Origin of the sequence: Actinomadura alba, assembly GCF_014323705.1 — a bacterium.
Lineage (GTDB): Bacteria > Actinomycetota > Actinomycetes > Streptosporangiales > Streptosporangiaceae > Actinomadura_C > Actinomadura_C alba.
This window is the reverse complement of sequence record NZ_JABVEC010000004.1, coordinates 1-227643: the sequence shown is the minus strand read 5'-3', so window position 1 is coordinate 227643 and position 227643 is coordinate 1. Positions and strand designations below refer to the sequence as shown.

At 71.2% G+C, this 227643-nt stretch carries 212 protein-coding genes, 3 pseudogenes and 4 riboswitches (1 of these 219 only partly in view); of the genes and pseudogenes, 89 read left to right on the top strand and 126 right to left on the bottom strand.

The window, feature by feature from the left end; translation table 11 throughout:
* Nucleotides 1-117, top strand: partial view of a hypothetical protein gene (locus HKK74_RS08350; protein WP_187242495.1) — the 3' portion only. Its footprint begins 699 nt before the window's first position; the window shows 117 of its 816 coding nt (coding positions 700-816); its start codon lies beyond the left edge, outside the window; the stop codon is at nucleotides 115-117.
* 52 nt (nucleotides 118-169) lie between these two features.
* Here the strand turns inward: HKK74_RS08350 and HKK74_RS08345 are convergent, their stop codons facing one another.
* The gene (locus HKK74_RS08345; RefSeq protein WP_187242494.1) at nucleotides 170-2047 is read right to left on the bottom strand and encodes a hydantoinase B/oxoprolinase family protein; all 1878 of its coding nucleotides are present in this window, start codon (nucleotides 2045-2047) and stop codon (nucleotides 170-172) included.
* Between the two features lie 63 nt (nucleotides 2048-2110).
* Entirely contained in the window at nucleotides 2111-4264 is a 2154-nt protein-coding gene (locus HKK74_RS08340; protein ID WP_187242493.1) for a hydantoinase/oxoprolinase family protein, read from the bottom strand.
* A gap of 179 nt (nucleotides 4265-4443) precedes the next feature.
* On the opposite strand from HKK74_RS08340, the gene HKK74_RS08335 reads away from it, so the two are divergent.
* Nucleotides 4444-4818, top strand: coding sequence for an FKBP-type peptidyl-prolyl cis-trans isomerase (locus HKK74_RS08335; protein WP_187242492.1), 375 nt, complete (start codon nucleotides 4444-4446; stop codon nucleotides 4816-4818).
* A gap of 90 nt (nucleotides 4819-4908) precedes the next feature.
* Here the strand turns inward: HKK74_RS08335 and HKK74_RS08330 are convergent, their stop codons facing one another.
* Nucleotides 4909-5397: a cupin domain-containing protein gene (locus HKK74_RS08330; protein ID WP_187242491.1), complete on the bottom strand. Its 489-nt coding sequence runs from the start codon at nucleotides 5395-5397 to the stop codon at nucleotides 4909-4911.
* A gap of 227 nt (nucleotides 5398-5624) precedes the next feature.
* Nucleotides 5625-6281: an SRPBCC family protein gene (locus HKK74_RS08325; protein WP_187242490.1), complete on the bottom strand. Its 657-nt coding sequence runs from the start codon at nucleotides 6279-6281 to the stop codon at nucleotides 5625-5627.
* Nucleotides 6282-6470: 189 nt separating this feature from the next.
* On the opposite strand from HKK74_RS08325, the gene HKK74_RS08320 reads away from it, so the two are divergent.
* Nucleotides 6471-7319 carry a polysaccharide deacetylase family protein gene (locus tag HKK74_RS08320; RefSeq protein ID WP_187242489.1) on the top strand — a complete coding sequence of 283 codons (849 nt, stop codon included), beginning with the start codon at nucleotides 6471-6473 and terminating at the stop codon, nucleotides 7317-7319.
* 150 nt (nucleotides 7320-7469) lie between these two features.
* Here the strand turns inward: HKK74_RS08320 and HKK74_RS08315 are convergent, their stop codons facing one another.
* On the bottom strand, nucleotides 7470-7643 hold the full coding sequence (locus HKK74_RS08315) for a hypothetical protein (RefSeq protein WP_187242612.1): 174 nt from the start codon (nucleotides 7641-7643) through the stop codon (nucleotides 7470-7472).
* A gap of 431 nt (nucleotides 7644-8074) precedes the next feature.
* Here HKK74_RS08315 and HKK74_RS08310 point away from each other — a divergent pair, with 431 nt between their 5' ends.
* Together HKK74_RS08310 and HKK74_RS08305 are read left to right on the top strand one after the other, a co-directional pair.
* On the top strand, nucleotides 8075-8866 hold the full coding sequence (locus HKK74_RS08310) for a hypothetical protein (protein WP_312881340.1): 792 nt from the start codon (nucleotides 8075-8077) through the stop codon (nucleotides 8864-8866).
* An 82-nt stretch (nucleotides 8867-8948) separates the two neighbouring features.
* Nucleotides 8949-9179: pseudogene (locus HKK74_RS08305) on the top strand (DUF397 domain-containing protein); the annotation flags it as partial.
* Here the strand turns inward: HKK74_RS08305 and HKK74_RS08300 are convergent.
* Nucleotides 9176-9373: a hypothetical protein gene (locus tag HKK74_RS08300; RefSeq protein ID WP_187242487.1), complete on the bottom strand. Its 198-nt coding sequence runs from the start codon at nucleotides 9371-9373 to the stop codon at nucleotides 9176-9178. The pseudogene HKK74_RS08305 and the gene HKK74_RS08300 overlap by 4 nt on opposite strands.
* Nucleotides 9374-9561: 188 nt before the next feature.
* Between HKK74_RS08300 and HKK74_RS41805 the strand changes: the two genes are divergently transcribed.
* Complete coding sequence (locus tag HKK74_RS41805; protein ID WP_187242600.1) at nucleotides 9562-9942, top strand: histidine phosphatase family protein; 381 nt, start codon at nucleotides 9562-9564, stop codon at nucleotides 9940-9942.
* On the opposite strand, the gene HKK74_RS08290 is transcribed toward HKK74_RS41805, so the two are convergent.
* The 7 genes from HKK74_RS08290 to HKK74_RS08260 all read right to left on the bottom strand — a co-directional run bounded on the left by HKK74_RS08290 (nucleotide 9911) and on the right by HKK74_RS08260 (nucleotide 20489).
* Nucleotides 9911-12370 carry an alpha-L-fucosidase gene (locus HKK74_RS08290; RefSeq protein ID WP_187242486.1) on the bottom strand — a complete coding sequence of 820 codons (2460 nt, stop codon included), beginning with the start codon at nucleotides 12368-12370 and terminating at the stop codon, nucleotides 9911-9913. The genes HKK74_RS41805 and HKK74_RS08290 overlap by 32 nt on opposite strands.
* Before the next feature lie 248 nt (nucleotides 12371-12618).
* Nucleotides 12619-12933 (bottom strand): L-rhamnose mutarotase, encoded by a 315-nt coding sequence (locus tag HKK74_RS08285; protein WP_187242485.1) that lies wholly within the window; start codon nucleotides 12931-12933, stop codon nucleotides 12619-12621.
* Between the two features lie 111 nt (nucleotides 12934-13044).
* Entirely contained in the window at nucleotides 13045-15477 is a 2433-nt protein-coding gene (gene cutA / locus HKK74_RS08280) for an aerobic carbon-monoxide dehydrogenase large subunit (RefSeq protein WP_187242484.1), read from the bottom strand.
* Nucleotides 15474-16130 (bottom strand): (2Fe-2S)-binding protein, encoded by a 657-nt coding sequence (locus HKK74_RS08275; protein WP_187242483.1) that lies wholly within the window; start codon nucleotides 16128-16130, stop codon nucleotides 15474-15476. The genes cutA (HKK74_RS08280) and HKK74_RS08275 overlap by 4 nt, the downstream gene beginning before the upstream one ends.
* Complete coding sequence (locus tag HKK74_RS41305) at nucleotides 16127-17005, bottom strand: FAD binding domain-containing protein (protein WP_187242482.1); 879 nt, start codon at nucleotides 17003-17005, stop codon at nucleotides 16127-16129. Before HKK74_RS41305 ends, HKK74_RS08275 begins: the two co-directional genes overlap by 4 nt.
* 3 nt (nucleotides 17006-17008) lie before the next feature.
* Complete coding sequence (locus HKK74_RS08265) at nucleotides 17009-18529, bottom strand: uracil-xanthine permease family protein (RefSeq protein WP_187242481.1); 1521 nt, start codon at nucleotides 18527-18529, stop codon at nucleotides 17009-17011.
* A gap of 229 nt (nucleotides 18530-18758) precedes the next feature.
* Nucleotides 18759-20489: a PucR family transcriptional regulator gene (locus tag HKK74_RS08260; RefSeq protein WP_187242480.1), complete on the bottom strand. Its 1731-nt coding sequence runs from the start codon at nucleotides 20487-20489 to the stop codon at nucleotides 18759-18761.
* A 281-nt stretch (nucleotides 20490-20770) separates the two neighbouring features.
* Here HKK74_RS08260 and HKK74_RS08255 point away from each other — a divergent pair, with 281 nt between their 5' ends.
* The 4 genes from HKK74_RS08255 to HKK74_RS08240 all read left to right on the top strand — a co-directional run bounded on the left by HKK74_RS08255 (nucleotide 20771) and on the right by HKK74_RS08240 (nucleotide 25564).
* The gene (locus tag HKK74_RS08255) at nucleotides 20771-21727 is read left to right on the top strand and encodes an oxamate carbamoyltransferase subunit AllH family protein (RefSeq protein ID WP_312881339.1); all 957 of its coding nucleotides are present in this window, start codon (nucleotides 20771-20773) and stop codon (nucleotides 21725-21727) included.
* A 23-nt stretch (nucleotides 21728-21750) separates the two neighbouring features.
* Nucleotides 21751-23238: an AllF/FdrA family protein gene (locus HKK74_RS08250; protein WP_187242478.1), complete on the top strand. Its 1488-nt coding sequence runs from the start codon at nucleotides 21751-21753 to the stop codon at nucleotides 23236-23238.
* 35 nt (nucleotides 23239-23273) lie between these two features.
* Nucleotides 23274-24758, top strand: a complete 1485-nt coding sequence (locus HKK74_RS08245) for a YlbE family protein (RefSeq protein ID WP_187242599.1) — start codon at nucleotides 23274-23276, stop codon at nucleotides 24756-24758.
* 158 nt (nucleotides 24759-24916) lie between these two features.
* Entirely contained in the window at nucleotides 24917-25564 is a 648-nt protein-coding gene (locus HKK74_RS08240; RefSeq protein ID WP_187242477.1) for a class I SAM-dependent methyltransferase, read from the top strand.
* 91 nt (nucleotides 25565-25655) lie between these two features.
* On the opposite strand, the gene HKK74_RS08235 is transcribed toward HKK74_RS08240, so the two are convergent.
* Complete coding sequence (locus HKK74_RS08235) at nucleotides 25656-26615, bottom strand: sulfotransferase family protein (RefSeq protein WP_187242476.1); 960 nt, start codon at nucleotides 26613-26615, stop codon at nucleotides 25656-25658.
* A 215-nt stretch (nucleotides 26616-26830) separates the two neighbouring features.
* Here HKK74_RS08235 and HKK74_RS08230 point away from each other — a divergent pair, with 215 nt between their 5' ends.
* Entirely contained in the window at nucleotides 26831-27691 is an 861-nt protein-coding gene (locus tag HKK74_RS08230; RefSeq protein WP_187242475.1) for a helix-turn-helix transcriptional regulator, read from the top strand.
* A gap of 382 nt (nucleotides 27692-28073) precedes the next feature.
* Here HKK74_RS08230 and HKK74_RS08225 read toward each other — a convergent pair whose 3' ends face one another.
* Nucleotides 28074-28517 (bottom strand): hypothetical protein, encoded by a 444-nt coding sequence (locus tag HKK74_RS08225; RefSeq protein ID WP_187242474.1) that lies wholly within the window; start codon nucleotides 28515-28517, stop codon nucleotides 28074-28076.
* 131 nt (nucleotides 28518-28648) lie between these two features.
* On the opposite strand from HKK74_RS08225, the gene HKK74_RS08220 reads away from it, so the two are divergent.
* Nucleotides 28649-29872, top strand: coding sequence for a helix-turn-helix domain-containing protein (locus tag HKK74_RS08220; protein ID WP_187242473.1), 1224 nt, complete (start codon nucleotides 28649-28651; stop codon nucleotides 29870-29872).
* Nucleotides 29873-30066: 194 nt separating this feature from the next.
* Here the strand turns inward: HKK74_RS08220 and HKK74_RS08215 are convergent, their stop codons facing one another.
* Nucleotides 30067-30726 carry a DUF305 domain-containing protein gene (locus HKK74_RS08215; protein WP_187242472.1) on the bottom strand — a complete coding sequence of 220 codons (660 nt, stop codon included), beginning with the start codon at nucleotides 30724-30726 and terminating at the stop codon, nucleotides 30067-30069.
* 179 nt (nucleotides 30727-30905) lie between these two features.
* Between HKK74_RS08215 and HKK74_RS08210 the strand changes: the two genes are divergently transcribed.
* From HKK74_RS08210 to HKK74_RS08200, 3 genes are all read left to right on the top strand, one after another.
* Nucleotides 30906-32333: an LVIVD repeat-containing protein gene (locus tag HKK74_RS08210; RefSeq protein WP_187242471.1), complete on the top strand. Its 1428-nt coding sequence runs from the start codon at nucleotides 30906-30908 to the stop codon at nucleotides 32331-32333.
* Between the two features lie 193 nt (nucleotides 32334-32526).
* On the top strand, nucleotides 32527-33972 hold the full coding sequence (locus HKK74_RS08205; RefSeq protein ID WP_187242470.1) for an LVIVD repeat-containing protein: 1446 nt from the start codon (nucleotides 32527-32529) through the stop codon (nucleotides 33970-33972).
* Nucleotides 33973-34126: 154 nt separating this feature from the next.
* Nucleotides 34127-35335: a DUF6986 family protein gene (locus tag HKK74_RS08200; protein ID WP_187242469.1), complete on the top strand. Its 1209-nt coding sequence runs from the start codon at nucleotides 34127-34129 to the stop codon at nucleotides 35333-35335.
* 9 nt (nucleotides 35336-35344) lie between these two features.
* On the opposite strand, the gene HKK74_RS08195 is transcribed toward HKK74_RS08200, so the two are convergent.
* From HKK74_RS08195 to HKK74_RS08180, 4 genes are all read right to left on the bottom strand, one after another.
* Nucleotides 35345-35971 carry a nucleotidyltransferase family protein gene (locus tag HKK74_RS08195; protein ID WP_187242598.1) on the bottom strand — a complete coding sequence of 209 codons (627 nt, stop codon included), beginning with the start codon at nucleotides 35969-35971 and terminating at the stop codon, nucleotides 35345-35347.
* Between the two features lie 166 nt (nucleotides 35972-36137).
* Nucleotides 36138-37262, bottom strand: a complete 1125-nt coding sequence (locus HKK74_RS08190; protein WP_187242468.1) for an XdhC family protein — start codon at nucleotides 37260-37262, stop codon at nucleotides 36138-36140.
* On the bottom strand, nucleotides 37255-38475 hold the full coding sequence (locus tag HKK74_RS08185) for a vWA domain-containing protein (protein WP_187242467.1): 1221 nt from the start codon (nucleotides 38473-38475) through the stop codon (nucleotides 37255-37257). The genes HKK74_RS08190 and HKK74_RS08185 overlap by 8 nt, the downstream gene beginning before the upstream one ends.
* A 2-nt stretch (nucleotides 38476-38477) precedes the next feature.
* Nucleotides 38478-39380 (bottom strand): AAA family ATPase, encoded by a 903-nt coding sequence (locus tag HKK74_RS08180; protein WP_187242466.1) that lies wholly within the window; start codon nucleotides 39378-39380, stop codon nucleotides 38478-38480.
* 131 nt (nucleotides 39381-39511) lie between these two features.
* Here HKK74_RS08180 and HKK74_RS08175 point away from each other — a divergent pair, with 131 nt between their 5' ends.
* From HKK74_RS08175 to HKK74_RS08160, 4 genes are all read left to right on the top strand, one after another.
* Nucleotides 39512-40861, top strand: coding sequence for a sulfite oxidase (locus HKK74_RS08175; protein ID WP_187242465.1), 1350 nt, complete (start codon nucleotides 39512-39514; stop codon nucleotides 40859-40861).
* An 88-nt stretch (nucleotides 40862-40949) separates the two neighbouring features.
* Nucleotides 40950-42347 (top strand): selenium-binding protein SBP56-related protein, encoded by a 1398-nt coding sequence (locus tag HKK74_RS08170; RefSeq protein WP_187242464.1) that lies wholly within the window; start codon nucleotides 40950-40952, stop codon nucleotides 42345-42347.
* Nucleotides 42344-42970 (top strand): hypothetical protein, encoded by a 627-nt coding sequence (locus HKK74_RS08165; RefSeq protein WP_187242463.1) that lies wholly within the window; start codon nucleotides 42344-42346, stop codon nucleotides 42968-42970. Before HKK74_RS08170 ends, HKK74_RS08165 begins: the two co-directional genes overlap by 4 nt.
* A 29-nt stretch (nucleotides 42971-42999) precedes the next feature.
* Nucleotides 43000-43995 (top strand): SDR family oxidoreductase, encoded by a 996-nt coding sequence (locus HKK74_RS08160; protein ID WP_187242462.1) that lies wholly within the window; start codon nucleotides 43000-43002, stop codon nucleotides 43993-43995.
* 58 nt (nucleotides 43996-44053) lie between these two features.
* Here HKK74_RS08160 and HKK74_RS08155 read toward each other — a convergent pair whose 3' ends face one another.
* Nucleotides 44054-45253 carry an NAD(P)/FAD-dependent oxidoreductase gene (locus HKK74_RS08155; protein WP_246491331.1) on the bottom strand — a complete coding sequence of 400 codons (1200 nt, stop codon included), beginning with the start codon at nucleotides 45251-45253 and terminating at the stop codon, nucleotides 44054-44056.
* Between the two features lie 149 nt (nucleotides 45254-45402).
* On the opposite strand from HKK74_RS08155, the pseudogene soxR reads away from it, so the two are divergent.
* Nucleotides 45403-45861 (top strand): annotated as a pseudogene (soxR, locus tag HKK74_RS08150) (redox-sensitive transcriptional activator SoxR); the annotation flags it as partial.
* A 119-nt stretch (nucleotides 45862-45980) separates the two neighbouring features.
* Here the strand turns inward: soxR and HKK74_RS08145 are convergent.
* Nucleotides 45981-46253, bottom strand: a complete 273-nt coding sequence (locus HKK74_RS08145) for a hypothetical protein (RefSeq protein WP_187242461.1) — start codon at nucleotides 46251-46253, stop codon at nucleotides 45981-45983.
* Nucleotides 46254-46271: 18 nt separating this feature from the next.
* Nucleotides 46272-47930, bottom strand: a complete 1659-nt coding sequence (locus tag HKK74_RS08140) for a sodium:solute symporter family protein (RefSeq protein WP_187242460.1) — start codon at nucleotides 47928-47930, stop codon at nucleotides 46272-46274.
* 194 nt (nucleotides 47931-48124) lie between these two features.
* On the opposite strand from HKK74_RS08140, the gene HKK74_RS08135 reads away from it, so the two are divergent.
* On the top strand, nucleotides 48125-48961 hold the full coding sequence (locus HKK74_RS08135; protein ID WP_222721998.1) for a M15 family metallopeptidase: 837 nt from the start codon (nucleotides 48125-48127) through the stop codon (nucleotides 48959-48961).
* A gap of 18 nt (nucleotides 48962-48979) precedes the next feature.
* On the opposite strand, the gene HKK74_RS08130 is transcribed toward HKK74_RS08135, so the two are convergent.
* Nucleotides 48980-51889, bottom strand: a complete 2910-nt coding sequence (locus HKK74_RS08130) for a helix-turn-helix transcriptional regulator (protein ID WP_187242459.1) — start codon at nucleotides 51887-51889, stop codon at nucleotides 48980-48982.
* 219 nt (nucleotides 51890-52108) lie between these two features.
* Between HKK74_RS08130 and HKK74_RS08125 the strand changes: the two genes are divergently transcribed.
* Complete coding sequence (locus HKK74_RS08125) at nucleotides 52109-53320, top strand: PucR family transcriptional regulator (protein ID WP_187242458.1); 1212 nt, start codon at nucleotides 52109-52111, stop codon at nucleotides 53318-53320.
* Nucleotides 53321-53333: 13 nt separating this feature from the next.
* On the opposite strand, the gene HKK74_RS08120 is transcribed toward HKK74_RS08125, so the two are convergent.
* The 26 genes from HKK74_RS08120 to pyrR form a co-directional block, all read right to left on the bottom strand.
* Nucleotides 53334-53774, bottom strand: a complete 441-nt coding sequence (locus tag HKK74_RS08120; RefSeq protein WP_246491330.1) for a PH domain-containing protein — start codon at nucleotides 53772-53774, stop codon at nucleotides 53334-53336.
* On the bottom strand, nucleotides 53767-54642 hold the full coding sequence (hisG, locus tag HKK74_RS08115) for an ATP phosphoribosyltransferase (protein ID WP_187242457.1): 876 nt from the start codon (nucleotides 54640-54642) through the stop codon (nucleotides 53767-53769). The genes HKK74_RS08120 and hisG overlap by 8 nt, the downstream gene beginning before the upstream one ends.
* A gap of 92 nt (nucleotides 54643-54734) precedes the next feature.
* Nucleotides 54735-55241, bottom strand: a complete 507-nt coding sequence (gene ribH / locus HKK74_RS08110; RefSeq protein WP_187242456.1) for a 6,7-dimethyl-8-ribityllumazine synthase — start codon at nucleotides 55239-55241, stop codon at nucleotides 54735-54737.
* The gene (locus tag HKK74_RS08105; protein ID WP_281397707.1) at nucleotides 55238-56467 is read right to left on the bottom strand and encodes a bifunctional 3,4-dihydroxy-2-butanone-4-phosphate synthase/GTP cyclohydrolase II; all 1230 of its coding nucleotides are present in this window, start codon (nucleotides 56465-56467) and stop codon (nucleotides 55238-55240) included. Before HKK74_RS08105 ends, ribH begins: the two co-directional genes overlap by 4 nt.
* A gap of 11 nt (nucleotides 56468-56478) precedes the next feature.
* Nucleotides 56479-56652, bottom strand: a complete 174-nt coding sequence (locus HKK74_RS08100; protein ID WP_187242455.1) for a hypothetical protein — start codon at nucleotides 56650-56652, stop codon at nucleotides 56479-56481.
* Nucleotides 56649-57242, bottom strand: a complete 594-nt coding sequence (locus tag HKK74_RS08095; RefSeq protein WP_187242454.1) for a riboflavin synthase — start codon at nucleotides 57240-57242, stop codon at nucleotides 56649-56651. Before HKK74_RS08095 ends, HKK74_RS08100 begins: the two co-directional genes overlap by 4 nt.
* A gap of 77 nt (nucleotides 57243-57319) precedes the next feature.
* Nucleotides 57320-57450, bottom strand: a riboswitch (FMN riboswitch).
* Nucleotides 57451-57581: 131 nt separating this feature from the next.
* Nucleotides 57582-58259, bottom strand: coding sequence for a ribulose-phosphate 3-epimerase (gene rpe, locus HKK74_RS08090; RefSeq protein ID WP_187242592.1), 678 nt, complete (start codon nucleotides 58257-58259; stop codon nucleotides 57582-57584).
* A 43-nt stretch (nucleotides 58260-58302) separates the two neighbouring features.
* Nucleotides 58303-59256, bottom strand: a complete 954-nt coding sequence (locus tag HKK74_RS08085) for a phosphatase PAP2 family protein (RefSeq protein ID WP_187242453.1) — start codon at nucleotides 59254-59256, stop codon at nucleotides 58303-58305.
* A 153-nt stretch (nucleotides 59257-59409) separates the two neighbouring features.
* On the bottom strand, nucleotides 59410-60819 hold the full coding sequence (locus HKK74_RS08080) for an RsmB/NOP family class I SAM-dependent RNA methyltransferase (protein ID WP_187242452.1): 1410 nt from the start codon (nucleotides 60817-60819) through the stop codon (nucleotides 59410-59412).
* A 31-nt stretch (nucleotides 60820-60850) separates the two neighbouring features.
* Nucleotides 60851-61777: a methionyl-tRNA formyltransferase gene (gene fmt, locus HKK74_RS08075; RefSeq protein ID WP_187242451.1), complete on the bottom strand. Its 927-nt coding sequence runs from the start codon at nucleotides 61775-61777 to the stop codon at nucleotides 60851-60853.
* Nucleotides 61777-62322: a peptide deformylase gene (gene def / locus HKK74_RS08070; RefSeq protein WP_187242450.1), complete on the bottom strand. Its 546-nt coding sequence runs from the start codon at nucleotides 62320-62322 to the stop codon at nucleotides 61777-61779. Before def ends, fmt begins: the two co-directional genes overlap by 1 nt.
* A 104-nt stretch (nucleotides 62323-62426) precedes the next feature.
* Nucleotides 62427-64199, bottom strand: a complete 1773-nt coding sequence (locus HKK74_RS08065; RefSeq protein ID WP_187242449.1) for a hypothetical protein — start codon at nucleotides 64197-64199, stop codon at nucleotides 62427-62429.
* 88 nt (nucleotides 64200-64287) lie between these two features.
* Nucleotides 64288-66615, bottom strand: coding sequence for a primosomal protein N' (locus HKK74_RS08060; RefSeq protein WP_376771515.1), 2328 nt, complete (start codon nucleotides 66613-66615; stop codon nucleotides 64288-64290).
* A gap of 296 nt (nucleotides 66616-66911) precedes the next feature.
* Nucleotides 66912-68105 (bottom strand): methionine adenosyltransferase, encoded by a 1194-nt coding sequence (gene metK / locus HKK74_RS08055; RefSeq protein ID WP_187242448.1) that lies wholly within the window; start codon nucleotides 68103-68105, stop codon nucleotides 66912-66914.
* Nucleotides 68106-68226: 121 nt separating this feature from the next.
* Nucleotides 68227-69456, bottom strand: a complete 1230-nt coding sequence (coaBC, locus tag HKK74_RS08050; RefSeq protein ID WP_187242447.1) for a bifunctional phosphopantothenoylcysteine decarboxylase/phosphopantothenate--cysteine ligase CoaBC — start codon at nucleotides 69454-69456, stop codon at nucleotides 68227-68229.
* 47 nt (nucleotides 69457-69503) lie between these two features.
* Complete coding sequence (gene rpoZ / locus HKK74_RS08045) at nucleotides 69504-69758, bottom strand: DNA-directed RNA polymerase subunit omega (RefSeq protein WP_187237873.1); 255 nt, start codon at nucleotides 69756-69758, stop codon at nucleotides 69504-69506.
* Nucleotides 69759-70027: 269 nt separating this feature from the next.
* Nucleotides 70028-70603, bottom strand: a complete 576-nt coding sequence (gene gmk / locus HKK74_RS08040) for a guanylate kinase (protein WP_187242590.1) — start codon at nucleotides 70601-70603, stop codon at nucleotides 70028-70030.
* A 109-nt stretch (nucleotides 70604-70712) separates the two neighbouring features.
* Nucleotides 70713-71039, bottom strand: coding sequence for an integration host factor, actinobacterial type (gene mihF / locus HKK74_RS08035; protein WP_187242446.1), 327 nt, complete (start codon nucleotides 71037-71039; stop codon nucleotides 70713-70715).
* Between the two features lie 335 nt (nucleotides 71040-71374).
* Nucleotides 71375-72085 (bottom strand): orotidine-5'-phosphate decarboxylase, encoded by a 711-nt coding sequence (gene pyrF / locus HKK74_RS08030; protein ID WP_187242445.1) that lies wholly within the window; start codon nucleotides 72083-72085, stop codon nucleotides 71375-71377.
* Nucleotides 72082-73116, bottom strand: a complete 1035-nt coding sequence (locus HKK74_RS08025) for a dihydroorotate dehydrogenase (protein ID WP_187242444.1) — start codon at nucleotides 73114-73116, stop codon at nucleotides 72082-72084. The genes pyrF and HKK74_RS08025 overlap by 4 nt, the downstream gene beginning before the upstream one ends.
* Complete coding sequence (locus HKK74_RS08020) at nucleotides 73110-73943, bottom strand: dihydroorotate dehydrogenase electron transfer subunit (protein WP_376771516.1); 834 nt, start codon at nucleotides 73941-73943, stop codon at nucleotides 73110-73112. The genes HKK74_RS08025 and HKK74_RS08020 overlap by 7 nt, the downstream gene beginning before the upstream one ends.
* A 180-nt stretch (nucleotides 73944-74123) precedes the next feature.
* Nucleotides 74124-77447 carry a carbamoyl-phosphate synthase large subunit gene (gene carB / locus HKK74_RS08015; protein WP_187242442.1) on the bottom strand — a complete coding sequence of 1108 codons (3324 nt, stop codon included), beginning with the start codon at nucleotides 77445-77447 and terminating at the stop codon, nucleotides 74124-74126.
* Nucleotides 77447-78601 carry a glutamine-hydrolyzing carbamoyl-phosphate synthase small subunit gene (carA, locus tag HKK74_RS08010; RefSeq protein WP_187242441.1) on the bottom strand — a complete coding sequence of 385 codons (1155 nt, stop codon included), beginning with the start codon at nucleotides 78599-78601 and terminating at the stop codon, nucleotides 77447-77449. The genes carB and carA overlap by 1 nt, the downstream gene beginning before the upstream one ends.
* 105 nt (nucleotides 78602-78706) lie before the next feature.
* A complete protein-coding gene (locus HKK74_RS08005) occupies nucleotides 78707-79993 on the bottom strand; it encodes a dihydroorotase (RefSeq protein ID WP_187242440.1) in 1287 nt (428 codons plus the stop codon).
* Nucleotides 79993-80976 carry an aspartate carbamoyltransferase catalytic subunit gene (locus tag HKK74_RS08000; protein WP_187242439.1) on the bottom strand — a complete coding sequence of 328 codons (984 nt, stop codon included), beginning with the start codon at nucleotides 80974-80976 and terminating at the stop codon, nucleotides 79993-79995. Before HKK74_RS08000 ends, HKK74_RS08005 begins: the two co-directional genes overlap by 1 nt.
* A complete protein-coding gene (gene pyrR / locus HKK74_RS07995; protein WP_187242438.1) occupies nucleotides 80973-81623 on the bottom strand; it encodes a bifunctional pyr operon transcriptional regulator/uracil phosphoribosyltransferase PyrR in 651 nt (216 codons plus the stop codon). Before pyrR ends, HKK74_RS08000 begins: the two co-directional genes overlap by 4 nt.
* Before the next feature lie 441 nt (nucleotides 81624-82064).
* Here pyrR and bldD point away from each other — a divergent pair, with 441 nt between their 5' ends.
* On the top strand, nucleotides 82065-82559 hold the full coding sequence (gene bldD, locus HKK74_RS07990) for a transcriptional regulator BldD (protein WP_187242437.1): 495 nt from the start codon (nucleotides 82065-82067) through the stop codon (nucleotides 82557-82559).
* 237 nt (nucleotides 82560-82796) lie between these two features.
* On the opposite strand, the gene HKK74_RS07985 is transcribed toward bldD, so the two are convergent.
* Nucleotides 82797-83249: an SAV_6107 family HEPN domain-containing protein gene (locus tag HKK74_RS07985; protein WP_187242436.1), complete on the bottom strand. Its 453-nt coding sequence runs from the start codon at nucleotides 83247-83249 to the stop codon at nucleotides 82797-82799.
* 397 nt (nucleotides 83250-83646) lie between these two features.
* Nucleotides 83647-84507: a L,D-transpeptidase family protein gene (locus HKK74_RS07980; protein ID WP_187242435.1), complete on the bottom strand. Its 861-nt coding sequence runs from the start codon at nucleotides 84505-84507 to the stop codon at nucleotides 83647-83649.
* 99 nt (nucleotides 84508-84606) lie between these two features.
* Here HKK74_RS07980 and HKK74_RS07975 point away from each other — a divergent pair, with 99 nt between their 5' ends.
* Both HKK74_RS07975 and HKK74_RS07970 read left to right on the top strand, forming a co-directional pair.
* Complete coding sequence (locus tag HKK74_RS07975) at nucleotides 84607-85074, top strand: YbaK/EbsC family protein (RefSeq protein WP_187242434.1); 468 nt, start codon at nucleotides 84607-84609, stop codon at nucleotides 85072-85074.
* Between the two features lie 156 nt (nucleotides 85075-85230).
* Complete coding sequence (locus HKK74_RS07970) at nucleotides 85231-85833, top strand: GNAT family N-acetyltransferase (protein ID WP_312881337.1); 603 nt, start codon at nucleotides 85231-85233, stop codon at nucleotides 85831-85833.
* 93 nt (nucleotides 85834-85926) lie between these two features.
* Here the strand turns inward: HKK74_RS07970 and metF are convergent, their stop codons facing one another.
* Together metF and HKK74_RS07960 are read right to left on the bottom strand one after the other, a co-directional pair.
* The gene (gene metF, locus HKK74_RS07965; protein WP_187242432.1) at nucleotides 85927-86850 is read right to left on the bottom strand and encodes a methylenetetrahydrofolate reductase [NAD(P)H]; all 924 of its coding nucleotides are present in this window, start codon (nucleotides 86848-86850) and stop codon (nucleotides 85927-85929) included.
* Nucleotides 86851-86971: 121 nt separating this feature from the next.
* Complete coding sequence (locus tag HKK74_RS07960; RefSeq protein WP_187242431.1) at nucleotides 86972-88336, bottom strand: acyltransferase family protein; 1365 nt, start codon at nucleotides 88334-88336, stop codon at nucleotides 86972-86974.
* 120 nt (nucleotides 88337-88456) lie between these two features.
* On the opposite strand from HKK74_RS07960, the gene HKK74_RS07955 reads away from it, so the two are divergent.
* Nucleotides 88457-89539, top strand: coding sequence for a polyprenyl synthetase family protein (locus HKK74_RS07955; RefSeq protein ID WP_187242430.1), 1083 nt, complete (start codon nucleotides 88457-88459; stop codon nucleotides 89537-89539).
* Between the two features lie 173 nt (nucleotides 89540-89712).
* A complete protein-coding gene (locus tag HKK74_RS07950; protein WP_187242429.1) occupies nucleotides 89713-90639 on the top strand; it encodes a serine/threonine-protein kinase in 927 nt (308 codons plus the stop codon).
* Nucleotides 90640-90709: 70 nt separating this feature from the next.
* On the opposite strand, the gene HKK74_RS07945 is transcribed toward HKK74_RS07950, so the two are convergent.
* The 4 genes from HKK74_RS07945 to HKK74_RS07930 form a co-directional block, all read right to left on the bottom strand.
* On the bottom strand, nucleotides 90710-90871 hold the full coding sequence (locus HKK74_RS07945; RefSeq protein ID WP_187242428.1) for a hypothetical protein: 162 nt from the start codon (nucleotides 90869-90871) through the stop codon (nucleotides 90710-90712).
* A complete protein-coding gene (gene thiE, locus HKK74_RS07940; RefSeq protein WP_187242427.1) occupies nucleotides 90868-91587 on the bottom strand; it encodes a thiamine phosphate synthase in 720 nt (239 codons plus the stop codon). The genes HKK74_RS07945 and thiE overlap by 4 nt, the downstream gene beginning before the upstream one ends.
* Before the next feature lie 26 nt (nucleotides 91588-91613).
* Nucleotides 91614-91967, bottom strand: coding sequence for an Rv2175c family DNA-binding protein (locus HKK74_RS07935; RefSeq protein ID WP_246491328.1), 354 nt, complete (start codon nucleotides 91965-91967; stop codon nucleotides 91614-91616).
* Between the two features lie 67 nt (nucleotides 91968-92034).
* Entirely contained in the window at nucleotides 92035-93222 is a 1188-nt protein-coding gene (locus tag HKK74_RS07930) for an NAD(P)/FAD-dependent oxidoreductase (RefSeq protein ID WP_187242426.1), read from the bottom strand.
* A 132-nt stretch (nucleotides 93223-93354) separates the two neighbouring features.
* Nucleotides 93355-93468: riboswitch (TPP riboswitch) on the top strand.
* On the opposite strand from HKK74_RS07930, the gene thiO reads away from it, so the two are divergent.
* The 3 genes from thiO to HKK74_RS07915 all read left to right on the top strand — a co-directional run bounded on the left by thiO (nucleotide 93460) and on the right by HKK74_RS07915 (nucleotide 95627).
* Entirely contained in the window at nucleotides 93460-94587 is a 1128-nt protein-coding gene (gene thiO / locus HKK74_RS07925) for a glycine oxidase ThiO (protein ID WP_187242425.1), read from the top strand. It overlaps the preceding riboswitch by 9 nt.
* Nucleotides 94584-94784: a sulfur carrier protein ThiS gene (thiS, locus tag HKK74_RS07920; RefSeq protein WP_187242424.1), complete on the top strand. Its 201-nt coding sequence runs from the start codon at nucleotides 94584-94586 to the stop codon at nucleotides 94782-94784. Before thiO ends, thiS begins: the two co-directional genes overlap by 4 nt.
* A 30-nt stretch (nucleotides 94785-94814) precedes the next feature.
* Entirely contained in the window at nucleotides 94815-95627 is an 813-nt protein-coding gene (locus tag HKK74_RS07915) for a thiazole synthase (protein ID WP_187242423.1), read from the top strand.
* A gap of 61 nt (nucleotides 95628-95688) precedes the next feature.
* Here the strand turns inward: HKK74_RS07915 and HKK74_RS07910 are convergent, their stop codons facing one another.
* The 4 genes from HKK74_RS07910 to HKK74_RS07895 form a co-directional block, all read right to left on the bottom strand.
* Entirely contained in the window at nucleotides 95689-96558 is an 870-nt protein-coding gene (locus tag HKK74_RS07910; protein ID WP_187242422.1) for a deoxyribonuclease IV, read from the bottom strand.
* A 44-nt stretch (nucleotides 96559-96602) separates the two neighbouring features.
* Nucleotides 96603-98549, bottom strand: a complete 1947-nt coding sequence (pknB, locus tag HKK74_RS07905) for a Stk1 family PASTA domain-containing Ser/Thr kinase (protein WP_187242421.1) — start codon at nucleotides 98547-98549, stop codon at nucleotides 96603-96605.
* A gap of 675 nt (nucleotides 98550-99224) precedes the next feature.
* On the bottom strand, nucleotides 99225-99959 hold the full coding sequence (locus HKK74_RS07900) for a LytR/AlgR family response regulator transcription factor (protein ID WP_187242420.1): 735 nt from the start codon (nucleotides 99957-99959) through the stop codon (nucleotides 99225-99227).
* Nucleotides 99960-100041: 82 nt separating this feature from the next.
* Nucleotides 100042-100644 (bottom strand): sulfite oxidase-like oxidoreductase, encoded by a 603-nt coding sequence (locus HKK74_RS07895; RefSeq protein ID WP_187242419.1) that lies wholly within the window; start codon nucleotides 100642-100644, stop codon nucleotides 100042-100044.
* A gap of 280 nt (nucleotides 100645-100924) precedes the next feature.
* Here HKK74_RS07895 and aroF point away from each other — a divergent pair, with 280 nt between their 5' ends.
* Nucleotides 100925-101983 carry a 3-deoxy-7-phosphoheptulonate synthase gene (gene aroF, locus HKK74_RS07890; protein ID WP_187242418.1) on the top strand — a complete coding sequence of 353 codons (1059 nt, stop codon included), beginning with the start codon at nucleotides 100925-100927 and terminating at the stop codon, nucleotides 101981-101983.
* 121 nt (nucleotides 101984-102104) lie between these two features.
* On the opposite strand, the gene HKK74_RS07885 is transcribed toward aroF, so the two are convergent.
* The 5 genes from HKK74_RS07885 to HKK74_RS07865 all read right to left on the bottom strand — a co-directional run bounded on the left by HKK74_RS07885 (nucleotide 102105) and on the right by HKK74_RS07865 (nucleotide 107737).
* On the bottom strand, nucleotides 102105-103049 hold the full coding sequence (locus HKK74_RS07885) for a DUF5954 family protein (RefSeq protein WP_187242417.1): 945 nt from the start codon (nucleotides 103047-103049) through the stop codon (nucleotides 102105-102107).
* A gap of 54 nt (nucleotides 103050-103103) precedes the next feature.
* On the bottom strand, nucleotides 103104-104039 hold the full coding sequence (locus HKK74_RS07880) for a DMT family transporter (protein ID WP_312881336.1): 936 nt from the start codon (nucleotides 104037-104039) through the stop codon (nucleotides 103104-103106).
* A gap of 542 nt (nucleotides 104040-104581) precedes the next feature.
* A complete protein-coding gene (gene thiI / locus HKK74_RS07875) occupies nucleotides 104582-105883 on the bottom strand; it encodes a tRNA uracil 4-sulfurtransferase ThiI (protein ID WP_187242416.1) in 1302 nt (433 codons plus the stop codon).
* A 211-nt stretch (nucleotides 105884-106094) separates the two neighbouring features.
* Nucleotides 106095-106553 carry a TM2 domain-containing protein gene (locus HKK74_RS07870; protein ID WP_187242415.1) on the bottom strand — a complete coding sequence of 153 codons (459 nt, stop codon included), beginning with the start codon at nucleotides 106551-106553 and terminating at the stop codon, nucleotides 106095-106097.
* 158 nt (nucleotides 106554-106711) lie between these two features.
* On the bottom strand, nucleotides 106712-107737 hold the full coding sequence (locus HKK74_RS07865) for a 6-phosphofructokinase (RefSeq protein WP_187242414.1): 1026 nt from the start codon (nucleotides 107735-107737) through the stop codon (nucleotides 106712-106714).
* Nucleotides 107738-108060: 323 nt separating this feature from the next.
* Here HKK74_RS07865 and HKK74_RS07860 point away from each other — a divergent pair, with 323 nt between their 5' ends.
* The 3 genes and pseudogenes from HKK74_RS07860 (at nucleotide 108061) to HKK74_RS07850 (ending at nucleotide 109629) form a co-directional block, all read left to right on the top strand.
* Nucleotides 108061-108750 carry a DedA family protein gene (locus HKK74_RS07860; protein ID WP_187242413.1) on the top strand — a complete coding sequence of 230 codons (690 nt, stop codon included), beginning with the start codon at nucleotides 108061-108063 and terminating at the stop codon, nucleotides 108748-108750.
* Nucleotides 108751-108823: 73 nt separating this feature from the next.
* Nucleotides 108824-108985 (top strand): annotated as a pseudogene (locus HKK74_RS07855) (sensor histidine kinase); the annotation flags it as partial.
* Entirely contained in the window at nucleotides 108976-109629 is a 654-nt protein-coding gene (locus HKK74_RS07850; protein ID WP_187242412.1) for a response regulator, read from the top strand. The pseudogene HKK74_RS07855 and the gene HKK74_RS07850, both read left to right, overlap by 10 nt.
* Here HKK74_RS07850 and HKK74_RS07845 read toward each other — a convergent pair.
* The 8 genes from HKK74_RS07845 to HKK74_RS07810 all read right to left on the bottom strand — a co-directional run bounded on the left by HKK74_RS07845 (nucleotide 109614) and on the right by HKK74_RS07810 (nucleotide 116616).
* The gene (locus HKK74_RS07845; RefSeq protein ID WP_187242411.1) at nucleotides 109614-110108 is read right to left on the bottom strand and encodes an SCO6045 C-terminal-like domain-containing protein; all 495 of its coding nucleotides are present in this window, start codon (nucleotides 110106-110108) and stop codon (nucleotides 109614-109616) included. The two genes, HKK74_RS07850 and HKK74_RS07845, sit on opposite strands and share 16 nt — an antisense overlap.
* On the bottom strand, nucleotides 110105-110929 hold the full coding sequence (locus HKK74_RS07840; RefSeq protein WP_222721996.1) for an MbnB/TglH/ChrH family RiPP precursor modification enzyme: 825 nt from the start codon (nucleotides 110927-110929) through the stop codon (nucleotides 110105-110107). The genes HKK74_RS07845 and HKK74_RS07840 overlap by 4 nt, the downstream gene beginning before the upstream one ends.
* 5 nt (nucleotides 110930-110934) lie before the next feature.
* Nucleotides 110935-111912 carry a TIGR04222 domain-containing membrane protein gene (locus HKK74_RS07835; RefSeq protein WP_187242409.1) on the bottom strand — a complete coding sequence of 326 codons (978 nt, stop codon included), beginning with the start codon at nucleotides 111910-111912 and terminating at the stop codon, nucleotides 110935-110937.
* Between the two features lie 217 nt (nucleotides 111913-112129).
* Nucleotides 112130-113086, bottom strand: a complete 957-nt coding sequence (locus HKK74_RS07830) for a TIGR04222 domain-containing membrane protein (protein WP_187242408.1) — start codon at nucleotides 113084-113086, stop codon at nucleotides 112130-112132.
* Nucleotides 113087-113248: 162 nt separating this feature from the next.
* Entirely contained in the window at nucleotides 113249-113884 is a 636-nt protein-coding gene (locus HKK74_RS07825; RefSeq protein ID WP_187242587.1) for a response regulator, read from the bottom strand.
* Between the two features lie 95 nt (nucleotides 113885-113979).
* A complete protein-coding gene (locus HKK74_RS07820; RefSeq protein WP_187242407.1) occupies nucleotides 113980-114558 on the bottom strand; it encodes a hypothetical protein in 579 nt (192 codons plus the stop codon).
* 181 nt (nucleotides 114559-114739) lie between these two features.
* Complete coding sequence (macS, locus tag HKK74_RS07815) at nucleotides 114740-115864, bottom strand: MacS family sensor histidine kinase (protein WP_187242406.1); 1125 nt, start codon at nucleotides 115862-115864, stop codon at nucleotides 114740-114742.
* A 5-nt stretch (nucleotides 115865-115869) separates the two neighbouring features.
* Nucleotides 115870-116616: a lysophospholipid acyltransferase family protein gene (locus HKK74_RS07810; RefSeq protein WP_187242586.1), complete on the bottom strand. Its 747-nt coding sequence runs from the start codon at nucleotides 116614-116616 to the stop codon at nucleotides 115870-115872.
* Between the two features lie 212 nt (nucleotides 116617-116828).
* On the opposite strand from HKK74_RS07810, the gene HKK74_RS07805 reads away from it, so the two are divergent.
* Nucleotides 116829-117614 (top strand): hypothetical protein, encoded by a 786-nt coding sequence (locus tag HKK74_RS07805; RefSeq protein ID WP_187242405.1) that lies wholly within the window; start codon nucleotides 116829-116831, stop codon nucleotides 117612-117614.
* Between the two features lie 43 nt (nucleotides 117615-117657).
* On the opposite strand, the gene HKK74_RS07800 is transcribed toward HKK74_RS07805, so the two are convergent.
* The 5 genes from HKK74_RS07800 to HKK74_RS07780 form a co-directional block, all read right to left on the bottom strand.
* The gene (locus HKK74_RS07800; protein WP_187242404.1) at nucleotides 117658-118362 is read right to left on the bottom strand and encodes an endonuclease/exonuclease/phosphatase family protein; all 705 of its coding nucleotides are present in this window, start codon (nucleotides 118360-118362) and stop codon (nucleotides 117658-117660) included.
* Between the two features lie 341 nt (nucleotides 118363-118703).
* Entirely contained in the window at nucleotides 118704-119648 is a 945-nt protein-coding gene (locus HKK74_RS07795) for an ROK family glucokinase (RefSeq protein ID WP_187242403.1), read from the bottom strand.
* Nucleotides 119649-119717: 69 nt separating this feature from the next.
* Nucleotides 119718-120056: a hypothetical protein gene (locus HKK74_RS07790; protein ID WP_187242402.1), complete on the bottom strand. Its 339-nt coding sequence runs from the start codon at nucleotides 120054-120056 to the stop codon at nucleotides 119718-119720.
* A gap of 67 nt (nucleotides 120057-120123) precedes the next feature.
* Entirely contained in the window at nucleotides 120124-120558 is a 435-nt protein-coding gene (locus HKK74_RS07785) for an SRPBCC family protein (protein ID WP_187242401.1), read from the bottom strand.
* A gap of 82 nt (nucleotides 120559-120640) precedes the next feature.
* Nucleotides 120641-121408, bottom strand: a complete 768-nt coding sequence (locus HKK74_RS07780; protein WP_187242400.1) for a metallophosphoesterase family protein — start codon at nucleotides 121406-121408, stop codon at nucleotides 120641-120643.
* A gap of 362 nt (nucleotides 121409-121770) precedes the next feature.
* Here HKK74_RS07780 and HKK74_RS07775 point away from each other — a divergent pair, with 362 nt between their 5' ends.
* Nucleotides 121771-121980, top strand: coding sequence for a hypothetical protein (locus HKK74_RS07775; protein ID WP_187242399.1), 210 nt, complete (start codon nucleotides 121771-121773; stop codon nucleotides 121978-121980).
* 163 nt (nucleotides 121981-122143) lie between these two features.
* Here the strand turns inward: HKK74_RS07775 and HKK74_RS07770 are convergent, their stop codons facing one another.
* Both HKK74_RS07770 and HKK74_RS07765 read right to left on the bottom strand, forming a co-directional pair.
* Nucleotides 122144-122614 carry a hypothetical protein gene (locus HKK74_RS07770; protein ID WP_187242398.1) on the bottom strand — a complete coding sequence of 157 codons (471 nt, stop codon included), beginning with the start codon at nucleotides 122612-122614 and terminating at the stop codon, nucleotides 122144-122146.
* A gap of 123 nt (nucleotides 122615-122737) precedes the next feature.
* Nucleotides 122738-123430: a copper homeostasis protein CutC gene (locus HKK74_RS07765; RefSeq protein WP_187242397.1), complete on the bottom strand. Its 693-nt coding sequence runs from the start codon at nucleotides 123428-123430 to the stop codon at nucleotides 122738-122740.
* A 241-nt stretch (nucleotides 123431-123671) separates the two neighbouring features.
* On the opposite strand from HKK74_RS07765, the gene HKK74_RS07760 reads away from it, so the two are divergent.
* The gene (locus HKK74_RS07760) at nucleotides 123672-125465 is read left to right on the top strand and encodes an AMP-dependent synthetase/ligase (protein WP_187242396.1); all 1794 of its coding nucleotides are present in this window, start codon (nucleotides 123672-123674) and stop codon (nucleotides 125463-125465) included.
* 82 nt (nucleotides 125466-125547) lie between these two features.
* On the opposite strand, the gene HKK74_RS07755 is transcribed toward HKK74_RS07760, so the two are convergent.
* The 5 genes from HKK74_RS07755 to HKK74_RS41300 form a co-directional block, all read right to left on the bottom strand.
* Nucleotides 125548-126690, bottom strand: a complete 1143-nt coding sequence (locus tag HKK74_RS07755) for a DUF1996 domain-containing protein (protein WP_187242395.1) — start codon at nucleotides 126688-126690, stop codon at nucleotides 125548-125550.
* A gap of 509 nt (nucleotides 126691-127199) precedes the next feature.
* Complete coding sequence (locus HKK74_RS07750) at nucleotides 127200-127832, bottom strand: DUF4142 domain-containing protein (RefSeq protein ID WP_187242394.1); 633 nt, start codon at nucleotides 127830-127832, stop codon at nucleotides 127200-127202.
* Between the two features lie 2 nt (nucleotides 127833-127834).
* Nucleotides 127835-129301, bottom strand: coding sequence for a ferredoxin (locus tag HKK74_RS07745; protein WP_312881333.1), 1467 nt, complete (start codon nucleotides 129299-129301; stop codon nucleotides 127835-127837).
* Complete coding sequence (locus tag HKK74_RS07740; protein WP_187242393.1) at nucleotides 129298-130050, bottom strand: hypothetical protein; 753 nt, start codon at nucleotides 130048-130050, stop codon at nucleotides 129298-129300. Before HKK74_RS07740 ends, HKK74_RS07745 begins: the two co-directional genes overlap by 4 nt.
* A gap of 12 nt (nucleotides 130051-130062) precedes the next feature.
* Complete coding sequence (locus HKK74_RS41300) at nucleotides 130063-131232, bottom strand: M23 family metallopeptidase (protein ID WP_187242392.1); 1170 nt, start codon at nucleotides 131230-131232, stop codon at nucleotides 130063-130065.
* Nucleotides 131233-131708: 476 nt separating this feature from the next.
* Here HKK74_RS41300 and HKK74_RS07730 point away from each other — a divergent pair, with 476 nt between their 5' ends.
* From HKK74_RS07730 to HKK74_RS07715, 4 genes are all read left to right on the top strand, one after another.
* Nucleotides 131709-132308, top strand: coding sequence for a sigma-70 family RNA polymerase sigma factor (locus HKK74_RS07730; protein ID WP_187242391.1), 600 nt, complete (start codon nucleotides 131709-131711; stop codon nucleotides 132306-132308).
* Nucleotides 132305-133021, top strand: a complete 717-nt coding sequence (locus tag HKK74_RS07725) for an anti-sigma factor family protein (protein WP_187242390.1) — start codon at nucleotides 132305-132307, stop codon at nucleotides 133019-133021. The genes HKK74_RS07730 and HKK74_RS07725 overlap by 4 nt, the downstream gene beginning before the upstream one ends.
* A gap of 104 nt (nucleotides 133022-133125) precedes the next feature.
* On the top strand, nucleotides 133126-133785 hold the full coding sequence (locus tag HKK74_RS07720) for an SDR family oxidoreductase (RefSeq protein ID WP_187242389.1): 660 nt from the start codon (nucleotides 133126-133128) through the stop codon (nucleotides 133783-133785).
* A gap of 321 nt (nucleotides 133786-134106) precedes the next feature.
* Nucleotides 134107-134673, top strand: coding sequence for a hypothetical protein (locus HKK74_RS07715; RefSeq protein ID WP_222721993.1), 567 nt, complete (start codon nucleotides 134107-134109; stop codon nucleotides 134671-134673).
* Nucleotides 134674-134754: 81 nt separating this feature from the next.
* Here the strand turns inward: HKK74_RS07715 and HKK74_RS07710 are convergent, their stop codons facing one another.
* From HKK74_RS07710 to ctaE, 5 genes are all read right to left on the bottom strand, one after another.
* Nucleotides 134755-135882, bottom strand: coding sequence for a glycosyltransferase family 4 protein (locus HKK74_RS07710; RefSeq protein WP_187242387.1), 1128 nt, complete (start codon nucleotides 135880-135882; stop codon nucleotides 134755-134757).
* A 121-nt stretch (nucleotides 135883-136003) separates the two neighbouring features.
* Nucleotides 136004-137683 carry a cytochrome bc1 complex cytochrome b subunit gene (qcrB, locus tag HKK74_RS07705; protein ID WP_187242386.1) on the bottom strand — a complete coding sequence of 560 codons (1680 nt, stop codon included), beginning with the start codon at nucleotides 137681-137683 and terminating at the stop codon, nucleotides 136004-136006.
* Nucleotides 137680-138807, bottom strand: a complete 1128-nt coding sequence (gene qcrA, locus HKK74_RS07700) for a cytochrome bc1 complex Rieske iron-sulfur subunit (protein ID WP_187242385.1) — start codon at nucleotides 138805-138807, stop codon at nucleotides 137680-137682. The genes qcrB and qcrA overlap by 4 nt, the downstream gene beginning before the upstream one ends.
* Nucleotides 138800-139636, bottom strand: a complete 837-nt coding sequence (gene qcrC, locus HKK74_RS07695; RefSeq protein ID WP_187242384.1) for a cytochrome bc1 complex diheme cytochrome c subunit — start codon at nucleotides 139634-139636, stop codon at nucleotides 138800-138802. The genes qcrA and qcrC overlap by 8 nt, the downstream gene beginning before the upstream one ends.
* Nucleotides 139637-139654: 18 nt before the next feature.
* Nucleotides 139655-140272, bottom strand: a complete 618-nt coding sequence (gene ctaE, locus HKK74_RS07690; RefSeq protein ID WP_187242383.1) for an aa3-type cytochrome oxidase subunit III — start codon at nucleotides 140270-140272, stop codon at nucleotides 139655-139657.
* A gap of 99 nt (nucleotides 140273-140371) precedes the next feature.
* Between ctaE and HKK74_RS07685 the strand changes: the two genes are divergently transcribed.
* Complete coding sequence (locus HKK74_RS07685) at nucleotides 140372-140824, top strand: DNA-binding transcriptional response regulator (protein WP_246491326.1); 453 nt, start codon at nucleotides 140372-140374, stop codon at nucleotides 140822-140824.
* A gap of 62 nt (nucleotides 140825-140886) precedes the next feature.
* On the top strand, nucleotides 140887-141951 hold the full coding sequence (gene trpD / locus HKK74_RS07680) for an anthranilate phosphoribosyltransferase (protein WP_187242382.1): 1065 nt from the start codon (nucleotides 140887-140889) through the stop codon (nucleotides 141949-141951).
* Between the two features lie 38 nt (nucleotides 141952-141989).
* Here the strand turns inward: trpD and HKK74_RS07675 are convergent, their stop codons facing one another.
* From HKK74_RS07675 to HKK74_RS07665, 3 genes are all read right to left on the bottom strand, one after another.
* Nucleotides 141990-142277 (bottom strand): Lrp/AsnC family transcriptional regulator, encoded by a 288-nt coding sequence (locus HKK74_RS07675; RefSeq protein ID WP_187242381.1) that lies wholly within the window; start codon nucleotides 142275-142277, stop codon nucleotides 141990-141992.
* A 56-nt stretch (nucleotides 142278-142333) separates the two neighbouring features.
* Nucleotides 142334-143074, bottom strand: coding sequence for a rhomboid family intramembrane serine protease (locus HKK74_RS07670; RefSeq protein WP_187242380.1), 741 nt, complete (start codon nucleotides 143072-143074; stop codon nucleotides 142334-142336).
* Nucleotides 143075-143269: 195 nt separating this feature from the next.
* Nucleotides 143270-144997, bottom strand: coding sequence for a DEDD exonuclease domain-containing protein (locus HKK74_RS07665; RefSeq protein ID WP_187242379.1), 1728 nt, complete (start codon nucleotides 144995-144997; stop codon nucleotides 143270-143272).
* Nucleotides 144998-145268: 271 nt separating this feature from the next.
* Here HKK74_RS07665 and HKK74_RS07660 point away from each other — a divergent pair, with 271 nt between their 5' ends.
* The 7 genes from HKK74_RS07660 to HKK74_RS07630 all read left to right on the top strand — a co-directional run bounded on the left by HKK74_RS07660 (nucleotide 145269) and on the right by HKK74_RS07630 (nucleotide 153155).
* The gene (locus tag HKK74_RS07660) at nucleotides 145269-146609 is read left to right on the top strand and encodes an NYN domain-containing protein (protein WP_312881332.1); all 1341 of its coding nucleotides are present in this window, start codon (nucleotides 145269-145271) and stop codon (nucleotides 146607-146609) included.
* A 100-nt stretch (nucleotides 146610-146709) separates the two neighbouring features.
* Nucleotides 146710-146904, top strand: coding sequence for a hypothetical protein (locus HKK74_RS07655; RefSeq protein WP_187242378.1), 195 nt, complete (start codon nucleotides 146710-146712; stop codon nucleotides 146902-146904).
* A gap of 151 nt (nucleotides 146905-147055) precedes the next feature.
* On the top strand, nucleotides 147056-148039 hold the full coding sequence (locus HKK74_RS07650) for an NlpC/P60 family protein (protein ID WP_312881331.1): 984 nt from the start codon (nucleotides 147056-147058) through the stop codon (nucleotides 148037-148039).
* 307 nt (nucleotides 148040-148346) lie between these two features.
* Nucleotides 148347-148562: riboswitch (cyclic di-AMP (ydaO/yuaA leader) on the top strand.
* 5 nt (nucleotides 148563-148567) lie between these two features.
* Nucleotides 148568-149161: a C40 family peptidase gene (locus HKK74_RS07645; RefSeq protein WP_222721992.1), complete on the top strand. Its 594-nt coding sequence runs from the start codon at nucleotides 148568-148570 to the stop codon at nucleotides 149159-149161.
* Nucleotides 149162-149252: 91 nt separating this feature from the next.
* A riboswitch (cyclic di-AMP (ydaO/yuaA leader) is annotated at nucleotides 149253-149438 on the top strand.
* A gap of 14 nt (nucleotides 149439-149452) precedes the next feature.
* On the top strand, nucleotides 149453-150253 hold the full coding sequence (locus HKK74_RS07640; protein ID WP_246491325.1) for a C40 family peptidase: 801 nt from the start codon (nucleotides 149453-149455) through the stop codon (nucleotides 150251-150253).
* A 62-nt stretch (nucleotides 150254-150315) separates the two neighbouring features.
* Nucleotides 150316-151656, top strand: a complete 1341-nt coding sequence (locus HKK74_RS07635) for a basic secretory protein-like protein (RefSeq protein ID WP_222721990.1) — start codon at nucleotides 150316-150318, stop codon at nucleotides 151654-151656.
* Nucleotides 151653-153155 (top strand): M48 family metallopeptidase, encoded by a 1503-nt coding sequence (locus tag HKK74_RS07630; protein WP_312881330.1) that lies wholly within the window; start codon nucleotides 151653-151655, stop codon nucleotides 153153-153155. The genes HKK74_RS07635 and HKK74_RS07630 overlap by 4 nt, the downstream gene beginning before the upstream one ends.
* A 65-nt stretch (nucleotides 153156-153220) precedes the next feature.
* On the opposite strand, the gene HKK74_RS07625 is transcribed toward HKK74_RS07630, so the two are convergent.
* The 4 genes from HKK74_RS07625 to ctaC all read right to left on the bottom strand — a co-directional run bounded on the left by HKK74_RS07625 (nucleotide 153221) and on the right by ctaC (nucleotide 157808).
* Nucleotides 153221-154687 carry a L,D-transpeptidase gene (locus HKK74_RS07625; RefSeq protein WP_312881329.1) on the bottom strand — a complete coding sequence of 489 codons (1467 nt, stop codon included), beginning with the start codon at nucleotides 154685-154687 and terminating at the stop codon, nucleotides 153221-153223.
* 219 nt (nucleotides 154688-154906) lie between these two features.
* Nucleotides 154907-155317, bottom strand: a complete 411-nt coding sequence (locus HKK74_RS07620; RefSeq protein WP_187242377.1) for a cytochrome c oxidase subunit 4 — start codon at nucleotides 155315-155317, stop codon at nucleotides 154907-154909.
* Between the two features lie 2 nt (nucleotides 155318-155319).
* On the bottom strand, nucleotides 155320-156987 hold the full coding sequence (ctaD, locus tag HKK74_RS07615; RefSeq protein WP_376771514.1) for an aa3-type cytochrome oxidase subunit I: 1668 nt from the start codon (nucleotides 156985-156987) through the stop codon (nucleotides 155320-155322).
* Nucleotides 156984-157808: an aa3-type cytochrome oxidase subunit II gene (gene ctaC / locus HKK74_RS07610; RefSeq protein WP_187242376.1), complete on the bottom strand. Its 825-nt coding sequence runs from the start codon at nucleotides 157806-157808 to the stop codon at nucleotides 156984-156986. The genes ctaD and ctaC overlap by 4 nt, the downstream gene beginning before the upstream one ends.
* A gap of 186 nt (nucleotides 157809-157994) precedes the next feature.
* Between ctaC and HKK74_RS07605 the strand changes: the two genes are divergently transcribed.
* Nucleotides 157995-159128 carry a cysteine desulfurase family protein gene (locus HKK74_RS07605; RefSeq protein ID WP_187242375.1) on the top strand — a complete coding sequence of 378 codons (1134 nt, stop codon included), beginning with the start codon at nucleotides 157995-157997 and terminating at the stop codon, nucleotides 159126-159128.
* 14 nt (nucleotides 159129-159142) lie between these two features.
* Complete coding sequence (locus HKK74_RS07600; protein ID WP_187242576.1) at nucleotides 159143-159436, top strand: sulfurtransferase TusA family protein; 294 nt, start codon at nucleotides 159143-159145, stop codon at nucleotides 159434-159436.
* Between the two features lie 112 nt (nucleotides 159437-159548).
* Here HKK74_RS07600 and HKK74_RS07595 read toward each other — a convergent pair whose 3' ends face one another.
* Together HKK74_RS07595 and HKK74_RS07590 are read right to left on the bottom strand one after the other, a co-directional pair.
* On the bottom strand, nucleotides 159549-160535 hold the full coding sequence (locus HKK74_RS07595) for a carbohydrate kinase family protein (protein ID WP_187242374.1): 987 nt from the start codon (nucleotides 160533-160535) through the stop codon (nucleotides 159549-159551).
* Between the two features lie 207 nt (nucleotides 160536-160742).
* Nucleotides 160743-161105 (bottom strand): HesB/IscA family protein, encoded by a 363-nt coding sequence (locus HKK74_RS07590; protein ID WP_187242373.1) that lies wholly within the window; start codon nucleotides 161103-161105, stop codon nucleotides 160743-160745.
* Between the two features lie 277 nt (nucleotides 161106-161382).
* On the opposite strand from HKK74_RS07590, the gene nadA reads away from it, so the two are divergent.
* Complete coding sequence (gene nadA, locus HKK74_RS07585; protein ID WP_187242372.1) at nucleotides 161383-162543, top strand: quinolinate synthase NadA; 1161 nt, start codon at nucleotides 161383-161385, stop codon at nucleotides 162541-162543.
* 149 nt (nucleotides 162544-162692) lie between these two features.
* Here nadA and pspAA read toward each other — a convergent pair whose 3' ends face one another.
* Nucleotides 162693-162971 (bottom strand): PspA-associated protein PspAA, encoded by a 279-nt coding sequence (pspAA, locus tag HKK74_RS07580; protein ID WP_187242371.1) that lies wholly within the window; start codon nucleotides 162969-162971, stop codon nucleotides 162693-162695.
* Nucleotides 162968-163765 carry a PspA/IM30 family protein gene (locus tag HKK74_RS07575; protein ID WP_187242370.1) on the bottom strand — a complete coding sequence of 266 codons (798 nt, stop codon included), beginning with the start codon at nucleotides 163763-163765 and terminating at the stop codon, nucleotides 162968-162970. Before HKK74_RS07575 ends, pspAA begins: the two co-directional genes overlap by 4 nt.
* A 141-nt stretch (nucleotides 163766-163906) precedes the next feature.
* Here HKK74_RS07575 and HKK74_RS07570 point away from each other — a divergent pair, with 141 nt between their 5' ends.
* Both HKK74_RS07570 and HKK74_RS07565 read left to right on the top strand, forming a co-directional pair.
* Nucleotides 163907-164485, top strand: a complete 579-nt coding sequence (locus HKK74_RS07570) for a DUF3043 domain-containing protein (protein WP_312881326.1) — start codon at nucleotides 163907-163909, stop codon at nucleotides 164483-164485.
* 50 nt (nucleotides 164486-164535) lie between these two features.
* Nucleotides 164536-165537 carry an aldo/keto reductase family protein gene (locus tag HKK74_RS07565; RefSeq protein ID WP_187242369.1) on the top strand — a complete coding sequence of 334 codons (1002 nt, stop codon included), beginning with the start codon at nucleotides 164536-164538 and terminating at the stop codon, nucleotides 165535-165537.
* A gap of 116 nt (nucleotides 165538-165653) precedes the next feature.
* Here the strand turns inward: HKK74_RS07565 and HKK74_RS07560 are convergent, their stop codons facing one another.
* Nucleotides 165654-165860, bottom strand: a complete 207-nt coding sequence (locus HKK74_RS07560) for a hypothetical protein (protein ID WP_187242368.1) — start codon at nucleotides 165858-165860, stop codon at nucleotides 165654-165656.
* An 80-nt stretch (nucleotides 165861-165940) separates the two neighbouring features.
* Here HKK74_RS07560 and HKK74_RS07555 point away from each other — a divergent pair, with 80 nt between their 5' ends.
* The 9 genes from HKK74_RS07555 to lipB all read left to right on the top strand — a co-directional run bounded on the left by HKK74_RS07555 (nucleotide 165941) and on the right by lipB (nucleotide 175685).
* A complete protein-coding gene (locus tag HKK74_RS07555) occupies nucleotides 165941-166897 on the top strand; it encodes a bifunctional adenosylcobinamide kinase/adenosylcobinamide-phosphate guanylyltransferase (protein ID WP_187242367.1) in 957 nt (318 codons plus the stop codon).
* The gene (locus HKK74_RS07550) at nucleotides 166894-167673 is read left to right on the top strand and encodes an adenosylcobinamide-GDP ribazoletransferase (RefSeq protein WP_187242366.1); all 780 of its coding nucleotides are present in this window, start codon (nucleotides 166894-166896) and stop codon (nucleotides 167671-167673) included. The genes HKK74_RS07555 and HKK74_RS07550 overlap by 4 nt, the downstream gene beginning before the upstream one ends.
* A 59-nt stretch (nucleotides 167674-167732) precedes the next feature.
* A complete protein-coding gene (locus HKK74_RS07545; RefSeq protein ID WP_187242365.1) occupies nucleotides 167733-169214 on the top strand; it encodes a leucyl aminopeptidase in 1482 nt (493 codons plus the stop codon).
* Between the two features lie 86 nt (nucleotides 169215-169300).
* Nucleotides 169301-170692 (top strand): dihydrolipoyl dehydrogenase, encoded by a 1392-nt coding sequence (lpdA, locus tag HKK74_RS07540; RefSeq protein WP_187242364.1) that lies wholly within the window; start codon nucleotides 169301-169303, stop codon nucleotides 170690-170692.
* Nucleotides 170575-172191 (top strand): 2-oxoglutarate dehydrogenase, E2 component, dihydrolipoamide succinyltransferase, encoded by a 1617-nt coding sequence (gene sucB / locus HKK74_RS07535; RefSeq protein ID WP_187242574.1) that lies wholly within the window; start codon nucleotides 170575-170577, stop codon nucleotides 172189-172191. Before lpdA ends, sucB begins: the two co-directional genes overlap by 118 nt.
* Before the next feature lie 237 nt (nucleotides 172192-172428).
* A complete protein-coding gene (locus tag HKK74_RS07530) occupies nucleotides 172429-173325 on the top strand; it encodes a TIGR01777 family oxidoreductase (protein ID WP_187242363.1) in 897 nt (298 codons plus the stop codon).
* Nucleotides 173322-173945, top strand: coding sequence for a GNAT family N-acetyltransferase (locus tag HKK74_RS07525; RefSeq protein ID WP_187242362.1), 624 nt, complete (start codon nucleotides 173322-173324; stop codon nucleotides 173943-173945). The genes HKK74_RS07530 and HKK74_RS07525 overlap by 4 nt, the downstream gene beginning before the upstream one ends.
* A 131-nt stretch (nucleotides 173946-174076) precedes the next feature.
* Nucleotides 174077-174814, top strand: coding sequence for a Type 1 glutamine amidotransferase-like domain-containing protein (locus tag HKK74_RS07520; protein WP_187242361.1), 738 nt, complete (start codon nucleotides 174077-174079; stop codon nucleotides 174812-174814).
* A gap of 205 nt (nucleotides 174815-175019) precedes the next feature.
* Complete coding sequence (lipB, locus tag HKK74_RS07515) at nucleotides 175020-175685, top strand: lipoyl(octanoyl) transferase LipB (protein ID WP_222722014.1); 666 nt, start codon at nucleotides 175020-175022, stop codon at nucleotides 175683-175685.
* A 74-nt stretch (nucleotides 175686-175759) separates the two neighbouring features.
* On the opposite strand, the gene HKK74_RS07510 is transcribed toward lipB, so the two are convergent.
* Nucleotides 175760-176275 carry a YfbM family protein gene (locus HKK74_RS07510; RefSeq protein WP_187242359.1) on the bottom strand — a complete coding sequence of 172 codons (516 nt, stop codon included), beginning with the start codon at nucleotides 176273-176275 and terminating at the stop codon, nucleotides 175760-175762.
* 219 nt (nucleotides 176276-176494) lie between these two features.
* On the opposite strand from HKK74_RS07510, the gene lipA reads away from it, so the two are divergent.
* Together lipA and HKK74_RS07500 are read left to right on the top strand one after the other, a co-directional pair.
* On the top strand, nucleotides 176495-177460 hold the full coding sequence (gene lipA / locus HKK74_RS07505; protein ID WP_187242358.1) for a lipoyl synthase: 966 nt from the start codon (nucleotides 176495-176497) through the stop codon (nucleotides 177458-177460).
* A gap of 102 nt (nucleotides 177461-177562) precedes the next feature.
* Complete coding sequence (locus tag HKK74_RS07500; protein WP_187242357.1) at nucleotides 177563-178255, top strand: DUF4191 domain-containing protein; 693 nt, start codon at nucleotides 177563-177565, stop codon at nucleotides 178253-178255.
* An 84-nt stretch (nucleotides 178256-178339) separates the two neighbouring features.
* On the opposite strand, the gene HKK74_RS07495 is transcribed toward HKK74_RS07500, so the two are convergent.
* Nucleotides 178340-178825, bottom strand: coding sequence for an RDD family protein (locus HKK74_RS07495; protein ID WP_187242356.1), 486 nt, complete (start codon nucleotides 178823-178825; stop codon nucleotides 178340-178342).
* A 320-nt stretch (nucleotides 178826-179145) separates the two neighbouring features.
* On the opposite strand from HKK74_RS07495, the gene glnA reads away from it, so the two are divergent.
* The 4 genes from glnA to HKK74_RS07475 all read left to right on the top strand — a co-directional run bounded on the left by glnA (nucleotide 179146) and on the right by HKK74_RS07475 (nucleotide 183162).
* Complete coding sequence (glnA, locus tag HKK74_RS07490; protein ID WP_187242355.1) at nucleotides 179146-180570, top strand: type I glutamate--ammonia ligase; 1425 nt, start codon at nucleotides 179146-179148, stop codon at nucleotides 180568-180570.
* A gap of 258 nt (nucleotides 180571-180828) precedes the next feature.
* Nucleotides 180829-181263, top strand: a complete 435-nt coding sequence (locus HKK74_RS07485; RefSeq protein ID WP_187242354.1) for an OsmC family protein — start codon at nucleotides 180829-180831, stop codon at nucleotides 181261-181263.
* 212 nt (nucleotides 181264-181475) lie between these two features.
* The gene (locus tag HKK74_RS07480; RefSeq protein WP_187242353.1) at nucleotides 181476-182357 is read left to right on the top strand and encodes a phosphatase PAP2 family protein; all 882 of its coding nucleotides are present in this window, start codon (nucleotides 181476-181478) and stop codon (nucleotides 182355-182357) included.
* Nucleotides 182358-182370: 13 nt separating this feature from the next.
* Entirely contained in the window at nucleotides 182371-183162 is a 792-nt protein-coding gene (locus tag HKK74_RS07475; RefSeq protein WP_187242352.1) for a phosphatase PAP2 family protein, read from the top strand.
* Between the two features lie 71 nt (nucleotides 183163-183233).
* On the opposite strand, the gene HKK74_RS07470 is transcribed toward HKK74_RS07475, so the two are convergent.
* The gene (locus HKK74_RS07470; RefSeq protein WP_187242573.1) at nucleotides 183234-186338 is read right to left on the bottom strand and encodes a bifunctional [glutamine synthetase] adenylyltransferase/[glutamine synthetase]-adenylyl-L-tyrosine phosphorylase; all 3105 of its coding nucleotides are present in this window, start codon (nucleotides 186336-186338) and stop codon (nucleotides 183234-183236) included.
* A gap of 215 nt (nucleotides 186339-186553) precedes the next feature.
* Here HKK74_RS07470 and HKK74_RS07465 point away from each other — a divergent pair, with 215 nt between their 5' ends.
* Nucleotides 186554-187975, top strand: coding sequence for an FG-GAP-like repeat-containing protein (locus HKK74_RS07465; RefSeq protein ID WP_187242351.1), 1422 nt, complete (start codon nucleotides 186554-186556; stop codon nucleotides 187973-187975).
* A 102-nt stretch (nucleotides 187976-188077) separates the two neighbouring features.
* On the opposite strand, the gene HKK74_RS07460 is transcribed toward HKK74_RS07465, so the two are convergent.
* Nucleotides 188078-189439 (bottom strand): glutamine synthetase family protein, encoded by a 1362-nt coding sequence (locus HKK74_RS07460; protein ID WP_187242572.1) that lies wholly within the window; start codon nucleotides 189437-189439, stop codon nucleotides 188078-188080.
* 171 nt (nucleotides 189440-189610) lie between these two features.
* Between HKK74_RS07460 and HKK74_RS07455 the strand changes: the two genes are divergently transcribed.
* Nucleotides 189611-191383 (top strand): NAD+ synthase, encoded by a 1773-nt coding sequence (locus HKK74_RS07455; protein ID WP_187242350.1) that lies wholly within the window; start codon nucleotides 189611-189613, stop codon nucleotides 191381-191383.
* A 27-nt stretch (nucleotides 191384-191410) separates the two neighbouring features.
* Here HKK74_RS07455 and HKK74_RS07450 read toward each other — a convergent pair whose 3' ends face one another.
* The 3 genes from HKK74_RS07450 to HKK74_RS07440 form a co-directional block, all read right to left on the bottom strand.
* On the bottom strand, nucleotides 191411-193432 hold the full coding sequence (locus HKK74_RS07450; protein ID WP_376771513.1) for an ATP-binding SpoIIE family protein phosphatase: 2022 nt from the start codon (nucleotides 193430-193432) through the stop codon (nucleotides 191411-191413).
* Nucleotides 193433-193766: 334 nt separating this feature from the next.
* On the bottom strand, nucleotides 193767-194375 hold the full coding sequence (locus HKK74_RS41295; protein WP_187242349.1) for a TetR/AcrR family transcriptional regulator: 609 nt from the start codon (nucleotides 194373-194375) through the stop codon (nucleotides 193767-193769).
* Nucleotides 194376-194391: 16 nt separating this feature from the next.
* Nucleotides 194392-195972, bottom strand: a complete 1581-nt coding sequence (locus tag HKK74_RS07440; RefSeq protein ID WP_312881325.1) for an MFS transporter — start codon at nucleotides 195970-195972, stop codon at nucleotides 194392-194394.
* A gap of 224 nt (nucleotides 195973-196196) precedes the next feature.
* Between HKK74_RS07440 and panB the strand changes: the two genes are divergently transcribed.
* Nucleotides 196197-197099 (top strand): 3-methyl-2-oxobutanoate hydroxymethyltransferase, encoded by a 903-nt coding sequence (gene panB / locus HKK74_RS07435; protein ID WP_187242347.1) that lies wholly within the window; start codon nucleotides 196197-196199, stop codon nucleotides 197097-197099.
* 46 nt (nucleotides 197100-197145) lie between these two features.
* Here panB and HKK74_RS07430 read toward each other — a convergent pair whose 3' ends face one another.
* Together HKK74_RS07430 and npdG are read right to left on the bottom strand one after the other, a co-directional pair.
* Nucleotides 197146-198120, bottom strand: a complete 975-nt coding sequence (locus tag HKK74_RS07430) for a ketopantoate reductase family protein (RefSeq protein ID WP_222721987.1) — start codon at nucleotides 198118-198120, stop codon at nucleotides 197146-197148.
* The gene (gene npdG / locus HKK74_RS07425; RefSeq protein WP_187242346.1) at nucleotides 198117-198824 is read right to left on the bottom strand and encodes an NADPH-dependent F420 reductase; all 708 of its coding nucleotides are present in this window, start codon (nucleotides 198822-198824) and stop codon (nucleotides 198117-198119) included. Before npdG ends, HKK74_RS07430 begins: the two co-directional genes overlap by 4 nt.
* A 117-nt stretch (nucleotides 198825-198941) precedes the next feature.
* On the opposite strand from npdG, the gene HKK74_RS07420 reads away from it, so the two are divergent.
* Nucleotides 198942-199568, top strand: coding sequence for a hypothetical protein (locus HKK74_RS07420; protein WP_187242345.1), 627 nt, complete (start codon nucleotides 198942-198944; stop codon nucleotides 199566-199568).
* 48 nt (nucleotides 199569-199616) lie between these two features.
* Here HKK74_RS07420 and HKK74_RS07415 read toward each other — a convergent pair whose 3' ends face one another.
* Nucleotides 199617-199799, bottom strand: coding sequence for a hypothetical protein (locus HKK74_RS07415; protein WP_187242344.1), 183 nt, complete (start codon nucleotides 199797-199799; stop codon nucleotides 199617-199619).
* Nucleotides 199800-199874: 75 nt separating this feature from the next.
* Here HKK74_RS07415 and map point away from each other — a divergent pair, with 75 nt between their 5' ends.
* The 3 genes from map to HKK74_RS07400 all read left to right on the top strand — a co-directional run bounded on the left by map (nucleotide 199875) and on the right by HKK74_RS07400 (nucleotide 202400).
* Entirely contained in the window at nucleotides 199875-200723 is an 849-nt protein-coding gene (gene map / locus HKK74_RS07410) for a type I methionyl aminopeptidase (protein ID WP_187242343.1), read from the top strand.
* A gap of 39 nt (nucleotides 200724-200762) precedes the next feature.
* On the top strand, nucleotides 200763-201512 hold the full coding sequence (locus HKK74_RS07405; RefSeq protein WP_246491323.1) for a ComEA family DNA-binding protein: 750 nt from the start codon (nucleotides 200763-200765) through the stop codon (nucleotides 201510-201512).
* Between the two features lie 174 nt (nucleotides 201513-201686).
* Nucleotides 201687-202400: a metal-dependent hydrolase gene (locus tag HKK74_RS07400; protein WP_187242342.1), complete on the top strand. Its 714-nt coding sequence runs from the start codon at nucleotides 201687-201689 to the stop codon at nucleotides 202398-202400.
* A 29-nt stretch (nucleotides 202401-202429) separates the two neighbouring features.
* On the opposite strand, the gene HKK74_RS07395 is transcribed toward HKK74_RS07400, so the two are convergent.
* Nucleotides 202430-203857 carry an 8-oxoguanine deaminase gene (locus tag HKK74_RS07395; RefSeq protein ID WP_187242341.1) on the bottom strand — a complete coding sequence of 476 codons (1428 nt, stop codon included), beginning with the start codon at nucleotides 203855-203857 and terminating at the stop codon, nucleotides 202430-202432.
* A gap of 191 nt (nucleotides 203858-204048) precedes the next feature.
* Here HKK74_RS07395 and HKK74_RS07390 point away from each other — a divergent pair, with 191 nt between their 5' ends.
* On the top strand, nucleotides 204049-205122 hold the full coding sequence (locus HKK74_RS07390; RefSeq protein ID WP_312881324.1) for a S1C family serine protease: 1074 nt from the start codon (nucleotides 204049-204051) through the stop codon (nucleotides 205120-205122).
* 24 nt (nucleotides 205123-205146) lie between these two features.
* Here the strand turns inward: HKK74_RS07390 and HKK74_RS07385 are convergent, their stop codons facing one another.
* From HKK74_RS07385 to HKK74_RS07345, 9 genes are all read right to left on the bottom strand, one after another.
* On the bottom strand, nucleotides 205147-205677 hold the full coding sequence (locus HKK74_RS07385) for a retropepsin-like aspartic protease (RefSeq protein ID WP_187242340.1): 531 nt from the start codon (nucleotides 205675-205677) through the stop codon (nucleotides 205147-205149).
* A gap of 330 nt (nucleotides 205678-206007) precedes the next feature.
* Complete coding sequence (locus tag HKK74_RS07380) at nucleotides 206008-206682, bottom strand: response regulator (RefSeq protein WP_312881323.1); 675 nt, start codon at nucleotides 206680-206682, stop codon at nucleotides 206008-206010.
* Nucleotides 206679-207938, bottom strand: a complete 1260-nt coding sequence (locus HKK74_RS07375) for a sensor histidine kinase (protein WP_312881322.1) — start codon at nucleotides 207936-207938, stop codon at nucleotides 206679-206681. The genes HKK74_RS07380 and HKK74_RS07375 overlap by 4 nt, the downstream gene beginning before the upstream one ends.
* 115 nt (nucleotides 207939-208053) lie before the next feature.
* Nucleotides 208054-208503 (bottom strand): TIGR03668 family PPOX class F420-dependent oxidoreductase, encoded by a 450-nt coding sequence (locus tag HKK74_RS07370; protein ID WP_187242338.1) that lies wholly within the window; start codon nucleotides 208501-208503, stop codon nucleotides 208054-208056.
* Nucleotides 208504-208545: 42 nt separating this feature from the next.
* Entirely contained in the window at nucleotides 208546-210699 is a 2154-nt protein-coding gene (locus tag HKK74_RS07365; protein ID WP_187242337.1) for a bifunctional copper resistance protein CopD/cytochrome c oxidase assembly protein, read from the bottom strand.
* Nucleotides 210696-211307 (bottom strand): copper resistance CopC family protein, encoded by a 612-nt coding sequence (locus tag HKK74_RS07360; protein ID WP_187242336.1) that lies wholly within the window; start codon nucleotides 211305-211307, stop codon nucleotides 210696-210698. Before HKK74_RS07360 ends, HKK74_RS07365 begins: the two co-directional genes overlap by 4 nt.
* 96 nt (nucleotides 211308-211403) lie before the next feature.
* Nucleotides 211404-212522: a DUF5685 family protein gene (locus HKK74_RS07355; protein ID WP_187242335.1), complete on the bottom strand. Its 1119-nt coding sequence runs from the start codon at nucleotides 212520-212522 to the stop codon at nucleotides 211404-211406.
* Between the two features lie 18 nt (nucleotides 212523-212540).
* Complete coding sequence (locus tag HKK74_RS07350) at nucleotides 212541-213839, bottom strand: helix-turn-helix domain-containing protein (protein ID WP_312881320.1); 1299 nt, start codon at nucleotides 213837-213839, stop codon at nucleotides 212541-212543.
* A gap of 39 nt (nucleotides 213840-213878) precedes the next feature.
* Nucleotides 213879-215471, bottom strand: coding sequence for a PucR family transcriptional regulator (locus tag HKK74_RS07345; protein ID WP_187242334.1), 1593 nt, complete (start codon nucleotides 215469-215471; stop codon nucleotides 213879-213881).
* Nucleotides 215472-215608: 137 nt separating this feature from the next.
* On the opposite strand from HKK74_RS07345, the gene uraD reads away from it, so the two are divergent.
* From uraD to HKK74_RS07295, 10 genes are all read left to right on the top strand, one after another.
* Nucleotides 215609-216127, top strand: coding sequence for a 2-oxo-4-hydroxy-4-carboxy-5-ureidoimidazoline decarboxylase (gene uraD / locus HKK74_RS07340; protein ID WP_187242333.1), 519 nt, complete (start codon nucleotides 215609-215611; stop codon nucleotides 216125-216127).
* Nucleotides 216124-216450 (top strand): hydroxyisourate hydrolase, encoded by a 327-nt coding sequence (gene uraH, locus HKK74_RS07335; protein WP_187242332.1) that lies wholly within the window; start codon nucleotides 216124-216126, stop codon nucleotides 216448-216450. Before uraD ends, uraH begins: the two co-directional genes overlap by 4 nt.
* A complete protein-coding gene (gene pucL / locus HKK74_RS07330) occupies nucleotides 216450-217313 on the top strand; it encodes a factor-independent urate hydroxylase (RefSeq protein WP_187242331.1) in 864 nt (287 codons plus the stop codon). Before uraH ends, pucL begins: the two co-directional genes overlap by 1 nt.
* A gap of 13 nt (nucleotides 217314-217326) precedes the next feature.
* Nucleotides 217327-218208 (top strand): FAD binding domain-containing protein, encoded by an 882-nt coding sequence (locus HKK74_RS07325; protein WP_187242565.1) that lies wholly within the window; start codon nucleotides 217327-217329, stop codon nucleotides 218206-218208.
* Nucleotides 218199-218675, top strand: a complete 477-nt coding sequence (locus HKK74_RS07320) for a (2Fe-2S)-binding protein (protein WP_187242330.1) — start codon at nucleotides 218199-218201, stop codon at nucleotides 218673-218675. The genes HKK74_RS07325 and HKK74_RS07320 overlap by 10 nt, the downstream gene beginning before the upstream one ends.
* Entirely contained in the window at nucleotides 218672-221017 is a 2346-nt protein-coding gene (gene pucD, locus HKK74_RS07315; RefSeq protein ID WP_187242329.1) for a xanthine dehydrogenase subunit D, read from the top strand. Before HKK74_RS07320 ends, pucD begins: the two co-directional genes overlap by 4 nt.
* A 216-nt stretch (nucleotides 221018-221233) precedes the next feature.
* The gene (locus tag HKK74_RS07310; protein ID WP_187242328.1) at nucleotides 221234-222340 is read left to right on the top strand and encodes a glycerate kinase; all 1107 of its coding nucleotides are present in this window, start codon (nucleotides 221234-221236) and stop codon (nucleotides 222338-222340) included.
* Nucleotides 222341-222561: 221 nt separating this feature from the next.
* Complete coding sequence (gene ald / locus HKK74_RS07305; RefSeq protein WP_187242327.1) at nucleotides 222562-223680, top strand: alanine dehydrogenase; 1119 nt, start codon at nucleotides 222562-222564, stop codon at nucleotides 223678-223680.
* Between the two features lie 34 nt (nucleotides 223681-223714).
* Entirely contained in the window at nucleotides 223715-224341 is a 627-nt protein-coding gene (locus HKK74_RS07300; RefSeq protein WP_187242326.1) for a histidine phosphatase family protein, read from the top strand.
* A 121-nt stretch (nucleotides 224342-224462) separates the two neighbouring features.
* Complete coding sequence (locus HKK74_RS07295) at nucleotides 224463-224762, top strand: metal-sensitive transcriptional regulator (RefSeq protein ID WP_187242325.1); 300 nt, start codon at nucleotides 224463-224465, stop codon at nucleotides 224760-224762.
* 34 nt (nucleotides 224763-224796) lie between these two features.
* On the opposite strand, the gene HKK74_RS07290 is transcribed toward HKK74_RS07295, so the two are convergent.
* Both HKK74_RS07290 and cutA (HKK74_RS07285) read right to left on the bottom strand, forming a co-directional pair.
* Nucleotides 224797-225636: an oxygenase MpaB family protein gene (locus HKK74_RS07290; protein ID WP_312881318.1), complete on the bottom strand. Its 840-nt coding sequence runs from the start codon at nucleotides 225634-225636 to the stop codon at nucleotides 224797-224799.
* A 209-nt stretch (nucleotides 225637-225845) separates the two neighbouring features.
* On the bottom strand, nucleotides 225846-226187 hold the full coding sequence (gene cutA / locus HKK74_RS07285; RefSeq protein ID WP_187242323.1) for a divalent-cation tolerance protein CutA: 342 nt from the start codon (nucleotides 226185-226187) through the stop codon (nucleotides 225846-225848).
* A 209-nt stretch (nucleotides 226188-226396) separates the two neighbouring features.
* Here cutA (HKK74_RS07285) and HKK74_RS07280 point away from each other — a divergent pair, with 209 nt between their 5' ends.
* Nucleotides 226397-227593 carry a CaiB/BaiF CoA transferase family protein gene (locus HKK74_RS07280; protein ID WP_187242322.1) on the top strand — a complete coding sequence of 399 codons (1197 nt, stop codon included), beginning with the start codon at nucleotides 226397-226399 and terminating at the stop codon, nucleotides 227591-227593.
* Nucleotides 227594-227643 lie beyond the last annotated feature (50 nt).

Genomic DNA, 227643 nt, shown 5'->3' with positions numbered 1-227643 from the left:
GGGCACGATCTCGCGACCTCCCGGGTCCGCGAACTCGGACAGGACGCCACCGAACTCGAGGCCGCGCTGCGGGAGGTCTCCCGTGCCCGGCGCCGCCTCGGGCCGCCATCGCCTTGAGCACCCGCCGGCCCGAGCACGGCACGTCCGGCCCGCGGGCCCGACGCACGGCTCAGAGGATGTCCACGTCGGCGTGGGCGCGGCCGCCGGACAACGTGGGAAAGCCCGGCCCGCGGTCGAAGAAGGGCGGCGCGCCACGCTCGGCCCGGAGACGCTCCCGCAACGCCGCCGTCGCCGCCTCGTCGACCACCGGTCCGTCGTCCGCCACCGCCGTCTCGCCCGGGACGGCGGACGCGGGCCCGGCTTCGCCCGAGGGCACGGGGCCGTACCCGACGACGACGCCGTAGTCGGCCGGTGCCGCCTCCGCCGAGACCTTGCCGTCGCGTACATCGGCCGCCACCCTGCCCGGGTCGCGGTCCAGCGGGTCGCCCCATCCGCCGCCGCCGGTCGTACGGATCCGCACGACCTCGCCCGCGCGCACGGGCTCGTCGTCGACCAGACCCTCCATCTCGCGCCCGCCGACCGTCGCCCGGAACGGAAGCCCGGCGCGACCGCCGTTCACCCCCCAGCACGACAGGATCGACCGGTCGGCGATGGACATGAAATGCGCGTCGCCGAGCATGCGGATGTGCTTGTCGTAGCCAAGGCCGCCGCGGAACTCCCCCGCCCCGCCTGAGTCGACGGCGAGGCCCAGCCGCTCGACGACGAACGGCCAGCGCGCCTCGGCGAACTCGACGGGGATGTTGCGCGAGTCCGGTACGACATGGATCGTGTCCTCGCCGTCGGCGTAGTAGCGGCCCCCCGAGCCGCCGCCGAGCACCTCCCGCATGAGGTAAGGCGAGCCGTCGCGCTCGCCGTACACCCCGGTGTAGCGGATGGTCTCCTGGTCGGCCGGCATCCGCCCGCCGGTCGCCTTGGCCAGCACGCCGGCGAGCACGCCGAGCAGGCGCAGGATGACGAATGTACGGGCGTTGGTGGGCGCCGGGAAGATGGGCGTGAGCAGCGTCCCCTTCTCGGGGAACCGCATCTCGATGAGGGGGACGACGCCCTCGTTGACGTCGAGTTCGGCCATCCGTTCCGGTGTGTCGGCGAGGTTGCGGAGGACGGGCGCGAGCCACTTCTTGAGGAAGACCCCGTCGGCGTAGTCGCCGGCGTGGTTGATCGGTCCTTTCGCCTGCGGCGACGTCCCGGTGAAGTCGATGAGGATCCGGTCCGGTGTCTTGGTCAGCGTGATCCGCTGGGTGTGCAGGCGCGGCGGGTCCACCCCGTCGTGCTCGGCGTAGTCCTCCCAGACGTACTCCCCGTCCGGGATCCGAGCGAGGATCTCGCGGCGGAACGTCTCGGTGGTCTTGTCGATGATCGCGTCGAAGCACGCCTCGACGGCCTCGACCCCGTACCGGTCGAACAGCTCGCCCAGGCGGCGCGCGCCCATCAGGCACGCCGAGCACTCGGCGTCGAGGTCGCCGGCGAGAGAGTCGGGCATCCGGGAGTTCCGGGTCATGATGCGCAGCGCGGCCTCGTTGGGCACGCCCTGGTCCCACAGCTTGATCGGGGGGACCATCAGGCCCTCCTCGAAGGCGCTGCGCGCGTGCGAGGGCATCGAGCCGGGCACCGCGCCGCCGATGTCGTCATGGTGGCCGAAGGCCTGCACGAAGGCGGCGACCTTTCCGTCGTGGAAGACCGGGACGGTGACGCACAGGTCGGGCAGATGCCCGATACCGCCCTCGGAAAGGTAGACGTCGTTGTGGAAGAACACGTCGCCCGGCCGCATCGTGTCGAGCGGGAAGTCACGGACGATGGGCTGGACGAGCGCGGAGTAGGACCGGCCGGTCAGCTTGCGCAGCCTCCGGTCGTGGATGCCCGCGCGGAAGTCGTGGGCGTCCCGGATCATCGGCGATCTCGCGGTGCGGGCGATGGCCGTCTCGACCTCCCGCTCCACCGACGCGAGGGTCCCCTCGACGATCTCCAACAGGACCGGATCGACCTTCATTGCGTCCTCCCTCACCCCTCTACCGCCGTGATCTCACTGATGCCCGCGCGAACACCTGCGAGATCACGGCGGAGCAGCGCCCGGAGTCACGACGATGCCGCCGTACGGGTCGACGCCGGCGGTGAAGCCGGGATGCAGCGGGAGCGTCGAGCCGAACTCCTCGATCACCGCGGGGCCGCGCAGAACGTCGCCGGGGGCCAGCCCGTCCCGCCGGTAGATCGGGGTGTCCGCCCACCCGGCGTCCCGGCCGCCCTCCGTGTCACCGAAGCAGACGAGCCGCGTACCGGTGCGCGCCCGAGCCGGATCCCCGTCCCCGGCGGGGCTCTTCCTCAGTACGGGCCGGGTGATCGGCCCGATCCCCGAGACGCGCAGATTGACCCATTCGACCGCGTGCCGCGGGTCGTCGCGGTAGCAGTAGCCGTACAGCCGTTCATGGGCGTCGTGAAAGCGCGCGAGGACGTCGGCGCGGAAACCGGAGTCGACCGGGCCGCCCGGCGCGGCCACTCGTACCTCGAAGGCCTGACCGTAGTAGCGCAGGTCGACCGAACGCTGGAACCGCTGCTCCGCTGACGCGAAACCCTCCTGGGCGAGGGTGCGCGCGGCCTGCCGCTCGAGGTCCGCGAGGACGTCGGCGATCGGGGTGAGGTCGAGACCGGTGTCGCGGGCTACGTGGGTCCGTACGTAGTCGTTCTTGACGTCGACGGTGAGCAGCCCGAAGGCGGACAGGTTCCCCGGGTTCCGCGGGATCAGCGCCGAAGGCAGCCCGAGGATGTCGATGAGCCGGCAGACCAGCAGCGGACCCGAGCCGCCGAAGGCCACCATCGGGTGATCGCGGACGTCCAGGCCGCGCTTGACGGTGATCTGCCTGATCGCGTTCGCCTGGTTCCAGGCGCTGATCTCCAGCATCCCGGCGGCGCAGCGCTCGAGGTCCAGGCCGAGCTCGTCCGCGAGACCGGCCAGGCCGGTCCTCGCCGCGGCCACGTCCAGCGGGATCTCACCCCCGAGGAGGTGCGGCGGGACCCGCCCGAGGTACACGTGGGCATCGGTCACGGTCGGCGCGGCACCCGTTCGAGCGCCGGGCGGCGTCGCGCCGCCCCTGCCGTAGCAGAGCGGGCCCGGGTCCGCACCGGCGGAGGCCGGCCCCACCTTGAGCGTGCCCTCGGGTGAGACCCACGCCATCGATCCGCCGCCCGCGCCGACGGTGACGATGTCGATCATGGGGATCTTGGAGGGGTAGCGGCCGACGGAGCCCTCCGTGGTCAGTGTCGGCTCGCCGTCGAGCACCACGGCCACGTCCGTCGACGTACCGCCTCCGTCCAGCGTGATCACCGAGCGATGCCCCGCGGTCTCGGCGATGAGGGCGGCGCCGAGCGCGCCCGCGGCGGGCCCGGACAGCACCGTCGTGATCGGCTGGTGCACGACCTCCTCGGCCGAGAGCACGCCCCCGTTCGACTTCATGACGTAGAACGGCACCGCCGCGGTGTCGCGCGCCCCCTCGGCGCCCGGTCCCGCGTCATCCAGTTCGGCGAGCCGGTCGGCGATCCGGGCGATGTAGCGGGTCATCGTCGGTTTTACCGCCGCGTCGACCAGAGTCGTCACCGACCGCTCGTACTCCCGGTACTCGCGCAACACCTCGCTGGACAGCGACACGACCGCGTCCGGGTGCTCACGGCGCAGTACCTCGGCCATCCGCAGCTCATGGCCGGGGTCGGCGTAGGAGTGCAGGAAGCAGACGCCGATCGTGGCGATCCCCTGGTCGCGGAACCAGCGCGCCACGGCGATCGCCCCGTCCTCGTCGAACGGCCGGAGCTCCGCACCGGTGTGGTCGAGCCGCCCGCCGACGGTCTTCACCCGGTGTACGGGGACGATGCGCGGCGGCTTCACCCAGAAGTAGGAGTTCCCGTAGCCGTCGGGCACACTCTGCCGGCCGATCTCCAGGACGAACTCGAAGCCCTCGGTGGTGACGAAGCCGAGGTCCTCGATGCGGTCCTCGAGCAACTGGTTGGTCGCGACGGTGGTGCCGTGCGACACCGCGGCGAGATCGGGACCGCTCGCGCCGAGCAGGGCAAGCCCCTTCCGCACCCCGGCCATGAACCCCTCGGCGGGGTCGGCTGGAGTGGACGGCGTCTTCGTGGTGACCACCTCGCCCGTCGCCTCGTCCAGGGCGACCACGTCGGTGAACGTGCCGCCGGTGTCGATGCCGATCCGGATGCGCATGGCACCAAGGTCTACCCTCCGCCCACGGTCCGCGGAACCGTCGACATCTGCCAACGGATCCGCAGATCTTCGGCGACTCTGCCGTCTGATGCGGTCCTCCCCCGGAGTGCGCATGAGGGCCTGGATAGGGTTGCGGGCACCGAACCACTCCATCAATCGACCCAGCCAGGAGCCTTGCGATGGCGCTTGAAAGGCCCGAGATCGACTTCCCCGAGGGCTCCCCGCCCGCCAACCTCGACATCACCGACATCGTGGTGGGAGACGGAGCGGAGGCCACGCACGGCTCCAACGTCACCGTCCACTACGTCGGCGTCTCCTTCTCCACCGGCGAGGAGTTCGACGCGTCGTGGAACCGCGGCCAGCCGTTCCAGTTCCCACTCGGCGGCAAGCGGGTCATCGCCGGATGGGACCTCGGTGTCAAGGGCATGAAGGTCGGCGGACGGCGCAAGCTCGTCATACCGCCGCACCTCGGATACGGCAACCGCGGCTCGGGCAACGCCATCAAGCCCGGCGAGACCCTCATCTTCGTGGTCGACCTGCTGTCCGTGAACTGATCCGGTACGCCCGGCGGGGCATGGCGGGCAGGACGCTCGGACCGATTCGTCCATCCCGGCCATGTCCCGCGCGGGCGCGCCCCGCCGCGGCTAGAGCCAGAAGGTGTCATGGCGGAAATAGAACTCCGCGAGTTCTTCGTCGCTGGGCCGTCCCGACACGGCGAATTCCGCGAGGCCCTCGAAGTAACCCTCTCGTGGCGCCCCTGGCGCGAAGTGCAGCAGCATCGACGCCGGCTCACCCGACTCGTTGCGGAACGCGTGGATCCCGCCCTCGGGGACGTGCACGAAGTCACCCGGCCTGGTGTCGATCCAGCGGGTGCCGTCGTAGATGCGCACCGTCCCGGCGAGGATGAAGAACGACTCCGAGATCGACTTGTGGAAGTGCGCGTCCGGGCCGCTCGGCTCCGGTCCCATCTCCCAGCGGTAGAGGCCGAACTGGCCGTTCGTCGAAGCGCCGGCCGCCAGGTAGTGCACCGTGTTGCCGGACTGGTACGTCAGCTCGGGCGGATGATCCGCGGCGCGGTAGGTGGCGCTGATCTCCCCCTTGTCGCCGAGGTAACGCGGTTCTGGATACGTCATGACCTATCCCCCATGGGCCTGCGAGTAGCGACACTGCATCCCAAAGCATGGCGCAGTACCGGACCGCTCCCGGTCACCCGGGGCACCGGGCCGGGCTCGCCCACCGCGACGGTCGCATCGCGGTCATCACGGCCGGAAGCGCGTCCCACCGTGACGGTGGTCCGTTGGCCCGGCCGGTCCCCACGGCCGTCATGTCCGGCGGCGAGACACGGCGGTCCCCACGGCCGTCATGTCCGGCGGCGAGACCGCCGTCCCAGCAGAAAGCCCATGGCGACGCCCGCGAGCGCGACGACGCCGCCGCTGCCGAACGCGACGGCCATCGGCAACGTCGCCGGCTCAGACCGCCGGGGCGCCTCGTACACCGTGCCGGCCGCGGGGACCGGCTCGGACCGCGACGCGGGTACGGAGGGTGGCGCCGAAGGGGGCATCGCCTCCGCCGCCAGTACCGGCACCGTGAGCGTGCGCTCGACGGCCGCGAAGAACTCGCCTGCGGTCCGCTTCGCCACCGAACCGAGCATCCGCTGGCCGACTCCGCCGATCATCCCGCCGACCGTCGCGTCGGCGTCATAGTGCACCTGGGTGCCGCCGTCCCCCTCCGACAGCCGGACCTGTACGACGGCGTCGATCGTGCCGGGGGCACCCTGTCCCTGGGCGCGCAGCACGAACGCGTGTGGCGGCTCAGGCTCGGAGAGGGCGACCCGCCCGACGTAGGTGCCCTTGATCGAGGCGACGCCGGCAATGATCGTCATGTTGTAGGTATCCGTGCCTGTGGCTTCCAGGACCTGGCATCCGGGGATGGCGCGGACGAGTACGGCGGGGTCTCGCAGGGCCTCCCAGACCCGTGGAAGCGGCGCGGCGACCGTGGCACTGCCGTTCACCTTCATGGGGCGACACTAGGGAACGCGCCCGACGGCGTGAACGGGCAACACCTGCCGAGCACGGACCGGTTCATTGGCAAGTGTCTCCTTTCGCGTGGCTGATCTCGCTGACCGTTCAATGATGTGCGAACCTGCCCCTGCGCGCACGCGTCAACCCAGGTGTCCGTGACCCCGTCGCTTCGAGAGGCTCCGCAGATGCGAGGCAGGTTCCCAGTGATCTCATGCGTGATCGCCGCCGTGCTGGGGGTGAGCGCGGGCGCGTGGCCGGAGGTCGAGGGACGGACGACGAACGACACGCAGCCGTCGCTGCGGACGCGGTTGCCGGCCATGTTCGCCGACCAGCGGTGGCCGAAGCCGAAGCCGGGCTCGTGGACTCCGCCGCAGAAGAGCGGCGACGGCCTGCCTGCGGTCTTCAACCGGATCCGGACTCAGGACAAGGTCGTGTTCCTCACCATCGACGACGGCTACGAATACGACGCCGCCTTCGTCGACCTCGTGCGAAGACAGCGGGTGCCCATCCTCACCTTCCTGACGACGAGCTACGTCAAGGGCCACGGCCAGTACTTCTGGGCGCTGCGCAACGCGGGTTCACAGATGGAGAACCACACCGTCAGCCATCCCGACCTGGCCGCTCTGCCGGCGGAGGCGCAGAAACGGGAGATCTGCCGGTCGTCCGACACCATCACCGCGCAGTACGGCCGGCGGCCACAGATACTCCGGCCGCCGTTCGGCAGCTTCAACCAGACCACCCGGCAGGCCGCCCGGGACTGCGGCATAAAGTCGATCATGCTGTGGTCCGCGGAGTACTACAACGGCACCAGCTCACCCCGGGGCGTTCGCGGCGAGTTCGTCCGAAGCGACGGCGGCAAGGGCTTCGCGCCGGGCGACATCGTGCTCATGCATTACCGCAAGGGCCTCGCCAAGGACTTCACCACGATCCTCGGCTGGATCAGGGAACAGGGCTTCCGGCCCGCGGCGGTCGAGAACTACGTGCCGAAGTCGCTCGGCGGCAACGCACCGGACGCCGTGGCGGCGACGAGCTAGATCGCCAAAGGGTCGCGAGCCCGAGGGGAACGGCACTAGTGTTCACACGCCGGCGGGATTGACGGTCCCCCGCTCCCCCAGCAATCCCGCCGGCGCCAGGACATCTCGGGCGGACCGGCCGGAGAAGCGAACGACCGCGGAAGACCTGCGTCAAGAGGCCGGCCGGCCGGCGTGACGTCGCTCCCTGTGGAGGGACTCGGCGCCGCCCGCCGCCGCGCGGCGCCGCAACCGGAATATCTCGTCCGGTGAGATGGGCATCGCGTCGACGCGGAAACCCTCGGCGTCCTCGATCGCCGCGGCGATCACCGCCGCGTCGTAGACCATCCGAAACCGAACGCCGCCAAGCACTGCCGCACTGGCTACACACCGACGATCACCACCGCGGCCACACCGCACTCCACGGCCGACCACCCGCCAGCCGTCGACCCAACCTCACGGGACAGAACACCGACCGCGGCCGGACGGCCTGACCGCTCGCCGGCGTACCAGTCCGCTGGTGTGGACGCTCCGGCCCGGATCCGCCGCATGTCGAGGTGGCCAGGTTGTCCCGAGCCGTCCGCGTACACATGAGAGCCAGGAAGAAGAAGCACCTCATCAGCAGGAATAGTGTGGTCGCATCGAAGAGGCGCTACTGAGCGAGTTCATGCTGTAACTTCGCGCGACATGCCGCCCCCCGTCATGACGCCATCAACCAGTTGTTCCGTGATGGGCCTGAGCTTGCCGTGGAGGTCCTTCGTGATCTGAAGGGCGTCGAGGTGCCCACGGCGGTGCCGGTGCGGCTGGAGAGCAATGACTTCAATGACCGGCCGTCGAAGGATTTCCAGCCGGACACGGTGATCACGGTGGGTGCGCCCCAGACGCCGGTGCACGGGATCATCGTGGAGGTTCAGCACGAAAAGACCGAGTCCAAGCGCAGGCAGTTACCGCGTTATGCCGCGGCGCTGTGGCTGCTGCTGCGCCGCCCCGTGACCGTGCTGTGCATGTGTCCCAATGCCGAGGCGGCGGCGTATTTCGCCGAGCCGACCCCCACCGAGCTGCCCGGCTACGTGTTCCGAGCCGTGGTGCTGGGGCCGGATGACGTTCCGATCATCACCGACGCCGACGAGGCCGCGGCTCATCCCGAGCTCGCGGCGATGTCGGTGATGGTGCACGGGCGAAAGCCCCAGGTGGCGGAGGCGTTCGTGGGGGCGCTGGAGATCCTGAAGCCCGAACACGCTCCGCAGTACTATGAGTACGCATACAGCATGGCCGCGCCGGCGGTACAACGCATCCTGGAGGAGCTCATGTCATCTGCCACCTGGCCGGTCTACAGCCCCTTCGCCCGCGAACACTACGGACGCGGCAAAGACGAAGGCCTGGCCGAAGGCCGAGCAGAAGGCGAGGCCCAGGCGCTGTTGAGAGTCCTGGCCGCCCGGCGCATCGACGTACCCGAAGACGCCCGAACCCGCATCCGGCAGTGCACCGACCAGCGGCAACTCGACACCTGGCTCGACCGCGCCGCCGTCGCCACCTCCATCACCGACCTGTTCGACTCAAGCGGCGGCTGAACCGCGGGCTCTGAGACGCCGCCGCGGCCCCCACGCCTCCGGGCGCGGAAGAAGATGACCCCCGGTTCGGCGCAAGAGCAGCAGGTCTGTGAACGGCACCAGCTCATCCTGTGTCGAAGTGGCCCAGATCCCCGAACCATTTGGCGTGCGAGACAGCAAGAACCCAACGCAGGCCGCCTGTCGCTGTCGATGGACGACTTGCCCATCTGCTCGCCGGGTGAAGCGGAGCGAACTCGACTTCCGACGCCGCACGCCACGGGCCCTCACCCACCGGATCCGCCAGTCCCTGGGGGACGCAAAGTCGATGGGTTAGAGGTGGTCCCACCGGTACGTCGGCTGGCCGTACTGAAAGGCGATGTCGTTCCACAGATCGACGAACATCCGCTTCGCGGTGGTGGCGGCGTAGTTGGCCGCGGTGATGGTGGAATCCGTGTAGGCACTCGTACAGTTCGGCCGCTGAGCCCAGGCCAGGTACTTCTGATCGGCGTCGAGCGTGACCTGGAGCATGGATACCAGCGCCTGCTTTAGCCACTCACCATCCGGTATCGCGTCAGTCCGCAAATTCTGCGCCTGCTGAACATGGGCGGTCCGGTCCTGGATGAGCTGCCGGAGCGGCCCGATGTCCGAACCGACCGTCGAGCAGGACCCCAGCGTGCGCCGACCGTCGCACCTACAGCGGTCAGGCGGCCCACGACATCTCGCGCAACGTCGTCGGCCTGACCCCGCTCGGGTTCCGCCAGTCGGTGTGGCTGGGCGAGGCCCTGGCCGATCTGAACCCGAAGTGCGTATTTACCTGCACCTACAGGCGCTCGATCGACACCGCGGCCATCACGTTTCCCGATCTGCCCGAGGGCCGGCCACGACGGACTGCGCTGCTGGACGAGCAGCATTACGGGGACGCGACCTACCCCAACGGCGCCGAGGACCGGCGGACTGCGGTATCCCACAGGACATGCCGCGCGGCATGTCTTGCGGGATACCGCGGTTGCCGGGCTTACCGATGTACTTCCACTCCGTTAGGAGGACCCAAGCCGGCGACCGACGCTATCGCCCGGGGCGCACCATCACTTCGGTGAGTGTGAGCGGGTTGGTCGTCGATTCGAGCTGGACTCGCACGTATCGGCCGGTGGCGCCGTTGAGGTCGACGACGGTCGGGCGGCCGGCGGTGTCTGTCCGGTGGACGGCGGTGGCGCCGGGGGTGGCGAGCGCCTCGGTGAGCGAGTCGGTGGTGATCGGTGTCGGTGACACGATGACCCAGTAGTTCGAGAGGCGCTCCGTACAGCAGTCGGAGCGGTTCCAGATCTCCACGGTGTCCACCGGGTACTGCTGGGTGAGATCGACCTGCCACCAGGCCTGGTTGGACGGCTCGGCCGTGTGCGAGGCCGACTGGTCCTTCAGGTAGTCGCCTGCGGTGCTGCCGTCTACGGCCCGCTCCGGTACCCCGCCCCATGCGGTGCTGACCTGGGTGGCGGGCTTGCCGCGCGCGACGTTGGGCAGCACGACCGCGACCTGGTCGGCCAGTTCGAGGTGCGGGCTGTCGCTCGACAGGTCGACGGCGAGTGACGCCGCGCCCAACTCGGCGTCGGCGGGAACGGTCACCGGGATCCGCGCCTCGATCGTCTGGCCGGGCGCGAGGTCGCGGAATGAGACGGGCCGGCCCGCGGACCAGCCGCTCGGCAGGCGGAGCGTGACCGAGCCGCTCGCCGCGTGGCGGAGCGGGTTCGTCACGAACACGGGGATCTCGGTCGTGGTGCCGGCCTCCAGCTGTTTCGGGGCATTCACCCAGCCGACCAGCCGGTCGGTTGCGGCGACCAGTGCCGTGTCGACGCTCAGGTTGAGGTCTTGACCCTGGTGGGTGGGGTCGGCCCGGCTGATCGTCACTGGCGTGACCTGGTTCGGCACGACGGTGAACGGGCCCACTGCGCCGCCGGTCAGCTCGGCGCCGGTGACCACCCGCTCCTGACCGCCGAAGGCGACGCGGTAGCGGGTGGCGGGCTCCGCCGTGCCGTGGACGGTCAGCGAGACCCGCGCCGCGCGGTCGGTCAGCAGGTACCCGGTCTGCCGGACGGTCGTGCGGCGGGTGCTGCCGTAGCTGCCGGTGTCGGCGTAGCTGTAGCCCTTCTCGAAGTCGGTGAGCAGCCAGGCGTCCCGCGCCCGGACCGTGTTCGGGGGAATGATCCGCAGCTCACCACCGAGGGTCACGCGCAGCACCGGCAGGACCTGGTCGTGCGGCTTTTCGGGGAGCGACACCACGAGGTCGTTGCCGTCCATGCGCCAGTTGAGCCGGCCCGCGCCGTCCTCGATGACGCCGCGCACCTTCGTGGCGAGGCCAGGGAGTCGCAGCTCCCCAGACTCGGGCCAGTGGGTGATGTGGAGGTACAGGTTCGAGCCGTTGACAGTGACCTCGCCCCACGGCTGCCCGCCGAACCTGGTGGCGGACGCGCCGAGCACGGCGCCGGGGTGACGGTTGAGCCAGTCACCGATGCCGTTCAGCACGTCGGCTTCGAACTCGACGACCGAGCCGTCGCCGCGGGGGCCGACGTTGAGCAGGTAGTTGCCGCCACGGGCGCGGACACCGGTCAGGCCGACGACAAGGTCGCGGATCTTGCCCGGCAGGTCGTCGCGTTTCTGCCAGCTGCGGTATCCCCAGGTTTCGTGGTAGATCGACGCCGGCGTCTGCCAGGTGCCGTCGAGCGGGACGGACGGAATCTCATTGTCGCCGAGGGTGCGGAAGTCGCCGACGTTGTTCCAGACGCGGCTGTTGATCGCAGCCTGGGGCTGCAGCTCGCGGACGATGCCCGCGAACTTCTGGCTCTGCGCCACTGTCGGCGAGGACATGTCGAACCAGACCTCGGAGATCTTGCCGTAGTTGGACATCAGCTCGCGGATCTGCGCCTCGATCACCGGTTCCATCGACGCCGGGATCGGGTTGTTGTTGCCGCCGTCGAACTGGTGCCCCTGGTACCAGTCGACGAGGGAGAAGTAGAAGCCGAAGCCGAGGCCCTGGCGGCGGCACTCGTCGGCGAGGAGCTTCAGGGGGTCGCGGCCGTATCGCGTGGCGTCGACGATGTTGTAGTCGGTGGTGGCGGTGTCGAACATCGAGAAGCCGTCGTGGTGCTTGCTCGTGATGACGACGTACCGCATCCCCGCGCGCTTCGCGAGGCCGCAGATCGCCGCCGGATCGAACTTGTCCGGCTGGAACCGGTGCGCCACCTCGCGGTAATCGGCCTTGGAAATGTTGGCCCACATCTGGATCTGCTCGCTGTAACCGCTGGTCACCGGCTTGCCCTGCCAGACGCCGCCGAGCTCGGAGTAGATGCCCCAATGGATGAACATCCCGTACTGCAGCCGCTGCCACGCGGCGAGGTCGGGATCGGGGCTGAGTTCGACGGTGCCGGGAATGCCCTTGGCCTGCCCCGCTTCAGCGGCGGCACTGCCCGGGGAGACGAGCGTGCCGAACGCGAGCAGCAGGGTGAGAAGGGCACAGAGGGATCTGCGCATCATCAGGTCTCCTGATTGAGCGGGTAGAGATCCGATGAAAGCACGCAAACATGCCGCTTCCAAGATCCAATGGGGGAAAACTTCAAGATAGGTCGGATCTCTTCCCGCTGCGGGGCGGTAAGAACTTGGCTCCACAGCGTGCACGCACACCGCCGAGGCGCTGCCGACGGAGAACCGGAGGAACCCCAGAACCCGGCCTCGCCGAGTGATACGTGCTGTCAGTTCGTTGCGCCGCGCATAGAGCAGTGCGGTCAGGGGAGGCGCCAGACGACCGGGAGGCCCTGGGCGGCTCCGTCCGGGGAGTAGTCATGCGGGACGTCGAGGTAATGATCCATCCGGGCCTGCCAGGCGACGTTGACCGGTAGGTCCTCCAGAGCGGCGAGTAGGGCGACGTAGTCGTCGCAGTCGATGACATGGAAGAGGTCCAGGCCACTGCGCCAGATCGTCCATTCGCGGGCGCCGGCCGCCCGGATGGCCTCGCTCAGCTCACGCGGGACCTCGCCATGGGCTTGTTCGTACTCCTGCTCGGCTCCGGGCTTGAGCCGGGTGTGCAGCGCGACGCGCATCAGTCCTCCTGTTCCGGTCGGGTACGCAGCCAGTCCTCGACCGCTCCGATGTGGGCGGCCGATGCGAGCCGCGCGGACTCGGGGTCACGCTCGGCGAGCGGGTCCTCCGGATCATGAGGGGACCGGACGCCCCCGGCTCCGTTTCAGGAGTTCGGCGTCGCCGGTGGCCGCGCGTTGCCGTAGCCGGAAGATCTCGTCCGGTGAGATGGGCATCGCGTCGATGCGGATGCCCTCGGCGTCCTCGATGGCCGCGGCGATCACCGCCGAGACCGGGATGACCCCGGCCTCGCCCGCGCCCTTGATCCCGAGGGGGTTCAGCGGCGACGGCGTCTCGATGTGGTCGGTCTCGATCCGCGGGATCTCGGTGGCGTACGGCATGAGGAAGTCCATGAACGAGGCGTTGAGCAACTGCCCCGCGCCGTCGTAGACCATCCGCTCGTACAGCGCGCCGCCGATGCCCTGGGCGACGCCGCCGTGGATCTGGCCTTCGACGATCCGCGGGTTGATGAGCCGGCCGCAGTCGTGCACGACGGCGTACTTCAGGACGCGCACCTCGGCGGTGTCGGGGTCCACCTCCACGATCGCGGCGTGCATTCCCGCCGCGAACGTGGATCTCGGCGGCGAGTAGTAGTCCCTGCCCTCCAGGCCGGGTTCGTCGCCGGGCGCGATCGGCGGGTCGTCCATCGAGCCCGAGACGGCGAACTGGGTCGCCCGCTTGGCCTCCTCGTCGAAGGCGTACCGCAGCGGGTTCGACAGCACCGCGACCGTGCGGAGCGGGATCGCCGCCGCCGGGTTCCCGCGCACGTGCACCACGCCGTCGGTGATGTCGAGATCCCGGGGGTCGGCCTCCAGCGCCTCTCCCGCGATCCTCAGCGCCTTGTCGCGCAGCTTCCGGCAGGCCAGCGCGATGGCGTTGCCGCTCATCACCGCCGCGCGCGACGCGAACGTCCCCACGGCGTACCCGAACCGGCGCGTGTCGCCGGTCGTCACCTGCACGTCGTCGATGAGGACCCCCAGCTCGGAGGCCACGATCTGGGCGAAGACGGTCTGGTGTCCCTGGCCCTGCGAGGTCAGGCCGGTGGAGACGTGCACGCGCCCGGACGTGTCGATCTCGACGTGCCCGCCCTCGTACGGCCCCACGCCGGTGCCCTCGACATAACCGGCGATGCCGATGCCGATCCGGCGGCCCCGCGCCGCGGCCTCCGTGCGCGCCTTCTCGAAGCCGTCCCAGTCGATGAGCTTCTTGGCCCTGCGCAGCAACTCCGGATAGTCGCCGGAGTCGTAGACGAGCGGCCGGCCGTCCTGGAAGATCAGGCCCTGGTCGTAGGGGAACTCGTCGGGCTGGATGAAGTTCACCGCGCGGACCTCGGTGCGGTCGCGGCCGAGGAAGTCGGCGATGCGGTCCATCGTCCGCTCCATGCAGAAGACGCCCTGCGGCCGGCCCGCGCCGCGGTAGGGCGTCACGATGACCGTGTTGGTGTAGAGGCTGGTGAACTCGACGCGGTAGGCACCGGGCTTGTACGGCCCGAGCAGCTGCGTCGACGTGATGATCGGGATGATGATGCCGTACGGGGTGTAGGCGCCGTGGTCGTGCAGGATGCGCACGTCGAGGCCGAGCAGCCGGCCGTCGTCGTCGAAGCCGACCCGGACGAAGTGCACCTGGGCCCGTTCGTGCGCGGCGGAGACGAAGTGCTCGCGGCGGTCCTCGGCCCACTTCACCTCGCGGTCCAGCAGGCGCGCCGCCCACGGGACGAGCACCTCCTCGGGCCACGGATGCACGATCTTGACGCCGAACCCGCCGCCCACGTCGGGTGCGATCACCTCGACCTTGCCGGGCGGTAGGCCGAGCCTGGCCGCGATGGCCGCGCGCACGCTCGTCGACGCCTGGGTCGAGGAGTAGACGCGCAGCGACCCGTCGTCGGTGTCCCAGCGCGCGTAGACGCCGCGCCCCTCCAGAGGCATGGAGGCGCTCCGCTCGATGTCCAGCCGGAACTCCAGGACGTGCGGCGCCGCGTCGATCGCCGCGCGGGCGTCCGCGCCGCCCTCGCCGGCGACCTCCTGGACCATGTGCGCGCCGACGTTGCCCGGAACGTCGTCGTGCACCAGACGCGTGGCGTCCGCGGCCTCGCGGAGGCCGACGACCGGCGGCAGCGGCTCGTAGGTCACCTGGATGCGCTCTGCGGCGTCTTCCGCCAGATAGCGGTCCTCGGCGACGACCATGACGATCGGCTCGCCCACGTGCCGTACGACGTCGCGGGCGAGTGGGTGTCCCGTACGGCCGTGGGTGAGCGAGGGATGCGGGATCAGCAGCGGCAGCGGCTCGCCCACCCGTCCCGGCAGGTCCTCCCAGGTGTAGATGGCGACCAGGCCGTCCACGTCGAGCGCGGCGTCGACGTCGATGTCGACGACGCGGGCGTGGGCGTGCGGTGACCGCACGAACGCGGCGGCGAGCGCGCCGGCCCCGAGGTCGTCGACGTAGCGGCCCTGGCCGGTGATGAGCCGGGGATCCTCACGCCGCGCGATGGGCTCCCCGAAGCCGCTCATTTGGTGCCCCCGACAGTGTCGCCCGCCTGGTCGTCGGCCGTGCCACCGCCACTGCCACCGCCACCGCCACTGCCACCGCCACGGTCGCCTTCGGAGGCGGTCTCGCCCGGCGCGTGCCGCACGGCGTACGCGGAGGCGTGCCGGTGCCCGTCTCCGCGATCCGCCGCGCTCGTCTCGGCGATGAGCTCCGAGGCACGGTGCACCGACTTGAGGATGTTCTGGTAGCCGGTGCAGCGGCACAGGTTGCCGGAGACGCCCTCGAGCACCTCGTCCTCCGTCGGGGCCGGGTTGTCCCGCAGCAGCGCCGTCACCGTGCAGAGGAAACCGGGCGTGCAGAAGCCGCACTGCAGGCCGTGGCACTCCTGGAACGCCCGCTGCACCGGGGAGAGCGCACCGTCGGCGCCGGCGAGCCCCTCGACGGTCGTGATCTCGTGACCGGCCGCCGTCACCGCGAACATCAGGCACGAGCGCACCGGCTCGCCGTCGAGCAGGATCGTGCAGCAGCCGCAGACGCCGTGCTCACAGCCGACGTGGGTACCGGTGAGCCCGAGGTCGTGGCGCAGGAAGTCCGACAGCAGCCGGCGGGCGGGCGCCGAGGAGACGCGGTGCACGCCGTTGACGGTCATCGCGATCTCGTGGCGCTGCTCCGTCATGGTTCTCCTCTCTCCAGGGCGTTCGCGGCGGCGGCGCGCAGGACGCGTTCGGTGAGCACACCGGCCAGGTGCCTTCGGTAGTCGGCGCCGGCGTGGATGTCGGTCTCGGGATCGACCAGGCTCTCGGCATGCGCCGCCACGGCCGCCCAGTCGCACGACCCCGGCGACCGGCGGCCGGCCGCCTCGGTGAGGTCGAGGACCAGCGGCGTCGCCCCGACGCTGAGATAACCGGCGCGGGCCGACGCGACCCTGAGGTCGTCGTCGAGGACCACCACGGCCGCGACCCCGACGAGCGCGTAGTCCCCGTGCCGCCGCGTCACCTCGCCGAAAGCGGCACCTCCGTACGGAGGCAGCCCCGGGAAGAAGGCGGACACCGCCAGTTCCCCGGGACGCAGGGCGGATTCGAGGGGCCCGGTGAAGAACGCGTCCGCGGGGATCGTGCGACGTCCGCCCGCCGACATGGCGTCGACGCTGCCGCCGAGCACCGCGAGGACGGCGGGGAGCTCGGCCGCCGGATCGGCGTGGGCCAGACTGCCCACCACCGTGCCGCGATTGCGCACCACCGGATGGGCGACATGGCGCAGCGCGTCGGTGAGCAGCGGCTGCGCACGCGCCGCCTCGATAGAGCGCAGCACCCTCGAGTGCCGGGCCAGCGCGCCGACGCGGACGCCCCGCTCGGTCACCTCGACGGTGTCGAGCTCGGTGAGCCGGTTGATGTCCACGATCCGGGCGGGCGCGGCGAGCCGCATGTTGAGCAGCGGGATCAGGCTCTGCCCGCCCGCGAGGACCTTGCCGTCGGGGCCCGCCTCAGCGAGGGCGCCGACGGCCTCGGCGAGGGCTCGCGGCGCGTGATAGGCGAAGGGAGGTGGCTTCACAGGTCAGCCGCCGCTCCCCGGCGTCTTATCGTCGCCGGGGCGCCCCGGCGGCGGGTCGGGTACGGCGCTCGTCGCGGGTTCACCGGCCACCTCCTCGCGGGCACCAGGCCCTCCGGTCGCGCGTTCCCCGGCCTCTGCCTCGTCGAGACCGGTCTTGCCGGGTCCGCCGGCGTCGAAACCGGCCTCGCCCAAGGAGACCTCCCCCGCGTCCGCGCGCGGGGCGATGGCGCGCAGCGCGTGGTAGCCGGCCAGCACGACGATCGTGCCGAGCGCGATGCCGGACAGGACGAAGTCGTCAGTGATCTTGTGGTCCACCGGGCCGATGGCGAGGATGACGCCCGCCGCCACGGGCACCATGTTGACCGGATCGGCGAAGTCTACCCGGCTCTCGATCCAGATCTTCGCGCCGAGCAGGCCGATCATTCCGTAGAGGATCACGGTGATGCCGCCCAGGACGCCGCCGGGCGTGGCCGCCACGAGCGCCCCGAACTTCGGGCACAGGCCGAACAGGATCGCGACGGCGGCGGCGATGTAATAGGCGGCCGTGGAGTACACGCGGGTGGCCGCCATGACCCCGATGTTCTCGGCGTACGTCGTCGTCGGCGAGCCGCCGACGGAGCTGGTGAGGGCGGTGCCCACGCCGTCGGCGAACACCGCCCGGCCGATGACGGGGTCGAGGTCGGTGCGGGTCATCACCCCGACGGCCTTGACGTGGCCGGTGTTCTCGGCGATGAGCGCGATGACGGCCGGCAGCGCGAGCAGAATCGCCGACATCTTCAGGTCGGGCGCGTGCATCTCCGGCAGCCCGACCCAGTCGGCGTCGGACACCCCGTCGAAGCTCACCCGGTCATGCGGCGCGGCCTTCGCCAGCGCGGGGACCAGCGAGGTGATGGGCCCGGCCGTCAGGTCGAGGATCCACGACAGGACGAACCCGAACACCAGGCCGAGCAGGATCGCGATCCGGCCGATGAACCCGCGGAACACCACCATGATGAGGAAGACGAAGCACATGGTGGCCAGCGCGACCCAGTGGTCCTGCGGCCAGTACGTGTCGGCGACGACGAACGCCAGGCCGAACCCGATGAGCATCACCACAGCGCCGGTCACGACCGGCGGGAACACCTTGTGGATCACGTCGGTGCCGAGGAAGTGGACGGCCAGCCCCGCGGCCGCGAGCACGAGGCCGGCCACCAGGATCGCCCCGGTGACGGTGGCACTGGTGCCGCCCGCCGCGCGGATCGCGACGACCGCCCCCACGAACGAGGCGCTGGTGCCCAGGTAGCTCGGAACCTTCCCACGCGTGATGAGCAGGAAGACGATCGTGGCGACGCCCGACATCATCACCGCGAGGTTCGGGTCGAGCCCCATGATGATGGGGAACACGAACGTGGCGCCGAACATGGCGATGACGTGCTGGGCGCCCAGCCCTGCCGTTCGCGGCCAGCTCAGCCGTTCGTCGGGCCTGACCACCTGCCCCGGCGCGGGGCTCTTCCCGTCGCCATGGACCTTCCAACCCACTGCCATCACGGCCTCCTCAGGCTCGGTGGCAGGCCCTCGTCCCCGATCGTCGACCCGCCGCGACGGTCCCGCGTCATGCGGGCAAGTTAGATGTACCCCGGCCGGCGGGCACCGTCGACACCTGCCAAAGCCCTCGATACGGGTTGGCAACTGAACACATCGACCCGGCCCCGGGCGCCGTGCGAGGCCGTTCCCCCGGGCCGCGGAGCGCCCGGGGGAACGGACCGCGCATGGATCAGATCCCGCGCATGCGGAGCACGTGCAGGGCCAGTGTCAGGTTGAGCCGCAGATGGGCGTCCTCGGTGAACGCCCCGAGCATCCGCTCCAGTTTCCCGATCCGGTACCGCAGCGTGTTGTAGTGGAAGTGCAGCCGGCGCGCGGTCTCGGCCACGTTGAGGTTGGTCTCCAGCAGCACCTGCAGAGTGCGGCGCAGGTCGACGGCCTCCGGGTCGTCGTCCCCCGCCAGCTCGCCGAGCGTCTCACGCACGAACGCGTGGAGTTCCGCGGCGTCGGCGACCAGGCTGAGCAGGCGGTAGACCCCCAGTTCGTTGAAGTGCGCCAGCGAGCCGAATCCGTGCAGCTGCCGGCCGACCCGCACCGACTTGACCGCCTGTTCGTACGCCTCCGGCAGTGCCGTCGGGCAGGCGACCACCCGGCTGACGCCGGTCGAGAACGTACGCCGCCGTCCCGGGTGCTCGCCGAACATGGTGGTCGCGTCACGGACCAGGCCGTCGAGGTCGCCGTCGCCGGACAGCCCGACCACGGCGACCACCTCGTGCGCGAAGCTGGCCACCGCCGCCTTGGGGTCCCGGCGTCGTACGGCCGCCGTCCACGCCGCGGCCAGCCGGTCCTGTGCCTGCCGCTCCTCACCGCCCTTCGCGCGGCCGTCCTCGGTGCGGGGCTCGGGCACCCGGTCGGTGCGGCCGAGGCGGGTCTCGGCGGTGCCGCCGCTCCGGCCGTCGGAGTCGAGCTCGGCGACCGCCACCGCCACCGGACGGTCGAGGTCCCAGCCGAACCCGGCGCAGTGGGCGATGACGCGGTCGTCGGCACCCGCCCGGCCGGCCAGGATGTCGCGCAGGAAATCCGCGCGGTACTTGCTCTCGACCGCGGCCACGGCCTGCTGCTTGGTGATGACCAGCGCGGCGACCGTGGCGGCGCGCTCGAGGATGCCGACGTCGGTCTCGCGGAGCGCGCCACTGGCGCTGTAGGCGATGATCCGGCCGTGGTCGAAGCCGCCGGCGACGACGGGGACGACGACGTGGTCGCCGTTGCCGCCAAAGCCGGGCTGCGCCGCAGACCAGCCCGGGCCGTCGACCCAGGCGGCGCACACGGCCTTGACGTGCTCCTCCGGACCCGCGCCCGCGAGCATCCGGCGGTCGCCGTCGACGGCGATGACCGCGACGTCGAACAGGGTCGCCACCTCGTCGATCACGTCCTGGAGTCCTCCGCCCCCGAGCACGATCTGCACGAGCGCGCGATGCACCTCCTCAGTGCGGGCGAGGATCGCCGCCTGCCGGTTCAGGATGTCGGTGAGGACCTGGTTGAGGATGTCGTCGAAGCCGACGTCGTTGGGCAGGAGGATCAGGGGAAAGCCGAGCCGGTCGGCCTGCTCGATCATCTCGACCGGGAGTTCGTCGAGGTAGCGGCCGAGCTTGATGGCCAGCGCGGCCAGACCGCGCTCGTCGAGGTCGGTCACCAGGCGTCCCAGCGACTGCGGTGTGTTCCGCAGCGGGTAGCCGGTGGTCAGCAGGAGTTCGTGCGGTTTGACCCACGCGAGGATGTCCGGCACTTCCATGACGTTGAGGCGCTGGACGATCCGATCGAGTCCGGACGCTCCGGCGATCAGACGGGCGCCTGCGAGGGTCGAGACGCCGAGAACCTCTCCGACCGACAGACCGTATGTAAGCGTTCCGGTGCTCGCGAGCCTCAGCGCGGGTGGGCTGGGCTCGGCGGGAGTGTAGATCATGCAGGGGTCACCTGGCCTCTTATGCACACATCGCCCGAAACATCATGATCGCTACCGATCCGCGATCAACACTGACAAGAAATACGAACGATGACAAGCATTCTTGGCATCTTTCTCCATACGGTGAGAGGCGGCCGCCGTTTACGTTCGCCACCAATGGAGTCCATGTCCGTTCATCGTCCGTTGCCCGCGCAACGCCCGCTCATCGCCCGATCCCTCAGCCGGGACGTGGTCCCGGCCGGCGGGCCGCCCGACGAGGGACACCGCTGGAGGGCCGCATCGTGACCTCGACCGTCGTACGCGAGCCTCTCGCACCGCCCGGCCCGGCAAGGTCGCCGGTGGCGGGAGTCGCGAGCCTCACGCTCCGCGAACTGCTCGACCGCCCACGCAGTGCGGCACGGGTCATCGCGGCCTTTCCGTCCGCCGTCTACGTCGAGCTGCGCTCGGCCACCGAACCACGGGTCCTCGCCGTGGTGGGCTCGGACGCCGTACGGCTGCCGAACGCGATCGTCGTGGCCGCGACCAGCCGGGACCTGCCGTTCGCCGCGGTACGGGAGGGCGACGACGCCTGGGTCGGCGACGGCGTCGTCGAGGTCAGCGGGGCCGGACAGGGCGGGCCGGCGCCGCGTCTGCGGATCCAGGTGCGGACCCGGCGCTGGTGGGATCCCTCACCGGTGCTCGGACCGGTGTCCCTGCCCCAGCTCACCCACGGCGCTCTCGCCCTCGCGGCCGAGACGGCCGAGGAGAGGTGCGGGCTCGCCGACCATCCCGGCCCGGGGCTGCTCGCGGACCGCTGCGCGGACGGCGACCTGGCGCACGCCGTCGACGCCGCCGAACGGATCGTCGGCCTGGGCCCCGGGCTCACGCCGACGGGTGACGACATCCTCGCCGGGCTGCTCCTCTCCCTGCGCCTGTTCGGCGGCGCCGTGCACGGCGGCGATCCGGCGGTCCGGCTGGCCGACTGGCTCGGCGCCGCGGTCACCGCGCACGCCGACACCCGGACGACCGCACTGGCCGCGACCCTGCTGCACTGCGCGTCCCGCGGGCAGGCCGGCGCCGAGGTGGCGGCGGTGCTGCGCGGGATCGCCGGGCAGGCCCCGCTGCGCCCCGCCGTACGCCGGCTGCTCGGCGTCGGGCACACCTCCGGCGCCGACCTGAGCTGGGGGCTGCTCGCCGGCTGCCGGGCCACTCTCGCGCTGGCCACCCCGGCGGCCGGGCGGCGGAAGGCGACCGCGTGACGGCCGAGCCCGTAGAGCCCGCCATGAGCACCCATGTCGAGGCGCGCCGCGGTGTTTACTACGACTCGGTCACCCTGATGCGGGTGAGCCGGCAGCTGAGCGCGCGCGCCGAGGTGAGCCACGCGCTCACCGCGATGGCGACCGAGCTCAACCGGGACCTGCTCACCCAGATGGGTTTCGACCCTCCGCAGGACGTCGGGCCCGGTGACCTCCTCGTGGCGATCCGTGCCGTGGACCAGACCGTGCTCGCCGACGCCCGCGAGGCCCTCGACGTGCTGCTCACCGACGCCTCGAGCGCGAAGGTCTCCGCACAGGGCCTCGGCACCGTCCCCCCGGCCCGCACCATCGGGTCGGCGGCCGGCCGGATCGACGCCACGCTGGCGCTGGTGTCGGTGCCGGGCCCGTACGCCTTCATGGAGGCGATGGACGCCCTGACCGCGGGACTGAGCGTCATGATCTTCAGTGACAACATGCCGGTCGAGGAGGAGGTCGCGCTCAAGGACGCGGCGGCCCGCCTGGATCTGCTGGTCATGGGGCCTGACTGCGGCACGGCGGTCGTGGGAGGCGCGGGCCTGGGCTTCGCCAACGCCGTCCGGCCGGGGCCGGTCGGGCTCGTCGCCGCGTCCGGCACCGGGTCACAGCAGCTCATGTCGCTGCTCGACACCGCGGGGGTCGGCATCAGCCACGCGCTGGGCGTCGGCGGCCGTGACCTGTCGGCCACGGTCAGCGGCCGGTCCACCCTGCAGGCGCTCGCCGCGCTCGACGCGGATCCGGCGACCGAGCTCATCATCATCGTGTCCAAGCCGCCCTCGCAGCGGGTCGCCGGCCTGATCCGCGAGGCGGTGCGGCGGCTGAGCACCCCGGTGCTGTTCGCCCTGCTCGAGCAGGACGAGGACGACCTCACGGCGGTCGCCGAACGCGCCCTGCGCGCGCTCGGCCGGCCGGTACCCGCGTGGCCGCACTGGCCGGCCCCCGTCGCGCAGGCACCGGCGCCGGGGTTCGTGCGCGGCCTGTTCGCGGGCGGCACCCTGTGCGAGGAGGCCATGCTCATCGCGACGGACGCGCTGGGCCCCATCGGCTCGAACCTCCGGCGCACGGCCACCGGCGAGCCCGCGTGGACGCACGGGCAGGCGTCCACCGGCCACTGCATGATCGACTTCGGGGCCGACGAGTTCACCGCAGGCCGGGCGCACCCGATGATCGATCCAGCCCTGCGGCTGGAACGGCTCGCCGCCGAGGCGGCCGATCCATCGTGCGCGGTGCTGCTGCTCGACGTCGTGCTCGGGTATGGCGCCGAGCCGGACCCGGCCGCGCTCCTCGCCCCCGCGATCGAAGACGCCCTGGCGTCCCGCGACGGCGATCTCGCCGTGGTGGTGTCGCTGTGCGGCACCGCCGCCGACCCGCAGGACCGCGACGCCCAGGCGGCCGCGCTGCGGGACGCCGGAGCGGCGGTCTTCTGCTCCAACGCGACCGCCGCCCGGCACGCCGCCGGCCTCGTTCAAGGACCGTGATCAGGACCGTTGACAGCCACCGAAGGGTCTTGACCATGCCCCAGGAGCCCGCCGACCTCAGCGTCGTCGCCGACCCGCCGCAAGCGGCAGCCGCGTCACATCCGATCGGCGACCAGCGCGGCGCGAGGCTCGGCGGCCTGTTGAACCGCGAGCCGGGGATCGTCGCGGCAGGCACCCCCGTGCTCACCGATGCCCTGGCCCAGCAGGCCGTGCCGGTGGAGAGCGTGGACTGGCGGCCACCGGTGCCGGGCGCGACCGAGCCCCTCGCCACCGTGCTCGGCCATCCGAAGCACGCCGCGGCCAACGCGACCGCGGTGAAGCGGTTGCTCGCCTCACGCCCGCACCTCGTCGACGTACGGCCCGCCGGCGAGGCACTGGGCCTGACCGCGGGCACCTTCTTCCACGCCGGCCCGCCGGTGACCTGGGAACGGGCGTCGGGCCCGATGCGGGGAGCCCTCATCGGCGCCATGCTCGCCGAGGGCCTGGCCGATGACCCCGAGGCGGCGGAGCGGCGGCTCGCCCGCGGCGACGCCGGGCCGGTGACGCTCGACTCCTGCCACCACCACCGCACGGTCGGCCCGATGGCGGGCGTCGTCGGGCCCTCGATGTGGATGTTCGTCATCGAGGACGCCGAGCACGGTGGCACCGCGTTCTGCTCACTGAACGAGGGCCTCGGCAAGGTGCTGCGCTATGGCGCGTACGGCCCGGAGGTCGTCGACCGGCTGCACTGGATGTCCGCGGTGCTCGGCCCGGCCCTGCGCGCGGCGATCCGCCGGCACGGTCCCGTCGACCTGAAGGCCATCATGGCCCAGGCGCTGCAGATGGGCGACGAACTGCACAACCGCAACCGGGCCGCCACCTCGCTGTTCGTCCGGGAACTGGCGGCCGACCTCGCCGAGGTCGAGGGCGGTGCCGAGGTGCTGCGCTTCATCGGCGGCAACGACCACTTCTTCCTCAATCTCGCGATGGCCGCGGGCAAGGGCGCCGCCGACGCCGCCCGCGACGTGCCGGGATCGAGCCTGGTGGTGGCGATGGCGCGTAACGGCACCGACTTCGGCATCCAGCTCTCCGGCACCGGTGACCGGTGGTTCACCGGCCCGGCCGGGGTTCCCGACGGTCTCTACCTGGGCTCGTACGGCCCGGGCGACGCCAACCCCGACATCGGTGACTCCACCATCACCGAGACCACCGGGCTCGGGGGGTTCGCGATGGCGGCGGCCCCCGCGATCGTCCGTTTCATCGGCGGCGAGGTGCCCGACGCACTGGCCGCGACCCAGCGGATGTACGAGATCACCCTCGCGGAGAACCCGGTGTTCCAGGTGCCGATCCTGTCGTTCCGCGGCACCCCCACCGGTATCGACGCCACCCTGGTGGCCCGCACCGGGATCCTCCCGGTCGTCAACACCGGTATCGCGGGGCGGGTCGCGGGCACCGGCCAGGTCGGCGCGGGACTTGTGTCGCCGCCCGCGAAGATCTTCACCGACGCCGTGACGGCGCTGGCCGAGACGCTTCGCCCGTAATCACTCGTCCCTCTCGTAGACATGGCCTGCTGGACCTGCGTGGAAGAACTCGCAACCTCCCCGGGCCGTCTTCTCCGACGGCACGGGAGGGCGGGAGGGCGGGAGGGAAGATCGTGATTGTCTCGGCTCGCCTCGGGCCGGGAACTACTGTCGCGAGCATGGTCGAACACGATGCCCTCAGTGCCACCCGCGAGGCTTACGACGCTGCTGCCCCCACCTATGCGCAGCTGTTCCGCGACACGCTGCGTGACAGTCCCCTGGACCGCGCGATCTTGGGTGCCTTCGCCGAGGTCGTAAGTGCGAGTGGGGACGGTCAGGTCGCGGATCTGGGGTGTGGGCCTGGCCATATCACCGCTTATCTGGACGAGCTGGGGCTGGCGGCGTTTGGTGTTGATGCCTCTCCTGCGATGATCAAGTTGGCTCGACAGGCCTATCCGGGCCTGCGGTTCGACGTGGGCTCGATGGCCGCGTTGAACATCGCTGACGGCGTGCTGGGCGGCGTACTCTCACGTTGGTCCATCATCCACACTCCGCCGCAAGAACTCCCCGTCATCCTGGCGGAGTTCCATCGCGTGCTGGCACCTGGCGGCCACCTTCTGGTCGGCTTTTCGGCAAGCGATGATCCGTCTCACCCGACGCAGGTCTTCGATCACACAGTCGCGCCGGCCTATCGGTGGTGGCCTGATCACCTCGCCGCGATGCTGCGCAAGTCCGGGTTGGCCGAGGTGGCCCGGATGGTTCGCGAGCCTCAGCCCACCGACCGGCGGCAGTTCCAGGAGATTCAACTGCTCGCCCGCAAAGCCTAGGCAGGGGTTGTCCGACCGAACACATGACCGCAACCAACCTGCCGCACGAGGAGCCGTCAGGCTCCAGGCGTCGACTCATTCTGTTCGGCCGCTACTCGTATCCCATGGTTGGGATGACATCTGCGAGTGCTCGTTCGATCAGCGCGCGGGTGTCGCTGTCGAACTGGTCGTTGCGGTGGTCGAGGCTGCGTGAGCGGAACGTCGACGTGGTCGCGAAGTCATCAACGCCAACGCTCTCGAAGAGCGCCTTCCGCTGGGCCGGCCAGTCCGCAGCGAGATCCTCGGCTCTGATCTCAACGTATCGCTTGGTGTCGAGATCGGCGGTCGCCTTCCAGGCGAGCCATCGGTCATAGACCGGCTTGAGCCAAGCGAGCGCGCCGTCGACCGTGGGCGGTGCCCATGGCTGGTCGACGTGCGACGCGACCACCGCGACCGGGTGGCGCTTGACGTGGACGATGGTCGCCTCAGGGACGAGTTCCCAGAGGAAGTCCATGCACAGAAGGTTGAACGGTGTCTTCTCGCACCAGGTCGACTTTCCCACGTCGGCAGCTGCCCCGCCGAACATTGCGTCGACTGCGCGACGAAGGATTTCGAGCAGTTCGCTCCGATCGCTGAAGTACCTCGGGACCGCCCGCCGGTAACTCTGATGCTCGAACGGCCCGGCAGCCCAGTCGGCATGGCCGAACCCTGCCGCAGGCACGAACTCGTCGAACGTGCTCGCGACGAGCTCCGGCCACAGCCGTCCCACCGCGTCCCAGTAGTGCCGCTCGCCGATGGCCTCAGAAACGGTATGACCACGATCGATGTCTCTCCTGCCGACCAGTCGCACCGTAAGGATGTCGCTCAGCCTGCGGAGGGCGTCGTCCCCGACGTAAGGGTCGTATCGAATCGTGAGTGCATCCGCCAAGTCCCTGAAGCCGCCCGGGTCGACGATGAACCTGGTCTCGATCGGAATCCTGTGGATCTGCGGGTGTTCGCCGAGAATGTTCGCGAGCTGCGATGTTCCCGACCGACCGGTGCCAGCGACGAAGATCGGCGACGGATAGGCCATGGCGACATAGTCAACTCGCGACTCGCCGATGTGCCAAGTGAATTTCCGCTGGCCCCCTGAGGCTGGCTCCGGCGAGCCTCAAGACGCGCCGTTCGGCGCTCGTGGCGCCACGGTCAGGCGCCGCTTCTGGCCCGAAGGGGGGATCAACAGTCCGAGGCAGCCATCCGGCACCGGTGGCAGGATGAAACAGCACTGGCACCAGGGAGGAAGCAGCCGTGATCGATCGAACTGGTCTCGCCGAGTTCCTGCGCCGCCATCGAGAGTCACTACAACCTGAAGACGTCGGTCTCCCGCGCGGGCAACGGCGCAGAACCGCCGGTCTGCGCCGCGAAGAAGTCGCCACGCTCTGCCACATCTCCACCGACTACTACAGCCGGCTCGAGCGGGAGCGCGGACCTCACCCGTCCGAGCACATGATCGCCTCGATCGGCCAGGGTCTGCGTCTGTCCCTCGACGAACGCGACCACCTGTTCCGCCTCGCCGGGCACAACCCACCCGCGAGAGGCGCAATCAGCGAACACATCAGTCCCGGCCTGCTCCGCATCTTCGACCGGCTCACGGACACCCCCGCCGAGATCGTCACCGAGCTCGGCGAGACACTCCGGCAGACCCCGCTCGGCGTCGCACTCACCGGCGACACCACCCGATACACCGGCCCAGCCCGCAGCATCGGCTACCGGTGGTTCACCGACCCGGCCACCCGGGCCATGTACCACCCCGACGACCACGCGCTGCACTCCCGCGTCTTCGCCGCCGGACTACGCAAGATGGTCGCACTCCGCGGGCCCAAATCACGGGCCGCTCACCTCATGGACCTCCTGCTCGCCCACAGCGAAGAATTCCGCACCGTCTGGAACGAACACGAAATCGGCATCCACTACAACGGCGTCAAACGCTACATGCACCCTGAGGTCGGCGCCCTGGAACTGACCTGCCAGATACTTCTCGACCCCGACCAGTCACACACCCTTCTCGTCTACACCGCCGTCCCCGGCAGCGAAAGCTACGAGAAACTACAGCTTCTCTCCGTCATCGGATCCCAACACATCGTCCCGCGGACGCCTCCGAATGCGTGACTACGGGGAATTGGTTTGTTCTGTGCCGTCTGTTCTGTGCCGTTGAGACCATCAACCTGCCCTGGGCCTCCGGGAAGCCCCCGCCGCGCTCCTGGGGACACCCACCTCGCCGCGCTGGGCGCCGACGCGATCGCCCACCCCGGCGCCACTGTCTGTGCTCCCGGGCGTGGGTCAAACCGCCGCACGGTCTCCGACGGTGATGGTGAACGTGGTGTGCATGGCCTTGGCGATCCGGTCCAGCATCGCCACGGCCCGGGTTCCGGCGGTGCCCCGGGCCGTACGACGTCCGGGCGGGGGCTGCCCGGAGAGGTGGGCGAGCCGCTGCGCGTGACGCGCCCACCAGTAGGGGGATCGATTGGGTCGACCCAGTTCACGCCCACGGCTACCGTGCCGTCCCACTCGAAGGGTTGACCGGAGCCGACACTTGTTCGAGCCGCTCGTGGTGGACCTGGAGGTCGGCGAGCCCGGTCGCGATGGCCTCGGGCGGGATCGCATCACCGAGGACCTCGGGGGGATCGGTGAACGTCGGCGCGAGCCGCGTCCACGACGACGGTCGGGGCAGGTCGTCGCACACCACGGTGCCGCTGCCTGGATCGATCCGGCAGCGAGCCACCAGGCCCTCGTAGACGTAACCCAGCCGCGAGAAGCTGAGCATGGTCCGGTGGACCAGTCCACGCGCGCCGACCGGTGCGCTCCGCAGCGCGTCCGCGACAGCGGCCAACGCATGCTCGTGGTCGTCGGTCACGCCGAGCGCGCCAACGTCGCCACCGGCAACGATCGTCCACGAATACAGCCGTGGCGGCTCCCAAGTCCGTCGAGCGTGCACCGTGATCTCCTGCGTTCGAGGTTGTGATTCGGTCACGCTCAGTGAATTCCTGGATCGTGTCGGGTCGACAGGGGCACAATGAGGAGCACTTGGGGTGCTCCCCGGGGGCACGGCGACGTGAGGTGCACGCGATGACCGCCGATGACCGACGTGCGCTCAGCGCGCGACTGCGCTGGGAAAGGGAACGGCGCGGCTGGAGCAAGGGCACGATGGCCCGGCGAATTCGAGATGGCCTGCCTGGACGGCAAATACCCGACGCTGAGACGGTGTTGTCGTACGTGAAGCGCTGGGAAGCCGGCAAGGTGGGGATGAGCGAGCGTTACCGGCTCGCTTATGCCGAAGCATTCGAGGTTGATGAGGCCGAGCTGTTCGGGCCTGAGCACCGGCACCGTAGCGCTGGCGCGATGCTGTCTGGACTTCTGTCCCAGGGAGACCTGACCGGTCGCATCGCCAGCGTCACGGGCCGCCACGTTGGGGTCGGCATTGTTGCGGACCTGGAAGCGCGCGTGCACGCCCTTCGGCTGGCGGACGATGTCCTGGCCGGCGGGGATCTCCTCACCCCGGTGTTCCGCGAACTGGACGCCGCCATACGCCTCCAACAGGAGACAGCTCACTCGGACGAGGTAGGCCGCAGCCTGCTATCGGTCATCGGCGAGTTCGCGCAGATCGCCGGATGGGTGGCCAGCGATGCCGGTCAGTACGACCGGGCGGCAGACACCTACCGCCTCGGGATCAGCGCCGCTCGAGAAGCCGAAGATCCAGTCCTCGAATCCAACCTGACCGGGTCGTTGGCTTATCAGATGGCCAATGTCGGAGATCCCCGCGAGGCGGTCACGCTCGCCGAGGGAGCGGTCGCTGCCGCCGGGGCGGATGCTCCGCCGCGGGCGCGAGCCCTGGCGTGGGACCGGCTCGCGTGGGCGCACGTGCGGGTACACGAGTCTCAAGCCGCCATGGGAGCGCTTGGCAATGCCGCCGAGGCACTAGCCGAGCACGATGGCCGGGAAGACCCCGCTTACCTCTACTGGGTCGACTCCAGCGAGCTCCAGATCATGGAGGCACGCGCATATACCGAACTCCAGCGCCCGTTGCGTGCGGTGCCTTTGCTGCTCGATGTGCTCGGCCGATACGACGCGACCCACGCACGGGAGCTCGCGCTCTACCTGTCATGGCTCGCAATCGCTCTCGCCGACGCCAACGAGCCAGAAGAAGCCGCCGCCGCAGCCGGCCGAATGCTAGAGCTGTCAGCAAAGGTGACGAGCCAGCGCACTGCTCAACGCGCCAGGGTCGTTCTCACCCGGCTGGAGCAGTACCGCGACGTCGCCGCGGTCCGCGAACTCTTGATTCATCGCGAGTGAGCCGCCAGGGTCCCAGCACGGCCACCAAGTCGGCCTGGTCCTGGTGGCCGAACGGCACCCTAATTGCACGGCAGAGCTCTGAGCCCTGAAACAGTCAACGCCCAGGTTGGGGATCTTGTGGGGACGCCGACCACGGCCACCTCGGCGACCGAGGAGTGACCAGGCCGGGCCACGGCCCGGCCTGCCCGCGGAGGTCACATCGGCTGGAGCAGTTCCTGCATGCGGTGGATCTCGGCGCCCTGGCCGGTGTTCACGTCGATCGCCATGCGGTTCACGATGACGTCGGCACCGTCCCCGAGCGCCTCGTTCGCCATGGTGATGGCGCCCTTGTGATGGACGATCATGAGCTCCAGGAAGAGCTTGTCGAACTCCTTGCCGGACGCGGCCTTGAGCTTGGCCATCTGCTCTGGAGTGGCCATCCCGGGCATCGCGTCACCGCCGCCATGCGCTCCGTGGCCCTGACCGCTTCCCGCCGTGGACTTGCCCTTCGAGCGGAGCCACGACTGCATAGCGCTGATCTCCGGCCCCTGCGCGGCGTTGATCCGGCCGGCGAGCGCGCGCACCTGGGTGTTCACGGCCCGGTCCTTCACCAGAGCGGTCATCTCGAGCGCCTGCTCGTGGTGCGGGATCATCCGCTGCATGAAACGGACGTCGGCGCCGTTGGCGGCGCGGACTCCGGTGTCGACGGTCTCGCCGGGCTTAGCGGTCCTGTTCGGCTCCCCGGGCCGGCCGGGCACGATCACCGGCGCCCCAGAGCCGACGACCCCCGGAGAGGATCGGGGAGTGGTCTCCTCGCCGCTGCACCCCGCGACAGCGAAGGCCGCGACCACAAGGCCGATTCCGGCCAGCTTCATGCCCATAAACGCCTGCCCACCCTCCTGACCTGCAAACAACTAGGGCACCGTAGCGCGATCTCCCCGTGGGCGAAAGGCACGGCTTTGCATCATTTGCCCCTACCTCTGGTGCCCTATGCGTGTTGATCACATACTGCTGGCAGTTCAGGTGTACTCGGGGGAAATGAAGGGAGCAACGCGTGGCGTCCGGAAGAAGACGCAAGGTGTGGGCCGCTCTCGCCACCACAGTGGCAGCGGCGTTCACCTCTTTGGCACTGGCCTCGCCCACCACGGCAGCGCCGGCGTTTCCAGGGGTCGACGAGGTCGTGAAGAGCGACAACGTCGACCATGTGGCGAACATCCCGAAGCAGGCCCCGTTCGACACACTGGCCAATCTGAACAGCGACATCGCGTTCCAGGGCAAGTACGCCTTCGCGGGGAACTACGGCGGCGTCACCATCTACGACATCGGCGACCCCAGGAAGCCGAAGATCGTCAGCCAGGTGGTCTGCCCCGGTTCGCAGAACGACGTTTCGGTCGCCGGGGACCTGCTGTTCCTCTCCACGGACTCCTCACGGAACAACGACTCGTGCAGCAGCACGACGCAGCCCGTGACGGTCAAGGAGTCGTGGGAGGGCATCAAGATCTTCGACATCAGCGATGTGCGCAACCCGCGCTACATCAAGTCGGTCGAGAACAAGTGCGGCTCGCACACCCACACGATCGTGCCGGGTGGCAAGGACACGACGTACGTATACGTCTCGTCCTACCTGATCGACCAGAACTCCGTCGGGCCGGACTGCCAGTACCCGCATGACAAGATCTCGGTGATCAAGGTCGACCACAAGAAGCCGACCGACGCGGCTGTGGTCGCCGAGCCGGTGCTCTTCCCGGACGGCGGCAACCCCGGCGACGGCCTGCCCTACCCGGAGATCACCAGGCAGACGACCGGCTGCCACGACCTGACCGCCTACCCGGACAAGAAGATCATGGCCGGTGCCTGCATGGGCGACGGCGTGCTCTTCGACATCACCAACCCGCTGGCCCCGAGGACGATCGATGTGGTCCGGGACGACGAGAACTTCTCGTTCTGGCACTCGGCGACGTTCAACAACAAGGCCAACAAGATCGTCTTCACCGACGAGCTCGGCGGCGGCGGCACGGCGACGTGCAACGACACCATCGGTTCCCAGAAGGGCGCCAACGGCATCTACGACATCGTCGGCAAGGGCGACAAGCGCAAGCTGGTCTTCCGCAGCTACTACAAGATCGACCGGGACCAGGCCGACACCGAGGTCTGCGTGGCGCACAACGGCAACCTGATCCCGGTGCCCGGCAAGGACATCATGGTCCAGGCCTGGTACCAGGGCGGCGTCCAGGTGTGGGACTTCACCGACTCGAGGCACCCGAAGACCATCGGCTTCTTCGAGCGCGGGCCGCTGTCCAACACCCAGCTCCAGACCGCCGGATCCTGGTCGGCGTACTACTACAACGGCTACATCTTCTCCAACGACATCCAGAAGGGCTTGGACGTTCTGGATGTCACGGACAAGAGGCTCGCACCGGCGAAGCGTGTTCACTTCGACGAGCTCAACGTCCAGTCCCAGCACTCCTACGGTCGGCACTGATCGCACCGCTGACGCACGAGCGCTGACGTAAGAGAGGTCCCCCCGGGCAGCCGGCCCGGGGGGACCTCTCTTTGTTCGTCAAGGGACAAAAGACACAAGTCGGCATCATTCCTACATGTCGCTGGTGTCAGGACCTACTTGATCACATACTGCTGCCAGTGCACAGACTCGGGGGGAAAGAAAGGAGTCATGCGTGGCGCACGCAAGAAAACGCAAGGTCTCGGCATGGCTGGCCACCACCGTGGCGGCGGCCCTGACCACCTTCGCCCTGGCACCGTCGCCCGCGGCGGCGGAGATCCCTCCGGTGGACGCGGTCGCCAAGAGCGACAACATCCGCCATCTGGCGAACATCCCGAAGCAGGCGCCGTTCAACACAGAGTCAAACCTGAACAGCGACCTGGCCTTCCAGGGGAAGTACGCCTTCGCCGGCAACTACGGCGGGCTCACCATCTTCGACATCAGCAGGCCGAGCCAGCCGACGGTCGTCAGCACGGTGGTCTGCCCCGGCTCGCAGAACGACGTGTCGGTCAACGGGAACCTGCTGTACCTGTCCACGGACTCGGCCCGGTCGGACGACTCCTGCAACAGCACGGCGGCCACGCCCGCGACGCCAGGGGGCTCGAGTGACACGAACCCCACGAACTGGCAGGGGATCAAGGTCTTCGACATCAGCGATGTGCGCAACCCGCGCTACATCAAGTCGGTGGAGACCAAGTGCGGCTCGCACACGCACACGCTGGTGCCGGACAAGAAGCGCAAGGTCGACTACCTGTACGTCCAGTCGTACAGCCCGCGCGCGGACTTCCCCAAGTGCCAGCCGCCGCATGACCTGATCTCCATCGTCAAGGTCCCGCGCAGCAACCCGGCCGCCGCCGCCGTGGTGTCGGAGCCGGTCCTCTTCCCCGACGGCGGCTTCCCGGGTGTTCCCGGCAGCTACCCGAACAGCAGGTCCGCCACGAGCGGCTGCCACGACATCACCGCCTACCCGGAGAAGGACCTGGCCGCGGGCGCGTGCATGGGTGAGGGGGTCCTGTTCGACATCTCCGACCGGGCGAACCCGCGGGTCATCACCGGGGTACGCGACTCGGTGAACTTCGCGTTCTGGCACTCGGCCACGTTCAACAACGACGCCACCAAGATCGTCTTCACCGACGAGCTCGGCGGCGGCGGCACGGCCACCTGCAACGCCACCATAGGCGACAAGTGGGGCGCCAACGGGATCTACGACATCGTCGGCAAGGGCGACAAGCGCAAGCTGGTCTTCCGCAGCTACTACAAGATCCCCCGGCACCAGGCCGACACCGAGAACTGCGTGGCCCACAACGGCTCGCTGATCCCGGTCAAGGGCAAGGACCTCATGGTGCAGTCGTGGTACCAGGGCGGCGTGTCGGTCTGGGACTTCACCGACTCCGCACAGCCCAAGGAGATCGGGTTCTTCGAGCGCGGACCGCTGTCCGACACTCGGATGATCACCGGTGGAGCGTGGTCGACGTACTACTACAACGGCCACGTGTACTCCAACGACATCCAGAAGGGCTTCGACGTTCTGAAGATCGACGACAAGCGCGTTGAGAAGGCCGAGCGGATCAAGCTCGACCAGCTGAACGTGCAGTCCCAGCCCGACTACTTCGAGGACTGATTCGGGACCTGATCCAGGCTCCTGATTCCAGCGGTTGAAGGACCAGAGGTCCCCCGGGCTCCGGCCCGGGGGATCTCGCATTCCGCCGGAAGCGACGGATGACGGTGCTCCGACGGGGTGTCGTCGGCACCGGATCATGCGCGATCATATCCGGGTGAACCTGAGCGTTTCCTCGACCGACGACCTGTCCAAGCGGGTACTGGACACCTCCGCGGAGCACGAGAGGCACTTCCCCGCCTCCAGCCCCGGGCGGCAGCCGGTGCACACGGTCTACGTGCCCGCCGACCGGTTCGGCCCGTCCACGCCCAAGGACTTCGGGACCGAGGCACTGAGGCTTGTCAACAACCACACGCCCGGCGTCGGCTCGTTCGGCGCCGCGTTCGGCATCCAGCCGGACGTGGCGGGAACGGTGCGTGAGCGGGTCACCGCCAAACTGGCGGCCGAGCCCATCGAGGACCTGCGCATCGACTTCGAGGACGGCTACGGCGTCCGCCCGGACACCGAGGAGGACTCGCACGTCGACCAGATCGTGGAGGCGGTCGCCGCGGCCTACGAGCTGAAGGCGCTCCCCCACTTCTGGGGCCTGCGGGTGAAGTCCTTCACCGACGGAGGGCACGAGCGCAGCATGCGGACGCTCGACGGTTTCCTCACGTCGCTGCGCGACCGGCTCGGGCGCCTTCCCGGCGGTTTCGTCATCACCTTCCCCAAGGTGGTCATGCCCGAGCAGGTCGTCATCTTCGTCGACTACCTCACCCGCCTCGAGTCGGCGCTCGGTCTTCCCGTCGGGGTGCTGCAGTTCGAGGTGCAGATCGAGACGACCGAGGCCATCATCAACCACCGCGGCGAACTCGGGCTGCGCCCGATCCTCGAGGCGGCCGGCGGACGGCTCACCGGCGCGCACTTCGGCGTCTTCGACTACACGGCGGCCGTCGGCCTCCCCCCGGACGAGCAGCGGCTCGACCATCCCGCCTGCGACTTCGCCCGCCACATCATGCAGGTGAGCCTCGCCGGCACCGGCGTCCGGCTGTCGGACGGCTCCACCAACGCGGTGCCGCGCAGCGACAGCGCCGAGCACGTGAGCGGCACGTGGGCCACCCATGCCGCGCACGTCCGCCATTCGCTGCGGCACGGCTTCTACCAGGGCTGGGACCTGCACCCCGCGCATCTCGCGAGCCGCTACGCGGTGGTCTACGGATTCCACCTGACCGGGATCGAGGACGACCTCGCCCGGGTCAAGGCCTGGCGGGAGCAGAGCCAGCAGCAGGGCGCCGTTCTCGACGAGCCCGCCACCATCAGGGCGCTGACCGCCCGGCTGCAACGCGCCGTCGACTGCGGTGCCCTGGAGGCCTCCGCGGTGTCGTAGTGTCCCGGGTCACCGGTCGTCCCGCATCGATCCGGCGGGGCTGCCGTCCTGTCGGCCGGCGAGCCGGTGGGCGCTCAGAGCGACGAGGTCGTCGGGCGTGTCGATGTCGTCGGGCGAGGCGACGTCGTCGCACGGCACCGGCGTCACCAGTTCGGGGTGCTCGCGCAGGAAGGCCCGGGCGCCGGCGTCCCCGACGGCGCGGGCGGCCGCCTCGGCGAAGTGCGCGCGGGCGATGAGCACCGGGTTGCGCGGTCTGCCCCCGTAGGTCGCGACGGCCACCGGGGCGCCCGACTCGTACGCCTCCGTCAGCCTGCGGACGGCCGCCGGGGTGACGAGCGGCTGATCGACCAGCGCGACGACCACCGCGGGGCACCCGGGCGGCAGGGCCGCCAATCCCGCGCGCAGAGACGAGCCCATGCCCGTGCGCCAGTCGGGGTTCGGCACCACGACCGCGCCGATCACCTCGATCGAGGCGGCCCCGGTGACCACGATGACGGGGCCGCACCCGGCGTCGCGCAGCATGCGCACGCCACGGTCGACCAGCCGCTCACCCTCGAACTCGACGAGCGCCTTCGGCCGGCCGAACCGGCGCCCCTCTCCCGCGGCGAGCAACAGGCCGCCGATGCCATCCCGCATCCTCACACCGTGAGGGTAGACCCGGAACGTCGTGATCGTGCGATCACGCCGGGCGAACGGCACGGCGAAGGCACATCACCATCGCGCCCCCTGTCGCGGGGTCACGACGCCGCGGTCAGCGCCGCGCTCCCCCCGCCGGGCGACGCCGCCCGGCCCGCGGGCGCGCTCAGCCCGGAGCCGGCTCGCGGTGGATGCGGCCCTCGGTGGCGGTGAGCGGCCGCCCGGAGCCGCCCCAGCGGAGCTGGATCAGCTCGGCCGCGATGGACACCGCGGTCTCCTCTGGGGTGCGCGCACCGAGGTCGAGCCCGATCGGCGAACGCAGCCGCGCGAGCTCGTCCTCGGTCAGCCCGGCCTCCCGGAGCCGGTCGAGCCGGTCCTCGTGGGTGCGCCGGGAGCCCATGGCGCCGATGTAGCCCGCCGGGGTACGGAGCGCGAGCTCGAGCAGAGGCACGTCGAACTTGGGGTCGTGGGTGAGCACGCAGATGACCGTACGCTCGTCCACGTCGACGTCGGCGAGGAATCGGTGCGGCCACTTCACCACGACCTCGTCGGCCTCCGGGAAGCGCTTGGCGGTCGCGAAGACGGGCCGCGCGTCGCACACGGTGACGTGGTAACCGAGGAACTTGCCGACCCGCGCGACCGCGGCGGCGAAGTCGATCGCCCCGAACACCAGCAGCCGCGGCGGCGGCGCGAAGGAGTGGACGAACACGGCGAGCTCGTCGAGCCGCCGCTCCCCCTTCGGCCCGTAGTGCCGCTGCCCGGTCAGACCCTGCGCCAGCATTCCGCGAACGTCGTCGTCGGCGGCCGCGTCGAGCCGACCGGCGTACGACCGGCCCGGCGCCAGCGAGCCGGACGCGCGATCGGGCCAGACGACCCGGCGCGCGCCGATCGCGCCGGGCCCGGCGGTGACCGTGGCCACCGCGACGGCCGACCCCCGCCTGATCGCACGGGCCACCTCGGCGAACTCGGGGAAGGTCGAGGGATCGACCGGCTCCACCAGGATGTCGAGGATGCCGCCGCACGTGAGCCCCACCGCGAAGGCGTCGTCGTCGCTCACGCCGTAACGCTGCACCACCGGTTCGCCCGACTCGATCACCGAGCGCGCCAGGTCGTACACCGCTCCCTCGACGCAGCCGCCCGACACGCTGCCGACGACCTCGCCGTCCGAGGACACCGCCATCGCCGCGCCCGGCGGACGCGGAGCGCTGCGGAAGGTGTTGACCACGGTGGCGAGCCCGAAGGTCTCGCCGGCTCCGTACCACTTCGAAATGGCGTCCAGAACGTCACGCACCGCGGTTCCTCTCGTCTCGCCCTGCTCCGATGACCGGGCTCCGGCGGCGCACCGCTCCGATCACCTCCGCCAGTTCCGCCAGCGCATCGGCACTGTGACCGGCGACGAAGTCGTCAATGTGCGGAAGGGCCGCGACCATCCCGCCGGTGAGCGGCTCGTAGCCCGGACGCGCCTTGTGCGGGTTGGCCCACACGACCCGGTGCGCCAGGCGGTGCAGCCGCGCCATCTGCTCGCCGAGCAGGCCGGCGTCGCCGCGCTCCCACCCGTCAGAGGCGATCACCACGATCGCGCCGCGTGCCATGCCGCGCTGGCCGAACCGGTCGAGGAACTCCTTGAGCTCCTCGCCGAGCCGGGTTCCGCCGCTCCAGTCCGGGATGGCGTCCGACGCGGCCGTCATCGCGAGGTCGGGGACCCGGTGCCGGAGCTCGCTGGTCAGCCGGGTCAGCCGGGTTCCCACGCTGAAGACCTCGGTGGTGCGCGCACCCGACCGCATCGCCGCGTGCGCGAACCGCAGGAGCGCGTCGGCGTAGGGGGTCATCGAGCCGCTCACGTCGACCAGCAGGACGACGCGGCGCGGCTTGCGGCGGTGTGCCCGGTGGTGCAGCCGGGAGACCTCCCCGCCCCGCCGCAGCAGCGTACGGACCGTACGCGCCTGATCGAGCCGGCCGGACGGCGCGGGCGTGAGCCGCCTCGACCGGCGCAGCTCGGTGGAGGCGTCGAGCAACGCGATCAGCCGGTTGACCTCCGCCCGCTCGGCCGGGCTCAGCCCTGAGACGTCCCGGTGCCGCAGCACCTCGACGGCGCTCGCGGTCGCCGTGTGGACGTCGTCGGTGGGCTCCTCGTCCCGTGTGTCACGATCTCCCGACGCCGTCACGGGCACCGCGACGTGCCGCACGATCACCGTGGGAGGCGGGGGCCGGCCGGGGCGTGCCGTCTCGCCGGAGAAGTACGCGGCGAAGCACCGGTCGTAGCGCGGCAGATCGTCGGGGTCGGCGCACAGCGTCAGCCGCCCCGCCCAGTAGACGTCGCGGGGGTCGAGCACATCCAGATGGTCGAGAGCGGCCACCATGGCCTGCAGCCGTTCTGGCCCGGCGTCGACGCCGGCCGCTCTGAGAGTACGGGCGAAGCCGGTCATCGTGGCGATGACGTCACCCGCGCCCGTAGCGGGACGCGAGAGATCGCCTCTCGGCCCGCCCATTCCGCGGCCGTCCATGATCAGTTCCCGTCGAGCAACGCGTCGAGCCCGCGCCGGACCACGCGCTCCTGGTCCTCGCGGTACTTCAGGACGGCGCCGAGCGTGACCGCGACCGTGTCGGGCTCGAGATCCCGAAGGCCCAGGGTGAGGAGCGCCTCGGTCCAGTCGAGGGTCTCGGCGACCCCGGGTGGCTTCAGCAGGTCCTCGCCGCGCAGGCGCTGTGCGGCCCGCGCGACCTGACGTGCCAGCCGCTCCGTGGCGTCCGGCAGCCGCCTGCGGATGATCGCGACCTCACGGTCGAAGGACGGGTGTTCCAGCCAGTGGTAGAGGCACCGGCGCTTCAGCGCGTCATGCACCTCGCGGGTGCGGTTGGAGGTCACCACGACGACGGGCGGCTCCTCGGCGTGGATCGTGCCGAGCTCCGGAATCGAGATCGTGAAGTCCGAGAGCACCTCCAGCAGGAAGGCCTCGAACTCGTCGTCGGCCCGGTCGACCTCGTCGACGAGCAGCACGCTGGGCGTCGTCTCGAGAGCCTGGAGCAGCGGCCGGGCGAGCAGGAACCGCCGGTCGTACAGCTCGGCCTCCAGGCGGGCGACGTCCGTGGCGCCGGCCGCCTCAGCGGCGCGCAGGTGCAGAAGCTGGCGCGGAAAGTCCCAGTCGTACAGCGCCTGCGTCGCGTCGAGGCCCTCGTAACACTGCAGCCGGATCAGCGGCGCGCCGAGCACCTCGGCGAGAGTCCTGGCCAGCGCGGTCTTGCCGACACCGGCCTCGCCCTCCAGGAAGAGCGGGCGTCGCATCCGCAGCGCAAGGTAGGCCGCGGCGGCCAGCCCCTCATCGGCCAGGTAGGCGCGTCGGGCGAGATGATCGGCTAGCCCCCGGGGGGAATTGATGTCATCCGTCCGGGTCGCGGCGTTCTGTGTCACAGCCTCAGGTTACTCAGCGCCGGTGCGATCGCGAGTGATGATCAAACGCCCTTCCACCGGGGGCCCACGGGCCGGCGAAAACCAGACTTTAACAGTTGACTTTATTGGGAATAGCACACACGATCGGGGGCATGAGCGACGACCTCACCGACGAGGGGACGTACGAACGCGTGCGCGCCGGCCAGTGGCTCTCTCGCGTGGGCGGCGCCGAGGTGTCCCGGCGCAAGCTGCTGCGGACGTCCGCGGGCATCGGCCTCGGGGCGGCGATCGCGGGCACCGGCCAGGCCGTCGGCGGCACCGCCCACGCGGGCACCGGTCACGCCGGAACTGGCCACGCGGGCACGGGCGCCACCCGGGTGCTCGCCGGCGCCGGCCGGGCGGCCGCCGAGGGCCCGATCGTGAAGCCGCTGCCTCCGGAGCTCTTTGTCGTGCACGGCACGAACGCCGAGACCCGCTGGGAGGCCATGTCCGGGCAGGGCCACCTGACCCCGGCCGATCGCTTCTTCGTGCGCAACCACACCACCACCCCGCTGATCGACGCGCTGACGTGGCGGCTGAGGCTGTGGGGCTCCGGGCTGCGCGGCGCCCCCGCCGAGGACCGGCCGGTCGAGTTCTCCTACGAGGACCTGCTCGCTCTGCCGGCCGAGTCGCTCACCGCCTTCATCGAGTGCACCGGCAACGGCCGTGGCTTCTTCAGCTCCCAGCAGGGCCAGACGGTGTCGGGAACCCCCTGGCGGCTCGGCGCGGTGGGGGTGGCGCGCTGGCGCGGCGTGCGACTGGCGACGGTGCTCGACCGGGCGGGGCTCACCCGCCGGGCGGTCGACGTCCTGCCGCGCGGGCTCGACGCCGAGTTCGTCGACAAGGGGGTGAACCTGGGCCGGGTCCGCCGGCCGCTGCCGGTGGCCAAGGCCCTCGACGACGTGCTGCTGGCCTATGAGATGAACGGCCGTCCGCTCCCGCCCGATCACGGCTTCCCGGTACGGCTGGTGGTGCCGTCCTGGGTGGGGATCGGGTCCATCAAGTGGCTCGGTGACATTCAGGTGTCCGACCAGCCCCTGTTCTCTCCCTGGAACACCCAGTTCTACCGGCTGTTCGGTCCGGATCATCCCCCGGAGGGCGGCCCGCCGCTCACGCGCATGGTCGTCAAGAGCGCCTTCGAGCTGCCGTGGGACGCCCGCGTCGAGGCCGGGCGCGCGCACACGCTGCGCGGGCGGTCATGGTCGGGCGGCGGCCGGATCCGGCGGGTCGAGGTCAGCGTCGACGGCGGCGCGAGCTGGCAGGCGGCGCACTCCGGCGGTCAGCCGTCCGCGACCGCCTGGCGGCGCTGGGAGTTCCGCTGGACGCCCCGGCGGCCGGGCCCGCACGTGCTGCTGGCCAGGGCCACGGACGAGACGGGGGCCACCCAGCCGGACCAGGCACCGTACAACACGCTGGGTTATCTCTTCGGTGCTGTCGTCCGGCACCCCGTCACCGTAGTGTGAGGCTCTGTCGGCCCCCCGGGGGCGTCGCCGCCGGCCTCCACTCGCCCACCCGTCCGCACACCGCCGGATCGATCTCGGGAGAAGTTCCATGGCGCTCTGGAAAGCCGATCCCAGCTTCTACGCCTCGCCGCGTGACGCGATCGCGGCGCCGCCGGAGAAACTCGCCTACGTCGCGGCCTTCGACCGCGCCGCGCAGAAGCCCGACGCCATCGCGGTGCTCGACGTCGATGCCGATTCCGCGTCCTACGGGTCGGTGGTCGGGTGGACCGAGCTGCCCTACACCGGCGACGAGCTGCACCACTTCGGCTGGAACGCGTGCAGCAGCGCGCTGTGCCCGTACGCTCCGCATCCGCATGTCGAGCGCCGCTACCTCATCGTGCCCGGGCTGCGGTCGTCGCGCATCTATGTCGTCGACACCAAGGACCGGCCGACCAGCCCCGAGATCGTCAAGGTGCTCGAAGCGGACGAACTCGCCAAGCGCGCGGGCTACTCGCGCCCGCACACCGTGCACTGCGGGCCGGAGGGGATCTACGTGACCGCGCTCGGCGGGGCCGGCGGCAACGACGGCCCCGGCGGGATCGCGCTGCTCGACCACACCTCCTTCGACGTGCTCGGCCGCTGGGAGGTGGACCGGGGCCCGCAGTACTTCGCCTACGACGCCTGGTGGCACATCGCCCACGACGTGCTCGTCTCCTCCGAGTGGGGCACCCCATCGATGATCGAGGACGGGGTGGTGGGCGAGCTGCTGCTCGGCCGGAAGTACGGCCACTCCCTGCACTTCTGGGACCTGCGCAAGCGCAGGCACCAGCAGACGATCGACCTTGGCGACGAGCACCAGATGGTCCTCGAACTGCGCCCCGCGCACGACCCCACCAGGCAGTACGGGTTCGTGGGCGTGGTCGTCAGCGTCGAGGACCTGTCCGCGTCGGTCTGGGTGTGGCACCGCGACGGCGACCGGTGGGCCGCGAAGAAGGTCATCACCATCCCGGCCGAACCGGCGCCCGCCGAGGACCTGCCCCCGGTGATCCAGCCGTTCGGCGCCGTGCCACCGCTGATCACCGACATCGATCTCTCGGTCGACGACAAGTACCTCTACGTCTCCTGCTGGGGCACCGGCGAGCTCAAGCGCTACGACGTGTCCGACCCGTTCCACCCGGTCGAGGCGGGATCGGTGCGGATCGGCGGGATCGTCCGGCGCACGCCCCACCCGGCCGCACCCGACCTTCCGCTCTCCGGCGGGCCGCAGATGGTCGAGGTCAGCCGCGACGGGAAACGCGTCTACGTGACCAACTCGCTGTACGGGGCGTGGGACGACCAGTTCTACCCCGACGGGGTCGGCGCCTGGATGGCCAAGCTGGACTCGGGCGCCGAGTTCGGCTTCGACGAGCGGTTCTTCCCGCATGGCGACGACTTCCGCGGCCTGCGCCCGCACCAGACGCGGTTGCAGGGCGGCGACGCGTCCTCGGACTCGTACTGCTACCCGTGACCGAGGGGTCGCTGGCCGCGCTGGTCGCGCTCGGCGCCTTCCACGGGCTCAACCCGGGGATGGGCTGGCTGTTCGCGGTCGCCCGCGGTTTACAGGAGCGCAGCCGCGCGCTGGTACTGCAGTCGCTGCCCGCGATCGCCTGCGGGCACGCGGCGTCGGTGGGCGTCGTCGCCCTCGTGGTGACGACGACCGGGTCGGTGCTCACCACCCGGATCGTCGCCATCGGCGGCGGGGTCGTGCTGGTGGGCTTCGGGCTGTGGCGGCTGCTGTCGAAGCGGCATTTCCGCTGGGTCGGCATGAAACTGTCGCTGTGGCAGCTCGGGTGCTGGTCGTTCCTGATGTCGTCGGTGCACGGCGCCGGGCTGATGCTGCTCCCGGTACTGACCACCTCGGCGGCTCCCTCCGGCCACGACCACGGCCTGTCCTCCGGCCCCGTCGGCGCGGCCGTGTTCGTCACGGGTGTGCACACGCTGGCGATGCTGGCCGTCGCGGGTGTGATCGCGGTGCTCGCCTACGACGTGATGGGGCTGACGGTGCTGCGCAGGGCGTGGTTCAATCTCGACCGGCTCTGGGCCTTCGCGCTGATCTGCGCGGGGGCGCTCACGGTGCTGACCGCCTCGTGAGCGGCCGCCGCGACGAAAGGACGGAAGGCATGTCGTTGAGGGTTCTGTTCATCGGTGGCACCGGGGTGATCAGCTCCGCCTGCGTGGACGCCGCCGTCGCGGCCGGCATGGACGTCACGATGATCAATCGCGGCACCTCCAGCGCCCGCCCCGCTCCGGACGCGGCCGAGGTGCTCCGCGCCGACATCCGCGACGCCGGCGCGGTACGGCGGACCCTCGGGGGCCGGCACTTCGACGCGGTGGCCGACTTCCTCGCCTACACCCCCGAGCAGGCGCAGGCGAGTGTCGAGGCGTTCGGCGACCGGACCGGGCAGTACCTGTTCATCGGTTCCGCGTCCGCCTACCAGACACCTCCACAGCGCCTGCCCATCGTCGAGTCGACGCCGCTCCGCAACCCCATGTCCCAGTACTCCCGCGACAAGATCGCCTGCGAGCGGTTGCTGATCGACGCGCACCGGACCTCGGGTCTGCCAGTGACGATCGTGCGGCCTTCGCACACCTACGATCGCACCCACGTTCCGCTCATGTCCGGATGGACCGACGTCGACCGCATGCGGCGCGGTCACGAGGTGGTGGTGCACGGCGACGGCACATCGCTCTGGACGCTCACCCACCACACCGACTTCGCCACCGCGTTCACCGGGCTCCTCGGCAACCCCCTCGCCATCGGCGACAGTTTCCACATCACCTCTGACGAGGTGCTCAGCTGGAATCAGATCTACGAGCTCATGGGATCGGCCGCCGGGGCGACGCCGCGTCTGGTGCATGTTCCATCGAAGACGATCGCCGCCGTCGAACCGGACCTGAGCGCCCCGCTGCTCGGTGACCGGACCCACTCGATGGTGTTCGACAACACCAAGATCAAGCGTCTCGTGCCTGGCTGGACCGCGCGCGTCCCCTTCGCCGTGGGCGCCCGCGAGATCGTCGCATGGCACGACGCCGACCCGCGGCGCAGGACCGTCGACCGGGCCGCCGACGACCTGTGGGACGACCTCATCGCGGCCATGGCCAAGGTGGTGGGATGACGCGGGGCCGACCGATCAGGGCCTGATCAGTGTGACGCCGGCGGCCGGGTACGGCCGGTCAGGGCGTGGCGGGGCGCCGCGTGCGGCGGCCGCCGCGCGGCCAGACGAGGCCACCGGCATAGCGCTTGGTCAGCCGGTAGGTCGGCACCGGGCTGCTGCTGACCATCTCCTTGTAGGCGACGGCCGCCCGGCCGGAGAGGAACCAGCGGCGCGGGGTGTCGTCGGGGTGGGTGAACTGGATGACGGCGTCGCGGCGGCCCAGGCTGACCGGCTGGTGGAAGTAGCCGAACCTGAACGGCCTGACCCGGCGTCCCCGCACCAGCGCGACGATCGTGTCGGCGGTGTAGGCGGCAGTCGGAATGCCGCTCTGGCAGGTGCCGTGAACGCCGCCCCAGGCCTGCCGGATCGCCGCGGCGTCGCCGACGGCGTGCACCTGGGGGGCCGACACCGACCGGAGCGTGGCGTCGGTGATGACACGTCCCCGGCCGTCGGCCGCGATGCCCGCGTCGGCGGCCAGCGGCGCGATCCGCACGCCCGAGGTCCACAGGGTGGCGTCGGAGTGCACGAGTTCCCCGCCGGCGAGTTCCACGGCGTCCGGCAGGACCTTCACGATCTCGGCCCCGGCCCGGACCACGACTCCCAGGCGCTCAAGCGCGCGGTCGAGGTGGCTCCGTGCCCGCTCCCCCATCATCCGGCCCGGAACGTCACGGCTGAGGAGCACCACCCGGACACCCGGGTGCGACTCCGCGATCTCGGCCGCGGCCTCGACGCCGGTGAGACCGCCTCCGCAGACCGTCACGGTCCCGCCGAGCCGTTCGAGTTCGGCCAGCCTGGCGGCCAGCCGGCCGGCCGCCCGCGCATCGTCGAAGGTGTGGGCGTGAACGTCCGCACCGGGCACCGCGCCGGTGTCGGCCACTCCGCCGATCGCGTACACCAGCGTGTCGTAGCCGAGCGTGCGCGCTCCGGCCGAGGTGTCCACCTCCACCTCCCGGTCGCCGGGATCGATGCGGACGGCCCGGCCCTCGACGAACTCGACGCCGGTGCCGTCGAGCAGGTCGGCGATCCGATGGTCGGCGAGCTCCTGTCCGGTGGCGACCTGGTGCATCCGCAACCGCTCGGTGAACCGGCCCGAGGGGTTGACGATGGTCACTGTCACACCGTGCCGGCGGCCACGCCTAGCCGTCCGGATCGCGCACATCATCCCGGCGTAGCCGGCACCCAGCACCAGCACGCGGTGTCCGCTCATGGTCTCGGTCATCGCTCCGTCCTCCTGTTTCCGCGCCGATTTCCGCGCCGTCGACCAGAGGACGGGACAGCCCGCCGAGACGTGACATCCCGGGCATCGGCGCCACGGAAGGGCGACGGAAGGCACGACCTCAAGGTTGGTCGAGCTATAGGCTGCGATCCGTGACAGTTTCAGCCGATCTCAAGGAGCTCAGCGTCGGCCAGCTCGCCGACAGGAGCGGAGTGGCGGTCTCCGCTCTGCACTTCTACGAGTCCAAGGGGCTGATCCGCAGCCGCCGGACGGCCGGGAACCAGCGCCGCTTCCCGCGCGACACGCTGCGCCGGGTCGCGTTCATCCGCGTCTCGCAGCGGGTCGGCATGCCGTTGAACACGATCCGCGAAGCGCTCTCCCAGCTGCCCGAGGAACGCACCCCGACCCGCGGTGACTGGGCCCGGCTGTCGGCGTCCTGGCGCAGTGAGCTGGACGCCCGCATCGAGCGGCTTCAGCAGCTGCGCGACGACCTCACCGATTGCATCGGCTGCGGCTGCCTCTCCCTGGGCAGCTGCAAGCTCTCCAACCCCTCGGACGTGCTCGGCGAGAGCGGGCCGGGGCCGCGACGGCTGCTCACCGACGCCGCCGCGCCGGCGTCACTCGCGGCCGCCGACGGTGCCGGAGCAGGCCGGGGGACGTCGTCGCGGATCGAGCCGGTGATCGAACTGGTGGCGGACGCGTGCGCACCCGCATGCGAGGGCGGCGACGTTCAGGAACCGTCCTCCGCGCGCCGGGCCGGACGCAGGTAGGCCCACAGGAGGAACGCGGCCCCGAAGACGAGCATGGCCAGGCCGGTCCAGAGGTTGATGTTCACCCCCTGGGCCTTGTCCAGCTCGGCCTTGGAGTCGAACAGCCCGGCGACCCCGACGATCACGCCGTAGACGCAGAACAGCGCACCGATGATGACCCGGATCTCGCTCAGCACGGTGAGGAGGGCGGGCCGCCGTCGCATCGGGGTGTCGGGCGTCTTGTCCGTTGTCATGATTCATCTCTCCAGGCGTCAGAGCAGCGGCAGGTAGAGGGCGGCGCCCAGGGCGAGCGCCCCGACGCCCAGCACGACCGGGGAGCGGAACCACGCCTTGTCCCCCGCGATGGAGTCGTCGACCAGATCGTCGGACTTGATGCCCCGCACCAGGCCGGCGAGTTCGGTTGCGGGCTTGGGCGCCGTCATGAAGGTGACGGCCACCGACACCGCGACGTCGACCACGAAGGCGATTCCGGCCCCCCAGAAGCTGGAGTTCAGGTCGGTGCCGAAGTCCAGCACCCCGGCCTTGTAGAGCACATAGGACGCCATCGCGCTCAGCGTGCCCGCCAGCAGTCCCCAGAACCCCGCCCAGGGCGTCATCCGCCGCCAGAACAGCCCGACGATGAAGGTCGCGAACAGCGGTGCGTTGAAGAACGCGAACAGCGACTGCATGTAGTTCATGATGTTGCTGAACCCCGCGGCGATGAAGGCGGTGCCGATACCGCCGGCCACGCCCGCGACGGTGACCCAGCGGCCGACCTTGATGTAGTACGCGTCCGGCCGGTCCTTGGCGACGTTGGCCTTCCACAGGTCGTAGGTGAACACCGTGTTGAAGCCGCTGACGTTGGCCGCCATGCCCGCCATGAACGAGGCGATGAGGCCGGTGAGCGCGATGCCGAGCACGCCGCTCGGCAGCAGGTCGTTCATCAGCAGCGGTATCGCGTCGTTGTAGTCATTGGCCTTGCCGAGCTGCGGGAACAGCACGAGAGCGATCATTCCGGGAATCACGGTGACCGCCGGGATCATCAGCTTCGGGTAGGCCGCGACGATGGGGGTGAGCCGAGCGGCGTTGGTGTTGCGCGCCGACAGGCCCCGCTGTACCTCGGCGAAGTTGGTGGTCCAGTAGCCGAAGGAGAGCACGAAGCCGAGGCCGAAGATGATCCCGATCCAGTTGGCGGCCATCGGGTTCTCGGACCCGACACCCGTTCCGTGCCAGGCGTGCAGGCCGCCCTCACCCAGCGACGACGCCCTGATCTTCTCCGCCAGGCCGGACGGCCCGCCCACCTTGATGAGCCCGAGAACGGTGAGCGGGACCAGGCCGGCGAGGATGACGAAGAACTGCAGGACCTCGTTGTAGATCGCCGACGAGAGCCCGCCCAGGGTGATGTAGGCGAGCACGAAGGCCGCCGCCACGACGATGGCCGGCGGCAGCGGCCAGCCGAGCAGCGCGCGCATCACCAGAGCCAGCGCGTACAGGTTGATGCCGGCGATGAGCACCTGCGCGACCGCGAAGGTGACGGCGTTGAGCTGCTGCGTCGGCCGGTTGAAGCGCCGCCGCAGGAACTCGGGGACGCTGTGCACTCCGGACCGGTAGTAGAACGGCATCATCACGATGCCGAGGAACACCATGGCCGGCACCGCGCCGATCCAGTAGTAGTGCACGGTCATGGCGCCGTACTGGGCGCCGTTGGCGGCCATGCCGAGGATCTCGGTCGCGCCGAGGTTCGCCGACAGGAACGCCAGACCGGTGATCCAGGCGGGCAGCGACCGTCCGGAGAGGAAGAAGTCCGAACTGGTGCGCACCGTCATCCGGGCGATGAACCCGATGCCGAGCACCGTCCCGAAGTACAGCGCCAGCAGCAGGTAGTCGAGCCCGTTGACCTGTAGGCGGAGACCGTCCGCGACTGTTCCCACCCGTCCCTCCAAGATCGTGTGTCGCTGGGTGCTTCCCGCAGACGGCGTCGTCACTCCGGCTCTGCCCTACCATCTCGAGAAAGTAGCCAAATGTGATTTTGATCGCTTAAGGGCAACAATCCGGCGAGGCGGCTGGCGGAGATCGATCTACGTCCGGTAGTGGCGGGTCCGCGCCGCGTGAGGTAGAAATGATCATGTCGATCTTGATGGACGCTCCACAGCGCGCCCGGTCCCGCCCGTGGACCCGCATCCGCCCGCTCCGCGCCCTCGCGGTCACGCTTCTCATGATGGCCGTGCTGTTCCCGGTGCCGGCCTCCGCCTCCGTCACCCACCACGGCGGAAGGATCCCCACCGGGTTCGTCGTCCTCTCGGACGTGGACCCCACGATCCTGCACGACATCCGGTACCGCACGTCGCACAACTTCATCGGCCGCCCGATCATCGGTTACCGCCAGCCGCTGTGCATCCTCAGCCGGCCGGCGGCACAGGCGCTCCGCCGCGCCCAGGCCGCCCTGCGCCCGCGCGGCTACACCCTCAAGGTGTACGACTGCTACCGGCCGCAGCGCGCGGTGAACGACTTCGCACGCTGGGCCGAACGTCCCCGCGACGTGCGCATGAAGGGCGAGTTCTACCCGAACGTCGACAAGTCGAGGCTGTTCGAGGACGGTTACATCGCGGCCCGCTCCGGCCACAGCCGGGGCAGCACGGTCGACCTCACCCTCGTCCGGCTGCCGGCCAAGGCGCAGCGCCCCTACGTGCCCGGCGAACGGCTCGTGCCGTGTTTCGCCCCCCGCGACGAACGGTTCCCCGACAACACGGTCGACATGGGCACCGGCTTCGACTGCTTCGACACCCTGGCCAACACCCTCGACCCGCGAATCACCGGTAAGGCCCGGGACAACCGGCTGCTGCTCAAGAGCACGCTGGAGACGGCCGGCTTCACCAACTACGCCGCGGAGTGGTGGCACTACACCCTCAGCGGCGAGCCGTACCCGGACACCTACTTCGACTTCCCGGTCGCCCGCGGGTGACCGGCCCGGCGGCGCGGCTCAGCGCAATAACCTCGCGAGCTCGACCCGGGAGCGGATCCCGAGCCGGGTGAAGACGTTGCGCAGATGATGGTCGACGGTGCGGTGACTGAGGTCGAGCCGGGCGGCGATCTCCCTGTTGGTGGATCCTTCGGCGACCAGGCGGGCGATCTGCGCCTGCTGGGCCGTCAGGACGGCAAGGCCGCGGGCGTCGTCGAGCGCACCAGTCGGGACGGTGTCGCCGGCCGCGCGCAGTTCCGCCCGCGCCCGCTCCACCCACCGGCCCGCGTCATAGCGCTCAAAGATCAGTAGAGCGTTGCGCAGGTGCTCACGCGCGGCGCTCGGCCTGCGCCGGCGCCGCAGCCAGTGCCCGTAGAGCAGCTCGGTCCTCGCCATCTCGAAGGCGGAGTCCCCGTGCCGGTGCAGGCGCAGCGCCGCGCCGAAGTGCGCCTCCACCGTGCCGTCGCCGGCGCGGCCATCATCGGCACCGCCATCGTCCCCACCGCCACCGCCATCTCTGCCGTCGCCATCGCCGTCGCCGCCCGCACGGCCCGCGTGGTCGGCGAGCAGCGCCCGGCAGCGCTGCGCCAGCGCTCGCCGGGTGGGATTGCGGGTGCCTTCCGCCCAGAGCTCGAAGAGCCGCAGGGCCCGCGCCGAGGAGGCCCCCCGGCCGCAGCGGACGGCGGCCTCGACGAAGTGCGGCGTGGCGAGGACGCGTACGACCGAGTGGACGGGACCCCCGGCCGCCATCCGGGCGAGGCGGCCGGCCGCGTCGGCCGGACGGTCGTCCGCGAGATCCAGGCACGCGAGCGCCCACGAGCTCATGGCGTCCGCACGTGCGAGCCCTCGCCTGTTCACCTCGTCGGAGATCTCCCCGAGGTGCCGCGCCACCGTCTCCCCGTCCCCCTGGAAGGCCGCGATCAGCGTGATGGTGGCGACGTGGTCCATCGCGCAGTTCGCCTGGCCGGCCACGCGCGAAAGGCGAAGTCCTTCCAGGGCGGCGGCGAGGGCCGCCGGGTACCGCCCGAGGGAGAGCTCGGCCTGGGCGAGCGCCCACAGCGCCCAGGGCACCGGAGCCACGACGCCGTGCTCGCGTGCGGCCGCCACCGCCTGCGTGGCGAGATCCTGGGCCCGTTGATCGTCTCCGAGGGTGAGCGCGGCCAGGCTCGCCCAGGTCTTGGCGGCGCAGTCCTCGGTCAGGTCCGCGTACTCGATCACCCGTCGCAGACGCGCGGCGGCGTCCGCGTGCCGGCCCTGGAACGTCGCCGCCATGCCGGCGATGTGGTGGAGCATCAGCGTGACGAGCGGAGACTCGCCGGTGCCGCCCAGCGCGGCGGCGCGTTCGGCGATGGCCAGGCACGATCGCCGGTCTCCGGTGATCCGGACCGCCTCGCCGGCCCGAGCCAGAGCGGTGATGGCGAGCACCCGGTCCACGTCGGCGAGCCGGTCCGCCGCCTCCACCAGCATCCGGCCGCCGATGGCGGGGATCCCGTCACGCAGCTCGATCTCACCGCGCAGCAGACCGGCGAGGCCGAGCAGTTCACCCGTACCCGTCAATGGCCGCGCCTGGCGCAGCAGCGCGTGCGCGCGCCGGGACCGGCCCGCCGTCCAGGCGTCCGATGCCGCCGCGATCAGCCGCTCCGCCCTGGCCTCCCGGGTGCGCGAGAGGGCGGCGGCGCGCTGCCAGGCACGGGAGGACTCGGCGAGGTGCCCGGCCCGCCTGGCCGCGAGCGCGGCCGTCGCGAGCTCGTCGGCGAGTCGGCCGTCCGGTTCGCCGGCGACGGCGGCCAGATGCCAGCTCCGCCGCGACCGCTCCCACTCCCGGTCGAGTACGGTCGCGAGCGCCGCGTGTGCCGCGTGCCGTTCAGCGGGCGCCGCGTCGGCGTACAGGCACGACCGGATCAACTGGTCCGGCACCTCGACGGCCTGGCCGTCCAGCCGTACGAGACCCGCGGCGCGCGCCGGCTCCAGCGCCCGCAGGTCGACGCCGGCCCGGGCCGCGGCGCGGGCGAGCGTGTCCAGGTCGAGCCGGTCGTCGGCCACGGCCATGAGGGTCAGCCGGCGGGCCGCCCGGGGCAGCCGCAGATACCGCCGCCGGTAGACGGCCCGCAGCCTGCTGCACGCCGGGAGCGCCCGGGGGGACGGCGCGTCGCCGGAGAGCTGCTCCGGTGTCAGCGACTCGGCGAGCTCCACCAGCGCCAGCGGCCGGCCGCAGGCGATCTCGAGCAGTTCCCCGGCCAGCTCGGCGGGCAGGTCGCCGCCGGTCCGGTCTTCGAGCACGCGATGACCCGACGGCTCGTCTAGGCCGGTGAGCGCGAGGCCGGGAACGTCGGCGAAGCACTCCGGCCAGGTGGCCCCCGGCAGGTCGCTTCCGGCGGAGAACACCATGACGACCGGTTCGTCGGCGAGCCGTCGCGCCGTGAAGGCCAGCGCCTCGGCCGAGACCCGGTCCAGCCGCTGCACGTCGTCGACCCAGCACAGCACCGGGCCGCCGCGCGCCGCCTCGGCCAGCAGCCCGCCCACGGCCGCATAGAGCGTCAAGGAGTCGGCCGGCCGCTCTCGCAGGCCGCCCACGACCGGGGCCAGGGCGTCGGCCTGCGATGCGGGCAGCCGCCTGATCCGCTCGGCGACGGGCCTCAGCAGCCGGTGCAACCCGGCGAACGGCACGGCTCGCTCCGGCCGGATCCCCCGGGTACCGAGCGTACGGAAGCCGGACCCGGCCCTCCGTACGACCGCCTCCAGCAGCGCGGACCGGCCGAGGCCCGGTTCGGCGACGATCAGCAGCGCCCCTCCCGCTCCATTGCGCGTGCGGTCGAGCAGGGCACCGAGGGTCTCGAGCTCGTGGTCACGACCGCGCAGCACGGCCGGGTCACCGGTCGCGGCGGGCATGCCGTCCGCGCCGGAGAGAGCGGAGGGACGGCGTGATCGCATATCACTCCCTCAACGGGTGGGAACGGATCGCTGGCATACGTCAACACGGAGCGACCGAACCGGTCCAGAGCGGCGTTCTCATTCAGTGAGCCGACCCAACGAACCGGCGGTCGCGTTGTGACCGGCCACAATCCGGCCGCCGATCGCCCCGCCGGTATGGTCAGGGCCGCGCTCCGATGGCACCATGAGCGCCCGCGAGCGCTGGAGGTGGCATCGACCATGGCGACCGCACCCGACGGCGCCGACCGGGCGATCATGCGAAAGGCCGTGCTGCGCCTGTGGGATCGCCTTCCGGAACTCACCGATCAACTGGTCTCGGAGATCCTCGACGGCGAAGGACGCGACCGGCCCGCCGAGCTGCGCGACGACCTGTGGGAGACCTGCCAGATCGGGCTTGAGCACGGCATCGGGGCGATCCTCGAGCCGGGCGGCCGGCGGCTGGACCTGCAGTGGGCCGAACGGCTCGGCCGGCGCCGAGCCGAGCAGGGACAGCCGCTGGACCAGCTGCTCAGGTCCTACCGCCTGGCCGGCAGGGTGTTCTGGGAGGCCCTGGTCGAGGTGGTGAGCGAGGAGCACCCGGCGCACGTGCCGGCCCTCGTCCGTCACGCCACCCGAACCTGGCAGACCATCGACCAGCAGTCCAGCATGGCCGCCGAGGCCTACCGTCACACCCGCTACGAACTGCTGCGCCGCAGTGAGGAGCGGACGCAGGCGGTCGTCGACGCGCTCCTCGAGGGGCGCGCCGCCGAGGGCGGGCTGCTCCCCACCGCGACGGCGGTGCTCGGGCTGCCGCAGCGGGGCCGCTACGCGGTCGTCGTGCTGCGCGACGACGACGCCCTCGGCGAGTGGGGCGGCCACCGGCCGGCGGACGTCGACGGAGTGCGTTTCATCTGGCGGATGCGCGCCGACGCCACTGTCGGACTGGTCTGTCTCGGCCCGGCCGGCCTCGACGACGTCGTCGCGGCGCTACGTCCCCATGTGCGCGGTCACGCGGGACTGAGCCCGGTCGTCGACGGACTCGGCGAGCTCGGGTGGGCCCGGCGGCTCGCGGACCTCGCGCTGCGCACCTGCCGACCCGGGGAGAACGAGATCGCCACGCTCGACCGGCGGCTGCCGGAGGCCCTGGTCGTCTCGCAGCCGGAGCTGGCCGCCCGGCTCGGCCGGGAGGTACTGGGCCCCCTCGCCGACGTCGATCCCGGCTTCCGGGAAGTCCTGGTGACCACCCTCACCGCCTGGCTCGACTGCGACGGGTCTGCGGCGCGCGCGGCGAACCGCCTCTACTGCCACCACAACACCGTGCTCAACCGCCTGCGCCGCATCGAGCGGCTCACCGGGCGGTCGCTGGCCCGGCCGCGCGATCTCGTGGAGGTCGCCCTCGCGCTGAGCGCTCTGAACCTGCACGGCGCCGGGCCCGCGCGGCCGCCGGACTGATCGATCCAGTCGATCAGATGGGCTCGGGCGCCTCACCGCGCTCACGGAGCAGGGCCTGGAGCTCGGTGATGGCCCTGCGCGCCCGCTCGCCCTCAGAGCCCTGGATCCCCATCGCGCCGACCGAGGTGCCGTCGGCCAGATCGAGGGTGGGCCAGGGATCGCCCTGCACCATGGTGACCCTCAGCACCTCGGCCCAGTCGTACCGGTGGGTGCGAAGGGGGTTGACGACGGTGAGCCCCCGCTCGTCGGCGACGACCCTGCTGCGGGCGAGCATGTGCAGGATCGCCGAGATGGCCATGCCGAAGAACACCAGGCCCAGCCGGTCGGCGATGCCGAAGGGCGGTGCGATCACGATGGCGAGCGTGATCATGCCCAGCGTGATCACGCTCGCCAGCGTGTAGGCGATCACCCGGCTGCGGAAGGGCCGCCAGGTGACCGGCAGCCGCCTAGTCAACGATCTTGGCGATGGGAATCTCGAGGATGTCACGGGCACCTGCCGCCTTGAGCGCCGGGATGAGGGTGTTGACCCCCCGCTTGGCGACGACGCTCTCGACCGCCTGCATCTCCCCGCCGGCCAGCGAGGTGACGGTCGGCGACGACATCGCCGGCATGATGTCGAGCACGCTGCGCAACTCGTCGTTGGCGACGTTGAGCTTGAGCAGCACCTGGCCGCGCGCCCGGATCGCCCCCTGGAGCAGCAGCGCGACGTCCTCCATCGCGGCCCGCTTCTCCGGGTTCTCGTAGGCCTCGCGGTTGGCGACGAGCTCGGTGTAGCTGGTGAGCAGCGTGTCGAGGATGCGCAGGCCGTTCTTGCGCAGCGAGGACCCGGTCTCGGTCAGGTCGACGATCGCGTCGACGATGTCGGGCACCTTCGCCTCGGTCGCGCCGTAGGACGGGACGACCCGCGCCTTGACGCCGTGCTTCTCCAGGAACCGCTGGGTGAGGGCGGGGAACTCGGTCGAGATCCGGACGCCTTCCGGCAGATCGGAGACCTGCTGCCATGGCGCGTCGGCCGGCACGGCCATGATGACCCGCACCGGGTTGGAGGTGGCCTTGGAGTACTGCAGTTCACCGAGCGACACGACGTCGGCGTCGGTCTCGGTGATCCAGTCCCGGCCCGTGATGCCGAGGTCGAACAACCCCTGCTCGAGATAGGTGGGGATCTCCTGGGGCCGCAGCACCCGGACCCGCTCGATGCGCGGGTCGTCGATCGAGGCGCGGTAGTCACGGTCGGACGCGCGCCGGACGGTCAGGTCGGCGGCGTCGAAGAGCTCGAGCGTCGCCTTTTCGAGTGAGCCCTTGGGCAGGACGAGAGACAGCACGGAATGAACCTTTCGGATGGATGTCGCGGGAAACCAGACGGGCCCGGGAGCCCGATGGCCGGGTCACAGGGGGTGTATCCCCTGGATCTCCGCTAGAGATGCTCGGAGAGGTGCCCGGCGTGACCGTGATGCCGCAGACCTCGCAAGGTCAGTGCCGTGTCGAGTGCGGCCACAGTCGCCTCCCATCCCTTGTCCTCGCGGCTGTCCACCAGCCCACTGCGATCGATTGCCTGCTCAATGCTCTCACAGGTGAGGACTCCGTTGCCCACCGGCGTCGCCTCGTCGAGAGCCACCCGGGTCAGCCCGGCGGTGACGGAGTCGCACACGTAGTCGAAATGCGCGGTCTCGCCGCGGATGACCGCGCCGAGGCACACCACAGCGTCGTGATCGCGGGCGAGCTGCTGGGCGACCACGGGAAGCTCCAGCGCCCCCGGCACCCGCGCGACGACCGGCTCGTCGACCCCGCACGCCTTCGCCGCCTCGACCGCCCGCTCGAGTAGCCGGTCGGTGACGCCGGCGTGCCAGCGGGTGCAGACGATGCCGAGCGAGAGGTCGGCCGCGTCGACCGTGATGTCCTCAGGCCTGCCACTGCCGCTCATGAAGCGTCCTCCAGCCCGGCGATCTCGTGACCGAGACGGTCCCGCTTGACCGTCAGGTAGCGCTGGTTGTGCTCGGTGACGGTGACCGGCAGCGCGATCCGGCCGCGCACCCTCAGGCCGAAGCCCTGCAGCCCCTGCAGTTTCTTCGGGTTGTTGGTCAGCATCCGGATGGAGCGTACGCCAAGATCTGTGAGCATGTGGGCGGCATTGCTGTACTCCCGCGCGTCGGTCGGCAGGCCGAGTTCCAGGTTGGCGTCCACGGTGTCGGAGCCGTTGTCCTGCAGGTGGTAGGCGCGCAGCTTGGCCAGCAAGCCGATCCCCCGGCCCTCGTGCCCGCGCAGATAGAGGACGATGCCGCGGCCCTCGGCGGCGATCTCGGCCATGGCGTCGTCCAGCTGGGTGCCGCAGTCACAGCGCTCCGAGCCGAGGACGTCTCCGGTCAGGCACTCGGAGTGCACCCGAACGAGCACGTCCTCGCCGTCGCCGATCTCCCCGTACACCAGAGCGAGGTGCTCACCGCCGTCGATGTCGCTGGCGTAGCCCACCGCGCGCCAGACGCCGTGCCGGTTGGGCAGCCGCGTCTCGGCGGCGCGCCGCACCATCTGCTCGGTCCGCCGGCGGTACTCGACCAGCTGCTCGATCGACACCAGCTTCAGCCCGTGCTCCTTGGCGAAGACCTGCAACTCCGGCAGCCGGGCCATCGTGCCGTCGTCGTTCACCACCTCGGCGAGCACGCCCGCCTCGCTGAGCCCGGCGAGCCTCGCCAGGTCGACCGCCGCCTCGGTGTGTCCGCGGCGGCGTAGGACGCCGCCCTCGTGGTAGCGCAGGGGGAAGATGTGGCCGGGCCGGACGATCTCGTACGGCTCGGTCGCCGAGTCGCACAGCGTACGGATCGTACGGGCGCGGTCGGCGGCGGAGATGCCGGTCGTGACCCCGTCGCGCGCGTCGACGCTGATCGTGTAGGCCGTCCGCATACGGTCCCGGTTCTGCGAGGTCATCAGGGGGATGTTCAGCCGGTCCAGCTCCTCGCCGAGCATCGGCACGCAGATCACCCCGCTGGTGTAGCGGATGGTGAAGGCCAGCAGCTCCGGGGTCGCCTTGGCGGCGGCGAAGATGATGTCACCCTCGTTCTCACGGTCGACGTCGTCCACCACCACGACCGGCTTTCCCGCTGCGATTTCGGCGACGGCTTCCTCGATGCTCGCGAACATTCCCATGGTCTCCATATCGTCGCCGCTCACGGCGCCACCGCCTCGAGATCCTGGGCCTCGGCGGTCTGGGCCCGGTACTGCCGGAGCCAGCCGCGGAACCCGACCAACACCATCACGAAGACCGCGCAGGCGTTCCCCACCAGGTCGGTGAGGAGCACCTGGTGTCCGAGGACGGAGAACCCCGCCTGTGTCCGGCTCATCGATCCGCGCCCATGAGCCGCTCGACGTACTTCGCGACGACGTCGACCTCGAGGTTCACCGGGTCGCCGGGACCCTTGTGGCCGAGCGTCGTGAGGGCGAGCGTGGTGGGGATCAGGCTGACTGTGAACCAGTCGGTCGCGGCCTCGACGACGGTGAGGCTGATCCCGTCGACGGTGATCGAGCCCTTCCCGACGACGTACCGCGAGAGTTCGGGGGGCAGTGAGACCGTGACGACGTCCCAGTGTTCACCCGGCTCCCTGGACACGATCTCGGCGACGCCGTCGACATGTCCCTGGACGAGGTGCCCTCCGAGCCGGTCGGCGAGGCGGACCGGGCGCTCCAGGTTGACCCGCGACCCCGGCTCGACGCCGCCGAGGGCGGACCGGTCGAGGGTCTCTTTCATGATGTCGGCGGTGAAGACGTCGTCCTTGAGGTCGACCACGGTCAGGCAGACGCCGTTGACCGCGATGGACGCACCGTGCACGGCGTCCTGGGTGACGAGCGGCCCGCGGATCGCGAGCCGCGCCGAGTCGCCCAGGGGTTCGACGCCCACGATCTCGCCGAGTTCCTCGACGATGCCGGTGAACATGTCCCGAAGTCTCCTTTGGATAAGACTCCGGGGAAGGTCGCGAAGACCGCGAAGACAACGCCCCAGGTAGGGGCGCATCGCGCGCTGCCTCCCATCCGGACTCTCACCGTCGGTCCCGGAGTTCCACCGGGTCAACCGGCCGATGGCTTCGGCCGGGTCGCGGACTGTCACCGCCGGTTCGGAATTTCACCGACCCCGGAGCACGCTTGCTGACTTCCGTAACCAGTGTGCCATCTCCGGCATTCCCCGCCATATGTGAGGATGCCCACGATCAGAGAATAAACAACCTAGCGCTCGCTTGGTAGCCCCGAATCCGAGCCGCGGCCGGGGCCGAGGCCGTCACCGGCCGGCGCGGGCGGCGGCCCTCTCGGCGTCCGCGCGCAGCGCCCGCACCGCCTCGGCCGGGTCGTCGGCGCCGTAGACGGCGTTTCCCGCGACGAAGACATCGGCGCCCGCCTCGGCGCAGCGCTCGATCGTCTCTGCGCCGACCCCGCCGTCGACCTGGAGCCGCACCGAGAGGTCCCGCCCCTTGATCAGCTCACGGGCACGACGCACCTTGGGCAGCACGACGTCGAGGAACCGCTGGCCGCCGAAGCCGGGCTCCACCGTCATGAGCAGCAACATGTCGATCTCGCCGAGCAGGTCTTCGTACGGCTCCACCGGGGTGGCCGGGTTGATCGCGAGCCCGGCGCGCGCGCCCGCGGACCGGATCTCGCGCAATGTACGGATCGGCGCCTTGGCCGCCTCGGCGTGGATCGTGACGCCCCCGGCCCCCACCTCGGCGTACCGAGGCGCCCACCGGTCCGGGTCCTCGATCATGAGGTGGCAGTCCAGCGGCAGCGCGCTGTGCTTCAGCAGGGCCTCGACGACCGGCAGGCCGATCGTCAGGTTGGGCACGAAGTGGTTGTCCATCACGTCGATGTGCACCCAGTCGGCGACGTCGGCGATGATCGCGACATCGTCGGCGAGCCGGGCGAAGTCGGCGGACAGGATGCTGGGTGAGATCTCTACCATGATGCACCTGAGTCTAGGAGGATCCGCGGGCGCCGGCCGCATCCGCTCAGGTGATCGAGCGGGCGTCGCCCGGAGCGAGGCCGTCGGCCCGCGCCGCGCGCACCTCGCGCCGCGCCAGCCCGAGGCGGACGAACACCGCAGGCGCCCCGAAGATGATCCACAGCGTGAGCAGTGTGTACACCACGAACACCACGATCACCTGGGTGCCGGCGAACAGGCCGACCACCCAGATCGCGGCCGCCCCGGCGAACCCGATCGGAAGCCGCGCGAGCCGCTTCAGCGGTGGCCCGCCGGCGTCGTACCAGCCCGTCCGAGTGAGCCAGGACAGCCCGGCCAGCACTCCGAACAGGGTCCCGGTGGCCGCGGACCCCTGGGCGAGCGACACGGGTTTCACCGTTCCGCCCGCCACCTCGATGGCCCTCGCCCACGCCCCCGGCAGGGGCCGGCCGGCCAGTGCCTCGACCGCGAGCGCGGTGGCCACCAGGACGGCGGCCGCCACCACGGCGCTGAGCAGGAACTGCACCGCGAGGGCCCGGCGGGTCCACCAGGGCACCACGATCGGCTCCAACGCCAGAGCCGCGGCCAGCAGCACGGCACCGATCGCCCAGCCCGCGAGCACCTGCCAGACGGAGTGCACCCCGAGGTAGACGCGCGACACCCCGACCAGGAACACCACCACCCCGACCAGCACCCAGACGGCCCGTCGCCGGGCCTGGACCCCGACCAGACCCCACCCGACGGCGGCGGACTGAGCGTGCCCGGACGGCATGCCGAACGACGCCAGGGACTGGTATGCCTTGACCGACGGGTCCGTCCAGTACGGCCGCGGAGCGTGCCAGAGCAGCTTCAGCAGCGTGTTCACCGCCGCGCTGAACGCCAGCACGACCGCCGCCCGGGCCGCGACGCGCGGGCTGAAGCACCAGAACACCAGAACGACGACGGGCAGATAGAACCCGGCGCTGCCAATGAACGATATGAACCGCATGATTTCGGTCAGCATGGCGACCCCATCGCCATCCGAACCGAGGTCTTCTCCTCCATGGCTAGATCATGCCCGCCACGAGCAGGTGCTACGGACAGCGACAGAAAAGTGACGTCCGGGAACGACCGCCTGTGGAACCACCGCATCACGCGATCGGGTACGCCCTGCGGCCTACCGGCGTTCGCCCGCACGGCGCAGCAACGCCATGAACATGGCGTCGGTGCCGTGCCGATGCGGCCAGAACTGCGCGTACGGCCCCGAGCCGAGATCGGGGAGCGGCGCCGCCGACACCTCGGCCAGCGCCGCCGGAGTATCGAGCCGCTCGACGTCCGGCCGGACCTTCAGCACGTCGTCCACGACGACCCTGGTCTCGGCCAGGTGCGGTGAGCAGGTGACGTAGGCGACCACTCCGCCCGGCCGCACCGCCTCGAGAGCGCTCGCGAGCAGCCCGCGCTGCAGCGGGCCGAGCTCCGCGACGGTCTCGGGACCGCGCCGCCAGCGCGCCTCCGGTCGGCGCCGCAGCGCACCGAGCCCCGTGCACGGCACGTCGACGAGCACCCGGTCGAAGGCTCCGGCCGGCCATGCGGGCGTCGTGCCGTCGACGACGGCGACGCCGGTCCGCTCGTCCACGGTCCGCCGGACCAGGCCGGCACGGTGCGGCTGTACGTCGCAGGCGAGCAACCTGGCGTCTCGGCCGGCGGCCACCGCCGCGAGCAGGGCGGCCTTGCCGCCCGGACCGGCGCACAGGTCGAGCCACCGGCCGTCCCGGCCGTCCAGCGGCACCGCCGCGAGCGCCAGGGCGACCAGCTGGCTGGCCTCGTCCTGCACGCCCGCGCGTCCCTCGCGCACGGCGTCGATCGCGGCGGGGTCGCCCTCGGACAGGAGGGCCGCGTACGGCGAATACGTGGCGGCCTCGGCCCCGGCCGCGATCAGCTCGTCGACCGAGGCGCGCGGGGGCCTGGCCACGAGCGTCACCCTGGGCCGGTCGTTGTCCGCGGCGAGCAGCGCTTCGAGCTCGTCGCGCGCCGTTCCGAGCGCGTCTCTCAACGAGGAGACGATCCAGCGCGGATGGCTGTAGGTCACCGCCAGCCGGCCCGTCTCGTCCGTCGGCGCAACGATCTCGAGCCAGGCGTCGAGGTCGCGGGTGGCGACCTTGCGGAGCACGGCGTTGGCGAACTTGGCCTGGCCCGGGCCCGCGACGTCACGGGCCAGTTCGACGGTGGTCGCGACGGCCGCGTGCGACGGGATCCGGGTGCGCAGGAGCTGGTGGGCACCGAGCCGCAGCACGGCGAGCAACGGCGCGTCGATCCGGCGCAGGTCGCGGTCGCTGCAGACGGCCAGCACTGCGTCGTAGGTGCCGCGGCCACGCAGCGTGCCGTAGGTCAGCTCGGTGGCGAGCGCGGCGTCGCGCCCGGTCAGGCCGCGGTCGCGCAATCGCGCGGGCAGCAGCAGGTTGGCGTAGGCGTCGCGGGTGTCGACGGCCCGGATGACGTCGAACGCGGTACGGCGCACCAGATCCTGCGGGCGGCCGGTGCGACGCGGCCTTCCGGGACGGCGGGTGTCATGGGCACGCGGCGGCATCAGCAGCCTGCCTCAGGTCGAACGGACGCCTTCAAACGAGCCGGTCCTCCTCGGCGCGGCGCAGGCCGCGGGTCCAGTCGACGGCGCTCATCGGCCGCTTCCCCTGGGGGCGCACGTCGCCCAGCGCGACGGGGTGGGTGCCGGTGCCGACGAGCACCTCCCTCTTGCCGACGCGCAGCTCACCGGGTGCGAGGCCGCTCGCGCCGGCGGCCGGCCGCACCGGGCCCAGCTTGACCCGGTCACCGTGGAACGTGGTCCAGGCGCCGGGAGCGGGAGTGCAGGCCCGGACGAGCCGGTCGACGCGGGTGGCGGGGGCGGTCCAGTCCACACGGGCGTCCTCGGGGCCGAGTTTGGGCGCGTGCGACACGCCCTCGGCCGGCTGGGGCCGCGGCTCCAGCAGCCCCGACTCGATGCCGTCCATGGTGTCGGCCAGCAGCTTCGCGCCGGCATGGGCGAGCCGCTCCAGCAGATCGCCGGTCGTGTCGGCCGGCCGGATCGGCTCGGTGAGCACGCCGTAGACCGGGCCGGTGTCGAGGCCCTCCTCGATCTCGAAGGTGGCCGCTCCGGTGATGTCGTCACCGTGCAGGATCGCGTGCTGCACGGGGGCCGCTCCCCGCCACGCGGGCAGGAGCGAGAAGTGGAGGTTGACCCAGCCGTGCCGGGGGATGTCGAGGGCGGCGCGCGGCAGGAGCGCACCATAGGCGACGACCGGGCAGCAGTCGGGGGCGATGGCGCGCAGCCGGTCCAGGAACTCCGGGTCGCGGGCCTTGGCGGGCTTGAGCACCTCGACGCCCGCCTCGGCCGCGCGTTCGGCGACCGGGCCGGCGACCATGTGCCGGCCCCTGCCCGCGGGCGCGTCGGGGCGGGTGACGACCGCGGCCACCTCGTGCCGCGACGCCAGCAGCACCTCGAGCGACGGCACCGCCGCCGCAGGGGTCCCTGCGAAGACGAGCCTCACTAGATGGCCCTTCCGAAGGTCTGGTGCGGCGAGTCCCTGATCAGCGGGGCCGGCTCGCCGAACCACTCGGCCTCGCGAATCGCCTTCATGGCGGCCTTGCGCTGCTCGGGGTCCATCCGGTCGATGAACAGAATGCCGTCGAGATGGTCGGTCTCGTGCTGGACGCAGCGCGCCAGCAGCTCCGAGCCCTCAAGGGTGATCGGCTCGCCGTGCATGTTGAAGCCCTTGGCCACCACGCGCATCGCCCGGGGCGTCGGAAAGGCGAGCCCGGGGATCGACAGGCAGCCCTCGTCGCCCTCCTGCTGCTCCTCCGACAGGTCGAGCGTCGGGTTCACCAGATGCCCCAGGTGATCGTCGACGTAGTAGGTGAAGACCCGAAGCCCCACCCCGAGCTGTGGTGCGGCGAGACCCACCCCCGGCGCGTCGATCATGGTGTCGGTGAGGTCCTTGACGAGCTGGCGCAGCTGCTTGTCGAAATCCCTCACCGGCTCGGCCGCGGTGCGCAACACCGGGTCGCCGAAGAGTCGGATGGGCTTGACGGCCAACAGTTGCTCCGTTCCTGTGCGTGCTCGAGGTCCCGGCGCGCGCTCGGGCGATCGTCTTGACAGTCTACGGAGCGCTGGGGCGCACTCCCGACGCCGTTGGACGCTCAGGCGCGGGATCGCGCCTTGAAGGCGGACTTGCGGGCCGCCTTGGCCACCACCCTGTCGGGGTGGTGGCGGCCGAGGACCTCCAGAACCTCGGCCGTGTCCGGGTGGTCGACCCGCCACATCTCCGCGATCATCGCCTCGAGATCGGCGTCGGGCGGCGCGTCGGCCAGCGCGGCGGTGACGGCGTCCTGCGGCTCGGCGCTCTCCAGCAGCCCCGCCACCGTGTCGGTGAAGATCCACATCATCTCGTCGGGGCTCAGCTCGATCTCGTCGTCACCATGGGCGTGCAGCCACAGCGCCGCGTACGGCCGGGTGTCCGGCTCCTCCAACGCCCGGCGCACGACCGGCTCGGCCGCCGGACCGGCCTGGTGCAGGACCGCGGCCGCGAGGTTGCGGACGCCGGCGGTGCCGTCGCGCATGACGGCGACGAGTTCCGCCGCCGCGTCGGCCGGCTCGCGGCGGGCCAGCCAGAGCCCGATCTCCTCGTCGGCGGTGTCTTCTCCGTGATCGACGAGACCTTCGAGGAGTTCGGCGGCGGACGCCTCGGCCAGGTCACCGACCAGCGGCGCCCGGTAGCCGTCCGCCAGCAGAAGCTCACGGACGGCCCAGACCCCGAGGGGCGTCAGCGTGTGGCCGTCCCGCTCGTCGGTCTCGACGACCCCCCAGTCGGCCAGGTCCTCCATCGCGAGGGTGAAGGCGTGCCCGCCGGTGGTCTCCAGCGTCGCGACGTCGGAGATCTCGTAGGTCTCCTCGATGTGCGCGAAGAGCACGTCGAGCAGTTCGTGTGCGGGCACCGGTTCCGGCCGCTCGTACAAATGGATCAGCAGGCCGGGGAGGTCCTTGCGCACCACCTCGGACACGAACGTCTCATCGCCCGGCTCGTGGGCGAGGGTCACCGCGGCGTCGAAGGCGGCCAGCCACGCGACCAGGACCGCCTCTTCGTCACCCTGCTCGAACGCCGCGAGCGCCGGACCGGGCCGCGCCCGGCCGTCCTCGGCCAGCACCGCCCCGGCCGCCACGGCCGCATGCCACAGGCGCGTGACACCGGCGCTCGTGACGGCCGGCTTGAGTTCGCCGGCCGCGGCGTCGGCGTGCTCTTTCGGCAGGTCACCGTCTTCGGCCGGAACGGGAATCTCGCGCTCGGCCACCCAGGCGGCCAGCCCGCGCAACCGCTCCGTGAGCCCCGAGTCGCGTGCGCGGGCGGCCAGCTCCCGCGGCGGCGCCAGCCGCACCGGCCCGACCACCGCCTGCTCCGCCGGGAGCATCAGCTCGGAGAAGCGGGAGATCTGCTCCTCCTCGCTCAGCGCGCTGAACTCCTCCGACCACCGGCGGACGGCCGCTTCGTCGTCTGGATCCACGCCGTCGGCCAGCATCAGCTCGTCGAGCATCTCGGCCGCGGACTCCTGCTCCAGTTCCTCGGCCGCCTCCATGGCGTCGGCGAACTCGGGCTCGATGTCGGCCAGTCGCTCCCGCAGCCGCTCGGCCTCCTCGAAGCCGACGGCACCGCTCTCGGCGAGGAAGTCGACCAGCCCGCGCCCGGCCAAGAGCACCGACGGCACGTCGTCGGGGCCCGCGGCGACCATGCTGGGGAACTCCTCGAGCAGGAGCCGGTCGAGACGCTCGGGGGTCAGCTCACCGGCCCCGCGCAGCCCGAGCCCGTCCGCCGCGATCTCGAGCAGGATCCGGACCCCTCCCACGTCGGTCTCGCCGTCGCGTCGCCCCGCCCACCGCTCCAGCTCGCGGATCGTCGTCTCAACCCATTCGTCGGTCACGGCAGAACCCTACGGCCGACGACCTTCGCGGGCACGGGTATCCAGCCGTCTGGTGATCCCGCGCGGGCCGCCGCGCCGGGTGGCCGGATCAGATGAGCTCGAGGGGATCGATCTGCACACGGACGGGGTCGGCGGCCTTCCTCGCGCTGCGCACTCCCTGACCGGCCTTGAGGGCGTGAGCGAGGGCGTGCCCGCCCGCCCGTTCGACCCGGACCAGCGCCCGTTCCCGGTCCTCGGCGGGCCGTCGGGATCCGGGCGCGCGGGCGCCCGCGGTGCCACCCCCACCGGCGGCCGGGGCCGGCGTGCCCGCGGGTACGGGGACCGGGCCGAGGACCTGCGCGCCCTCGGGAAGCAGCGCGGCCTCGAGCAGTTCCCGCAACGCGGCCGGCGTACCGGTGAGCGAGGCCATCCGGGCGGCGGGGGGAAAGCCCAGTTCCCTGCGCTCGCCGAGCTCGCGTTCGGCATGGGTCACCGGATCCCAGCGCAGCAGCGCCTGTACGGGGCCGAGCGCGCTGTCGGCGAGCAAGACGACCGGAGCGGCCGGTCTGACCAGCGCGGCCGCGTTCATCCACCGGCGCAGGGCCTCTTCGCCGGCCCGCAGATCGGCCCGCCCGAGCAGCACCCAGCCGTCCAGCAGCAGCGCGGCCGCGTAACCATCGTCGGCCACCGGCTCGGCACCGGGGGTGGCAACCACCAGCGCCGCCTCGCCGCCGACCCGGTCGAGCACCCCGTCGCGCCCCGAGGTCCGCACGGACACCCCCGGAAAGGCCCGGCCCAGTTCCTCGGCGGTCCGGCGCGCGCCGACCATGGTCGCGCGGACCTGCCCGCCGCCGCACTCGGGACACTGCCACCGCCCCGCGATCCGGCCGCACCACCGGCAGTAGGGCGCCGCGTGCGAGGAGTTCACCGACAGCGTGCCCTGGCAGGCCTCACAGCGCGCAGGTGCCCGGCAGCGGCCACAGGCCAGCGCGGGGACATAGCCGCGGCGCGGCACCTGCACCAGCACCGGGCCGTCGACGAGGGCCTGCCGTGCCGTGCGGAACGCCAGATGCGGCAGGCGTGCGCTGCGCGCGGCCTCGTCGCGGGCCAGCTCGGCGTCCTCACCGGCGGGACGGATCCGCGGCATCACCTGCCGCAGCGTCGCCCGGTCGGGCGCCAGGGCGTGCGCCCATCCGGTCTCGATCAGCTGGGTGGCGTCCGTGGTCCTGGTGAATCCGCCGATGAGAGCACCGGCGCCGGCCCGGTGGGCTCGTAGCGCGAGCACTTCGCGAGCGTGCGGGTAGGGCGCGTGCGGTTCGGCGTGGACATCGTCTCCGTCGTCCCAGAGCACGACAAGGCCGAGATCGCGCACCGGCGCGAACATCGCGGCCCTGGTGCCGACCACGGCCCGGACGTCGCCCCGCAGCACCGCCAGCCAGCGCCGGTACCGCTCGGCCGGCCCGAGTTCGGCGGTGAGGGCGACGTGCAGCGCCGGCGGCGCCTCGGGCCCGGCGGTGGTCACGGCGGCGGGCTCGCCGGGCGGGCTCGCCGCCGTGCCGTCTCGGCCGGTCGCGGCCGCCGCCACGCCGGCGCCGGCCGCGGTACCGGTCGCCGCGCTCAGCTCCGCGCGGAGCGCCGCGTCGACCCGGGCGACGTCGCGGCCGGCGGCCACCACGACCAGGGCACCGCGACCGGCGGCCAGGGTGGCGCGTACGGCGAGGGCGACGGCGGCCGGCCAGTCCGGACCCGGCATGGCGTTCCACACCGCCCGCGGCGACCGCCCCTCGGCAAGGGCGGCGAGGAACGACGCTCCCGCCGGATAGGCCTGCCACGGCCCGGGTTCGGCCGGTGCGCCCACACCGGCGACGATGTCCGGCGACGGCCGCGCCGCTTGCCCGGCCTCCGCCTCGACGCGCGCGTGGCGGGGCGGGATCGCGAGGCGCAGCACGTCGCACAGGGTGCCCGCATAGCGATCGGCGACCTCACGGGCGAGGGCGGCCACCTCACGCGTGAGCACGGGCTCGGCGGAGATCACCCGCTCGAGGAACGACAGCCGGCCCTCATGCTCGCTCTCGTCGACGCGTTCCAGCAGGAACCCGTCCACGAGCTGGCCGGCGAAGCGGACCCGCACCCGGCACCCCGGCACGGCGGGCTCGTCGAGGTCCGTGGGCACGAGGTAGTCGAACGGCCGGTCGAGGTGGGACAGCGGCACGTCCACGACGACGCGGGCCACCTTGCGGGTCGCCGAAGGTGTCCGGGCGCCCTTGCGCGAGGCCTTCTTGCCGGCCTTTCCCGTCGCGCGCCCCGTCGAGCCGGCCCTGGCGCCGCCCGGCGCCGATGCCGCCGCACCGGGTCGCACGTCGGCGGCCGGGACCCCTCCCATGCCCGGCAGCTGCTCCGGGGCGGCCGCCCCGGGTCCCCCGCCATCGTTCGCCACTCCCCCGTCCTACCAGACGCCGCGGACGACGCGGCGGATCAGTCCGGACCTCCGCGATGTCGTCGCCGCCGATGCGCGAAGGGCCGTGGACGGCTTTTCCCGGGAGAAGTAACCGGCAGGACACGACCGCACGCACTGGGTAGTGCTCCAGAGCGCGAGCTCGAGCTCGACTCCGGGGACGGGAACCGGCCGCGCCCAGGCGGGGCAGGATCCCACGTGCTCCGGCGTCGACGCGAAGGCCCCGGCGCCCGCTGAACCAGAGCGGGCAGCCGGGGCCCTTCGGCGGGTCCGGCCGGCTACAGGCCGGCGGCGGAGCGCAGGCCGTCGACCCGGTCGGTGAACTCCCACGAGAAGTCGGGCACCGCGCGGCCGAAGTGGCCGTAGGCCGCGGTCTGGGAGTACATCGGGCGCAGCAGGTCGAGGTCCCGGATGATCGCGGCGGGACGCAGGTCGAAGACGTCGAGGACCGCCTGCTGGATCTTGGCCACCGGCAGCTTCTCGGTACCGAACGTCTCGACGAAGAGGCCGACCGGGTGCGCCTTGCCGATCGCGTAGGCCACCTGGACCTCGGCGCGGTCGGCGAGCTCGGCGGCGACGATGTTCTTGGCGACCCAGCGCATGGCGTAGGCGGCGGACCGGTCGACCTTGGACGGGTCCTTGCCGGAGAACGCGCCGCCGCCGTGGCGGGCCATGCCGCCGTAGGTGTCAATGATGATCTTGCGTCCGGTGAGACCCGCGTCGCCCATCGGCCCGCCGACCTCGAACCGGCCGGTGGGGTTGACCAGCAGCCGGTAGCCCTCGGTGTCGATGTCGAACTCGGCCAGTACCGGGTCGACGACGTGCTCCTTGACGTCGGGCGACAGGAGCTCCTTGAGGTCGATGTCGGGCGCGTGCTGGCTGGACACGACGACGGTGTCGAGCCGCACCGGCCGGTCGCCGTCGTACTCGATGGTCACCTGGGTCTTGCCGTCAGGCCGCAGGTAGGGAACGGTGCCCTCTTTGCGCACCGTCGACAGCCGCTGCGCGAGCCGGTGCGCCAGCGTGATCGGCAGCGGCATCAGCTCGGGCGTCTCGCGGCAGGCGTATCCGAACATCAGGCCCTGGTCGCCGGCGCCCTGGCGGTCGAGCTCGTCGACGCCCTCGCCCTCGCGGCTCTCGTAGGCGTCGTCGACGCCCTGCGCGATGTCCGGCGACTGCGCGCCGATCGACACCGACACGCCGCAGGAGTGACCGTCGAAGCCCTTGTTGGAGGAGTCGTAACCGATCTCGAGGATCTTCTCGCGGATCACCCCGGGGATGTCCACGTAGGTCTCGGTGGTGACCTCGCCCGCGACGTGGACCTGACCGGTGGTGATGAGCGTCTCGACGGCGACCCGGCTCTTCAGGTCGTCCTTGAGCATCGCGTCGAGGATCGCGTCACTGATCTGGTCCGCGATCTTGTCCGGATGGCCCTCGGTGACGGACTCGGAGGTGAACAGGCGACGGGACACGTTCGTGCACTCCTTGCAGCGGCTGCTGACTAGCAGATCGGGTTTCCGGGAATCTTCGGCGGAAGTCTATCCAGGAAGAGCTCGGTGATCGGAGAGCACCCGACCTCGAACAAGCGCATTATCAGAGCAGACGCGCCGCCACGAGGTCCCAGACGACATCGGCCAAGGCCTCCTTGGGCCCCCGGGGCACGTCGACCTCGGCGCCGTCCGCGGTGAGCACCACGGCCGCGTTGTCGGCCGCGCCTAACGTGAGGTTCTCACCCACCTGGTTGACCACGAGCAGGTCGCAGCCCTTGCGCGCGAGCTTTGCCCGGCCGTGCGCGATGACGTCGTCGGTCTCTGCGGCGAACCCCACGATCACCTGCCCGGCCGTCCGCTCGGCGACGAGCCCCGCGAGGATGTCGGCGTTCTTGACGAGGCGGATCGGCTCGGGCCCGTCCGACTCGCTCTTCTTGATCTTCTGGTCGCGGTAGTCGGCCGGCCGGAAGTCGGCCACCGCGGCCGCCATCACGACGGCATCGGCGCTGCTCGCCGCCTTCCGAACCGCCTCGCGCATGTCGTCGGCCGACACCACCCGTACGACCTCGGCGCCGGCCGGATCGGGCAGCGCGACGTTGGCGGCGACCAGCGTGACGCGGGCGCCCCTGGCGACGGCCGTGCGCGCGAGGGCGTGGCCCTGCAGGCCCGAGGAGCGGTTGCCGATGAACCGGACCGGGTCGATCGCCTCGCGGGTGCCGCCGGACGACACCACCACGTGGCGGCCCGCCAGATCGGCGGTGGGCAGTGCGGGCGCGCCCTCGCCCGGCCGGGACCGGGCCAGCACGCCGCGCGCCACCTCGAACAGATCGGCGGCCTCGGGCAGCCGTCCCGGGCCGGTGTCGGTGCCGGTGAGCCGCCCAGAGGCCGGTTCGACGACGAGGGCACCGCGGGCGCGCAGGGTGGCGACGTTGGCCCGGGTGGCCGGGTGCTCCCACATCTCGGTGTGCATGGCGGGCGCGAAGACGACGGGGCACCGCGCGGTGAGCAGCGTGTTCGTGAGCAGGTCATCGGCCAGGCCGTGCGCCGCCCGGGCGAGCAGGTCGGCGGTCGCCGGCGCCACGAACACCAGGTCGGCGTCCTGGCCGAGGCGCACATGCGGCACCTGGTCGACGTCCGACCACACGTCGGCGGCCACCGGGTGACCCGAGAGCGCCGCCCAGGTCGGTTCGCCGACGAAGCGGAGCGCGTCGCTCGTCGGCACGACCCGTACGTCGTGGCCCGACTCGGTGAGCCGGCGCAGGAGCTCGCACACCTTGTACGCCGCGATGCCGGCACCCACCCCGAGGATCACCTGGGGCCTGTTCTCAGTCATCGGCACGCGCCAATCCCGCGAGATCCGTACGCGCCCGGACGCCGCGCTTAGCCCTCGATGGGCTCGGAGTTGAGCAGGCCCTCGCGCGTCTCACGGAGCGCGATGGACAGCGGCTTCTCCTGCACCTGGGTCTCGACGAGGGGGCCGACGTACTCGAGCAGGCCCTCGCCGAGCTGCGCGTAGTAGGCGTTGATCTGACGCGCCCGCTTGGCCGCGATGCTCACGAGGCTGTACTTGCTGTCGACGACCTGGAGCAGCTCGTCGATCGATGGGTTGGTGATTCCTTCCGCACTGGCTGCCACGCCGTACGCCTTCCACTAGTCCGTAGTCCGGCCTCTCCCTCGCGGCCGAGGCCGGGGGGGTCCGCCGGAAAGCTGGGTGATCACGCTTCGCAGACCGGCCGGAGGCGAGGTCTCCACGCCCTCGAGGCCGCGGGCGACCGCGGCCGTCCGCCTGATTTCGGCGGCGTCGATAGCCTACCTCACTCGGGCCGGTCAAGGCCCGGTGCCGAAGCCGAAGCCGCCGTCGGCGGCGGGGCCGGCGACGACACCGGCGCGGGGCCGGCGGCCGGTCAGTCCGCCATCAGCGTGAGCAACTCCGAGCACACTTCGCGCACGGAGGTGTTGACGAGCGTTAGGTCGAACTCCTTCTCGGCGGCGAGCTCGACGCGCGCGGCCTCGAGACGGCGTTCGATCACCTCGGGCGGCTCGGTGCCGCGCCCGGTGAGGCGGCGGACGAGCTCGTCCCAGGACGGCGGGGCAAGGAACACCAGGCGCGACTCGGGCATGGCCCTGCGGACCTGGCGGGCCCCCTGCAGGTCGATCTCGAGCAGGGTGGGCACTCCGGCGGCCAGCCGCTCCTCGACCGGCCCGCGCGGGGTTCCGTAGCGGTTCCCGGCGAACTCGGCCCACTCGAGCAGCGCGCCCTCGGCGACGAGCCGGTCGAAACCGGCGTCGTCGACGAAGAAGTACTGCACGCCGTCGACCTCCCCCGGCCGGGGAGGCCTGGTCGTCACCGAGACCGACAGCCACACCTCGGGATGGGCACGCCGGATCTCGGCGACGACCGTGCTCTTCCCGACGCCTGACGGTCCGGAGAGGACCGTGAGGCGCCGAGCCGAGCGGTCGTGCGGAACAGAGCCTTCCAGCGCGGATGCCGCTGCGCCGGAAGGGGGCGGGATGGAGCCGTCCGCCGGCGCGTGTGCGCCGGAGCCGGCCGCGGCGGTCAGACCGTCGCGCCCGCCCGCGGGATGCTCGTCAGCGGTTGCCACCGCCGCCGTACTCACGCTCCAGGGAGGCGCGCTGGTTGGCACCGAGTCCACGCACGCGGCGGGACTCGGCGATACCGAGGCGCTCCATGATCTGCTTCGCACGGACCTTGCCCACACCGGGCAGGGATTCCAGGAGGGCCGACACTTTCATCTTTCCGATGACATCGTCGGTCTGCCCGTCCTTGAGGACCTCGGCGAGCGAGGTACCCCCATGCTTGAGCCGGTTCTTGACCTCTGCCCGCTCCTTGCGGGCCTTGGCAGCCTTCTCAAGGGCTGCGGCGCGCTGTTCGGGGGTTAGGGGCGGAAGAGCCACGCCGGGTCACCTCGTGTTTCCACTCGACGGAGTCGGACGGGTTGGGAAACTAGCGAGTTCAGACCCTGTAAGGCAACGTGAAGCCCCGTTTAGCCCGTCACAAAATAGCGAATACTACTCTTCGTAATGTCCTGAATACGAACTGTACCTAAACTGGCGCCCTCAGCGCCGGATTCCCATGACAGCCTGGTGTTTCGCGTCGGCCGGAAAATCCGCCTCCGCGGCCCCTCGAAAGGCCGTCGGCGCCGCACCCGGCGCGCCTTGCGCACGGGCCCTCCCCGCGGCCTCCGGCGCCCCGATCCGCCGTCCGATCGGCCGTCTGGGGCCTGCGCGCGTCAGCGTGTCGCCGCACCCGTCCGGCGCAGCGCGGCGGCGATCCCGGCCGCGGCCGCCCCGGGGTCGGGCGAGCCGGTGATCGGGCGGCCGATGACGAGCAGGTCCGCTCCGGCGTTCAACGCCTCCTCGGGCGTGGCGACCCGCGCCTGATCCTGCGCTGCGGAGCCCTCAGGGCGCACTCCAGGCGTGATGAGGGTGATCTCCGGCCCCACCTCCGCCCGGACCGCAGCGGCCTCCTGAGGCGAGCACACGACCGCCTGGGCCCCCGCGGCCACCGCCATGGCCGCGAGACGCCGTACGGCGTCGGCGGCCGGGCCGTTGAGGCCGATGTCACCGAGGTCCCGGTCGTGCAGCGACGTGAGAACCGTCACAGCGGCGATCTTGGTCGTCGGCCCCGCCTCGGCCGCGGCCGCGCGGATCATCGCGGCGCCTCCGGTGGCGTGCACCGTCAGGTAGGCGGGCCGGAGCCGGGACACCACCCGTGCGGCGCCGGCGACTGTGGCCGGGATGTCGTGCAGCTTGAGGTCGAGGAACACCTCGACCCTGCTGGCGCCGCGCACGCTGGCGACCACGTCCGGCCCGTAGCGGAGGTAGAGCTCCAGGCCCACCTTCACGGTGCTGACGTGCGGGGTGACCAGACTCGCCCAGCGGGCTGCGGTCTCGAGGTCGGGCGCGTCGAGTGCGACGGCGATGGGTGCGAGTGAGGTCACGGCTTCGGCTCCTTGGCGTTGTCCTCGGCCTTGTCGGATTTCGGGTGCGACGTGGCCGGCGGCTCGGGACGGATCTGCCGGGGCACGAGCCCGGCGAGGGCGTTCACGGGCGGCCTGTGGGCGAGCCCCACCGCGTCGGAGAGCCGCTCCATCCGCCGCTCGGCGAGCGCGTCCTCCAGTTCGCGCGCGATCCGCGGCCCGGCCGAGGGGTCGTGGAAGAGCGTCGTCCCGACGCCCACCGCGCAGGCGCCCGCGAGGATGAACTCCAGGGCGTCGAGGCCGGTCGCGACCCCGCCGACGCCGACGATCGGGGTGTCGGGCAACGCCGCGTGCACCTCGTAGACGCAACGCAGGGCGATGGGCCTGATCGCGGGACCGGACAGCCCGCCCGACACGCCGGTGAGGGCGGGCCGCATCGTGCCGGTGTCGATCGTCAGGCCGACCGTCGTGTTGATCAATGACAGCCCGTCGGCGCCGGCGTCGACGCAGGCCAGCGCGACCGTCACGATGTCGGCGACGTCCGGGGACAGCTTGGCCAGTACCGGGACGTCGCGGCGGGTGTGGGCGCGCACCGCCCGTACGACCTCGGCGGCGGCGCCGGGGTGCGACCCGAACATCAGGCCGCGGTCCTCGGCGTTCGGGCAGGCGACGTTGACCTCGAGCGCGGTGACGCCGGGCGCGTCGCCCAGCCGCCGGGCGACCGCGGCGTACTCCTCGGCGCTGTTGCCGGCCACCGAGACGATGGTCCGCGCGCCCTGCTCGGCGAGCCACGGGAGGTCACGGGCCAGGAACGTGTCCACGCCCGGGCCGGGCAGGCCCATCGAGGTCAGCATGCCGCTCGGCGTCTCGGCCACCCGCGGGATGGGACGCCCGGCCCGCGGCCGCATCATGACGGACGTGGTCACGAAGGCGCCGAGCTTGGCGAGGTCGAAGAACTGCGCCAGTTCCCGGCCGCTCCCGCCGCACCCCGCCGCGGTCATGACCGGGTTCGGCAGCTCGACGCCGCCCAGCCGGGTGGTCAGGTTCACCACGCCTCCCCGCCCTCCGCCGTGCCCTCCGACAGATGCAGGGCCCGCGGCGCGCCCAGGGCGTCGAGCGGGATCGTGCCGATGTCGTTCCAGCGCACGCGCTCACCGCGAAGCACCGGGCCGTCGGCGCAGGCGCGGACCATCCGGGTGACGCCGTCGTCGCCGATCAGGGGCAGCACGCAGGTCATGCACAGGCCGACGCCGCAGGCGCCGTTCTCCTGGAGGAACTCCTCGACCGAGACCTGCGACGGGATGCCGTAGTCCGCGGCGATCGCCGTCACCGAGCGAAGCGTCGCGACCGGCCCGCACGCGTAGACCACCTCGGCTCCGGTGCCCTCGATCACCCGTGGCAGGACGTCGCCCACCGAGCCCCGCAGCCCGCGCGACCCGTCCTCGGTGATCACCGTTGCCGTGTCGCCCACCCTCTTCGCGGACCGGGCGCCGAACACGTGGGCGGCGTCGGCCCCGCCGAGGACGAAGTGCACCTGGCAGTCGCGCCGCCGCAGCGCGTCGGCGAGCGAGAAGAGCGCCGCGCCGCCGTGCCCGCCCGCGACCAGCAGGCAGCGCACCGGGTCGCGGGGAAGGGGGAACGGCCGGCCGAGCGGGCCGATCACGTCGACCGAGTCGCGCGCCCTGCGGCCGGCCAGCCAGCGCGTGCCCGCGTCGCGGGCGGAGAACACGAACTCGACCGATCCGCCGTAGTCGGACTTCACCTCGTAGACCGCGAAGCACCGGCGGCGCAGCCGGCTGGTGTGCTCTCCGCCGACCGCGAGCGCGACGAACTGGCCGGGCCGGAAGCGCTCGGCGACCGCCGGGGCCACCAGCGTCATCGCGTGGTAGGCCTCGACCTTGCGCACGGTCAGCACGGTCCCGGGCGCCTGCACCGGCACATCCGTCAAGGTGCCACGCGCCCTTCCGGCTCGCTCACGCCTCTCCCTTCGCGAGGACCACCGCGCGGCGGCCTCTCTCACTCCGGCCCCGGCACCGATCTCGGCACCGGCACCGGCGGGTCACATCCGCTGCCGGGCACCGCGCAGGCGCTCGGCGTGCTCTTGGAGGGACCGCACGCCCACGTCACCGCGGACGATCGCCTCGATGCCCTGCACCGCGGCGGCGAGCCCCTGGACCGTCGTCACGCACGGGATCCCCCGCAGCACGGCGGCGGTACGGATCTCGTACCCGTCCAGACGAGGGCCCGACTGCCCTGGACCACCGAAGGGAGTATTGACGATGAGATCCACCTCACCGTCGAGGACGCGCCGCACGACGGTGGGCTCGCCGCCGGGCCCGGGACCCGCGCTGTGCTTACGAACGATCTTGGCATGGACGCCGTTGCGGCGCAGGACCTCCGCGGTCCCCTCCGTGGCAAGAATCTCAAAACCCAGGTCGGCGAGGCGCTTGACCGGAAAGATCATCGCTCGTTTGTCCCGGTTCGCCACCGAGACGAACGCCCGGCCCTCGGTGGGCAGCGAGCCGTAGGCGGCCGACTGCGACTTGGCGTACGCCGTGCCGAACACCTCGTCGATGCCCATGACCTCGCCGGTGGAGCGCATCTCCGGGCCGAGCACCGTGTCGACGCCCTGGCCCTCGATGGTGCGGAACCGGTCGAAGGGCAGGACCGCCTCCTTGACCGCGATGGGCGCGTCGAGCGGGAGGTCACCGCCGTCGCCACGGGCCGGCAGCATCCCCTCGGCGCGCAGCTCCGCCACCGTGCTCCCGAGCATGACCCGGGCGGCGGCCTTGGCGAGCGGCACCGCGGTCGCCTTCGACACGAACGGCACCGTGCGGGAGGCGCGGGGGTTGGCCTCCAGCACGTAGAGGACCCCGGCCGACAGCGCGTACTGGACGTTCATGAGCCCGCGCACGCCGATCTCCCGCGCGAGGGCCTCGGTCGACTCCCGGATCCGGTCGACCGTCTCGCGGCCGAGGGTGATGGGCGGGAGCGCGCACGCCGAGTCGCCGGAGTGGATGCCGGCCTCCTCGATGTGCTCCATCACCCCGCCGAGATACAGCTCCTCACCGTCGAAGAGCGCGTCGACGTCGATCTCGATCGCCTCGTCGAGGAACCGGTCGACGAGCACGGGATGCTCGGCGAGCAGGGCGCTGTGCTTGTCGAGGTAGGACTCCAGCGTCGCGTCGTCGTACACGATCTCCATGCCACGGCCGCCGAGGACGTACGACGGCCGGACCAGGACCGGGTAGCCGATCTCGGCCGCGAGGCCGCGGGCCTCCTCGTACGACGAGGCGGTGCCGTGCTTGGGCGCGGTGAGCCCGGCGCGGGCGAGGACCCGGCCGAACGCCCCCCGCTCCTCGGCGAGGTGGATGCTCTCCGGCGACGTGCCGACGATGCGGACCCCGGCGGCCTTGAGCTTGCGCGCCAGGCCGAGCGGGGTCTGCCCGCCGAGCTGCACGATGACTCCGACGACCGTGCCCGACCGCTGCTCCGCGTGCACGACCTCGAGCACGTCCTCGAGCGTCAGCGGCTCGAAGTAGAGCCGGTCGGAGGTGTCGTAGTCGGTCGACACCGTCTCGGGGTTGCAGTTGACCATGACGGTCTCGTATCCCGCCTCGGCGAGCGTGAAGGAGGCATGCACGCAGCTGTAGTCGAACTCCACCCCCTGGCCGATCCGGTTCGGGCCGCTGCCCAGGATGATCACCTTGGGCCGGTCCCCCGGCGGGACCTCGGTCTCCTCGTCGTAGGTGGAGTAGAGGTACGGCGTCCGCGCGGCGAACTCGGCGGCGCAGGTGTCGACGGTCTGGTACACGGGCCGCACGCCGAGAGCGTGCCGCAACTCGCGCACGACGTCCTCGGAGAGACCCCGCAGGGCACCGATCTGCGTGTCCGAGAATCCGTACCGCTTGGCGTGCTCCAGCACCTCCCTGGTGAGCGCGTCGCTTCGGGACCGCACGTCCTCGGCGACCTCGTTGATCGCGGCGATCTGGTCGAGGAACCACGGGTCGATGCCGGTCGCCTCGTGGAGCTCCTCGACCGACGCGCCGGCGCGCAGCGCCTGCTGAACCGCACGCAGGCGCCCGTCGTGCGGCCTGCGGCTGCGCTCTACGAGCTCTTCACGGCCGGAGACGGGTTCGGCCCAGGAGAACGGCGCTGCGGGCTGCTCCAGCGATCTCAGGGCCTTCTGGAGGGCCTCGGGGAACGACCGCCCGATCGCCATCGCCTCGCCCACCGACTTCATGTGCGTCGTCAGGGTGCCGTCGGCCCCGGGGAACTTCTCGAAGGCGAACCTCGGGACCTTCACGACGACGTAGTCGAGGCTCGGCTCGAAGCTGGCAGGTGTCTCACGGGTGATGTCGTTGGAGATCTCGTCGAGCGAGTAGCCGATCGCCAGCTTCGCGGCGATCTTGGCGATCGGGAAGCCCGTGGCCTTGGACGCCAGCGCCGACGACCGGCTCACCCGCGGGTTCATCTCGATGACGATCAGCCGGCCGGTCCCCGGGTGGATCGCGAACTGGATGTTGCACCCGCCCGTGTCCACGCCGACCGCGCGGATCACGGCGATGGCGACGTCGCGCATCCGCTGGTACTCGCGGTCGGTGAGGGTCATCGCGGGCGCGACGGTGATCGAGTCGCCGGTGTGAACGCCCATGGGGTCGAGGTTCTCGATCGAGCAGATGACCACGACGTTGTCGCGCCGGTCGCGCATCAGCTCGAGCTCGTACTCCTTCCAGCCGAGCACCGACTCCTCGAGGAGCACCTCGCTGGTCGGGCTCGCGGCCAGCCCGGCGCCGGCGATCCGGCGCAGGTCATCCTCGGTGTAGGCCAGGCCGGAGCCGGCGCCGCCCATCGTGAACGACGGGCGGACCACCATCGGGTAGCCGAGCGTCCCGGCCGCCGCCAGGCAGTCCTCCATGGTGTGGCAGACGACCGACCGCGCCGCCTCGGCCTCCAGCTCGTCGTCGAGCCCCTCGACGATCGCTTTGAACCGCTCGCGGTTCTCCCCCGCCTCGATGGCGTCGACGTCGGCACCGATCAGCTCGACGCCGTACTTCTCCAGGACGCCGGCCTCGTGCAGCGCCATCGCGGTGTTGAGGGCGGTCTGGCCGCCGAGCGTGGCCAGCAGGGCGTCCGGGCGCTCCTTGGCGATGACCTTCTCGACCACCTCGGGGGTGATGGGCTCGACATAGGTGGCGTCGGCGAACTCCGGGTCGGTCATGATCGTTGCCGGGTTGCTGTTGACCAGCGAGACCCGGAGGCCCTCGGCCTTGAGCACCCGGCACGCCTGGGTACCCGAGTAATCGAACTCGCAGGCCTGGCCGATGACGATCGGCCCGGAGCCGATCACCAGGACGGACTTCAGATCTTCACGGCGGGGCATCAGGCTCTCCTGCTCGTCGTCGCGCCGGGCCGCTCCATGAGCGCGAGGAACCGGTCGAACAGACCGGTGGCGTCGTGCGGACCGGGTGCCGCCTCGGGGTGGTACTGCACGCTGAAAGCGGGGTGGTCCAGCATCCGGAGCCCCTCGACGACGCCGTCGTTGAGGCACACGTGGCTCACCTCGGCCGGGCCGTACGGGGTGTCGAAGGGGGCGTCGACCGGCGCATCGACCGCGAAGCCGTGGTTGTGGCTGGTGATGTGCACCTGCCCGGTGGCGCGATCCCTGACCGGCTGGTTCACCCCGCGGTGCCCGAACCGCAGTTTGTAGGTGCCGAGGCCGAGCGCGCGGCCGAGGATCTGGTTGCCGAAGCAGATCCCGAACACCGGGACGCCGGAGCCGAGGACGCCGCGCATCGCGTCGACGGCGTAGCCCGCCGTGGCCGGGTCGCCGGGCCCGTTGCTGAAGAAGACCCCGCCGGGGTCGAGCGCGAGGATGTCCTCGGCGGTGCTCGCGGCCGGCAGGACGTGGACCTCACAGCCGCGCTCGGCCATACGGCGCGGGGTCATCGTCTTGATCCCGAGGTCCACGGCGGCGACCCTGAACCGCGCAGGGCCCTCGGCGCGGACGACGTAGGGCTCGGCCGTGCCGACCCCGCGGGCCAGGTCGGAGCCCTCCATCGAGGGGCTCTCCAGGACCCGGGCCACCATCGCCGCGTGGTCGGCCGAGGCCGCCTCGCGGCCACTGAAGATCGCACCCCGCATGGCGCCCCGCTCCCGCAGGTGCCGCGTGAGCGCCCGGGTGCCGGGCATGGCGATGCCGACGACGCCGTACGCGAGGAGCTCGTCCTCGAGCGACCGGCGCGCCCGCCAGTTCGAGACGGTGCGCGAGGGCTCGCGGACGACGTAGCCGGACACCTGCACCCGGCCGGACTCCGGGTCCTCGTCGTTGACGCCGGTGTTGCCGATGTGCGGCGCCGTCATCGCGACGATCTGGCCGCGGTAGGAGGGGTCGGTGAGCGTCTCCTGGTAGCCGGTCATGCCGGTGTTGAACACCATCTCGCCGAAGGTCTCTCCCTCGGCGCCATAGCCGCGGCCATGGAAGATCCGGCCGTCTTCCAGCACCAGGAGCGCGGGCCTGTCCTGTGGATCGAACATCGGTTCACTCTCTGATCGTGGTCCGTCACGGTGCCGCGGAGCACCGGCGCGCGCCGGGCGTCCGCGGTCGCGACGCGAGGGGGATCGGGGGGCCGGAGACCAGGGTCACGCCGGCTTCCCATCGAGGACGGTCGGCCGTCCCCGCAGAAACGTCGCCACGACCCGGCCGGGCAGGTCCAGCCCGGCGAACGGGCTGTTGCGGCTCTTGGACGCGAAGCCGGCCGGATCGACGCGGGCGCGCACACCGGGGTCGTACAGGGTGATGTTCGCCGCGGCGCCGACCGTCAGCGCCTCGCCCTGGCCGCTGATTCGGCCGATGCGGGCCGGCCGCACGGACATGCGGTCGGCGACGCCGGCCCAGTCCAGCAGTCCCGTCTCGACCATCGCCTCCTGTACCACCGGCAGCGCCGTCTCGAGGCCGATCATGCCCATCGACGCCGCCGACCACTCGGTCTCCTTGGCCTCGACCGGGTGCGGTGCGTGGTCGGTGGCGACGCAGTCGATGGTGCCGTCGGCCAGCGCCTCGCGCAGCGCGGTGACGTCCTCACCCGTACGGAGGGGCGGATTGACCTTGAAGATGGGGTCGTAGGTCCCCGCCCGGTCGTCGGTGAGCAGCAGGTGGTGCGGGGTCACCTCGGCGGTGACCTGCCAGCCCTTGCTCTTGGCCCACCGGATGATCTCGACCGAGCCGGCCGTGGAGACGTGGCACACGTGCAGCCGGGAGCCGACGTGCGCGGCGAGCAGGCAGTCGCGCGCGATGATCGCCTCCTCGGCTACGGCCGGCCAGCCGCTCAGGCCGAGCCGCGCCGACATCACGCCCTCGTTCATCTGGGCGCCCTCGGTCAGGCGCGGTTCCTGGGCGTGCTGCGCGATCACCCCGTCGAACGCCTTGACGTACTCCAGCGCCCGCCGCATGAGCACCGCGTCCGACACGCAGTGGCCGTCGTCGGAGAAGACCCGCACCCTTGCGGCCGAGTCGGCCATCGCGCCGAGTTCCGCCAGCTGCGCGCCCTCGATGCCACGGGTCACCGCGCCGACCGGATGGACGTCGCAGTGGCCTGCCTCGCGGCCGAGGCGCCACACCTGCTCGACGACGCCGGCGGTGTCGGCCACCGGCTCGGTGTTGGCCATCGCGTGCACGGCGGTGTAACCGCCGAGCGCCGCCGCCAGGGTGCCGCTTTCGACCGTCTCGGCGTCCTCGCGGCCCGGTTCGCGCAAATGGGTGTGCAGGTCGACCAGGCCGGGCAGCGCGACGAGGCCGTCGGCGTCGATCACCTCGGCGCCCGCCGGATCGGCGCCCGGGCCGGCCTCGGCGATGACGCCGTCGCGGATCAGCAGGTCCGCGGGCGCGCCACCGAGGATTCGCGCCCCCTTCAGCAGGTACGTCGTCATCAGGCGTCCCTCTCCATGGATACGGCGGCCGAGGCGGTGGCCGGAACGGGAACGGCGCCGCCGAGGGCGGACTCGGAACCGCCCAGCAGCAGGTAGAGGACGGCCATGCGCACGGTCACCCCGTTGGCGACCTGCTCGACGATCGTCGAACGCTGCGAGTCGGCCACCTCGGCCGCGATCTCGATGCCGCGGTTCATCGGGCCCGGGTGCATGACGATCGAGTCCTCCGGCATGCGCCCCATGCGGTCGCCGTTCAGGCCGTAGCGGCGGCTGTACTCGCGCACGGTCGGGAAGTAGGCGGCGTTCATGCGTTCCCGCTGCACGCGCAGCATCATCACGACGTCGCTCTTCGGGATCACGGCGTCGAGGTCGTACGACACCTCGCACGGCCAGGCGTCGACGGCCACGGGCATCAGCGTCGGCGGGGCGACCACGGTCACCTCGGCGCCGAGGGTGTGCAGCAGGAGCACGTTGGACCGTGCCACCCGGCTGTGCAGGATGTCGCCGACGATGCTGACCCTGCGGCCCTCGAGGTTGCCGAGGCGCCGCCGCATGGAGAAGGCGTCGAGCAGCGCCTGGGTCGGATGCTCATGGGTGCCGTCGCCCGCGTTGACCACGCTGCCGTGCACCCAGTTCGCGAGCCGGTGCGGGGCCCCGGAGGCGTTGTGCCTGACGACCACGCCGTCGGCGCCCATGGCCTCGAGGGTGAGCGCGGTGTCCTTGAGGCTCTCGCCCTTGGAGACGCTCGAGCCCTTGGCGGAGAAGTTGATGACGTCCGCGGACAGGCGCTTGGCCGCCGCCTCGAACGAGATGCGGGTACGGGTCGAGTCCTCGAAGAAGAGGTTGACGACGGTCCGGCCGCGCAGCGTCGGCAGCTTCTTGATCGAACGATCGGCTACCTGGGCGAGCTCCTCGGCGGTGTCGAGGATGAGCAGGGCGTCATCCTTGCCGAGGTCCCCGGCGGACAGGAGATGGCGCTTCATTTGACCTCCGTCCGAACGCCGCCGCCGTGCCGCGGGCCGGAAGCGGCCGCGGGGCCCAGCAGGACGGCGTCATGCCCGTCGACCTCGGCGAGCATGACCTTGACGTTCTCGCGTATCGACGTGGGCAGGTTCTTGCCCACGTAGTCGGCTCTGATGGGCAGCTCACGGTGGCCTCGGTCGACCAGGATCGCGAGCTGGACCGCGCGCGGGCGGCCGAGGTCGCTCAGCGCGTCGAGGGCCGCGCGGACGGTGCGGCCCGAGAAGAGGACGTCGTCGACGAGCACGACGACGCGGCCGTCGATCCCTCCGGCGGGCAGCTCGGTACGGCCGAGCGCGCGCGCGGGCTTCAGCCGGAGGTCGTCGCGGTACATCGTGACGTCGAGAGAACCCCACGGAACGGACGTGCCCTCGACCTCCCCGATGCGCTCGGCGAGGCGGCGGGCGAGCGTCACGCCGCGGGTCTGGACACCGACCAGGACGACGTCACCGCCGCCCTTGGTGCGTTCGAGGATCTCGTGTGCGATGCGGGTGAGCGCGCGTCGTATGTCGGAGGCTTCGAGGACGGCCTTGTGCCCTCCGTCGTGCCCTCCGTGCCTTCCGTCACCCGGTGCCGCGCTCGGCTGCGCGGGCGTCGGGGCAGCATTCACCACAGAAACTCCTTTCCCGCCTCACGGGACGGGTCTTAAAGGACGATGGTTCACCTCACGGTAGCAGCCTCCGCCTGTCCTCGGCACTCGGCGTGACGAGAGTCTTGGCAGGTGAGAGGGGTCACACCGGACGCCGGCGGCCGGCCCCGGCCCGCTCGCGGGACCCCTTGCGCGAGGGGGCTCACAGGCGGGTTGACCGGTGCGGACACCGGCGACCGGCCTCGACCGGTTCGATCACTTTTTTCCAATCGGCTTGACCTATCGGCGTCACCGTTTTACCGTCACTGTCCGTAACCATCCCAGGAGATGGATCCCCCGGCGGGACCGGCCGCTGGTCGCCAAGGCGCACGCAACCCGGGGAGTCCGGAGTGGTGGAACACTCCGTGGTCCGTTTCCTGGGGCCCGTCAACGACGACAAAGTGAGCCTGGGGGGCCGCAAAGATGCCGTCTGAATATGCAAAGGCTCTCGGCGCGAGGCTTCGCGCCATTCGCACCCAGCAGGGGCTGTCCCTGCACGGTGTGGAGGAGAAGTCCCGTGGCCGCTGGAAGGCAGTCGTCGTGGGTTCGTACGAGCGGGGCGACCGCGCCGTCACCGTTCAGAAGCTGGCCGAGCTCGCCGAGTTCTATGGTGTGCCGGTATCCGAGTTGTTGCCCGGCGGTGCCGCGCCGAGCCCGCTCGGCCCAACGCCGAAGCTCGTCATCGATCTCGAGCGACTTCAGCAGCTTCCGAAGGACAAGGCCGGTCCTCTCGCCCGCTACGCCGCGACGATCCAAAGCCAGCGGGGCGACTACAACGGAAAGGTACTGTCCATTCGGCAGGAGGACCTTCGGTCGCTTGCCGTGATCTATGACAAGTCCCCGGCCGAGCTGACCGAGGAATTGATCAACTGGGGAATCCTCGACGCCGAGGCACGCCGCGCCGTCGAATCCCTCTGACCGGTAGTCATACCGGCGAACTGCGATCTTGCAGTCGCGCTCTCCGAGGCGACTGCAAGATCGCATGTACGACCGGCCGTCGTGGTTCGTGCGGCCGCGCGGCTCATCCTCTGCAACACCAGTCCTCTGCAACACCGGGCCGGGAACGAGCGCATGGGAGAAACCGAACAGGCTGCTCGCCGACCCCGGCTCGCGGACGCGGGCTGAGCCCGCACGCCGCCCGCGCCCGGACCGCCCTCAGCTGGCCCTGGAGTCCGGCAGCGGAAGGGTGGGCTGGCTGGGGATGCCCAGGGTCTCCTCCACCAGCGAGACGAAGATCTCGGCGTCGTGCAGCAGCTCGTCGGCCTCACGCATCGTCACTGCGCGGGGGAGCCCGGCCTCGGCGGCGGCACGCTTGTCGGCACCGGCGGCGAAGAAGGCCGCCCACTCGCTCAGCGCCGGGTCGGCGTCCGGGAGCAACACCCACACGCTGCGGGGGCGCCCCCGGCGACGCGCGTCGAGCGGCTCGCGGCTGGCCAGTACGGCGGCGGCCGCGCGCAGCGCCGCGAGGTGCGCGCAGACGTAACGGACATGCGGTGAGGTCGCCTCGGCGGCATCGGCGAGCCCCTGGCGCGAGGAGCGGAGCTGCGTCACCGCGGACTGGGCGACTCGGCGGGTCGGGAGTCGTCGCACGGTCGTCGATGTGGACATTGAATGCCTCCTATCCGGCCGGCGGCGCCCCTGTGCCCTGATGACACGGCGGCCCCACCACGGCACCGATCCCACGGCCCGGTGAGGGGGGTCGGGCGAAGAGCTTCCCCTCACTCCGCCCGACCAGCACCCGGCACGGTCCGCGAGTCCCATGCCACCTCGAACACAAGTTCGAGGCATATACAGTAAATCGCGCTGACCACGAATCGTCAATACGTTCGAACTCGGGTCGCCCGCGCCGATCACAATCCTGATCACAATGGATTCGGACCAGGTCACCGGCGTAGATCCATTAGAGCAGCCGGGTATGACAAAACCGCTCCCGGAATGTATCGGGAGCGGTTATGCCGTCATCGCGACGCGGCGGGCGGCCCGCCCGCGGCACGCCGCCACGGCCTCACACGGAGCCGCGCACGTGGACGTCGACGCCCGTGCCCACAAGCTTCTGGAAGAGGTCGGCGGTGCTCATGGGCACCCGCACACAACCGTGCGAGACCGGCTTCAGCGGCACCGAGGGGTAGCCGTGCACCGCGATGCCGCCGTTGAAGTACACCGGCTTGTACAGGCTGCCCAGCGGGCCCTTGTCCCAGCCCTCCACCCGCCGGCCGGTCTGGTAGTCGCCGGTCGGGGTGACGGCGTGGCGGCAACGCTGCGACGTCGCACCCGGGTCCGTCGTGCAGAACTCGTAGCCGCCACCGGACGAGGTGTGCGAGATCAGCGCGATCTCACCGTCACGGTAGACGTAGAGAAGCTGCCGGCTCAGGTCGATCTCGACCCGGTCGTCCGCGCCGCCGCGCACGAGGGGCGCCGGCGTCCTGGGCGCGTCCAGGGCCTTCCACACCGAGGCGCCGACCGTGCCGTTGAGCTTGAGGCGGTTGACCTTCTGGAAGGCGAAGAGGGCCAGCTGGGTGGCCTGCCCGTACTTCCCGTCGGCCGCGCCCGGGTCGTAGTGCAGCTTCCGCAGCCGCTCCTGCAGCGCCTTCACATCCGCGTTGTGCTCGCCGAACTTGATCGTCGGCCGCTCGGTCACCGGCGCGGGCGTCGGAGCGGCCGGTGCGGCGGATCGACCCGCCGGAATCCCCTTCGCGGAGGGCGCGCCGGTGGACGGGCTGACCGCCGCCGCGCTCACGGACGGCGAAGTGACGGGCGGCGAGACGCTCCGCTCCGCGTTCGCGGCCGTCCCGGTCTGGGCGCAGCCGGCGCCGAACACCGCCGCGCCCGTGAACAACACCCCTGCCAGCCTTACCCGTATGCTCATCGCCATCCCTTCAGCACCCCGCGACCCGGGGTCGTACCCCTTCGGCGATCACCAATCCGAAGGGCTTCGTTACCGTATGTTGAACTCTAAGGGGCTTTGATGCATGCGAATGCCGCGCTCGTGGCCACGTTCCTGCAGGCCAGCGGGGTTGCCGGCGAGGTAAGGGCACTGCCTGAGGCCGCGCCGACCGCGGCGGCCGCGGCCGCGCAGCTGGGCTGTGAGGTGGGCGCGATCGCCAACAGCCTGATCTTCTCCGCCGACGGCGCGCCGCTCCTCGTGCTCACCAGCGGAGCGCACCGGGTCGATACCACGAAGGTCGCCCGGCTCGTGGGTGCGCAGAAGGTCGAGCGCGCCACCCCCGAGTTCGTGCGGGAGGCGACCGGGCAACCGATCGGCGGCGTCGCCCCGGTGGGACATCCGCGACCGATCCGCACTCTGGTCGACACCTGGTTGGACAAATGGGATGTGGTGTGGGCCGCCGCCGGTCACCCGCACACGATCTTCCCCACTTCGTACGGCGAGCTGCTGCGCCTCACCGGCGGCGAAGCGGCCGACGTGGGCGCCTGACCGGGCCCTCACCGGCGGTCCTCTGGGACATCTACAAACACCCTCAGCGCCACCGATCGCGTTATCAACGCGGTCTCCTGAACCGCTCGTCGAGGATTCGGCGCGTCCTGAACGGCACGGCGGCAGGCTCGTGGCCCGAGGATTATGCTCAGGGCGGTGAGAGAGCCGAACCTGCGTGAAGTGGACCAACGGGCGTTCCTGAAACGCCTCGGCTCACTGCTGGACGTCTATACGGCCGCGATGAAACCGCCGGCCGAGCAGCTGTCCGGGCGCTACACGATCATGGAGCGGCATTCGGACTATCCCGCGTTCCGGGCGTTCGTGTTCGAGCGCCGCCGCGTACCGGTCCCGCTGCCGAGAGCCCTCGGCGGCCGCCAGCCCGGATGGAACGTCGCCGGATTCGCCTACGGCTTCCGGGGCGTCTCCGGCCAGTGGTGGCACGACGTCGTGCATCAGGCGCTGGTCGACGCGGGGGGCAAGCGGCACGCCGACTCCTGGCTCGGTGACGCCTTCGAGGTCGCCGAACTTCACGTGCATCCCAGCTACCAGGGGCAGGGATTGGGTCGCCGGCTTCTGTCGGCCCTGTGCGCCGGCCGCCCCGAGCACACGGTCGTGCTCTCGACGCTCGACCGCCCCGACTCCCCGGCGAGGCGGCTCTACGGCTCGGTGGGGATGACCGACCTGCTGCGCGAATTCGAGTTCCCGGGCGGCGCCCAGACCTACGCGATCATGGGCGGGCCGCTGCCGCTGGCACGCTGATCGCCGACCGCCGCCGCCTTCCGTTCACACCAAGCCGAACGGCCACTCGGGCCGAACGGCCACCTGGCCGCGCGGTCACACGGGTCACATGGGTCACACGGTCAACGGTGGGACGGCGTCGGAGTCGGCGCCGAGCAACCGGTAGACCTCGCGCGTCGCCGTGGACTTGTTGAAGGTGATGAAGTGGATGCCCGGAGCGCCCTGGTCGAGCAGTTGTGCGCAGAGCTCAGCCGCGTGCTCTATCCCGAGCCGCCGGACCGCCTCGGGATCGTCCGCGACGGCCTCGAAGCGGGCCGCGACCTCGGGCGGGAACGGCGCGCCGGACAGCTGCTCCGACCGCTCGATCGTGCTCATCTGGGTGACCGGCATGATCCCGGGGATGATCGGCGTCTCGCAGCCCTGTGCGGCGACCCGGTCGCGCAGCCGGAGGTAGTCCTCGGCGCGGAAGAACATCTGCGTGATCGCGTAATCGGCGCCCGCACGACATTTGCGTACGAAATAGCGGGTGTCGCTCTCGACGTCCGGCGACCGCGGATGCTTGTACGGGAACGCGGCCACCCCGACACAGAAGTCCCCGGAGTTGCGGATCAGGTGGACCAGGTCCTCGGCGTAGGCGACCCCTTCGGGATGCCGGACCCACTCACCGAGGGGGTCGCCGGGCGGGTCACCGCGCAACGCGAGCATGTTGCGCACGCCCACCGACGCGAACCTACCGATCAGGTGGCGCAGTTCCCTGACCGAGTGGTCGACGGCGGTGAAGTGCGCCACCGGGGTGAGCGTGGTGTCGGTGGCTATCCGCTCGACGATGTCGACCGTCTTGTCGCGGGTGCCGCCGCCGGCCCCGTAGGTCACCGACACGAACGTCGGCCGCAGCGCCTCGAGCTCGCGGATCGTCCGCCACAGGGCGCGGACGCCCTTCTCGGTCTTCGGCGGAAAGAACTCGAACGAGAAGCTTTTCCCCCCGCCCGCGAGGAGCTCGCGGATCGTGGGCACACGGTCGGGGCGCAGGGGACTCATGGTCGACAGGCTACCGTTGCGGGCGCCGGCCGCGGCGCTCATGCGACCAGCCGCCCCAGCGAACATGTGATCAGCCGCGCCCCCGAGATCGGGCCGCGCCGACGCGATCCGGCGCACGGCTTCACGGCGCGTCGTCACGGCCGGTCGCCGGCCGGTCCGGGCCCCCTCGCCCCGCGCGGAACGCGGCGACGGGCCGTACCTCGAACAGTCCGAGCAGGAGCGCTCCGGCGGCCAGCAGCAGCGCGCTGCGCACGGGGGTGATCGGCAACACCAGCAGGTCGGCGGTCCGGCCGGCGAGCGCGCCGCCGAAGCCGACGGCCGAGAAGCCGAGCACGCCGAGGAGGCAGAGCGTGACACCCACCGCCGCCCGCCCGGCGCCGACCGACCGCGGCACGAGCGGCCGGGGCCGGTCGGCACGGCGGAACAGGGCGATGAGCCCGGCCGTGACGAGTGCGAGGAGACCCAGCCAGACCGGGCGCAGAATCCACCAGGCGACGCTGCCGACGGGCGGCTGCGCGAGCCCGAGGGCCAGCTGGACGGCACAGGCGATGAACAGCGCGGTGAGGTGCCACAGGAACGCGGTCATCGCGAGGCCGTTGGCGGCGATGACGCCGACCCAGATCCGCGGCCTGGCCAGCAGGCGGGTGAGCGGGCCGCGCAGCAGCAGCGCCAGCCCGATCAGCCAGGACGCGTGTGCCATCAGCGCGAGGGTGGGGGGCGACATGTTCGAGATCCGCTCCCCCGGCATGCCGACCATGGAGAGCGGATAGGGGCCGAAGGCCGTCAGCGCCACCACCGCGATCAGTCCCCCGCCGGCCAGAGCGCACGCGGCCCCGCGGCCGAGTCTGGCGTCGGCGTAGAAGAAGCCGAACTGGTGCACCGCCGTCCAGACCAGCAGCAGGTTGAGGTATCCGGCCTCGGTCACCCCAAGGCCGAACCGGGTCAGGTCGACGGCGACCACACCGGCCGCGAGCACGACGGGGACCAGCAGCCCGTACGCACGGTGCAGCCGCATCATCACGGGCGCGAGCGCCACGACCCCGAGGTAGACGCCGATGAACCACAGGGGCTGGGCGACACCACGGGTGGCGAGCCGCAGCACGCCCCGATCGTGTCCGGCCACCTCGATGACGGCGGCGAGCGCCAGCCACACCGCGCCGAAGGCGGCGGTGGGGATGAGCAGCCGGGCCGCCCGTGAGCGGATGAACTCGGCGGGCCCGCCGCTCCTCCGCAGGGCGATCGCGTGGGAGAAACCGCCGACGAAGAAGAACAGCGGCATCACCTGGAACAGCCAGGTGAGGGGCTGCAGGGTGGGCATGATGGCGAGCGCGTTCCCCGCGCTGACACCGCCGTCCTCCCGTACGAGGAACACCGCCATCAGCCAATGACCGACGATCACCGTGGCGAGCGAGAACACCCGCAGGAAGTCGACGTAGCGGTCACGGGTCGCGGGAGTGCGGGCGGCCAGTCTCGAAGCGCTGCTCATGCTCGCAGCCTCGTGGACCGGGCCGCCGCGGTCATGAGCCCGCCTACTCAATCCCGGCCGGTCCGTACCTCAGCCGGACCCGCGTATTTGAGCCCGATTCGGGTGGATACGCTCAGGGCCATGTGCTCCAGCCGCATCCGCAAGGAGATCGACGAAGCCCTCTCCGCCTTCATCGACCGGCAGCGTCCAGGGCTGCTCATCATCGATGACGACCTGGCACCCATGGTGGCGGCGCTGGAGGCCCTGGTGACCGGCGGCAAGCGGCTCCGTCCCTCGTTCTGCTACTGGGGCTGGCGGGGCGCCGGCGGGCGGGACGACCCTGGGATCGCGACGGCGGCCGCTTCGCTGGAGCTGTTGCAGGCGAGTGCCCTCATCCACGACGACGTCATGGACGCGAGCGACACCCGTCGCGGCCAGCCGTCCGTGCACCGCCGGTTCCAGGCGATGCACGAGCGGGCCGGGTGGCCGGGTTCCGCCGAGTCGTTCGGGGCGGGCGCGGCGATCCTGCTCGGCGATCTGTGCCTCTCCTGGTCGGGCCTGATGTACGACGGCAGCGGCCTGCCCGAGGAGACGTTGCGCAGGGGGCGCGCGGTCTACGACCTCATGCGCACCGAGGTGATGTGCGGGCAGTACCTCGACCTGCTGGCGCAGGCGCGCGGTGCCCGGCCCCCAGGTTCGGAGGCGCCGGGCCACGGTGCAGTTGACCGGGCACTGCGGGTCGTGGAGTTCAAGAGCGCGAAGTACTCGGTGGAACGGCCTCTGCACCTCGGCGCGGCGATGGCCGGGGCGGACGGCAAGACGGTGTCCGCGCTCGCGCGTTATGGGCTGCCGCTCGGCATCGCCTTCCAGCTCCGCGACGACGTCCTCGGCGTCTTCGGTGACCCCGCCGAGACCGGCAAGCCGGCCGGTGACGACCTGCGCGAGGGCAAGCGGACGGTTCTGGTGGCACTCGCGCTGGAGCGTGCCACACCTGCTCAGGCCAAGGTCATCCAGGCCCGCCTCGGTGATCCCGCGCTCGACACGGCGGGCGTCGAGGAACTGCGTTCGATCATCGTGGACACCGGCGGGCTCGACGCCTGTGAGGCGATGATCGACCGGTACGCCGCGGACGCCCACGCCGCCCTCGAGTCGGCGCCGGTGACCGACGAGGCCGGGGCGGCGCTCGCCGGCCTGGCCATCGCCGCCACCGCCCGGCGCGGGTGAGCCCGCCGAGCGCCCGGCGGTACGGACCGCCGCCCACCTCGGCCCGGCGGATCTTCACCCGCCGAAGCCCGGCGAAGCAGCTTCGAAGCCATGAAACGCTGGATTTTCCCCAGGTCGGTCGGGGCGGCGCGATACAAATAGGGACATCTTTCCCTGCACCGGCGGAGCATTGAGTGCCAGACGACATCAGGCTCGGCCCGGACGATCCTGAGCGTCTGGGCGACTACACGTTGATCGAACGCCTGGGCGAGGGCGGGCAGGGCGTCGTCTACCTCGCCCGCTCGGGCGAGGGCGAACTGGTCACCGTCAAGCTGCTGCGCGGCGGGGTGACGGCGAGTCATCGGGCCAGGACCCGCTTCGTGAGGGAGGCGGACGCGGCCCGGCGGGTCACCGCCCCCCACACCGCGCGCGTGCTCGACGCCGAGGTGACCGGCGACCGCCCGTACATCGTCAGCGAGTTCGTGGACGGCCCCTCGCTTCAGCGGGTCGTCGATGATGAGGGGCCGCTGGCGAAAGCACGGCTGCGCCGCCTGGCCCTGCGCACCGCCGCCGCGCTGGCCGCCATCCACCGGGCGGGCATCGTGCATCGCGACTTCAAGCCGGGCAATGTCGTCCTCGGCCCGGACGGCGCCAAGGTCATCGATTTCGGCGTCGCACGGGCGCTGGACAGCGTGACGCCCATGACCACCTCCCCCGTCGGCACACCGGCGTACATGTCGCCGGAGCAGATAGAGGACGAGCCCGTGGGAGCGCCCGCCGACGTCTTCGCGTGGGGGGCGACCATGGTCTTCGCCGCGACCGGCCGCCCTCCGTTCGGCTCGGGACCCAACGCCGCCGTCATGCGGCGGGTCGCCGAGCGGGCACCCGATCTCGGCGAGTTGAAAGGGCCGCTGCGCGACCTCGTGGAGCGCTGCCTCGACAAGAATCCGGCGGCGCGGCCCACGGCTCCGCAGCTGGTGCGGTCGCTGCGTGCCGATGCCCGGCCCGCGCCCAAGAAGAAGCCGAAGCGCATCCCCGCCTACCGCTGGAGGATGATGGTCGCGCTCGCCCTCGTCATCGCGGCCGGATTCGTCCTCGGTGTGCTCATGCCGGCGGGCTGACGTACGGTGCCGGGCGGCGACTGGCGGTACCCCGTGGGCCGGGCGGCCCGTGCGGAACCGGCCATCGCCGCTACCAGTGCGGAGGACGTTCCTCGAGGAGCCGATCGTCCTCAGCAGAGCCGCGCCAGGTTCCCCAGCCCTCGTCGGTGTCGTCGCGCGTCTGGTCCGGGAGGATCACCAGGTCCTCGTCGGACAGCTCGACCGGCCGGTCGTCGTCAGGTGAGACGGTCATGGGCTCCATTGTGCGGCATCACCCGCCGCGCTGGTCAGAGTGGTGGCGTGTTGCCGCAGCCGGTGCGCGAAAGCGGCCGCCGCCGCCGCCGGGTCGTCCGCCTCGGTGATCGCCCGTACGACGACGATGCGGTCGGCACCGGTGGCGAAAACCTCGTCGAGGCGGCTGAGGTCGATGCCCCCGATGGCGAACCACGGCCGGTCGGTGCGGCGGCCCGCCACGTATTCCAGCAGCGTGGGACCGGGCGCGAAGCGGCCCGGCTTGGTCGGCGTCGGCCAGACCGGCCCGGCGCAGAGATAGTCGACCCCCGGCTCCGTCGCGGCGAACGCCGCCTGCTCGGGGGAATGGGTGGACCGGCCGATGAGAACGTCCTGACCGACGATCTCGCGGGCGAACGGCACCGGAAGATCGTCCTGTCCGAGGTGCAGGACGTCCGCGCCGATGGCCCGGGCGACGTCGGCCCGGTCGTTGACGGCCAGGAGAACGCCGTGGCGATCGCACGCGGCGCGGAAGACCTCCAGATGCCGGAGCTCCTGGCGGGCCTCCAGGCCCTTCTGCCGCAGCTGGACGATGTCGACGCCACCGCCGAGCACCGCGTCGAGGAACTCCGGCAGGTCACCCTGCCGTTCCCTGGCGTCGGTGCACAGGTAGAGGCGGGCCCGGTCGAGCCGGGCCCGCAACGAGACGGCGTGATCCGACGGCAAGCGTTTGGGCACGATGAGAGTCGGATCCTTCCGTACCGCTAGAAGGCCAGGGCCTGGGCCCGTCGCCGGACCTCTGTTCCGCGGTTCTCGATGAGTGCCTGCACCGGGCTGCCGGGCAGGGTGTCATCCGGGGTGAACAACCACCGGAGAGCCTCCACCGGCTCGTAGCCGGCATCGGAGAGCAGCATGAGCGTTCCGGGGAGCCCCTTGAGGACCTGCCCTTCCTGGATGAACGCGGAGGGCACCTGATGTGTGCCGTGCCGGGAGAGCCCGAGGAGCTTGTGGTCGCGGAGGAGCTGCTTGGTCCGGCTCACGTTGATCCCGAGCCGATCGGCCGCCTCGGGAAGGGAGAACCACTCCCCCACCAGGGCATCTGTGTGTGGATCCAGCATGCTGTCAACACTAATGTGCATCTGCGTCACGCAGCCTGCCTACCACTGCCGGGCGCTTCTGAAACCCTCATGCTCCCACCGCGTTCCGGACGGGTACCTCCGGATCGGCGAGGGCCTCCGGATCCACCGGGGTGCCGGCCGCCATGAGCCGGCGGGCCTGAACCAGGTCACGGGGCCGGTTCACGGTGACGATCGCCGACAGCCGGGTGCCGCTGAGCCAGCATGCCGACCACTCGGCCTTCTCCGGATCGCCACGGAAGACGAGCCGCCCGGCCCCCTGGTGCTGACCGGCGTACTGCACCATCCGGCCGAACTGCTCCGACCAGAAGTACGGCACCGGATCGTAGACCGCTTCTTCACCGAGCAGCGACGCGGCGGCCGTCTCAGGGGCGTTGAGCGCGGTGTCCCAGTGCTCCACACGGAGCCGCCGCCCGTACCGGGCCGACCACCATGCCGCGCAGTCGCCGACCGCGACGATCTCCGGCCGGTTCGTGCGCAGCGAACCGTCGACCACGACGCCGCCGTCGACGTCGAGCCCCGACCCGGCCAGCCAGCCCACCTCGGGACGCACGCCCACTCCCACGACGATCTCGTCCGCCTCGACCCGGCCGCCGTCCGCGAGGACCAGCCCGCCCGCTTCGACCGCGGCCACCTTCACACCGCACCTCAGCTCGACGCCGGCCTCGGCGTACCAGGGCTCCGTTCGCGCGCCGATCTCCGGGCCCACGGCGACCGCCAGCGGCGTGTCCGCGGCCTCCACCACCGTCACCGCGCAGCCCGCCCCGGCCGCGGCCGTCGCGACCTCAGCCCCGATCCAGCCGGCTCCGACCAGGACGATCCGTGCCCCCTCGCGGAGCCCGGCCCGGAGCGCCCGGGCGTCGTCGATGGTACGGAGCACATGCTGCGAACCGTCACCGGGCAGCCGCACGGGGCTCGACCCCGTGGCGATCACGAGCCCGTCGAAGGGCAGCTCGCCGGCCGTGGTCTCCACCGTGCCGCCGCGCACGTCGTCGAGACGCAGCCCGGTGGCGCGATGACCGAGGAGCAACTCGCACCGCAGAGCCGTCCAGTCGGCGGCGACGGTCGTGTCGTCGGCCCGGCCCATGAGGACCGCCTTGGACAGCGGCGGCCGGTCGTAGGGCAGGTGCGGTTCGGCGCCGACGAGGGTGAGGGCGCCCTCGTACCCCCTCGCCCGCAGCGCCTCCGCAGCACGCACGCCCGCCAGGCCGGCGCCGACGATGATCACCCTGTCCATGCCCCGCACTGTAGTACCCGGGTCGGATGCCTCCGTCGCGGCGGGTCCGGTGGGCAACGCGGTCCCGGCGGCGGGCCGCTTGGAACAGCCCGCGCCGGGCGGCACGAAGGTCGCGGGCGGGCTAGGCTGAAGGGGACAAAGCGCGGGAGTCCGGTACGACCGGGCTGAGAGGGCGGCTGATCGGGCCGCCGACCGCCACGACCTGATCCGGATCATGCCGGCGAAGGGAGCGCTCACATGGACGTGGTGATCGTCGGAGCCGGGGTCATCGGGCTGGCCATCGCCTGGCGGTCCGCGCAACGCGGCCTGGACGTCACCATCGTCGACCCGCGCCCGGCGAGCGAGGCGTCGTATGTGGCGGCGGGGATGCTGGCCCCGGTCGGCGAACTCGCCTACGGCGAGGAAGAGCTGCTGCGCCTCGGGATCGCCTCCCGGGACCGTTATTCGGCCTTCGTCGCGGAACTCGAGGAGCTGACCGGCCACGACACCGGTTACCGTGACGAGGACACCGTCCAGGTCGCCTTCGACAGCGACGACCTGGCCTTCCTGGACGATCTGCGGCGCTTCCAGGAGACGCTCGGGCTACCGGCCACCCCCCTCAGCGGCCGCGAGTGCCGCCGGCTGGAACCGATGCTCGCCCCGTCCGTACGCGGTGGGCTGCTCGCCGAGCGCAACGGATCGATCGATCCGCGCCGCCTGACCGCCGCACTGCTCGCTGCGGTCGAGCGCGCCGGAGCCCGGCTCGTACGGCGGCGCGTGACACGTGTTCTCGTCGAGGCCGGCCGTGCCGTGGGCGTGCGCACGGAGGCCGGCGACGACGTGCGCGCCGACCAGGTCGTGCTCGCCACCGGAGCCTGGACGCATCGGCTGGCGGGCCTGCCGCCGGACGTCGTACCGGTGATCCGCCCGGTCAAGGGCCAGGTGGTGCGCCTGCGCACGCGCGTGCCGTTCCTGACCCGGACCGTCCGGGGCGTGGTGAAGGGGTCGTCGATCTATGTGGTGCCGAGGTCGGACGGTGAGATCGTGATCGGAGCCACGCAGGAAGAGCTGGGCTATGACACGACGGTCACCGCGGGCGGGCTCTGGGAGCTGCTGCGGGACGCCCGCGAGCTGATCCCCGGCATCACCGAACTGGAGTTCGCGGAAGTGTGCGCCGGGCTGCGCCCGGGGTCGCCGGACAACGCCCCCGTCCTCGGGCCGGCCGCCCTGCCCGGCCTCCTGCTCGCGACCGGCCACTTCCGCAACGGGATACTGCTCGCCCCGGTGACCGGCGACGTCGTGAGCGAGGCACTCACCACCGGGGAGGTCCCGGACGTCGTCAGGGCGTTCACCCCGGAGCGGTTCGCGAAGGAGATCCCCGCGTGAAAGTGATCGTCAACGGCGACCCGCGTGAGGTCCCGGAGGACGCGACGGTGGCCAGCGTCGTCGGGGACGTGACGTCCGCGACGACCGGGATCGCGGTCGCGCTGAACGACGAGGTCGTACGGCGAGCGGAGTGGACGGCGACGCCACTGCGCGAGGCGGACCGGCTCGAGGTCCTGACCGCGGTGCAGGGAGGCTGACAAGTGATCCAGCGGGAGGATGAGCGACGCGTGAACGAGACCGGCACGGCAGTACGAGCGGACCCGCTCGCGGACTCCGATCCGTTCGTCATCGCGGGTGAGACGTTCGGTTCCCGGCTCATCATGGGCACGGGTGGGGCGCCGAGCATGCGGACGCTGGAGGATGCGCTCGTCGCGTCGGGCACCCGGCTGACCACGGTCGCGATGCGCCGCGTCGACCCGTCGGTGCAGGGCTCGGTGCTCGACGTCCTGCGCCGCCGCGACATCACGGTGCTGCCGAACACCGCCGGCTGCTTCACGGCGGGCGAGGCCGTGCTCACCGCCAAACTCGCCCGCGAGGCGCTCGGCACCTCCTGGGTCAAGCTGGAGGTGATCGCCGACGAGCGCACGCTGCTGCCGGACCCGATCGAGCTCGTGGACGCGGCGGAGCAGCTGGTCGACAACGGGTTCATCGTGCTGCCGTACACCAACGACGACCCGGTGCTGGCCCGCCGGCTGGAGCAGATCGGCTGTGCGGCGGTCATGCCGCTCGGCTCCCCCATCGGCTCCGGGCTCGGCATCCGCAACCCGCACAACATCGAGCTGATCGTCGAGCAGGCCGGGGTGCCGGTCGTGCTCGACGCGGGCATCGGCACCGCCAGCGACGCGGCGCTGGCCATGGAACTCGGCTGTGACGCGGTACTGCTGGCCACCGCCGTCACGCGCGCCCAGGCCCCGGCGCGCATGGCCGCCGCGATGCGGCACGCCGTCGAGGCCGGCCGGCTGGCGCGGCTCGCCGGGCGGATCCCCAAGCGACGCTACGCCCAGGCGTCCTCGCCGTGGCAGGGGCTCAGTACCGCCTAGACCGCCGCACGGGCCCAGACCGCCCTCTGGGCCCCACCTGGACCGCTCCCGGCCGGTCTGGTCACCCGGCGACCGGTGCAGGCACCCCACGGAGCCGCTTGAGGACGTCGACGTCCGCTCGGTGCGGCTCCGCGGAACGGCCGGGGGTCTCGATGATGAAGGGCACTCCGGCGGCCCGCGGGTCGGCGAAGAGCTCGGCGAACGGTCGCTCGCCCATGAGACCCGCGCCGATGTTCTCGTGCCGGTCCCGCCCCGATCCGCACGGGTCCTTGGAGTCGTTGGCGTGGATCAGCTTCAGCCGGCCCGCGCCGACGGTGGCGACGAGCGCCTCGAGAACCGCCGCGACACCGCCCTCGGCGGTTAGATCGTGCCCGGCCGCGAAGGCGTGGCAGGTGTCGAGGCACACCCCGATCCTCGGGTGGTGCTCCAGCGCCTCGAAGTAGGGACCCAGCTGCTGCACGGTGGCGCAGAGCATGTGCGCCTGCCCGGCCATGGGCTCCAGCAGCAGGTCCGGACCGTCGTCGGGGATCTCGTCCAGCAGCGGCAGCAGATGCCGGCCGACCTGCGCCATGGCGTCCTCATAGGACTGGCTGACCGCTGAACCCGTGTGCACGACGACACCCCGGGCGCCGACCTCGCGTCCGCGCAGCAGCGCGTGCCGGACCGACTCGACCGACCTGCCGAGCGTGTCGGCGTTGGGCGAACCGAAATTGATCAGGTAGTTGGCGTGGACGTAGACCGGGACACCGCTGTCGCGGAGCCGGGCGTCCTCGGCCGCCTTGCCGGTGGTGAGCGCCCATCCGCGCGGGTTGGACACGAACACCTGGACGACCTCGGCGCCGATCTCGGCGGCGTACTTCAGCCCCCCGGTGGCCAGCCCCCCGGCGACGGGGACATGCGCACCGATCGGGCTCTGCTCACGAGAAGTCATAGACGAACCAGCTTACTGGCGACCGTGGAACGCTCGGCGACCGGTCAGCGCCAGATGGTGACGACGGAGCCACGGGGTGCGTTGCCGCCCGGTGGGTTCTGGAACAGCACCTGATCGCCCTCGTCGTCCCCACGGCCCGGGGCCTTCTTCATGTCGACTTGGAATCCGGCGCCCTCGAGCATCCCCTTGGCCTCGTCGACGCTCTTGCCGACGGTGCTGGGGACCGCCAGCATCTCCTGGCCGTTCGTGGGCGGGCAGAGCGGATTGATCTGTGGCAGGAAGCAGTTGTCCTGCTTGTTCACGTACAGTGTCACGTCGTCGCCGCGGGAGACCGCGGTGCCGGGGGGCGGGTTCTGGTTCAGCACCGTGCCGGGCGGCTTGCTCGGATCCTGCTGCTCCTCGACCTTCACGTCGAGGCCCATCGCGCGGAGCTGGTTGGTGGCGGCGTCGCCCGGCTGGCCGACCAGGTTGGGCAACGCCACGCCGTTGCTCAGCACGATGCCCACGGGCTCGTCGGGCGACTGCCGGTCCCCGGCCTTGGGGTCGGTCCGCACGACCGCGTCCTTGAGCACGGTGGACGAGGGCGCCCTCGTAACGTCGCCGGTGGTGAAGCCGTTGTCCTCCAGGACCTTCTTGGCCTCGTCGAGCGACTTTCCGGTCACGTCGGGAACCGGGATCGGCTGGCGGCCCTTGGACAGGACGATCGTGATGACCTGGCCCTGCTTGACCCGCTCACCGGGCGCCGGCTCGGCGGAGACGACGTGATTCCTCTTGACCTTGTCGGAGTAGACGGCGGTGCCGCGCTTGAAGTCGATGCCCTCCTCGGTCAGCCGCGTGCGGGCCTGCTCGGCCGACATCCCGACGATGTCCCGCGGAACCTTGGCGTACTGGCCGGCGGTCTGATACCAGACCGCCCAGCCGATGACCACCACGGCGATGACACCCAGCGCGATGAGCACGAACCGTCCGGTGATGAAGTCGATCAGCCGGTCGAGGAAGGGCGCCCGCGGCGTGGACTCCTGCGGCATCGCGCCGAGCGGGATGACGCTCGTGCGCATTCCGGCCCCGACGGGCGGCCGCGTGGGCGCCGGTGGCCCGCTCTGCAGCACCGAGGTGGCGTTCGCGGCCATCTCGTCGATGTTCGGCGGCAGATTGCGGTGCGTGTCGGCCACGGCGGCGAGGAACCGCCCCGCGTCCGGAGGGCGGCGGGCGGGGTCGTGACTCGTCGCCATCGCGACCAGGGCGTCGAGCTGCGGCGGAATGCCGGGCGTGACGCTGGACGGCAGGGGCACGACCTCGTTGACGTGCTTGTAGGCGACGGCGAGAGGCGTCTCGCCCTGGTGCGGCTGCCGGCCGGTGAGCAGCTCGAACAGCATGACCCCGGCCGCGTAGACGTCGGAACGCACGTCCGCGTGCCCCGACAGAACCTGCTCGGGAGCCAGGTAACCGACCGTACCGATGATCATTCCGGTCTTGGTCTGCTTGCTCGCCGACTCGGCGCGGGCAAGGCCGAAGTCGGCCACCTTGACCTGTCCGTCGCCCGTGAGGAGCACGTTCTCGGGTTTGACGTCACGGTGCACGAGGCCGGCGCGATGGGCCGCGCCGAGGGCCGCCAGCACCGGCTGCATGATCTCGAGCGCGTGCCGTGGGCCGAGCCTGCCCCGCTCGGTCAGCAGATCGCGCAGGGTGCGGCCGGGTACGTACTCCATCGCGAGGAAGACGTACTGGCGGTCGGTTCCCTGGTCATAGACGGCGACCACGTTGGGGTGCGACAGCGCCGCGGCGGACTTCGCCTCGCCGATGAACCGGTGGACGAAGTCGTCGTCCTGGGCGAGGCCAGCGTGCATGACCTTGAGCGCGATGGGCCGGTCGAGCTTGAGATCCTTGCTCAGGTAGACGGTCGCCATACCCCCACGAGCGATCCGCGACTCAATGCGGTAGCGCCCGTCGAGCACCTGCCCGACGAGTGGATCAGCAACCGTCGTGTCCATCGATGAGAGTGTACGGGCGAATCGGTCCCCGTCTCATCAGTCATGGGTATGACACCGCCATCAATACCGCGATCATCCAGAATGTGTCGGATCTGTCACGGAGCGATCACCCGGCAGAGCCGGATGGGACCGCGGCGCGCGGATGGGAACCCTTCGCGAGCGACCGAGACCGGGCCGGCAACCAGACTCGGACGCTGCTGAACAACCCCCCGACTGTCCAGCAGCGCCCGAGCGGACGCCGTCGAGCCCCACCCCCCCGGTACGGGGCCCGGCGGCCTTGCCCCAGCAACCGGTGGCCCGTTCCGCGACGCGCTCGTCTCCGGGCTTGGATCTCCCGATGACGGCGCGGGAACGCGCCTCCGACCTTCGCTGGGTATCCCTGGTCGCTCATGCTGGGGGTGGTGCGGCGATGGTGCGGGTCACGCCCCTACGCCGCCCGCGTCCCCCCGAACGCGGTGTGAAGCTTGCCAGCGAGCCCACACTAAAGTGCTCCCGCCACTGGTGGGAGCACTCCAGGGACCGCCTCGACAAACGGTGCGCAGCGAGCGCCATACGTAGCGTGACCCGGCGACGGGCGGGCGATTCGGCACGACGAACGGCATTGAGACATGACCGGGAACGGTCTTGGGTCCGTCCGTTGCGGGCCTTCTCGGTGAACACGACCGCCGCCGGGACTCAGGCCCGGAAGCGCCGGATGAGCTGGTCGCGCACCTCACGGGTGTGGCGGCGGCTGACGGTCAGCAGCTCTTCGCCGACCTGGACGATGGCCCGGCCACCGTCGAAGTGCAACTCGCTGATGTGCCCGGCGGCGACCAGCGTGCTGCGGTGGATCCGGATGAACCCGGCGGTCTCCCACCGCTTGGCGAGCACGTTGAGCGGCATCCGCACCAGATAGCTGCCGTCGGCGGTGTGCAGGCGCACGTAGTCACCGTGCGCCTCGGCGTAGGTCACGCTGGAACGCGTCACCAGACGGGTGCGGCCGCCCAGCTCCACGGGTACCACCTCGTCGACCGCGGCGGGCTCGCTGGTGCGGCGCACCGCCTCGGCTATGCGGTGCACCGCCTTGGCGAGCCGCTCCGGCCGTACGGGCTTCAGTAGGTAGTCCAGCGCGCCGAGCTCGTAGGCGGCCACCGCGAAGCCGTCGTGGGCGGTGACGAACACCACCGCCGGTGGTGCCGCGAAGCCGGACAGCAGGCGGGTGAAGTCGAGGCCGTCCAGGCCGGGCATCCGGATGTCGAGGAAGACCGCGTCGAGCCGATCCCCCGCGACCAGCACCCGGCTCAGTACGCGGAGCGCCTCGGCACCATCGCCCGCCTCGGCGACCTGCGCGATGCGCGGATCCTGCCGGAGCAGGAACGTGAGCTCCTCGAGCGCGGGCGCCTCGTCGTCGACGGCCAGGACGTTGAGCATGACATGGACCCTGCCGTTGATTACCCTCCGCGCGCAAGTGATTCCACCATGTGAGCGCGTGTCGTGTCCGGCGAGTCCCTGCTCACGGGGACGGGGAGCCGTCCTCCTCCTGGTACGCGTAGCGCTGTTCCCGCCATGGGTCGGCCACGTTGTGGTAGCCGCGCTCCTCCCAGAACCCGCGCTGGTTGCGCACGAGGTATTCGACGCCGCGCGCCCACTTGACGCTCTTCCACGCGTACAGGTGCGGCACGACCAGGCGAACCGGAAAGCCGTGATCGGGAGTGAGTCGCTCACCGTTGCGGTGGGTCGCGAACATGGTCGCGTCCGCCAGGAAGTCGGTCATCCGGATGTTGGCGCTGTAGCCGAACTCGGCCCACACCATCACGTGCGTGACGTCCGGATGCGGTGGCGCCAGCTCGACCAGGGTGGAGCCGGAGACGCCCTCCCACACGTTGTCGGGAATGGTGAACTTCGTGACGCAGTGGAAGTCGGCGGTCGCCTTCGTGACGGGGAGGTTCTCGAACCGCGACCAGTCCCAGCGGTGCGTCTCACCCGACTCGGTGGCGCCGAACACCCGGAAGTCCCAGTCCGCGGGCCGGAACCTCGGCACGGGCCCGTAGTGCAGGACGGGCCAGCCACGGGGGACGTGCTGTCCGGGCGGCAGGCGTTCGTCGGGCGGGGTCATGTTCCGGCCATCCTGCCATCCCGGTGAGCTGAGCCACATTCGGGCCCGGCCGCTCCTCGCCGGAGCGGATTGTGTAGCCTTGCCCACGTGCGCAGAGTCCTTCACTACGCGTTTTGGTATGGCGACCGACCCGGACGGGTGGTAGCCAGTCTGACGCTGCGCTGAGCGACCACTGACGAAAGCCCCGGGCCGGACGGCCCGGGGCTTTCGTCGTTACTGGACCCATCGATCGTGTAGCACCGCGTTCATCGCGGGACGGAGCTCGGGACAGAGGAGAGAAATGGTAGTCGTGATGGCCCCGGAGGCCACCGAAGCGGATGTCGACGCCGTCGTCTCACAGGTGGAGACGGCGGGCGGGGACGCGTTCGTCAGCCGCGGTGTGAACCGCACGATCGTCGGGCTCGTGGGCGACGTCCGGCAGTTCGGCGCGCTGAACCTGCGGGGCATGAGGGGCGTGAGCGACGTCCTGCGGGTCTCGGTCCCCTACAAGCTGGTCAGCAGGGAGAACCACCCCAACCGGTCCGTCGTGCGGGTCGGCGGCGTGCCGATCGGCCCCGGGACCATGACGCTCATCGCCGGGCCGTGCGCGGTCGAGACGCCCGAGCAGACGCTGGCCGCCGCGCAGATGGCGAAGGCGGCCGGCGCGACCCTGCTGAGAGGCGGCGCTTTCAAGCCGCGGACCTCGCCGTACGCCTTCCCCGGGCTGGGCGAGGCGGGTCTTCGGATCCTCGCCGACGTCCGGGCCGAGACCGGCCTGCCGATCGTCACCGAGGTGGTGGACGCCGGCGACGTCGCGCTCGTCGCCTCGTACGCCGACATGCTGCAGATCGGTACCCGCAACGCGCAGAACTTCACGCTGCTGCAGGCCGCCGGGGAGGCGGGCCGGCCGGTGATGCTCAAACGCGGTATGAGCGGGACCATCGACGAGTGGCTGATGGCCGCCGAGTACGTCGCGCAGCGCGGCAACCTCGACATCGTGCTGTGCGAGCGCGGCATCCGCACCTTCGAGAAGGCGACCCGCAACACGCTCGACATCTCCGCGGTGCCCGTGGCGCAGCGGCTGTCGCACCTGCCGGTCATCGTCGACCCCTCGCACTCGGGCGGTCGCCGGGACCTGGTGCTGCCGCTCACCCGGGCCGCGATCGCGGTGGGCGCCGACGGTGTGATCATCGATGTGCACCCGCACCCCGAGACGGCGCTCTGCGACGGGCCGCAGGCCCTCGTCGACGGTGACCTGCGCGAACTCGCCAAGATCGTACGTGACCTGCCCGGAATCGTCGGCCGCTCGCTGACCGTCGCCGAGCCGGCCCCGAACCCCGCCGGCACCGTCCCGGTCTGACCGCCGCCGCCGCCCGCCGTGATCATGCACTTGTTCGCCCACCGGACCGACCGACTCCCCGGAGCGGCGCCGACTTCTGCAAGATCACGGCGGGAAACCGCCACCGCGCCGTGGCGGTGGGTCAGGCGCCGATGGGCGGCTCGGGGTCGAAGTCCGACGGCCGGGGCGGCTCCGGCCCGTCGGGCCCCAGACGCGCGACCTTCTCGACGCGTACGATCCGGAACCGGCGCCCGGCGACGGTGAGGTCGTCGGCCCGCTCGAGTTCGAGCCGCCGCGCCGCCGCCGCGTACTCCTCGCGTTCCGTCACATCCGGCTGCTCGATGGCGGGCACGATGCCGCTGAAGTAGGCGGCGAGCGTGTCACGGGCCCGCTGCGGCGTGTCGCACGGCATGGTCGCGGACCGCCAGCCGTCGTCGACCTGCTCGGCGACGGAGAAGACCGGCGCCATGATCCGCACTCGCGGATAGGCGGTCATCGCGCGGCAGGCGTCCTCGCGGACGGGCGCGGGCAGGACGCCGCGCCTCGACACCGCCTCATCGAACTGCCGGCCCAGCTCGGCGGTGGACGCCATGGACCCGTCATCCGCGGTCGGGAGGAACTCCCGCACCCGCCCGGCCGCGATGCCGCGGCCGGACGGGCGCGGGTCCGGGTCGGTCGGCCGGGGCGGCTCCGGGGCCTCGGCGTTCATGCGCACGACCTGCTCGACCCGCACGATGCGGAACCGGAGGCCGGCCACGGTCAGGTCGTCACGACGCTCCCGGTCCAGCCGTCCGGCCACCGCGAGGAACTCGCCGCGGGTCGCCGCGTCCACCGCGACCTCCGCGTGCTTCCGGAGCCGCTCCGCCAGAACGTCCCTGGCGGCCTGTGGCGTCGCCTCAGCGGTCGAGGACACCTCCCAGCCGTGCCGCGCCTGCTCGGCGACGCCGAACACCGGCCCCACCATGAGCACCTGAGGGTAGGCCCGGACGGCGCGCAGCGCGTCCGCCGCGGCCATGGCCGAGATCGGGTGCGCCGCCGTCATCAGGTCGTGGAACTTCCGTTCCAGGGCGTCGTCGCTGCGGTCCATGGGGGCCATGCTTCCCGCAACCCCCACCGGCGCGCAGCGTAATCGCCGACGCGGTCACTTACGGGATGGCACGGCGAGGAGCACCAGGCTCGCCGCGAGGAGCAGCAGGCCGCCGACCGCGACCCCGCCGAGGCGCTCACCGAGGACCACCAGCCCGAGCACGGCGGCGACGGCGGGCTCGGCCAGGGTGAGAGTGGCCGCGGTGGCCACCGGGGTGCTTCGCAGCCCCCGCCCGTACAGCACGTAACCCAGAGTCGTGGTGACCACGCCGAGGTACAGCGTCACGAGCACGCCGCGGCCGGTCGCGACCCACACCGGGGAACTCGCGAGCAGCACCGGGAGCAGCAGCACGCCGGCCCCGCCGAAGATGGCGCCCATGACGACGCCGTCCCCCTCACCGGAGGTGATGAGCCGTGCGGCGGTGGTGGCGTACGCCGCGTAGGCGAAGCCGGACAGCAGCGCGAGCGCGACCCCGAGGGGCTCGATGCCGGCGGCCTCGCCGCCGCTGACCAGAGCCGCGCAACCCACGACGGCCCCCGCGGTGGAGGCCACCCACCGCCGGGAGAGGCGTGCGCCGCCGGTCAGCCGGGACAACAGCCCGGTGAACGCCGGTGCGCTGCCGATGGTCACCACCGTTCCGGTCGCCACGCCGGTGTGGTCGACGGCGGCGAAGAAGGCGGTCTGGTAGCCCGCCGCGCACACGGCACCGAGGGCGAGCAGAGCCCAGGTCGCCGGCGTGGCGGTGCGGAGGAGACGGACGAGCGCGCCGCCGCGTGCCCCGATCGCGAGGAGCAGAAGGCCGCCGAGCACGATGCGGGCCGCACCGACCGACACGGCGCCGGCGTCGTCCGGCGCGAAGGTGCGCACGGTGCCCGTGGTGCCCCACAGGGCGGCGGCCAGCAGGATGCAGCCGCTGCCGCCCAGCCGGGCCGATCGGGCCCGGCGGGGCTCGGAACCGCGATGTGCGGACAGACGGGTGGAAGGGCTCACGGAGGGACGCGAAGCGAAGCGCGACGAGAGACGCGTGGAGAGAGAAGCGGAGACACGCGTGGAGAGGCGTGCGGAGACAAGACGTGCGGAAAAGCGCGTGGACACGCGGAACGCTCCTGGACTCGGATCGGAGGGGGACTCTGTGTCCGGGGCGCGTCGCGCGTCGGCGTCAGGCGTAAGGCGTACGCGGAAGGCCGCATCGCTCACGGCGGGCCGGCATCGAGCGTGTCGACGCGGCGGTCATCCGTACGCCGGGTGCGCGAGTGAACCGATCACCCGTGCGCCGGCGGTGAACGCGCGGCGGAACCGATCGGCCGCGAACCGGCGACGAACGCGCGGAAGGGTCGATCGGGATTGCGCCCCGGTCAGAAGCGGGGCGGTCCGAGCTGGGGGGTCCAGTACGCCATGCCGGGGATCCTACCAATCCACCCGCCCCCGCCCGCTCTCCCCCTCCGTGATCATGCGGACATTCGCGGCGCCGCGGGGGCGATCGGTCCGGCCCGCGGCCGGGCCGCGTACCGTACGCCGCCGGCCGCGTGGCGTCAGGAGGCGGCGGGCTCTCCGTAGACGGGGCGATGCCGCTGTGCCGACGTGGCGAGCTGTTCGGCCAGTTCCCCGGCGTCCAGCCGCTTCTCCATCTGCCGGAGGTCCTCGATCTTGGCGCGGGTCTCGGCACGCCTCGGCGCGAGCAGCGTGCAGCAGTCCTCGTCCGGCAGCTCCGAGATCGCCAGCGTGCGGATGCGGCGCGCCTCGGCCATGATCTCGGTCTTGTCCATGCCGATGAGCGGCCGCAGGATGGGCAGCTGAACGGCGTCGTCGAGTGCGGTGATGTTGGTCAGCGTCTGGCTGCTGACCTGGCCCAACGAATCACCCGTGATCAGCGCCGCCCCACCGAGCCGGGCGGCGAGCGTCTCACCGGTCTTGAGCATCAGGCGCCGCTGCGCGATGATCTGCAGCCGCTCGGCCCCGGAGGACTTGATCTGCTGCTGCGCCTTGCCGAACGGCACGACGTAGAGCCGCGAGTCGCCCTGGAACTTGTCCAGCTCGCGTACCAGCGCGTAGGCCTTGTAGATCGACTCGGGACCGGTGAACGGCATGCCGGAGAAGTGCAGGTAGTCCACCCGCAGCCCGCGGCGCATCATGCGATAGGCCGCCACGGGCGAATCGATGCCGCCGGACATGAGCACCAGGCCGCGGCCGCTCATGCCGACCGGCAGGCCGCCCTGCCCCCGCAGCCCCTCGGTGAACACGAAGACCTCGTCGCGGTCGACCTCGATCGCGACCGTGATGTCGGGGTTCTTGAGATCGACCGGCAGACCGAACCGTTCCTGGACCGCGGCACCGACGCGCACAGCGATCTCTGAGGAGGTCATCGGGAACCGCTTGTCCCGGCGGCGCGGACGGACCGCGAAAGTGCCCTTGCGCGCCAGCGCCGGATGCCGGCCGACCAGGTCGATCGCGGCCCGTACGGTGTGCTCGACGTCCTTCTCGACGCGCCAGGCCCGCTGCACCCACACGATGCCCATGACGTCGGCGATGCGGCGGGCGACCGCGTCGACGTCGGCGAGCTTGCGGCTCTCGGCGCGCACGACGATGACGCCCTCTCGCTGCGCCACCCGCACCTGGATGCCGAGGCCCTTCACGGCGGCGCGGATGTTGTTCTGCAGGCGCCGCTCGAACAGATCGCGATTCTTGCCCTTGAGCACGATCTCGCCCAGCTTGAGCAACACGCATGGCTCACCGGCGACCTGCGCCTGCCCGGGCGCTTCCACCGGCACGTCCTCGTGCGGTGGCCGCTGGGCGGGCGGGGGCGTCTCCCCTCGAGCGGTGCCGAGCGTGGGCATGCGTGATCCTCCTGACAACCTGCGGATGTGCCTTCCAGTGTCGCCTACGGAAGCGAACACCGCGACCCGGAAGGCTGTTCCGCGCCGAGGCGGCCTGAGGTGCCTGGGGCGTCGGGCCCGACCCATCGGCGGGCTGGAGCCGGCGAGCGCCGAGGGGAGACAACCGCAGGGTCCCCTTCGCCGGTGAAGGGGACCCGGTACGTGCCCGTTCTCAGTTGTCCCGGAGCTTGCGCCCCTGTGCGTCCGTTCCCCCGTTGACGAGGATCATGATGCCGTCGATGAGCGGCCAGATGCCGCCGAGTCCGCAAGTGAGCCAGGTGGCCGCGATCTGGCCGATCGCCATGCCGTTGTGGCCGGTGTAGAAGCGGCCGGCCCCGAAGCCCCCGAGCAGGATCTGGAGCAGACCCGCCACCGTCTTCGACTTGTCCGAAAGCGGCATCCCGTAAGGATCGACGCCGTAGCCGCCGGACGGGACCGGGGCGTAGCCGCCGTACTGCTGCTGCTGACCGTACTGCTGCTGACCGTACGGGTCCTGCGGAGGCTGCTGACCATATTGCTGCTGACCGTACGGGTCCTGCGGGGGCTGCTGACCGTACGGGTCCTGCGGGGGCTGCTGACCGTACTGCGGCTGACCGTATCCGTAGTTCGGATCCTGCGGTGGATTGCTCATAGAACTGACGTTACTAAGAAGGACGAGACGAACGAGCGGGACTTAATGGAAGTTCCGTAACGATGTTTCCGCTCGTCGACGGCTCGTCACCTGCGCAGCCACCCCCGCCGGAGCCTTCGACGGCGCCGGCGGGGTGGCCTCACGGTGCGGACGGAGCGTCAGCCGAAGAAGACCTCTGCCTCGGTGTAGCGCTCGACCGGGACCGTCTTCAGCTTCTCGGTGGCGGCGCTCAGATCCACCCGGACGATGCCGGTGCCCTGGAGCGCGACCATCTTGCCGAAGTCGCCGTCGGCCACGGCGTCGATGGCCTGGAGGCCGAAGCGGGTGGCGAGCACGCGGTCGAACGCGGTGGGCGTGCCGCCGCGCTGGATGTGGCCGAGGACCGTGGTGCGGGCCTCCTTGCCGGTGCGCTTCTCGATCTCATTGGCCAGACGCTCACCGATGCCGCCCAGACGGACGTGGCCGAAGGCGTCGAGCTCGCCCGCCTGCAGCTCCATCTGCCCGTCGAGCGGGTGGGCGCCCTCGGCCACCACGATGATCGGGGCGTAGCGGGTCTTGAAGCGGCTCTCGACGTACGCGCATACCTTGTCGATGTCGAAGGGCTGCTCGGGGATCAGGATGACGTTGGCACCACCGGCCATGCCGGCGTGCAGCGCGATCCAGCCGGCGTGCCGCCCCATGACCTCGCAGATGAGTGCGCGGTGATGGCTTTCGGCGGTGGTGTGCAGGCGGTCGATGGCCTCCATCGCGATGCCCACGGCGGTGTCGAACCCGAACGTGTAGTCGGTGGCGTTGAGGTCGTTGTCGATGGTCTTCGGCACGCCGATGACGTTGACTCCGCTGTCGTAGAGCTGCCGGGCGACGCCCAGTGTGTCCTCTCCGCCGATCGCGATGAGGGCGTCGACCCCCAGCCCGGCCAGGTTGTCCTTGATCCGTTCAACGCCGCCCTCGACCTTGAGCGGGTTCGTGCGGGACGAGCCGAGGATGGTGCCGCCCCTCGGCAGGATCCCCCGTACCGCCTGAACGTCCAGCGCGACCGTGTCGCCCTCGAGCGGCCCGCGCCAGCCGTCCCGGAATCCGACGAACTCGAATCCGAAGACCTGCACGCCCTTGCGCACCACGGCGCGTATGACGGCGTTCAGACCGGGGCAGTCCCCGCCTCCGGTCAGCACTCCGACGCGCATGCCATTCCCCTCCGTCTTGACCAGGCCCCGATGACCCTCTCGCCCAGACTAGTGGCGGGAAGGGGCTGACCGGGGCACGCGCCCACCCAGGCGCGCTTCGCATCCAATGGTCTAGACCATAGCGGTACGACGCCGACTTCATGGTCGCATCACCAGGAATCGCCCGCATTCCCGCGCACGCGTTCACGGCGGTCACGGGCGCCCGGGGTACGCGGGTCACGGGCACTGTGGTTTTCCGCACCCATCGCGGTGGGGCCGGCGCCCGGAGGATCCGACGGCCGCCCTCATGGTCCGGCGCGACCGGCTTTTCTAGCGTCTTCCACATGATCGTACGAACAGTCGCCCAAGCCGCCACGGCGGAACCGGCGGGCGGATTCGCCGGCTGGGCCACCCAGCTCATGGAGACCCTCGGGGCCCCGGGCGCCGGAATCGCGGTGGCCCTCGAGAACCTGTTTCCCCCGCTGCCGAGCGAGGTGATCCTGCCGCTCGCCGGTTTCACCGCCGCCCAGGGTGACATGCACCTGCTCAACGTCATCTTCTGGACGACCCTCGGTTCGGTCGCCGGTGCCGTCGTGCTCTATTACGCTGGTGCGCTGGTCGGCCGGGACCGCACCCTCGCGATCGCCGCGAGACTGCCGCTGGTGAAGGTCTCCGACCTCGAGCGGACCGAGGCGTGGTTCGCCCGGCATGGGGTCAAGACGGTGTTCTTCGGGCGGATGATCCCGATCTTCCGCAGCCTGATCTCGATCCCGGCCGGGGTCGAGCGGATGCCGATCCTGACCTTCGTGACCTTCACCGCACTCGGGAGCCTGATCTGGAACACCGCCTTCGTGCTGGCCGGCTACGCGCTCGGCGACAATTGGCACCAGGCGGAGCAGTACGCCGGGGTGTTCCAGTACGTCGTCGCCGCCGCGGTGGCGGTCGCCACCGTCTGGTTCGCGGCCGCGCGGGTGGCCCGGGTCCGGCGCGACCGGCGAGCCACGCGAAGCCCAGGCCACCGGGCCCGGCGCTGATCCGGCTAACCTGACCGTGCAGATGAGCGCAACTGGCCAGCCCGCCGAGGGCCTCGCGCGCGCGGACGGCATGGTCGTCGTACGCGTGGACGAGGACGGGACCGGGGGTGCCGACCCCGGGGGCGGCGGCCTGTCCGGGCTGGCCCGCCGGGTGGCCACGCTCGACGGGCGGTTCCGGGTGCACAGCCCTCCCGGCGGCCCCACCACCGTCGTCGCGGAGCTGCCGTGCGAGTGATCCTGGCCGAGGACTCGGTGCTGCTGCGTGAGGGGCTCATCCGCCTGCTCACCGAGGAGGGCCATGAGGTGATCGGCGCGGTGGGTGATGGCGCTGCGCTGATCGAGGCGATCGAGGCGGTCGATGCGGCCCCACCGGACGTGGTGGTGGCCGATGTGAGAATGCCGCCGTCCCACACCGACGAGGGGCTGCGCGCCGCACTGGAGATCCGCCGGCGCTGGCCGCGCGTGGGCGTCCTCGTCCTGTCGCAGTACGTCGAGAAGCGCTACACCACCGAGCTGCTCACCGCCGACACCGAGGGCGTCGGCTATCTGCTCAAGGACCGCGTCATGCAGGTGGAGGAGTTCCTCACGGCGCTCGAGCGGGTGGGCGCCGGCGGGGCGGCCTTCGACCCCGAGGTCGTCAGGCAGCTGCTCGCGCGCACCACGCGGGCCGACCCGCTGGGCCGCCTCACCCCACGGGAGCGCGACGTGCTCGACCACATGGCGCAGGGCCATACCAATGCGGGCATCGCGGCCCGGCTCCACATCTCCCAGAGCGCCGTGGAGAAGCACATCAACGCGATCTTCGACAAGCTCGGGCTGGCGCACGCCACCGGCTACAGCCGTCGCGTCCTCGCCGTGCTCCGCTACCTCGGGAGCTGAGACCGCCTCGGGCGCACCACCACCGCGCGGCCGAGCACCTGCACGATCACGCCCCCGGGCAGCCGGCCGACCGCGACGCGGCGGCGCCGCGGCGGTCCGTCGGGCCGGTACGACCAGTGGGCCTCGCACCCCGCGAGCTCTGCCGCCGCGGCGGGCGGCAGGTGGGCGCGGCGGGAGCGGGCGAACCCCCACCCGTCGAGCCAGGCCCCCCGGGAGGGGGTTCCGGCGGCCCAGTCAGCGAAGGCGGCCGGCCACCGGGCACCGTGGGCCGCGGCCAGCCGGGGCCACGCACGGGCCACCTCGCCGGCCCGCTTGTTCAACAGCGCCCGGGCCGCCACCGCGATCCGCGCCGGGTCGAAGCCGGGCGGCGGCTCGTCACCGGCTACGAGCGCCCGTACCAGCCGCTCCTGTGCGGCGGCGAGTTCCTCGCGCGCCGTCAGCGGCGGATCCGGAACGGGGTCCGGTGTCGTGACCGTCATGTCACGTGCGGAAGGCCGGCGGCGTCGGCGATGGCGTCGAGCTCGGCCCTCAGCTCGCCGGCGGGCGGATACCGGCCGTCGCGTTCGAGCAGCAGCCCCGGCGGGTCGCGCCTGGCGCAGAGCTCGGAGACCAGGGCCAGCACCTCGTTCGGCACCGGGTCGGTGTGGGTGTCGTGATACAGCCCGTCGCGCTCGGAGCCGCCGGCCACGTGCACATAGGCCACGCGCTCGAGCGGCAGCGAGTCCAGCAGGTCGAGCGGATCCTCACCGCGGTTTCGGGCGTTGGCGTAGACGTTGGCGACGTCGAGCAGCAGAAGGGCGTCGGTCCGCGCCAGCACCTCGGTCAGGAAACCGGCCTCGTCGTAGTCCTGGTCCGGCCAGTCGAACAATGTCGCGATCGGTTCGACCGCCAGCGGCACGGGCAGCTCCGCGCAGGTCCGGCGGATGTTGTCCGTGAGCACGTCGAGCGCGGCGCGGGTCCGGGGCACAGGGAGCAGATGACCCGCCTCGATCCCGCCCGCCCGTACGAACGCGATGTGCTCACTGACCAAGGGCGCGTCGAGCAGTTCCGCGCACTCTGCGAGGTGCGAGACGCGGTCGACGGTGACCGGCTCGGCGCCGCCGAGCGACAGCCGCACCCCGTGCGGAATGATCCGGGTGCCCCGGTCTCTCAGCGCGAGCAGTTCGTCGGCGGGATGCGCGGCATGCACCGATTCCGCGATCACTTCGGTGAACCGCAGCCCCGGCAGTCCGGCGACGAAGCCGGCGATGTCCGGCCGCCAGCCGATGCCGACACCGAGGTCCACGGGGGGCGCGACCACGCCGCTCATCCGCCACCGCCGCAACCGCCACCACCACCGCCGCAACCGCCGCCGCTGCCACCGCCGCTGCCACCACCGCCGCCGCCGCAGCCTCCTCCGCCGCAGCCGCTCCCGCCGCCGCAGCCGCCCGAGCCGGCGGCGGCACAGGCGTAGCCGCCGGCGTACCCGCCGTCCGTCTGCGACCGGGAGTAACGCCCGAGCTCGGCCTGCTCCGCAAAGGTGGGATCGATGCTGAGGAGCGCGGGCAGGCCGAACAGCGCGACGCCGAGAGCGGCGCCGTGCGGACCGTACACGGACCACGCGGGGTTCTTCGAAGGGTCGAGATACGCGTGCTCGGCTCGGGCGCTCCGCAGCGCGTCGCCTCCTGCCCGGGTCACCCGCGGAAGGCCGGCGAAGAACAGGACCAGGGCGGCGAAGGCCACGACCGGCAGCAGCACCGGGAGGAATCCGATCGGCTCGCCGTTCTGCGCGTCGACGATGATGCGCGCGATGCCGACACCGATGAGCACACCGAGGGGCAGGGCGGCGAGACGGACCCACATCCGTTCTGCCTCGGTGATCAGGAAGCCGTCTCGCTGGAGCGTCGTGCGGACCCCCTCGAGCGTCTGCCGCACGTGATACTCCGACGGAAGATGCCGGACCCGGGCGGACCCGCGTTGCCGGACGGCCGTCAAAAGCGCCTCGGAGAGCGGCTCGCGCGCCGTGTTCGGCACGTCTACAGCCCGTACGAAACCCTGACCGACCCCGGCGACGGCACCGCCGACCCGCAGCTCAGCGAGCGCGGCGAGGACCGCCATCCCCGGCCCTCCGGCGACGTAGGCCGTCTCGACGGGCCCTAGCGTGCGCGGGACGGCGCCGCCTCGTCCCACGCGCAACCGCAGGACCAGCGCCAGCACGACCAGCGCGACGGCCGCCGTCACGAACAGAGTGATGAACAGTGAGTTGGAGATGCCCCAGGTGTCGCCTTGCCCAACAGTCTGCACAGTCTCTCCCCGCAAAGAGTCAGGGGCCGGGCCCCGCATCCCGGCCCCTTGGTCTCATAGATGCCAGAAGGCCGCGAATGGTTCCGGGTCCTATGACACAAAACACACCGATTTCGCGATCTCGTACGGCCGGGCTTGGCATGGCACGCGCCGCCAGGTCCGGCCGTCGCCCGCACGCCCCACTCGGTCGCCGTCCGCCGCGGTTCGCCCCGCCGCCTCAACTTCCGCCGCCGCAGCCACCCCCACCGCCGCAGCCACCGTCCCCGCCTCCACCGTCCCCGCCGGCTCCGTCCCCACTGCCACACCGGCCACCCCAGCCACTCCAGCCACCGGTGCTCCCGCTACCTCCGCCACCGGCCTGCACGTGGACCTGCTCGATGATCGCGGACTCCTCGGCGAAGGCCGGGTCGACGCTCAGCATCGCCGCCACGCCGAACACGCCGACGCCGTACGCGACGTCGGCCGTCCCGTAGGTCTGCCACGCCGGGGACATCGACGGCTCCAGATGCGCGTGCGTGGTCCTGGCATCGGCGAGCGCCACCTGGCCGGCCGTCGTGACGCGCGGTCTCACGACGAGCCCGGCCACCGTCAGGACCGTCACTCCGATCATGGCCAGCATGAGGACGACCACCGGGGCCCCGTTCCCGACGCCGGCCCCGAGACGGACCAGGCCGATGACCAGCAGCCCACCGAGCGGAACGACGGTGAGACGGAGCCGGGATCGCTCGGCCGCGGTCGACAGGAGTCCCTTGCGCTCCAGGTCGCGCCGGGTCTTGTCGAGCGCTCGCCGTATCCCCAGGTCGGTGCCGAGGTGCGCCGTCCTGACCACTCCATCGCTCCGGATCGCCCTGAACACCTTCTCGATGAGCAGCGCGCCGATCGCGTCGGCGGCGGCGTACGAGGCGCCCGTGGCCTCCAGGCGGCCACGCCCGGCGCTCTTGACGGCCCGGTCGGCCCGCAGCGCCATGACGGCGGCGGCGATCGCCCTGGGCGGACCGCCACCGAGGTAGGCGGTCTCGATCGGATCGAGTGGAGCCTTCGCCGGCCGTCCCCGCGTGATCCTGCGGCGCAGAAGCACCGTCAGTCCCGCGAGCGCGACGGCCGCGACGACGTAACCGGCAGCGAACATCGGATCCGAGATGCCCCAGGCATCCCCCTGCGCGGCACTCGGCATGGCACTCTCCCCGCCGCCGGTGGGGGGCCGGGCCCCGCAACCCGGCCCCTCACCACATAGATGCGCGAAACCCGCGTTCGGTTGACACCTTCGTGCGACGGAACGCGGCCGGTGCGCCCGGCCGACCGGCGCCGCCGTGCTGGAGGTGCCGGTCTGAACCGGTCACTCCTGGTCGAGGCCCTTCTCGATGGCGTAGCGCACGAGCTGAACGCGATTGTGCAACTGCAGCTTGTTGAGGGTGTTCTGTACGTGGTTCTGCACCGTTCGGTGCGACAGCACCAGGCGCTCGGCGATCTGCTTGTAGGTCAGTCCCTTGGCGACCAGCCGCAATACCTCGGTCTCGCGCTCGGTGAGCCGAGGGGTGTCCTCGTCGTGGCGCCGCGGGGCCGCGGCCAGCCTGCGGTACTCCCCCAGCACGAGCCCGGCCAGTCCCGGCGTGAACACCGCGTCGCCCACGGCCGTCCGGCGCACCGCGTCCAGGAACTCGTCACGACCGGCGGACTTGATCAGGTAGCCGGTCGCACCGGCCTTGACCGCGCCGAGCACATCCTCCTGCTCGCCGCTGGCCGACAGCACGAGCACACGCACCGAGGGGTCGGCGGCGACCAGTTGCCGCGTCACCTCGACACCACTGATGTCGGGCAGTTGAAGATCGACGACCACGACCTGTGGCCTCACCGCACCGGCGATCCGCACGGCGGCGCGGCCCTCGCCGGCCGTCGCCACGACGTCGTAGCCGGCGTCGGAGAGGTCGCGGGCGACCGCGTCACGCCACATCGGGTGATCATCGACGACCATGACGCGCAGGGGGATGTCGGTCACGCCGATCACCCTAACCGTCACCGTGCGGGTCGCGGCAGCCCCTCAGGTCCGCCGGCCGGCGCCCGCGTGGGTCAGGAGGAGGGGGACGGCGACGGCAGCGGCGGCGCCGTCGGCTCCTGCGGCACGCCGGGCATCGGCGGGACGCGTCGGGGGAAGGGCTGCTGCTGCTGCCACCGCGGCGGCCATTCGCCCTGCTCCTCACCGTTCCAGTCGGGGCCGTACCACCGTTTCGGTCCGGGCCCGTACGGCCCCGGACCGCGCTCGAATCTCACATAGCGATGCTCTCCACGATCATCGAGCAGATCCAGCAGGGCCACGGCCCCACCGCCGAGGATCGCCCCGGCGATGCCCGCGGCGACGAGCTGGACGGACCGGCGCCGGGCCCAGCCGAAATCGCGGTGCCGTGCCTCCCCCGGCGGCGGGACGGGCTCGGCGAACGGTGGTCGCGGGGGCGGAGGCGGCTGGGGCAGCCCCGGAGGCGAGGGCGGCGGGGGCGGCGAGGCCGGTGGGGCCGGCTCCGCGCCAGGCGTTCCGATACCGCCGTGCTCGTGCCCGGCAACGGCGTGCGGGTCGCCGGGAGGCGGTTCCTGCCGGCTCTCCGCCGGCTGCTCGGCCGGACCGGCCACCCGCTTGTCCTTCTCGTCGGCCATCGTGTCTCCTCGGCTCGCGGCACGGAGTCCCGCGTCGTGGGCGTCATCATGCACGCAGGCGGCTAAGCCCCGTGTAAGACGGGCACGGTGCGGTCCGCCCCACGGGGCAAGGCGCCGGTCGCCCAGGAGACGCGGTGCCGGTCGCCCAGGAGACGCGGTGCCGGTCAGCCCACGGTTCCGGTCAGCCCACGCCCGCCGGAACGCGCATCTCGATCTCGGTGCCCTCGCCCGGCACCGAGGTGACCGAGACGGCGCCGCCGAGGTCTCGGATCCGGCCGCGGATGGACTGCGCCACACCGAGCCGCCCATCGGCCTCCGCCGTGGTCAGCCGATCGGCGGACATGCCCGGCCCGTCGTCGCGGACGCTCACGGTCACGCCGTCGTCATCGCGCTCCAGCAACACCCACGCCCGCGCGCCCTCTCCGCAGTGACGCCGCACGTTGTCCAGCGCCGCGAGGACCGCGGCCTCGATCTCCCGCGCCGTGCGCACGGGCAACGGCACCGACGAGGCCGGCGTGGCGACCGTGACCGTCATCGACGCGTGCGCGGTGAGGAGCACGCGCAGGTCGGCCTCACCTGTGGAGTCGGCCGGACCGCCATGAGAACCGATCAGCGCGCGCAGCGCGCTCTCCTGCTCGCCGGCGAGCCGGCCCAGCTCGGCCGCAGGCCCGCCGAACTCGCTGCCGCGGCGCTGCACGAGGGCGAGCACCTGCAGCACCGAGTCGTGGATGCGGCGGGCGAGCCGTTCCCGTTCACGCGTGGCCGCCTCGAGCTCGATGGCCCGGGCCAGCCTCGCCTCGGCGTCGACGGCCAGCCGCGCGCCGTGCCCGACGATGACCCCTGCGAGGAACACCAGCACGATCCCGTTGAGCGTCGACTGTGTCGGCGCGCTGCCGGCGAGCTTGTGCACACCGAGGCCGGCCACCGAGATCACGAGCGCGGCGACGGCGCCGCGCCCCTTTCCGCCCGACACCGCCCACGTGAGCACGGCCGCGGCGACCCACACCGTCGGCAGCGTGGGGCTCCCTCCGGCGATCCGGTCCGGGGCGTCCACCCAGGCCGTGGCGAGCAGGCAACCGGCCGCCACGGACAGATCGGTGACCAGCAGTGGCCAGCCCCGCCGCCCGGAATCGGCATACGCGTAGACGGCACAGGCGGTCCACGCTGCCATCACCGCCAGCACGATCCAGCCGCCGAGGGGATGCCGGTAGTGCGCGAAGTTCGCGGTGACCAGGACCGCGGCGTACGCAAGGGCGGCGACCCGGAAGACCGCGGCGGTGCGCCACAGGGGGACCTCGAAGCCCATCCGGTTCAGCCTCCGGTATCGGAGTCCCGCTGCGCGCCCGTCTCGTCCGCGGGAGCGGCCCGCCCGGCCGCCTTGTCGGCCATCTCGGCCTTGACGTCGGCGGCGTAGCGGTCGACGTACTCCTGGCCGGACAGCTCCCTGATCGCCTTCATGATCTCGTCGGTCACGGCGCGCAGCACCTGATGGTCCTCGGCCTTGCCGTAGTAACGCGAGAAGTCAAGGGGCTCGCCGAAGCGCACGCCGGGGCGCACCCCCAGCCGTGGCCGGGTCCGGCCGGACGGCATCAGCTCGAATGTGTTGATCATGGCCATGGGAATGACCGGCGCCCGGGATTCGAGCGCCAGCCGGGCGACCCCCGTCTTGCCACGGTAGAGCCGATTGTCGGGCGCCCGCGTCCCCTCGGGATAGATCCCGAGCAACTTGCCCTCGCCGAGCACCCGCAGGCCGGTCCGAAGAGCCTCGTCGCTCGCCCCGCCGCCCGTGCGGTCCAGCGGGATGACGCCCACTCCGCTGAAGAAGAGCCGGTTCACGAAGCCCTTGATCCCCTTGCCGGTGAAGTACTCGCGCTTGCCGAGGAACACGATGGGGCGCCGCAGCGGCAGCGGCCCGAAGAAGTGGTCGGCGAACGACAGGTGATTGCTCGCCATGATGACCGGCCCGGTGCGCGGAACGTTGTGCATGCCTTCGTTGCGGGGGCGCCACACGATGGTGAGGACGGGTCCCAAGATGGCCTTGACCACCCACCAGAACATGCCGCCACCCTTCTTGGAACATGCCTTCGACAGCCTGCCGAACCGGAGATGATTGGACATCCTGCCATCTCGAGCGCGGGTCTCCCACACCCTTGGTGTACGAGCGCAACGCATGGGACGATTCGGGCCGTAGGCTCATCTCAGTAACGCTTGTCGAGGGGAGCGAGGGCTGTCATGGCGCTGAGGCCCGGTCCATCGGGGGAGCCGAACCCGTGAACCGTCGTGGCAACGGGCTGTCCGCAGCCGCATACGCACCGCTGGCCGATCTCGTGGCCGAGCTGGCGGACGCCATGCTCGCCGCGCTGCGCGAGGCGGGCGTGGCCGCATACGCGGCGTCCTCCGCGACCGAGCCCTCGGAGGAGCCTCCGGCGGAGGAACCTCTGGACCGCCTGTACGTGGACACGTCCATGAAGTCCACCGCCGAGAACGTGCTGCACTCACATCTCGACCGGCTGCGCGAGGAGCTCAGCCACGACCCCGGGCCCGGCGCCCGTCCGGCGGACGGGGGTGCCGCAACGGAGACCGAGACCGGCACCGACACGGTCGAGCGCGACGACGACGCCGTCTGGGCCGAGATCGTGGCGTCCTTCGAGAAGTCCCCGAACGACGGGGCGAAGCCCTGGCCCGACGAGGAGGACCTCGACGAGCCCACCGACGGCGAGCTCACCGGCGTCGAGGGCGACGATCGCACCGGGCGGCTGCCGACCGCGCGCGTGGTCGAGCTGTCCGGCGGGTCACCGGCCCCGGCCGCTGACGACGAGGGGCACTACGTGCCGCCGCCTCCGCCGCCACTGCCGAGCGGCGACACCGTCACGCGGACGGCCTGGGCGTCCCTGCTCGGCGGTCCGCTGTACCTGCTGCTGACCGTGCTGCTCGGCTGGGAGGTGCCCGGCTGGGCCGCGTTCCTCGCGGTCGCGGCCTTCATCGGCGGCTTCGTGACACTGGTGCTGCGGATGGGCGATGAGCCGCGCGGCCCCGACGACGGCGCCGTCGTCTGACGGAGCGCCGCTCGAAGATCGCCTGCAGGCCGTACGGAGCCGGTCAAGCGCGCAGGGCGAGTTCCGCGACCACCGGGCGGTGGTCGGTGGCTCTCGCGTAGTCGGCGGTGACCGCGGCGTCGGCGGGCACGCCGCAACCGATGACCTCGACCTCCGGGTCGGCGAAGATCGCGTCGATGCGCCGCTGCGGGCGACGCGCCGAGTACGTGTGTCCCATCCCGGCCGGTGCCGTGGCATAGGCGTCCTGGAACCTTCGCGCGAGCAGATCCCAGGCCTGCCCTCCGGAGTCTTCGTTGATGTCGCCCGTCAGCACGACGGGTGCGCGGTACCTGCACCTGGCCCGCTCCAGCAGGCCGAGCACCTGGCCGACATGGGCCCGCCTGGGCAGGTCGGCCAGGTCGAGATGGGTGCTCGCGGCGATGAGCCGGACGCCCTGGACCTCGGCCACGGCGATCGCGAGGCCCCGGCGGTGCATCCCCGCCACCCGGGTGAGCAGGTGGTACTCCTGATGGAGCACGGTGGCGCGCGGGCCGGCCAGCACCGCCAGGCCCGCCGCCCGGCGCCCGGCGCCGACGGTGAGCCCACAGTGCCGCGCGAACCGCCGGCGCTTCGCGCGCCACAGCAGGAAGCGCGGGACCTCCTGCAAGCACACGAGATCGGGCGCGCATCCGCGAACGACCCGCTCGAGCGCGGTGGTGTCGTCGCGCAACGACCTGATGTTGTAGCTCAGCACCCGTATGGTCGGCACGTCCCCAACGTACCCGCGCGTCCTGCCGGATGATCACTCCGAGCGGACCCGTACCGCAACCTTCACTACCCGTACGCCCCACCAACACCTCGACGCCGGCTGATGAGAGCGGCTCAAGAGCCCGCGAGCGGGCGCGCGGTGTCTGGACTGAGGAGCGAGGGAGCGAGGAACGAGCGACTGAGCGACGAGGGAAGACACCGCGTCAAAGCGCCCGCGAGCCGCCGCGCCGAAGGCGCGGCCATGAGACACGCGTCAAAGCGCCCGCGAGCCGCCGCGCCGAAGGCGCGGCCATGAGGCACGCGTCAAAGCGCCCGCTCGCTGCGCGAGCGTAGCGAGCGCGGTCAAATACGAGCGAGGTCGGCCGCGCCGACGATGCCGGCCGCCGAGCCCAGCTCTGCGATGCGAATGTCGGCGAAGGCGCGGTGGCCACGGCCGGTGAGCATGGTCTCGAACGCGGCGCGCACGGGAGCGAGCAACAGGTCTCCCGCGTCGGAGAGCCCGCCGCCGATGATGAAGACGCCCGGGTCGAGGATCGCCGTCAGGTCGGCGAGGCCCTGCCCGACCCATCTGGCGATGGTCTGGAAGCATTCGATCGCGGCGGGATCGCCTTCCCGGGCGGCCTGGGTGATCTCGGGTCCGCTGATGCCGTTGGGCTCGCCGTCGCCGAGTTCGAGCAGCCGGCCGGCCAGCGCGGGTGAGACGCGCGCGAGGTCGCGGGCCTCGGCGACGAGCGCGCTGCCGCTGGCGTACTGTTCCCAGCAGCCGCGGTTGCCGCAGCCGCAGCGACGACCCTCGGGCACCACCCGGAAATGGCCGATCTCACCGCCGATGCCGAAGCGGCCGCGGTAGAGGTTGCCGTCGACGACGATGCCGCCGCCGATGCCGGTGCCGAGGGTGACGCAGACCAGGAAGTCCTCACCCCGGCCGGCTCCGAACCGCGCCTCGCCCCACGCCATGGCGTTGGCGTCGTTCTCGACGACGACGGGGAGTTCGACCCGTTCCTCGATCTTCTGCTTGATCGGCTCATCGCGCCAGGCGAGGTTGGGCGCGAAGTGGACCATGGCCCGGGCTTCGTCGACGAACCCGGCCGCGCCGACGCCGACCGCCTTGACGTCGACGAACTTATCCTTCAGCAGGTTGACGACCTCGGCGATGACCTCGGCGGTCTCCTTCGGATTGGTGGACGGCGTCGGCCGTCGTACCTGCTCCAGAATCCGGCCATGGTGATCGACAACGCCGGCGGCCACCTTCGTGCCGCCGACGTCCACGCCGATGGTCAGCGCCATGTACCGCATCCTCCTGTTCACATCCGGCGGGCGGTCGCCCCCGGTGGGTTCCATGCCGGCCTGCCGGATTCAGCCGACGTCGATGGGGTCTCCGTCGGTCCCCTGGCGAGGCGGCCTGGAACGGTCGTAGGCCGCCACCGTCTCGCGCATCGCCGCGATCAGTGCCTGGCCGGCGTCCATCACATGCCCGACGACGTCGGTGCCCGACGCGCGCGCGGCGGCGATCGTACGGCAGATCGGACAGTACTGGCACTCCGCAGCACCAGTGGCGAAATGGGACGCCGCACTCTCGTGCGTCGCCCAGCCCCAGACGTCGTCGTCGGCGGGCGCGCTGCTCCGCATCCGCCGGCGCATCGTCACGAAGAGCTTCACGGCCTCCTCGAGGACCTGACCCGACTGCTCGCTCATGGGACCATCATCCACCTCGTCATCGGCGAGAAACCGTACCGCCCCGGCGGCGGCACGCTGGTATCGGTCACCGCTCGACGTGCCGCTTCAGGCCCTTGAGCGCCGAATCGATGATCATCTTTTCGCCCCTGCGCTTGACCATGCCGATCATGGGAATGCGCGAGTCGACGGCCAGTTCGTAGGTGACCTCGGTGGCGCCTTCGCGCTCTTCGAGCCGGTAGGAGCCGCGCAGTGACGTCACCACGTTGCCCTTCTCGACCAGCGTCCAGCGCACGCCCTCGTCGCCGTCCCAGTCGTACGAAAGGCCTATGGTGTCCTTGATGGGGCCCGCGTCGATGGTCATGCGCACCCGTGCCGGCCGGCCGTCGGCACTGGCCTCGAGTACCTCGACGTCCCGGATGCCCCCGGCCCATTCGGGGTAGCCCTCCAGGTCGGCGATGACCTCGGTGATCTCGGGTCGTCCCCTTTTGATCACGATAGTGGAACTCGTCCGATCCGCCATCGGCGTCCGCCCTTCACCTCGTATGCCCCCACCGCGCGCCCCTGGTGAGCCACGTGGAGCGTACCCCCAGAGGATGCACCGCCTAAACCATCAGGACGTACGGCGTTCCGCTGGCCCGGAAGTGACCGACGTTGACGCATTCCGTACGGCCGACCCGCATCCGCCGCGCGAGCGGCTGATGGACGTGCCCGAACAGGACGTACCGTGGCTGCGTCTCGTGGATCAGCTCGAGCACCGCCTCGCTGCCCCGCTCCAACCGCCGCGCGACCGTGTCGTACAGCAGGTCGGGCACGGCGGGCGGGATGTGGCAGCAGAGCACGTCGACCGCCCCGACCGCGGCGACCTTGGCCGCGTAGACCTCATCGTCCAGCTCGTTCGGCGTGCGGTACTCGGTGCGCAGCCCGCCGCCGACGAAGCCGAACCGCAGCCCGCCCAGCTCGACGACCTCGCCGTCGAGCACGCGGTGCCCGTCCCGCAGATAGTCGCCCCACATGCGCGGGAGGTCGACGTTGCCGTAGGTGAGATAGGCGGGGGCCGGCATCGCCTGGAACAGCTGGGCGTACTGGCGGCGGACGGCGCGCTCGATGTGCGGCCAGGCTTCGCCGTCCAGCGAGCCCCACATCTCCTGAGAGAACCGGCGCGCATCGTCGAACCGCTTCTGGGTGCGCAGCGCGATGAAGTGATCGGCGTTCTGCTGGCCGAAGAGCTCGGCGAAGATGCCCTGCGCGTGGTCGGCGTAGTCGATGAACAGGATGAGGTCGCCGAGACACACGAGCGCGTCGGCCCCGTCGGCCGCCCGGGCGAGGGCGTCCACGCGGCCGTGAACGTCGCTCACCACATGGATTCGCATGAATCAACAGTAAGCGCTCACGGGGCCGTGAAGCCTCGGCGCCGCGAGCCGTCCGCCAGGGCACCGCCGGCCGAGAACCACCACAAGACCTAGCATTTCCCGTGAAAACCTATAAACCGGGCGTTTCCCCACATAACCGCTCCAATCGCCCGCCATCAGTAAAAACGTTAGTATTTCCGATTTAGCAAAAGCGTCAAGTCGGGATATCTGATGGTTTGTCGCGCTTGCCGCCGGGGATGGCGTAGGTGGAACACGCGAGATGGAGTCAGATGGTGGGCCTTAGGGACTCATCGTGCGAATCTCTTCATCCCGCAGGCGCATTTCGCACCTTTCGACTTCGAATCCTCCAAGGAGGAACTTCCATGAGAACTCCCATGCGCATCGCAGCGGTCATCGCGGCCCTCGCCTTCGCGGGAGCGGGTGCCGGCCTGACGGCGGCGTCCGCGCAGGCCGCAACGGTCACCCAGGCCATCACCGCGCCCACGTGGGGCGGCGGCGGCGAATTCATCGTCGAGGACGACGACTTCTTCCTCTTCGAGGACGACGGCGACTGCGGCGACGGCGACTTCTGACCTGACCGGAAAGGGCTCCCGCGCCTCTGGGCGCGGGAGCCCGTCGCATATCCGCGCGCGAATTCCCTCTCGTCACCCGGCCCGGAATCACTCATTCCGCTTCGCGAGTTCGGCATTCCGCGTTCTCGTGGTCCGCGACGCCGGTGAAGGAGAGCGCGCTCGGTCAGGGAGAGGCCGCCGGAGTATGCCCTTGGTGGCCCGAGCCGGACCTGCCGTGGTCATCGCCGTCCTGAATGGCGCCACCGAGCTTGTCGTAGAACGGCTGGAGGTTCTGCTGGGTGCCGACGATGACCCACCGGGGGCCGATGAGATAGGTCCCGCCCCATTCCTTCGCCGCGCTCAGCCAGGTCTCCTTGGCCTTGTCCGTGACGAAGGTCAGCATGACGTAGCGGTTGTCGGAGGTCTTGCACTGGCCCTGCCTGAGTTCGGCGGCGTTGGTCTGCGTCTGGAGCTCGCAGCCGGTTCTCGACGCGAGCTGCTCGAGCGTCGCGGCCTTCGCCGCCCTGGCCGGGAAGCTCGGATCGCCGGCCTCACTCGGGGCGGGCGCCCCGCTCCCCCGCGTACAGGACACGGCGGCCTGTGCCGCGACCAGCATCACGAACACCCTCACAACGGCGCGGCTGCGGAACACCATCGATGGCCCTTTCCCTGGGCGACGGCTATGGACGTGCGTGCTCACGCACAGGGATACGCACGAGCCCCCGTGCGGGGTTCACCACACGCCGGAACGCGTCGAAGAAAAGCGGTGAGGTACCCCTCAGCGGCCGGCGGCGGCGACCAGGGCGCGCCACTCCCGGACCAGCCCCGCGCTGACGGGGGCCTCCCATGATCCCTCGGGCCGGGCCGAGCCGCCGACATGGAACGAGCCGACACCCGCGGCCGCCAAAAGCGCGATGTGCCTGCGGCGCAGCCCGCCACCCGCCATCACGAGCCGGGCCGAGTCCGAGTTCTCCGCCACCCGGCGTACGAGCACATCGACCCCGGCGTCGACCCCGCGCGCCGACCCGGCGGTGAGCACGGTGTCGACTCCGGGCAGATCACGGACCGTCCGCCACGCGAGGGCCGGGTTGGCCGCGTGGTCGATGGCCCGGTGAAAGGTCCACGGCAGGGGCGAGACGACCGCGGCGAGCTTGCCGAGCGCCGCCAGGTCGACATGCCCGACCGAGTCGAGGAACCCGAAGACGAAGCCGTCCGCCCCGGCCCCCTTCAGCGTCTCGGCGGCCCTCCGCAGCCGGTCGAGCTCCGGCGCGGTGGTACGGAAGCCCGCGTTCGCCCGCAGCATCACCCTCAGCGGCAGCGACGTGACGGCCCGTATCTCGGCCACGACGACGGGATCGGGGGTGAGCCCGTCCGCGGCCATGTCCGCGGCCACCTCGAGCCGGTCGGCACCGCCTTCCTCGGCGGCCCGCGCGTCGGCGGCGTCCAGTGCAATGACCTCGAGCAGAGCCATGGCCTTCCCCGATCCGATCCCCCCGGAGTTCTTCGAGGTCAAGCCTAGGTGAACAGGCCCGCGCGACCCGGAAAGGCGCACACGCTTGACCTGTCGTTGGCAGGACGCGCAGCAGGCTTTCGCATTGATTGGTCGAACGATGACAGGATTGTGAACACCGTTACCAAGCTGGCGCTACCCATCGGTAACGCAACACGGTAACGTCCACCCATCCATCGCAGCGCTGATCCAAGGAGTGACCGTGCGCGAGTCCAGCGTCCCCGCCTTGGTGGAACTCCCTGATTCCGTCAACCTCGCCGACGTGCCCTTCACCCGCGCCACCGAACAGCCGGGCCGGATCGTCCTTCGGCGCCGGGACGGCTCGGCCTGGCGGGACGTGACCGCAGAGGGGTTCCGCGACGAACTCGTCCGCCTGGCGAAGGGGCTCATCGCCGCCGGCGTTGAGCCTGGTGACCGCGTCGGGCTGATGTCGCGGACCCGGTACGAGTGGACCTTGATCGACTACGCCGTCTGGACGGTCGGCGGTGTCACGGTGCCGATCTACGAGACCTCCTCTGCCGAACAGGCCGAGTGGATCATCGGGGACTCCGGAGCCAAGGCGGTCTTCGTCGAGACCGCGGCCCATGCCGCCACGATCGGCTCCGTACGTGAGAATCTGCCCGACCTCGCCCACGTCTGGACCATCGACGACGGCGCCGTGGGCGACCTCGGCGAGCGCGGCGGCGACGTCGACGACAACGTGATCGACAAGCGCCGCCGGACCCGCACGGGCACCGACCTCGCCACCATCATCTACACCTCAGGCACCACCGGCCGGCCGAAGGGGTGCGAGCTCACCCACTCCAACTTCGTGCTGCTCGCCCGCAACGCCACCGAGGGCGCTCTCGCCGAGGTCGTGCACGCCGGCGACGGATCGACCCTGCTCTTCCTGCCGCTGGCCCACGTCTTCGCGCGGTTCGTCCAGGTCCTGTGCGTCGAGGCCGGTGTCGTCCTCGGGCACGCCCCCGATGTCTCGAACCTGGTCGACGACCTCGGGTCCTACCACCCCACGTTCCTGCTCGCCGTCCCCCGCGTCTTCGAGAAGGTCTACAACGGCGCCGAGCAGAAGGCCTCGGCGGCCGGCAAGGGCAAGATCTTCCATGCCGCCGCCGACACGGCGGTGGCCTACAGCCGGGCCCTCGACACCGGCCGGCCGGGCCTCGGTCTCAAGATGAAGCATGGCCTGTACGACAAGCTGGTGTACGGAAAGCTGCGCGCCGCGGTCGGCGGGCAGGTCGGCTACGCGGTGTCGGGCGGAGCCGCGCTCGGTGAACGGCTCGGCCATTTCTTCCGCGGCGTGGGGATCACGATTCTCGAGGGCTATGGGCTCACCGAGACGACCGCGCCCGCCACCGTGAACACACCGAGCGGGACGAAGATCGGCACGGTGGGCAGGCCGCTGCCGGGAGTCACGGTCGCGGTGGCCGAGGACGGCGAGATCCTGATCAAGGGGATCAACGTCTTCCAGGGCTACTGGCACAACGAGGCGGCCGGCGACGAGAGCCTCAAGGACGGCTGGTTCCACACCGGCGACCTCGGGTCACTGGACGCGGACGGCTACCTGAGCATCACCGGCCGGAAGAAGGAGATCCTCGTCACCGCGGGCGGCAAGAACGTCGCGCCCGCCCCGCTCGAGGACCGGCTCCGCGCGCATCCCCTCGTCAGCCAGTGCCTGGTCGTCGGCGACGGCAGGCCGTTCATCAGCTGCCTCATCACCCTCGACCCGGAGGCCCTCGGTCCGTGGAAGGCACAGCACGGCAAGCCGGAGGGCATGACCGTGGCCGAGCTGCGTGACGATCCCGACGTCATCAAGGAGATCGACGCCGCGGTCGCCGCGGCCAACAGCTCCGTCTCACGAGCCGAGTCGATCAAGAAGTACCGCATTCTCGACGTCGACTTCACCGAGGCGGGCGGTCACATGACGCCCAGCCTGAAGGTCAAGCGCCACACGATCGCGAAGGACTTCGCCGACGAGATCGAGGGCCTCTACTCCTGACCGGCCCCACGTCCGGAACCACCCGACCGGCCGCGCGAACCCGCTGACGGGATCGCGCGGCCGGCGAGCGTGAGGTGCGCGGTCAGCAGCGCTGGCCGCGGTTGATGCAGTTGACCACCCGGGTCATCAGCCGGTCCGGCATCACGTTGGCGAAGTCCCCGTGGTCGGTGACCGGGTTGCGGAGCTGCTCGGGGAAGCTGTCCAGCGCGAAGACCCTCTGCGCGGGCAGGGCGTAGGAGATGGTCATCCGCAGCTGGGGCACCGCGCGGGTCCCCGCCGCGCAGCGGCCCGACCGGTCCGGGAACAGGATGTGGGTACGGTGGTTGGCGCTGTCGAGGTTGGCGCCGTCCCAGCAGCTGGCGAAGTCCAGGATCCGGGTCACCCGGCTGCCCCGCGGGCAGAGCGGGTACTTCGTGGTCACCCGGTTGGTGAATCCCGAGCAGGTCCACTGCGCGCGGGCGTTGGCCGGTCCGTTCGTCGTCGCCTTGGCGTCTCCGGTGACGGTGCGCAGGAAGCGCGGCATGGCGACGACCCGGCTGGTCGGGTTCCCGCGGAACTGCAGGGTCACCGTGGTCGGTGTGAGGACGCGGCCGACGTTGCCGTCCAGGCCGCCGCCCGGGGCGTCGGCGTCGGTGCCCTCCTGGTCGGTCCGGCGCAGCGCCGGCCAGAAGTAGACCGACTTGTCGCCGGACTGGCAGGTCGTCTCGGCCGCCGCGAGGCTCTCGTCCGTCGAGAACCCGTCCGTCGACACGTTGCCCACGTAGTCGTGCACGTGGTGGGCGCCGTTCGAAACGCCGGGTGCCACGATGAAGTTGTCGGAGTTGTGGTGCCCGTCCTGGTTGCGACCGCAGCGGGAGACGAAAGTGCCTCGGGACGCGTTCCGGCCCGGCCGCGGGTTCCGCACGTTCACTCCGACCTGCCGGATGTTCACGAAGTCATCGGCGGACGGCCCGGTCGGCGGGGCCTCCGGCGCCTCGGGGGGCTGAGCGCCCGCGTCCGGCGGCTCCCCCGCCCCACCGGACGGGTCCGCCGACGGCTCGACCGTGACATCGGCCGACGGATCGGCGGACGGATCGGCGGTGGGGACGCCCGGGGTCGGCGTCGCCGCGGCCGCGACCGGGGACGCGTTCAGAATCGTGGGTTCCCGGGTCGCTCTCGCCACCACCGTTCCGGCGACGAGCGTCAATACGGACAGCAGCGCCAAAAGACGCGCTTTCTTCGACATGTACATCTCCTGGGAAAAGGAAGCTGATCGGCTGATCGGCCACCGGAAAAGACCTCAATGAGCAGTTGTGAAGGGGCGCTCTCCGGCGTGGCGGCCAGACTCGAAAGCAGGGGGGATACGCATCACAGATCTCCAGGCCGTGCCGCTGCCCGCAGCGCCCGGTCCTCTCGGTGCTCTTTTGCCGGGCCGCGGCGAGTCCAGCGAACCGCAGGCTCTGTGGAACTGGACTCGTCGCGGCCCAACACGGTGCCCTGCCTGGGGGGATAGGCAGGGGGGCTACACCATGACCGATTCGAGGCGCGGATCTCGTGGACCCTCGGGACGGGAGAATCACTGCCCGCGCCACCGATCCTGGGTCACGAACCCGGCGACATTCAGGTTGTGGTTCTCACCATGCCGCCGATGCGCTTTCGGTACGGCACCACACTCCTTCCGCCTCCATTGCAGATCCGACGGGGATCACCAATGGGTACGTAAGAGATGGGGGCCGGGTTCACCGGAATCCGGGTTCAGTGGAGATCGCGGTAAAGGCGCGGGAAGTCCACGAGCCCGGTGCTCTCCAGGTACTGCATGTGCCGTGCGACGATCTTGAGACCGCGCTCGGCGAAGGCGCGGATCACCGGGTTCCCGGTGTTGGCGCGCACCTGAGCGATGATGGCGAAGACCTTGCCGTGGGCGACCCGGAGCCGGTGCACGAAGTGGCGGTCGTAGGGGTCTCCCTTCAACGCCGTCAGCTCGGCCATCCACGTCTCCTGCTCGCGCGTGGGACGGGTGGGGAGCACCACACCGAGCTGCTCGGCGACCTTGCGGACGTCCGCGTCGAGCTCCGCGTGCTCCTGCGCGAGGTGCGCGCCGATCTCCTTGACCTTCGGGCTGCGGGCGCGCTGCTGGGCCTGCTGCCCGGTCGGGGCCTCCCACAGGCCGGCCTGCCGGACCTTGACCAGGAGGTCCCGGTCGGTGCTCTCCAGCGGGCCGAAGCGGGTCTCGACCCGCGCGCCCGGGCGGCTCTGCCCGGTCTGGCCGTCCGCCGGATACACCGGTGGACGCAGGATCACGTACCCGACCGCGACGACCACCATCACCAGCGGGGTGGCCAGCCAGATCCTCTTGCGGCGCCGCAGCGGACGCCATCGCTTCGGCATGCTCAGTTCCTCCTCTCGGCCCGGACGTCCGGCGTCGTCAGACGCAGGGCGAGCGCCGGGCACATCGCGACGGCCCGTCGCGCGTTGCTTTCGACCCACGGCGGGATCCCGGTGTTCAGCACGATCGGATAGCCGTTGCGATCCAGCCGGATGATTTCCGGCACCAGATGGGCGCAGAGCCCGTGGCCGTCACAGCGCGTCCAGTCGACGGCCAGCCTGCCGTCGCCGCCCTCGATCATCGGCAGGGGCAGGAAGCCGCGTACCGGGAGACCGCATCCGCCACGGACCTCGTGCACTGTCAGGTCCTGCTCGAACACCTCGATGGCCGAGAGGGCGAACCTGGCCGTGCCGTCGGGGTGCGAGCAGGCGCCCCGGCCGCGGCCGATGCTCGCGGCCCGGCGCACCCCCTCGGGTCCGCCGCTGCCGTCGGCCAGCGCGTTGAGCGCCCGTACGACGTCGGGCAGGCCGAGCCGGCAGGGGCCGCACTGCCCCGCGGACTCGGCCGCGAGGTAGGACGTGATGCGGGTGACCTCGCCGAGCGGACACGTGCCCGGTGACAGCGGCAGGACGATGCCCGCCCCGAGGGTGCCGCCGGCGGCGGTGAGCCCCGCGCGCGAGACGGGCACGTGGGTCGCCACCGCGGGTGTCAGCCAGCCGCCGTGGTACCCACCGACGAGCACCCCCTGGCCGGCGGTCGTGCCGCATCGCTCCAGCACGGTGCCGAGCGGCGTGCCGATGGGCGTCTCCACGACCGTGCTCCCGCCCACCGTCAGCAGGACGGTGCCCGGCTCGGTACTGGTCCCCACGCCCGCGTACAGGTCGGCCCCCAGCGAGCTCAGCACGGCCAGCTGGGCGAACGTCTCGGTGTTGGACAGCAGCGTGGGGCGGCCGTCCACGCCGAAGTCGGCGGTGCGGACCTTGACGCCGGGCGGCACCGGCGTCTCACCGTTGACCGCGCGGACCACCGCGCCGCTCTCGCCCGAGATGAACCGCTCGGTCAGCTCGACCAGGCGCACGGGCAGCTTGCGCTCGGCGATGGCGGCGCGGATCGAGCGGAGGGCCGGCCCCTTCCCCGCCACCGCGATGATGATCTCGCGGCTCTCCAGTGCGTGCGCCGCGATCACGGCGCCGTCCAGGACCAGATGGGGGGCGCGGGTCAGCAGCACGTGGTCCTTGAGGCTGCCGGGCTCGCCTTCGGCCGCGTTCACCACCACGGCGATGTCGCCGGTGGTCATGTGCCGGCCGACCGCTCTGAGCTTGCGGGCGAAGGGGAAGGCGGCACCGCCCCGGCCGCGCAGATCGACCTGGTCGGCCATCGCCATGAGCTTGCTGAGGCGGGGTTCGTAGAGCCTGCCGTGCACCGCACGATGGCGGTCGAGGTCGAGCCGCTCGAATCGGTCGAACCCGAGCGTCAGCCTGGGCGCGTCGACGTGCGTGACCATCGGGCCCATGAGCGTCGGACCGGTCACCGGGACACCTTGATCCGCTCATTGGCCGCCTGCTGCGCGGAACGGCTCGCCTCGCGGGCGGCCTTCCGCTTCGCGGCCTTCGACCGGGACTCCTCGGGCAGTTCCTCCTCGCCGCCGCGGGGACGTACGGTCACCAGGCCCCGCGCCAGCAGCGCGACGCCGACGCCGGCCACGCACACCAGGTAGCTCCAGGTCACCCAGACGGGCGCCTGCCGCCCGGCGAGCAGGCCATGGATGATCGCGAGGATCCAGGCGGCGTAGGACAGCCAGTGCAGGGCACGCCAGAGCCACGGGCGGCGACCGGTCGCGAAGCGGGCCCGCGCCACGCCGGTGAGCGCGACGATGATCATGAGATGGGCGGCGACCGTGCCGAGTGCGATGGCGGACGTCCGGCCGATCGGCAGGAGCACCTGAACGACGTCGGCGTTCCTCGTGAGGATCTCGATCACAACGTGCGAGACGAGGAAGGCCATGGAGATCAGGGTCGCGGCCCGGTGCAGCGCCTGCGCGAGGATCCGGTGCTGGATCTTGAGGATCATGCGGTCTGTGGCGACGAGCCCGGCGACCATCGACACCGTCAGCCCGACCAGCGTGAACACACCGCTGTAGAAGTCCATGAAGTGCTGGATCTCGGTGACGACGACCGCGCCCGCAGGCGTGGCCGCCCCGATCAGCACACCGGCGGTGACGGCGATACCGGCCGGAACCAGCCATCGCACCCCGGGCTTCTCGGATTGTGGGGTATCCACTCACGGACCTCCCTATTTCTCTTCAACCGTTATGTCTGGAATGTCACTGACAAGAGGCGGATCGGGAGGAACGATGTCGGTCGGCCCGAAATTGGCCATCGACTCTCCCGGCATCACCTGGAGCACACCGCGCTCGGCCCAGCCGAGCAGCGGCTTCGCCCGCTCCTGAAAGGTCCACCCACCTATTCGCAGGCCGTTGAGAGGCACGTCATCGGCTCCCTGCCGGATGGCGAACCGCACCTGCGGCCGGCCGGCGGGGGCGCCGCCGCACGAACGGTCGGTGCCGATCCGCCCGAGGTAGTCACCCTGCTTGACGGTTCCGCCGTCCGGCACGTCGGTGACCTTCGTCATCTCGTAGTACTGCGTGGCCAGCCCATTGGGGTGGATCACCAGCAGGAGGCCCTTGTCGGACTCCGTGGTGCAGAAACGGTAGAGGCGCCCGTCACCCGCGGCCAGCACCCGGCCGTCCCCGCCCCGGAACGCCACGGCCCCGAGCGGGCGGACGCTCTCGCTCGCCCCCCGGTTCGCCATGATCGTCCACGCGTCTCCCGTACGCCACGGCAGCATGAGGCCCTCAGCGGAACCGCTGTCGGCGTCCGCGTCGCTGTAGCGGATGAGCAGTCGCTTCTCCGCGGCGGGGATCATCGCCACCGGCGCCTGCCGGACCATCGGCGAGAACTCCGGCGAGCCGGACAGCGCCATCCGCCATACGCCCTCGTCCCACCGCGCCATGAACAGCGTGACCTGCGGCATCACCGGCTGATCCGTCGGCGCCGGAATGGCCGTCGTGCCCAGTGCCCAGGTGCGGTCCCGGCTGAACCTGGTCGTGCCGACCACCGGCGGCCGGCTCGGCCGGACGCCGTACAGCTGCCGCGCCGCCGGGCCCCGTTGCGCCAGGGTGAACGTACTGACCTGCTGGGTCAAGGTCTCGGTGGGCGGCGCGACCCGTGTCCGCGACGGCGTCGACGGCGGTGGGCGCGGGCTCTGCTCGGGGATCTGGAGGAGGATCTCTCCGTCCGGCGGGGCCTCGGCTCTCCCTGCGAGCAGTACCCGCTCCACCACCGCGACCAGCGAAAGCACGATGACCATCACCACGACCATCCCGGCTACGGCCACGCGGTTGGCGAGGCGAGCCGTGCGCTCAAGGAACACGACCGTGTTCTTGCCATGCCTCCTGGCCACATCCCCTCCTCCACGAATCAGGCGCACAGCGAAGGGGTCGACGGCGCCACGACCGTAATGCCGTGGGGTGCCGCTCCCCAGACGCCGAGAGAATCCAGGCGGGAGCATACGCCCCAAAGACCACATCGATACTGGAAAGTAACCGGATTTACTCGAATCTCGTCAAAAGCGCGGCAAGTCAGAAAAAACTTTGGCATCCGGTGAACCCTCGACCTCTGCCGTACGTACTGCATGGCGACAATCGGTCGCACCGGGCAACCGGCCCGGGGAGGAGCGACATGGCAATGCCCAGCCGCCCCGGCTTCCGCCGACGGGGCAGGTCGGCGCCCGTCGGTGAAATGGACCGACGGGCCGGTCAGCATGCGCGTCCGGGCATGCCCGATCCAGGTTCCACCCCCGACGGGGGCAGGCCCCCCGCCGATGTGATCCGCCTCACCGCTGCGCTGCAGGGTGACGCCGGTGGAACGGAGGCAGCGATGGCAGGTCATGGCCGGGGTTCGGCCGGACGAGGCGGGTCGCAGGTGGGGCAGCTCATCAAGCTGCGACAACTGTCGAAGCCCGGCCGCAGGAAGGGCGCCGACGAGGCGCTCGCCGCAGCGCTCTACCGTGATTTCCATGAGCCGCTGCTCGGCCTGGTCATCAAGCTCACCGCCGGAGACCGGCAGTGGGCCGAGGACATCGTGCAAGAGACGCTCCTTCGCGCGTGGCGTTCCGCCGACCAGCTCTACGGGGACGAATCACTGATGCCCTGGCTGGCGACGGTGGCCCGCAGACTCGTGATCGATGACTGGCGCCGGCGCAGATCGCGGCCCATGGAGGTCAATGACGATCCGCTCGAGGAGATGCCCGACACCGATAAGTGGGAACAGTTGCTCCAGTCGATAACGGTGAACGAGGCACTGCGTTCGCTTTCCCCCGTGCACCGTGAAGTGCTCGTCGAGACCTTTCTTCGCGACCGCTCGGTCAATGAGGCCGCCAAGGTCCTCGGTGTACCAGTGGGTACGGTGAAGTCACGATGTTTCTACGCGTTGCGTGCCCTCAGGGTCGCGCTGGGCGAGACGGGACTGGCACCGTGAACGGACGCGTGGAACACACCGATGTCGCCGCCTACTCTCTCGGCCTGCTCGAAGAAGAGGACAAGCGCGCGTTCGAACTGCATCTTCTGCAGTGCCCCGCGTGCCGCGAGGAGCTCCGTGGCCTGCGTGGCATCTCCACGCTGATGCACGGGCTCGACAAGAGGCTCGCCACGCCGACGCCCGCACAGGGCACCGACGACCTGCACGTGCTGCTCCGCCGGTGCTCCGAGACCCGGCGGCGGCACAGCCGGCAGCGGTGGCTGGTCGCCGCCGCCATGCTGATCGTCCTGCCGGTCGGAGGCGGCCTGGCCTGGTCGGCGCTGAACCCGTCCGATCCAGGAACGGGCGGCCGCGGCGCGACGGCCTCACCCCGCGCCGCCGAGCTGCTCAGCTCGGGTGAGCGCTTCACCGGAACCTCGCCGACCGATGTCACGGCCACGGTCGCCGTCGAGGGCAAGGCGTGGGGAACCGGCGTGACGCTTCAGGTCACCGGAGTCCAGGGGCCGCTCCTCTGCCGCCTCGTCGCGCTCGACCACGCCGGCGGTGAAGAGACCGTGATGAGCTGGCAGGTGGCCGCGCCCGGCGACCGGACCGCCGCACAGGCCGGGCCCCTCGTCATCAGCGGTAGCGTCGCCACGGCGCGCGACCAGATCAACCGGTTCGAGATCCGCGCCTCCGACGGCGAGGTCCTGTCCACCGTGCCGGTCCAGTGACCGGCCGAAGGCGCATGCCGGGCACCGCCGCGGCCGCCGTCCACACGCGCGCCGCTGACCGGCCTCCGGCCCCCGCTCCCGAACGCACGAGTAGTGTTCTGCTCATGCGGGTGGTCATCGCGGGTGGACACGGGCAGATCGCACTGCGTCTCGAGCGGATCCTGTCCGCGCGCGGCGACACCGTACTCGGGCTGATCCGCGACCCGGCACACGCCGGCGACGTCACCGCCGCGGGCGCCGACCCCATCCTGTGCGACCTCGAAGCGGCCGGTGTCGGCGAGCTGGCCGCCCACCTCGCCGGAGCCGACGCGGTGGTGTTCGCCGCGGGCGCCGGCCCGGGCAGCGGAGCGGCCCGCAAGGACACCGTCGACCGCGCCGCGTCGGTCCTGCTCGCCGACGCCGCCGAGCGGGCCGGCGTACGCCGGTTCCTGCAGGTCTCCTCGATGGGCGCGGGTGAACCGCCCCGGCCGGGCACCGACGACGTGTGGGCGGCCTACGTCAAGGCGAAGGGCGCGGCCGAGGACGATCTACGTGGTCGCGACCTCGACTGGACGATCCTGCGGCCCGGGCGGCTGACCGACGATCCGGGAACCGGCCGGGTCACTCTCGCCGCGCCCCCCGTTCCGCGTGGAGCGGTCAGCCGGGACGACGTCGCCGCCGTCCTGACCGCGCTTCTGGACACCCCGGCCACGCGGCGAACGCTCGAACTCGTCGGCGGGGAAACCCCCATTGACGAGGCCGTCCCCCGGGGCGCCGGGTCCTGACCCGTCCGGGGCGGCAGCGCCGTCCGCGAACAGGATCGTGTCCGGCTGGGCCTTCGGCACTCTCCGCGTCCGTGACGCTACCGGATCACATCACCTCGGAACCGTAAATCCACATTTCGACCGCAGATGTCCGCATACTGCGTAAGGTTTCGCCCCATGGCTCGCTAAAAGCCAGCCCGCCCGCCCCGGGTGCCCGCACGGCCTCCGGCACGCCGGGAGAAAACGATCAATCGATGTGACAGGGATGGAAGCCTCAACGCTGGAATACATGAAGACCACTCAAGTGCAGCGCCGGGTGCCGTGCAGATCATCGTGCACCAGATGGAGGAGACGCCGCTCATGACACTGCTGTGGCGTGTCCTGGCCATGATGATCTTCTGCTCCGGCTGCCTCGACTCCGGACCGTCCAGGACGTCCGGCGCGGACCGGTCCGGGGCCACCCCTCCCGCCGGCGACGAGGCGGCACCGCTCCCGCAGCCGGAACCAGAACCGGAACCGGAACCGGCCATGTTGACCAAGGCCGAGGCCGCCGAACGCTACCTCGAGAGCGTGCGGCCCTACAACGCCGCCCTGGACGAATTCGAGACGGCGGCCCGTGCGGACCGGCCATGGACGGAACTGCGGGTACTGGCCGGGCGGGTCGCCGCGGCCAACGCAGCGCAGGTCCGGATCCTCCGTGCGACGACCTGGCCGGAGGAGGTGCGCGGCGAGGTCACCGCACTGATGGCCGCCTCCGTCCGGGCCGGCCGGTACTGGAGCACCGCCGCCGGAGCGGACGAACCACAGCGGTTCAGGGCGGCCGTACTCCGCGCGGCGGGGCTGTCCGGCAAGCCGGAGGCAACGGCGCTGCGTCACGCACTCGGCCTTCCCCCGCAGCCCCGCGGCTGACGTCGACGCCGCGGGCCACCGACCGGCATGACCTCGTGCTCGCCCGCTCCCCCCCGAGCGTCGCCGCGCCCGGCCGGTGAGTCAGCCGGTGAGAATGTCGCCGAGCCGCTGGGCCTGGACCTCCCAGCGCCACTCGCGCTCGACCCAGGACCTGCCCTTCTCCCCCATCGCCCGGCTCCGCGCGGGGTCCCTCAGCAGCCCGCTGACCGCGTCGGACACGGCGCTGACCGTGCGACCGGGGACGACCAGCCCGGTCTCGCCCTCGAGCACGGCATCCGGAGCACCGCCGGAGTCACCGGCGATCACCGGCAGCCCGGTCGCCGACGCCTCCAGGTAGACGATTCCGAGCCCTTCGACGTCGAGACCTCGCCGGCGGGTACGGCACGGCATCGCGAACACGTCGCCGGCGTCGTAGTGCGCGGGGAGTTCCTCCCAGGGCACCGATCCGGTGAACCGCACGGAGGAGGTGACCCCATGCGACGCGGCGAGATCCTCCAGCCGCCGGCGGTGGGGACCGCCGCCGACGAGCAGGAGCGCGGCGTCCGGCACGGCGCGCAGCACCCGCGGCCAGCCGGCGATGAGCGCGTCCTGTCCCTTACGGGGGACCAGCCGGGACACGCAGACCGCCACGGGCCGGTCGGTCAGGCCGTGCCGTCGCCGGATCTCGGCGCCGCCGGCACCGGCGTGGAACGCCTTCTCGTCGACCCCCGGGGCCAGCCGCGCCATGCGCGCGGCAGCGCCGGACGACAGCACGCGGACCATCCGGGAACGGGTGTACTCCCCCAGGTAGGTGAGCACGTCGACCCCGTCACCGATGCGTCGCAGCAGCGATCCGGCCACCGGCAACTGCGCCCAGCCCGCCTCGTGCCCGTGCGTGACCGCGACGAACCGCTCCACCCCGTACCGCCTCAGCGACGGTGCCAGCAGGCCGAGCGGCGCCGCCGCGCCGAACAGCACAGTGTCGCAACCCTCGGACCGGGCCAGCCGCCCCGCCCTCCGCAGCACGGACGGCACCGGCAGCATCAACGAGGTCGGGTGGCGCACGACCGGGAACGGCTGCTCGGCGTCGAACTCTCGCGCGCCCTTCCACGAGGGGGCGTACACCACGACCGAACCGGGCGGCCGGCGCAGCGCGAGGTTGTGCACGAACGCCTGGATCCCGCCCGGCCTGGGCGGGAAGTCGTTGGTGATCACAAGTGTCTTGGTCATCGCGGCCAGCATGCCACGCCCGCCGGCGGCTCCGGCGGCGGGGCGGTGGCCACGGACACGGACACGGACGAGCCCGCCACCCAGGACGGGTGGCGGGCTCCGGACGTTCGCGGGGCCGGGCTCAGCTCCGGTCGCCGGTTCCGCTGCCGGAACCGATGGCGGTGGCCCGCTCACCGTCCTCGACGGCGGCGTGCTCACCGTCACCGTGACCGTTTCCGTGGCCGTTCCCATGGCCGGCCTCGATCGGGATCGAGTCGACGTTCCAGAAGCGGTTGAGCCGCAGCCGCAGGTGACCGAGCGGGTTCCGGCTGCCCGGGGCCGGGATGCCGTTGTCGTCCCGGGCGGCCGGCAGCGACTTGCCCTCCTCCTTGCTGAGGATGACGGCCGCCTGCTCCTCGGGTGCCTCAAGGTGCACCTCGATGAACTCACCGCTCGGCATCATCTTGATGACGCCGCTCTCGTAGCCGTGTGCCATCGTCGCGGCGTCGCTGCGTTGCAGGCCCAGGCAGATCCGCTTGGTGATCATAAAGGCCAGGAACGGCCCGAGGAGCACGGCGAACCGGAAGAACCAGGTCGTGGCGAACAGCGAGACGTGGAACCGCTCGGCGATGACGTCGTTGCCGCCGGCCAGCCAGAGCAGGCCATAGAAGGTCACCACGGCGACACCGGTGGCCGTGCGCACCGGAGCGTTGCGCGGGCGGTCGTTGATGTGGTGCGACCGCTGGTCGCCCGTCGCCCACCGTTCGATGAACGGGAACAGCGCGGCGCCGGTGAAGATGATGCCCAGCGGGACCAGCGCCGGGATCATCACGTTCCAGCTGAGCGTGTGACCGAGGACGTTCGTCTCCCAGTTCGGCATGAGCCGTAGAGCGCCTTCGAGAGCGCCCATGTAGAAGTCCGGCTGAGAACCCGCAGAGATCGCGCTCGGGTCGTACGGCCCGAACAGCCAGATCGGGTTGATCTGGGCGAACGTCGCGAGCAGCGCGAGCACTCCGAAGATGTACAGGAAGTACGCGCCCTGCTTGGCCATGTACAGCGGGTAGAACGGATAGCCGACGACGTTCTGGTTGGTCCGGCCCTTGGTCGGCATCTGGGTGTGCTTCTGATGCCACATGATCATCAAGTGCGCGACGATCAGTGCCAGCATGATGCCCGGGATCAGGAGAACATGGATCGTGAACAACCGCGGGATGATGCTCTCGCCGGGGAACTCCCCGCCGAACAGGAACAGGTAGAGGTACGTGCCCACGACGGGGATCGACTGCGCGACCCCCTGGAGGATCCGCAGACCCGTGCCGGACAGCAGGTCGTCGGGGAGCGAGTAGCCGAACAGCCCCTCGAGCATGCCGAGCGTGAACAGGCCGATGCCGATCAGCCAGTTCAGCTCGCGCGGCTTGCGGTAGGCGCCGGTGAAGAACACCCGCAGCATGTGGGCCATGATCGCGGCCATGAACAGGATGGCCGCCCAGTGGTGGATCTGCCGCATGAGCAGTCCGCCGCGCACATCGAAGGTGATGTGCAGCGTCGAGGAGTAGGCCTCGCTCATCTTGACGCCGTTCAGCTTGGTGTACGAGCCGTCGTACACCACCTCCAACATGCTCGGCTTGAACCAGAGCGTGAGGAAGGTGCCGGTGAGCAGCAGGATGACGAAGGAGAAGAGGGCGATCTCACCGAGCATGAACGACCAGTGGTCCGGAAAGGCCTTCTTCATGTTGCGCTTGAGGAAGGTCGACGAGCCCAGCCGGTCGTCGAGGAAGGTCAGCGGCGCGTCCACCGCCTTGGGTGCCTGTACGTCGCTCATCCGCGCTCCCAGAAGCTCGGGCCGATCGGCTCGGGGAAGTCGGCGGTGGCCACGAGGTAGCCCTCGTCGTCCACCGAGATCGGCAACTGTGGCAGGGGCCTGGCCGCCGGACCGAAGAGAACCTTGGCGCCGTTGGTCGCGTCGAAGGTCGACTGGTGGCAGGGGCACAGGATGTGGTGCGTCGTCTGCTCGTACAGAGCGGCGGGGCAGCCCACGTGCGTGCAGATCTTGGAATAGGCCACGATCCCGTTGATGTGCCAGTTCTCCCGGCCCTTGACCGGCTTGAACTTGTCCGCGGGAATGTTGATCAGCAGCACCGCCGCCTTGGCGATCTCGTTGAGCGGCTCATGTGTCTTCTCCACACCCTCCGGGATCACCGTGATGATACCGCCGGGCGAGTTGAAGTCGCTAGCCTTGAGCGGGGTCTCCGTGCCGTCCACCAGAAGCCGGACCCCCTTCTTGCCGGAGCGCTGGGCGGCCTTGGCCGCCTCGCCCCAGAAGGTGTGGCGCAGTCGCTTCTCCGGCAGCGGTCCGAGGTCGCGCAGCAGGAGGAGCGGCGCCAGGCCGAGCGGGGCCACCGCGAGGAGCAGGGTGCGCCGGAGCAGCGGCCGCTTGGTGAGGCCGGTCTCCTCGGCGCCCTGAAGGAAGCTGTCTGTGAAGCCCTGCTTCTCCTCCGGCGGCGTGGCCAGCTCGCTGCGCTGTTGGACGAGCGGCTGGGTCGTCATGACCCGGCGCACCCAGACCGTCACGCCCATCGCGATCCCGAGGAACGCCACCGTCATCGCGCTGCCGAGCGCGTAGTTGGATTCCCGGGCTCGGTGGATGCCGTGCATGCCGCCGTCGCGCCCGCTGAAGCCGATGAAGTAGACGATGAAGGCGAGGCTGCCCAGGAAGGCCAGGAGGAAGAACGTCGCGACGACGCGTTCGGCCTTCCTCGCCGATCGTTCGTCGAATTCCACGCCGGGCCTGTCCGCCGGCGGCCCCTCGTCGGACGCGATCAGTTGCCGCTCCCCGGCCGGAGGCGGCGTTCCGATCACGCGCTTCGGGGCGCGGCCTTCGCCACCATCGGTGCCACCGGTGGCCTTGGGCTCCTGCGAGCCTTCGATTTCGTTGTTGTCAGTCATGCTGCTTCTTGGGCTTCCTGGCAGTGATCCACATCGCGGCGAGGACGAGAAGGCCCATGCCGACCGTCCATCCGGCGATCCCCTCGGCCACGGGTCCGATCCGGCCCAGGCCGTTGCCGCCCGGGTTGGGCTCCTCACGGGTCTGCACCACGTAGGCGATGATGGCGCGCTTGGCCTCGGGCGTCAGCGTGGTGTCGTTGAACAACGGCATGGCGTACGGGCCGGTGAGCATGGCCTCGTAGATCTGCGTCGGCGTCGACTCGTCCAGCGGCGGAGCGTACTTGCCCCCGGTCAGCGCGCCACCGGACCCCGCGAAGTTGTGACACTGCGCGCAGTTGGTCCGGAAGAGCTTGCCGCCGAGCGCGACGTCGCCCTTCTCGGGGTCGACCTGCTCCGGAGCCGGGATCGTGGGGCCGCCGCCGAGCGACTGGACGTAGGCCGCGACGTCGGCGACGTTCTTCGGGTTCCGGAACACCTCTACGGGCTTCTTGCGCGGCATCTGGGCGCCCGGGTTCATCGCGGGCATCCGGCCGGTGCTGACCTGGAAGTCGACCGACGCGGCGCCGACACCGATGAGGCTCGGCGCGATCTGCCGGCCCTTCTCGTCCTTCGTGCCCTGGGCGTTCAGGCCGTGGCAGCTCGAGCAGTTCTGGTTGAACAGTTGCTTGCCGTTCGCCATGTCCTGCGCGGCGGCGGCCGAGTTGCTCGCCTCAGCGGTATCGGCCTTGGGCGAGAACCCCGCGTAGACGACGCCGGTGGTCGCGAGCGCGACCAGCACGACGGCGTAGCCGGCCCAGGGGCGCCGTCGCCATGCGGTGAACCGTTTCACGAATTTCCTCGTTCCGGGTTACTTGATCAGGTAGATGGTCGCGAACAGGCCGATCCACACCACGTCCACGAAATGCCAGTAGTACGACATGACGATCGCGCTCGTCGCCTGCTCATGGGTCCAGCGTTTGGCGGCGTAGGTGCGTCCGAGCACGAAGAGGAACGCGATCAGGCCGCCGGTCACGTGCAGCCCATGGAACCCCGTGGTCAGGTAGAACACCGAACCATAGGCCGAGGACGACAGGCTGAGACCTTCGACGGTGACGAGCTTGTGGTACTCGAAGAGCTGCCCGCCCACGAAGTAGGCACCCATCAGGAAGGAGATGAGGTACCAGATGCGCAGCTTGCGCACGTCGCCGCGCTCGGCGGCGAAGACGCCCATCTGGCACGTGACGCTCGACAGCACCAGGACGACGGTGTTGAACCCCGAGAACGGCAGATCGAGGTGACCACCCGGCCACTCGCCGCCCTGACCCTTGGTCACCGAACGGATCGTGAAGTACATCGCGAACAACGCCGCGAAGAACATGAGCTCGGACGACAGCCAGACGATCGTCCCCACACTCACCAGGTTGGGACGGTTCGCCCGAGCACGGGGTGCTGTCTCTATCGCGGATGTTGTTGCCACGGGCAGCATTATTACGGCACCTGCCCGCCGAGCGTGCACGACCCCCCGTAGTAGCCGCTCTCCGGCCGATCAGTGCCACCGTACAGCCGACCCGGTAGCCTTGCCCGCATGAGCATCGCCGGCCCTTTGCACTCCGGCGGGGAGTCGTCTCCGACCTCCGCCGTCATGAAGGTTCTCGTCTACAGCGACGACGCCAACACCCGCGCCCAGGTACGGATGGCGATCGGCCGCCGGCCCGCGGCGGATCTCCCGCAGGTCGAGTACGTGGAATGCGCGACCCAGCCGGCCCTGATGTCGCTGCTCGACGAGGGCGACATCGACGTGGCCGTGCTCGACGGCGAGGCGCAGCCCTCCGGTGGCCTCGGCATCTGCCGGCAGGCCAAGGACGAGATCTACGATTGCCCGCCGGTGCTCGTCATGATCGCCAGGCGTGACGACGGCTGGCTCGCCACCTGGTCGCGCGCCGACGCCGTCGTCGGCCGGCCGCTCGACCCGATGGCCCTCGCCGCCGCGGTGGCCGACCTGATGCGGCAGCGGGCGTCCCGCCTGCCCGCCCTGTAGTAAGCCGGCCCGACCGGCCGCACGGGCCGACCGCCCGACCTTGAATCATAAGGGGAACTCCGGTGAACGCGACGGCCCACGACCAGCCGCCCACCTGGCCCGCGCTCCTCAATGCCCTGATCGACGGCGAGTCGCTGTCGGCCCGGCAGACGTCATGGGCGATGAACGAGATCATGGCGGGTGAGGCGACCGATGCCCAGATCGCGGCCTTCGTGGTCGCCCTGCGCGCCAAGGGCGAGACTGTCGCCGAGGTGGCCGGGCTGGCCGAGGGGATGCTGGCGAACGCCACCCCGATCACCGTGCCTGGCAGCATCGCCGAGCTGGTCGGCACCGGCGGAGACCAAGCCCATACGGTCAATATCTCGACCATGGGCGCGATCGTCGCGGCGGCGGCGGGCGTGCGGGTGGTCAAGCACGGCAACCGCGCCGCCTCCTCCTCCTGCGGCTCCGCCGACCTGCTCGAGGAACTGGGCGTGGCGATCGACCTGGCGCCCGAGCCGACCGCCAGGGTCGTCGAGGAGGTCGGGATCACCTTCTGCTTCGCGCCGCGGTTCCACCCGGCCATGAAGCACGCGGCCAAGACGAGGCGAGAGCTCGGCACCCCGACGGTGTTCAACTTCCTCGGCCCGCTCACCAACCCGGCCCGCCCGACCTCGCAGGCGGTCGGCGTGTTCCATCCGCGGATGATGGAGATCCTCGCGGGGGTCTTCGCCGAGCGTGGCTGCTCGTCGCTCGTCTTCCGCGGCGATGACGGGCTCGACGAGCTGACCACCACCGGGACCTCCACCGTGTGGGTGGTCCGCGAGGGCACGGCCGCCAAGGTCACATTCGATCCCGCCGATCTCGGCATACCGCGCGCGACGCTCGACGACCTCCGGGGCGCCGACCCCGGCTTCAACGGCCGGGTGGCCCGCCGGGTGTTCGCCGCCGAGCCCGGCCCGGTGCGCGACATGGTGCAACTGAACACGGCCGCGGCGATCGTGGCCGCAGAGGGCACGCCGGAGCCGGAACGGCTCAACGGCGCGCTCAAGGAGGCGTACGGGCGGGCGAGCGAGGCACTCGAGTCCGGTGCCGCCGCGGCCCTGCTCGACCGCTGGGTCGGCGTCTCCCAGCGCCTGCGGGGCTGAACCGGGCCCGGCCCGGGACCCGCCCCACAGCGAAGTTCCTAGTCGGCGTCGGGGAGGCCGAGCGAGAAGGTGGCCTCGAGATCATGCTGCGAGTACGCCTGGAAGGCGATGTGGGTCTCGGTGTGCACCACGCCCGGGACCTTGTTCAACCGGCCCGGGATGACCTCGGCCAGTTCCTCGTGCCGGCGTACCCGGACCATCGCGACCAGATCCGAGTCCCCCGTGATCGAGTAGACCTCGCTGACGCCCTCGAGACCGACGATCGCCTCGGCGACCTCGGTGATACGGGCGACTTCGGTCTTGACCAGCACGATCGCGGTGATCACAGACGCCTCCTCGGTGCGGACATCCCGACCCTATAAGAGTGATTCCGGCGACGAGACTAGCGCCGGCTGCCGAGGACGGCCGCTCGGCGGAGCGCGGGCGCCCGGCGGGCCCACAGGCCGAACGCCGCGCCGGCCACGAAGCCGTAGATGTGCGCGACGTAGGCGACGCCGTCGTCGGCACCCAGCATCTGCCACTGGAGCAGGAAGAACTGCCCGAGCAGCAGCCAGGCGGGTAGCCGGATCGGCGGGACCAGGGCGATGGTCCGCGATCGCGGAAACATGATCAGATGCGCCCCGAGCACGCCGGCGATCGCCCCCGAGGCGCCGATGAGCGGCACGGTGGTGTCCGGGTAGGTCAGGGCGAAGCCGTAGGCCGCGACCAGCCCCCACAGCAGGTAGGAGAGCGTGAAGCGCACCCGCCCGAGCCGGTCCTCGGCCGCCTGCCCGAAGACGAACAGGAAGATCATGTTGCCCAGCAGATGAGTCCAGTCACTGTGCAGGAACATCGACGAGAACGCCGAGAGCCAGGGTCGCTTCTCGAAGGGCCGCGGCCGGCACTGCTCCACGATCTCGTCCGGCAGGGGCTCCTGCCGGTTGGTCATCAGTTCCCTGGGGATGGCCCCGTGCTGGTGGGTGAAGGTCACCTGGGCGCACTGGCGCTCCCGCGCCTGCGTGGAGGTCTGCGCGAAGCCCGCCATCGGCGTGAGCAGGAAGACCACGACGTTGATCGCGACCAGCAGGTAGGTGACCACCGGCGTGCGCCGGGTCGGCTGGCTGTCATAGAGGGGCAGGGCCACTCGCGCGTTCTCCTCTGCCCTCCGGCGACGGCTCGGCGATCAATGTACCGGTCGGCCGGTCCTCCGGTCGGCCGCCGCCCTTCGGGTTTCCCGCCGTCAAGGGCCGGTGTGGTCGCTCGCGCGTAGAACGCGCTCGCAGCGGGGACGTGAACATCTGCAAGATCACGCGCTTCGCTGGCGTGATCTTGCAGATGTTCACATAGGGGGGTTGGCGTAGGCCCGCTGGATGCGTTCGCGCATCCCCTCGGCACCGTGGACCGGGCAGCTCCACGTGCCGTCGAGCTCGACCAGGCGGGCACCGGGCGATTCGAGCCACCGCAGCACGCACTCCATCTCCTCGACGCTCGCGGTGCCCGCCGGCCCGGCCGCCGGGGCGACCGTCTCGGCGGTCGCGATGACCGCGTCGACGTGGGCGCGTACCGCCGCGGCGGTACGCGCGTCCGGCGGCACCACGCCGGAGCCGGCCAGCCGGCCGTGCCGCACGACCGCGAGCTCCCAGCCGCCGCCGAACCCCGGCCGGGCGGCCACCAGCTCGGCGCAGCCGGACAACGCGCTCAGCCGCTGGCACCGGGCCGCGGCACGGACGAACGCGGCCAGCCGGTCCCGCTGCTCGGCGGCCTCCTCGTAGCGGAGCTCGCCGGCGAGCCGGTCGATGCGGGCCTGCAGCGCGGCGACGACGGGCCGCGCGTCGCCCTCCATGACGGCCCTCGCCAGATTCGTGTGCCGCTCGTAGCCGGTGATGCTCTCGCGTCCGTCGCAGGGTGCCCCGCACCGGCCGAGCTCGGCCAGCACGCACGTGCGGGCCCGGCCGTGCTCGATCAGGCGCGGCGTCAGCCGCTGCGTGCACTGCCGCAGCGGGACGGCCTCGTGCAACGCCGCCCGCGCCTCCTCGGCCACCCTGGTGGACGGGAACGGCCCGAGGTACGGCGTCAGGTCGTCCCGGCACTCCCGGACGACCGACAGGCGCGGGAACGGCTCGGTCGTCAGTTTCAGCCAGATCGCCCGCTCGGGGAAGCGGGAACGCCGGTTGTACCGGGGTTTGTGCCGGGCGATGAGCCGCAGCTCACGGATCTCGGCTTCGAGGCCGGTCGCGCAGACGATGGGGCGCACCCGCTCGGCGATGCCGATCATCTCGCGCACGCGGCGCCTGGTCTCGGACGCGGTGAAGTAAGACCGCACCCGCGAGCGCAGGTCGGTGCTCTTGCCCACGTAAAGGATCTCGCCCCCGGCGTCTTCGAAGACATAGACGCCCGGCACGCTGGGCACGCCTTCGGCCAGGTGCCGTTTGCGCTGCTGCTCGGGCGTCGGCGCCTTGGCGAAGGTCTTGAGCTCCTCGAGCGACTTCGCGCCGAAGGCGCCCAGGCGCTCGAGAAGCCCGTGCAGCACATCGACGGTGGCGCGGGCGTCGGCGAGCGCGCGGTGGCAGGGCTCGGTCGCGGTCCGGAAGTAGCGGGAGAGAGTCGCCAGCTTGCAGTTGGGGACCTCGTCGCGGGTGAGAACGCGGCGGGCCAGATCGGCGGTGTCGACGACCGGGAAGGCGGGCCAGGGATGGCCGCCGGCGGCGCAGGCCGCCCGCAGGAAGCCCAGGTCGAAGGGCGCGTTGTGGGCGACCAGCACGCAGCCGCGGGCGAACTCGAGGAAGGCGGGGAGCACCGCCCCGATCCGGGGCGCCGCGGTGACCATCTGCTGGGTGATGCCGGTCAGCACGGTGATGAACGGCGGAATGGGGCCACCGGGGTCGACGAGGGTCGCGAACTCTCCGAGCGGCTCGCCACCGCGCACCTTGACCGCGCCGATCTCGGTGATCGCCGACTCGGCCGGGGAACCGCCCGTCGTCTCCAGGTCGACCACGACGAACGTGACGTCGGCGAGGGGGGTGCCGAGATCGTCGAGGGTGCCTTGAATGCCTCCGCCGGTCGCCATGCGGGCGAGGGTATGGCCCCGTACCGACATTCCGGGGCTCCGGTGTTATGGGCGGGCCGACACGCTGAGTGCCCGGCACGTCTACTCTGGTTATCGACGCGGACGCGCCTCCGCCGATCGGGCGAGCGGCGGTGCCAGTGGCCGCGAGGGCACCGGCCCGGCCGGTCACGGGCCCGCCCGGACGGGCACCTGGCCGTCCGGGTGTTCCGGGACGCCCGGGCCGCCCTCGGCCGGTCAAGGTCCGCGTTCGGTCCCGCCACCGGCAGAGCCCGTGAGGAGCACGATCATCGATACCGGCCCGGAGGAGCACCTCGACGGACCGCTGCCCGAGGCGGTACGGCAGCATGTCGTGGAGGCGGCCGCGGATCTGATCGGTTCCATGCCCGCGGCCGAGGTGCCGGTGCCGCTGCGCGTGTTCGCCAGGTTCGAGCCGCGCAAGCGCGCCAGGCTCGCGGCGAGCCAGATCGCCGCTCACCTGGAGAGCGATGCAGGCTTCCGCGATCGCGTGGCCGGGCCGCTGCGCACGACCCATCCCGAGCTGGTCGAGGCGGTGGTCGCGTCCGCCGTGCCGCCGGCCGCCGACCCGGTGCAGGTCGCGGCCATCGCCTACCTGCTCCGCCCGTCCGGGTGGACGGCCCGGGTCGCGACCGCACGGGCCGAGTTGGAGCGCTCGGCCAGCGCGGCCGAGGAGGCCGCGGCCGAGCGGCAGATCGCCGCGTTGCGTGCGGAGATCGCCACGGCCAGGTCGGCACGCGCAGAGGAACTGGACAAGATGCGAGGCGAGCTCCGCGACGCGCGCGCCGAGATCGCGGCACTGCGCCACAAACTGCACGACGCGCGAAAGCAGGCCCGAGCGGCGCGGGAGAACGCGGACGCGGCCTCCGCCGAGGCCGCACGTGAACGCGCGGCCACGACGGCCGCCACCGCGGCCATGGACAAGGAGCTGCGCAAGCTGCGCGGCCGGCTGTCACAGGCCGAGGCGGCCGCCGAGAGCACCCGCAGGGCGGCCCGTGAAGGACGCAACGTCGACGACGTGAGGCTGCGGATGCTCCTCGACGTCCTGGTCGACGCGGCCCAGGGGGTGCGCCGCGAGCTCGCCCTGCCGTCCACCATCGCCCGGCCCGCCGACGCCGTGGGGGCGATCGAGCCGGACAAGGGACCGCACCGCGCGCTGCCCGGGCGGGCGCTCTCGGACGATGATCCGGCACTGCTCGAAAGGCTCCTCACCCTGCCGCAGGTGCACATGATCGTGGACGGCTACAACGTCACGAAGACGGGGTACGGCGATCTGCCGCTGGCCGACCAGCGGAGCCGTCTGCTGGCCGGTCTCGGCGGGCTGGCGGCTCAGACCCGCGCCGAGGTCACCTGCGTCTTCGACGGTGCCGAGCTGGACGCCCCCGTGGCGATCGCCGCCCCCCGTGGCGTGCGGGTGCTGTTCAGCCATCCCGGCCAGACCGCCGACGAGCTCATCGGGCGGCTCGTACGGGCGGAGCCCGAGGGCCGAGCGATCGTCGTCGTCTCGTCCGACCGCGAGGTGGCCGACGCGGCGCGAAGGGCGCGGGCCAGGCCCGCCCCCTCCACCCTCCTTCTGCGCCGCCTGGGCCGGTCCTGACCGCCGCGGGCCGGTGAACGGCCGCCACGGCCGCGGTTTTGTCGGTCCGGCCTCCTAGCGTCGTCTCAGTCGAACGGATCGCCACGACGGAGGAGGAGCGGTGCTGATCGAATGCGACAGCTGCGAGGTCCGTGACACAGGCTGCGGCCAGTGCGTGGTGACGGCACTGCTCGGTGTCCCGGTGGCGGGCGAGGTCGACATCGGCGACGAGGAGCTTCGCGCGCTGGACGTTCTCGCCGGCGTCGGCATGGTGCCGCCGCTGCGGCTGAGCGTCCGTGGGGCACGCGCCTCGTGACCACTTGTGTGCGAGATGTGGTCAAAGAGCCGTGAAATGCCACAAGTCATGCTGAATCGGTTGTGACTGCTGTGCCCCTTCACTAAGGTCGTCCGCTGTAGTAAGTGGACAAGGGCTGTAGTAGACGGAACAGAGGAGGCGTGCCGCAACCGTGGCTAACGAAGGTTCGCGCCGGGTGCAGACCGTGGCGTGTCTCGCGCTCGCGGCGGTGCTGGCGATGCCGGCCGGTACGGCCTATGCCGAGCCCCGGCCCACGCTCTCCCAGGCGAGGGCGCAGCTCGAGAAGCTGGACAAGCAGGTCGGCCAGCTTGTGGAGAAGTACAACCAGGTCAACGAGGACCTGAAGGCGGCCAGGCGGAAGCTCGCCGTGAGCAGGGCGGCCGCGAGCAAGGAGCAGGCGACCTTCGAGGAGATGCGCAAGAAGATCGCCGAGATGGCGGCGACCGCCTACATGACCGGCGACTCCGGCGACGTCACCGGCTTCCTCTCCACCGACAACCCCCAGGCGGTGCTCGACCAGGCGGCGGTCTTCACGCATCTGTCCGAGAACCGCGCCTCACAACTGGGCCAGTTCCTCGCCGCCGCGCAGCGGATGCAGCGCGAGCAGGGCCAGGCCAAGAGCGCCTATGACCGGGTCGCCAAGAAGCAAAAGGAACTGCGCGAGCAGAAGAAGACCGTCGAGAAGAGCATCTCCAAGCAGCGCACCCTGATCGTGCGCCTCGGTGGCTCTGCGCAGGCGCCCAGTGGACGCATCGGAGGGACCTACACCGGGCCCGCCTCCGGCTCGGCGCGCACGGCGCTCCAGTACGCCTACGCGCAGCTGGGCAAGCCGTACCAGTACGGAGCCGCAGGGCCCAACACCTTCGACTGCTCCGGGCTCACGATGATGGCCTGGCGGGCCGCTGGGGTGAACATATCCCGCACGACGTACACCCAGTACAGCGGCAGCCGGCGGGTCGCCTACGGTGATCTCCAGCCGGGCGACCTGGTCTTCTTCAGCGGCCTCGGCCACATGGGGATGTTCGTCGGCAACGGGCAGATGATCCACGCGCCCCGCACCGGCAAGAACGTCGAGGTCGTGAGCATCACCTCGGGCTACTACCGGCAGAACTTCTACGGCGCGGGACGCCCCTGACCCTCGCTGACCCCACTCTGACCCCGTAACGGGCCTGGTTTGACCAGGCCCGTTACTTTTTTTGTCTGCCTATTGCCTTCCATGGGTTGTTTGGTACTGTATGTCCACTTACGGCGCCCACCATGCGTCGCCGCCTCACCCGGCCGACCCGGCTAGCCCGTGGCAAGCGGGACGCGTGCACCACGCACTGGAGCGTGATCACGGCAGCCTCGATATCGGGGTCGGTCCGGTCCAATCACACATTCGCGTCGCTTCGATCATGCCTGGGGGTCATGACCCCGCAGGCGGGCTCCGGCCCATCCGGATCGGAGCGGCAACGCCGAGTCCGCATCACGCGGAGCCGGGGACCCAAACCCCCGCAGGCCCAGTCTCTCCCGCACCCCATGGTGCGGTGCCGGAGTGCTGTGCCCGCGTGGACCCCGGGGTGAATCGGCGCGCCTCCCCCGAGTATTTGGCGCGCCGTAGGGCGCCTTCCACGCCCGAACCCGTCAGCTAACCCGGTAGGCGTCTGGAAGAAGGAGAACGACCTTGCCCGACGCAGACGACCGCCCCCCAACGGGCCGGCGAATGAGACTCGCCGGTTGCCTCCTCACGGCGGCCGCCGTACTGGTCCCGGTGACGGGAACCCTCCAGCCGGCCCAGGCCGGCACCCTTCCCTCGGTCCCCGCCGCGGGAAACCCCCAGCAGACCCAGGTGCCCGCGCCGGACGAAGGCGGGACCGGCAAGGACAAGGCCACCTGGGCCGAGCGGCGGCTGATCGGCATCGCCGCCGTGACCCACGCCAAAAAGAAGATCGGCTCACCGTACGTCTGGGGCGCCACCGGTCCGAACACGTTCGACTGCTCGGGCCTGGTCCAGTGGGCCTACAAGAAGGCGGGCGTCAAGATCCCACGCGTGACGTACGGCCAGTACAACAAGATCGACCAGAAGGTCACCTGGAAGAAACTCGCCGTAGGCGACCTGGTGTTCTTCAACGCCAAGGGCCATGTCGGGATCGTCTCCAAGCGTGAGGGCGACAAGCTCTGGATGATCCACGCTCCGTACACCGGCTCGTATGTCAAGCAGGTCAAGCTGAACGACCACCGCCGCCAGACCTTCGCCGGCGCCGTCCGCCCGTTCTGATCCATCGCCGCCATCGCACGCGGCCATCGCACTTCCTCACGAAGTTCATCAAGTTCATCGAGTTCTGACCGCATCGGGACGCCCCGCACCGGGGCGTCTCCCGCCGAATCCGCGACATCGCGGAACCGGGGACCCAATCGCGGTGTTCCAGGGCGTTTCCTGGAACACCGCCGGGGTGAATCGGTGGTGCCGCCCACGTATCCGGGCGGATCGACCGTAGGGCACCTTCCACGCCCGAACCCGACAGCTAACCCGGTAGGCGGCATGGAAGGTAAAGGAGAACGCAACTCCATGTCCGGGAAACACCGAATCACCACGCTCGCGATGCCCCGCTTCGCCGGCACCCTGGCCGCCGGCCTCGCGCTGGCCGCCGGCCTCGCCGCCGCGACGCACCCGGCCGAGGCCACGCCCGCCGCCTTCGAGCCTCGGCTCGCCTCGGCGGCCATCACCTCCGGCGACATCGTGTCGGCCATGTCCAGGGCCGACGCCCTCGGCTCCAAGATCGCTTCCAGCTCGTTCAAGTCGATCACCGAGCCGGAGGCCGGAGCCCAGTCCGCAGCCGGCACCGGCTCCTCCGACGGCACCTCCCCGCACGCGCCGGTCACCGCCGCCGAAGTCATCGCGCTCGCCAAGAAGCAGGTGGGCATCAGCGAGACCGACGGCTACGGCGGCGGGACCAAGTACCAGCGGTGGTACGCCGGCACCGAACGGGCGAGGGAGACGGTCGCGCGGGACGGCGGCTCGGTCGACGCCTACCTGAACGCCGCCTGGTGCTCCATGTTCATCTCGTGGCTGGGCCACAAGCTGGACTTCGGCGACCAGATGGGCTCCGACGCCTGGACGATCGCGCACGCCGAGTGGTTCAAGGAGCAGGGCCGCTGGGGCCACAAGCCCAAGCCGGGCGCCGTCGTGTTCTTCTCCTGGAGCGGCGGAGGCGGCATCTACGACATCGACCACGTCGGACTGGTGATCAAGAACCTCGGCGATGGCCGGATCAAGACCGTCGAGGGCAACACCAACGACGCGGTCACCAAGCAGGTGCGCTCGACGGGCATGGTCGTCGGCTACGGCTACCCGGACTACGCCGGGTAAAGAGCAGGTCCCGCCGGTGCCGTTCACTCGGGCATCCCGACGGGACCACTAGGATCGCGCGCATGGAGCCCGAACCTCCGGGGCAGCCGTCGGCGATCACACGCCCACCCGATCGGCGATCGCCGCGGCCACTCGCCGCGGCGATCGCCGTCGCGGTGGCCGTGAACCTCGTGTCGGGCATCGGCTATGTCGCGGTTGCCCAGGACCACCCGCCGCCGGCCGACCCGGCGGCGGGCACGGCGCCCTTCGGCTCGGCGGCGCGGCCAGACCCCCAGGCGGTCGGCGCGGTTCTCGCCGGGCGGGCCCGCGCGGTGCGCGACCATGACCGGCAGGGCTTCCTCGCGACCGTCGCCTGGGCACCACCGGCCTTCCAGGCCGACCAGGCGCGGCTCTTCGCCAACCTGGTCACGCTGCCGCTGAGCGGCTGGCGCCAGGAGCTCGGAACGGCGGAGCCGGTCGTGACCGGCATCGGCGGCTCGACACTGCGGATCATCGTGCGCTACCGGTTGCGCGGGTTCGACCGGACCGAGGTCGCCCATACCCAGTACCTCGCCTTCGGCCACCGGGCGGCCACCGGCTGGGTGATCACGGGTGACGGCGCCGCCCACGGGCTGAGCGACCACCCCGAAATCTGGGACGCCGGGCGGCTCACCGTCGTACGCGGTCGGCGCAGCCTGGTCATCGGCGACCAGCCTGTCGGCGCGCGGGGGGCCGAGCCGAAGAGGACGCTGCGCGACATCGCACGGCGCCTCGACGCGGCGGTCCCCGTCGTCACCGGGATCGTCGGCCCGAGGTGGGACCGCCGGGCCGTGGCGCTGGTCCCGACCGACCGCACGCAGGCCGAGGAGCTCGTGGGCGGCGGGCAGGACCTCTCGAGGATCGCGGCACTGGCCACCGCCTCGCAGTACGACGAGGGGAGGGCGGCGGGCGGAGACCGGATCGTCATCTCTCCGGCGACGTTCGCCCGGCTCACGCCACAGGGGCGGCGGGTCGTCCTCACCCACGAGCTGACCCACATCGCCACGGGCGGCGCGCGCGACGGGCGTACGCCGATGTGGCTGATCGAGGGCCTGGCCGACTACGTGGGGTACAAGAACACCCGGTTCAGCGTCCGCTCGGCCGCACGCGAGCTGCGCAACGAAGTGATCAGAGGGCATCTGCCCGACGCCCTGCCCGGCCGCGCCGACTTCGACGGCTCCTCCAGCCGACTCCCCCAGTCCTACGCGGAGGCCTGGCTGGCCTGTCGCATGGTGGCCGATCGGTACGGCGAGGCCGCCCTCATGCGGCTCTACCGTGCGGCGGGACGGCGGGGCGACGTCGCCGCGTTCGCCGAGGTCCTGGACGTGCGCCCGGCCGAGTTCACCCGGATGTGGCGGGACTACCTCAGGAAGGAACTGGCGTGAGCGACGGCCCGCGGCCCGGCCGCGACGGTGAATTCGATGCCGTCCCGGCCGGTGATCACGAGGATCCCGGTACGCCGCCCCTCGGCGCCGTACCCGAGAGTCCCCCGCCCATCGCCACCCCGCCGGACACCCCGCGCGGCGACGGCACCACGCGTCCGGCGCCGGCCGCCGGAGCCGAGCGCAGGCCACGGACCGCGGCCGCGGTGGCGGCCGTGGGGCTCGCCCTCGCCCTCGTCGTGATGCTGGCCCTCACCACGCCCTGGCGGCCCCTGAGTGGGCCCGTCCCCGGTGGAACGGTCGCCCCCGACGCCTCCCGGGACTTCACCGCCGCTCAGATCGCCCGGGCCGCCGCGTTCGATGGGGCGATCAGCCTCCCCGCGTACCTCAGCCTGGCCCTGAGCCTGCTCTCCGTACTCGTACTCGGCCTGACCCCGCTCGGGGCCCGGCTGCTCGGCGTCGTCATCCGGCCGGCCCGCCGATGGCCCCTCCAGCTCATCGTGGCCGCGATCGTACTGACGGCGGTGCTCCGCATCGTGACGCTGCCGTTCCGCGTCTGGGCCGAGACGATCTCGCGACGCCACGGGCTCTCCACCCAGGACTGGGGCGGCTGGGCACAGGACCAGCTGAAGGGCTTCATGGTCGGCGTCATCATGTGGATCGTGGTCCTGGTCCTGCTGCACGTGCTCGTACGCCGGTTCCCGCGGTACTGGTGGACCGGCGCGGCCGCCGGTGGCGCAGCACTGGTCGTCGCCGCGTCCTTCCTGTACCCGCTCGTGTTCGAGCCGCTGTTCAACTCGTTCCGGCCCATGCCCGCCGGGCCGGTCCGCACCGAGGTGCTGCGGCTGGCCGCCGCCGACCACGTGCCGATCAGGGACGTCCTGGTCGCCGACGCGTCCAGACGTACCACCGCCCTGAACGCCTACGTCTCCGGATTCGGGTCGACCCGCCGCGTCGTCGTCTACGACACGCTGCTGAAATCGGGCCGGCCCGACGAGATCAAGCTGATCGTCGCCCACGAGCTCGGCCATGCCAAACGCGGAGACGTGCTGTACGGCACGCTCATGGGGGCATTGGGGGTCGCCGCGGGCGTGTGCGTCCTCTACCTGCTGATGACCTCCCGGCGGTTGCTGACCCGCGCCGGCGTCGCCTCCCCCACGCCCGGCACCGGCCCGCCGGCGGCGGCCGATCCCCGGTCCTTCGCCCTGCTGCTGGCGATGGTGACCGTGCTGCTCCAGCTCGGCGGCCCGGCGCAGAACCTCGTGAGCCGGCACATCGAGGCACGCGCCGATCGCCACGCCCTCGACCTCACCGGTGACCCCGCGACGTTCACCCGCATGCAGCGAGCCCTTTCGGTGCGCAACCTCAGCGACCTGCGCCCGAATCCGCTGGAGTACGTCCTGTGGTCCAGCCACCCGAGCGGTCCCGAGCGGATCGCGATGGCCCGGAACTGGGCGCGCCTGCACGGCAGGCCCGACCCGCCACCGCTGGCCGGGCGCTGAGGACCACGCGTACAGGCCGGCCCGATACCGGGCCGGCCTGTACGGGCCGCCGTCCGACCTGCCGGTCAGCGGCTCGGTGACGGGCTCGCCGGGCGGGCGGGTGTGCTGCCGCCCGGCGCGCCCGATACGCCGGGCGTGAGACTGGTCGGCGTGCCCGGCGTACGAGTACCCGGCGTGGCGGTGCCCTGCGGCCGGCCGCCTGGGGTGGCCGCCGCGCTCGGTGTACGGCCCGGCGTGGCCGAGGTCGTCGGGCTCGCCGTGCCGTCGTCTCCGCCCGGCCGGGCGGGCGGCGTTCCCGAAGGCGCCCCGGGGATGCGTTCGGTGACCACCGGGCGCTTCAGGGCGCTTCCCTTCACCCAATCCGGCCAGGACAGCTGCCAGTAGCCCCAGCCGTTGTCGGGCTCGAGCTCCCGGCTGGATCCGGTGATCTTGAAGGGGTCACCGCGGTAGCTGAAGTTGTGGAACCAGATGGCGTTGGAAGGGCTCATGTTGACGCAGCCGTGGCTGACGTTGCTGTTGCCCTGGGAGCCCACGGACCACGGCGCGCTGTGCGCGTACTCACCGCTGTTGGAGATCCGGACGGCCCAGTAGACCATCTGCCGGTAGTAGTCCGCGCAGCCCGGACCGCAGCCCAGGGTCGAGGAGTCCATGAGAACGGCCTGCGCCTTCTCCATGGTGAGGTGGTTGCCGTTCGTGGTGATGTACTTGCGGATCCCGCCCCGGCCCATGCTGATGGGGATCGTGCGCACCGGCTGACCGTTCTTACTCACCACCATCTGGTGGTCGTCCTCGCTGGCCACCGTGCTGTGCTCGTCACCGATCTGGAACTTCAGGGTCCGGTTCTTGGCGCCGAAGACGTTCTTGGCGGCGCGCACCCCGCTCATGTGCGCGACGAACTCGACCTTGCTGTGCCGCGGCCAGTGCCCCTTGGTGCGGAAGACCAGGTCCTTGTCGCCGAACCAGTGCCAGGCCCCCTGCATGGGGCGGCTGGAGCGCACCTCCAGTGCCCTCTCCACCGCTTGCTTCTCGGTGACGTCCTTGTCGAAGTGCAGGACGATCGGCATGCCCACGCCGACCGTCTCGTGGTCCGCCGGCGCCTCGATGGTCGTGGCGAGCGGGTTGTCGGCCTTCTGGGTCGTGAAACTGCTCATGGCCGACTGCGTCTTGCCGTCGGCACCCAGCGCGGTCGCGAACACGTGGTACTTCGTACCGGGGTCCAGGGTCCATCGCGATCGCCACTGGGTCCCGTCGGCGCTCTGAACGCCGTCGACCCTGTTGCCCTTGGTGACGATGGTGACGTCCTGCAGCGTGCCGCCGGCGACCCGAACGATGATGGAGCCGTCCGGCCGGACCTTGGCCGGACCGCCTCCGGGCGTGATCGTCACCTTGGCGAGCGGTGGTGCCTCTCGCTTCGGGCCGTCACCGCTCGTGCAGGCCGCTCCGATCAGGACCAGCGTCGTGGCCAGTGCCGTTCCCGCGACCCACCGTACGCAGTGCCGACGGTTCACCGGCATGGTGGCGCCGAGCTTCACCTCACACCCCCGTTTCCGCCCGCCGCGCGCTGCCTGTGTACAGGCCGACGCTCATACCGGCGACAGTGTCCGCACGGTCGGTGACCGCACGGATACGAGCCTTCCCAGGTGTTGGCATGACGTATCGGGCAAGACGTTCATCGGACCGTGTTGATTACGCAAGGGGCCGGTGTCCGCCCCTATGTGCGGACACCGGCCCCTTGCCGACGATATTCCGGATCAGTGGGAGAACTGACCCCGGTAGTACTCGAAGACCAGCCCGATGCAGCTCATCAGGACGGCGGCCACACCGACCACGAACAGCCACCAGCCGAACACCAGGCCGAGCGTGACCGTGGCCGCCGACAGGCCAAGGAACAGCGGCCACCAGCTGTGCGGGCTGAAGAAGCCGAGCTCGCCCGCGGCATCGGCGATCTCGCCCTCGCGGTCGTCCTCGGGAAGCGGACCGGCGTTGGCCTTCTCCAGCCGCCGGATGGTGAAGTGGATGTAGAACCCGACCAGGCCGGCCAGCCCGACCGCCAGCGCCATCGCCGTCGTTCCGGTCCAGTCGCCCGACCAGAGCCAGTACACGACGTCGGCGGCGAGGAAGAAGACCGCGCAGCCGTAGAACATGTACGCCTGAACACGCATGCTTATCCCTCCGCCCGGGCGGGCAGCTCGGCCTTACCCGCGGCGTGCGGGTGGTGCAGATCGAACGCGGGACGCGGGGACCGGATCCGCGGGATCGAGGTGAAGTTGTGCCGCGGCGGCGGGCACGACGTCGCCCATTCCAGCGATCCGCCGTAACCCCACGGGTCATCGGTGGCGACCTTCTCGCCCTTCTTCGCCGTGATGTAGACGTTGTAGAAGAACGGCAGCATCGACACGCCCAGCAGGAAGGCACCGGCCGTCGAGATCATGTTGAGGCCGGTGAACTCCTCAGCATAGTTCGCGTACCGGCGCGGCATACCCTCGGCACCGAGCCAGTGCTGCACCAGGAAGGTGGTGTGGAAGCCGACGAACAGCACCCAGAAGTGCACCTTGCCCAGCCGGTCGTTCAGCATCTTCCCGGTCATCTTGGGCCACCAGAAGTAGAAGCCCGCGAACATCGCGAACACCACGGTGCCGAAGAGCACGTAATGGAAGTGCGCCACCACGAAGTAGGAGTCGCTGACCGGGAAGTTCAGCGGCGGCGAGGCCAGGATGACACCGGTCAGGCCGCCGAACAGGAACGTCACCAGGAAGCCGATGGAGAACAACATCGGCGACTCGAACGACAGTTGCCCTCGCCACATCGTTCCCACCCAGTTGAAGAACTTCACCCCGGTGGGCACCGCGATCAAGAACGTCATGAAGGAGAAGAACGGCAGGAGCACCTGGCCGGTCGGGAACATGTGGTGCGCCCACACCGTGATCGACAGACCGGCGATGGCGACCGTCGCCCCGACCAGGCCGACGTAACCGAAGATCGGCTTGCGGCTGAACACCGGCAGGATCTCGGTCACGATGCCGAAGAACGGCAGCGCGACGATGTAGACCTCAGGGTGTCCGAAGAACCAGAACAGGTGCTGCCAGAGCAGCGCGCCACCGTGCGCGGCGTCGAATATGTGCGCGCCGAACTTGCGGTCGGCCTCCAGCGCCAGCAGCGCCGCGGCGAGCACGGGGAACGCCATGAGCACGAGGACGCTGGTCAGCAGCACGTTCCAGGTGAAGATCGGCATCCGGAACATCGTCATGCCCGGTGCCCGCATGCAGAAGATCGTGGTGACGAAGTTGACACCACCCATGATCGTGCCGAAGCCGGACAGCGTCAGGCCGAGGATCCACATGTCCCCGCCGATGCCGGGCGAGCGGACCGCGTCCGACAGCGGCGCGTAGGCGAACCAGCCGAAGCTGGCGGCGCCGCCCGGGGTCAGGAACCCGCTGAGCACGATCAGGCTGCCGAACAGGAACAGCCAGAACGCCAGCATGTTCATGCGCGGGAAGGCCACGTCGGGCGAGCCGATCTGCAGCGGCATGATCACGTTGGCGAAGCCCGCGAACAGAGGGGTCGCGAACATCAGCAGCATGATCGTGCCGTGCATGGTGAACAGCTGGTTGAACTGCTCGTTGCTCGTGACCTGCAGGCCCGGCTCCCAGAGCTCGGCCCGCATGATCAGCGCCATGACGCCGCCGATCAGGAAGAACACGAACGACGTGATCAGGTACATGTACCCGATCACCTTGTGATCCGTGGACGACATCCAGGAAACGACCAGGCGTCCCTTGCTCGTCCGCGGCGCAGCCGGCGACGCGACCGCGGGATGGGTGGTCGCGGTCACTGAGTGCCCCCCGCTGCCTTCTTGGAATCGATGAACTGCTGGAACTCGGCGGGCGTCACGACCTTCAACTGGAACAGCATCCGGCTGTGGTCGACACCGCACAGCTCAGCGCACCGGCCCTCGTAGGTGCCCGTCTTGGTCAGCTTGACCTCGAACTTGTTGTTGTACCCGGGCATGACGTCCTTCTTGTAGAGGAGCGCCGGCACCCAGAACGAATGGATCACGTCCCGCGCGTGCAGGTTGAACCGCACCGTCTGGCCCGTCGGCACCACGAGCACCGGCTTGTTGCCCGGGTTCTCGTCGGGGGCCGCCGGACTACCGATGACGCTGACGTTGTGCTGCGGGTAGTCGAACTGCCAGCTCCACTGGAACGCCGTGACGTCCACGACCACCGCGGGGTTGGCCGTCGTCTTCTCGAGGTAGGTCTCGTCCCTCGCGGTGAAGTAGAAGAGCACCGCGATGATCACAAAGGGGACGGCCGTATAGAGCATCTCGATCGGCAGGTTGTAGCGCACCTGTGGCGGCAGCTCATCGGAGCGCTTGCGGTGGAACAGCACCGCCCAAATGATCAAACCCCAGACGATCGCACCGGTCGCGAGGGCCGCCACCCACGAGCCCTGCCACAGTGTCAGGACGCGCTCGCCCTGCTCACTGATCGGCTCTGGCATGCCAAGGCGGGCCGCCTCACCGCTGCACGCGGTGGCGCTCATCGCCACGAGTGTCAGCGCTCCTGCACTGGTCAACGCGCGTCGCCCTCGCGCGGGCGCACGCCGCTCCCCGGCGGAACGCTGAGCAGGACCGCCGGTCGCGGGGCGTGACATCGACGCCACACGCGAACGGAGCCGGTCGCTCAGGGCCCACCAATAGCGGGTCGGACTCACAGAATGCCTTCCCCACAGACGAAAGCCCGGCACCCCGGGCGGTCAGGTCACTTCCTCCAACATGTGCAGCACAGATTAGCGCGCACGTCTGAGTCCCACCGTCCGGGGTCCCGTTAGGGTCGTGTCGTGCCCTTTTTCGACGCGGCATCGACCGAGCCCCTGCACCCCGCGGCCCGCGCTGAGCTGCTGAGCGCCCTCGAGGCCGGCTGGGCCGACCCGGCCCGGCTGTACGGCCCCGGCCGGCAGTCCCGGCTGCTCCTCGACCAGGCCCGCGCCCGGGTCGCCGCGGTCCTCGGCGTACGCCCCGACGAGGTCTACTTCACCTCCTCCGGCACCCAGGCCGTCCACCTCGCCGTCCTCGGCGCTCTCCGGGCCCGGCGCCGGACCGGCCGGCACCTGGTGGTCAGCGCGGTCGAGCACTCCAGCGTTCTGCACACCGCCTCGACGCACGAGAGCGACGGCGGCGAGGTGACCACGGTGGACGTCGATCGCACCGGCCGGGTCGACCCGGCCGCTTTCGCCGCGGCACTGCGCCCCGACACGGCGCTGGCCTGCCTGCAGTCGGCCAATCACGAGGTCGGCACCGAGCAGCCGGTGGCCGAGGTCGCGGAGATCTGCCGGGCCGCGGACGTGCCGCTGTTCGTCGACGCGGCCCAGTCCGCCGGCCGGGCGGACATCCCGGAGGGCTGGTCGCTGCTCGCGGCCAGCGGCCACAAGTGGGGCGGCCCGGCAGGGGTCGGCGTCCTGGTGATCCGCAAACACACCCGCTGGCGCTCTCCACTGCCCGAGGACGAGCGCGAGGGACGCCGGGTCCCCGGCTTTGAGAACGTTCCCGCGGCCGTGGCCGCCGCCGCGGCGCTCGAGGCCCGCCGGCAGGAGCGGGCCGTCGAAGGTCCACGCCTCTCCGCCCTGGTGGAGCGGATCCGGGAGCGCCTGCCGCGGTTCGTCCCCGACATCGAGGTCGTCGGCGACCCCGTGCGGCGACTCCCCCACCTGGTCACGTTCTCTTGCCTCTACGTCGAGGGCGAGGCGCTGATCACCGAACTCGACCGCCAGGGTTTCGCCGTCTCGTCCGGAAGCTCCTGTACGGCGGATACGCTCCGTCCCAGCCACGTATTGGAGGCGATGGGAGTGATTACCCACGGGAACGTTCGGGTATCGCTGCCGCGGGGAACAGAATCCACTGACGTGGACGAGTTCCTTTCGGTGCTTCCCGCTGCCATCATTCGCCTACGCCGTGCCGCCGGAGTGATCTCATGAGCTTCAGACGCCGTATGCGTAGCGCGCAGAAGGCCGCGACGCCCCCCCAACCCGTGGCGCCCGCCGTCCCCGCCGGGCCGGCGCCGGTCCTGATCATCGACGCGCTGGGGCGCAAGTGCCCTATCCCGATCATCCTGCTGGCCGAGCGGATCAGAGAGGTGCCCATAGGCGAGATCGTCGCCGTCAAGGCCGACGACGTCGCCGCCCGCACCGACGTGCCCGCCTGGTGCCGCATGAAGTCCCAGGACTTCGTCCGCGAGGAGATCCTCCCCCGCGGCTGGGCCTTCCACATCCGCCGCACGTACTGACTGCGCTCACTCCGCTCGCGCGGCTCATCGGGCACTCACCGCCGTGATCATGCAGTCGTTCCCGCACGCGGAGGCGCAGCGGGAGCGACTGCATGATCACGGGGCGGGCGGATTACGGGGCCGGGCAGGTCAAATGGGCGGCGACCTCGGCGGCGGCCTGGTCGCCGAAGGCACCGGCGAAGCGCTCGGTGAAGCGGCTCTGCGTCAGCTCGTACTCCTGGCCGCCGGCGCTCTCGAGGACGTGAGCGGCGATCAGGTTGCCGGTCTGAGCGGCGCGCTCGAGCGACAGGCCCCAGCCGACCGCACTGAGGAACCCGGCCCGGAAACCGTCGCCGACGCCGGTCGGGTCGACCTTGGCCTCCTCGGGAGCCGCGGGGACGTGCATGCTCGGCTCCCCCTTGCGCTCGACGCGCACCCCCTTGGGGCCGAGCGTGGTGACGCACACCCCGACGCGGTCGAGGATCTCCTCGCTCGACCAGCCGGTCTTCTGCTCGGCGAGCGCCTTCTCGTACTCGTTGGTGAACAGGTACGCGGCACCGTCGATCAGCACGCGCACGTCCTCGCCGCCCATCCTGGCGAGCTGCTGGGACGGGTCGGCGGCGAAGGGGACGCCCCGGGTGCGGCACTCCTCGGTGTGGCGCAGCATGGCCTCGGGGTCGTTCGGGCTGATCATGACCAGGTCGAGGCCCCCGACGCGGTCGGCGACGGGCGCCAGCTCGATCTCCCGCGCGTCGGCCATCGCTCCCGCGTAGAAGGAGGCGATCTGGTTGTGGTCGTCGTCGGTCGTGCACAGGAACCGGGCGGTGTGGCGGATATCGGAGACGTGGACCGACGAGGTGTCGACGCCGTGGCGCTCGAGCCAGGACCGGTAGTCGGCGAAGTCGTTGCCGACGGCGCCGACCAGCACCGGACGGCGGCCGAGACACGCCATGCCGAAGCAGATGTTGGCGGCGATACCGCCCCGCCGGATCTCCAGCTCGTCCACCAGGAAGGACAGCGAGACCTTGTGCAGCTGATCGGGGATGAGCTGATCGGCGAACCTTCCGGGGAAGGTCATCAGATGATCGGTGGCGATGGAACCGGTCACGGCGATGCGCACGGCGTCGCTCTCCTTCGTCGTCTGTGTCGTCCGGCTGCTTGCCGGCTATGTCAACCCAGCTGATCAGGGTCCGAAGATTAGCGCGTCATCGCCGCGGGAGCTTCTTGTACGGTGCCCGGTCACAGAAAGGCCCTGGTGGGCGCGCTCCCGCGCGCGGCCACCAGGGCCGATCAGAGGCTTGCATCGGTCCGCCCGATCTCGGGTGGACTAGTTGAAGGAGTCGCCGCAGGCGCAAGAGCCCGAGGCATTGGGGTTGTCGATCGTGAAGCCCTGCTTCTCGATCGTGTCGACGAAGTCGATGGTGGCGCCGCCCAGGTAGGGGGCGCTCATCCGGTCGACGACGACATTGACGCCGCCGAACGCGTGGACCTGGTCGCCGTCCAGATCACGCTCGTCGAAGAAGAGCTGGTAGATCAGGCCGGAGCACCCGCCCGGCTGGACGGCGACGCGCAGCGCCAGGTCCTCACGGCCCTCCTGCTCGAGCAGGCTCTTGACCTTCTCGGCGGCGGCGCCGGTCAGGACGACTCCCTGCTGAGTGGTCTCGTGCGTTGTCTCGCCTGAAACCGTCATGTGTTGGCTCCCGGTTCAGCTCCGCCGCCATCGGCGACCTTCGCGTTGTTGTGCTCGGAGTTGGCTGTCATCGGACGACACTGCCCGAAGACACTGCCACCAGTCTCCCGTAGACAACGTACCCCGCAGCACAATGATTCCTCGGATCTGGCCTGCGGACCCCACAGTGCATGTGGCGCCCCTCACTCCGCACCGCCCCCATGACACCGCCGCCCACCGCGTGTGGGACCATTAGTCGTCAGATAGACGATAAGTGCGTCGTGGGAGGAGCCCCCCGATGACCACCACCCCAGAGATCGACAAACTTCCGCTGCTGTTGCTGGGACACGAGGCCGATCCCGGCAGCGAGCGGGGGGTCTCCTGTCCCGGTGATCTGCCGCCGGCCTCGGATCCCGACCTCGTGGAGCGTGCGAGAGCCGCCAAGGCCGCGCTGGGCGACCGCCTGTTCGTCCTCGGTCACCACTACCAGCGGGACGAGGTCATCCAGTTCGCCGACGTCACAGGCGACTCCTTCAAGCTGGCCCGTGAGGCGGCGGCGCGCCCCGACGCGCCCTTCATCGTCTTCTGCGGCGTCCATTTCATGGCCGAGTCCGCCGACATCCTCACCGCCGATCACCAGCAGGTGGTGCTGCCGGACCTGGCGGCCGGCTGCTCCATGGCCGACATGGCCACCTACGACCAGGTCGAGGAGTGCTGGGAGGTCCTCGAGGACGCGGGGGTGGCCGACGATGTGGTGCCGGTCACGTACATGAACTCCTCGGCCGACATCAAGGCGTTCGTCGGGCGACACGGCGGCACGGTCTGCACCTCCTCCAACGCGAAGCGGGCCCTCGACTGGGCCTTCGCGAAGGGCAAGAAGGTCCTGTTCATGCCCGACGAGCATCTCGGCCGCAACACGGCCGTGCTCGAGATGGGCTTCGCGCTGGACGACTGCGTCGTCTACAGCCCGCACCGGCCCGAGGGCGGCCTGAGCACGGCCCGGCTGCGGGACGCCAAGATGATCCTCTGGCGGGGGCACTGCTCGGTGCACGGCCGGTTCAGCAAGGCCAGCGTGGACGACGTGCGGGCGCGAGTGCCCGGCGTCAACGTCCTCGTGCACCCCGAGTGCAAGCACGAGGTCGTTCTCGCGGCCGACGAGATCGGATCGACCGAGTACATCATCAAGGCCCTCGACGCCGCCCCGGCCGGGTCGTCGTGGGCCGTGGGCACCGAGCTCAACCTGGTCCGGAGGCTCTCCAACGCCCATCCGGACAAGAACGTCATGTTCCTCGACAAGACCGTGTGCTTCTGCTCGACCATGAACCGCATCGACCTGCCGCACCTGGTGTGGTCGCTGGAGTCACTTGCCGAGGGCAGGGTCGTCAACCGCATCCAGGTCGACGACGAGACGGCTCACTACGCCAAGGTCGCACTCGACCAGATGCTCGCCCTGCCATAGCCGATCGTTCGCGGCGGCCCGGCGGCGACGCCGGGCCCGTCGTGGCGGCGGCACATGGGGCCAGAGGGGCACGGGACGAGGCCGCACCGGTGGGGCCGCACCGGTGCCGGCCGTGGCGGCTCCCCCGAGCCGCTGATCCGGGTGGGCCGCTACTCCGGGATGAGGCCCTCGTCGCCCAGCATGGCGCGGACCTCCTCCATGTCGGAGTCGGCCGGCGGCAGGATCAGCTCGGAGGGTTCCAGGCTGTCCTCGGCCAACGGGCGTCCGACCTTGCGCACGCTGTCGAGCAGCGTGTGCAGGGCGGCGCGGAACGTGACCTCGTCGCCGGACTCGATCGCCAGCTCCAGCTTGTCGTCGAGCGCGTTGAGGGCCGACAGGTCCTGGCTGGCGACGTCGAGCTGGCCCTCCCCCATGATGCGGACGATCATCCCTGGCCTCCCGGCTGCTGCGGCCGCTGGTTCTGCTGGGGCTTCGCCTGCGGCTGGGCCTGGGGGGCTCCGGGGTCGAGCTGCTTGGGCGCCTCGCCCTGACCGAGCTCACCCTTGAGCCGCTGCAGCTCCAGCTCGACATCGGCACCGCCGCCGACCCGGTCGAGCTCGGCCTGGATGTCGTCGCGGGGGCCGGAGAAGTCCTCGAGCGCGCCGGAGGCGAGCAGTTCGTCGATCGCGCCGGCCCGGGCCTTCATGGTCTCGGTCTTCTCCTCGGCGCGCTGGATCGCCAGACCCACGTCGCCCATCTCCTCGGAGATGCCGGAGAACGCCTCGTTGATCTTGGTCTGCGCCTCGGCCGCCGTGTAGGTGGCCTTGATCGTCTCCTTGCGCGTACGGAAGGAGTCGACCTTGGCCTGAAGGCGCTGCGACGCGAGGGTCAGCTTCTCCTCTTCGCCCTGCAGGTTGGTGTACTGCGTGCGCAGGTCCGAAAGCTGGCCGTCCAGCCCCGACCGGCGGGTGAGCGCCTCTCGCGCGAGGTCCTCCCGGCCCACCTGCAACGCCTTCTTACCCTGCTCGGTCAGCTTGTTCTGCTGCTGCTCGAGCTGCTGGATCTGCAACTCCAGCCGCTTGCGGGAGGTCGCGACGTCGGCGACGCCCCGGCGGACCTTCTGCAGCATCTCAAGCTGTCGCTGGTAGGAATAGTCGAGGGTCTCGCGAGGATCTTCCATCCGGTCCAGGGCCCTGTTCGCCTTGGACTTGAAGATCATCGACATTCGCTTCATCACGCTCATCGCGCGCGGCCGGTCCCTTCGTGATGTTCGTGCCCAACTGCCTGTGCCCACTTGCTCGGGGAGCCACTGCTGGGATTGGTATCACCCTACGCGTTAACGCACGAGGCAGCCATGAGGTTCGCGGGCGGTACCCTGATCTCCGTGTTCCGACGTCGAAGTGAGCCCGCCCCCGTGGAAACCCCTGAGGTGCTCAAACCCGGGGGGAAGGGCAAACCCACGCCCAAGCGCAGCGAGGCCGAGAAACGCCGTCGCCAGCCGATCACCGCCCCGCCCAAGGACCGTAAAGAGGCCGTTCGCAAGCTGCGCGCCCGCCAGGCCGAGGATCGGGCGAAGGCCCGGGCCGGCATGGCCCGGGGCGAGGAGAAGTACCTCCAGAAGCGCGACCGCGGCCCCGTGCGCGCACTCGCCCGGGACTACGTCGACGCCCGGCGCACGATCGGCTCCTATCTCATGTGGGCGTTCATCGTGATGTTCATGGTGAGCCTGTTGCCGTACATGTTCGCGAAGCTGCTCGTGCCGCTCGCCTTCCCGGTACTGCTCGCCCTCGCCCTCATCGAGGGAGTGCTCATCAGCCGGCAGGTCAAGAAGCTCGCCACACAGAGGTTCCCCGCCGAGAACCAGCGCGGCATCGGCCTGTACGCGGCGCTGCGCTCGATGCAGCTCCGCCGCCTGCGCATCCCGAACCCGCGGCTCCGGCCGGGGGAAAAGGACAAGGTCTGAGCGCTCGGGGCACGATCACTGCGGCCGGGCGTGCCGGTTAGGGTCGCAGCATGGAGTTCAGAAACCTCGGCCGCAGCGGCCTCAAGATCAGCGAGATCGCGTACGGCAACTGGATCACCCACGGCTCCCAGGTCGAGGAGGAGGCCGCCCACGCCTGCGTACACGCAGCGCTCGACGAGGGCATCACCACCTTCGACACGGCCGACGTCTACGCGGGCACGCGCGCGGAGGAGGTGCTCGGCCGGGCGCTGAAGGGGCAGCGCCGCGAGGGCCTGGAGATCTTCACGAAGGTCTACTGGCCGACCGGCACCGGCCCGAACGACCGCGGGCTCTCCCGCAAGCACATCACCGAGTCGATCCACGGATCGCTGCGCCGCCTCGGGACCGACTACGTCGACCTCTACCAGGCGCACCGCTTCGACTACGAGACCCCCCTCGAAGAGACCCTCAAGACCTTCGACGACCTGGTTCGGCAGGGCAAGGTCCTCTACGTCGGCGTCTCGGAGTGGCGTGCCGACGAGATCGCCGAAGCGCTGCGGATCGCCGGCGAGATGGGCTTCGACCGGATCGTGTCCAACCAGCCGCAGTACTCCATGCTGTGGCGGGTCATCGAGTCCGAGGTCGTACCGCTCTGCGAGAAGGAGGGCGTCGGCCAGGTGGTGTTCTCGCCGATCGCCCAGGGCGTGCTCACCGGCAAGTACCGCCCCGGCGCCGCCCCGCCGGCGGGTTCCCGCGCCACCGACGAGGCCGGCGGCGCCGACTTCATCAGCCGGTTGCTGCGCGACGACGTCCTCACCCGGGTGCAGGACCTCAAGCCGATCGCGGACGAGGTGGGCCTGTCCCTGGCACAGCTCGCGGTCGCCTGGGTGCTGCAGAACGGCAACGTGTCGGCGGCCATCGTCGGCGCTTCGCGGCCCGAGCAGGTGCGCGACAACGTGCAGGCGGCCGGCGTCAAACTCGACGCCGAGATCCTGACCCGGATCGACGACGTGCTCGGTCCGGTGGTCGAGACCGACCCCGGCAAGACGGTCAGCCCCGCGCGGCGCCCCTAGCGGCCCGCCCGGCTCACCGGTTTCCAGGCGGCTCCGGCGGGCCCGGCCACTGGAGACCCACGCCGCCCCCCGGCCGGACCTATTCCGGAGCGGCCCGGGGCGCGGCGGCCTCGCCCTCACCCCTGGGGCGGGTGAAGGCTCATCTCGTACACCTCGACGTCGTCCTCCATGAGGGTGACCTGATCGACACCGCTATCGGCGAGTTCCCGCCAGCTCTCCCCCAGCCACGTCTCCGCGTCGGCCTGGGTCGTGAACGTCTCCCTCGGGAGTCCCCCATCGACCGCACGCCCGTCGGCCTTCTCGAAGCGCCAGCTCCACGGCATCGGCTCACCCCTCCTGCTCGGTGCAAGCGAGCCTAATGGGCCCGTGGTCGGCGACGACGCACCCGTAGAGTGCCCGGGACATGAGAATCGACCTTCTCGGCACGGCCGGACCGCACGGCTGGCCTGAACCCGGCTGCCGCTGCGCTTCCTGCGGCCGCCTGCGCGCCTCTGGAGCCCACCACCCCCCGACCCGGGTCCTCGTCGACGGCCTGCCACTCGAGGAGTGCTCCCGCCAGGAGGTCCCCGGCGGCCACGACGTCCGCGCGCCCGGCGGTGGACGGATCCTGTACGCGTCCGGACCGGGAGCCGCGCCTGAGCCGATGCCGGGGGTCCGCTACGACGCGGCACTGCTCGATCTCGTCGGCCGCCCCGACCACCTCGGCCGGCTCCGTCGCACCGGGGCCGTGACCTCCGCCAGCGAGATCCTTGCCGTGCACGTCGACCACCGGATCGCAAGCCCCGGCGAGCTCGACCGCCGGCTCGGGTGGTGGCTGCGGCCGCGCCGCGGACCGTACCGGTGCCTTCTGCTCGGCGGCTCCCGCTCGGGGAAGTCCCGTGCGGCGGAACTGCGGCTCGCCGCGCATCCGGACGTCACCTACGTCGCGACCGGGCGGGCGGACGACGCCGACCCCGAGTGGAGCGCCCGGATCGCCGTGCACCGGGAGCGACGGCCGTCCTGGTGGCGTACGGCCGAGACGGCCGACGTCGCGGGGACGCTGCGCGGCGAATCCGGCGCGGTGCTCGTCGACGGCCTCGGCACATGGCTCACGGCGGTCATGGACGACTGCGGCCACTGGGACGCGCCGACGGCGATGGCGGACGCGGTCGAGCCGCGGATCGACGAGCTGGTCGGCGCGTGGCGCACGACGGAGGCCCATGTCGTGGCGGTGAGCGACGAGGTCGGCCTGTCGCTGGTGCCCACCTCGCCCGCCGGCAGGGTCTTCCGCGACCTGCTCGGCCGGCTCAACCAGCGTCTCGCCGCCGAGTCCGAGGAGACCTCCCTCGTCGTCGCCGGCCGGACGCTGGAACTCTCATGACGCGGATCTCGTCGCGATCCGCCTGGTGCCCCGGGCTGCGCTTCGCGATCGGCACGCTCTCGATCTTCCCGGTCCGGGTGAGCCGGGTGGACCGGCGGGCGGCGCGGGCCGCGATGCTCTGGGCGCCCGCCGTCGGCGCTCTGCTCGGCCTGGCGCAGGCCGCCGTCCTGGCCGGCGTCCGAGAGCTCACCGGCGAGGTACTGCTCGCGGCGGCGCTGGCGGCCACTGCGGGGGCGCTGCTGACCCGGGGCCTGCACCTGGACGGCCTCGCCGACGTCGCGGACGGTCTGGGCAGCGGGCGGCCCGCCGCCGGCGCTCTGGAGATCATGCGCCGGTCCGACATCGGGCCGTTCGGCGTCGTCACCCTGGTGCTGACGCTGCTGATCCAGGTGGCCGCCCTCACGGCCGCGAGCGGGCACGGGATCGGCGGGCCGGCGATCGTCGTGGCCGCGGCGACTGGGCGGCTGGCGCTGCCCTGGGCCTGCCGCCGCGGTGTACCCGCCGCGCGGCCGGACGGCCTCGGCGCCACGGTGGCCGGCAGCGTCCCCGCTGCCGCGGCGGCCGCGGTGACCGCGACCGTACTGGCCGGGGCGGTCGTGCTCGGCGTGGTCGCCGGATCGGCCACCCTGCCCGCGGCGGTGGTCACCGGCCTCGTGAGCGCCTGGCTGTTCCGCCGGCACCTGCTGCGCCGGCTCGGCGGCGTCACGGGAGACGTCCTCGGGGCCCTGGTCGAGATCGCCGCCACCGCCGCCCTGATCGTCACCGCCCTGGCGTGAGCGGTGTCGCGTGATCAAACGGGCAAACCTCGGCTGGCTGGGCACTAACATCGGACTACGTGACGACCATTGACCTTGCCAGCACATCATCGTCGGCCATCGACGTCGACGCCGTCGTGATCGGCGTGCTCTCCACCGGCTCGGGCGCCGCGCTCGCTCCGGGGGCCGAGGACGTCGACCGGGCATACGACGGGCGGCTCCTCGAGATCCTGAGCGCCATGGGCGCGGGCGGCAAGGCGGGGGAGGTCACGAAGCTGCCGACGCTGGGCAAGCTCACGGCTCCCATCGTCGTCGCCGCCGGGCTCGGCGAGTCCGCGGACGCCGAGAGCGTGCGCCGCGCCGCCGGTGCCGCGGTCCGCTCGCTGGCCGGAAGCGGGCGGGTGGGCCTCGCGCTCCCCGCGGCCTCGGCCGACGAGATCGGCGCGGTCGCGACCGGTGCCCTGCTCGGCAACTACTCGTTCCTGAAGTACCGCACGGGCGAGGACCACAAGGCCCCGGTGCGGGAGTTCACCATCGTCTCGGAGGCCACCGACGGCGCGGAAGCCCTCGATCGGGCCAAGATCCTCACCGAGGCGGTCGTACTCGTCCGGGACCTCGTGAACACCCCGCCGTCGGACCTCGGCCCCGAGGACTTCGCGGGCGTCGCGTCCCAGGTGGCGTCCGACGCCGGGCTCGACATCGAGGTGCTCGACGAGAAGGCGCTGGTCGAGGGCGGCTACGGCGGCATCATCGGCGTCGGCCAGGGCTCGGTGAACCCGCCGCGGCTGGTCCGGCTCTCGTACCGGCACCCGGAGGCCGACCGGACCGTCGCCCTCGTCGGCAAGGGCATCACGTTCGACTCCGGCGGCCTGTCGCTCAAGCCGGCCGACTCGATGGACTGGATGAAGTCCGACATGGGCGGCGCCGCGGCGGTCCTCGGCGCGCTCAGCGCGGTCGCCAGGCTGGCGCCGAAGGTCAACGTGGTCGGGTACCTCGCGATGGCGGAGAACATGCCGAGCGGCACCGCGCAGCGGCCCTCGGACGTCCTGACCATCTACGGCGGCAAGACGGTGGAGGTGCTCAACACCGACGCCGAGGGCCGGCTCGTGCTGGCCGACGCCCTCGTCCGCGCCGGCGAGGACGACCCCGACCTGATCGTCGACGTCGCCACGCTCACCGGGGCCCAGCTCGTCGCCCTTGGCGCGCGCACCGCCGGTGTTATGGCCAACGACGACGATGTCCGTGAGAAGGTGGTCGCTGCGGCCGAGCGCGCCGGCGAGCCCTCGTGGGGCATGCCGCTGCCCGGGGAGTTGCGCAAGGGTCTCGACTCCGCGGTGGCGGACATCGCCAACATCAGCGGCGAGCGGTGGGGCGGCATGCTCGTCGCGGGCGTCTTTCTCCGGGAATTCGTTCCCGACGGGGCGCGTTGGGCGCATATTGACATCGCGGGTCCGTCCTTCCACAAGGGCGAGCCCTATGGCTACACACCCAAGGGCGGGACCGGCGCCGCGACTCGTACGCTGGTCCAGATCGCGGAGGACGTCGCGGCGGGAACGCTGTGACGGCACAGACCCCCGCGAGCCCCTCGAGAGCCGACAAGTGAAAAGATTGCCTTCACGGCAAGTGAATACCGGACAAGGAGCGTCCCGTGGCGAATAGCGGCCACTTTGACATCGTCGTCCTAGGTGGTGGCAGCGGCGGTTATGCGTGTGCCCTACGGGCCGTAGAGCTCGGCATGAGTGTCGCACTCATCGAGAAGGACAAGCTGGGCGGCACCTGCCTCAATCGCGGCTGCATCCCGACCAAGGCCCTCCTGCACGCCGCCGAGGTTGCGGACCAGACGCGTGAGAGCGCCACCTTCGGGATCAAGGCCCAGTTCGAGGGCATCGACATCGCCGGAGTCCACGCGTACAAGGACAAGGTCGTCACGACCACGGTGAAGGGCCTCACCGGCCTGCTCAAGAGCAAGAAGATCACCATCATCGAGGGCACCGGCCGGCTCGCCGGCCCCACCCAGGTGGAGGTCACCGCGGCGGACGGCCAGACCAGCACGGTCGAGGGCGGCCACATCGTCCTCGCGACCGGCTCCGCGCCCAAGTCGCTGCCCGGCCTGGACATCGACGGTGAGCGGATCATCTCCAGCGACCACGCGCTCGTGCTCGACCGGGTGCCGTCCTCGGTGGTCATCCTGGGCGGCGGCGTCATCGGGGTCGAGTTCGCCAGCGTCTGGCGTTCCTTCGGCGCCGAGGTGACGATCGTCGAGGCGCTTCCGCACCTCCTGCCGCTCGAGGAGGAGTCCAGTTCCAAGCGGCTCGAGCGCGCGTTCCGCAAGCGCGGCATCAAGTACGAGCTGGGCGTACGGTTCGAGAGCGCCAAGCCGAACGACGGCGGCGTGTCCGTCACCCTCGAGGGCGGCAAGACCATCGACGCCGAGATCCTGCTCGTCGCGGTCGGCCGTGGACCCGTCTCGCAGGACCTCGGCTTCGAGGAGGTCGGCGTCGAGGTCGAGCGCGGCTTCGTCAAGGTCGACGAGTACTGCCGCACCAGCGTCCCCACCATCTCGGCGGTCGGCGACCTCATCCCGACGCTGCAGCTGGCACACGTCGGCTTCGCCGAGGGCATCCTCGTGGCCGAGCGGCTGGGTGAACTGAACCCCGCCCCGATCGACTACGACGGCGTCCCGCGCATCACCTACTCCGAGCCCGAGGTCGCCTCGGTCGGCATCACCTCCGCGGTGGCCAAGGAGCGGGGCCACGACACCGTCGAGGTGACCTACGACCTCGCCGGCAACCCCAAGAGCAAGATCCTGGCGACCCAGGGCGAGGTCAAGGTGATCGCCGCCAAGGACGGACCCGTTCTCGGCATCCACATGGTCGGCAGCCGGGTGGGCGAACTCGTGGCCGAGGGGCAGCTCATCTACAACTGGGAAGCCCTCCCGTCCGAGGTCGCACAGCTGATCCACCCCCACCCGACCCAGTCCGAGGCGATCGGCGAGGCCCACCTCGCGCTCGCCGGCAAGCCGCTGCACGTACACGGCTGAAGCCCCGAACCAGTATCTCTAAGGAGTCGCTGAGAGCCATGCCGGTCTCCGTCACCATGCCGCAGCTCGGTGAGAGCGTTACCGAGGGCACCGTCACCCGCTGGCTGAAGAAGGAGGGCGAGTCGGTCGAGACCGACGAGCCGCTCCTCGAAGTGTCGACCGACAAGGTCGACACCGAGATCCCTTCACCGGCGTCGGGCATCCTGAGCAGCATCACCGTCGCCGAGGACGAGACCGTCGAGGTCGGGGCAGAGCTCGCGATCATCGACCAGGGGGGCGAGGCGTCCGGCGGGGCCGCCGCGCAGGAGCAGGAGGAGGCTCCCGCGCCCGAGCCGGAGCCCGAACCCGAGCCGCAGCCCGAACCCGAGGCCCAGGCCCCCGCCGCACCACCCGCGCCCGCCCCGTGGCCGCCCGCGCAGCCGCAGGCTCCGGCCGCGGCCGCGCAACCGGCGCCGCAGCCCCGGGCTCCGGAACCGGCCGCCGGGCCTTCGGGCGAGAGCCCGTACGTCACGCCGCTGGTCCGCAAGCTCGCGACCGAGCACAGCGTCGACCTGTCGTCGGTACAGGGCACCGGTGTGGGCGGGCGCATCCGTAAGCAGGACGTGCTCGAGGCGGCCCGGGCTCAGCAGGCCCGGCAGGCGCAGGAGGCACAGCGGGCACAGCAGGCCGCGCCCCCGGCCGCGCAGGAGGCTCCGGCGGCGCCCGCTCGGCAGGCTCCGGCCGCGCCGAAGGCGGCGGCCGCACCAGCGGTGCCCTCGGCGGAGGCCACCCGGGTGCGCGGTACCACCGAGAAGATGTCGCGCCTGCGGCAGACCATCGCCCGGCGCATGGTCGAGTCGCTGCAGACCTCCGCCCAGCTCACGAGCGTGGTCGAGGTCGACGTCACCAAGATCGCCCGGTTGCGCGACCGAACCAAGGCGGACTTCGCGTCGCGCGAGGGCGTCAAGCTGACGTACATGCCCTTCTTCGCGCTCGCGACCATCGAGGCGCTCAAGGCGCATCCGAAGCTCAACGCGGTCCTCGACGCCGAGAAGAACGAGGTGACCTACTACGACGCCGAGCACCTCGGCTTCGCGGTCGATACCGAGCGCGGCCTGCTGGCGGCGACGATCCGCGACGCCGGTGAGCTGAACCTCGTCGGCATCGCCCGGAAGATCGCCGACCTGGCTGAGCGCACTCGGGCGGGGAACGTCAGCCCGGACGAGCTGACCGGTGGCACGTTCACGCTGACCAACACCGGCAGCCGCGGCGCGCTGTTCGACACGCCGATCATCTTCCAGCCGCAGGTGGCGATCCTCGGCACCGGCGCCGTCGTGAAGCGGCCGGCGGTCATCGACGACCCCGACCTCGGCGAGGTCATCGCGGTGCGCTCGATGCTCTACCTGGCGCTGACGTACGACCACCGGCTCGTCGACGGTGCCGACGCGGCGCGCTTCCTCGGGACGATCAAGCACCGCCTCGAAGAGGGCAACTTCGAGGCCGAGCTCGGTCTCGCCTGACGCCGTTCTGGACCGACGGACCCCGCTCCGGCCACGCACATGCGGCCGGAGCGGGGTCCGTTCGTCTCGGCTGAGACGGGGGTCGCCCCGGTGGGCCGGACGTACGGCTCGACCAGGGCCCGCGAGCCGGTCAGCGCCGCCGGACAAGTGGCACCAGCGGGACGAGCGGACTGCAGAACCTCGCTGAACCGCGCGCCCGCCGCCGTTGCCGCCGATCACGTGGTTAGGGTGATTCACATGAGGATCGCGGTCAGCGGCTCCAGTGGACCGATCGGCACGGCGCTGGTCCGGGCCCTGCGCGAGGACGGAGACGAGGTGACCCGCCTCGTCCGCAAAGAGCCCGAGAGGCCCGACGAGGCCCGGTGGGACCCGTCCGGGACGGTCGACACGGCGGCTCTCGAGGGCGTGGACGCCGTCGTGCATCTGGCCGGTGCGGGCATCGGGGACAGGCGCTGGACCGAGTCGTACAAGAAGAAGCTGCGCGACAGCAGGGTCGTGGGCACCCGCACGCTGGCCGAGGCACTGGCCGGGCTGAAGCGGCCACCGCGAGTCCTCGTGTCGGGGTCGGCGGTCGGCTTCTACGGCGACACCGCGGGCACGGACGCCGACGAGTCCGCGCCGATGGGGGCGGGCTTCCTCGCCGAGATGGTGCGCGACTGGGAGGCCGCGGCGGCACCCGCGGCCAAGGCCGGCATCCGGGTCGTGCATCCGCGCTCCGGCGTCGTCCTGACCCGCGAGGGCGGACTCCTCGCCAAGGTCCTCCCGCTCTTCAGGCTGGGCCTCGGCGGGCGGCTCGGCGACGGCCGGCAGTGGATGAGCTGGATCTCGCTGCCCGACGAGATCGCGGCACTGCGCCTGCTCATCGAGCGTGACGACCTCACGGGGCCGGTGAACCTGACGGCGCCGCAGCCGGCGACGAACGCCGAGTTCACCAAGGCGCTCGGCCGGGCGGTGCGCCGGCCCGCGGTGTTCTCCGTACCCTCGTTCGCCCTCAGGGCGGCCCTGGACGGCTTCGCCGACGAGGGCCTGCTCATCAGCCAGCGGGTCCTCCCCCGGCGGCTCACCGAATCCGGTTTCTCGTTCGAGCGACCCGACCTCGACTCCGCCCTGAGACCGGACCGCCCGTCGGCGTGAACACCGACGGCCGCTGCGGTCGGCGCAGGCACCTGGTCCGGTGCGGACCGATCCTGCTCAGGACCGCCGGGCTCGAGGACATGCTGGCCGGGCTGGCCGCCGCGTCCGACGACCGGGCTCAGCGCTGGCTGGGCTGGAGAGCGGAGCAGATCTGTCCCGAGCCGCTGCGTACGAGGTGCCTCGAGTCCGCGCCCCGGGGGGACCGGGCCGCGGGTGCCGGGAAGACGGGCTCGCACGACTACTTCGCCGCGCTCGACCGCGGTACCGGACTGCTCGTCGGCATGGTCGGCATCGTTTTCGCACCGGACCGGCGGCGCCACGAGCTGGGCGGGTGGCTGGCCCCCGCCAGCCGCGGCCGTGGCCTCGGCGCCGAGATGTTCCAGGCCGCCGCGCGCCTCGCGCACGAGCACCTGGGCATCGGGGAGCTCTCGGCCGGAACCGAGGAGGCCAACATCGCCTCACAGCGATCGCTGATCACCGCTGGGTTCGGTCCGGGGAGCGGTCCGGATCCGCATGTCCTCCCCAACGGACGGGCGATCGCGTCGCGGTGGTTCCAGCACGTGGCCACCGCGCGCCTGTGCCGGGAGGGAGGTGTCCGGAAGTGGCCGGTGACCCCATGAGCCGATCCGGCGCCCCCGGAGGCCGACAGGCCTGTTCCGACCCAAGAACCGTCAAAGTCGCGGTCGTGAGTCATCGGCGCGGCCCTACGGTGACCAGTGACCGCCATCGGATGGAGAGCGAGCAATGAGCCATGAGCACTGACGGGCAACCGCACATCCTCGCCATCGGCGGGGGCACCTTCCTGCCTGACACCCGGTGCGGGGTGAGGCCGAGCCCGCTGCTGCGGTACGCCCTCGACCTGACGGGCGTGGACCGGCCACGGGTGTGCTTCCTCGCGACGGCCCTCGGCGACGGAGCCGACAGGATCGCCACCGCGTACCAGGGCTTCTCCCAGCTCGACGCCGACATCAGCCATCTCGCGCTGTTCCCGATGCCGAACGTCGCCGACATGCGGGCGCATCTGCTGAGCCAGGATCTCGTGTACGTGCTCGGCGGAAGCGTGGCGAACCTCCTCGCGCTCTGGCGGCTGCACGGCCTGGACGAGGTGTTCCGGGAGGCGTGGGAGGCCGGGGTGGTGCTCTCGGGGCAGAGCGCGGGGGCCCTGTGCTGGCACGTCGGCGGCAACACCGACTCGTTCGGGCCGGAGCTGCGCCCGCTCACCGACGGGCTCGGGTTCCTGCCTTACTCCTGTGGCGTGCATTACAACAGCGACACCCAGCGCCGGCCGCTGTTGCAGCGGCTCGTCGGCGCGGGCACCCTGCCGACCGGGTACGCCGCCGACGAATCGGTGGCGCTGCACTACGTCGACACCGAGTTCGTGCAGGCCGTGTCGTACCGCGAGGGGGCGTCCGCCCATCTCATCGAGCCCGACGGCTCGGGCGCCGCGAAGGAGACGACTATCGAGCCCCGGCTGCTCAGCGCCCCGTGAGACATAAGCTGGATGCGTGAGCGACGTTCGTGAGGCAACGCAGAGGTCCCCCCACACACCGCAACCGCCGAACGAGCGGAGCACCGAGAATGCGGGCGACGTTCGTGAGGCGTCCCAGAAGACCCTCCACGTAAAGCGCCCGCCGAGCGAGCGGAGCGGACCGGAGCAGGCCCTCCACCACGCGGGGCGCGTCCAGACACGCGAGCTGGTGTTCGTGCACGCCGGCTTCGGCGCGCACGCGGTTCCGTACGAGCGTGGCTGGGACCTTCAGCGGCGCACGCACGAGCGCCGGGTCGCCGGTGAGATCGCCGACACGTGCCTGTTGCTGGAGCACCCGCCGGTCTACACCGCGGGCAAGCGCACCGAGCCGGCCGACCGCCCGATCGGGGATCCCGGTGCCCCGGTGATCGACATCGACCGTGGCGGGAAGATCACATGGCACGGGCCGGGGCAGTTGGTCGGCTATCCGATCGTCCGGCTGCCGGATCCGGTCGATGTCGTCGCGTACGTACGGACGCTCGAAGAGGTCCTGATGCGGGTCTGCGCCGATCTGGGCCTCGAGACCAAGCGGGTCGAGGGCCGCAGTGGCGTGTGGGTGCCGGGTGTGCCCGACCGGAAGATCGCCGCGATCGGCATCAGGGTCTCACGTGGCGTCACGATGCACGGGTTCGAGATCAACTGCGACTGCGACATGTCATGGTTCGACCGCATCGTTCCGTGCGGGATCCGGGATGCCGGGGTGACCTCCCTCACCCGCGAGCTCGGCCGGACGGTGACGGTCGCCGAGGTTCTGCCGCTGGCCGAGCGGCACCTCGCGGAGGTGTTCGGCGCCGTGGAGACCTTTCATCGCACGACCGCGCAGATCGTCTGAGCATCGGTCCGGCGAAGGCCGGCGGCCGAGGCCGGACCGTACGGACAAAGGCCGGCCGCCGAACGGCTCGTGACTCAGCTCATGACCTTGTAGATCGCCTGGCCTTCGCCGGCTGCGGCGATGAAGAACCTCGTGAGGCCCTCGTACGCCGGCCACAGGAGCCGGTCCCTGGCCTCCTGCGGTGGCCTGCGCGCCCACTGGCCGGCGTCCTGTACGTCGGCGGCGGCCATCCGGGCCAGGTCATAGCGGCCGGCGATCTGCCCGAACGGTGTGTTCGCGAGATGCTCGGCGGCCGACTTCACCCGGTCGGGGGAGAGATAGATCACGTCCATGCCGAGTTCCGCGGCGCCGTCCTCGGTCAGCAGCCGGCCCCCGCACACGGCGTCGGCCTCCGGCGGCCGCCCGTCCCAGGCGTCGCCGGTCAGCAGGTAGTGCAGGCCCTGCCAGGCCCCTCCGACGTCGAACAGCCGCGTGGCCGGATGCCGCCGCCGCCAATCCTCGACCCCGAAGACCAGGCGGGCGATGCGCCCCGGGTCGAGCTCGCCCTCGAGCGACGGCGGCAGTCTGAGGTACGACATCGCCAGACTCACGGGACTTCCTCCTGCATACGACGCCAAGGCAACAGGGAGTCACCCTAGAGAGATCGCTGGCTACGGACGGTGGAAACACATGAATCGGCCTGCCTTCAAGACACCGATCCTCCTGATCGTTATCTCCGCGCAGCCTGGGCGACCCTGTCCTGTGATCTCCCGAGGTGAAACGGATCACCAGATGGCCGGTCACCGGCGAACGCGACGTACGCTAGGCGCGTGAGCACGGTGACCCCAGAAGGACGCAAGCTTCTCAGGCTTGAGGTCCGCAACAGCCAGACCCCGATCGAGCGCAAGCCGCCGTGGATCAAGACGCGCTTGCGGACGGGGCCGCAGTACCGGGAGCTCACCAAGCTCGTCCGTGCCGAGGGCCTGCACACGGTGTGCCAGGAGGCCGGCTGCCCCAACATCTACGAATGCTGGGAGGACCGTGAGGCGACCTTCCTCATCGGCGGCGACCAGTGCACCCGCCGCTGCGACTTCTGCCAGATCGACACCGGCAAGCCCGCGGCCTACGACCCCGATGAGCCGCGCCGCGTCGCCGAGTCGGTCACGTCCATGGGGTTGCGTTACGCGACGGTCACCGGCGTGGCGCGCGACGACCTGCCCGACCAGGGGTCATGGCTGTACGCCGAGACGGTCCGGCAGATCCACGCGGCCGTGCCCGGCTGCGGCGTCGAGCTGCTGATCCCCGACTTCAACGCGGTGCCCGAGCTCCTGGCCGAGGTCTTCGGCTCCAGGCCCGAGGTGCTGGCCCACAACGTCGAGACCGTGCCCCGCATCTTCAAGCGGATCCGTCCGGCGTTCCGGTACGAGCGGTCCCTGCGGGTCATCACCGAGGCCCGCGCCGCCGGGCTGGTCACCAAGTCCAACCTGATCCTCGGCATGGGCGAGACCCGCGAGGAGGTGTCGCAGGCGCTGCGCGACCTCCACGAGGCAGGTTGTGAACTGATCACCATCACGCAGTACCTGCGGCCGTCCCCGCGCCATCACCCGGTGGAGCGCTGGGTCAAGCCCGAGGAGTTCGTCGAGCTCGCCGGCGAGGCGGAGGAGATCGGCTTCGCGGGCGTGATGTCCGGGCCGCTGGTGCGGTCGAGCTACCGCGCCGGGCGTCTTTACCAGCAGGCACTCGACCGGCGGGGCGACCGGCCGGCGGCCGAGCCCGGGGCCGCGTCTCACGCGTGACCCGCCACCGATGGCTCGCGGGTGGCGATATACGACACAATCCGGTGCGATCGGGCGGGTCCGTTTTCCCCTCACGGGGTGATTGCTCGTATCCTGCGACCTATGGCAAACAAGCCCGACGACGGTGCCGAGCGTCCCGGCCGCATTAAGCAGATCCGCATGATCGCCAAGGTTCTCCGCCAGGCGAATCCGAAGGCGCTCCCGCTCGTCTTCGGCGCGGCGATCGGCACGCTCGTGCTGTTCGTCGTCCTGGGTCTGGTCATCGGACAGATCTGGTTCATGGTCCCGCTGGGTCTTCTCGCCGCCGTGGCCGTGGGCATGATCGTTTTCGGCCAGGTCGCGCAGCGGACGCAGTACAAGATGCTGGCGGGGCAGCCCGGCGCGGCGGCGAGCATCCTCGAGTCCATGCGCGGCAAATGGACGGTCACGCCGGCGGTCAGCGGCAACCGCAACCTCGACCTCGTGCACCGCGTGGTGGGCCGGCCCGGCGTCATCCTGGTCGCCGAGGGGCCGTCGACCCGCGTGGGCCAGTTGCTGGGCGCGGAGAAGAAGCGCATCTCGCGGGCCGCGCAGCAGGTGCCGATCTATGACCTGCAGGTCGGTGAGGAAGACGGGCAGATCCCGATCGGCAAGCTGCAACGGCACATCATGAAGCTCCCGCGCAACCTCACCAAGCCACAGGTCGCGGAGCTCAACGACCGGCTCCGCGCGCTTCCGCAGACCATGAAGATGCCCAAGGGGCCCATCCCCAAGGGTGCCCGGATGCCCAAGGCCCCCAAGCCCCGGACCCGCTGACCGGGCAGGCCGCGCCCCGCTCCCCCGCCTGGAAGGCCGGCGCCTCGGCGGCGCCGCGAGCCGCCGAGCGGGGCGGGCGGGCGATCAAACAGAGATGACGACGGCGTTCGCGGCGCGGTCGTGCAGGCCACGGTGATCGCGGTCCCACATCAGGGCGGGGATCACGATGAGCAGCAGCAGGGTGCGGACCAGTGACCACAGCGGCCCGACCGGCCTGCCGTCGAGGCGCACCACGCGCAGACCGCAGAGCCGCTTGCCGATGGTGATTCCCAGGAGCCCGGTGAGCACCCAGGCCTGGAGCCCGAAGATGCCGGTGGACGCCCAACTGCGGATCAGCGGGTCCCAGCCGAAGGTACGGGCGAGGAACGCCGCGATCACCGAGGCGAGGATCAGGTCGATGGCCAGGGCGATCAGCCGGCGCCCATAGCCGGCCACGGCGCCGCTGCCGTGCTCGGGCAGGCCGAGCCGCTCTCCCGGATAGCCGAGCTCCACTCCCGCCGACCGCACTCCGCCGAGCCACGTCCCGGTCCATCCCGACCGGCCGGTTCGCTGTTCCTCACCGCTGCCCATGGGGCAACGCTATCCGGCGGTGGACGGCACTCGGGCAGACCCCCGAGGCTTGCGCGCGACGCCGTGCCGCGCCCCGCTCGGGGCCGGCCCACGCTGCGCCGGCCCGCGCGGCGGCAGTCCACGACCCGTACCCGTCGCCGGGCGGCGAGTGCGATGGGCCTGACCGGCCGGGACGCGTAGAGTCGGCTGCGGAGGACGGCGGGGCGTACGCCACCCCGGTGCGAATGGAAGCGCGTAACACAGCCGAAACACATGAGACATGGCGGGGTAATGGCCCTCTCGTACGTTCGGTGTGCCGAAAAATGCCCCTAGGAGGTTGGATGTTCAACAGCGCCGAAGAGGTCCTGAGCTATATCGAGAGCGAAGGGGTGCAGTTCGTCGACGTCAGGTTCTGTGACCTGCCCGGGACGATGCAGCACTTCACGTTCCCCGTGGAGAGCTTCGGGGCTGAGGTCTTCACCGATGGGCTGATGTTCGACGGATCGTCGATTCGCGGATTCCAGGAAATCCACGAATCCGACATGCTCCTGCTGCCGGACCCGAGCACGGCGGTCATCGACCCGTTCCGCCAGCACAAGACCCTGAACCTCACGTTCTTCGTGCACGATCCGCTGACCGGCGAGCCGTACAGCCGCGATCCGCGCAACGTCGCCAGGAAGGCCCAGGACCACCTGCGGGGCACCGGCATCGCCGACACGGTCTACTTCGGCCCCGAGGCGGAGTTCTACATCTTCGACGACGTCCGCTTCGAGACCAAGGCCAACGCCGGCTACTACTACCTCGACTCGGTCGAGGGCGCCTGGAACACCGGCCGGATCGAAGAGGGCGGCAACCTCGGCGCGAAGCCGCCGTACAAGGGCGGCTACTTCCCGGTTGCGCCGATGGACCACTACACCGACCTGCGCTCGGAGATGGTCCGCAAGCTCATCGACGTCGGCATCACGGTCGAGATGCAGCACCACGAGGTCGGCACGGCCGGTCAGGCCGAGATCGACTTCCGCTTCGACGAGATGCTGAAGACCGCCGACAACCTGCTGCTGTACAAGTACGTCGTCAAGAACACCGCTCGCGCGGCGGGCAAGACGGTCACGTTCATGCCCAAGCCGGTCTTCGGTGACAACGGTTCCGGCATGCACTGCCACCAGTCGCTGTGGAAGGACGGCTCGCCGCTGTTCTACGACGAGGTCGGCTACGCCGGGCTGTCGGACTCGGCCCGCTTCTACATCGGCGGCCTGCTCAAGCACGCGCCGTCGCTGCTGGCCTTCACCAACCCGACGGTGAACTCCTACCACCGCCTGGTGCCGGGCTACGAGGCGCCGGTCAACCTGGTGTACTCGCAGCGCAACCGCTCCGCCTGCATCCGGATCCCGATCACCGGGTCGAACCCGAAGGCCAAGCGGATCGAGTTCCGTGTGCCCGACCCGTCCTGCAACCCCTACCTCGCGTTCTCCGCGATGCTGATGGCCGGCCTCGACGGCATCAAGAACAAGATCGAGCCGGCCGAGCCTGTGGACAAGGACCTCTACGAGCTGCCGCCCGAGGAGGCCCGCAACATCCCGCAGGTGCCGGGTTCACTCGACGCCGTGCTGAACGCGCTCGAGGCCGACCACGACTACCTGCTCGAAGGCGGGGTCTTCACCCAGGACCTCGTCGAGACCTGGATCAGCTACAAGCGCGAGAACGAACTGGACCCGATCCGGCTCCGTCCGCACCCGCACGAGTTCGAGCTGTACTACGACATCTGAGCCGGCGAGTTCCCGGCCGCCGGCGCCGGGGCACCCGGGCGACGCCAGAATCGCCGTTGGACGTTCCTCCCGCGAGGAGCGTCCAGCGGCTTTTCGCGTGCCCCTCCCCCGCCGCCCGTCATCGCCCACCCACAGCCCGCCGGAACCGCGGCCCGTCTCGGAACGCGCGCCCGGATCTGAGAGTTCTCCCACAGTTCAGCGTGGGAAGAACAGGGATCGCCGCCGTGTTGTGAGCGGCAGGCGATCAAAGGGGATGCCATGACGTCAGTGCAAGTCGAGCGCACGAGCGAGGGCGGTTTCCGCGCGCGCAACGAGCGGGGTGCCGAGCTGAGCGTCAGCGGTTCGGCGGAGGACGGGGCGTTCACCCCCGTGGAGCTGCTGCTCGCCGCACTGGGCGGTTGCGAGATCGTGACCATCGAGCCGCTCACCGCCCAGCGCGGTCACCGGCTCGACCGGCTGGCGGCCACCGTGAGCGGCGAGAAGGTGGCACCGACCAGGCTCGGCACGATCACCGTCACCTACGAGGTCGAGTTGCCCGAAGGCGACGAGAAGGCGGCCAAGGTGTTCTCCGACGTCGCGCGGCGGGTGCACGAGGGCTACTGCACCGTTGGCAACGCGCTGAAAGAGCAGACGGCGGTCGAGCAGGTCCTGCCCGCGTTCGACGACGATGCGCCGAGCGGCCCGAGCGGCTGACGGCGGCACGCGGGCCCCTGGGCCGGCCTACGACTCGAGCACACCTCCAAGCGCGTTCTTCCCTCCGTCAGACGATGCCCTACCCCTACAGGGTAGGTACGGCCTCCCCCTGACGACCCTGGCTCGGCATCAGGGACGTACTCCTCAAGGGTGAGAAGAAGACCATTCGCGCTGGTGATCCATTAGCGGTCTTTCACCGGAAAAATCAAAGCATGGCACAAACCATCCTGCCTGCCTCCCGCGGCAGGACCGCGACGCGCTCCCGTACCCCCGTGGAGCGCGCGTCTCGCGCGGAGCGGCCAAAGACGGCGGCTCCGGCACTTTGGCGTGAGCTTCTATTGCTCGTTTTCTCCTACTGCGCCTATTCGCTCACCCGTCTTGTACTCGACCCGGGTAGCACCACCAGCGCGTTCGCGCACGCCGACCAGATACTCGACTTCGAACGGATGCTGGGAATAGACGTCGAACTGGGACTCAACCAGGCCTTGCTGGAAGCACCTTGGCTGGCACGCGCGGCCAATGTGTTCTATGCCACCGCTCATTTCGCCGTGACCCTGGGCGTCATGGTCTGGCTCTATCGCCATCGACCCCGGTACTACCGCTGGTTTCGCACTTCGCTCATCGTCGCGACCGCGGTGGCGCTGATCGGCTTCTGGGCCTATCCACTGGCGCCGCCCAGGTTTATGCCCGGCGATGGTTTCGTCGACCCGGTGACGGCACTACAGACGCTCGGTCTCTATTCAGCTCCCGGTTCCGGGGCCCTGACCAACCAGTATGCGGCCATGCCCTCCATGCATGCAGGGTGGGCCCTCTGGTGCGGATTCATTCTCGTGAGACTGTCCACCCAAAGGTGGGCTAAAGTGCTCGGCATGCTCTATCCGGCGACGACCGTCCTTGTCATCCTTGCGACGGCGAACCATTACGTGCTCGATGTCGTGGCCGGGATCGCCCTGATCGTGGGTGCGCTGACCGGTTCATGGTGGTTCTATCGCCGGTCCCTCGTCTCCAAGAAGGAGAGCGCGCTCCTCCGTGAGTCGGACCTGCCGGTGCGGGGCCCGGCATTTTCGGGTGATGTTCGGCAGTTCGGGGTTTGAGAGTCTATAGATCATGGCCAGGTCCACCGTCGCCCCTTCCCCTCCCTCCGGGACCCGCGGCGTAGACCCGGACCGGCGATCCGGACGGCCCCGGCTGTGGGCCGAGCTACTGCTCATCGCCGTGTGTTACGGCGCGTACTCGGTGGTGCGGAATCTGGTGCCCACCCAGCACGCGGCCGCGATGCAGAGGGCCTACGAGATCCTCGACGTCGAGCGCGCGATGAACCTCGACTTCGAGTTCGCGGTGAACCAGTTGTTCGTCGACGTCAGATGGCTCGGGATCGGCGCGAACTATTACTACGCGACGTTGCACTTCATCGCGACGATCGGCGTGCTGGTCTGGCTGTACATATGGCATCCGCGACGCTACTCGACCTATCGATGGCTGCTGTTCGGCACCACGATCACGGCACTGATCGGTTTCTGGTTCTACCCTCTCGCTCCACCGCGGTTCCTGCCCGGATACGTCGACACCGTGGTGGCCTTCAACACCTGGGGCCTGTACGACTCGTCACCGATCGCCACGGTCTCCAACCAGTACGCGGCCATGCCGTCGTTGCACACGGCATGGTCGCTGTGGTGCTCGGTCGCCGTGGTCGCCATCGTCCGCCGCGGCTGGATCAGAATCGTGGCCGCCGTTTATCCGATGGTCACCGTGTTCGTGATCCTCGGCACGTCCAACCACTTCATCCTCGACGCGGTGGGCGGCGCCGCGGTACTGGCCGGCGGCTACGTCCTCACCCAGACGCTCACCTGGGCGTCAAGACCCGTCCAGCGGCTGAGCCGCGGCGGTGCGGAAGCGTGACCCCGCCCGCCTGACCGGCGCACGTGACCGCGTACGCATGACCGGCGCGCGCGACCGGGCGGGCGCGAACCTCAGTCGACCGCCCCGTAGAAGACCCGCTCGACAACGGCCCTGGCGCGGCGGGCGCACCGCCGGTAGTCCTCGAGCAGGTCGCCCGAGCCGGGATAGCCGAGAACCCTCGTCACCGCGGACCGCTCCCGGTGGTGATCGGTCGGCAGGGTGTCGGACGGGCGTCCGCGTACGAGCATGAGGACGCCACGGATGCGGGTTGCCATCTGCCACGCGTCCGAGAGCGTCGCGGCGTCGCCGCGGTCGATCAGTCCCGCCTCGACCGCGGCGTCGAGCGCGACGAGTGTGCGGGTCGTGCGCAATCCCGGCACCTCGTGGGCGTGCCGCAGCTGCAGGAGCTGAACCACCCATTCCACATCCGACAACCCGCCTGGCCCGAGCTTGGTGTGCAGGCGCCGCTCGACGCCGCGCGGCAGCCGCTCGGACTCCATCCGCGCCTTGATCCGCCGGATCTCGCGGACGGCGGCCTCGTCGACGCCGTCCACCGGCCACCGCACCGGGTCGATGAGCGCCCGGAACCGTTCGCCCAGCTCCGGATCTCCGATGATCGGGTCGGCCCGCAGCAGTGCCTGGCTCTCCCATGGCGCCGACCATCTCGCGTAGTAGGCGGCGTACGACGCGAGAGTGCGCACGAGCGGGCCCTGCCTGCCCTCGGGACGCAGGTTCGGGTCGATGACGAGTGGCGGATCGGCGGCGGGCCTGGCCAGCAGTCGTCTCAACTCCTCGGCGACGGCGTGGGCGGCGCCCGCCGCGTCGCGCTCATCGGCGGCCGGCAGCGGGTCGTGCACGAACATCACGTCGGCGTCGCTGCCGTAACCGAGCTCGTGTCCGCCGAACCGGCCCATGGCCACCACCGCCATCCGGGTCGGCAGGGCGGAGCGCCGCTCAGCCTCGATCTTCTGGATGGCCGCATGCAGAGCCGCCTCGATGGTGACGGCGGCGATGTCGGTGAGCGCCTCGCCCACCGTGCAGACGTCGATGAGACCGAGCAGATCGCCCACCGCCACGCGGAACAGCTCCCGGCGGCGCACCCCCCGCACGGCCGCCACGGCGTCCTCGGCCGACCGGGCGCTGTCGCCGGCCTCCTGGGCCCGGTCACCCTCGGAGCGACGGCGTACCGCGGCGAGCGCCTCACCCAGCAGCACGTGGTGCGGTCTCGGGGCGAGCTGGGCATCCCCGTCGCCGCCACCGGGGCGGGGCCCCTGCTCCGCCGGACCGCCGAGCATCGCGACGGCCTCCGGAGCGCGGAGCAGCAGGTCCGTGACGTACCTGCTGGAGGCCAGCAGGCGCGCCATCCGCTCGGCCACCGCCACGTCGTCGCGGAGCAATCTCAGATACCACGGGGTGGCGCCGAGGGCATCGCTGACCTGCCGGAACCCGAGCAGCCCGGCGTCCGGATCGGGGGCGTCGGCGAACCATCCGAGCATCACGGGCAGCAGCGTGCGCTGGATCGCGGCGCGGCGGGACACGCCGCTGGTGAGCGCCTCGATGTGCCGTAGCGCCCCCGCCGGGTCGACGAAACCGAGTGCCTCGAGCCTGATCTTGGCCGCCGCCGGGGTGAGCCGCGCCTCCTCGCCTGGCAGGCGCGCGACGGCGCGCAGCAGCGGCCGGTAGAAGAGCTTCTCGTGGATCCTGCGCACTCCCCTGGCGTGCCGGCGCCACAGGTCGACGAACTCGCGGACCGGATCGGTGCGCAGGCCGAGGGCCCGGCCGAGGCGCCGGAGACCGTCGTCGTCGTCGGGCACGAGGTGGGTGCGCCGCAGCCGGTGCAGCTGGATCAGATGCTCGACCCTGCGCAGGAACCGGTAGGCGGCGGCCAGCGCCGCGGCGTCGTCCCGTCCGACGTACCCGCCGCGGGAGAGGGCCTCGAGTGCGGTCAGCGTCGTGGGGCTGCGCAGGCTCTCGTCCGCGCGGCCGTGGACCAGCTGCAGCAGCTGCACCGCGAACTCGACGTCGCGCAGGCCACCGGGACCCAGCTTGAGCTGCCGCTCCGCCTCGCCGTCGTCCGCACGCTCCCTGAGCCGGCTCTCGACGCGGCGTCGCATCGTCTGCACGTCCTCGACGAAGCTCTCGCCTTCGGGCGCGCTCCACACGAGCGGCGTGAGGGCGTCGACGTAGGCCTGTCCCAGCTCAACGTCCCCGGCCAGCGGCCGGGCCTTCAGCAGGGCCTGGAACTCCCACGTCTTCGCCCATCGCTCGTAGTAGGCGCGGTGGCTGGCGAGGGTGCGTACGAGGGGTCCGGCCTTGCCCTCGGGCCGCAGAGCCGGGTCGACCTCCCACAGCGCGCCCTCCGGGGTGGTCGCCGAGCAGGCGCGCATCAGAGCCGAGGCGAGCCGCGTGGCGGTACGCAACGCCGAGTCCTCGGGGGCGCCGGGCGCGGGCTCGGCAACGAAGATCACGTCGACGTCACTGACGTAGTTGAGCTCCCGGCCACCGCATTTGCCCATGCCTATGACGGCCAGCCGGCAGTCGTCCGCGTCGGGCGTCTCCGCCCGGGCGATCGCCAGGGCCGCCTCCAGCGCGGCGGCGGCCAGGTCCGAGAGCGCCGCGGCGACCTCTTCAACGGCGCAGAGACCGGTGAGATCTCGCCCCGCGAGGTGCAGCAGGTGCCGCCGGTACTCGACCCGCAGGGCCACGAGGGTGTCCGGCGTGGCGTCGCGGGCACGCGGCGACGCGGCCTCGGGATCGGCGCCGACCGCCCTGAGCAGGTCCGCCCGGAGCGTTCCATCGCCGGGAGCGTCCAGCGCGTCCCCATCGGCAAGTACCGTCCAGTGGCTGGGATGCCGGGCCAGGTGGTCGCCGAGCGCGGCGCTCACCCCGAGCACCGACAGCACCCGGTCTCTGGTCCCCGGCTCGCGAGCGAACGTCGCCGGCAGCTCCGCCGCGTCGCCGGCCGAGGCGGCCAGTACCCGGAGCAGACCGCCCAGGGCGAGATCGGGGTCGGCCGTGGCTCCGAGTGCGTCGATCAATTCGTCGTCGACGGTGACGCCGGTCTCGGACTCGCTCTCGGCGAGCAGCCGCTGGGTCCGGGTGGCATCGGAGAACCCGAGCCGGGCCAGCCGGCTCGTGAGAGACGGACGACGATCCGGAGTCCATTGCTCGCTCACGCTCACGGATCCACCGTAACGGGATGGCCGCCGGTCGGCGGAAAAAGGACCTCGTGTCCCGATTCCGGTCCGGCGACAGCGACCTTTTCGCTTTTGCCCGGAATCTCCGACAGCGCGCGATCACGCTCGACGCACCCTCGTTTCGACGCGGCGGGTAAACCCGGAGAGATCTTAAGGCGTCTTCCGCGTAACCACCCCGCAGCGAGGAGACAACAATGAAGATCCGCTCTGTGCTCACCATGGGGGCCGCTGCGGCCATCACCGTGGCGCTCGGCACGGCCCCCGCCGCCTCGGCGGCGACGCCCGCGAGTCCGGGCGACTTCAACGGCGACGGTCGGCGCGACGTGGCCCTCGGCAGCCCGCTCGGCACCGTCGGCGGTGTCGCGGGCGGGTTCGTCACCGTGGTGTACGGCGGAGCCGCGGGCCCCGACACGACGAGATCCCAGGTGATCTCACAGGCCGGCCCGGGCGTTCCCGGCGATGTCACGGCGGACAGCCGGTTCGGCGCCTCCCTGGCCTCGGCCGACTTCGACCGGGACGGGTACGCCGATCTGGCCATCGGCGCGCCCTTCGAGGACGTCGACGGGTCCGTCAACGCGGGGAGCGTCACGGTCGTGTACGGCAGCGCCGGCGGGCTGTCCTCCCGTGCCGCGCGCTTCGTGCTCGCCCCTTCCCTGCGGGTGCACAAAGCCCGGTTCGGCGAGTCGCTGGCGGCCGCGGAATTCGCCTCCGGCGGGGCCCCTGATCTGGCCGTCGCCGCGCCCGGCGGGGAGGCCATCTGGGTCTATGACGATGTCGCCACCGCAGGCACCAGCGGCACCCGGGTGCCCCTGAACGATGTGGAGAACCATGTCTCCGAGATCCGCCTGATCGCCGCGGACTTCACCGGGGACGGCCGGCCCGACCTGGTCACCAGTCGCCTGAACAACCTCGACGGCATCGACATCGGTCGAGTGGACCTCTACTCGGGATCGGCCTCCGGGCTCTCCCTGCTCGTTCCCAACGCCGCGCCGGGCGGACGCCAGGCGGCCGCCGGGGACATCAACGGCGACGGCCGGGCCGACCTCGTCACGCGGATGTTCGAGTCCGAAGACCCAGAGGTGAACGGCGGCACGGTCGCCGTGAACCTCGCGACCGGCACCGGCTTCCGCCGCCAGCTCCTGGTCACTCAGGACACCTCGGGGGTCCCGGGCACCGGCGAGCAGGGCGACGGCTTCGGCGCCGGCCTGGCCGTCGGGGACCTCAACGGGGACGGCAAGGGCGATGTCGCGATCGGCGCGCCGGGCGAGGACATCGGCACGGTGGCCGACGCCGGGGCCTTCACCGTGCTGTACGGCACCGCGAGCGGGGTGACGACGGCCGGCGCCCAGCAGATCGGCCAGAACACCGCGGACGTGCCCGGCAATGCCGAGACCCGCGACGCGTTCGGTTACGAACTGTCGGTCGCCAACGTCACGGGCGACGCGAAGGCCGATCTCACCGTCTCGGCGTACGGCGAGAACGGCACCGAAGGAGCGGTCTGGCTGTTCCCCGGCCGCGCCGGGGGCCTGACCGGTGCCGGCAGCACGGCGTTCAATCCCGTCACCCTCGGGATCAGCGGCCGCACCGCCCACCTGGGCGACGTCATGCTCCCCTGACCCGGCGAAGCCGTACGACGATCCACGCGACGGTCCACATGGCGATCCACGCGACGGGGTCCGGACGGCCGGCAGCCGTCCGGGCCCCGTCCGGGGCACCGCTCAGAGCACGGCGATGTAGCGCTTGCGCTCGTACTCGGTCACCTGGCGCCGGTAGTCCTCCCACTCGGCCCGCTTGTTGCGCAGGAAGAAGTCGAAGACGTGCTCGCCCAGCACCTCGGCCATCAGCTCGCTGTGCTCCATCGCGTGGATGGCCTCGTCGAGGTCCTGCGGAAGAGGCGCGATGCCGAGGGCCCGGCGTTCCGCCGAGGTGAGCGCCCACACGTCGTCCTCGGCACCCGGCGGCAGCTCGTAGCCGCCCTCGATGCCCTTGAGCCCCGCGCCGAGGATGGCCGCGAACGCCAGGTACGGGTTGCACGCCGTGTCGAGCGAACGGAACTCGATCCGGGTGGAGTGCCCCTTCTGCGGCTTGTACATGGGAACCCGGATGAGCGCCGAGCGGTTGTTGTGCCCCCAGCACACGTACGACGGCGCCTCTCCCCCGGCACCCGCCGAGGCCCCGACACCGCCCCACAGCCGTTTGTAGGAGTTGACCCACTGGTTGCAGACCGCGGTGATCTCGGCCGAGTGCCGGAGCAGGCCGGCGATGAACGCGCGCCCGACCTTGGACAGCTGGAACTCCGCCCCGGGCTCGTAGAAGGCGTTGCGGTCGCCCTCGAACAGCGACATGTGCGTGTGCATGCCCGAGCCGGGATGTTCGGTGAAGGGCTTCGGCATGAAGGAGGCCCAGACCCCCTGCTCCAGCGCGACCTCCTTCATGACCAGCCGGAACGTCATGATGTTGTCGGCGGTGGTCAGCGCGTCGGCATAGCGAAGGTCGATCTCCTGCTGGCCCGGGGCGCCCTCGTGGTGGCTGTACTCCACCGAGATGCCCATCGACTCGAGCATCATGATCGCGTTGCGCCGGAAGTCGTGTGCGGTGCTGTGCGGCGTGTGGTCGAAATAGCCGCCGGCGTCGATCGGCTCGGGCTCGCGCCCGTCATCGGGACGGTCCTTCAGCAGGAAGAACTCGATCTCGGGATGGGTGTAGAAGGTGAAGCCCAGATCGGCGGCGCGGCCGAGGGCACGCTTGAGGACGAACCGCGGATCGGCGAAGCTCGGGGTCTCGTCCGGCATGAGGATGTCGCAGAACATCCGGCCGACGCCCGGCGACTCGGCACGCCACGGCAGCACCTGGAACGTCGAGGGATCGGGCTTGGCGATCATGTCCGCTTCGTAGATCCGCGCGAAGCCCTCGATCGCCGAGCCGTCGAAGCCGATGCCCTCGGCGAAGGCGCCCTCGAGCTCGGCGGGCGCGACCGCCACGGACTTGAGGAACCCGAGGACGTCGGTGAACCACAGCCGGATGAACCGGATGTCGCGCTCCTCGAGTGTGCGGAGCACGAACTCCTGCTGACGGTCCACGACCACTTCCCCCTTGACCATTGATCGATTCCGATGAGCGGCGAAAGCCGCCCTAGCAGACACCCATGGTGACTTACCAGTCTGCATTGTCTCTGTTTCCGCAACGTAACAGAGCAATGGGGGTCCCCGTCAGCGGCGGGGATCACTTGCGCTCGCCCCTAGGCTGGGAGCGTGGCTCAGTTGCGCATCGCACTCGCTCAGGTCGACCCCACGGTCGGAGATCTTCAGGGCAACGCCGACCTGGTGGTCGCGTGGAGCAGGCGCGCCGCCGAGGCGGGCGCCCACCTCGCCGTCTTCCCCGAGATGGCGCTGACCGGCTACCCGGTCGAGGACCTGGTCCTGCGGAAGTCGTTCGTCGACGCCTCGATCGAGACGCTGGAGGTCACCGCGCGCCGGCTCCGCGACGAGGGCCTCGGCGAGCTCGCGGTGGTGGTCGGCTACGTCGACCGACGCTCCGACGTCCGCCACCGGGTCGGCCAGCCGTCCGGGGCGCCGCTCGACGCAGCCGCCCTCCTGTACGGGGGCCAGGTGGTCGTCCGTACCGCCAAGCACCACCTGCCGAACTACGGCGTCTTCGACGAGTACCGCTACTTCATCCGCGGTGACCGGCTGCCGGTGGTGCGGCTGCACGGCGTCGACGTGGCGATCGCCGTGTGCGAGGACCTCTGGCAGGACGGCGGCCCGGTCTCGGTGACCCGCGAGGCGGGCGCGGCGCTGCTCGTCGTGCCGAACGCGTCGCCGTACGAGCGGTTCAAGGACGACGTGCGGCTGGAGCTGTGCGCCCGGCGGGCCCGCGAGGCCGGGGCGACGCTCGCCTACGTCAACATGGTCGGCGGCCAGGACGAGCTCATCTTCGACGGTGACTCGCTGATCGTGGACGCCTCGGGCGAACTCCTCGCGCGGGCGCCGGCGTTCGTCGAGGACCTGCTGGTCACCGATCTCGACCTGCCCGAGGCGGCGAGCCCGTTCACGCCCGCGCAGACGTCCGCGGACGCCCACGACGGCACCGTGATGACCATCGACCGGCACCTCGTCTCGGCCGAGCCGCTGCCGCCGTACGAGCCCGTCGAACCGCCCCGCGCCGAGCCGCTGGACGACTGCGCCGAGGTCTACGGCGCGCTGGTCCTCGGGGTCCGCGACTACGTGCGCAAGAACGGCTTCGAGTCGGTCATCCTCGGGCTGTCCGGCGGCGTCGACTCCGCGCTCGTGGCCACGATCGCCGCCGACGCGATCGGGGCCGGCAACGTGCACGCCGTACTGATGCCGAGCCGCTACTCCAGCGACCACTCGATCACCGACGCCGAGGAACTGGTCAAGCGGCAGGGCATCAACGCCCGGACGGTGCCGATCCGCGACATCGTGGAGGCCTACGAGGCCGATCTCGACCTGCACGGGCTGGCGGAGGAGAACCTGCAGGCCCGCATCCGCGGCAACATCCTCATGGGCCTGTCGAACCAGCACGGCCACCTCGTGCTCACCACGGGCAACAAGAGCGAGCTGGCCACCGGCTACTCGACCCTGTACGGCGACTCGGCGGGGGGCTTCGGCCCGATCAAGGACGTCCCCAAGACGCTGGTGTTCGAGCTGTGCGAATGGCGGAACGGGCAGGCCGGCTCGTCGCCGCGGCCGATCCCGCAGAACATCATCGACAAGCCGCCGTCCGCCGAGCTGCGGCCCGGCCAGCGCGACACGGACTCGCTGCCCGAGTACGAGGTGCTCGACGCGCTGCTCGACGACTATGTCGAGAAGGACCTCGGCCACGACGCCCTGATCGAGGCCGGACACGACGCCGACCTGGTCGACCGGGTCATCCGGATGGTCGATCGGGCGGAGTACAAGCGCCGCCAGTACCCGCCGGGGCCGAAGATCTCGCCGAAGAACTTCGGGCGCGACCGCCGGCTGCCCATCACCAACGCCTGGCGCGAGCCCTCCGCCCGCCGCTGAGCTCCCGTTCGCTCCGCGCCGGTTCCGCTAACGGTGGTGGAACTCACCCGGCCAGGCGGCCGTCGGCAGCTCCTCGGTGTGCTCCATACCGGGTACCAGTTGCTCGCACCAGACCACCTTGCCGGCTGCGGTGCGCCGGCTGCCCCACCGGTGGGCCATCTGACTGACGATCACGAGGCCGCGGCCGTTCTCGTCGTCGTCGGCCGCGTGCCTGAGCCGGGGCAGTGCCGCGGACCGGTCCAACACCTCGCAGAACAGAGTGCGCTCCAGCAACAGACGCAACTCGATCGGCCCTGAGGCGTAGTTGAGCGCGTTGGTGATCATCTCAGAGGCGAGCAGCTCGGTGGAGTAGGACAGGTCGTCGAGCTGCCACTCGGCCAGCTGCGTGCGTACCAGCCCGCGGGCCCGCCGCACGGCGGCCGGATCGGCGGGCAGAGTCCACGACACCCGCCGGTCCTGGTCGAGGCGGCGCAGCCGGGCGATGAGCACCGCGATGTCGTCGCGGTGGTGATCGCCGTAGACACCGTCGAGGGTCGCCTTGGCCAGGTCCTCCATCGGCCTGCCGGGTGAGTCGGGGCCGAAGATGCCGCGAAGCCGGGCCAACCCGTCGTCGATGTCACGTCCGCGGCTCTCCACCAGCCCGTCGGTGTAGATGACGAAGAGGCTGCCGTCCTCGACGGTGAATTCCCGGCTCTCGATGGCCGCTCCGCCGGCCACCCCGAGCGGCGGTGCGGGCGGCACCTCCAGAAGCTCGTTGGAACCGTCCGGCCGTACGAGCAGGGGCGGCAGATGACCCGCCGAGGCGATCTCGAGGGTGCCAGTCGTCGCGTCGTAGACCGCGTAGACGCAGGTGGCGAAGTGCGGCTCCTGCTCGCCGAGCTCGACCATGAGCTCGTGCATGACGTGCAGGGCCTCGGCGGGCGGGAGCTCCAGGTTGGCGAGGGTGTGCAGCGCCGTGCGCAGCCGGCCCATGGTGACCGCCGCACGCACACCGTGCCCGGCGACGTCGCCGACGATCAGTGCGGCGCGCGCCCCGGGCAGCGCGATGGACTCGTACCAGTCGCCGCCCACCTCGATCAGCTTGCTGCCCGGCAGGTAGCGGTGGCGCACCTCCACCGAGGTCGGCGCGGACAGCCGGTTCGGCAGCAGGCTGCGCTGGAGCGCGAGTGCGGTGGCCCGCTCGCGGCTGAACAGCCTGGCGTTGTCGATGACGATCGCGGCGCGGGCGGCGAACTCCATGCCGATCTCGATGTCGTAGGCGTCGAAGCGCCGGAATCCAGGTACCCGGGTGCAGACGATCAGACCGAGCAGGGTGTCGCCCGTGATCATCGGCAGCAGCACCATGGAAACGTCGGTCAGCAGTTCGGCGACGGGTCCTCGCCGCCAGGTCTCGGCGATCTGGGCGGCCGCCTCGGCGTCGACCCGCGGCACGTGGATCGGTTCGGCCTTGTCGAGGCACTCGGTGTACGGGGTCCCCGCCGGGTAGACGAGCACTTCTCCGGCGGGCAGTGTGGCCGGCCACGCCGGGTTGCCGTCGTCGGCGGTGAGCGCGAGCCTGCGCAGAATGGCCGACCCGTTGGTCGCGTCGCCGTGGACCTCGTCGGCGGCCACCAGGCTTTCGAGCACGAGCACTTCGGCGACGTTGCAGAAATGCGGGGCGATCACGTCGATCAGCCCGCGCGCGGTCTGGTCCAGGTCAAGGGAGTTGCCGAAGCGGGTGAGCGGGTCGTCGAGCAGCGCGCGGCGCATGAGCGCCGGATCCTGGAAGGGGGCGGTGGGCGGCAGCGCGACGCGGACGTGCAGGAGCACCGCGAGCCCCTCGCCCTCGGCGACCATCGGCTGGGCGGTGACGACGGCCTCGGTGACGGCGCCGTTCTCGCCCTTCACCGTCAGCATGGCGGTGCGTTCCTGGCCGGAGCGGCGGATGTCGTCGAGGAGGGAATCGAGCTTCTCCTTCTCCTCCTCATCGACGAGCGTGGTGGCGTGCAGCCCGAGCAGTGACCCGGGCTCGGAGCCGATAACGCTTGTCGCGTTCTGGCCACATTGCACTATTTTCCCGGAATCGTTGATGCCAAGAACGAGAGTCCGGGACGCCGAATCGGCGGGGGGCGCATTACCTTTTCGCGCCATGACGGATCTCACCTGTCGCGCTCCTGACAGCCGGCCCTCGGTCCACTCTCACTTTCGCCAGTATGGGGTATGTGATGGCTCCGCGAGAGTGGAGAGCAGATCTATAGACTTTGGAACCGTATAGGGAACCACGAAATCCGCAAGGGCGGACTGCCGTGGAGACCGAAAGTCACCCACGGCCGGGATCGGCCGTCACCCGTCCATCGCCTGGTGAGGGGCGTTCGCCCGGCCCGGCGGCGCCCGCTCCCCGACCTCAGGGGGCGAGGCCGCGCAGCGCGGTGTCGACGACCCGTTCGGCGACGTCGTCCGGCAGGTCCTCGTCCGGCGCGAGTCCCTGGACCTGCATGGTCATCGCTCCGGCGATCATGGGCAGGGCCACCTCGATGTCGAGATCGGGGCGCACCTCCCCGGTCTCGATGCCACGGCGCAGAACGCCGCGCATCACCTCGCGCCGGGGTTCGATGACGTCCCGCCGCAGCTTGCGGACCAGCTCGGGGTGCTTGTGCCAGCTGCCGATGATGTTCCAGAGGCAGTCGACGCGCCGGTCGCCCCGGCCAGAGTGCACGGCCCGGGCCAGCGCGATCAGGTCCTCGCGGACCGACCGGCCGGCCGGTTCGGGAAGGGGCGCCTTCAAGGTGGCGAGGGCGTCGACGATCAACGCCTCCTTGTTGGGCCATCGCCGGTAGATGGTCGTCTTCCCCACGCCCGCCCTCGCGGCCACCGCCTCGATCGACACGCCGGCGACGCCGGCCTCCTCGACCAGCAGATCGAGCGTGGCCTCGATGATGGCCTTCTCGGCGCGCTCGCTGCGCGGGCGTCCTGGAGGGCGCGCGCAGAGCTGCTCCGTCGTCGTCTCGGTCACATCCCGGCTCACCGTTTCACACACCCGCCGCCTCGCGCTTGCGGGACCGCGCGGGCTCCGTGCCCGGGTCACCGGTGGCGCGTCCGGGCATCCACCGCAGCACCACGAGCGCGCCGATGAAGGCGACGACGGCCGAGCCCACGGCCGCGGTGTGCATCGCGTGCACGAACGCGGCCTGCGCGGGCGCGATGAGGTCCTGCCCCGCCGCGCCCATCCGCTCGGCGACGGCCATGGTGCCGCCGATCGACTCGCCGGCGGTGTGCCGGGCGTCCTCGGGCAGGCGCCCGAGCGGCGCGGACATCTCGTTCCGGTACACCGACGACACCACCGAGCCGAGGATGGCCACCCCGAGGGCGACCGCGACCTGGCGGGCCGTGTTGTTGATGGCCGAGCCGGCGCCCGCCTTCTCCCGCGGGAGGGCGGACATGATCGATTCGGTGACGGGGGGCATCACGTTGGCCATGCCGGATCCCTGGATCAGGAAGATCACGCCGAGCACCCAGAGCGGCGTCGTCCGGTCGATGAACTGGTAGCACACCAGGGCGACCACGACGAGCAGCATGCCCGCCGTGCAGACCGCCTTGGCGCCGAACCGTCGCACCATCGCGGCGCTGAGCGGCGAGAAGACCAGCTGGGCGGCCGCGAACGGCAGCACCATCGCCCCCGCCTGCAGCGGCGTGAGCCCCCGCACGCTCTGCATGTAGAAGGTGGTGAAGAAGAAGACACCCGACGCCGCGAAGAACACCAGGCCCACCGCGCCCACGGCGGCCGACATCCGCGGGTCGCGGAACAGCCGCACGTCGAACGCCGGATGATCGATGCGCGCCTCGTGCCAGACGAACAGGGCGAGCGCGAGCAGGCCCGCGGCGATCGGGCCGAGCACGGCCGGCTCGAGCCAGGACGCCTTCTCGCCGCCTTCGATGATCCCGTACGACAGCGTGACCAGTCCCACGATCGACAGCAGCACGCCCAGGGGGTCGAGCCTGCCGGGCAGCGGGTTGCGGGACTCCGGCACCAGAAGGAACATCCCGATGACGCCGAGCACGACGACGGGCACGTTGATCAGGAATACCGAGCCCCACCAGAACGAGTCGAGCAGCAGACCGCCCGTCATCGGCCCGATCGCCACGCCCAGGCCGACCGCGCCGGTCCAGATGCCGATGGCCTTGGCGCGTTCGTTCGGTTCGAAGACGTTCGTGATGATCGAAAGGGTCTGCGGCATGATCGCCGCACCGCCCAGGCCCATCGCCGCCCTGGCCCAGATGAGCTGTGCCGGGTCCTGCGCGTACGCCGAGAGCAACGACGCGATCCCGAACATCACCATGCCGGCGATCAGCACGCGCTTGCGGCCGAACCGGTCGCCGATGACGCCGAAGGTGAACAACAGTCCGGCGAACACGAGCGTGTAGGAGTTGATCGACCACTCCAGCTCGCTCTGCGTGGCACCGAGCCCGGCGCGCGGATCGGCGATCGTCTTGAGCGCGACGTTCAGGACCGTGTTGTCCAGGACGACGACGAGCAGGCTCACGACGAGCACGCTGAGGATGTACCAGCGGCGGGGGTTCGCGGCCGGTACCGGGGGCCTTGCTGAATCCACGGTACTCCTATGGGAGAACATCAGATGAATTTACGATACGGGTGCGTTTCGTATTGAATCTCAGACTATGCCGCCATTGAGCGATACGCAACCGTGGCGTTTCGTTACCCGGCACAGGACCCCGGACCTGCTGGAATCCCGGGGCTACCGGATGCGTTGACACCGTGGGATCATCGTTTTCGTCCGGGGACGCCACCGTGGCGCCTCGAGACTGGAGGTTCTCGATGTCTGCTGCCGTCGTGCCCGAAGCGCACACCACCCACCCCGTGGCCACCCCCGACGCCGTGCCCGCCGCGCCCGCTCAGCCGACCGCCCTGTACGGCGGCCAGTCCGGACGCCGGGTCACGGTACGGGACATCGCCGCCGCCAAGCAGCGGCACGAGAAGTGGCCGATGCTCACCGCCTACGACGCCCTGACCGCGCGGATCTTCGACGACGCGGGCATCCCCGTGCTGCTCGTCGGCGACTCCGCCGCCATGGTCGTGTACGGCTACGACTCCACCATCCCGGTGACCGTCGACGACCTGATCCCGCTGACCGCCGCCGTGGTCCGCGGCTCCAGGCGCGCGATGGTGGTCGCCGACCTGCCGTTCGGCTCCTACCAGGCCGGCGTCGCCGAGGCGCTCGGCACCGCGACGCGGTTCCTCAAGGAGACCGGCGCGCACGCGATCAAGCTGGAGGGCGGCCGGCGGATCCTGGCCCAGGCCGAGGCGATGGTCGCCGCCGGCATCCCGGTGATGGGCCACCTCGGGCTCACCCCGCAGTCGGTGAACGCCTTCGGCGGCTACCGCGTCCAGGGCCGGGGCGAGGCGGGCGAGGAGCTCATGGCCGATGCCAAGGCCCTCGAGGCCGCCGGGGCGTTCTCGGTCGTGCTCGAGTGCGTGCCCGAAGACCTGGCCGCCCGGGTCACCGCGTCACTGTCGATCCCCACCATCGGGATCGGCGCCGGCCCCGACTGCGACGCCCAGGTCCTGGTCTGGCAGGACATGGCCGGGCTCACCCCCCGGACGGCCAAGTTCGTCAAGGAGTACGCCGACCTCGCCGGAGTGCTCACCGGCGCCGCGAGGTCCTTCGCGGAAGAGGTCGTCTCCGGCGCCTTCCCCACCGCCGCGCACTCCTACCACTGAGCGTCGCCGGGCGCGTCCATCAGCGAACCCGTGCACGACGGGCGCGTCACGAGCGGGCCGCGACCGCCGCGAGGAACTCCTCGGGTGCCACGAGTCCCGGGGGGCGGCGGTCGCGCGCCATCTCGTTGGCCATGTGCGCCAGCAACTCGTTGACCGGGGTGGGCACGCCGTGCTTGCGGCCGAGCAGCACGATCTCGCCGTTGAGGTAGTCGGCCTCCACACTGCCGGTGGCGCGTTGAAGGCTCTGCACGGAGGAGCCGCCGAAGCGGCTGCGGCCGCCCACCGGCCGGATGTCGAGCACGTCGGCGTAGACCGACATGTCGGCCTCGGTGAAGGCGATACCCGCCGCGTGCAGGCACGCCAGTCCCTCCGCGCGGGCCAGCGCGGCCACCCGGCGGCTGCTCTCCCCCGGCCCGCACACGACCTCGGCCGCGTTCCCCAGGTTGGCCAGCAGCTTGCCGTACTTGTGGTCCATCACGTCCGGCCGGGGAGTGGCGCCGAAGCCGCCGTCGCGGAAGGCGGCCGCGATCGCGTGCGCGGCGTCGTCCGTGCCGCCGGGGTAGCGCCCGACGTCCAGCACACCGCCGACCGGGGCGGAGTAGACCTGCACGACACCGGGTCGCAGGTGGGCGGCGGGCAGCACAACGCACACGCCGTACACGCGGGCGAACGACCGCAGCGCGAGACGCTCGTTCTCCACCCCGTTCTGCGCGCACGTGACGATGACGTCCGGCGGGGCCGAGGCGGCCAGGGCGCGGACGGCCTCGGCGGTGTCCTGCGTCTTCATGCCGAGCAACACGACGTCGCCCGTCCCGAAGCCGACCTCCCGCGGGTGGCCGGCCACCGGGATCCGCAGAGTGACCGACTCGTCCGGCGACTCCAGCACGAGGCCCCGGTCGTGGATGGCGGTGCGGTGCGCTCCGCGCGCTATCAGCGTGACGTCGTGCCCGGCCTGGAACAGCCGGCCGCCGATCACGCCGCCCACCGCGCCCGCCCCGTAGACGATGAACCGCATCGTCATCTCTCCGGCGCGCTCTGGCCGACGTCGGTGGCGCGGATCCCGGCATGCGCCCGGTAGCGGCGGTTGACCGAGATGAGGTTGGCGGTGAACGCCTCGATCTGACCGGCGTTGCGAAGCCGTCCCGCGTACACGCCGCGCGCCCCCGGAATGCGGCCGGCCAGCGCCTGGACGGTGTCGGTCGCCTCGCGGTCGTCGCCGAGCACGAGCACGTCGAGGTCGATCTCGTCGATCCCCGAGTCGAGCAGGAGCACGGCGGACACGTGGTGGAACGCCGCGACGACCCTGCTGTCGGTGAGCACCGAGGCCGCCTGCGCCGCCGCGCTCCCCTCCTCGACCGGCAGCGGGTAGGCACCCCGCTTGTCGAAGCCCAGCGGGTTGACGCAGTCGACCACGATCTTCCCGGCGAGCTCCGATCGCAGAGACTCGAGCGTCGCCCTGTGCCCGTCCCACGGCACGGCGACGATCACGACGTCGGCCTCGCTCGCGGCCACGGCGTTCTCGGCGCCGCGCACCGGGATCCCGCCGTCGAGGCTCTCGGCCGCCTGCCGGGCCCGGTCGGCGCTGCGCGACCCGATGATCACCTGGTGACCGGCGAGGGCGAACCGCCTGGCGAGTCCCTTTCCCTGGTCTCCGGTACCGCCCAGGATTCCGATGGAGAGCCCGCTCACATCAGGGAGGTCGTACGGTGATCGCTGCTGAGTCATGGTCCGATCCTGCCAGGAGCCGTGGCACAGCGGTCCGCTGACCCTCGCGTCGCCCGCGGACACGCTCACCGTCGGAAAGGCGACTCGCCGCGCGGTCGCGTACGGCACCATTGACCCGTGGACGCCAATCAGGTCGCGATGCTGCGCGAAGCGCTTTCGACCACCGGCTGGCTCGAGCGGACCCGCGAGTTCGCCCGGGCCCTCCGCACGTCCACGCGGCGGCCCGGCGGGCTCCTGCTGCTCGGCACCCCCGAGGCCGAACCATGGCACCTGACCGCCCATCTCGACGACGAGAGCCGCCTGGGCGGCATCCCCGAACTCACCCCCACGCTGGTGCGGTGGCGGCCGCCACCGGACGCTCCCGCCCACCTGCGGATCGGGCTCGACCGCCTCGAGAGCGCGGGCAAGGGCGAGACGCTCTTCGTGATCGCCGAGGACGCCGCGCCGGTGCCGCTGCTCGAGCGCGTCGACGACGCGCGAAGGACCGGTGCGGTCGTGCTGTCGCTCGACGGCGGCGATCAGGAACTCGAGGGCCTCGCCCACGAGACCCTCAGCGTCCCCGGGCGGAACGGGTTCATCTCCTTCGACGGTGCGCAGCATCTGGTCAGCGCAGCCGCGGCGTACCCGCTCGGGCCCGGCGCCGACGGGGCCGGGCCGCCGCCCAGGGGCCGCGGCCCCGGCCGGAGCCTGCGCGACCGGCTGGCCCGCATCCTCGACACGGTCAGCGGCCCGGCCGGCGACTGAGCGCCGGCGGGCGGTGCCGCGCCCGGGACGGCGCCGGCCGGCCGGCCCTCAGTCGCCGTCGCCCTCCTGCCGCCGCCAGGCCTCATTTCGCCGGCGGGCCAGTTCCAAGGCGCCGGCGGCCGCCTCCTGCGAGTCATAGGGGCCCATCCGGTCCTTGCCGGGGCACCCCGGGCCGTGCTCGACCCGGTGGTGAGCCAGGCAGAACCACCACTCGTCGTCGTCGTCCTTCATGCTGGCGCCTCACTTCGATCATCGTCGCGGCCTTGCTAATCCTCCCCCCGTTTCGGGCAACTAGACTCTCAGGACATGACGACGCAACTCCGGCCCGGCCGCGTTTCCCCCATCCGCAAGGTCCCCGCGACCATCCAGAGGCCCGAGTACGTCGGGAAGAAGCGGCCTCGCACCGGTGAGCCCGAGGTCAAGAGCCCGGAGATCATCGAACGGATGCGGATCGCCGGGCGGATCGCCGGTCAAGCGCTCGAGGAGGTCGGCAAGCACGCCCGGCCCGGCATCACCACCGACGAACTCGACCGCATCGGGCACGAGTTCCTTCTCGACCACGGCGCCTACCCCTCGTGCCTGGGTTACCGCGGCTTCCCCAAGTCGCTTTGCACCTCGATCAACGAGGTGATCTGCCACGGCATCCCCGACGACACCGTGCTCAACGACGGCGACATCATCAACGTCGACATCACCGCCTTCGTCGACGGCGTCCACGGTGACACCGACGCGACCTATCTGGTGGGCGATGTCGACGAGGAGTCGAGGCTGCTGGTCGAGCGCACCCACGAGGCCATGATGCGCGGCATCCGCGCGGTCAGGCCCGGCCGTGCCCTCAACGTGATCGGCCGCGTCATCGAGGCCTACGCCCGCCGCTTCGGGTACGGGGTCGTGCGGGACTTCACCGGGCACGGCATCGGCACGACCTTCCACTCCGGGCTGATCGTTCCCCACTATGACGATCCGCACGCGACAACGATCATCGAACCGGGTATGACCTTCACTATTGAGCCGATGCTCACCCTCGGTGGGATTGATTACGACATTTGGGCCGATGGGTGGACAGTGCTCACCAAGGATCGCAAGCGCACCGCCCAGTTCGAGCACACCCTTCTCGTGACCGAGAGCGGCCACGAGATCCTGACCCTGCCATGAAGGACCACCCGCCCGCGCGGGTGTGAGCAGGACCGTCGGATGAGCCCGGAGGTCGCGTCGATGAACCATCCAGCAGCCCCAGCCGACCCGCCGTACGATGCCGCGCCGCGGGTCCCCTCCGACGGCATGTCGCCCGGCCGGGCGGCGCTCAGCGTCACCTGGGCGGGCCTGCCGATGCTGACGCTGGGGCTGGCCACCCCCTTCTGCTTCGCGGTGGCGACCCTGTGGCGCCGCAAGATCCACCTGCTGCTGGCCACGATCGCCTACACGGCGGTGCTCGCCCTGCAGCTCGCCGCCCGGCGCGACATGAACGACCCCACGGCCCCGGGGCACGACTCCGCGGCGACGTTGTTCGGCACGTGCGTCTTCATCCAGGCGGTCGGCGGGTGCTTTCACGCCTTCCTGGTCCGGCGCCGGGTGTTCGACCCGCACGGGGTGGACGGCACCGCCGGCAACGAGGCGGCCATCGAGTCCGTCCGCCGGAGCCGCGTCCTGCGGCTCCGGGCGCGGGAACTCGCCGGCAACGACGCGGCCCTCGCCCGCGAGCTGCGGATCGGCCGCCCGGACCTGCCCCGCCGCTACAACGACGGCGGGCTCGTGGACATCAACCGCGCTCCCGCCCCCGTGCTGGCCACCCTGCCCGGCGTGACCCCCGAGCTGGCCGCCCGGATCGAGCAGGTCCGTGCCAAGGCGGGCGGATTCGTGTCGGCCGAGGAGCTGTCGGCGCTCGCCGGCCTGCCGCCCGAACTCACCTCCGAGCTGGCCGAGTACGGCCTGTTCCTGCGCTGACGCGGACCGCGCGGCCGGGCCGGCCGAGTGGCACGTGGCACGCGCCACGGGCGGCGCCGCCCGTACCTCTTCAGACGTTCTGATCACGTTCAGTGGAGACACGGCGTGCCGCTTCGGCGCCCCACCGTGATGAAGTTATCGTTCCGCCGTGCCGACGAAACGGATCATCAGCGCATGATGGGCTACACGCACGCGCTCAGCGGGACCGCCGCGTGGCTCGCCGCCATTCCCCTGGTGACCAACGAGGCACTGCTCGGTTCCCATGCGGTGAGCCTGTCCGCCGAGCAGGTCGCGGCGGGCGCCGTGGTCTGCGCGGGGGCCGCGCTGCTGCCCGACATCGACCACCACGACGGGACGATCGCCAACACCTACGGGCCGATCACCCAGGTGCTCTGCAAGGTCGTGGGCATGGTGTCGGGCGGTCACCGGCACGCCACGCACTCCATCGCGTTCGCGGTGGGCGCGGGCTACCTGACCGACCTGGCGGCGACCCACGCCGTGCACGTGTGGTGGGGGGTGCTCTTCTTCGTCGTCGGCCTGGGCCTGCGCGGCGTCGGCATCGGGTTCCAGAAGAGCGACCTTCTGACCGGGGTGATGAACGCCCTGCTCGCGGCCGCGATCGTCTTCATGATGCGCGACGTCGACATGCGCTACGTCGGTTACGCCGTCACCCTCGGTTGTCTGGCCCATGTGATCGGCGACTGCCTCACCCCGCGCGGCTGTCCGGTGTTCTGGCCGGTGCAGTGGTCGGTCGAGATACCGGTCATCGCCCGCACCAACGGCAGGGCCGAGCGCTGGGTGATGGCCCCGCTGCTCACGCTCGTGATCACGATCCTCGCCGTGCGGTCCGCGCTCGGCGACGAGGTGACCGGCCTGCTGCGATCCTGAGCCGCCGCCCACGGGGCCGCACACCGGGATCAGGTCATGGTCACGCCCTGCAGACGCGCGGCCGCAGCGTGATGGCGCCGGACGATCTCATCGACACCGGTCACCGCCAGCTCCCCGTCCTCGACCACCGCCCGGCCGGCCACGACGGTGTGCCGGGCGGCGGCCGGGCCGCAGCGCAGCCACGCCTCGATCGGGTCGGTCAGCGCCCCGGAGTGGACGAGGCCGTCGAGCGGCCAGCACACCAGGTCGCCGGCCGCTCCCACGGACAGCTCCCCCAGCTCACCGGCCCGGCCGAGGCAAGCCGCGCCGCCACGCGTGCCGATGTCGAGGACCTCCCGGGCCGTCATTCCGCGCGCGCCTGCGCGCTGGCGGCCGAGCAGCAGCGCCATGCGCGACTCCAGCCACAGTGACGCCTGGTCGTTGGAGGCCGAGCCGTCGCAGCCCAGCCCGACCGGTACCCCGGCGGCGCGGTACTCCCGTACGGGTGCGAAGCCGCCACCGCCGATCATCATGTTGGAGCTCGGGCAGTGCGCGACGCCGACCCCCGCCGCGCCCAGCCGGGCGATCTCGGCCTCGTTCGGATAGATGCAGTGCGCCACCCAGGCGCGGCCGGTCAGCCAGCCGACCTCCTCGAAGAGCTCGATCGGCCGCTTTCCGAAGGTCTCCATGCAGTAGGAGTCCTCGTCGGGGTCCTCGGCGAGGTGGGTGTGCAGCCGCACGTCGAGGCGCTCGGCGAGCTCGGCGGAGCGCCGCATGAGATCCGGGCTCACGCTGAACGGCGAGCACGGCGCGAGGGCGACGCGCACCATGGCGCCCCACGAGGAATCGTGATGGGCGAGCACCAGCCGCTCGCAGTCCGCGAGGATCTCGTCCTCGTCCTGGACGACCGAGTCCGGCGGCAGCCCGCCGTCCTTGACCGACACGCTCATCGAGCCGCGGGTCGGATGGAACCGCATGCCGAGTTCGCGGGCCGCGGTGATCTCGGCCGACCACAGGTCGCCGCCGCCCACGGGCCGGATGTAGAGGTGGTCGGTGCTGGTGGTGCATCCGCCGAGCGCCAGTTCGGCCAGCCCCACCCAGGCCGACAGGTAGGACGCCTCCTCGTCGACCCTGCTCCAGACCGGGTAGAGCGCGGTCAGCCACTCGAACAGCGTGCCGTTCACCGCGGGTGCGTAGGCCCTGGTCAGGTTCTGGTAGAGGTGATGATGGGTGTTGATCAGGCCGGGAGTCACCAGGCAGCCGCTCGCGTCGAGCGTCCTGAGCGCCGGAGGCTCCGGATCGGCCGCGCCCCCCACACCGCTGATCAGCCCGCCGGTCACGGCGACCCAGCCGCCGGCCAGCTCCCTGCGCCCGTCGTCGCAGGTCGCCACCAACGCGGCCGAACGTACGAGCAGGTCGGCCCGTGCCCGTCCGGCCTGTTCCGAGCCCCCCGCCGGGGTCGTGGGTGCAGATGTCATGGTGTCGCGGCGCACGTGCCCCGGGATCCGGCCCGGAACCGCGCCTCCTCCTGTCGTCGTGGGCCCTCATGATCGCAGGAAGCCCGCGGCAGGCAAACAGATCCCCCGCTACGAGTCAAGGTCGCGGCATACGACCGGCGTGAACGCCTCATTCCCGGCATGCTGGGAAAGCCGTTGACCAGGGGGTGTTCGTGCACAGAGTCCTCAGCGCACGCGTCGTCGCGGTCCCGGCGGTCATCGCGATGGCCCTCCCCCTGCTCGCCGGCTGCCAGCAGACCCGGACCGCGAGGCACGTCGGCAGCGAGCGGACCACGGCACCGGCGATGAGCGTCGCCGCGTCCGCGGCGCAGCTCCAGCGGCAGTTCGAGCAGGTCGCCCGAACCGTGCTGCCGTCGGTCGTACAGGTCACGACCGACCAGGGCGAGGGCTCGGGGGTGATCTACGACAGGCTCGGCCACATCGTCACCAACGCGCACGTGGTGGAGGGAGCGTCCTCGATCAAGGTGACGCAGGCCAGCGGGGGCAAGCCGCTCACCGGCCGGCTCGTCGGGCTCTTCAGCCCCGACGACCTCGCCGTGATCAAGGTGGATGGAGCGGTCGTCCGGCCGGCCGTGTTCGGCGACTCCGCCCGGCTGCGGGTGGGGCAGATCGTCATGGCCATGGGCAGCCCGCTCGGGCTGACCGGCAGCGTCACCGACGGCATCATCTCCGGCATCGGGCGCACCGTGACCGCGGAGCAGGAGGGGGCCTTTCCCGGCGCGACGATCTCCAGTGCCGTCCAGACCAGCGCGGCGATCAATCCGGGCAACAGCGGGGGCGCCCTCGTCACCCTGAACGGCCAGGTGGTGGGCATTCCGACGCTGATCGCCGCCGCGTCGCCCGGCCGGGCCGCCCAGGGCATCGGCTTCGCCGTCCCGAGCAACACCGTCAGGTACATCGTGCCGCAGCTCATCGAGCACGGGAGGGTCACCAACTCCGGGCGCGCCTCCCTGGGCGTGACCGTCGCCACCGTGATCGACCAGGCCACCGGCGACCCGGCCGGGGTCGGCGTCATCAGCGTCATCAAGGGCAGTGGCGCCGCCAAGGCCGGCATTCACCACGGAGACGTCATCGTGACCGTCAACGGCACGCCCACACCCACCCAGGCCGACCTGGCCAAGATGCTGGCGCAGCTGAAGCCGGGCGACACGGCCAAGGTCACCTTGCTGCGCGGCGGGAGCCGGCGGACCGTCGACGTGCGACTCGAGGTACTGCCCGGCACCTGAATCCCCGCGGGACGAGGACGGCGCTCACCTCCCCGTGTTGTGCAGCGTCAGCCGCTGCCGGCGGTAGTCGACGGTGACCGCACCGAAGCGGCGCAGTTCGTCGGAGCCGAGCAGTCCGGCCACCCTGCTGTCACCGAGCTCGAACACCGGCATGGCACGAGAGCGCAGCACCTGCCCCCCGAGTGTCCACACGCGTATCCGTACGACCGGCGCGAGCGCCTCACCGGCGATGCCCTGGACATGCGCGGTGGCCCCGGTCGGCGGTAGCTGAAGCTGCTGGACCAATGAACGGTCCACTGACGAGGAAGAGGCACCGGTGTCCAGGATGAAGTCGAACGGGCCACGGCCGTTCACCATCACCTGAACGAAGACGATGGTGGCACCACGCTCGGTGACCACTCGGATCGGTACCGTGAAACCGCCCTCCGCTCGCGGGCGAGCCATGCGGCTGTCGCCCAGCGCTGAGACGACGCTGTACGCAGGCTCGGTCTCGTATCCACCCATGCCCAGTGTTAAGGCGACAACCAGCACGGGCGCGGCCCAGCGTGCCCTCATCACAACCACCCACTCATGGAGCCGGCCAATGAGTACCCCATTCCCTCGCGGGCTCTGTCTGACTCCTTCACCGCTTCCCTGGGAGGCGCCTCACCTGGGCAAAGTCCTCGCGCCCGGCACCAGGTACAGGGACAGGCACGGCCAGGACGTGACCCGCTTCCGGTCTCTTGCCGGTGAGCGGCGTAATGTCCCCCCGGTGCCCTAATGTCCCCTGCGCCACACCGTCCCCTGCGCCACACCGTCCCCTCCGGCCACACGGCGCCGATCTCTGTGCAGCGGCGGCGTCGCCGACACGACTCCGCGCTCCGCCGCCCCGGCGCGCCGCCTCGGCTAGGCCGGCGTGATGAAGCCGGTCTCGTACGCGAAGATCACCGCCTGGGTGCGGTCACGGGCGTGGAGCTTGGCCAGCGTGTTGCCGACATGGGTCTTCACCGTCTGCGGGCTCACGAACAGCTCCTCGGCGATCTCGGCGTTGGAGTGTCCCTTCGCCATGAGCCGGAGTACCTCGGCCTCCCGCTCGGTCAGCCGGCCGTGCCACCGCGCGCCGCCCTCGGGAGCCCGGCCGTGCTCGGTGGCGAGGGCCCGGATGGCCGCCGGGAACAGCAGCGTCTCCCCGTGCGCGACCATCCGGATGGCCTGCACGATGTCCTGGGGCCGGGCCCGCTTGAGCAGGAAGCCCGCGGCCCCGGCGCGCAACGCGTCGTACACGTACTCGTCGTTCTCGAACGTCGTGACCACGATGATCTTAGGCGCCCGGCCGGCCGGCTCCAGGATCCGCCGGGTGGCCTGGATGCCGTCGAGCGCCGGCATCCGCACGTCCATCAGGATCACGTCCGGCCGCAGCCGGGCCGCCTCGGCCACGGCATGGGCGCCGTCGGCCGCCTCGCCGACCACGGTGAGGTCGGGCTCGCCCTCGACGATCGCGCGCAGGCCGGCCCGGATGAGCTGCTCGTCGTCGGCGACCAGCACGGTGGTGGTGTCGTGGGGGGTCACGGGAGTCGTCACGGGACCGACCGTAGCGGCAGTGACACGCCGATCCGCCAGCTCTGGCCGTCCGGGCCGGCGCTCATGTGACCCCGCAGCACGGTGACCCGTTCGCGGATGCCGCGCAGCCCACGGCCGCCACGGGCCGGTCTCACCGGATCGGGCGCGGCCGCGATCGGATTGCTCATCTCCACCTCCAGCAGATCGGCGCGCACGGCGAGCCGCAGCACGACCGGCACCCTCCCCGCGTGCCTCAGCGCGTTGGTCAGCCCCTCCTGCACGATCCGGTAGGCCTCCCGGGAGACCGCCGCGGGAACGTGCGTGAGATCTCCGTCGATGTGGGCCTCGAGTTCCACCCCGGCCAGCCTGGTCTGGTCCAGCAGCGCGGCCAGGTCGGTCAGCGTGGGCTGCGGCGCCTTCGAGGTGGCATCCTCGCGCAGCAGGCCGAGCACATGGTCGAGGTCTTCGAGGGCGCTGCGCGCCGTCTCCTCGATCGCGCCGAGCGCCTGCCGGGCGAAGGCGGGGTCGCTGTCGAGCACCCGGCCGGCCGCGCCCGCCTGCAGGGTGACCACGCTGAGCGCGTGCCCCACCGAGTCGTGCAGTTCCCGTGCGAGCCGGTTGCGCTCCGCCAGCCGCGTCGCGCGCTCCTCGAGTACGGTCAGCCGCTCCGCCGGCGTCGGGCCGAGGAACACCGGTGCCAGCCGCGCCAGCAGCGCGCCGCACCCGGCGAACAGGTAGACCAGTCCCACCGTGAGCAGCACGCCGCCCACCGGCCCGGCGATCTGGGCCCACCGCTCATCCCATATCCACGCCCAGCGGCCGTACAGGTTCCGATCGGCCGGCGCGCCCCAGAGCGGCAGCAGGGCCAGCGCGATGGCACCCGACGGTACGGCCAGGCTGAGGATGCTGACGAGCATGCCCAGCCAGAGATGGCCGGAGTACCAGCACGCGGTGCGAAGGCGGGCGACCCACGACCGCGCGGCGCCGATCGTCTCCTGGGCGATCCCGCCACCCACCAGTTCCTTGACCGCCGTGCCCTCGAGCACCCGTACGGCCGGAACGAGGCCGGTCACGAAGACGGCGGGGATCGGCAGCAGCAGGGCCAGCAACCCGATCGGGAACGCGGCCTGGCTGTTCTCGCTGTGGAAGAGTTGCGCCACGACGATCATGCCGAGGATCCAGTACGGCAGGAGGAGGGCGCCGCCCGCGACGAGGTAGGCCCACCGCCGCCAGGTGGACCGGGCGATCAGTGGGCGCAGGACCCTGGTTCCGGACACGATCCGATCATCTCGCGACGGCCCCGGCCGCCGCCTCCCCCGCCCGCACGGCTTCGCGCCGCGCCCGGCTCCCCCACACGGGGGACCGAGCCCGGCCGCGTGCCGTGGGCCGCGCTCACGCCGACGGATGATCATGCGTGGCGGGCGGTGTCCAGGCCCAGCCGGACCACCGTTCCACGAGGACACTGATCACCGGCCCCTCGGGGCGGTGCCGCTCGTACTGCGGGTAGCGTCGCACGAGAAGATCGATCGGCCGCGCCGTCTCGGCCGGGTCGGCCACGATACGGGCGGTGCCGTCGGCACGCGCCCACCAGAGCCGGTCCCAGTCGTCCTCGTAGTGGTCGGCGAGCAACGCCACCCTGGGCTCACCCTCGATGTTGCGCAGCCGCTTCAGGTCGCCCGTCCGCTTGGGCTTGTGATCGACCGCCGTGTAGACGTGGTCGCCGTCGACCGCGAACGTCGTGGGCACGAGATGCGGACGCCCGTCCCGGCCCACCGTGGCCAGCCGTACGACCGGCACCGAGGCGAAGCGCGCCCGGACGAGCTCCTCGGGCAGGCCGGGCATCAGCGGTCACCGTCCACGTACGGGGTCATACCCGCACCGGCCCTACTCGCGGGGGTCACCGCCGTCCGTGGCCTCGGCCACCTTCTCGGCGGGCTCGGGCTGGTCGCGGGCGCCGTCGCCGGTGCCGCCGGTCCTGGGGGCCTCTGCGGCCCCGGCCGCCGCCGGCGTCGCCGCCTTCCGGCCCGAGCGCCGGTCGAGTGACGCGAGATAGGCGTTGTAGTCGGAGAGCTCGTCGTTCTCCTTGCGCGCCTCGGCCCGGTCGGCCTTGCGCTCCAGGCGGCGGGCCAGGCGTTCGTCCTCCACGAACCACTGGAACACCAGGGCGAGGAGCACGATGAAGGTCGGGATCTCGCCGAACGCCCACGCCATGGCCCCGCCGGTGCTCTGGTCGGACACCAGCGACGCGCCCCAGGGCCGGTCGAGCGCGGTGTACCAGCCCTCCGCCAGCGGCTTGCCCATGTTCATGATCGCGATGCCGAAGAACGCGTGGAAGGGCATCGTGACGAACAGCACGAGCAGCCGCCCGATGTACGGCAGGCGCGTCGGGGCCGGGTCTATGCCGATGAGCACCCAGAAGAACAGGATCCCGGACAGCATGAAGTGGCTGAGCATCGCGATGTGCCCGAGATGGGCGCGCATCGCCTGCTCGAACAGCGGGCTGAAGTACAGCGCGTACGTACTGACGATGAAGATCGCTGTCGCCACCGTCGGGTGGGTGACGACCTTGGCCGCCCGGCTGTGCAGGAAGACCGTCAACCACTCCCGCGGACCCCGGTCGCCCCTGGTTGCCGCCGGTTTCAGCGCCCGCAGCGCCAGCGTCACCGGTGCGCCGAGGACCAGGAAGATGGGGGTGAGCATCGCCAGCACCATGTGCTGTGCCATGTGCACGCTGAAGAGCACGGGGGCGTAGGTCGCCACGCCGCTCAGCGTGACGGCGGCGATGGAGACCAGCCCGGCCAGCCACGCGACCGTGCGCCCGACCGGCCAGGAGTCACCGCGCTTGCGCAGCCGCCGTATCCCGGCGAGGTAGACGCCGCCCAGCACGATGATCAGAAGTGCGAAGAAGAGGTCGAACCGCCACAGCGTGAGCAGTCTCTCGACGGTGATGGGCGGGGGCATGTCGTAGCCGAGCAGCTCCTTGGCGGTGCCGCCGGTGCTGTCGACCACCGGCGGAGCGGTGCGGGAGAGCGCCACCGCCAGGCCCATCGTGGCCGCCATCACGGCGGCCTCGACCGACGCGAGCCGCGCGAACGCCCCCGGCTTCCGCGCCGCCACGGCGGGCAGGGTACGGCGGCGATGCCACCAGCCGAACCAGCCGAGCACGGCGTAAGCGGCGATCTTGGCCAGCACGAGCCGGCCGTAGGCGCTGGTGAACAGCTCGGTCGGGTCGGGCAGCCGGGAGATGACGTTGGCGAGCCCGCTGACGCCGACGGCGATGTAGCACCACAGCGCCATGCGGCTGAACCGTTCGGCGGCCACGTGCAGTTCGCCGCCACCGCTGCCGCGGCCCGGCTCCTTCCACGCGTGCCAGCAGAGCACCGCGAGGCCCCCCACCCAGGGAGTGATCGCGGCGATGTGCAGTGCCAGGCCGACGGTCGCGACCGAGTGGTTGGGCGAGGAGGCCGAATGGCCGTTGAGCGGCGGCGGCAGCAGGGCGACGCCGGCCAGGAGGAGCAGGCCGAGCGAGCTGCCCGCCGTCGTGGCCGTCCGGGCGAGCAGGGCGACGACGGCGGTCAGCATGACGACGAACATCAGCGCCGTGCCCTGGGGCAGCTGCCCGATGTAGCTGCTCAGCTCACTTCCGGAGACGACCTTGCCGACCGGCTCGCCGAGGATGTCCGAGACGGTGAGGATCAGCGTGGCCGCGGCCGCGGTGGCCCAGCCGGCCGCGAGCCACGACGCGGCCCGGAGGTATCCGAGGGCCGACGGGCCGAGCATGTTCGTGCCCTTGGCGCGTTCACTGGGGAGGAGCACCGTCGCGGCGAGCAGCGCGCCCACGGTCAGGACCGCGCCGATGTCCATGGCGAGCCTGGCCAGTGGCAGGCCCCACCGGGTGAGTTCCCCCGCGTCGCCGAGCCCAGGAATGATCTTCTCGGTGACCGCGCCCCCGAGCACGAGGGCCGCGATCAGACCGGCCGCCGCCGCCACGGTGGCGACGACCGCGGCCCGGATCGCTCCGGCAGGTGGTCCGCTCACCGCTGATCGGAGGTCGACGAGGACTTGCGCTTACGGAAGAGCACCAGGCCCATGCCGATGAGAACGCCGATCAGCAGCCCGGCGCCGGCCACCGGCCACGCCGACGAGCCGGAGGACTTCTCGGCCTTGGGCGTCACCGGTGTGTCGGCGACCGGGTCCGCCGTGGCCGCGGCGGTCGGCGCCACGGAGGCGGCGGCCGCCGCCGTCTCCTGGGTCTTCGCGGCCCCGGTCAGCGTGAACGGCACCTCGCCGGTCACCGGATGGCCGTCCGCGGACACGACCCGGTAGGCGATCGTGTAGTCGCCGGGCGCGAGGTCGGGGGCGGCCGACTGGGTCACGGTGGCGCCCTCGACCCGGGGTGCCTTGGCCGAGCCGCGCTGACCGCCCGCGGCGTCGCGGAGCTGGACCTTCGCGATCGACGGGTTGACGTTCTCGCTGAACACGAGGGTGATCTCGGTCAGCGCCTCGACCGAGGCGCCTCGCTCTGGAGTGCTCTTGATCAACTTGGTGTGCGCGGAGGCCGGCGCGACGAACAGCGCGGCGGAGGCCAGGACGATCGCGGTGACGACGCCTAGCCTGCGCAGACCAATTCGTGGTGTGGTTCTCATCACCGTTCCGGGAAACCTTCGACAAAGTGCGGGGCGGACGCCCTTCACCTTAGTGACACTTCGGCGCGACCGGTGCCGGGCCCGGTGACCCACGCTCTAGCAGTCACAAGAGCAGCAGTCGCAGCAGTCACAACAGTCACAGCAGTCGCAGTGCCGGCTGCACCAGCACCGGTCGCCGCAGTCCCCGCCGTGGTGCTCGCTCCAGTCGGGCTGCCAGAGCCCGCAGGTGCAGCCCACCACCGTCCAGGCCAGGCAGAGGGCCGGCAGGCCGGGCCGCGGTGGCCGGCGGTGCGGGGGACGCGAGTCGGGCTGGTGCGGGTGCGGAGGTTGCGGCCCCGGCGGGTACGGCCCGGGACCGTTCGCGGCCTCCGCGAACACGTGGTGCACCGAACGCCGCATCTCCCGGTCCAGCAGCGCCTTGATCAGCCGCCGGCTCTCCAGATCCAGATCGGCCACGGCCAGCCGCAGGCCGTGCAACGCGGCGTCGCAGTGACGGCGCGCCTCGTCGAGATCGACGCCCGTGGCGAGCAGTGGGTTGTAGGCGCCGGTGGCCCGGTCCTCAGCGAGATCCTCGACGGCGTCGATCAGGTGGGCGATCCGGCCGAAGTACCGCCCGGCCTCGGCCAGCGTCTCGGCGTTGTGCGGCTTGCCCGCCAGCACGGCGGTGTGCGCGAAGGCCGCCGCCACAGCGTCCTCCGTCGGCGCGGTCAGCTCGAGCAGGCTCCGGCCGGGTGCCGACTCGAGCGCGCTCTGCCGGTCGACCACATCGCGCAGCACGGCCGGGTCGAAGCCGGTGGCCGCGCTCGTGCGGCCCCCGGCGGCGTCCCAGCGGTCGGCCACCCGCCCCGCGGCCGCCGCGACGAGCCTCCGGGCGTACACGCCGTCGCGGTCGGCCACGTGATCGCGGATCTTCCCCGCGGCCAGCAGCAGTGATACGGCGGCGGCCAGGCGCGCCCCCTCGGCACGCGCGTCCACGACCTCGGCGGCGCGGAGGCCGCGCAGCGCGCACGGCCCGGCCTTACGGCGCGGGGAACGGTCCGCGCTCTGCGCCTCGACCAGCACCGACACCAGCAGCCCGTCATAGTTGGTCACCATCCGGGCGGCCTGGCCGTGCTCGGTGCGCAGGGTCAGGCAGAGCCCGCATAGGTGGGCCATCCAGTCCTTGAACAGCGATCCGCACATCCCGTGCCTGCACGGGCGGACGACCCCGAACATCTGTACCCCGTCCTCGCCTCAGAGCCCTACGCAGTTGAGGGCACGTCGATAGGCGGCGAGGCGCGGCGCCTCGGCTCCCGTCTCACCGAACAGCTCGGCCAAGTCGAACCACGCCTGGGCCGCCTGGCGGGTGGACTCCATGGTCTCCAGGTGCGTCGCGGTCTGGGTCAGCACGCCCACCGCCTCGGTGCGCAGGCCCAGCCGGACGTAGGCCTCCCCGAGCACCGCGAGGGCCCAGGCGGCGGCCCGGCGGGGTGAGTCGCCCAGCATCTCGACCGCCTGGCTGGCCAGTTCGACGGCCTTCTCGGGGCGCCCGAGGACGGTCTCGGCCTGGGCCAGCGTGGTGAGGCACCACGCCACGTCGATCTCGCTCGCGGCGCTGGCGGCGATGTCGTCCCTGGTCCGCAGCAGCAGCTCGTGAGCGTGCTGGGCCTGGTCCGGCCGGGCGCGCAGCAGGAGGCCGGCGAAGGCCAGGCGCAACCGGCAGAGGTTGCGGGGATCCTCCTGCTCGCCGTGCAGCGCGAGCGCCCGCTCGACCCAGGCGATCCCCTCGTCGTACTCGCCGCGCATCTCGGCGACGTAGGCGGCCTCCCAGTAGGCCCAGATGCGCGCCCGGGGGCTGCCGATCCGCTCGGCACGCTCGATCAGTTGACCGGCCAGCTGGTGGGCCCGGACCAGGTCGCCGCGCACGATGAGCGCCGCGAGCAGGGTGGCCGCCAGATGCACCGCGGTGTCGGTCGACTCCGACCCCACCGCCGTGAGCTGGCGCAGCGCCTCTTCGGCGAGGCGCACGCTGGCGCTGACGTCACCTCGTTCGCGCAGGCACCGGCTCAGCGCGACGTGCACCCTCGCCCAATGATCACGATCGGTCTCGAGGGACGCGACCTCCTTCAGTCTGTTGAGCTCGGTGATCGCGGGCTCGAGCTGGCCATCGGCCTCCAGTGCGAGCGCGTGCCCCCACCGGGCCTGGTGCATGAGGTCCGGCAGTGCCGCCGCGTCGGTGCTCTCGAGCACCTCGGCGAAGCGGGCGCGCGCCTCGGCCGCCGCGCCGTTCTGCAGTGCGATCTCGGCGTAGTCGAGGGTGACCCGCAACCCGTCGACGACCTCCTCGCTGACTCCGCTCACCAGATAGGTGGGCGAGCAGTGCAGCTTGGTGGCCAGCAGCTCGACCACGCTCGGCGCCGGAACCCGCTTGTCGCTCTCGATCAGCGAGATGTAGCTGTCCGACAACTCCGGAAAGGCGAGCTGAGCCTGACTGACTCCTTGCCGGATGCGCAACATCCGGATGCGCTGACCGAAGGATTCCTGACCGTCCACGAAAACTCCTTTTCGCCCAGGACGACCATCCTGTATGACCTACGTCGCCCGCAAGGCCAAAAACAGGTCGACACGGTCCTCGAATGTGCTGAGATCCCGTCCGGTCAGTTCCCCGATCCGCCCGATCCGGTAGCGCAGCGTGTTCACATGGATGTGCAAGCGGGCGGCGCACCGGCTCCAGGAGCCGGAGCAGTCCAGGAAAGCCTCGAGCGTGGGCACGAGTTCGGAGTGGTGCTCGCTGTCGTAGTCCCGTAGCGGGCGCAGCAGCCGGTCCCGGTAGGACTCGCGCACCGTGGCGGGGACGTTCGCCAGCAACAGCGCATGCGATTGGGCCTCCTCGCTCGTGGCGACCCGGAGCCGGCCCGCACGCCGGCCCGCCAGCCTTCTGGTGTGGCGCGCCTCCTCGACCGCGCCGCGCAGCGCCGCGGGTCCCTCGGCGGGCCCGCTGACGCCGACCGCGAGTCCCTCGCCCGCCAGCGCGGGTTCAAGGAACAGCGACGCCGCCCGCATCGTGGCCACGACGTCGGCGATCCCGGCGGCCGGCACGAAGGCGATCGCCTCGCCGCGCAGCCCGCCGACCACACCGCCCGCGCCGTACAGCAGTTCTTCGAGCACCACGCACGCGAGTTCGTCCGGATGCGGCACCTCACCGACCGTGGCCGACACCGCGACGTACGGCTCCCCCGGAGAGAGCCCGCAGAGCCGCATCCGCGCCGCCACCTCTCCCGGATCGACCGGCCGGGCGGACGTGGGCGCTCCGGCAGGTCCGGGTGCTCCGGCAGGTCCGGTCGATTCCGCCGGACCGGCCGGCTCGGCGAGTTCGGCCACCATCCGGCGCTCGACCCGGCGCCCCTCCTCGACCCGCGCGCGCTCGAGCGCCGCCAGCGCGGCGAGTTCGTGGACCGACTCCGTGATCTCGTCGCCGGCGTGACGCAGGTCGCCCTCGCAGGCCAGGAAGCGGCCGGCCACCCGGTGCCGCGCCTGGGCGCCCACCAGCAGCAGCGTGTACGTACGGCCGGCGCGCACCACGTGCGGCAGCCGGTCGGCGGTGAGGTAGCCGGCGGCCAGCGTCCGCGCGTCGTCGGCGGGCGGGCCGGTGGCCGGGCCGGCGACGACGTGACCGGTGGGGGTCACGATCCAGCAGCCGCGGCCGATGTCCTCGCGGCTCACGGCGAAGACGGCGTCGAGCCCGGCGCCCTCGGCCATGCCGGCGAGGAGACGGCGATGCCGGCCGATCGCGGTGGTGAGACCGGCGGTGCGCTCGGCCATCAGCCGCCGGGTGACGACCTCGCTGACGGTGCCGAAGGAGATCTCCTCGGGTATCTCGATCAGCGGCAGCCCGCGCTCGCGGCACGCGGCCACGATGTCGGGCGGCACGTGGCCGTGCACGGCGGTTCCCACCCCGAGAGCCGACACTCCGGCGTCGACGAGCGTCGCCACCAGCCAGTCCGGGTCCTCGTGCCCCTTGCGCCACATCAACCCGGTCAGCACCAGCTCGTCGCCGGTGAGGTATCGGCCGGGCAGCACCAGTTCGGTCGTGTAGACCCATCGGATCGGGCGATCCAGTCCATGGTCCCCGGTGCGCAGCACGAGCCGCAACTCGCCTATGTCCAGGAGATCCCGCAACAGCACCGGATCAGGCTATCGACCGCCCGATAGGCGCACATGGGGGTCTTTGTAGGAATCTCCAGGCCACCGGCCGCCACGGCGCGCCCGGTTCGTGAGATCCGCCGCTGGTGGAGCTCCGCCCGTCCTGCTGTACTGGCTTGATGACCGGCCGACCACAGGGCGTGGAATGGCTCAATGAGCTCTCCGAGCACGACGCCGAGCACGAGCTCATGAACTGCTGCGGGTCGAAGGCCTGGGCGGCCGCCGTCGCGGCGGCCCGTCCCTTCGCCGACGACGCGGCCCTCGCGTGCACCGCCGGCGAGGCGCTCTCGGCTCTCGGCTGGGCCGACGTGGAGCAGGCCCTGGCCCGTCACCCCCGCATCGGCGACCGGCCGAGGGGCGTGGATCGCGAGGCGGCCTGGTCGCGCGCTGAGCAGTCCGGAGTGATCGACTCCGACGGCGAGGTGGCCGGGGAACTGCACGAGGGGAACCTCGCCTACGAGGAGCGGTTCGGCCGGGTGTTCCTCATCTGCGCGACCGGGCTGTCGGCCGAGGAGATGCTCGCGGCACTCCGGGACCGCCTGACCAACGACGACGCCCGCGAACGGACGATCGTGCGCGAGGAGCTGTGGAAGATCACCCGACTGCGCCTGACGAAACTGCTGGAGCGGCCCCAGTGACACTGAGCACGCATGTCCTCGACACCGGCCGGGGCCGGCCGGCCGCCGGAGTGCCGGTCCGGCTGGATCGCTACGAACGCGATACCTGGCGGCCACTCGCCCAGGACGTCACCGACGACGACGGGCGCCTGGGCGATCTGCCCGCGCCGGAGGCCGGGACCTACCGGCTGCGGTTCGGCACCGGCCCGTACTTCGCCGCCACCGGAACACAGACCTTCTATCCCGAGGTGAGCGTCGTCTTCGCCATCTCGGACCCGGGCGAGCACCACCATGTCCCACTGCTGGTCAGCCCGTACGGCTACTCGACCTACCGGGGCAGCTGATGGGCATCACGCTGGGGCCGAACCAGTACGGCAAGGCGGAGACCCGGGTCGTACGGGTGAACCGGCACGGCGACCACCACGAGATCAAGGATCTCAATGTGAGCGTCGCGCTCTCGGGCGAGATGACGGCCGTGCACCTCACCGGCGACAACGCCGCCGTGCTCCCGACCGACACCCAGAAGAACACGGTGTTCGCGTTCGCCCGCGAGCACGGCATCGCCTCGGCCGAGGCGTTCGGGCTGCTGCTGGCCCGGCACTTCGTGCGCTCGCAGCCGACCGTCCACCGGGCCCGGGTGAGCGTCGAGGAGTACGCCTGGGACCGCATCCCGGTAACCGGCCACTCCTTCGTCCGGCGCGGCCAGGAGGTCCGCACCGCCCGCGTCGCCCACGACGGCGAACGGACCCACGTCGTCTCCGGGCTGCGGGACCTGACCGTGCTGAACTCCGCCGGGTCGGAATTCTGGGGCTTCCTGAAGGACGAGTACACGACCCTGCCGGAGACCCGGGACCGGATCCTCGCCACCGTGGTGAACGCCGAGTGGCGCCACACCGATCTCGGCACTGCGTGGGACACGTCGTACGGCACGGTCCGGGGGCTGCTGCTCGAGGCGTTCGCGGGCACCCACAGCCTGTCCCTGCAGCAGACGCTGTACGCGATGGGCCGCAGGGTGCTCGAGGAGTGCCCGTCGATCTGCGAGGTCCGCCTGTCGATGCCCAACAAGCACCATTTCGCCGTCGATCTGGAGGCGTTCGGCCTGGACAACCCGAACGAGGTGTTCCACGCCGCCGATCGCCCGTACGGCCTCATCGAGGGATCGGTACTGCGCGACGACGTCCCCGCGGCCGAGGAGGCCTGGTGGTGAGGGGCAGATGAGCATGGAGTTCCTGAGGCCCGCGACCTGGGCGGAGGCCCTCGCCATGAAGGCGGAGCGGCCGGACGCGCGCCCGATCGCGGGAGGCACCGACGTGATGGTCGAGCTGAACTTCGACCGGACCCGTCCCCCGGCGCTCCTCGACCTCACGGCGATCCCCGAACTCGCCACGTGGAACACCGATATCGTGCCCGGCTGGATCCGGATCGGCGCGGGCATGACGTACACGCGGATCATCGAGGAACTGGGCGGGATGTTCCCCGGCCTGGCCATCGCCGCGCGCACGGTCGGTTCGCCGCAGATCCGCAACCGGGGCACGATCGGCGGAAACCTCGGCTCCGCCTCCCCCGCAGGAGACCTCCTTCCCGTCCTCCTGGCCAATCGGGGTGCCGAGGTATGGGTGGAGTCGGTGCGGAAGAAGGCGGGGCCGTACCCGGTATACGACTTCTTCACCGGGCCCAAGCGGAACCTGCTGGCGCCGGACGAGCTGATCCGCGAGGTGCGGATGCGGGTGACGCACGGCCCTGAGCAGTTCGCGAAGATCGGCACGCGCAACGCGATGGTGATCGCCGTGTGCTCGTTCGCATTGACCTTGGATCCGGGGGAACGAGAGGTGGGAACCGGGATCGGCTCGGCCGGCCCGACGCCGCTGTTGGCGTTCGACGCCGGGGAGTACCTGGCCGGGGAGCTGGACTGGGAGGGAGCCGGCCCGCTCGACGACCGGGTGGCGCGGCGGTTCGGCGAACTCGTCGCGGCGGCGGCGAATCCCATCGACGACGTGCGCGGCACCGCCGAGTACCGCCGCCACGCGCTGTCGGTGATGGCGCGGCGCACGCTCGGCTGGGCCTGGGCGGACTACCGGAAGGGGGCGGCGGAATGCGCGTGACGTTCACCGTCAACGGTGAAGAGCGGGTGGTCGACGACGTGTGGGAGGGCGAGTCGCTGCTGTACGTCCTGCGCGAGCGGTGCGGCCTGCCCGGCTCCAAGAACGCCTGCGAACAGGGCGAGTGCGGGTCGTGCACGGTCTATCTGGACGGCACCCCGGTGTGCGCCTGCCTGGTCGCGGCCGGCCAGGCGGAGGGCGGCACGGTCCGCACGGTGGAGGGCCTCGCCGAGGGCCACCGGCTCGACCCGCTGCAGGAGGCGTTCGTCGAGTGCGGCGCCGTGCAGTGCGGGTTCTGCACACCGGGTCTCATCGTCGCCGCCCACGACCTGCTCGCCCGCACCGACGGCGTACCCGCCGACACCGAGATCCGCGAGGCGCTCGCCGGCAACCTCTGCCGCTGCACCGGATACGAGCAGATCATCGAAGCGGTCCGGCTGGCCGCCGGCCGCGGGGCGGGTCCGTCATGACCACGCGGCTGGAGAGCGGCGTGCGCGGCGGCATCGGGGACAGCCCCGTCCGGCCGGACGGCAACCTCAAGGTGACGGGTGAATTCGCCTACTCCTCCGACCTGTGGATGGACGGCATGCTGTGGGGGGCCACACTGCGCAGCCCGCACCCCCGCGCGCGGATCACCTCCGTCGACCTGACCGAGGCGGTGAAGCTCCCCGGGGTGCACGCAGTGCTGACCCACGAGGACGTCCCCGGTGCGCGCTGCTACGGCCTCGACCACCGTGACCAGCCCGTCCTGGCCATCGACCGGGTGCGCTACCAGGGCGAGGCGATCGCCATCGTGGCCGCCGACCATCCCGAGACCGCCCGCCGAGCGTGTGAGCGGATCGTGGTCGGCTACGAGGTCGAGGAGCCGGTGACCGACGCCCGCCGGGCCGCGCTCGACCCCGCGTGCCCGAAGGTGCACGAGAGCGGCAACATCGTGCGCCACCAGCCCGTACGGGTCGGCGACGCTTCGGCCGCGACCGCCGACGTGGTGGTCACCGGCGAGTACGAGGTCGGCATGCAGGACCAGGCCTTCCTCGGCCCCGAGTCCGGGCTCGCCGTGCCCGCCGAGGACGGCGGCGTCGATCTCTTCGTCGCCACCCAGTGGCTGCACGTCGACCAGGAGCAGATCGCCGCGTGCCTCGGTCTGCCCGCCGAGCGGGTGCGGCTCACGCTCGCTGGGGTGGGCGGGGCCTTCGGCGCCCGCGAGGACCTTTCGATGCAGATCCACGCGTGCCTGCTCGCGCTGCGCACCGGCCGGCCGGTGAAGTTCGTGTACGGGCGGGAGGAGTCCTTCTTCGGCCACGTGCACCGTCATCCCGCCGTGCTGCGCTACGAGCACGGCGCCACGAGCGACGGCCGGCTGGTCTACGTCCGGGCCGAGATCATCCTGGACGGGGGCGCGTACGCGTCGTCGACCCCGGCCGTGGTCGGCAACGCCGCCTCCCTCGGCGCGGGCCCCTACAACGTCCCGAACGTCGCCATCGACGCCTATGGCGTCTACACCAACAACCCGCCGTGCGGCGCGATGCGGGGCTTCGGGGCGGTGCAGGCGTGCTTCGCCTACGAGTCCCAGATGGACCGGCTCGCGGAGGCGTGCGGCCTCGATCCGGTCGAGGTCCGCATCCGCAACGCGCTGAGCGAGGGGTCCACGATCGCCACGGGCCAGGTCGTCGACATGCCGGCACCCCTGACCGACCTGCTGGAGCGGGTCCGCGCGTTCCCGCCGCCCGCCGCGCGGATCACCGGCGAGGACGGGCGCCCGGACCTGCTCGGCCTGCCCGGCGGGGTCGCGAACACCACCCATGGCGAGGGCGTGGTCCGCGGGGTCGGCTACGGGATCGGCATCAAGAACATCTGCTACTCCGAGGGCTTCGACGACCACTCCACCGCCCGGGTGCGGCTGGAACTGGTCGGCGGCGAGCCCGCCGTGCTCGTGCACACCGCCGCCGCAGAGGTGGGCCAGGGCCTGGTCACGCTCCAGGCGCAGATCGCCCGTACCGAGCTCGGCGTCGACCGGGTCACGGTCGCCCCGGCCGACACCGCCGTCGGCTCCGCCGGCTCCTCCAGCGCGTCGCGTCAGTCGTACATGACCGGCGGCGCGGTGCGCGCCGCCTGCGCGGCCGTGCGGGCGCGGGTCTTCGCGCTCGCGGGGCGGCATCTGGCCGCCGAGGGGCGGGGCGGCCGGGTGCCCGCCGATCTCGCGCTCGCCGACGGCAAGGTGGTGTCGGAGTCCGAGGGCGTGATCGCCACGCTGGCCGAGATCCTGCACGCGGAGGCGGTCGAGGAGACCCGGGAGTTCCGCCACCGGCCCACCCGGCCGATGGACCCCCTGACCGGGCAGGGCGACTCGCACACGCAGTTCGCCTTCTGCGTGCACCGGGCGGTCGTCGACGTCGACGTCGAGCTCGGGCTGGTCAAGGTGGTGGAGCTGGCCGCGGTGCAGGACGTCGGCAGGATCCTCAACCCGGTCGCGCTGCGCGGCCAGATCCTGGGCGGCAGCGCTCAGGGCCTGGGCCTCGCGCTCATGGAGGAGATCCAGGTGCGGGACGGCGTGATCCGCAACCCGTCCTTCACCGACTACCTCATCCCCACCATCCTGGACATGCCGCCGATGCGGACGCAGGTACTGGAGCATCCCGATCCGCACGCCCCCTACGGTCTGCGGGGCGCCGGCGAGCCGCCCACCCTGTCGTCGACCCCGGCCGTGATCGCGGCGGTGCGCGCCGCCACCGGCAGATCGCTCACTCGGGTGCCGGTCCGGCCCGAGCACATCACCGGGCACGCCATGGATAAGCCGTCCGACCTGGGTTGATCGGGCGACCACGGGCACATCCGGCCGGCCGGGGCGGCCGCGGGCGTCCCGAGCGCCCGCACGATGTCGATCGGTCTCAACACCAATGGGGCGTTACGTGGTGTCAAATAGTTCCGTTGTCGCGTATGCAGAAGACGAACACTTCCCCGGTGAAAGGCATCGACAGTGGTCTCCGCAGACTCCCCATCTGGGGCCCCGTCCGATGGGCACGTCCTGGTGTCCCCTGACAAGTTCAAGGGGTCGCTGAGCGCGCCGGAGGTGGCCCGGCACATCGCGGCCGGCCTGCGCCGCGCCCGCCCTTCGGTGCCGGTGACCCTGCTGCCCGTCGCCGACGGGGGCGACGGCACGGTCGAGGCCGCCCTGGCGGCCGGCTACGGCAGGGTCGAGCTGGAGGTGTGCGGCCCCACGGGCCGGCCGGTCCGCGCGGCCTTCGCCGTCAACGGCGACACCGCGGTCGTCGAGCTGGCCGAGGCCTCCGGGCTGCGTCATCTGCCGGACGGGCGGCCCCAGCCGCTGACCGCGACCAGTCACGGCACCGGCCAGCTCCTCGCCGAGGCCGTCCGGCTCGGCGCGCGCCGCGTCGTACTCGGGCTCGGCGGCAGCGCCTGCACCGACGGCGGCGCGGGCATGATCCAGGGGCTGGGCGGCCGGCTGCTCGACGCGCATGGCAGCGACCTGCCGCCCGGTGGCGCCGCCCTGCGGTCTCTGCACGCGCTCGACCTGCGCGGCCTGGCGAACCTGTCCGGCATCGAGCTGATCATCGCCAGTGACGTCGACAATCCGCTGCTCGGCCGCGAGGGCGCAGCCGCCGTGTACGGCCCGCAGAAGGGGGCGAGCCGCGACGACGTGCGCGTGCTGGATGCGGGCCTGCGCCGGTGGGCCGACCTCGCCGAGGCGGCGTCGCGCCGGGCGGTGAGGGACAAGCCGGGCGCCGGGGCGGCCGGTGGCGTGGGCTTCGCGGCGCTGGCCCTCCTCGGCGCGTCCATCGAGCCGGGCATCACGTTCCTGCTCGACCTGCTGGGCTTCGCCGACCGCGCCAAGGGCGCCCGCCTGATCGTCACAGGCGAGGGGTCACTCGACACGCAGAGCCTCCGCGGCAAGGCGCCCATCGGGGTGGCCCGGGCGGCCGCCCGGGTCGGCATCCCGGTCGTCGCGGTGGCCGGCCGCCGCAGCCTCACGGGGGAACAGCTGCGCCGCGCCCGCATCCAGGCGGCCTACGCCCTCACCGACATCGAACCCGACGTGGAGCGTTGCATCAGCCAGGCCGGCCTGCTGCTGGAACAGCTGACCGTCGCCATCGCGGACGAGTGGCTGCCGAACTGATCTGCGGCCGGCGGCTGACGTACGGCGGCATGGCGCGCGAACCCGGCCCACCACGGGGCGGCCGGAACAACCGGGACAACCGCGACGACCTGCGCGAACACGCCGATCGTCTTACACCCTGTCAGCAAGTCGCCGGAGGGCCGTACATGCTGCATGTGGCATGTCCCCACGGGGAACAGCACGCTGAAGGGGATGACTAGCACCCGCTTGGGAGGATCCACGTGAAGGTCGGCGTTCCGTGCGAGATCAAAAACCACGAATACCGGGTAGCGATCACGCCGGCCGGCGTGCACGAACTCATTCGTCACCAGCACGACGTCTTCGTCGAGCGCGGCGCGGGGCTCGGTTCCTCCATTCCGGACGAGGAGTACATCGCCGCCGGGGCCAAGATCCTCGATTCGGCCGACGCCGTGTGGGCCGAGGGTGAGCTGATCCTCAAGGTCAAGGAACCCATCGCCGACGAGTACCACCGGATGCGGCGGGGCCAGACCCTCTTCACCTACCTGCACCTCGCCGCTTCGCGCGCGTGCACGGACGCGTTGCTCGGGTCCGGCGTGACCTCGATCGCCTACGAGACGGTGCAGCTGCCGAACCGGTCGCTGCCGCTGCTCGCACCAATGTCCGAGGTCGCGGGCCGGCTCGCGCCCCAGGTGGGGGCCTACAACCTGATGCGCTTCAAGGGCGGTCGCGGCGTACTGCCCGGCGGAGTGCCGGGCGTGGCCCCGGCCCGGGTCGTGGTGATCGGCGGGGGCGTGTCCGGGCTCAACGCGGCGCAGATCGCGGTCGGCATGGGGGCCGAGGTCACGATCCTCGACGTCAACGTCGACCGGCTGCGCCACATCGACGCCATCTACCAGGGCCGGCTGAAGACCCTCGTCTCGAGCCGCTACGCGATCGAGCAGGCGGCGCTCGAAGCCGACCTCGTGATCGGCGCGGTACTGATCCCCGGCGCGAAGGCACCGACCCTGATCTCCAACGAGCTCGTGTCACGCATGAAGCCCGGCTCGGTTCTCGTCGACATCGCCATCGACCAGGGCGGCTGCTTCGAGGACTCCCGGCCCACCACGCACGCCGACCCCACCTACAAGGTGCACGACTCGGTGTTCTACTGCGTCGCCAACATGCCGGGATCGGTGCCGAACACCTCGACCTACGCGCTGACCAACGTGACGCTCCCCTACGCGGTCGAGATCGCCGACAAGGGGTGGCAGGCGGCCTGCCGCGCCGACAAGGCCCTGGCGCTCGGCCTGCACACCCACGACGGCGTGCTCACCCACGAGCAGGTCGCCGAGGCGCACGGCATGTCCTACACCCCAGCGGAGTCGGTCTTCAGTTCTTGATCGTCTCCACGATCTCGCGAGCCGGGATGAGTTCATGGGCGAACTGATCATCGTGCGGCACGGGGAGACGGAGTGGAGCCGGGCCGGGCGGCACACCGGGCGCACCGATCTGCCGCTCACCGAGCGTGGTGAGGTGGAGGCCCGCGCCCTCGCCCAGCTGCCGGCCACCCGGAAGATCATCAGAGTCGTCTGCAGCCCTGCCCGTCGAGCCCGGCGCACCGCCGAGCTCGCCGGGCTGGCCGGGCCGGCCGGGCTCGCGAACATAGAGATCGACGAGGATCTGTGGGAGTGGGACTACGGCGGCTACGAGGGCCGGACCAGCCCGGAGATCCGCGAAGAGCGGCCGGGCTGGTACCTGTGGAGCGACGGCGTCGTGCCGGGTGACGTCGAGCATCCGGGTGAGAAGGTGGAGCGAGTCGGCGAGCGCGCCGACGCCGTGCTGGCCAGGGTCCGGCCGTCGCTCGCCGAGGGCGACGTCGCTCTCGTCGCGCACGGTCATGTGCTGCGGGTGCTCACCGCGAGATGGCTCGACCTGGAGCCCGCCGCCGGCCGCCTGTTCGTACTCCGCACCGGGACACTGTCGACGCTCGGCACCGAGCACGACCGGCCGGTCATCACCTCCTGGAACGTCCCGCCCGACCCTCTGCGGCCCTGGCGATAGTCCCTGCGGGCATGGGGCCGGCCCGTCCCGCCTCGCCTGCCCTGGGCCAATACCCCCGCGGGGTTAGGTAGTCTCAATACCGCATAATGGTTGGGTTCCAGCTGACGAGCGCGAGGCAGAGATGGCAACGGCCGACCGACCCACCCGCGGCTACACCGCGACCAAGGATCAACTGACCACGCGGCTGCGGCGCATCGAGGGCCAGGTCCGCGGCATCGAGCGCATGGTCGAGGACGACCGCTACTGCATCGACGTGCTCACCCAGATCAGCGCGATCCAGGCGGCACTCGACAAGGTGGCGCTCGGTCTGCTCGACGGCCACGTCCGCCACTGTGTCCAGGAGGGCACCGAGGCGGGCAAGTCCGAGGAGATGACCACCGAGCTCATGGCCTCGGTCGGCCGGCTGCTTCGGCGCGGCTGACCACCTTGGCCGGCCGCGCGCACGCGGCCGGGGGCTACGAGGCGAGCGCCAGAGACTCTGCGGCGGCCCGCTCGAGGGCGCGCGCCCGCTTGGCGTCGGGCGAGTAGCGCAGGGACTCGGGGATGAGGCGCGTGCCGCGATGGAGCGCCTTCAGCGTCAGCGTCGCGGTGAGGTCCGAGGTCGGCAGGCCCGGCAGGCCGTACATGCGGCGGGCCCAGCGCGGCAGCGTGGCGACCGTCAGCGTGGCGATGCCGGGGGCGGCCAGCTTGAGCGGCAGCATCGCGCGCGGCACATCCGGGTTGAACAGCCGCCTGAGCCCCTGACGCGCCTCTTTGCAGGCCCAGATCCGGGTCCGCATCTCGTCGTAGTAAGCCTTCATCTCGGCCACCGACGCGGGCACGGTGGCGGGGTCGAGACCGACGACCTCGGCGGACCGGCGCTGCTCGTCGACGAAGCGATCGGCGTCCTCGCGGGTCAGCGGCACCCCGGCACGGCGCGCCACGTCGAGGTAGGAGTCCACCTCTCCCATGTGCACCCACAGCAGGTTCTCGGGGGCGTCTATCGGGAAGGTCTCGCCGGTGCGCAGGTCGAGCCCGGTCAGCTTGGAGTGCAGTTTGCGCACGCGGCGGCCTGCCCGCTCGACCTCGTCCGTGGTGCCGTACGTCCGCACCCGGACGAACTCGATCGTGCGACCCATCCTCGACCAGGCGGCGCCCGAGTCCATGAGATCGGAATTCTGCGCCGTCCCCCACATGGACTGAGGGTGAAGGGCCTGGATCAGGAGCGCGCGCAGCCCGCCCACGATCAGCACGGGCTCGCCCATGACCCGCCAGGTCACCGAACCCGGTCCGAACAGTCCGTAGTCCTCGCTCACCGCGCCAGCCCCCCTGCCCCGACGGCCTCCACCGCTTCCAAGTTCCGCATGCAGGTCCCGCATACAGCGTTATTACCTACATATTACCCAGTTATGACCTCAGTCACACGGCCGTAACATCGGCGCATGACGTCCTGGACTGCGGATCATGTGTCAGAGGCGGCCGGCGACGATCGAATCGGCCGGGCCGGGCCGGGAGGGCGCCGGGGTCAGTCGCTCTCGTCCTCGGCCGTCGTCGTCTGCTCGCTGAGCCAGCCGAGGTAGTCAGCGCTGCCGGCGACGACCGGGGTCGCGATGATCTCAGGGGTGTCGTAGGAGTGATTCTCCGTGATGAGTCCCGCGAGTTCCTCGAACTGGTCCGCCGTGGTCTTGAAGACCACCATCCACTCCTCGGCGGACTCGATCTCGCCCTCCCACCAGTACGTGCTGGCGATGGGGCCGACGAGCTGAGCGCACGCGGCCAGCCGTTCCCGCACCGCGGACTTGGCCAGCGTGGCCGCCTCCTGCCGGGAGTCCGTCGTCGTCGTCACCTGAACGTAGGCCTCGGTCATGCGACACCCCCCTTCTCCGCATGATCGTAGCCCGCGAGTCCCCGTCTGAACCGTTTTAGCTCCAGAACTCTGTCGTGACCGTGGTCGCCATTGGTGACCGGGACTTGTCCACCGACCCCGGTCTTCTGTAGACAAACTCCATGGCCTCACGGCCGGTGGCGGGCTCGCCCGCACCCGGTCACCGTGATCAACTACCTAGCGAGGTGTGGATGGCCCCCGAGCGGTCAGGGGACGCGGCGCTCTCCGGCATCAGAGTCATCGAGGTGGGCGCCTACATGGCCGCCCCGTTCGCCGCCATGCAGCTCGCCGACCTCGGCGCCGAGGTCGTGAAGGTGGAGAATCCCGGCGGCGGCGACCCGGTCCGCGCCACAGGTCCCTTCGTGGCCGGGGAGAGCTCGCCCTTCGCCCGGCTCAACCGCAACAAGAAGTCGATCACCCTGGACCTGAAGTCGGCGGCGGGCAGGGAGGCCATGCTCCGGCTGGCCCGGAGCGCCGACGTCCTGGTGGAGAACCTGCGGCCCGGGGCGCTTCGCCGGCTCGGGCTCGGTTACGAGGACCTGCGGGCCGTCAATCCGGGGCTGGTGTACATCTCGATCTCGGGTTGGGGGCAGGACGGCCCGCTCGCCGATCTCGCCGGGCTCGACATCATGGCTCAGGCCCGGGGCGGGCTCATGAGCATCACCGGAACGCCGGACGGCCTGCCCGTCAAGGTCGGCGTGCCCGTGTGCGATCTCGTCTGCGGGCTCTACGCGGCCCTGTCCGCGCTCTCGGCGCTGCGGGCCCGCGACCTCACTGGCGAGGGCCAGTTCGTGGACCTGTCCCTGTACGAGGCCGGCGTATCGCTGGCGATCTGGGAGGCCGGCAAGTACTTCGCCACCGGCGAGGTCGGCCGGCCCCTCGGTTCCGCGCATCAGAGCACCGCCCCGTACCAGGCCGTCCGCACCGCCGACGGCTGGTGCACGGTGGGAGCGATCTCGCCCAAGACATGGACCGGGCTGTGCGGGGCGCTCGGCCTGACCGACCTGCTCGCCGACGAGCGGTACGCCGACGCGCACGACCGGCACACCCTGCGGGACGAGCTGATCCCGGCCATCGAGGCGGTCACCACCACCCGGACCACCACCGACGTGGTCGCCGCGCTCGAGGCGGCGGGCGTGCCGTGCGCCCCGATAGCCGACTACGGCCAGGTGTTCACCGACGACCATCTGACGCGGCGCGGCTTCTTCTGGGACGCCGAGCACCCGGTCATGGGCGACGTACGGCAGCTCGGATCGCCGATGCGGCTCTCCGCCACCCCGCCCCGGCACGGCGCGGCCGGCCCGCCCCTCGGCGCGGACACTGCGGCGGTCCTGCGCGACCTCGGCTACACCGACGACGAGATCGCCCGGCTCCGGTCTCGGCCATGACGACACTTCGTCCGTTGACTCGTGGCGTGTCGGGCTCCCTGGCGGGTTCG

Excerpts from the sequence above, each read along its gene's own strand:
- cutA (WP_187242323.1), bottom strand. The coding sequence starts at position 226,187 with ATGACCGAGGCCTACGTTCAGGTGACGACGACGACGGACTCCCGGCAG.
- HKK74_RS07325 (WP_187242565.1), top strand. The coding sequence starts at position 217,327 with ATGGAGTTCCTGAGGCCCGCGACCTGGGCGGAGGCCCTCGCCATGAAG.
- pspAA (WP_187242371.1), bottom strand. The coding sequence starts at position 162,971 with ATGATCGTCCGCATCATGGGGGAGGGCCAGCTCGACGTCGCCAGCCAG.
- HKK74_RS07465 (WP_187242351.1), top strand. The coding sequence starts at position 186,554 with ATGAAGATCCGCTCTGTGCTCACCATGGGGGCCGCTGCGGCCATCACC.
- bldD (WP_187242437.1), top strand. The coding sequence starts at position 82,065 with ATGCCGTCTGAATATGCAAAGGCTCTCGGCGCGAGGCTTCGCGCCATT.
- HKK74_RS08215 (WP_187242472.1), bottom strand. The coding sequence starts at position 30,726 with ATGAAGCTGGCCGGAATCGGCCTTGTGGTCGCGGCCTTCGCTGTCGCG.
- HKK74_RS07845 (WP_187242411.1), bottom strand. The coding sequence starts at position 110,108 with ATGACGGTCACGACACCGGACCCCGTTCCGGATCCGCCGCTGACGGCG.
- macS (WP_187242406.1), bottom strand. The coding sequence starts at position 115,864 with ATGGGCTTCGAGGTCCCCCTGTGGCGCACCGCCGCGGTCTTCCGGGTC.
- HKK74_RS07770 (WP_187242398.1), bottom strand. The coding sequence starts at position 122,614 with ATGGTGTTCCGCAGCCGCGCCGTTGTGAGGGTGTTCGTGATGCTGGTC.
- HKK74_RS08100 (WP_187242455.1), bottom strand. The coding sequence starts at position 56,652 with ATGAGCCGGACACAGGCGGGGTTCTCCGTCCTCGGACACCAGGTGCTC.
- HKK74_RS07870 (WP_187242415.1), bottom strand. The coding sequence starts at position 106,553 with ATGAGCAATCCACCGCAGGATCCGAACTACGGATACGGTCAGCCGCAG.
- HKK74_RS08195 (WP_187242598.1), bottom strand. The coding sequence starts at position 35,971 with ATGCGGGATGGCATCGGCGGCCTGTTGCTCGCCGCGGGAGAGGGGCGC.
- HKK74_RS07370 (WP_187242338.1), bottom strand. The coding sequence starts at position 208,503 with ATGCCCGGCCTGCCCGAGGAGCTCGTCCGGGCGCGCTTCGCCTCGGTG.
- HKK74_RS08320 (WP_187242489.1), top strand. The coding sequence starts at position 6,471 with ATGCGAGGCAGGTTCCCAGTGATCTCATGCGTGATCGCCGCCGTGCTG.
- HKK74_RS07785 (WP_187242401.1), bottom strand. The coding sequence starts at position 120,558 with ATGGCGGATCGGACGAGTTCCACTATCGTGATCAAAAGGGGACGACCC.
- HKK74_RS07830 (WP_187242408.1), bottom strand. The coding sequence starts at position 113,086 with ATGCCGAGTGCCGCGCAGGGGGATGCCTGGGGCATCTCGGATCCGATG.
- HKK74_RS08005 (WP_187242440.1), bottom strand. The coding sequence starts at position 79,993 with ATGACGACGTACCTGCTGAAGGGGGCGCGAATCCTCGGTGGCGCGCCC.
- HKK74_RS07955 (WP_187242430.1), top strand. The coding sequence starts at position 88,457 with ATGTGCTCCAGCCGCATCCGCAAGGAGATCGACGAAGCCCTCTCCGCC.
- HKK74_RS07300 (WP_187242326.1), top strand. The coding sequence starts at position 223,715 with ATGGGCGAACTGATCATCGTGCGGCACGGGGAGACGGAGTGGAGCCGG.
- HKK74_RS07560 (WP_187242368.1), bottom strand. The coding sequence starts at position 165,860 with ATGCCGTGGAGCTGGCGCTTCGAGAAGGCCGACGGGCGTGCGGTCGAT.
- HKK74_RS07865 (WP_187242414.1), bottom strand. The coding sequence starts at position 107,737 with ATGCGCGTCGGAGTGCTGACCGGAGGCGGGGACTGCCCCGGTCTGAAC.
- HKK74_RS07405 (WP_246491323.1), top strand. The coding sequence starts at position 200,763 with ATGAGCCCGGAGGTCGCGTCGATGAACCATCCAGCAGCCCCAGCCGAC.
- HKK74_RS07395 (WP_187242341.1), bottom strand. The coding sequence starts at position 203,857 with ATGACATCTGCACCCACGACCCCGGCGGGGGGCTCGGAACAGGCCGGA.
- HKK74_RS07665 (WP_187242379.1), bottom strand. The coding sequence starts at position 144,997 with ATGGCGACCGGCGGAGGCATTCAAGGCACCCTCGACGATCTCGGCACC.
- HKK74_RS07750 (WP_187242394.1), bottom strand. The coding sequence starts at position 127,832 with ATGCCGAAGCGATGGCGTCCGCTGCGGCGCCGCAAGAGGATCTGGCTG.
- HKK74_RS07960 (WP_187242431.1), bottom strand. The coding sequence starts at position 88,336 with ATGAGCAGCGCTTCGAGACTGGCCGCCCGCACTCCCGCGACCCGTGAC.
- HKK74_RS07360 (WP_187242336.1), bottom strand. The coding sequence starts at position 211,307 with ATGAGAACCACACCACGAATTGGTCTGCGCAGGCTAGGCGTCGTCACC.
- HKK74_RS08335 (WP_187242492.1), top strand. The coding sequence starts at position 4,444 with ATGGCGCTTGAAAGGCCCGAGATCGACTTCCCCGAGGGCTCCCCGCCC.
- HKK74_RS07985 (WP_187242436.1), bottom strand. The coding sequence starts at position 83,249 with ATGTCCACATCGACGACCGTGCGACGACTCCCGACCCGCCGAGTCGCC.
- metF (WP_187242432.1), bottom strand. The coding sequence starts at position 86,850 with ATGAGTCCCCTGCGCCCCGACCGTGTGCCCACGATCCGCGAGCTCCTC.
- HKK74_RS07710 (WP_187242387.1), bottom strand. The coding sequence starts at position 135,882 with ATGACCAAGACACTTGTGATCACCAACGACTTCCCGCCCAGGCCGGGC.
- HKK74_RS07765 (WP_187242397.1), bottom strand. The coding sequence starts at position 123,430 with ATGGCTCTGCTCGAGGTCATTGCACTGGACGCCGCCGACGCGCGGGCC.
- qcrA (WP_187242385.1), bottom strand. The coding sequence starts at position 138,807 with ATGACTGACAACAACGAAATCGAAGGCTCGCAGGAGCCCAAGGCCACC.
- HKK74_RS08330 (WP_187242491.1), bottom strand. The coding sequence starts at position 5,397 with ATGACGTATCCAGAACCGCGTTACCTCGGCGACAAGGGGGAGATCAGC.
- aroF (WP_187242418.1), top strand. The coding sequence starts at position 100,925 with ATGGTAGTCGTGATGGCCCCGGAGGCCACCGAAGCGGATGTCGACGCC.
- HKK74_RS08175 (WP_187242465.1), top strand. The coding sequence starts at position 39,512 with ATGAGCGACGACCTCACCGACGAGGGGACGTACGAACGCGTGCGCGCC.
- HKK74_RS08325 (WP_187242490.1), bottom strand. The coding sequence starts at position 6,281 with ATGAAGGTGAACGGCAGTGCCACGGTCGCCGCGCCGCTTCCACGGGTC.
- carB (WP_187242442.1), bottom strand. The coding sequence starts at position 77,447 with ATGCCCCGCCGTGAAGATCTGAAGTCCGTCCTGGTGATCGGCTCCGGG.
- pknB (WP_187242421.1), bottom strand. The coding sequence starts at position 98,549 with ATGGACACGACGGTTGCTGATCCACTCGTCGGGCAGGTGCTCGACGGG.
- HKK74_RS07930 (WP_187242426.1), bottom strand. The coding sequence starts at position 93,222 with ATGGACAGGGTGATCATCGTCGGCGCCGGCCTGGCGGGCGTGCGTGCT.
- map (WP_187242343.1), top strand. The coding sequence starts at position 199,875 with ATGACGACGCAACTCCGGCCCGGCCGCGTTTCCCCCATCCGCAAGGTC.
- HKK74_RS07635 (WP_222721990.1), top strand. The coding sequence starts at position 150,316 with ATGGAGCCCGAACCTCCGGGGCAGCCGTCGGCGATCACACGCCCACCC.
- HKK74_RS08170 (WP_187242464.1), top strand. The coding sequence starts at position 40,950 with ATGGCGCTCTGGAAAGCCGATCCCAGCTTCTACGCCTCGCCGCGTGAC.
- HKK74_RS07860 (WP_187242413.1), top strand. The coding sequence starts at position 108,061 with ATGATCGTACGAACAGTCGCCCAAGCCGCCACGGCGGAACCGGCGGGC.
- HKK74_RS07530 (WP_187242363.1), top strand. The coding sequence starts at position 172,429 with ATGAGGATCGCGGTCAGCGGCTCCAGTGGACCGATCGGCACGGCGCTG.
- thiO (WP_187242425.1), top strand. The coding sequence starts at position 93,460 with ATGGACGTGGTGATCGTCGGAGCCGGGGTCATCGGGCTGGCCATCGCC.
- HKK74_RS08285 (WP_187242485.1), bottom strand. The coding sequence starts at position 12,933 with ATGCGCGTCGCGCTGCACACCCGGCTCAAGCCCGGAGCCGAGCAGGAG.
- HKK74_RS07550 (WP_187242366.1), top strand. The coding sequence starts at position 166,894 with ATGACGCGGATCTCGTCGCGATCCGCCTGGTGCCCCGGGCTGCGCTTC.
- HKK74_RS07730 (WP_187242391.1), top strand. The coding sequence starts at position 131,709 with ATGGCAGGTCATGGCCGGGGTTCGGCCGGACGAGGCGGGTCGCAGGTG.
- panB (WP_187242347.1), top strand. The coding sequence starts at position 196,197 with ATGTCTGCTGCCGTCGTGCCCGAAGCGCACACCACCCACCCCGTGGCC.
- HKK74_RS07795 (WP_187242403.1), bottom strand. The coding sequence starts at position 119,648 with ATGGCGCTGACCATCGGCGTGGACGTCGGCGGCACGAAGGTGGCCGCC.
- HKK74_RS07825 (WP_187242587.1), bottom strand. The coding sequence starts at position 113,884 with ATGGTCGTCGATGATCACCCGATGTGGCGTGACGCGGTCGCCCGCGAC.
- HKK74_RS07280 (WP_187242322.1), top strand. The coding sequence starts at position 226,397 with ATGGCCCCCGAGCGGTCAGGGGACGCGGCGCTCTCCGGCATCAGAGTC.
- HKK74_RS07600 (WP_187242576.1), top strand. The coding sequence starts at position 159,143 with ATGCGTAGCGCGCAGAAGGCCGCGACGCCCCCCCAACCCGTGGCGCCC.
- HKK74_RS08245 (WP_187242599.1), top strand. The coding sequence starts at position 23,274 with ATGCCCCAGGAGCCCGCCGACCTCAGCGTCGTCGCCGACCCGCCGCAA.
- HKK74_RS07485 (WP_187242354.1), top strand. The coding sequence starts at position 180,829 with ATGACGTCAGTGCAAGTCGAGCGCACGAGCGAGGGCGGTTTCCGCGCG.
- HKK74_RS08265 (WP_187242481.1), bottom strand. The coding sequence starts at position 18,529 with ATGGCAGTGGGTTGGAAGGTCCATGGCGACGGGAAGAGCCCCGCGCCG.
- HKK74_RS07900 (WP_187242420.1), bottom strand. The coding sequence starts at position 99,959 with ATGCTCAACGTCCTGGCCGTCGACGACGAGGCGCCCGCGCTCGAGGAG.
- HKK74_RS07495 (WP_187242356.1), bottom strand. The coding sequence starts at position 178,825 with ATGGGCAGCGGTGAGGAACAGCGAACCGGCCGGTCGGGATGGACCGGG.
- HKK74_RS08080 (WP_187242452.1), bottom strand. The coding sequence starts at position 60,819 with ATGCCGCCGCGTGCCCATGACACCCGCCGTCCCGGAAGGCCGCGTCGC.
- HKK74_RS07885 (WP_187242417.1), bottom strand. The coding sequence starts at position 103,049 with ATGGACCGCAGCGACGACGCCCTGGAACGGAAGTTCCACGACCTGATG.
- HKK74_RS07480 (WP_187242353.1), top strand. The coding sequence starts at position 181,476 with ATGGCACAAACCATCCTGCCTGCCTCCCGCGGCAGGACCGCGACGCGC.
- cutA (WP_187242484.1), bottom strand. The coding sequence starts at position 15,477 with ATGAGCGGCTTCGGGGAGCCCATCGCGCGGCGTGAGGATCCCCGGCTC.
- HKK74_RS07555 (WP_187242367.1), top strand. The coding sequence starts at position 165,941 with ATGAGAATCGACCTTCTCGGCACGGCCGGACCGCACGGCTGGCCTGAA.
- HKK74_RS07475 (WP_187242352.1), top strand. The coding sequence starts at position 182,371 with ATGGCCAGGTCCACCGTCGCCCCTTCCCCTCCCTCCGGGACCCGCGGC.
- HKK74_RS07820 (WP_187242407.1), bottom strand. The coding sequence starts at position 114,558 with ATGGCCGACGAGAAGGACAAGCGGGTGGCCGGTCCGGCCGAGCAGCCG.
- HKK74_RS07720 (WP_187242389.1), top strand. The coding sequence starts at position 133,126 with ATGCGGGTGGTCATCGCGGGTGGACACGGGCAGATCGCACTGCGTCTC.
- HKK74_RS07640 (WP_246491325.1), top strand. The coding sequence starts at position 149,453 with ATGTCCGGGAAACACCGAATCACCACGCTCGCGATGCCCCGCTTCGCC.
- glnA (WP_187242355.1), top strand. The coding sequence starts at position 179,146 with ATGTTCAACAGCGCCGAAGAGGTCCTGAGCTATATCGAGAGCGAAGGG.
- HKK74_RS07780 (WP_187242400.1), bottom strand. The coding sequence starts at position 121,408 with ATGCGAATCCATGTGGTGAGCGACGTTCACGGCCGCGTGGACGCCCTC.
- nadA (WP_187242372.1), top strand. The coding sequence starts at position 161,383 with ATGACCACCACCCCAGAGATCGACAAACTTCCGCTGCTGTTGCTGGGA.
- HKK74_RS08220 (WP_187242473.1), top strand. The coding sequence starts at position 28,649 with ATGACCGCCGATGACCGACGTGCGCTCAGCGCGCGACTGCGCTGGGAA.
- HKK74_RS07980 (WP_187242435.1), bottom strand. The coding sequence starts at position 84,507 with ATGAGCATACGGGTAAGGCTGGCAGGGGTGTTGTTCACGGGCGCGGCG.
- qcrB (WP_187242386.1), bottom strand. The coding sequence starts at position 137,683 with ATGAGCGACGTACAGGCACCCAAGGCGGTGGACGCGCCGCTGACCTTC.
- thiI (WP_187242416.1), bottom strand. The coding sequence starts at position 105,883 with ATGCCCACGCTCGGCACCGCTCGAGGGGAGACGCCCCCGCCCGCCCAG.
- HKK74_RS08185 (WP_187242467.1), bottom strand. The coding sequence starts at position 38,475 with ATGGACGGCCGCGGAATGGGCGGGCCGAGAGGCGATCTCTCGCGTCCC.
- HKK74_RS07295 (WP_187242325.1), top strand. The coding sequence starts at position 224,463 with ATGGCAACGGCCGACCGACCCACCCGCGGCTACACCGCGACCAAGGAT.
- HKK74_RS07520 (WP_187242361.1), top strand. The coding sequence starts at position 174,077 with ATGAGCACTGACGGGCAACCGCACATCCTCGCCATCGGCGGGGGCACC.
- HKK74_RS07430 (WP_222721987.1), bottom strand. The coding sequence starts at position 198,120 with ATGACGATGCGGTTCATCGTCTACGGGGCGGGCGCGGTGGGCGGCGTG.
- HKK74_RS08145 (WP_187242461.1), bottom strand. The coding sequence starts at position 46,253 with ATGACAACGGACAAGACGCCCGACACCCCGATGCGACGGCGGCCCGCC.
- HKK74_RS08260 (WP_187242480.1), bottom strand. The coding sequence starts at position 20,489 with ATGATCTACACTCCCGCCGAGCCCAGCCCACCCGCGCTGAGGCTCGCG.
- HKK74_RS07975 (WP_187242434.1), top strand. The coding sequence starts at position 84,607 with ATGCATGCGAATGCCGCGCTCGTGGCCACGTTCCTGCAGGCCAGCGGG.
- HKK74_RS08155 (WP_246491331.1), bottom strand. The coding sequence starts at position 45,253 with ATGACCGAGACCATGAGCGGACACCGCGTGCTGGTGCTGGGTGCCGGC.
- HKK74_RS07400 (WP_187242342.1), top strand. The coding sequence starts at position 201,687 with ATGATGGGCTACACGCACGCGCTCAGCGGGACCGCCGCGTGGCTCGCC.
- HKK74_RS07500 (WP_187242357.1), top strand. The coding sequence starts at position 177,563 with ATGGCAAACAAGCCCGACGACGGTGCCGAGCGTCCCGGCCGCATTAAG.
- HKK74_RS08275 (WP_187242483.1), bottom strand. The coding sequence starts at position 16,130 with ATGACGGAGCAGCGCCACGAGATCGCGATGACCGTCAACGGCGTGCAC.
- npdG (WP_187242346.1), bottom strand. The coding sequence starts at position 198,824 with ATGACTCAGCAGCGATCACCGTACGACCTCCCTGATGTGAGCGGGCTC.
- HKK74_RS07910 (WP_187242422.1), bottom strand. The coding sequence starts at position 96,558 with ATGACTTCTCGTGAGCAGAGCCCGATCGGTGCGCATGTCCCCGTCGCC.
- HKK74_RS08125 (WP_187242458.1), top strand. The coding sequence starts at position 52,109 with ATGGCGACCGCACCCGACGGCGCCGACCGGGCGATCATGCGAAAGGCC.
- ribH (WP_187242456.1), bottom strand. The coding sequence starts at position 55,241 with ATGAGCGGCAGTGGCAGGCCTGAGGACATCACGGTCGACGCGGCCGAC.
- HKK74_RS07565 (WP_187242369.1), top strand. The coding sequence starts at position 164,536 with ATGGAGTTCAGAAACCTCGGCCGCAGCGGCCTCAAGATCAGCGAGATC.
- ctaE (WP_187242383.1), bottom strand. The coding sequence starts at position 140,272 with ATGCTGCCCGTGGCAACAACATCCGCGATAGAGACAGCACCCCGTGCT.
- HKK74_RS08315 (WP_187242612.1), bottom strand. The coding sequence starts at position 7,643 with ATGGTCTACGACGCGGCGGTGATCGCCGCGGCGATCGAGGACGCCGAG.
- HKK74_RS07790 (WP_187242402.1), bottom strand. The coding sequence starts at position 120,056 with ATGAGCGAGCAGTCGGGTCAGGTCCTCGAGGAGGCCGTGAAGCTCTTC.
- HKK74_RS07895 (WP_187242419.1), bottom strand. The coding sequence starts at position 100,644 with ATGACCCCGCCCGACGAACGCCTGCCGCCCGGACAGCACGTCCCCCGT.
- HKK74_RS08000 (WP_187242439.1), bottom strand. The coding sequence starts at position 80,976 with ATGAAGCGCCATCTCCTGTCCGCCGGGGACCTCGGCAAGGATGACGCC.
- uraD (WP_187242333.1), top strand. The coding sequence starts at position 215,609 with ATGACCGGCCGACCACAGGGCGTGGAATGGCTCAATGAGCTCTCCGAG.
- HKK74_RS07590 (WP_187242373.1), bottom strand. The coding sequence starts at position 161,105 with ATGACGGTTTCAGGCGAGACAACGCACGAGACCACTCAGCAGGGAGTC.
- HKK74_RS07415 (WP_187242344.1), bottom strand. The coding sequence starts at position 199,799 with ATGAAGGACGACGACGACGAGTGGTGGTTCTGCCTGGCTCACCACCGG.
- HKK74_RS08085 (WP_187242453.1), bottom strand. The coding sequence starts at position 59,256 with ATGCTGACCGAAATCATGCGGTTCATATCGTTCATTGGCAGCGCCGGG.
- HKK74_RS08160 (WP_187242462.1), top strand. The coding sequence starts at position 43,000 with ATGTCGTTGAGGGTTCTGTTCATCGGTGGCACCGGGGTGATCAGCTCC.
- carA (WP_187242441.1), bottom strand. The coding sequence starts at position 78,601 with ATGTTCGATCCACAGGACAGGCCCGCGCTCCTGGTGCTGGAAGACGGC.
- HKK74_RS07385 (WP_187242340.1), bottom strand. The coding sequence starts at position 205,677 with ATGAGGGCACGCTGGGCCGCGCCCGTGCTGGTTGTCGCCTTAACACTG.
- coaBC (WP_187242447.1), bottom strand. The coding sequence starts at position 69,456 with ATGACTGAGAACAGGCCCCAGGTGATCCTCGGGGTGGGTGCCGGCATC.
- HKK74_RS07715 (WP_222721993.1), top strand. The coding sequence starts at position 134,107 with ATGGAGGAGACGCCGCTCATGACACTGCTGTGGCGTGTCCTGGCCATG.
- HKK74_RS08020 (WP_376771516.1), bottom strand. The coding sequence starts at position 73,943 with ATGACGCTGGTGGCCCCGGCGGTCGCCGAGCGCTTCCGGCCCGGCCAG.
- HKK74_RS07355 (WP_187242335.1), bottom strand. The coding sequence starts at position 212,522 with ATGTTCGGGGTCGTCCGCCCGTGCAGGCACGGGATGTGCGGATCGCTG.
- HKK74_RS07775 (WP_187242399.1), top strand. The coding sequence starts at position 121,771 with ATGAGAACTCCCATGCGCATCGCAGCGGTCATCGCGGCCCTCGCCTTC.
- HKK74_RS07685 (WP_246491326.1), top strand. The coding sequence starts at position 140,372 with ATGAGCATCGCCGGCCCTTTGCACTCCGGCGGGGAGTCGTCTCCGACC.
- HKK74_RS08250 (WP_187242478.1), top strand. The coding sequence starts at position 21,751 with ATGAGCACCCATGTCGAGGCGCGCCGCGGTGTTTACTACGACTCGGTC.
- HKK74_RS08130 (WP_187242459.1), bottom strand. The coding sequence starts at position 51,889 with ATGCGATCACGCCGTCCCTCCGCTCTCTCCGGCGCGGACGGCATGCCC.
- HKK74_RS07755 (WP_187242395.1), bottom strand. The coding sequence starts at position 126,690 with ATGTCGAAGAAAGCGCGTCTTTTGGCGCTGCTGTCCGTATTGACGCTC.
- HKK74_RS08095 (WP_187242454.1), bottom strand. The coding sequence starts at position 57,242 with ATGTTCACCGGCATCGTCGAGGAACTCGGCGAGATCGTGGGCGTCGAA.
- HKK74_RS08300 (WP_187242487.1), bottom strand. The coding sequence starts at position 9,373 with ATGCTCCAGGTCACGCTCGACGCCGATCAGAAGTACCTGGCCTGGGCT.
- HKK74_RS08240 (WP_187242477.1), top strand. The coding sequence starts at position 24,917 with ATGGTCGAACACGATGCCCTCAGTGCCACCCGCGAGGCTTACGACGCT.
- ctaC (WP_187242376.1), bottom strand. The coding sequence starts at position 157,808 with ATGTCACGCCCCGCGACCGGCGGTCCTGCTCAGCGTTCCGCCGGGGAG.
- HKK74_RS07945 (WP_187242428.1), bottom strand. The coding sequence starts at position 90,871 with ATGACCGTCTCACCTGACGACGACCGGCCGGTCGAGCTGTCCGACGAG.
- HKK74_RS07620 (WP_187242377.1), bottom strand. The coding sequence starts at position 155,317 with ATGCGTGTTCAGGCGTACATGTTCTACGGCTGCGCGGTCTTCTTCCTC.
- HKK74_RS07320 (WP_187242330.1), top strand. The coding sequence starts at position 218,199 with ATGCGCGTGACGTTCACCGTCAACGGTGAAGAGCGGGTGGTCGACGAC.
- HKK74_RS08135 (WP_222721998.1), top strand. The coding sequence starts at position 48,125 with ATGTCGATCTTGATGGACGCTCCACAGCGCGCCCGGTCCCGCCCGTGG.
- pucD (WP_187242329.1), top strand. The coding sequence starts at position 218,672 with ATGACCACGCGGCTGGAGAGCGGCGTGCGCGGCGGCATCGGGGACAGC.
- HKK74_RS08290 (WP_187242486.1), bottom strand. The coding sequence starts at position 12,370 with ATGATGCGCAGATCCCTCTGTGCCCTTCTCACCCTGCTGCTCGCGTTC.
- HKK74_RS07810 (WP_187242586.1), bottom strand. The coding sequence starts at position 116,616 with ATGTTCTGGTGGGTGGTCAAGGCCATCTTGGGACCCGTCCTCACCATC.
- HKK74_RS07935 (WP_246491328.1), bottom strand. The coding sequence starts at position 91,967 with ATGCTGGATCCACACACAGATGCCCTGGTGGGGGAGTGGTTCTCCCTT.
- HKK74_RS08105 (WP_281397707.1), bottom strand. The coding sequence starts at position 56,467 with ATGGAGACCATGGGAATGTTCGCGAGCATCGAGGAAGCCGTCGCCGAA.
- HKK74_RS08340 (WP_187242493.1), bottom strand. The coding sequence starts at position 4,264 with ATGCGCATCCGGATCGGCATCGACACCGGCGGCACGTTCACCGACGTG.
- HKK74_RS08235 (WP_187242476.1), bottom strand. The coding sequence starts at position 26,615 with ATGGCCTATCCGTCGCCGATCTTCGTCGCTGGCACCGGTCGGTCGGGA.
- pucL (WP_187242331.1), top strand. The coding sequence starts at position 216,450 with ATGGGCATCACGCTGGGGCCGAACCAGTACGGCAAGGCGGAGACCCGG.
- HKK74_RS07575 (WP_187242370.1), bottom strand. The coding sequence starts at position 163,765 with ATGAGCGTGATGAAGCGAATGTCGATGATCTTCAAGTCCAAGGCGAAC.
- HKK74_RS08345 (WP_187242494.1), bottom strand. The coding sequence starts at position 2,047 with ATGAAGGTCGATCCGGTCCTGTTGGAGATCGTCGAGGGGACCCTCGCG.